Consider the following 215,371-nt stretch of genomic DNA (forward strand, 5'->3'; position numbering starts at 1 on the left):
GCTTCGCTCAAACAGCTGCGGCCCTGATCCCGCCTCCATCTGCGCTCCTCGGCGCATACAGAAGGGGTGGGAGCGGGTGGCCTTCGCTCTCGCTCGGCCCCAATGCCGACAGCCAATATCGACAGCCAACTCAATGCCAACCACTGCGGCGCGCAGCGCCGCAGTGGCCTGGTGGCCGAGCGAAGCAAAGGCCCGGATGAGCTGCACTCCCCTCTGTATGCGCCGAGGAGCGGAGGGTTTTGCGGATCAGGGCCGCAGCTGTTTGAGCGCAGCGAGTTCTGCGGAACCCGCGAAACACGAGCACCGCAGGTTGCCCCGTAGCGAAGCGCAGGGGTCGCAGACAGTGGGGTCGCCTTTTCTTTGCTTACTTTCTTTTGGCGAAGCAAAAGAAAGTGAGTCCGCCGCCGGGCGGAATCCCGGCCCCGGAATCTAAATCACGCCCCCAACCAATGCACACTAAAAAGCCTCTCAGGATCCGTCCAAACCGCCAACGGCCGGAACCCCGCCTTCACAGCCAGCGCCCGCAGTCCATCCACAGTGAACTTATGCGAGTACTCGGTATGAATAGTCTCCCCTTCCTCGAACCCAAACCGCTCACCGTGCAGTGAAACAGCCTGAGCCCGACGGCTCACCAAGTGCATCTCGATCCGCTGTCTCGGCGCGTTGTAGAACGCCGAATGCGCAAAGCCATCCAGATCAAAATCGGCATCGAGCTCGGCATTGGCGCGCCGCAGCAAATTCAGGTTGAACGCAGCCGTCACCCCTTGCGCATCGTTGTAAGCAGCATGCAACCGAGCCGGGTCCTTCACCAGGTCGACGCCGATCAGCAGCCCGCCCCCTCGCAGCATCCGCGCGGCAAGCTGCAGAAACGCCAGCGCCTCCTCAGGCTCGAAATTCCCGATCGTCGACCCCGGAAAAAACCCCACGCGCTTGCCCGCGCCGGGCATCGGCGCAGGCAGCACCAACGGCATGGTGTAGTCCGCCGCAATCGGCTGCACCACCAGTTCGGGGTAGTCGGCCTTCAGCCGCGCGGCGGCGGCCTGCAGGTGTTCGCCCGAAATGTCGATGGGTAAATAGCGCTTGGGCGCCTCGAGCGCATCCAGCAGCAGCCGCACCTTGGTAAGGGAGCCGGCACCGAACTCCACGATTTCGGCACCGGGGCCGATCTGCTCGGCAATCTCGCCGGCGCATTCGCCGAGGATGCGCAACTCGGTTCGCGTGGGGTAGTACTCGGGCAATTCGCAGATGCGGTCGAACAGCTGCGAACCGGCCGCGTCGTAAAAAAACTTGGGCGAAATGCTGCGCGGCTTGCGCGCAAGGCCCGCCAGCATCGCGCGGCCGAATTCGCAGAGCGGCGGCTCACTCGTTGCCGCTGCGGCGGTGGCCGGCGCCGCAGGCTGGCGCTGCTGCTGTGCGGCGGCGAACGAGAAGGAGGACGAGGATGTTGGATTGCGCATGATTCAGACGTCTTTCGCGAGCCTTAGCCCCGAGAACTGCCAGCGCGCCGCCGGCGGAAAAAAGTTGCGGTAGCTGGGCCGCGTGTGCCCGGCCGGGGTGGCCACGCTGCCACCGCGCAACACCAGTTGACCCACCATGAACTTGCCGTTGTATTCGGCGGCAATGCCGGGCATGGGCCTGAAGCCGGGATACGGGTCGTACGACGAACGCGTCCACTGCCAGACGTGGCCGGTCATCTGCGAGATGCCGGGCGCGTCGAAGGCGGCCTCCCATTCGAACTCGGTGGGCAGCCGCGCGCCGGCCCATTCAGCATACGCGGCGGCTTCATAAAAACTCAGCTGCGAGACGGGCGCATCGGCTTCCATGGACCGAACGCCGTGCAGGCCGAACACTTGCCAGCCGCTTTGGTGCTGCTGCGGGCCGAGCCGCGGATCGTCGGGCGCGAGCCAGTAGGCCGGATGCTGCCAGCCCTGCGCCTGCACCGCGGCCCAGCCGTCGGACAGCCAGAGCTCGGGCCGCTTGTAGCCGCCGTCGGCAATGAACTGGGCGTAGTCGCCGCAATTCACCAGCCGGTCGGCGATGGCATAGGGCTGCAGCAGCGCGGCGTGGCGCGGCGTTTCGTTGTCGAAGGCAAAACCCAGCTGCGACGCTTCATGGCCGACCTGGACCACCCCGCCCGCCTGCGGCAGCCAGCGCATGGGCGGCGGCACCGCGGCCAGCCGCAATGCGGGGCCCGCCGCCGGCTTGTAGGCCGGCAGCAGCGGGTTGCATGACAGGGCATGAAGAATGTCGGTGAGCAGAAGTTCCTGATGCTGCTGCTCGTGGTTGAGGCCCAGCGTGACGATGGGCTCGATGGCGGCCCAGTCCTGTTCGCCGATGTCGCGGTCGAGCAAGGCGAGCACCGCCTCGTCGACATGGCTGCGATAGGCATGCACCTCGTCCACCGAGGGGCGCGTGAGCAGCCCCCGCTGCGGCCGCGGGTGGCGCGGGCCGAGCGCCTCGTAGTACGAGTTGAAAAGGTAGTGAAAGCGCACGTCGAAGGGCCGGTAGCCCGCGGCGTGAGGCTGGAGCAGCACGGTCTCGAAGAACCACGTGGTGTGCGCAAGATGCCACTTGGTGGGGCTTGCATCAGGCATCGACTGGATGCACTGGTCTTCGGCGGACAGCGGCGCGGCGAGCGCCAGGCTGGCAGCTCGCACTTCGCGGAACTTGTCGCGCAATGCGCTCGCCGCCTGGGTGATCGGCCGGGAAAGCGTCATGGAGTCTCCAGTCGGGTCAGCCGCTCGTTGTAGCCGATTCGTATTGCCGCAGCACGTAGGACAAGTTCTCGCCCTGGCTCTCTTGCGGCGGGGGCGTCAAATCGGTGGGGGCAGCCACTTTGGCACAAGACGCGCCGGCGTGCAGGGCGGCTGCGTATCATCCGTTCGATGCAAACGAACAACGCCTCCGCCCGCCCCCACGTCGTCATCGTCGGTTGCGGATTCGGCGGGCTCGAAGCGGCCCGCAGGCTCGACAGCGCCGACGTGGACGTGACGGTGATCGAAAAAACCAATCACCACCTGTTCCAGCCCCTGCTTTACCAGGTGGCGACCGCCGGGCTGGCCGCGCCGTCGATCGCGGCGCCGGTGCGCGCCCTGTTCCGCAAGCAGCCACGCATCACCACGCTGCTGGGCGAAGTGAGCGCCATCGACGCGGCGGGCCGCGCGGTTCAGCTGACCAACGGCAGCCGGGTGAGCTACGACCACCTGATCGTCGCGGCCGGCGCCACCCACAGCTATTTCGGCCACGACGAATGGGCGCCCCTCGCGCCGGGCCTCAAGACGCTGGCCGATGCGTTCGAGATCCGCCGGCGCGTGCTGATGTCTTTCGAGGCGGCCGAGACCGCCACCGACCCGCAGCGCCGCCGCGCCCTGCTCACCTTCGTGGTGATCGGTGCCGGGCCGACCGGCGTCGAAATGGCCGGCACCCTGGCCGAAATTGCCAAGCACACCCTTTCCGGGGAGTTCCGCCACATCGATCCGGGCAGCGCGCAGGTGCTGCTGGTCGAAGGCGGCCCGCGCGTGCTGCAGGCCATGCCCGAAAGCCTGAGCCAGAAGGCGCTGGAGCAGCTCGAGAAACTCGGCGTGGAAGTGCGGCTCAATGCGCGCGTGACCGCCATCGACGCCAACGGACTCGAGGTGCAGTCAGGCGGCGGCGCAGACGGCGCGCCGGCCACCAGCTACCGCATCGAGAGCAGTTGCGTGGTGTGGGCAGCGGGCGTTGCCGCCTCGCCGCTGGGCCGCATGCTGGGCGAAGCGACCGGCGCCGAATGCGACCGCGCGGGCCGCATCAAGGTCGAGCCCGACCTGAGCCTGGCCGGGCATCCCGAGATCAGCGTGGTCGGCGACCTTGCGGCCGCCATGAGCTACGCGCCCGGCAAGCCGCCCAAGCCCGTGCCGGGCGTGTCGCCCGGCGCCAAGCAGATGGGCCGCGCCGCCGCCTCGAACATTCTTCGCCGCATCGCCGGCACGCCCACGGTGCCCTTTCGCTACCGCGACTACGGCAACCTGGCGACCATCGGCCGCAACTCGGCCGTGGTCGACCTGGGCACACCCTTCGGTCCGCTGCGCTTCAGCGGACGGCTCGCATGGCTGTTCTGGCTGTTTGCGCACGCGTATTTCCTCATCGGCTTTCGCAACCGCATCGTGGTGATGATGGACTGGGCCAGCGCGTACTGGAGCTTCCAGCGCAATGCGCGCGTGGTGGCGGACGTGCAGGGCAAGAGCGAGTCGTAGCCCAGCCGCAAAAGCCGCAAGGGTTTGCCTGACATGTCATTGCCCCTGTGGATTGCCCTGCATGCGCTCGACGCGGTGTTCTGGCTGTGGGTCTTGCGCTGGGGCGGCGCGGCATGGCTCGAAGGCACCTTTGCCTCGGGCTTTCTGGTCAGCATCTTCGCGCCGCGCTGGAACGCCGAGGGCCTGCGCATGTTTGCGCTTCTGATGCTGGTGGTGTGCGCCATCAGCTTTCTCGCGGGTGTTTTCGTGCCCTCGCTGCGCTGCTTTTACGGCGGGGCCTGCTAGGCGCTTTTCCAGCGGCCGCGCTCGAACGGCTCAGAACAGAGAGTCGTTCGACGATGCGTTCTCGCGCTGGCGACGCCGCCACTCCCACGGCGCGGTCGGCTTGGCACCGGCCCACAGGCCCAGGCGCTGCTCACGCGCGCTTTCCTGCAGCTTGAACAAGCCGCCGCCGCGCCGCGTGGCGATGCCGTTGAAGTCGTACACCCAGGCCCAGCCCTCGGCCACCATCCGCGTTCCGGCGTCCTGCCCGTCGCAGTTCACGTCGGCCACCGTGCGGCCATAGCGGTCGGTGTCGCGCTCGGTGATCACGGCCTGCTCGAAGTAGCACAGGCGGCTCAACGCCTGCCGACTGCGCTGTCCGTAGGGCTGGGCCCGTTCCGGTGCGTCGATGGCAGCAATGCGTACCTTCACTTCCTCGTAGGAGCCGAAGCGCCCGCAGCGGGCGGTGAGCGTGTCGCCATCGCTGATGCCCACGACAAGGCAGGTTCGCGGCGGAGCCGCGTGCGACAACTGGGGCGAAAGCAGCGGAAGGAGCGCGAGGCAGACGGCGGCGAGAGAACGCAAACGCATGGAGCAGAGAGAGAGAGAGAGAGAGAGAGAGAGAGAGAGAGAGAGAGAGAAGGAACGTGGCGGAGAAAGCCACGGATTCTCGTTGCGAACTGCCCCGGCCCTCGCCCACGAACCCGCTGTTACGCGGCGGCCTCGTTCTCGTCTTCCTGCAGCAGCCGCCACATCACCTTGCCGCTGCCGCTCTTGGGCAGTGCGTCGACGAACTGCACCTTGCGCGGGATCTTGTAGACGGCCATGTTCTCGCGGCACCAGTCGATGATTTCCTGCTCGGTGGTGTTCTTGTGCGTGGCGCGCAGCACCACCACGGCCTTGACCGATTCGCCGCGGTAGTTGTCCCTGGTGGAGATGACGCAGGCCTCCTGAATGGCGGGGTGGCGGAACATCAGCAGCTCGACTTCGGCGGGCCACACCTTGAAGCCGCTCGCGTTGATCATCCGCTTGAGCCGGTCGGTGATGAAGAAATAACCGTCCTCGTCCATGCGGCCCATGTCGCCTGAGCGGAAGAAGCGCTTGCCCTCGAACTCGACAAAAGCGGCCTTCGTCGCGTCCGGCCGTTTCCAGTAGCCCTGGAACACCTCGGGGCCGTGGATGATGATCTCGCCCGATTCGCCGACGGGCATTTCGGCCAGCGTGTCGGGGTCGACCACGCGCGCGTCGGTGCTCATGAAGGGAATGCCCAGGCACTGCTGCTTGGGGTGGTCCGACGGATTGGTGTGCGACGGCGCCGCGGTCTCGGTAAGGCCGTAGCCCTCCTGGTACTTGAGGCCGTATTGCTCGAAGAGGCGCTGCGCCACGGCCTGCGGCATGGCGGCGCCCCCTCCGCCGATGTGCGTGATGCTCGACAGGTCGTAGCTCGCGAAGTTGGGGCTGGCCATGAGATCGATCACCATGGTGGGGATATTGGTCCAGCTCGTGACCTTCCAGCGCGAGATGAGCCGCCCGGCCACCTCGCGGTCCCAGCGAGGCATGATGACCAGCGTGCCCGCCGCGAGGATGGAGGTGTGCATCATGCTCACCACGCCGGTAATGTGGAACATCGGCACCACGGCCAGCACCACCGCTTCCGACGTGGCCTGGCCCCAGAGCTGGCCGGCCACCGCGTTGTGCATGAGGCTCGAATGGTGGTGCACGCACCCCTTGGGAAGGCCGGTGGTGCCGCTGGTGTAGGGCAGCAGTGCCATGTCGTTGGCGCCTACCACATGCTCGGGCGCCGCGTGGCCCGCCGCCAGCGCATCGGTCCAGGCCATGGCCTTGCCTTGCGCCAGTTCGGGCAGCGGATGGCGGGTGGTGAGCCATTCTTTCCATGCCGGCGCGGGCGCATCGTCGCCGGTTGCATCGGCGTCGAAGGCATCGGTGAACTGGGTCACCATGAGGTGGTCGAGCTGCTGCTCGGGCGGCAGCGCGTTGCTGGCCTTGGCCAGCTCGCCGGCCAGGTCGCCGGTGGTGATGGCCACCTTCGCATCGGGGTCGACGATGTAGTGCTTGAGCTCTTCGGCCCGGTTCATCGGGTTGACCGGCACCACCACGGCGTTGGCGCGCAGGATCGCGAAATGCGCGATCACCAGCTGCGGGCAGTTCTGCATATTGAGCACCACCCGGTCGCCGCGCTTCACGCCCAGGGCATGCAGCGTGCCTGCCAGGCGTTCGACCTGCTCGGCGAATTCGCGGTAGTTCATCACCCGGCCGAAGAACACGAGCGCGGCCTTGTCGGGGTAGCGCGCCGCCGAGGTCGCGAGGTTGTGCCACAACGAGGTGGCGGGAACGGTGATCGAATGCGGGAGGCGCTTGGGCCAGAACTTGTGGTGCGGGCGTTGTTGCATGGTCAAGGCAGGCGAACGAATGGAGGAAGGAAAAAGGCAGCCCGCAGCCTAAGCCGCCCCGGCCGCGCCTCCCATCGGGGAAGCCCCCCGGAGCGTCACCTTGGTGACGCCCATTCTTCTCACTTTGGACATAGCGCGCACGCGCCGTGCGACTACAGACACGGCAGGCTTTTCAGGCGATACCTGTCGGTCCCTCCATCCACCCACCGCAAAGAAGGAACTCTCATGGCAGCAGACAAGCACGCAAGCGTTCACTGGGAAGGCGCCGGCAAGACCGGCAAGGGCCAGATCAGCACCGAGACCGGCGCCCTCAAGGACTACCCCTACGGCTTCGCGAGCCGCTTCGAGGACGACAAGCGCGGCACCAACCCCGAGGAGATCGTCGGCGCGGCCCATGCGGCCTGCTTCACGATGGCCTTTGCCTTCGCGCTCGAGAAAGAAGGTTTCACCGCCACCAAGGTAGACACCAGGGCCGCGGTGCGGCTGGCGAAGGACGGCGAGGGCTTCAAGATCGACCGCATCGCGCTCGAGCTCGACGCCACCGTGCCGAACCTGGAAGAAGCCAAGTTCCAGCAGATCGCAGCCGCCGCCAAGGCGGGCTGCCCGCTGTCGAAGGCATTGGCCAGCGTGCCGGAGATCACGCTGAAGGCGACGCTGGCAGGCTAGCACTGCTGCTTATGATCGTCTCCACTAAAAAGAGGAGACGATCCATGGCTCACCCCGTCCGCGCCGCCATCCTGGCGGCTTTTTCCATCGCGTCGTTCGGCGCGGCCGCCCCCGCCCTGGCCGCCTATCCAGACAAGCCGATCAAGGTGGTCATCGGCTTTCCGGCCGGCGGCCCTCTGGACCAGCATGCGCGCCTCTTGACCGACAAGCTGCAGGCCGTGCTCGGCCAGCCGCTGATCGTCGACTACAAGCCCGGGGCCGGCGGCTCTGTGGGCGCCGACGCTGTCGCCAAGAGCCCGGCCGACGGCTACACGCTGATGCTGGCCAACACCGGCGTGGCGGTGATCAACGGCGCGCTCTACAGCAAGCTGCCCTACAACACGCAGCGAGACTTCGTGCCCATTGCGCGCACCGCAATGCAGCCGCTGGCCCTGCTGGTCACGCCCAAGCTGCCGGTGCAGAACCTCAAGCAGTTCGTCGACTATGCCAAAACGCGGCCCGGCCAGGTCAACTACGGTTCGGCCGGCAATGGCGGCATCAGCCACCTGGTGCCGGAGATGTTCAAGACGGCGACAGGCATCTTCATGGTGCACATTCCGTACCGCGGCAGCGCCCCGGCGTTTACCGACCTGATGGGCGGGCAGGTGCAGTTCATGGCCGAGTCGATTCCGCAGGCCGCCAACTATCACAAGCAGGGCAAGGTCCGCGCCCTGGCCGTGACCAGCCGCGAGCGCAACCCCGCCCTGCCGGATGTACCGACGGTCATCGAATCGGGAATCAAGGGCTTCGAGGTGGTGGGCTTCTACGGCTTCTTCGCCCCGAAGGACACACCCAAGGACGTGGTCGCCAGGTTGAGCGATGCATTCAAGCAGGTACTGACCAGCCCCGAGGTTCGCGACCGCATGGTGAGCCAAGGGGCGGACCCGGCCTACCTGGGCAGCGAGGACTTCGCGCGCTTTCTTGCGACCGAGACGCCGCGCTGGGACAAGGCGGTGAAGGCTTCGGGCGCGCGGATGGATTGATTTGCTGGCTCGGCTCAGGGCGATCGCTGGCGGTTCGGTTCAGGGCGGGTGCACAGGCCACCGGGTACTCCCCTCCGCGAATGTCCCCCGGGCTTCGCCCTCCTCCTTTATTTCGCTGCGGGGAGTACCCGATGCCCTGTGCACTGGGGCACGCTCTGGGTGTACCGCTGATCAACGACTGCTCTGAATCACGCTCCCGCTGGCGGGGTGCCTTGCGCAGCGAAATAAAGGAGGAGGCCGCAGGCCGGGGGACATTCGCGGAGAAAGGTACCCCGTCGGCGGGTGCGCCGCCCTGAACGGCGGCGCCCAAAACAAGCGCCCCGAAACGAGCACCCTGAACCAAGCGCCACGCACCACCGGCATGCAGCGCAAACCATATCGGTGCACATATCTTGCATACCAGTTGGCACAAAAGCTGCTGGTATGCAGACCAATGTCTACATCCGCATCCGAAATCAGTGCACGCATCGTCGAAGCGGTGATGGCGCAGAAGCTCGCCCCCGGTTCGCGCCTGGGCGAGCAGCAGCTGGCCATGCTCTTCGATTGCAGCCGCACCATCGTGCGCGAAGCCCTCACCCGGCTGGCGGCGCGCGGCATCGTGACGGTGAGCGCCCGGCGTGGCTGGTTCGTCATCGAGCCTTCGCAGGAAGAAGCGCGCGAAGCCTTCGAGGCGCGCCGCGTCATCGAGCTTGGCCTGATTCGCAGTACGGGCAGCACCGGCAAGATCGACAAGACCGCGCTGCGCCAGTTGAAGGCGCACCTTCAGCGTGAAAAGGCGGCGCTGAAGGAAAGCGACGTCGGGAACCGAAGCTTTCTCTTGGGCGACTTTCATGTGTGCTTGGCCGAATGCCTGGGCAACACGCTGCTGGCAGACACGCTGCGCGACTTCACCGCGCGCACCACGTTGATCGCCATGCTCTATCAGAGCACGCACGACGCAGTGCAGTCTTGCGAAGACCACGTGCAGATCGTTGCCGCACTCGAACGAGGCGACCACGCCGGCGCCGAAGCCCTGATGGCTGTGCACATCGGCACCGTGCAGTCCGCATTGCGCGTGCAGGCGCCTACGGATCCGCTCGCGCAACTTCGCGACGCGCTGGCGCCACTGCAACAGAACACCGCGGCCAGGCCCAAGCGGCGCAAGGCGGCCGCGTCTTCTCCCAACGACACCGATTCTTCGACTTACCTAGGAGCCCTGCTATGACTTTCTCTTCGTCCAAACGCCACCTCACGCTCGCGCTTGCTTCCGTTGCCATGCTGGCCGCAGCCGGCACCGCCCAAGCCCAGAACGCGCTCGACAACGTGCTGAAGGCCAAGACCATCAAGATCGCCGTGCCGACCGACTACCCGCCGTACGGCTCGGTCGACAAGAACATGAAGCCGCAGGGCCTCGACGTTGAAATGGCCGAACTCATCGCCGCCAAGCTGGGCGTGAAGGTCGAGCTGGTGCCCGTGACCAGCGCCAACCGCATTCCCTACCTGCAGACCCGCAAGGCCGACCTGGTGATCTCCACGCTGGGCAAGAACGCCGAGCGCGAGAAGGTCATCGAGTTCTCTGCTGCCTACGCCCCCTTCTTCCAAGCCGTGTATGCAGCCAAGAGCATGAAGCTCACCAGCTTCGCCGACATGGCCGGCAAGACCGTGGCGGTGACACGCGGCGCGATGGAAGACCAGGAGCTGAACAAGGTGGCGCCGCCCAATGTCGACTACCGCCGCTTCGAGGACAACAACGCGACGATCGCCGCCTTCGTGGCCGGCCAGACGCAAACCCTTGCAACCAGCGCCGCGGTGGCGGGCGACATGCTCGCCAAGAACCCGAAGGTGAGCGCCGAATTCAAGCTGCTGCTGAAAGACAGCCCCTGCTTCATCGGCATTGCTAAGGGCGAGACCGCATTGAAGGCCAAGGTCAACGAGATCATTGCCGCGGCCAAGAAGGACGGCACGCTGGACACGATGTCGAAGAAGTGGCTCGGCAAGGCCGCCGGCGACCTGCCCGTCTGACCGACCGCTGAACCCCGACGAGTAAAGAAGAAGGCGCGGCCATGGAATTCGACTTCGCTGCAGTTCTTGTCGACTGGCGGCTGCTTGCCAGAGGGGTGGCCTGGACGGTGGGCCTCACGGCCATTGCCACCCTCATCGGCATGGCCGTGGGCGTGGCCTGCGCCTGGGCGCGCGCCAGCGGGCCCGCGTGGCTTCGCTGGCTTGTCGGCAGCTATGCGGAGCTGATCCGCAACACGCCCTTCATCGTGCAGCTGTTCTTCATCTTCTTCGGGCTGCCGGCTGCGGGCGTCAAGCTCACGCCGGAGACGGCGTCGATCATTGCGATGGTGCTGAACCTCGGCGCCTACGCCACCGAAATCATTCGCGCCGGCATCGAGGCGACGCCCAAGGGGCAGATCGAAGCGGCCGTGAGCCTGGCGCTCAACAAGGTGCAGGTGTTCACCCGCGTCATCTTGCCGCCGGCACTCAAGAAGGTATGGCCCGCCATGGTGAGCCAGATCATCATCGTGATGCTGGGCTCCGCGGTGTGCGGACAGATTTCCACCGAAGAGCTGAGCTACGCTGCCAACCTCATCCAGAGCCGCAACTTCCGCGCGTTCGAGGCGTTCATTGTCGCCACGCTGGTGTACCTGGCGCTCGCCGTTGGGCTGCGCAGGCTGCTCAATTGGGCCGGGCCCAGATTCTTCTTCGGCCGCTGAAAGAAGAGGGAAAACACATGGTCGACTTTTCTCTCTGGGACATCCTGCGCAACCTGCTCATGGCACTGCGCTGGACCGTGGTGTTGTCGCTCATCGCATTCATCGGCGGCGGGCTGGTCGGCGGCCTGTTGCTGTTCCTGCGTTTGCGCGGCGGCAGCGTCATGAACCGGGCCGTCGGCTTGTACGTGCAGCTTTTCCAGGGCACGCCGCTGCTGATGCAGCTGTTTCTCGCCTACTTCGGCATCGCGTTGTTCGGTGTCGATGTGTCGGCATGGACCGCGGCGAGCGTGGCGCTCACGCTTTACACCAGCGCCTTTCTCACCGAAATATGGCGCGGCTGCGTGGCCTCCATTCCCAAGGGCCAGTGGGAAGCCTCGGGCAGCCTGGCGCTGAGCTTTGCCGAGCAGATGCGCCACGTCATCTTGCCGCAGGCTGTGAAGATCGCCATTGCGCCGACAGTCGGCTTTCTGGTGCAGGTGATCAAGGGCACGGCGCTCGCCTCGGTGATCGGCTTTGTCGAACTCACCAAGGCCGGCAGCATGATTTCGAACGCCACCTTCCAGCCCTTTGTGGTGTTCAGCTGCGTGGCGCTGCTTTACTTTGTGCTGTGCTTCCCGGTAAGCCTGTACGCCAAGAACCTCGAGAGGAAATCCCATGGCCGCCGTGCTTGACCCCCAGACTTCCGCCGCGCCGATCGTGCGCGTGACCGCGCTGCGCAAATCGTACGGTGCCAACGAGGTGCTCAAGGGCATCGACCTTGAAGTGAAGCGCGGCGAGGTGATCGCCATCATCGGCAAGAGCGGCTCGGGCAAGAGCACGCTGCTGCGCTGCATCAACGGGCTCGAAGTGTTCCAGGAAGGTTCGCTCACCGTCGATGGCAAGCCTCTGCTGCACGAGAGTGCCATGGCCATGCGCGAGCTGCGCCAGCGCGTGGGCATGATCTTCCAGAGCTTCAACCTGTTTCCGCACCTCACCGTCGGCAAGAACGTGATGCTCGCGCCCACGCTGGTGAAGAAGCGCAGCGGCCTGGAAGCAGCCTCGCAAGCGCGCAAGCTGCTCGACCGCGTGGGCCTGGCCGAAAAGTTCGATGCCATGCCCGACCAGCTTTCCGGCGGCCAACAGCAGCGCGTGGCCATTGCACGCGCGTTGGCGATGGAGCCGGCAGTGTTGCTGTGCGACGAGATCACCTCCGCGCTCGACCCCGAACTGGTCGGCGACGTGCTGCGCGTAGTGGAGTCGCTGGCCGACGAGGGCATGACGCTCCTGATGGTCACGCACGAGATGAGCTTTGCACGCAAGGTGAGCGACCGCTTGATCTTCATGCACCAGGGCCGCGTGCATGAGATGGGGCCGCCGGCGGAGCTGTTCGGCAATCCGCAGACGGCGGAGCTTAAGCAGTTTCTCTCGTCGCTGCACGACTAAGGCGACTAAGGCGACTGAGACGGAAAGCTGTCGCTACTTGCGAGCCCGCGCCTGCGTACGCTTGCCCACGGCCATTCCGGGCGGCGGATCGAAGTTGTCGTCGGGCCCGATGCCGGTCTCCAGGCCGAGCCGGGCTGCCAGGTGCGCGGCATCGTATGGTGCATGCACCTTCACGTCGTTGTCGAAGTAGCAGTACACATCGCGCCCCTTCTTGCGTGACAGCAGGCGCGAGGGTTCGGCCAGCCTTGCGTCCTTGACCTGCCGCCCGTTGCGCCAGGCATCGATGCGCTCGGCCCAGCGATCGAGCGCCTCGTCGCTGTAGCCACTCGCGTAGAGCTCCTTGTCGCCATGCAGCCGCATGTAGACGAAATCGGCGCAAAGGTCTTCGAGCAGGGGCCAGCGCCCCGCGGTGTCGGCAACCACCAGCGCAACGCCGTGGCGGCGCAGCATTGCAATGAAGGCCGGGTTCTCGAAGCTCGCATGCCGCACCTCCATCGCATGACGGATCTGCAGCTTCGCGGGCACCTTCAGGAACGCGCGGTCCTCGTCCAGCTTTTCGTTGTGCTGCCGCGCCAGCGCAAGGGCGGATCGGCCGTCCCGCGGCAAGAGCGCCAGAAACTCCTCGAGCCGATCGGCGTTGTAGACGAAGGACGGCGGCAACTGCCACAGAACCGGTCCCAGCTTGGCGCGCAGCGCGAACACGCCCGAGGCAAAGAAGTTGGCCAGCGCGGTACGCGGCTCCTTGAGGCGAAGGTTGTGCGTGATGTAGCGCGGCCCCTTCACTGCAAAAACAAAATCGTCGGGCGTCGCGTCGTGCCACGCCTGGTACGACACGGGGCGCTGCAGCGAATAGAACGAGCCGTTGATCTCGATGGTGGGCAGCATGCGCGAGGCAAAGTCGAGCTCGAGGCGCTGCGCCAGGCCTTTCGGGTAGAAACGGCCCCGCCATGGCGCATAGCGCCAGCCAGAAATTCCTATTCGCGTGGTGCCCTGCATCGTTCGTCTTCTGTTCCGCCAAAGCGCAAAGGTTGCGCGCCGGGCATTCCCCAGGCGTAGGAAAATTGCCTTTTCGTGTAGCAGCGCGCGGAACGGAACCATGCAGGATGTGGCAAGCTCCCAGAAGTATGCAAATTCGCACCTTGCCCCCCCACTCCCGCCGCTGGATGCTGCACGCGCTCCTGGGCGCCGCGGCCCTGCAGTCGCCGCTCGCGGCACTGGCCGGCTTCAACTTCTTTACCAGCGAATACACCGCAACCCGCGATGAGCTGCAAACGCAGATCGCCAAGCGCTTTCCGGTGGCCGAGCGCTATGCCGAGATTTTCATGGTCGGCCTGCGCGACCCGCAGCTGGGCCTTGACGCACGCGGCAACCGCGCGGCCATCACAGCCACGCTGACCATTGCGAGCCCCCTGCTGGCCACATCGCCCGTGCATGGCGTGGTCTCGGTCAGCAGCGCGCTGCGTTACGACGCCGCCACGCGCGCGCTGCGGCTCGATCAGCCCAAGGCCGAGCGGCTCGAGCTGCAGGGCGTGGAGGGGCGCGATGCCGAGCGGCTGCAGAAGATGGGCGCGGTGGTGGCGCAAGAGCTGTTGCAGGGCCAGGTGCTGCGCAGCTTTACCGCGGACGAGCTCACGGTCGGACGCAAGACCTACGAGATCGGCGACATCACCGTGCAGCACGACGGCATCAAGGTGCAGCTGAAATGAAATACCCACTGCTTGCCGCCGCATTGCTCGTTGCGGGCTGCGCGGCGATTCTCCCCACGGCCAAGCAGCACTTCGACCTGCAGGCCCACCGGGGCGGGCGCGGCCTTGCGCCCGAGAACACCCTGGCGGCGTTCTCCAAGGCCATCGACCTGGGCGTGACCACGCTCGAACTCGACATCGGGCTCACGGCCGACGGCGTGGTCGTCATCTCGCACGACACCGCGCTCAATGCCGACCACACGCGCGACGCGAACGGCGCATGGCTTGCATCGAAGACGGGCCCGGCTGTTCGTTCGCTGACGCTGACGCAGCTTCAGGGCTACGACGTGGGCCGGCTGAACCCCGCGAGCAACTACGGCAAGCAGTTCGCGCTGCAACAGCCGCGCGACGGCGAGCGCATTCCCACACTGGCGGCCTTGTTCGACCATGTGCGCGCACGCGGCGCGAGTGCGGCCACGGTCCGCTTCAACATCGAAACCAAGATCGACCCGACCAAGCCCGACGACACTGCCGCACCCGAGCCGATGGTGCGCGCCCTGCTGGCAGAAATCGACAAGGCGCAGATGGGCGGCCGGGTGACGATCCAGAGCTTCGACTGGCGCACGCTGGCGCTGGTCGGCCAGCTTGCGCCTCAATTGCCGCGGGCTTACCTGAGTTCCCCGCGCACGCTCAAGGACAGCCGCTGGACAGCGGGCTTCAACGCGGCCGACTTCGCTTCGACACCGCAACTGGTCAAGGCCGCCGCCGGTACCTCCGGCGCGCCCGTGGCCTGGTCCCCAGCCTATGCCGACCTGACTCCCGCGGCCATCAAGGAAGCGCAAAAGCTCGGCTTCAAGGTGCTGCCCTGGACCGTGAACCAGCGCGCCGACATGCTGCGGCTCATGGACTGGGGCGTGGACGGCATCATTACCGATTACCCCGATGTGCTGCGCGACCTGATGCGCGAGCGCGGCCTTTCGCTGCCGCCGCCCGGAAAGGCCGGCACATGAGCGCCGCAGTGCAACTCGACGCCATCGGCACGCGCATCGACGCACTGCGCAACGGCCTCGGCGAATCGATCACCGCACTGTCGAACGAAGCGCGCGCAAGCGGCGAACTGCTGGCAGCCCTGCCGCCGCGCTATGGCGAGGTGCTGCTGAACCTGCTCGACCGGCTGGAATCGAGCGCGCTGTTCAGTGAAGAGAGCTGTTCCTTCAGCCAGAAGGACCTGCTCGACAACCTGCAGGTATGGGTCGACAAGGCCCGTGCGCAACTGACGTCTTGAGGAGAACCCACATGCAAAGACGAACTCTTCTTCTGCGTGCCGCGCCGGTGCTGGCGCTCGCATCGACGACGGCATGGCCTCTGGCCGCCTTGGCCGCCGCACCGATGGTCGAGATCTGGAAAGACCCGAACTGCGGTTGCTGCCAGGACTGGGTGAAGCACCTCAACGCGAACGGCTTCGCCACCCGCGTGCACGACAACGGCAACGATGCCGCACGCACGCGGCTCGGCATTCCGGCCAAGCTGGGCTCGTGCCACACCGGCCTCGTCGGCGGCTATGCGCTCGAAGGCCACGTCCCGGCGCGTGAGGTGCACAGGCTGTTGAAGGAAAAACCCAAGGCCGTCGGCCTTGCCGTACCGGGCATGCCGGTCGGCTCGCCCGGCATGGACGGCGCCGCCTACGGGGACCGGCGCGATCCGTACGACGTGCTGCTGGTGCTCGCCGATGGTGGCAGCCGCGTCTACCAGAGCTACCGCTGAGGCGGAACTGCGCCGCCGGAACCCGACGGTCAGCTGAAGCGGCCAGGGTCGAATGGAGCGAGCGGCGTCTCGGGCGTAGTGCCCGCAAGCAATTGCGCCGCGAGCTTTCCGGTGCGCGCGGACCCGCACAGGCCGACGTGCCCATGCCCGAAAGCCAGCACCACATCCGCACTGGCCTTTGAGGCGCCGATGCATGGCAGGCCATCGGGCAGGCTGGGCCTGTGGCCGAGCCAGTGCTTCACCGAGACCGATTCCGCTGCCCGGTCGCCGAGCGCGGGGAACATCGATTGCAGGTGCCGGTGCAGGATCTCGGCGCGGCGCCAGTCGGGCGCGGCTTCGAGCCCGCCGATCTCGACCTGCCCCGCCGCGCGCAGCCCGCCATCCATCCAGTGCGCGATGAGTTTGCCGTCGGCCACCATGGTCGGCGTGCGCGGCCCGACTGCGGCGCCTTCGACGACGACGTGATAGCCGCGCTCCGATTCCAGAGGCACCGGCGAACCGGCTGCAGCGGCCAGCGGACCTGAGCGCGCGCCGGCGCAAATGGCAGCGGCATCGCAGGCGATTTCGCCCGCTTCGGTTTGCACCGCGCGCAGCCGCCCGCCCTCAATGCGAAAACCCGTCGCGCGCGTTGCGACGCGCTGCGCACCGGCCTCGAGCGCATGCTGCGCGAGCGCGGCCACGTAGGCGCCGGGATTGCGGCAATGCCCGGCCTCGGGCACGAAGATGCCGAGCGTGTAGCGGGCGTCCAGGTCGGGCTCGCGCTCTCTCAGCGTGGGCTCCAGCCATTCTTCCCATTGCACGCCGGTGCGCCTGCGCACGCGCCAGCCGAGCGCATCGCCCTCGAACTCTTCACGCGAACGGTAGGCATGCAGCAGCCCGCGCTGTTCGATGAGCTGCGGCACGCCGGCCTCGGCAGCAACCCGGGCATGCAACGCCGGTGCATCGGCGAGCAGTGTGCGCAGCGCATCAGCGGTGCGCTGCACGCGTGCCTCGGTCCAACCCGAAGCCAGGTAGCGCAGCAGCCACGGCAACGCGCGCGGCAGGTAGCGCCAACGCAGCGCCAGTGGGCCGAGCGGATCGGCCAGCCAGCCCGGCACCTTGCGCCATGCACCCGGCAGCGCGGGCGGCACCACCGAATGCGAGGACAACCAGCCCGCATTGCCATAGCTCGTGGCATGCGGGCCGCCGGGTTCGCCGGGCTCCACCACCGTCACGCGCAGGCCCGCGCGCAGTGCCTCGATGGCGGTCGCGCTGCCCACGGCGCCCGCACCAATCACGACCGCGTGGCGCACAGCACCGTCTGCGGAGAAACTTCTTGCAACTGTCATGGCGCCTATCGTAGAGGGCGCGGTCCCATAATCGGCCGCCATGCCTGCTTCGTCATCCGCACCCGCTTCTCTTTCTTCGTCTTCAGGCGCCATCACCGATGTTGTCGGCATCGAAGTGGGCCACTTCTCCGACACGCGCCGGCCCACCGGCTGCACCGTGATTCTTGCCCGCGAGGGCGCCGTGGCCGGCGTGGACGTGCGCGGCGCCGCACCGGGCACTCGCGAGACCGACCTGCTTGCGCCCGGCAACCTGGTGCAGCAGGTGCACGGCATCATGCTGGCGGGCGGCAGCGCCTGGGGCCTTGCCGCCGCCGAAGGCGCGATGCGCTGGCTCGAGGAGCGCAACATCGGCATGGACGTGCGCTTCGGCACCCTGCCCATCGTGCCGGCCGCCGTGCTGTTCGACCTGCCCATGGGCGATGCGCGCATACGCCCTGATGCGGCGGCCGGCTATGCAGCTTGCGAGGCGGCCACCCGAGATGCGCCGGAAGAAGGCAACGTGGGCGCCGGCAGCGGCGCGCTCGTGGGCAAGCTCTTCGGCGTGCACCGCGCCATGAAGGGCGGCATCGGCACGGCCTCTGTCACCGTGGGCGGCGTGACGGTCGGCGCGCTCATCGCGGTCAATGCGCTGGGCGACGTGATCGACCCCGACACCGCACAGCCGGTGGCCGGCGCACGCACCGAAGACGGCCTTGCCCTGCTCGACACACGCCGCGCGCTCTTGCGCGGCGACCTCCCCAAGCCGCTGCTCGCGGGCACCAACACCACGGTCGGCGTGATCGCGACCGATGCGGTGCTGACCAAGGTGCAGGCCAACCGCCTTGCCAGCGTGGCGCACGACGGCCTCGCGCGCGCCATCAACCCGGTGCACACCATGAGCGACGGCGACACACTTTTTGCGCTGGCCACCGGCCGTGTTCCGCTCGAAGGCCCCGGCGCCGAATCCAGGCCCGGCATGACCGTGCTCGGCACCATGGCGGCCGAAGCGGTGGCGCGCGCCACCTTGCGCGCGGTGCTGGCGGCACGCGCCGTCACCGCTGGCGAATTGCATGTTCCCTGCGCGGGCGACCTCGCAGCTACGAAAGGTTGAACTCCTCATGGCCATGCCCAAGACGCTGAAGCTGATCCTGCTGTCGATACGCGACCTGATCGCCTCTGCCGGTCCTGTCGTGTTCCTTGTGATCGGCGTGCTGATTGCCGCCTACTGGTGGCTGCAGCCGCAGCCGCCCAAGCACGTGACGCTGGCCACCGGCCCCACCGGCAGCGCGTACGCGCAGTTCGGCAAGCGCTATGCCGAGGTGCTCAAGAGCAGCGGCATCGAGGTGGAGCTCAAGGCCACCACGGGATCGACCGAGAACCTGCAGCTGCTGCGAACCGGTGGCGCCGACGTGGGCTTTGTGCGCGGCGGCAGCGCCGACCCGGTGGCCGACGAGGAAGCCGGGCTCACATCCCTCGGCAGCCTGTTCTTCGAACCGATATGGCTCTTCTATCGCACCGACACCGCGCAGAAGATCGATCGCAAGACCGCCACGCTGACCTCGCTCACGCAACTGCGCGGCCTGCGCGTGAACATCGACATGCCAGGCAGCGGCCTGCCGGAGATCATGGACAGGCTCTTCAAGGCCAACCACCTCGAAGCCGATGCGCTGCAGCTCTCGAACCTCGAGCAGGCGGCCGCGGCCGAGGCGCTGCAGGCCGGCCTGCTCGACGTCATCGTGCTGGCTTCGGCGCCGCAGTCGCCGCAGGTTCAGCGCCTGCTGCGCGCACCCGACATCAAGCTGATGGACTTCGGCCAAGCCGACGCCTACTCGCGGCGCTTTCCCTTTCTTTCGGCCGTGACGCTGCCGCGCGGCGTGGTCGACCTGTCGAAAGACCTGCCGCCCTCGGATGTCACGCTGCTCGCGGCCACCACGTCGATGCTTTCGCGCGACGAAACGCACTCGGCGCTGCGGCAGCTTTTTGCGCAGGCCGCCCAGGGCTTGCACAGCGATGCGGGCTGGTTCAACCGCGCGCGCGACTTTCCGAACACCCGCACCAGCGAACTGCCGGTGAGCCCCGAGGGCGACCGCGCCATCAACGGCACGCCGCCGTTCTGGCAGCGCTACCTTCCGTTCTGGGCCAGCAACCTGATCGAGCGCATGTGGCTGGTGCTCGGCGGCCTCTTGGTGCTGATGCTGCCGCTGAGCCGCGTGGTGCCGCCGCTCTATCAGTTCCGCGTGCGGCGGCGCGTGTTCCGCTGGTATGCGCGGCTGCGCGACATCGAAGCCAAGATCGATGCGCAGCAAGGCGGGCGCGAGGAATTGCTGAGCGAGCTCGAAGAGCTCGACCGCGTGGTGAACAAGGTCGCCGTGCCGCTTTCCTACGCCGACGAACTCTATGCGCTGCGCAACAACATCCACACGGTGCAGCGGCGCGTGCAGTTGCGCTGGCCGCAGCCGGGCGACTTCGCGCCCCGGACACCTCCGCCAAAGGAATCCATAGAAAGCGCTTGACTTGGAGCGCGCTCCAGGGTGCGACCCGCGTCGCGGGCACAGCTTGATCTCTCGAGAAAGCGCCCGCCGCGCCGTCAGCGCTGAAGGCGCAGCAGCTTGCCGTTATCGGTCAGCACATAGAGCCAGCCGTCCGGGCCCTGGCGAACATCGCGAACGCGCTCGCCGCGGTCTGCGAGCAGGCGCTCGCGGCCGATGACAGTGTCGCCGCTCAGCGTGAGCCGCCAGAGCGCGGTACCGGCCAATGCCCCGACGAACAGGTTGCCCTGCCACTCCGGGATGTTCGTCGCGGTGTAGAAGGCCATTCCGCTCGGCGCGATCGACGACTTCTGCGTGCCTGGGGTCCAGACCGAACCGTCGATCTTTTCCCACCAGGTCGCAGGCTGCTCCATGCCCGCCTTGCTGGTGCCCTCGCCCACCTGGGTGAGGGTTCCGTACTCCTGGCCATAGCTGATCACCGGCCAACCATAGTTGCGGCCGGCCTGTGTGAGGTTGATCTCGTCGCCGCCCTGCGGCCCGTGCTCGCTGGTCCAGAGCTGATCCGTGCCCGGCCGCATCGCGGCGCCCTGCGGGTTGCGGTGGCCGTAACTCCACAGCTCCGGCTGCGCGCCAGCGACGCCGAAGTTCGGATTGCCGGGCGCCGGGGCGCCCTCCGTCGTAAGGCGTGCCACCTTGCCGTTGCCGCGCGACAGGTCTTGCGCGAATCCGCGCTGCGTGTCGATCTGGCGGTCGCCCATGGTCACGAACAGATAGCCCAGGCGGTCGAATGCCAGGCGTGAGCCGTAGTGCCCACTGCTGCCGCTCACCTTGGGAGCCTGCCGGTAGATCACCGTGACGTTGCTCAGCGTGCGATTGGCGGTATCGAGTTGGGCGCGTGCCACGGCCGTGCCGTTGAGCGCGGCGTTCGCACTGTCGCGCTCGGCGAAGCTCAGATAGATGCGGCCGTTGCTGGCAAATGCCGGATCGAGCGCCACATCGAGCAGGCCGCCTTGGCCGTCGGTATCGACCACCGGTGCACAACACACTGTGTCGGCCCCACCATTGACGGGCGTGCCATCGGCGTTGCGTAGCCGCAGTTGACCCCCGCGCTGAGTGACGAGCATTCGGCCATCCGGCAGGAAAGCCACGCTCCAGGGGTTCGACAAGTCGGTGGCCAGTTCCGTCACGCGGAGCGGGCCGGAAGGCGGTGCAGGCGCGGCGCCGGAAACGGGTTGGGGCGCCGGTGCCGGGGATGGGGTCGTGACCGCGGCCGGCGGACCCAACGCGGCAAGCGAAAAGTTGCCGCCCCCGCCGCCCCCTCCGCCGCAACCGGCCAGCCATATCGGTGCGGTGAACCAGAGGATGCGTGTCGACATCGTCATGACCGGCCTCTTTCGACAGAATGGACCGCACCATGGTGACACCGCGACCGACCGGGCGCAAAGAAAAACCGCCCGAAGGCGGTTTCATTTGGTAAGTACCGCGGCAGCGTTACTTGAGCGCCTTGTAGCGCATGCGCTTGGGCTTGGCGCCTTCTTCGCCAAGACGCTTCTTCTTGTCGGCTTCGTACTCCTGGTAGTTGCCGTTGAAGAAGGTCCATTGGCTGTCGCCTTCTGCCGCGAGGATGTGCGTGGCGATGCGGTCGAGGAACCAGCGATCGTGGCTGATGACCATCACGGTGCCGGCGAACTCGAGCAGTGCATCTTCCAGGGCACGCAGGGTTTCCACGTCCAGGTCGTTCGACGGTTCGTCAAGCAGCAGCACGTTGCCGCCCGCGATCAGAGTCTTGGCCAGGTGCAGGCGGCCGCGTTCACCGCCCGACAGCGTGCCGACCTTCTTCTGCTGGTCGGCGCCGTTGAAGTTGAAGCGGCCCGCATACGCGCGGCTCGCCATCTGGAACTTGCCGACATTGATGATGTCCAGGCCGTTCGAGATGTCTTCCCACACGGTCTTTTCGGACGCCAGCTCGTCGCGGTGCTGGTCGACGAAGGCCATCTTCACGGTCTGGCCGATGATGACCTCGCCCGAATCCGGCTTCTCCTTGCCCGCGAGCAGCTTGAAGAGCGTCGACTTGCCGGCGCCGTTCGGGCCGATGATGCCGACGATGGCGCCCGGCGGCACGGTGAAGCTCAGGTTGTCGATCAGCATGCGGTCGCCGAAGGACTTGCTGACGTTGTGGAACTCGAACACCTGCTGGCCCAGCCGCTCCGCCACAGGAATGAAGATTTCCTGCGTCTCGTTGCGCTTCTGGTATTCCATGTCGCTCAGCTCTTCGAAGCGGGCCAGGCGGGATTTGCTCTTGGCCTGGCGTGCCTTCGGGTTCTGGCGCGACCACTCGAGTTCCTTCTTCAGCGCCTTGGCGTGGGCTTCTTCGCTCTTCTGCTCCTGCGCCAGGCGTTCGCCCTTCTGCTCGAGCCAGGTGCTGTAGTTGCCCTTCCAGGGAATACCACGGCCGCGGTCCATTTCCAGGATCCACTCGGCTGCGTTGTCGAGGAAGTAGCGATCGTGGGTAATGGCCACCACGGTGCCCGTGAAGCGCTGCAAAAACACTTCGAGCCACTCCACCGATTCGGCGTCCAAGTGGTTGGTCGGCTCGTCGAGCAGCAGCATGTCGGGCTTGGACAGCAAGAGGCGGCACAGCGCCACGCGCCGCTTTTCGCCGCCTGACAGCAAGCCGATCTTTGCGTCCCACGGCGGAAGGCGTAATGCGTCAGCGGCGATTTCCAGTTGATGCTCGGAATCGGTGCCGGCAGTGGCGATGATGGCTTCGAGCTGGGCCTGCTCGGCCGCCAGCGCGTCGAAGTCGGCGTCTTCGGCACCATAGGCGATGTACACCTCTTCGAGGCGCGCCTTGGCGGCAAACACCGCGCCCATGGACTCCTCGACCGATTCGCGCACGGTGTGCTCGGGGTTGAGCTTGGGTTCCTGCTCCAGATAGCCGATCGTCATGCCCGGCATGGGCAGCGCCTCGCCCTCGAACTCCTTGTCCACGCCCGCCATGATCTTGAGCAGCGTGGACTTGCCCGAGCCGTTCAGGCCGAGCACGCCGATCTTGGCGCCGGGGAAGAAGGAGAGCGAAATGTCTTTCAAGAGCTGCCGCTTGGGCGGCACGGTCTTGCTGACACGGTTCATCGAATAGACGTATTGGGCCATCTGTGGATAGTTACCTTGGGTAGCGGAAATTGGGGGAAAAGTGCGGGCGCCAGAAGAAGCTTTCGGACGCGGCAAACCATAGATTATCGACTCATGCGACAATAAGCACCGTTGCCGGGTCCAGTTGCCCGCAACACCGGCTCTCTGCCGGGGACGAAGAAAGACCTTTCCAACCCTTTTGCGAGGGCGGACTTTCCGGCTCCCACCCCTGACCTTCATCTGCCTTGACTGGCTCGGCGTTACCAAAAGACGCCTAGCGGGCCGATGCCACTGCGCCGTGTATGGCGCTTATTGTTTCCAATGAATTTTGATGAACTGAAGCTGGCCCCCGCCATCTTGAAGGCTGTGCACGAGCACGGTTACGACACCCCCACCCCCATCCAGGCGCAAGCCATTCCCGCGGTTCTCGAAGGCCACGACCTTCTGGGCGGCGCCCAGACCGGCACCGGCAAGACGGCCGCCTTCACGCTGCCGATGCTGCACAAGCTCAGCATGGGCGCCAGCGCCACCAACAAGTTCGGCGGCATCGGCATTCGTGCCCTGGTGCTCACCCCCACGCGCGAACTCGCGGCCCAGGTCGAAGAGTCGGTCCGCACCTACGGCAAGTACCTGGAGCTCGACTCCACCGTGATCTTCGGCGGCGTGGGCATGAACCCGCAGATCAGCAAGCTCAAGAAGGGTGTCGACATTCTCGTGGCCACCCCCGGCCGCCTGCTCGACCTGCAGCAGCAAGGCATGCTCGACCTGAGCCAGGTGCAGATGCTGATCCTCGACGAAGCCGACCGCATGCTCGACATGGGCTTCATCCACGACGTGAAGAAAATTCTCGCGCTGGTGCCCCGGGAAAAGCAGAGCCTGCTGTTCTCGGCCACCTTCAGCGACGAAATCCGCGACTTGGCCGCCACGCTGCTCAAGAACCCGCAAAGCATCCAGGTCACGCCGCGCAACACCACCGTGCAGCGCATCACCCAGGTGATCCACCCTGTGGGCCGCGGCAAGAAGAAGGCGCTGCTCGCGCACATCATCAACGAGAACAAGTGGAGCCAGGTGCTCGTGTTCACGCGCACCAAGTTCGGCGCCAACAGCGTGGCCGAGTTCCTGACCAAGAACGGCATCGAGGCGATGGCGCTGCACGGCAACAAGAGCCAGAGCGCACGCACGCAGGCGCTGGCCGGCTTCAAGAGCGGCGACATCCGCGCGCTGGTGGCCACCGACATTGCGGCCCGCGGAATCGACATCGACGAGCTGCCGCACGTCGTCAACTACGAAATCCCGAACGTCAGCGAAGACTACGTGCACCGCATCGGCCGCACCGGCCGCGCCGGTTCGAGCGGCGAGGCCGTGAGCTTTGTCTGCCTGGACGAAGAAGGCTTCATGCAGGAAATCGAACGCTTCACCAAGCAGACGATTCCGGTGCAGTTCATCGAAGGCTTCGGCCCTGAAGACGGCGAACGCGCCGAGCCCATCGCCATGGGCCGCCAGACGATCTGGGGCGGCGCAGGCCGTCCGCCAAGCCGCGATGTGATGCAGGCAGCCGCCAAGGCCGCCCGCACCGAAATGCTGCAACGCATCCGCGAGAACAAGGCCGGCCAGGGTGGCGGCGAACGCGCCGGTGGTGGTGGCGGCAACGGCGGCGGTCAACGCCGCGGCGGCGGCCAAGGTGGCGGCGGTCAAGACCGCAACGCCAATGGCGGCGGCCAAGGCCAAGGCCCGCGCGGCCAGGGCGCTCGCCCGGCACAAGGCCGCGGACCGCAAGGCCCGGCGCGCGCACCGCACCACGCGCCCCAGCATCATCAACAGAATCACCTGCCGCATGACGAGCGCCAACCGCGCCATCACGGCAACAGCCACAGCCCGACGCAAGCCAACCAGGTTGCGCACCTGCGCGCCGAAGCGGTCGCGGGTGGCGACGGCCAGCCGGATCCGTTGCGCACGAGCGTCGACCACATGGGTGGCGGCCGCGGTCGCGGCGGCCGTTCAGGCGGCGGTGGCGGTGGTGGCGGCTACGGCGGCAACCGTTCGGGCGGCGGTGGCCGCTCGGGTGGTGGCGGCTACGGCGGCGGCGGTGGCGGCAACCGCTCCGGCGGTGGCGGCGGCGGCCGCTCGTTCGGCCGTTAAGCGGAACCGCGGGTAGAACACCTGCCTCGCAATTGAACAAGGGCACCTCGGTGCCCTTTGTTTTTTCCGGGTCGCTCAGAGCTTTCCGCTGTCGGCCGGGTTGTGCACGATCTGGATCAGCACGTCCGGCGTGTAATTCCTGGTGCGCGAAATCTCGGCGATTTCTCCGCCCGCCGTGCCGGCGAAGACGAGCACGCCCTGCCCCTTGTAGGCCAGGTAGTGACGCCAGCGGTCGGTGCCGTTGTAGGTGGGAATCCAGGCTTTGCCCGTGTTCCTGACGGTCTCGGCGTTGGGCTTGCCCGCGATCCTGATGACTTCGGCGTAGCTCATGCTGGGCCGCAGTTGGGCGAAGGCCGTGCCGGGCACCGGCTGGCCGACGACAGTGCGCTCCTCGTCTTCTTCCGCCGCAACCAGCGCGCGCCGGCTCGGCTCGTACAAAGGGGCGGACCGGCAGGCGGCAAGTGCGATGCACGCCAGCAAGATGGCGCAGGTCGATCGAATCTTCATGTCTATTTCCTCCCCGTTCGGAATTTGATGCAGCGCTGGATTGTCGTTTTACAAGTGTCGACACAAACGTTGCAAGAACGCAAATTCTGCACATTTCTCGCGCCTTTTGTCAGCTGCGCAACAAAGCACCATTGATCGTGTTTTCTCCCGTTAATACCAAAGGCGTCGCGCCGCGCGGCATGCGGGCCCGACACAATCCGAAGCCATGCAGTACATACCGCCCAACTACGCCACCCTCTTCGTTGCGACCTGCAACCTGCTGAATCTCGCGAACCCGCACCGCGTGTACTACGAGAACCAGGACGCCTACGACGAGCGCGAATACGACCGCAAGATCGGCTGGATCGGCGAGCGCTTTCACGCGCTGAATGCCGATGTACTGGCGGTGCAGGAGGTCTGGGACGAGAGCGCGCTGAAGGCTGCCATCGGGCGCAGCGGCCTGCGTTATGACTTCGTTTCGGTACCGGGCGCCGAGAACACGCCGCCGCACAACGGTGCACAAGGCACGCCGCGGGTCGGCATTGCCACGCGGCTGCAGGTGGACCATGCGCAGTCCTTCGTCGACTTTCCGGCCGGCTTCGGCGTCGATGTGCCCGGCTTGGGCCCGCACACGCGCTTCGAGCGCCCGCCCTTCCTGGTCACGCTGCGCATGAAGCATGGGCAGCAGGTTCACGTGCTCACGGCGCACCTCAAATCCAAGCGTCCGAAGTTTTTGCAGGACGCACAAGGCAACCACCTCGAGGACCGGGAAGACCGCAAGGTGGGCGCCATGGCTTCGCTGCGCTCGCTCGTCATGCGCGGCGTTGAAGCGGCTGCCCTGCGCTGCATCGTGATCGACCTGCTGCAGGGCACGGACACGCCGCTGGTGGTGATGGGCGACTTCAACGACGAGCCGCACAGCGTGACCACGCAACTGGTGGCCGCCACTTCCGATGTGGCTTACGACAAGGCCGCCCGCGACGTGGCGCTATTCAACGCCTACGAGATGCAGGGCGAATCGGCGCTCAAGAAAGACGTGGCCTATTCGCACATCCACCAGGGCTTTCCGGCGGTGCTCGACCAGATCTTCGTGAGCGAGGAGTTCGTTGCGGCCAGCCGGCGCAGCCTGGGCGACGTGCGCCGGGTCGATTATTTCAACGACCACCTGCACGAAGGGCGCGACCGTTCACGCTCGGACCACGGTTTTGTGCGGGCGCTGCTGAGGCTGCGCACCGATTGAGCGTCGGCCGCAACGAAGCTCAGAGCTTCGAAACCCGCACCATCGCGTCGGCCCGCTTGTGCAGGTCTGGCAGCAGTTCCAGGCCGAGCCCGGGCTTGTCGTTCAGGCTGATCATTCCGTTCTCGACCTTTGGCAGCTCGGTAACGAGCTCCTTGTACCAGCCGGTGAAGAAGGCGCGCACGCTCTCCTGGATGAGCGCGTTCGGCGCATGCAGGCTCAGGTGCGTCGACGCGGCCCAGACCACGGGGCCGGTGCAATCGTGCGGCGCCACCGGCAGTTGCCAGGCATCGGCCATGGCTGCGATCTTGCGCGCTTCGGTAAGGCCGCCGCACCAGCTCAGGTCGAGCATGGCCACGCCGGCCACGCCGGTCTGCAGGTAGTCCTTGAAGCCCCACTTGTAGCTGAGCGTCTCGCTCGCGCAGATGAGCGCATCGCAATCCTTCGCGTACTGCTTGAGCAGGTCGAGGCTGTCCATGCGGATCGCGTCTTCGTGCCAGAAGGTGTCGAACTCCTTCAGCGCACGGGCGATCTTTTGAGCCATCGGCAGGCGCCACAGGCTGTGGAACTCGACCATGATGTCCATCTTGCTGCCGACGGCGTTGCGGATCTTTCGGAATGGCTCCAGTGCGGTGTCGAGATCGGCATTGCTGATGTACTGGCCGTGGCTCTTTTCCGCGGCCGGGTCGAAGGGCCAGATCTTCATGGCCGTGATGCCTTCGGACAGCAGCGATTCGGCCAGTTCGTCGGCATGATTCAGGAAGCCCTGCAGGTCTTCGTAGGGCCCGTTGTTGTTGGCCAGGCCCCAGTTGGAGCTGGTCTGGTTGGTGGCGCTGCGGATGTACTGGTAGCCGGCACAGGTGTTGTAGATACGGATCGCATCGCGGCTCTTGCCGCCCAGGGCGGTGTGCACCGGCATGTTGGCGGCCTTGCCGAACAAGTCCCACAGCGCAATGTCGACGGCCGAGTTGCCGCGCGTTTCCACGCCCGACCCGCGCCAGCCCAGGTAACCGGTGATGTCGCGGTTGCGCGCCTCGATCTGCAGCGGATCGGTACCGAGCAGCTTGAGCGCCGCCCATTCATGCAGATAGGCTTCGACCGCCTCGGCGCCCATGAAGGTTTCGCCAAGGCCGACCAGGCCCTCGTCGGTGTGCAGGCGCACCCACACGATGTTGGGAAACTCGCCCAGGCGGATGGTTTCGACTTCGGTGATCTTCAATTTTTGAAACTCCACAAGAAAAAGGGCCGCGGCAGCTTGCGCTGCGCGGCCCCGATACCACGTCAGGAATCGATCAGCCGCCGCGCGCCTTCTTCAGCGCGTCGGTCACCACGCCCACGGCTTCGGCGCCGATGTTGGGCACGTTCTTGTCGTACACGGGCTTCACCTTGTCCAGCATGCGCTTCTGCTCGGCCGGCGACACGTCGTTCACCGTCATGGTCTTGCGCAGGTTGGCAAGCGCCTTCTCGTTGAGCGCGCGATTGGCTTCGCGCTGGACCTTCTGGCCTTCCTTGGCGGCTTCGCGCAGCACGGCCTGCTCTTGCGGGTTGAGCTGGTCCCACAGCTTCTTGCTGTAGAGAATGAGGAAAGGCGTGTAGGCATGGCGCGTCACGCTCAGGTACTTCTGCACTTCGCTGAACTTCGAGGTCTCGATGGTCACGAACGGGTTTTCCTGGCCGTCGATGGTGCGGGTTTCAAGTGCAGTGAACACTTCGCCAAAGGCCATGGGCACGGCGTTGGCGCCCAGCGTCTTGAACGAGTCCAGGAAGATGTTGTTCTGCATCACGCGCAGCTTCACGCCTTCGAAGTCCTCGGGCTTGGCTACCGGCTTCTTGCTGTTGGTCAGGTTGCGGAAGCCGTTCTCCCAGTAGGCCAGGTTCACCAGGCCCGCGGCTTCGAGCTTCTTGTTGAAGTATTCACCGGCTGGGCCGTCGAGCACCGCATCGGCCTCTTTCTCGTTCGCAAACAGGAACGGCAGGTCGAACGCGCCGAGTTCCTTCACAATGCCGACCAGCGGCGAGCTGGAGGTGCACACCATCTCTTGCGTGCCGGCGCGGAGCGCCTGCGTGGCCGGCAGGTCGCCGCCCGCGGCGCCGCCCCAGAAGGCGACGATCTTCATCTTGCCGCCGGTCTTGGCGGCCAGCACCTCTTGCATCTTCTTGACGCCCACGCCCACCGGGTGGTCTTCGTTCACGCCATTGGTGAACTTGATGGTGCGCTCGGCAAATTGCGCAATGGCACCGGTCGATGCCAGCAGGCCGCCGGCCACGAGGGCGGCGGTCATCAGGGTTCTGCGGAACAACATGGTTTGTCTCCTTCGATTGAGGTTGAATGAACTGACGAAAAAAGCAACTAGCGACCCATCCACCACTGGAGCGGAACGGTCACGATCTGAGGGAAGAACACCAGCGTGAACAACACGACCAGGTGAGCGATGAAGAACGGCATCACGCCCTTGAAGGCGTCGTCCATCGAGATGCGCGCCACGCCGCTCACCACGTTGAGCACCGTGCCCACCGGCGGCGTAATGAGGCCGATGGCGTTGTTCATGATGAACAGCACGCCGAAGTACACCGGATCGATCCCGGCCTTGAGCACCACCGGCATCAGCACCGGCGTAAGAATCAGCACGGTGGGCGTGAAGTCGAGCGCGGTGCCCACGATGACGATGAGCACCATCATCACGAACATCAGCAAGACCTTGTTGTCCAGGAACGGCTCGAGCAGCGACACCACTTCGCCCGGGATGTTGGCCACCGTGATGAGCCACGCGCTCACCATCGCGGCCGCCACGAGGAACATCACCACGGCGGTCGTCTTGCCGGCGGCCAGCGTGAGCCGGTACAGGTCCTTGAACTTGAGCTCGCCGTAGACGAAAAGGCCGACGATCAGCGAATAGACCGCCGCCACCACCGCCGCTTCGGTCGGAGTGAAGATGCCGAACTTCATGCCGCCGATGATGATGAGGGGCAGCGCCAGCGCCAGGCTGCCCTGCGCCGTGACCTTGAGCCGTTCGCCCCAGCCCACGCGCGGCGCGGACTTCACGTCCTCCTTCTTGGCGACGATCCACCAGGCGATGCCCACGGCGACGCCCATCAGGATGCCCGGCACGATGCCGGCCAGGAACAGCTTGGTGATCGACACGTTGCCGGCCACACCGAACACGATGAGGCCGATCGACGGCGGAATGACCGGCGCGATGATGCCGCCCGCGGCAATCAGGCCGGCCGAGCGATCGAGCCGGTAGCCGGCTGCCTTCATCATGGGAATCAGCAGTGCGGCCAGCGCGGCCGTGTCGGCCACGGCAGAGCCCGACAGCGACGCCATGATGATGGCCGCCAGCACCGCCACGTAGCCCATGCCGCCCCGGTAGTGACCGACCCACGCCATCGCCAGGTTGACGATGCGACGGCTCAGCCCCCCGGCGTTCATGAATTCGCCCGCCAGAAGGAAGAACGGTACGGCGAGCAGCGGGAAGTTGTCGGCGCCGTCGACGAAGCGCTGCGCAATGATCTGGCTGTCGAACGCCGGCAGGCCACCGGTGTAGGCCAGCCAGCCCATCAGCGACACGCCGCACACCAGCAGCGAATACGAAATTGGAATACCCAGCGCCATGGCACCGAGCAGCGACACGATGAAGATGGTGACTGTCATTGCGCCACCTTGCCGTGTGCGGACACTTCGAGCACTTGCTCTTCGGATTCCATGACTTGAATCAACTCCTGCTCAGGGACCCTTCCGCGGAACAGCCGCCACAGCTTTTCGATATTGAAGATGCCCATGACCACGGCAACCACGTAGCCGATGCCGTAGATCCAGATCATCGAGATGCCGACAACGGGGGATATGTTGGTGACCTGCAGCTCGTGCATTTCATAAGTGCCCATGAGGAACAGCACGTTGCAGAACAGCATGAGCGACTGGCTCATGAAGAAGCAGAACTTCTTGCCGCCCAGCGGCAGCCGCTTGATGAGCGTGTCGACGCCCAGGTGCGCGCCTTCGCGCATTGCCACCATGGCACCGATGTAGGTGAGCCAGATGAAGCAGTAGCGCGACATCTCGTCGGACACGGAGATGCCCGAGTTGAAGCCGTAGCGAAGCACCACGTTACCGAACACCATGACGACCATGGCCACCATGCACACCACTACCAGGAATTCCAGCACACGGAAAAATCCGTCGATCACCCTATTCATGAGTCCATCTCCTTTTTGCTTCTGCTGTTGTTATGAATCTTTTGCTCGCTAGAGCGGAAACGCCTTGAGCCTGGTGGCCGGACGGCTGATGCGCGGGAGCTTCTTGCGCGAGGCGAGCACCTGCTCGATGTCGTGGCGCGCACCGTCGATCAGCACCAGCACGGCTTTTTCGGCGCGTGCGGAGTCTCGCGCAATCACGGCGTCGAGCACCGCGCGATGCAGCGGCAGCGAACTGGCGGGCCCGTTCTTGCGGCTGGTCGATATTTCGAAGCTCGTGCGCAGCAGCGCGCCCAGCGCGCGGCTCATCTGCACCAGCATGCGGTTGTGGCTGGAGCGGATGAGCCCTTGATGAAAACGCAGGTCGGGCGTGATGTAGTCGCCGCCGAACTCGATGGCGCGCTTCATGCCCGCGTAGGCTTCCTCCATGTCGGCGATGTCTTCGGCCGTGGCGCGCAGAGCGGCCAGCCCTACGGCAGCGGGCTCGACCACGCGGCGCAGGTCTTGCAGGTCGCGCAAAAACTCGGCCGACAGGCCCGCCTCGGTCTGCCAGACGATCACGTCGGCATCGAACCAGTTCCACTGGTCCGCCGGCTGCACACGCGTGCCGACCTTGGGCCCGCTGGTGACAAGCCCCTTGGCAATCAGCGACTTGATCGATTCGCGAATCACGGTGCGGCTGACGCCGAGTTCCTCGCACAGAAGAGGTTCCGGCGGAATGGACGCGCCAGGCGCATAGCGGCCAGCGACGATGTCGCTTCCGATGCGGTCGACGGTATTGCCGTGAACGTTCTTGATCATGCGTGCCTGTTGTTTGTCTTTGTTGGGTTTTCTTGCTCTTGCTTCTTGGCGTTAATGACCGGCCGCGCACACCGCCAGCCACTCGAAAACCCTGAACGCCGTGACAGCGTCTCACGCTTATCATATGATGATTGAAAACGCATTTCGGCAGGAAAAACCCTGACCTGCCGGCACACTTCCAGTTACCGGAGACAAGCGATGACCACCCCGCCGAAGAAGAAAAATCCCGAAGACCTGCGCAGCCAGCAATGGTTCGGCCGCAATGACCGCGACGGCTTCATCTATCGAAGCTGGATGAAGGGCAAGGGTGTGCCGCACGACCAGTTCGACGGGCGTCCGGTCATCGGCATTTGCAACACCTTCAGCGAACTCACGCCCTGCAATTCGCACTTCCGCACGCTTGCCGAGCAAGTGAAGATCGGCGTGTACGAGGCAGGCGGTTTTCCCGTCGAGTTTCCGGTCATGTCGCTCGGCGAAACGCTGCTGCGCCCCACGGCCATGCTGTACCGCAACCTTGCGAGCATGGACGTGGAAGAAAGCATTCGCGGCAACCCGCTCGACGGCGTGGTGCTGCTCATGGGCTGCGACAAGACCACGCCCGCGCTCATGATGGGCGCGGCCAGCGTCGACCTGCCGACCATCGGTGTCTCGGGCGGCCCCATGCTCTCGGGCAAATGGCGCGGCCAGGAACTGGGCTCGGGCACCGGCGTGTGGCAAATGAGCGAGCAGGTGCGCGCCGGCACGCTCAAGCTCAAAGACTTCTTCGAAGCCGAAAGCTGCATGCACCGCAGCCACGGCCACTGCATGACCATGGGCACCGCAAGCACCATGGCCTGCATGGTCGAATCGCTCGGCATCGGCCTGCCGGGCAATGCGGCTTATCCGGCGGTCGACGGCCGCCGCAACGTGCTGGCGCGCATGGCCGGCCGCCGCATCGTCGACATGGTGCATGAAGACCTCAACATGTCGAAGATCCTCACGCGCCAGGCCATCGAGAACGCCATCAAGGTCAATGCGGCCATCGGCGGCTCGACCAACCTGGTGATTCACCTGCTGGCCATTGCCGGCCGCATCGGCGTCGATCTTTCGCTCGACGACTTCGACCGGTTGGCTTCCGAGTTGCCCTGCCTGGTCGACCTGCAACCTTCCGGCCGCTTTCTCATGGAAGACTTCTGCTACGCGGGCGGCCTGCCGGTGGTCATCAAGGAAATTGCGGAGCACCTGCACAAGGACGCCATCACCGCCAACGGCCAGACGCTGTGGGACAACGTGAAGGACGCCGAAAACTACAACCCGCAGGTGATCCGTCCGCTGGCAGAGCCCTTCAAGGACAAGGCCGGCATCTGCGTGCTGCGCGGCAACCTCGCGCCCAACGGCGCCATCATCAAGCCGAGCGCCGCCACGCCCGAACTGCTGGTGCACAAGGGCCGCGCGGTGGTGTTCGAGAACGCCGACGACCTGCACAAGCGCATCGACGACGAGAACCTCGACATCGACGAGCACTGCGTCATGGTGCTGAAGAACTGCGGTCCGCGCGGCTACCCGGGCATGGCGGAGTCGGGCAACATGCCGCTGCCGCCGAAGGTGCTGCGCAAGGGCATTACCGACATGGTCCGCATCAGCGATGCGCGCATGAGCGGCACGGCCTACGGCACGGTGGTTCTGCACACGTCGCCCGAAGCCGCCGCGGGCGGCCCGCTCGCGCTGGTGCAGGACGGTGACATCGTCGAGCTCGACGTGCCCAACCGCAAGCTGCACCTGCACGTGAGCGACGAAGAACTGGCCAAGCGGCTCGAAAAATGGGTCGCGCCCAAGGCGCCGCTCGATTCGGGCTACTGGAAGCTCTATGTCGACACGGTGCTGCAGGCCGACCAGGGGGCCGACCTGGCCTTCCTGCGTGGCCGCCGCGGAAGCTTTGTGCCGCGCGACAATCACTAGGATGACAAGACTGGTAGCCATCGACTGGGGCACGAGCTCCCTGCGCGGCGCATTGATCGATGCGGGCGGCAAGGTGCTCGAAGAGCGCAGCGATACCCGCGGCATTCTCAAGGTGCCCGCGGGCGGCTTTCCTGCGGTGTTCGATGAGCTGTTCGGCGACTGGATGCAGCCAGAAGGCACACGCTGCCTGATCTCCGGCATGGCCGGCAGCAAGCAGGGCTGGGTCGAGGCGCCGTATTGCGCCTGCCCCGCAGGCCGCGTCGAAGTGGGCCGCAAGATCATCGACATCGATGCGCGGCCGGGTTCGCGCATTGCCATCGTGCCGGGCCTCAGCGACGAGCACGACGGCGTTCCCGATGTCATGCGCGGCGAAGAAGTGCAGATCTTCGGCGCCATGGCATTGATGGATGTCGACGAAGGCGTCTTCGTTCTGCCGGGAACCCACAACAAGTGGGCCACGGTCAAGAAGGGCCGCGTCACGGGCTTTCGCACCTTCATGACCGGCGAGTTCTATGCGCTGCTGAGCCAGCATTCGATTCTTGCGCGCACGCTTGCCCTCGATGCACCGCTCGACGAAGCCGCTTTCGTGCAAGGCGTTACCCGCGCCGACAACGGCCAGGGCTTGCTGCACAACGCTTTCGGCGCACGCACGCTGGCGCTGTTCGAACGCATGCCCACGCAGGAACTCGCGAGTTATCTCTCGGGCCTTCTGATCGGCGAAGAGCTGCGCACACAGTCGCTGCATGCTTTCGGCGAAGTGGTGCTGATCGGCTCCCCTGCACTCACCCAACGCTACACACTTGCGCTGAGCGCCACCGGCACCGCCACCCGCACGCTCGGCGCCGAAGCCACCTGGGCCGGACTGCATGCGCTGTCCGGCTTTCTCGACGCAGGCAGAACGCCCTCATGACCACTCCCCAAGAAAAATTCGACGCCGCGATGCGCGAGCTGCCGCTGGTCGCCATCTTGCGCGGGCTCACGCCGCCCGAGGCCGCCGATGTGGGCGACGCGATCGTCGAATCGGGCTTCCGGCTGCTCGAAGTGCCGCTCAATTCGCCCAAGCCCTACGCCAGCATCACGCTGATGCGCACGCGCTTTCCGCAAGCGCTCGTGGGCGCCGGCACGGTGCTCGATGCGCAGCAGGTGCGCTATGTGCATTCGGCCGGCGGCGAGCTCATCGTGTCGCCCAACTTCAACGCCGAAGTCATCGCCGAAGCGGTGCGGCTCGGCATGGTCTGCCTGCCCGGCGTGATGACGCCGACCGAAGCCTTCGGCGCACTGGCGGCGGGCGCGACCGGGCTCAAGCTGTTTCCGGCCGAGCTGGCATCGCCCGCTGTGGTGAAGGCGCTGCTTGCGGTGTTGCCCGCCGGCACGCCGCTGATGCCCGTAGGCGGCATCACGCCGGCCAACATGGCCGAGTGGCGGGCGGCCGGTGCGTCCGGCTTCGGCATCGGCTCCGCGCTCTACAAGCCGGGCAAGCAAGCCTCGGCGGTGCGCGCCGATGCCCAGAGGTTCGTCGCGGCCTATGCGGGCGCAATCCACGCCTGAAGCACACTTTTTTCGTTCAACCACATCCACGAGGCCCCGTCGATGTCCGCAGATTCAGACTACGCCAGCCCCGCCGTGCGCAAGTTGCGCGAAGACCTTGCGCTCGCATTGCGCGCAGCCGCACACCACGGCCTGTCCGAAGGGGTCTGCAACCATTTCAGCGTGATGCCCCCGGGCGCGCAAGACCGCTACCTGATCAACCCTCGCGGCCTGCACTGGAGCGAGATCGGGCCCGACGACATCGTTCTGATCGACGTGCACGGCGAGGTGCTTGCCGGCCGCCACCGGGTGGAACCGACCGCCCTCTTCATCCACGGCGCGGTGCACCGCATTACCGGCCACGCCGTCGTGCTGCACTGCCACATGCCCTACGCGACCGCGCTCACGCTCACGGTCGATCGCGCGCTCGATCCCACGCTGAGCCAGAACGCCATGCGCTACATGAACCGCATCGCGGTCGACGCGGTGTACAACGGGCTCGCGCTCGACGATGCCGAGGGCGAGCGCATCGCACGCGCCATGGTGGGAAAAGACGTGGCCTTTCTCGCGAACCACGGCGTGGTCGTGGCGGGCGCCACCATTGCGCACGCCTACGACGATCTCTACTACCTCGAACGCGCAAGCCTGCACCAGGTGATTGCGCAATCGACCGGTCGCCCGCTGGTTCCTGTCGACCCCGAGATGGCCGCCCACGCAGCCGCGCAAATCCAGGGCGAACGCGAGCAGTCCGACCTGTTCTTCGAGGCGCTCCGGCGCATGCTGCCTCCGCCACACGGCTGACGTCCGTTCGGCCGGTTCCGGCCGCGGCACAGGGCGCCTAGGATGGCGGAACGGCTGCGCAGCGGCTTACAGCTCTTTATCGGATTTCGCGCGAGCCTTACACAGCGTTCACATGGAAGCCCGACGATAGGGCTTCCAACCACTCCATTGGAGTTGCCATGAAAAAGCTCATCTTCGCAATCAGCGCCGCTGCCCTGCTTTCGCTGACCGCCCTCAGCGCTCCGGCCCAAGCCCAGACCGGCGGCCGCTTCATTCAGGCCCAGGTGTATGTCGTGCCCGCGCCGCCACCGCCGCGCCATCACTACTACGCTCCGCCGCCCCCGCGGCCCTATTACGGTCCGGGCTACCACCATGGACACGACCGCTACGAGCACCGCCGGCATCGCCATTGGGAAGAGCGCCGCTACGGCCGCAGGGACTACGATGGTGACGGCGTTCCCAACCGCTACGACCGCCGGCCCAACAATCCCTACCGCTACTGATTTCGCGCGCCAGGCCTTGCCCGAGCCGAAGCCGGCTCAGGCTTGCGCCGCCACGCGCCGCAGCAGGTTTGCAGGTGAACGTGGCCAGCCGACACGGCCGAACCATGCGCCGCCTGCAATTGCCGACGCGATGACGATGCCGTACACCACCAGCGCCACGCCTTGCGCAGCGAACACGCCGGTCAGCCCGCCGCCCCAGCGCAATGCGAGCCATCCGCCGATGCCGGCCACGGCGAGCCGCGCGATGTTGCCGAGCACGGGCCACAGCAGGCGACCTGCTCCCTGCGAAGCAAAGTACAGCACCAGGCCCACACCGAAGAAGCCGTAGAGCGGCCCCACCACGCGCAAGTAGTGCGCGCCGGTTTCGAGCATGGCGGGGTCATTGCCGAACAGCAGCAGCCAGGGGCGCGGAAACAGTGCCGCGGCCAGGCCGATGGTTTCGGTCAGCGCAAAAGCCAGCGCGGCACCAGCCCATGTGGCGCGCAGCGCGCGTTCGCGCTGGCCGGCGCCCATGCAGGTGCCCACCATCGCGACCAGAGGCGCGCCAAGTCCGAACACCAGCGGCACCAGCAAATATTCAAGCCGCGATGCGGTTCCGTAGCCTGCCAGTGCGCCTGAACCGAAATGGCCGGTCAGTGCAGTGGCAATGCCGATCGACAGATTGGTTGCCACCGTGGACACCGCACCCACCAACCCGATGCCCAGGATGTTGCGGAACAGCGGCCAGCGCAGCTTCAGCGCGGCAAGCGTCGGGCGCAGCAGGCTGCGCGGCGAGCGCAGGTAGACGATGAGCGCCACCGAGCCCAGCAGGTAGTACAGCAGCAGCGCCATTGCGCCGCCCGCAATGCCCATGCCCGGCAGCGGACCCCAGCCGAAGATCAGCAACGGCGATGCGGGAATGAGAAACGCAACGCCAGCCACCGTCACGTTCGCCGGCACCGCCATGTTGCCGGTGCCGCGGATGATGGCCGACAGCGAGTTGAAGAGCCACACCAGCACCGCGCCCGCAAACACCCAGTTCGAGTACGTCAGCGCTGCCTCCAGCGCGGCACCGGTGCCGCCCATGATCCCGTAGAGCCAGCGCCCGCCGGCCAGCAGCGCGAGCGAGAAGAGCAAGCCGAAGCCGATGGCGATGACCACCGCGTGCCACACCAGCGCGTCGGCATCATCGCGGCGGCGCGCTCCCAGAGCGCGTGCAATGGACGAGGCAATGCCGCCGCCCATCGCGCCGCTCGACGTCATCTGCATCAGCATGACGATGGGAAACACCAGCGCCATGCCTGCGAGTGCATCGGTGCCCAGCTTGCCGACGAAGTAGGTTTCGATGAGCCCGACGGAAGCCTGCGCCACCATCACGAGCACATTGGGCGCGGCCAGCCGCAGCAGCGTCGGCACGATGGGCGCTTCGAGCAGCCGCCGCGTGCGCGGATCGAGTTCCTGGTTCATTCATCGACCCCTGTGCCTTGCACGCGGTGCGCGCTCATGCGGCCGCCAGCTTCGAACGCACGGGCCGCGCTTCGCGGATCGGCAAGTGCACCAGCGCGGCTCCGGCGGCGAGCGCGATGTCGATGTACCAAACGATGTCGTAGTTGCCCGTGGCCTGGAAGACGTAGCCGCCCAGGAACGCGCCCAGGAAGCCGCCGACCTGGTGCGCCAGCATCACGATGCCGAACAGCATTGCCATGTTGGCCGGCCCGAACATCTTGGCGACCAGGCCCGCGGTCGGCGGCACGGTCGACAGGAAGGTCACGCCCATCACGGCGGCAAACACCAGCATCACCGCGGTCGTCTTCGGCGCCAGCAGGAACACCAGCACGGCGATACCGCGCGTGGCATAGACCAGCGACAGCAGCGACTTCATGCGCCAGCGCCCCACGGCCCAGCCCATGGCCAGGCTGCCGACAATGTTGAAGAGCCCGATCATCGCGAGCGCCCAGCCGCCGACTTCCGCCGGCAGCCCGCAGGCCGCGACGACGCCGGGCAGGTGCGTGGCGAGGAAGGCGACGTGAAAGCCGCAAACCAGGAAACCCAGGCTCAGGTAGCGGTAGCTGGGCGTCGCGAGCGCCTGGCCGATGGCCTGGCGCGCACTCAGCGGTTTGGTGCCCGACGCGGCCGCCGACGCCGCGGCCATCGCGTTCGAATTGCCCTTGAGCACCCATGCGGCCGGCAGCGCCAGCAGCACCAGCACGCCGAGCCACTGCATGGCGCCGGCCCAGCCCACGGCGGCCGTCAGGCCGACTGCGATCGGTGCCATCGCGAACTGTCCGAAGGAGCCGCCAGCGTTCACCATGCCGGTAGCCAGGCCGCGCTTGTTCGCCGGCACCAGGCGCGTGGTCGCGGCCATCAGCACCGAAGGGCCTGCCATGCCGGCGCCGCCGGCCGCAAGCACGCCAATGGCGAAGATCAGGCCGGCAGTGCTCGTCATGAGCGGCGTGATGAGCGTGCCGACGGCCACCAGCAGCACGCCGATGAACACCACCCGCCCGGTTCCGATGCGGTCGGCCACCGCGCCCGCGAAGGGCTGCGTGAGTCCCCACCAGAGCTGCCCGAAGGCGAAGGCAAGGCTGATGCTGCCGATGCCGAGTGCGGTCGAGGTATTGAGCGCCGAGAGGAACAGCCCCATCGTCTGGCGCACACCCATCGTGAGCGCGAAAGCGCCCGCGGCCGCCAGCAGCACGAGCCAGAGCGCATGGCGCCGTACAGAGGTTTCATTCATCGCGGGCTCCTGTTTCGTCTTCCGGCTGTCCATCGCCCAGCCCTGCGCGCTGCAGCAACTCCAGGCTCTCGTCGAGAAGGGCATGCAGCGCCAGAACGCGCTCCGTGCCGAGGATGTCGTTGAGCGCCAGCTGCGCGCTGTGCCACAGGCGCTGCGCCTCGGCCCGCTTCTCGCGGCCTGCGTCGGTGATCGACAGCATGCGGCTGCGCGCATCGGGGCCCTCGGTTTGCACCAGGAATCCCGCTGCCAGCATCGGCTTGAGGTTGCGCGTGAGCGTTGACGCGTCGACGTTCATTTCGCGCGCGAGGTCGACCGGACGCAGCGGCCCGAAATGCAGCACGTGCGAGAGCAGTGAATACTGCGTGGTCTTGAGCCCGCTGGGCGCAACGTGCGCGTCATAGAGGCGAGACGCCAGCCTGGAGAGCCGCCGCAAGCGGAAATTGGTACATCCCTGGGGCTTCAGCTGAGGGGGCTTCAGAGCGGTGTTCATTTTTTGATTGTAGCTACAATAATTGCATCTACAACCATCAAGGAGATTTCATGTCCGAGCCCCATTCCATCGACGCCTGGATCGCCCAAGAGGCGGAGATCGTCCAACGCCTCGATGCGGGACCCGGCCCCGGCCTGGCACGACCCGAGCAGATCGCCGGCAAGACCGGGCTGCAGATGATGGAAGCAATGCTGCGCGCCGAAATCCCCTACGCCGCCATCGCCAAGACGCTCGACTTCACGCTTCTTTCGGTGAGCCCCGGCGTGGCCGTGTTCCAGGGCACTCCGCTACCGCAGCATCTGAATCCGCTCGGCACCATCCATGGTGGCTGGGTTGCCACGCTGCTCGATTCGGCGCTGGGCTGCTCGGTCCACACCATGATGCCGGTCGGCCGCGCCTACACGACCGCCGAGCTGAGCGTGAACTACGTGAAAGGACTCACGCCCAAGGTGCAGCGGGTTCGCGCCGAGGGCAAGGTCATTCATTGCGGCCGGCAACTGGCCACCGCCGAGGCTCGGCTTTTCGGACCGGACGGGACGCTGTACGCGCACGCCACCACCACCTGCCTGGTGTTCGAAATGCCTTCTCCCCGGTAAGCCGGGCCGCCGCCATGCCACTCACGCCCCTCGACCCTGGCCTTGCTCCGGCCTTCAAGACTCTGCTTTCGGAGAGATACAGCTGCCGGGCCTACCTTGCAGAACCCGTCGCGCGCGGAACCATCGACACGATCCTGCAGATGGCGCAGCGCACCGCCTCGTGGTGCAACTCGCAGCCATGGCAAGTCATCGTCACCAGTGCGGCCGCCACCGAACGCCTGCGCCAGGTTTTCGATTCCGACGAAGCCGCGGCCGATGCCGCGTTCGACATCGCGCCTCCGGCGGAATACCGCGGCGTGTACCAGGAGCGCCGCCGCGAATGCGGTTTTCAGCTGTACGAAAGCGTCGGCATCGCGCGCGGCGATCGCGAGGCTTCGGCGCGGCAGGCCAAGGAGAACTTCAGGTTCTTCGGGGCGCCGCACCTGGCCCTCGTCACTACCGAGGCACGGCTCGGCACCTACGGCGCGCTGGACTGCGGCGCCTATGTCGGCAACTTCATGCTGGCGGCACGCAGCCTGGGCGTGGCCAGCATCGCGCAGGCGGCCGTGGCGTCGCGCTCGAGGTTCCTGCACCGCTGGTTCGAGATTCCGGACGACCGCCAGATCGTCTGCGGCATCTCGTTCGGCTACGAGGATCCGTCGCATCCGGCCAACCGCTTCCGCACCACGCGCGCAACGCCGCAGCAGGCTTGTCAATGGGTGGATTAACCGGCGCGGCCCGGTGCTTCTTGTAAGTGCAAGGACGTAAAACCGCCTCAATGGCAGTGATAATGATTCGCATCGTTGCCATGCGGCCACGATGCTTCTCTCGAAACCTGTCCCTGCACCTGGAGGATCCTTCATGACCGACCGCCTCGGCGTTCAAGGCCGCGCCGCCCGCGCATTGCTCGGCGTCTCCGCCGCCTGGCTGGCCGCTGCCGCCCTGCCTGCCTTCGCCGCCAACGACGAACTCACGCTCTACACAACGCGTGAACCCGCGTTGATCCAGCCGCTGATCACGGCCTTCAGCACGCAGACCAACATCAAGGTCAACACCGTGTTCGTGAAGGACGGCCTGCTGGAGCGCGTCAAGGCCGAAGGCGCACGCTCGCCGGCCGACGTGCTGATGACGGTGGACATCGGCAACCTGATGGACCTGGTGGACGGCGGCGTGACGCAGCCGGTGAAATCGGCCGCGCTCGAATCGGCCATTCCGGCCAACCTGCGCGGCGCCGATGGGCAGTGGTTCGCGCTCTCGCTGCGCGCGCGCGTGCTCTACGCCGACAAGAACCAGCCGCTCACCAGCTTCCGCTATGAAGACCTGGCCAACCCGAAGTGGAAGGGCAAGGTCTGCATCCGCGCGGGCCAGCACCCCTACAACACGGCGCTGATCGCATCGATGATTGCGCACGACGGCGAAGCCAAGACCGAACAGTGGCTGCGCGGCGTCAAGGCCAACCTGGCCCGCAAGGCCACCGGCGGCGACCGAGACGTAGCGCGCGACATCCTCGGCGGCATCTGCGACATCGGCCTGGCCAACTCGTACTACGTCGGCCAGATGAAGAGCGCCAAGGAAGGCACCGACGCACGCAAGTGGGGCGACGCCATCAAGGTGATCCGCCCGACCTTCGCGGGTGGCAAGAGCGGCGGCACGCACGTCAACATCAGCGGCGCGGCCGTGGCCAAGAACTCGCCGCAGCGCGCCAACGCGGTCAAGCTGCTCGAGTTCCTGGTGTCGGAGCCGGCGCAATCGCTGTACGCCCAGGCCAACTACGAATACCCGGTGCGCAAGGGCGTGGCGCTCGACCCGATCATCGGCGAGACCATCGGCGAGCTGAAGGTCGACCCGCTGCCGCTCACCGACATTGCCAAGTACCGCAAGCAAGCCAGCGCTCTGGTGGACAAGGTCGGCTTCGACTTGTAATGTTGCTCGCCCCCAGGCTTCGCGCACTTCGTGTCGCTTCTCCCTCCCCCTACCGGGGGCAACACCAGTGGCCCGGCAAAGCCGGTTCCACGGTGTTTCCCCGAGGAGCGGGGGCAATGGAAGGCCTGTGATTCGCATGAGTTTCAGTGGCCTGCACGCTGCAGGCCCGCTCTGGCGCAGCGCCTCGTTTGCAATTGCCGTCGGCGTGCTTGCGCCGGTGCTCACGCTCGCCTGGCTCGCGTTCGGCTCCGGCGTGGCGCACTGGGGGCCGCTGTTCGCGCACGTGCTGCCGCAGGCGGCGCTCAATACGGCCGTGCTGCTGGCAGGTGTCGGGGTGCTGGTGCTGGTGATAGGCACCGGGTGCGCCTGGCTGGTCACGGCCTGCGACTTTCCGGGGCGCCGCGTGCTGCACTGGGCACTGCTGCTGCCGCTGGCCATGCCGACCTACATCGTCGCCTTCGCCTACCTGGACCTGCTGCACCCCATCGGCCCCGTGCAGGGTGCAATCCGCTGGGCATTGGGCTTCGACAGCCCGCGCCAGTTCCGCCTGCCCGACCTGCGCTCGATGCCCGGTGCAATCTTCGTGCTGGGCTTTGTGCTCTACCCGTACGTCTACATGACGGCGCGCGCGATGTTCATGACGCAGCCGGCCCACTTGATGGAAGCCGCCCGCACGCTGGGAGAAAGCCGGCGCGGTGCGTTCTTTCGCGTGGCGCTGCCGCTGGCACGTCCGGCGCTTGCCGTGGGGCTGAGCCTTGCGCTGCTCGAAACGCTCAACGACATCGGCGCCTCCGAATTCCTGGGCGTGAACACGCTCACCGTGGCGGTCTACACCACGTGGATCACGCGCTCCGACCTGGCCGGCGCGGCGCAGATTGCCTGCGCCATGCTGTTCGTGGTGGTGGCCCTGGTCTGGCTCGAACGCAACGGCCGCCGGCATCAACGCTTTGGCTCGACGCAGCGCATGCGCCCGATGCAGCCGCGCCGCCTGCACGGCTGGACGGCATGGCTGGCCACCGCCACCGCCGCCTTGCCGGTGATGATCGGATTCGCAGCGCCTGCTCTCTACCTCGTCTGGGAAAGCAGCAAGCGCCTGCGCCAGGGCGGCGGCATTTCGCAAGGCCTGCTCTCCAGCCTCGGCAACACGCTGGCACTGGCCGCGGGCGTGACCGTCGTCGCCGTGGCCGCCGGGCTGGTGGTGGCATGGGCGGCCCGCAGCCAGGGGTCGCGGCCCAACCGCGCGCGCTGGCAGGCACGCGTGGCCGCGCTGGGCTACGCCGTGCCGGGTACGGTGCTCGCCATTGGCCTGCTCACGCCCGCGCTGGCATTCGACGCCGCATTGGCAAACACGTTCGGCCTCGCGGGCCTGCCGCTGATGGGCGCGGGTGTGGTGCTGGTGGTGGCCTGCGCCATCCGTTTTCTCGCCATGCCGGTGGGTGGCATCGAAGCCGGGCTCGCCCGTATTCCGCCGGCCATCGAACAGGCCTCGCGGCTGCTGGGTGAAACCACCGGCGGCACGCTGCGCCGTGTGCACCTGCCGCTGCTGCAGCCCGCCATTGCCACTGGCGCGCTGCTGGTCTTTGTCGACGCCATGAAAGAGCTGCCCGCCACGCTGCTGCTGCGTCCCGCCAATTTCGACACGCTGGCCACATGGCTCTATGCCGAGGCCGCCCGCGGCACGTACGAGGAAGGCGCCATTGCCGCGCTGGCCATCGTCGCGGCCGGGCTGCTGCCTGTGGTGCTGCTGGCACGCAATCAACTGGGCACGCCATCGGCCTTGCCCGGTCCGGACAAAACATGAGTTCCCCTCTTTCCCTCGAGTCGATCCAGCTCGCCTACGAAACACCGCGCGGCCTGCACACCGTGGTGAACGACTTCTCGCTGTCGTTGCCCGCAGGCGAAATAGCCTGCCTGTTCGGCCCTTCGGGCTGCGGCAAGACCACCGTGCTGCGGGCCATCGCCGGCTTCGAGCCCGTGCGCGCCGGCACGATCCGGCTCGGCGACGTGCTGCTGTCTTCGACCCAGGTGCACCTGCCGCCCGAGCAGCGGCGCGTCGGCATGATGTTCCAGGAGTACGCGCTGTTTCCTCACCTCTCGGCAAGCCAGAACGTGGCTTTCGGCTTGCGCCGCGCGGGCCGCGTGCAGCAGCAGTCGCGCACGGCCGAAATGCTCTCGCTCGTCGGCCTCGCGGACGCCGGTGAACGCTTTCCGCACGAGCTCTCGGGCGGCCAGCAGCAACGCATTGCGCTGGCCCGCGCGCTGGCGCCTTCGCCCGCGCTGCTGTTGCTCGACGAGCCTTTTTCGAACCTCGATGGCGGCACGCGCGAACGCCTGACGGCGGAGGTGCGCGGCATTCTCAAGCGCGCCGGGCAGACCGCCATCCTGGTCACCCACAACGATGCCGAAGCCCATGCCATGGCCGACCGCATCGGCGTGATGCACGCAGGCCGCATCACGCACTGGCTGGACACCGCCAAATAGCACAAGGCGCCCATTCGGCGAATGGGCTTTTCGGGAAAAGGTTGTTCGGGATCGCAAGAATGCGGCGCTCCCACCTTCCTATTTTTCCGGAGCACGCCAATGGCCCAACCCCTTACCCTCGTCAGCCACCTGCTGTGCCCCTATGTGCAGCGCGCAGCCATTGCCCTGGCCGAGAAGAACGTGCCTTTCGAACGCGTGGTGATCGACCTCGCGGACAAGCCGGACTGGTTCATTGCGATCTCTCCGCTCGGCAAGGTTCCGCTGCTGCGCCTTCAGCGGCCAAGCGGCGGCGAAGCGGTGCTGTTCGAAAGCAACGTGATCTGCGAATACCTCGAAGAAACCCAGCCGGGCCCGCGCCTGCATCCTGAAGACCCGCTCACCCGCGCCGAGCACCGCGCGTGGATGGAATTCGGCTCGGCCATATTGGGCGACCTGTGGGGCTACGAGACCACGCGCGATGCGGAAGTGTTCGAGCAGAAGCGCCTGGCGCTCGCCGCCAAGTTCGAGCGCGTCGAAGCAGCGCTGGGCACCGGCCCGTACTTCGCGGGCGAAAACTTCAGCCTGGTCGATGCGGTCTTCGCGCCCGTCTTTCGCTACTTCGAGGTGTTCGACGAGATCAGCGACTCGCACATCTTCGATGCGCTGCCCAAGGTGAATGCATGGCGCAAGGCACTGGCCGCGCGGCCCAGCGTGCGCAGCGCCGTGGTGCCGGAGTATCCGCAGCACCTGCGCGAATTCCTGAAGAAGCACGAGGCGCACTTGCTCACGCTCGCGTAAAACCGACAATCGAATTCTTCCCACAACAACGAACAGGCACCCACGAGATGCGACTTCTCCACACCATGCTGCGCGTCGGCAATCTCCAGCGTTCCATCGACTTCTATACGAAGGTGCTGGGCATGAACCTGCTGCGCACCTCCGAGAACCCCGAGTACAAATACAGCCTCGCCTTCGTCGGCTATGGCAACGGCAACCCCGACCAGGCAGAGATCGAGCTCACCTACAACTGGGGCACCGAAAGCTACGAACTCGGCACGGCCTACGGCCACATCGCGCTCGGCGTGCCCGATGCCTATGCAGCCTGCGAAAAGATCAAGGCGGCCGGCGGCAACGTCACGCGCGAGGCCGGCCCGGTAAAGGGCGGCAGCACCGTGATCGCTTTCGTGACCGATCCGGACGGCTACAAGGTCGAGCTGATCCAGGAAAAGTCGAAGGCCTCCGGCGACAAGGCAGAAGCCGCCGCAGACGCTTTGCGCGCACCTTGATCAGCCGCCGCAATGAGTGCCGGCCACCGGGCCGGCACCGCCAGGTTGCAAGCAACCGTAAGAAACGCGAGGCCTGGAATGCACGGGCGAATTAACGAGACAAAATAGCCGCCTTCGCAGGGGCGACCGGCATATTCTTTGCTGCTGTTCCTTGGCAAGAAGCGTTAATGCTTAACGCTTCAGACGCCCGAATTTGCAACAAGAACTTTCATGCTTGAACGCGGATAGCAGTTCAAAAGTATTGAAATGGCTCGTTGATTTTTTCCCCGTCTTCCAAATGAGCGCTTTCTTCTAAAGCGGAACGAATTTGACCAGTTTAAGCATCCGCGGCAAGGCGATCGACCCGGCAATATCGCTCATCGTATTTCTATTTGCCGCGCTCGTCGTTGGAGCCATTCCGTTCGCGTATCACGACACGGCAGCCCAGATCTTTCCGGACGAGGACACGCTGCTGAGCTTCTTCGGCGCCGATTCATGCCAGCTGACCTCCACCACCATCGAGGAAAGAAACTCCTACGCCTGCAGCGCGTTCCTTCTTGAATCGGTGGGGTTGAGCGCCGGCACCGCGCCATTGGCGGGCGCCCTGCTGAGCGTGTCGCTCACCTTGATTCCCATCTTTCAGTTCGCCCGCATTCCCTTGGGCGTATTTCTCGCGTCGCTGGCCTGGGGCGTCATCCGGGCGATTTTTCTTTCTGTTCTCTCCAAGGACATGCTGTCCGCCGCCGTGGTCCTCGTTTCGGTCATGGCCGCGCGGCAACCATGGTTCGGGCTCACGTGGCTGTTGTCCGCCACGATTTACGGCTGGGTCGTCAGAAAGTACTGGCTGCTGGTCAGCGGCGTCTGGTTCGGGCTGAGGCTCATCAGAAAGCAGCTCACTGTATTCAGGCTGCTGGTCGTCATTGTTCTGGTTTACATCGCACTGGCGCTGACATTCCAGATTGCGCTGGGCGTCACGCTGGACTTTGCCCGGCTCGCCGTCAATGAAAACCGGGAGGTTGGCGCCGAAGGATCGCGAACGGTGATCGAGGCGGTCATTGCTTCCGACAATGCACTGCTGCAGGCGCTCAATGCGACGATCACATTTTTCAGGCTCGCATTTCCGCTCGAGCTTCTGCGCTTTGGATCGGTCAGCCAGCTGGCATTTATTTCGATCATGCCTTTCACCTTCATCTGGATGGTGAAGGTCATCGTCAAGAGTGCGAAGTCCGACGATAAAAGGATCATCCAGGCCGGCAAGATTGCCTTGGCGCCTTTGTCTTTTCTCATTATCGAAGGCGTGTTCGAGCCTGATTTCGGCTCCTTTGCCCGTCACTTCGCCATTGTGAGCCCGCTTGTTTTTTCCGCCATGGCAATGCTGCAGAAAGCCGAACTGCGTGAAGAAAAGCGGCTGCGGCGCAGCAGCAATGCCGCCCCTTCCGGCGCACCGGCTCTCGTTGGCGCCATTCAGCAGGATCGCATCTCGTGAAGTCTCAATCCATTGCGGTCGACCAGCCCCAGTACGTCGAATCCATCCAGGCGGGAAGAGGCATTGCCGCTCTCTTGGTGGTGGTTCACCACATCGCGCAAAAATCGCATGCGCTCTCAGGCGGCGCCATCCCCTTGTTCGATTTCGGGATCGTCGGGGTCGACATCTTCTTCATGATCAGCGGCTTCATCATCTACTTCGTCACCGCGAACAAGACAATGACGCATGTGGAGTTCATGGAAAAGCGGATCGTGCGGGTGTTTCCGCTGTATTGGGGGCTCTCGTTGCTGGCATTGCTGGTTCTGATCTTCAAGCCGAACCTGATCAACAGCAACGCGCAGCAAGCAACGGATATTGCCGCCTCGTTTTTCTTGTGGCCCACCACCGCGCCATACCTGGTGAACAACGGCTGGACGCTGACCTACGAGATCATCTTCTATGCGCTCTGGGCGCTTGTCGCGCTGCCCACGGCCAACCGGAAAACCGCAACCATTGCGTGTCTGGTACTGGCTGCAGGCTCATTCATGGGGCTGCTTTTCAACGTAGACCCCAAGGTCATCAATTTTTCGCTGTTCGTGGAATTTGCCTTTGGCGTGGCCGTGGGCGTCGCGTTCAAGAAGGGGGTGTTCCGCCAACACATTCCTGCCGCCATCGGCCTGACCGTTGCCGGTGCTTTTCTCGCCCACCTGGCCATATCCCAGGGCCTTGGCAGTGGCCAGTTGCGGGGATTTGCGCTGGCAATTCCTTCGGCCATGATGTTCATCGGAATCATCCTGCTTGGCTCATTCTGGAAAAGAATGCGCACGGTGCTGGCCATTGGTGACAGCTCCTATTCGCTGTACCTCTTTCATCCGTTCATCCTGGTCGGCATTCCCATCACGGTGAAGCTGCTCGGCATTTCCTCGCCGGTGCAGATACTCGCCATTTCCGCTGCGGTCGGCGTTGCGGCCATTGCGGCTTCGCACATGGTCTACAAGCTGGTGGAATTTCCGCTGACGCAAATGATGCGTGGAATGATCAAGTCCGCGAAATCTCTTGGCGCAGCAAGAGCAAGGTAATTGCGGTCCGCTGAGCCTCGGCGCGATCAGCAGCCCAGCAGATCGGCCAATTGATTGATGTCTCGCGCATGCAGGTTGTTCTCTGCGTTCGGCGAAACATCCTTGGGCTGCGCGCGGCCGAATTCGTGGGGACGCTCGATGTAGGCGGTCTTCAGGCCGCACACGCGCGCCGCGGCAAGATCGTCATGGTGCGCCGCCGCCAGCATGACCTGGCCCGGCGTTGCGTCGAACACTCCTGCCACGCCAAGGTAAGTGCGCGGATCGGGCTTGTAGGCCTTGAACACTTCGGCCGAGAGCACGCAATCCCATGGCAGGCCGGCGCGTTTGGCCATTTCGGTGAGCAGGCCGATGTTGCCGTTGGACAACGTGCAGATGGTGAACTTCTTCTTCAGGCGTGTGAGCCCCTCGACCGCGTCGGGCCATGCGGGCAGCCGATGCCAGGCGCGGCTCAGGTTGCGCTTGGCGGCGGTGTCGAGTTGCTCGGTCAGGCCGAAGTCATGCAGCACCTGCTCGAGCATGCTCAGGTGCAGTTCGTCGAGCAGCGTGAAGCCGCCTTCGCCCGCGGCAATGCGCTCCATCACCGATTTCATTGCGGGCTGGTAGCCGGCGCGCCACGCCAGCGCGAAGGTGGCGCCGTCCACGCCCGGCAACGCGAGTTCGGCCTCGACCGCAATGCCGCTGTGCCAATCGACCACCGTGCCGAAAACGTCGAACGCGATCACCTTCAGGTCGCTCGCGTCGAAATCCGCGCGCATGGTCAGCGCTGCAGTTGGCTCGCGGCGCGTGCCAGCTGCTCGATCAGCGCCCAGTTGCCTTCGCGGATCGCGTCGGTCGGCACGATCCACGAGCCGCCCACGCAAGCCACGTTCGAGAGCGCGAGAAACTCGGCCGCGTTGCCCGCATGGATGCCGCCGGTGGGGCAGAAGGTGACGTCGCCGAACGGCCCTTGCCAGGCCTTGAGCATCGGCAGCCCGCCCGCTTGCAGCGCGGGAAAGAACTTGAGTTCGGTGTAGCCGTCTTCCTGCGCCGTCATGATCTCGCTGCCGGTGGCCACGCCGGGCAGCAGCGGCAAGCCGAGATCGTGGCAGGCCTTGCCCACCGCGCGCGTGTAGCCCGGACTCACGCCGAACTTGGCCCCGGCCAGCGCCGAGGCTTGCGCATCGGCCGCGCTTCGGATGGTGCCGGCGCCGGCCACGGCTTCGGGCACGTCCTTGGCAATGGCTTCGATGCACTCGAGCGCCTGCGGCGTGCGCAGCGTGACTTCGAGCATGCGGATGCCGCCGGCCACCAGCGCGCGCGCCAGTGGAATGGCATGTTTCACGTCGTTCAGCACGATGACCGGGATGACCGGCGCATCGCGCATGACGTCGAGTGCGGTGAGTTTGTCTGTCATTTCATTGCTCCATTGTTCACAGCCACGAGCATGCGCCCTCTTCCGCGGTCAGTGCATTGCGCCGCATGCCGGCGAACAGTTCGCGGCCGAGGCCGTGGCCGTCGGCGATGCGCTTGGCTTCGGGCAGCTTGGCAAGCTCGCGTTCGGCCCATTCGTCGTCGGGCACCAGCACGGCAAGCGTACCCGCTACCGCATCCAGGCGTATGACGTCGCCGTCGCGCACCTTGGCGAGCGGGCCGCCCGCGGCGGCTTCGGGCGAGACGTGAATCGCGGCGGGAATCTTGCCCGATGCGCCGCTCATGCGGCCGTCGGTGACCAGCGCCACGCGAAAGCCCTTGCCCTGCAGCACCGACAGCGGCGGCGTGAGCTTGTGCAGCTCGGGCATGCCGTTGGCCTGCGGGCCCTGCCAGCGCACCACGCACACCACGTCGCGCTCGAGTTCGCCGGCGGTAAAGGCCTGCTGCAGCGCGGCCTGCGAATCGAAAACGCGCGCCGGCGCTTCGATCACGTGGCGGTCGTCGGGCACCGAAGACACCTTGATCACGCTGCGCCCCAGGTTGCCGTTGAGCAGCTTCAGGCCACCGGTGGCGCTGAAGGGGTTCGCCACCGGCCGAGCCACCGCTTCATCTTTTGAAGGCGCGGCGGATTGCCACACCAGGCGCTTGTCGTCGGCCATGGTGGGCACGTTCGCAAATTCGCGAATGCCGCCGGCGCGCACGGTCAGCACGTCGGCATGCATCAGGCCTGCGTCGAGCAGCTCGCCGATCACGAAGCCCGGACCGCCCGCCGCCTGGAATGCGTTCACGTCGGCGCTACCGTTGGGGTACACGCGCGTCAGCAGCGGAATCACGTCGGAGAGGCGCGAAAAGTCGTCCCAGTCGATCACGATGCCGGCCGAGCGCGCCACGGCCACCCAGTGGATCAGGTGGTTGGTGGAGCCGCCGGTGGCAAGCAGCGCAACCATGGCATTGACGATGCAGCGCTCGTTCACAACCTCGCCGATGGGCGGGCAATTGAATGCCGTTTCGCTCGCGCGGCCGAGCACCGTGCGAACGGCCTCGCGGGTGAGCGTTTCGCGCATGGCGTCGCCGGGCTGGATGAAGGCCGTGCCGGGCACATGCAGGCCCATGGCTTCGAGCAGCATCTGGTTGCTGTTGGCCGTGCCGTAGAAGGTGCAGGTGCCCACGGTGTGATAGGCCGCCATCTCGGCGTCGAGCAGGCCCTGCCGGCCGACCAGCCCTTGCGCGGCCTGCTCGCGCACCTTGGATTTTTCGCCGTTCGACAGGCCCGAGGGCATGGGGCCAGCGGGCACGAACACGGTGGGCAGGTGGCCGAAGTGCAATGCGCCGATCAACAGGCCCGGCACGATCTTGTCGCACACGCCCAGAAGCAGCGCGCCGTCGAACATGTCGTGCGTGAGCGCCACCGCGGTGCCCATGGCGATCACGTCGCGGCTGAAGAGGCTCAGCTCCATGCCGGGCGTGCCCTGGGTCACGCCGTCGCACATGGCGGGCACGCCGCCGGCCACCTGCGCCGTGGCGCCGAGGCTGCGCGCCTCGTTCTTGATGATGTCGGGGTAGCTCTGGTACGGCGCGTGGGCCGAGAGCATGTCGTTGTAGGCGGTGACGATGCCGATGTTGGGCGCGCGCTCCGTCACCACCCTGAACTTGTCGTTGGCCGGAATACCGGCCACGGCGTGCGCCACATTGGCGCAGCCCATGCGGTCGGAGCCGCGGTCGCGGTTGCGGATTTCGGTCAGGCGCTGGAGGTACGCGGTGCGCGGCCCCCGGCTGCGTTCGCGAATGCGAGCGGTAACGTCAAGGACGGTGGGATGTGTGCTCATGGGGATGTATTCGGTCGCACTGCCGGCATCTGGCCAATGTCACTTTTGCGACCTTCGACTTGGAAGTGAATAGTACCAAGACAGCAAGACCAAGGCCGATCGAAAACGGCCTTCCGGCAATACGCATTTACATCCCGCATCGAGATCCACGGGCTGATTGGGCGGAGACCGCTCAATCGATGAGCTTGACTTCGACGCGGCGCGCCTCTGCGTTGTTGCCCGAACCCGCCGTGACAGCGGGCTTCTGCAGGTCGACCTTGCTCGCCGGAACGCCCAGGCCCACCAGCACGTCGCGGATCATCTCGGCGCGCTTCTTGGCAAGCTGCTCGTTGATGGCCGCGTCGCCGGTGGTGTCATGAAAACCCGAGACCACGGCCTTGCGGCCGCTTTCCACGCCCTTGATGACGGCGGCCAGCGCCTCGGCGGCACCGGGTGCGAGATCGGCGCTGCCGGTCGCGAAATAGAAGTTCACCACGCCGTTGGCCACGCGGATGCTGGCGCCGTCGGGGATCACGACTGTGACCGTTTCGGTGACCTCGGCCACCGTGGTGGTGGGCGCCGGCGCAGCGGGGGCCGCTGCAATCGCTACGGCAGGCCTTGCCTTTGCCGCCGCGTTCTTGCCCTTGTGCCAGAACGCGATGCCCAGTACGAAAGAGATCACCAGCGCGATCAGTATCACGAGAAACCCGAGGGCGAATTTTTGCTGGCTGTCGTCTTCATTCATGGGTCTGCGTTCTCCGTAGGGAAGAGGTCGGTAAATAATGGTGCGGTGAACCATGATCGCCAAATTGTAGGCGCCGGCCCGTCGGGCCCCGCACCCGACCCCGGGCCGCCGGGGCTGGACCCGATGCCCCGGCCGTTGCGCGACCCGCAGCCGATGCTCGAACAGGCCATTGCCGACTGGGGCGGCCGCGAGGACCTGTGGCTCTTCGGCTACGGCTCGCTCATCTGGCGCCCCGAGTTCGACTTTGCCGAGCGGCGCTTTGCCTGGGTGCATGGCTGGCACCGCGCGCTGAAGATGTGGAGCCGCATCAACCGCGGCAGCGTGCAGACGCCGGGCCTCGTCTTCGGGCTGCTGTCGGGCGGCAGTTGCCGCGGCATGGTGTTCCGCGTGCCGGCTGCACAGGGCCTCGAAACGCTGCGCAGGCTCTGGCTGCGCGAAATGCCCACCGGCGTGTACGACCCGAAGTGGCTCAAGTGCGTCACCCCCGAAGGCCCGGTGCGCGCGCTTGCCTTCACGCTCTCCAGGCGCAGCCCCAATTTCACTGGGGAGCTCAGCGACGAGCGTTATCGCCACATCTTCACCCATGCGGTCGGCCGCTACGGCAGCTCGCTCGACTACGCACGTCAGACCTTGCTGGAGTTGCGCCGCCACTCGATCCACGATGCGGCACTGGCCCGGCTGGTTGCGCTGGCGCACGAGAGGCAAGAGCAGCAGGAGCAACACGACCGTGAGGCGCAGCAAGCGCAATCCGGCGCCGCGGCTGATTGCGGCACGCCTCCTGCTCCGGTATATGTTCCGGGGTCTCCGGACAAAAAAACTTCTTCTTCCCGTTCCTTTTCTTCCCAACAATCTTCCGGACCGTCCAAGGAAAAACCATGAACCATCGTCTCTCGATCGCCACCGGCACCGCCCTTCTCGCCAGCACCCTGCTCTCGGCCTGCGGCGGCATGATGGGCGGCAAGCCGAGCGCGGCCGCCGAACTGATGCCCACCGCGGCGATCTCGCCCAACCCCACGCGCGGCACGGTGACCTTCACCGCGCTGGACCACGGCGTGCGTGTGGCCGGTGAAGTGCGCGGCCTGGCACCGGGCAGCGAGCACGGGTTCCACATTCATGAGAAAGGCGACTGCGGCGACAACGGCAACGCCTCGGGCGGCCACTTCAACCCCACCGGCGGCACGCACGGCAAGTTCGGCGCGCCGGGCAGCCACGCCGGCGAGCTCCCCAGCCTCGTGGCCGATGCCAGCGGCGTGGCGCGCTTTCGCGTCGACATCCACTCGATCTCGCTGACCGAAGGCGCCGCCAACAACGTGGTGGGCCGCGCGCTCGTCGTGCATCGCGACCGCGACGACTTCACGACCCAGCCAGCCGGCAACTCCGGCCCGCGCACGGCATGCGCGGTGATCGCGCGGCGCTGATCGCCAGTTAAGCCAACCCCGCCGAGCGCTCCCGCCAAAGGGCCTCGGCGTGCGCCAGGGCCTCCGGCGTGTCGATGTCGGTCACGATGCCCACGTCGTCCACCACAAGGTCTGCGACCGCGTCGATGGCCCGCATCGCCTTGAGGATGGGCGCGGCGCCAAAGTTTCCCTGCAGCGCCGCGAGCTGCGCGCGGCATCCGGCCGCAAAGCCCACCGGATGGCCGCGCTCGCCCTTGTATTGCGGCTGCGCGGCGCACGTGCGGCCGGTGAGGGCCCCCGCCACCGCGCGCAGGGTTTCAGGGCGCACCAGCGGCAGGTCGCCCGGCAGGATCAGCCAGCCGGCGGCGTCGGGCGTGGCCCGCACCGCGGCGGCAATCGAATCGCCCATGCCCGGGTGGCCGGCGTCTTCCAGGCGCCAGGGCAATCCGCTGGCGCGAACGGCATCGAGCGTTCGCTCGAGCACCGGCTTGCCCGCGAGCGGCGCCTGCAGCTTGGAGCCCACGCCACCGGCCGCGTTGAAACGCTCGCCGCGCCCCGAAGCCAGCACGATCACCCACGGAGAATTAGCCTTTGTCACCATGGGCCGAGTATGTGCGCGGAATGGCGGCGGGCAAGGCTTGCGCAACAATGTCGGCATGACCTCTCCTCCAACCAACGAAACGTTGGCCGCGCTGCGCAAGAGCTACGAGCGGGCCGAACTCGGCGAAACCCACAGCGCCGACGATCCGCGGAAGCAGTTCGAACGCTGGCTCGGCGAAGCCATCGACGCCCAGGTGCCCGAGCCCAATGCGATGACCTTGTGCACCGTGGGCAGCGACCTGCGGCCTTCGAGCCGCATCGTGCTCATCAAGGGCTATGACGCACGCGGAGTCGTCTGGTACACCAACTACGAAAGCCGCAAGGGCCGGGAGCTGTCGGGCAATCCGTATGCGGCGTTGCAGTTCCACTGGGTCGAGCTCGAACGCGTTGTGCGCATCGAAGGCCGGGTCGAAAAAACCAGCGCCGAGGAAAGCGATGCCTACTTTGCCAGCCGCCCGCTGGACTCGCGCATCGGCGCCTGGGCCAGCCCGCAAAGCGAAGTGATCAGCGGCCGCGACGTGCTGGTGAAGAACGCCGCCGTGGCCGCCGCCAAACACCTGCTCTCGCCGCCGCGCCCGCCGCACTGGGGCGGCTACCGGCTGGTGCCCGACCGCTGGGAATTCTGGCAAGGCCGCAAAAGCCGCCTGCACGACCGGCTGCGCTACCGGCTCGAAGGCGGCAACTGGGTGCGTGAACGGCTCGCACCCTGAGCTGGGTCAAGCCTCGCAGGCTGCGACTTTGAATTCGACGCGGCGGTCGAGCGCATCGCTTGCGTCGTCCGCACCGGTGCCCACGATGTTCTCGCGGAACCCCATGCCGGATTCACGCAGCTTCTTCGACAGAGGCGGCGCCTCGCCCACGAGCCGGGTCTTCACGCTCACGGCGCGCTGCAGCGACAGGCGCTCGTTGACCGCCTCCGGGCCGGTGCGGCTCGTGTGGCCCGTGACCACCACGCATGAATCGATCTGCGCCGCCTGGCGCGCGATCTGCCGCAGCCACATCGGATAGGCGGCGCTGATCTTCGGGTCGGCCAGGAAGTCGGTCGAGCCCGGCTTGAACAGGAATTTCACGCTCAGGTTGTTGGTTTCCAGCCCGAGCCGCGCCAGGGCGCCGAAGGTTTTTTCCGCATCGGCCGCGCGGCCGAGATGCGCCTGCGTGAGGTACAGGCCGCTGTAGATGCGCAGCTGCTGCCCGTCGGGCCGGCGCGATGCGGCTTCGTAGCGGCTCAGGGCTTCGCTCATGCGGCCGGCCTCGTAGGCCGCGGTGGCTTCCTGCAGCACGGTCGAAGTGGGCAGGCGCTCCAGGTACAACGCGTCGGCGGCCTGGCCGGGCTGCGTTTCGGCGGTGCGGATGTAGCCTTCCACGCCGCGGTCCTTGCCGTTCACGGGGCTGTCGCGAAAGAAGGCCGTCGGCCGCGTGTCCAGCGTCGGGTCGCTGATGCGCGCCACCGATTGCGCGATGACCACGCCGCTCTTGATTTCCGTCAGCGCCAGGTTGAGGCGGTAACGCCCATCGGACGAATCCTTGTCGCGCACCAGCGTGCCGTTCAGCACGTACTGGGCGCGCTCGATCTCGGCGCTGTTGAACGGCGTGACGGTGAACTGCTTGAACTGCGACTGCATGCGCTGCACCACGCGCTGCTCGGCCACGCGCGTCACTTCGGTCTGCTGGCCGCTCGATCCCTCGAGCAGCGGGTCGATCACGATGCGGCTCTGCTTGATGGTCGACTCCACCTTGGCCAGGAAGGCCGGCAGCTTCTGCGTTTGCACGATCAGGTCGTCCACCGCCTGGTTGACGGCCTGGTCGAAAGGCATGGCGTTGCCCGGCGCGGGCCGGTGCGCACACGCAACGGAAAGCGCCGCGGCGCACAGCGCGAGCACGCGCAGCACGGTCCCGATCGGGTGGATGGTTTTCATCATCAGCATTGGCTCCTCAAGATCTTCATGTCTTCGTCCGACAGCGGCTCACCCACCGCTGCCCGCATGTTGATTTCGCTGCAGCGCCTGGAGAGCGGCGGCTTTTTGGGAGCCGCGGGCTTCTCCACCTCCGGCACTGGCAGCGGCGCCGGCTGCGCGGCCACCGCAACGGCCTGCGGCCTGGGCCGCGTTGCCGCAGCTGGCTTGGGCCCCGCTGGCCTGGCTGCCGGTAGCTCGGCTGTCGGCGGCACCGTCTCCCTCGGTACCCCCGCCGAAAGGCACGGCGTCCTGCACGGCCTGGTATCTGCCGTGGCCGTTGCGGCAAAGGCGGCACAGCACAGCGCGACCACCATCGCGATCGGCGCCATGGCGGGAAACGGCGAAGACCGCACCTGGTAAATCATCAGCCGGCAAATGTAGAGCGGCAGGCGCCGCTCGCCATCTCGCCAAATGGCCACCCTGCCGAACGGCATAGGCGCCCGGGGCTACTAGAACTTCAGGGGAGCCACTGCACCAGCGTCATCACCAGCGTGAGCGTGGCAAGCGCGAGCACAGTCGACACCGCCACGCTGGCCGTTACCAGGTCTTCGGCCGTGCGGTAGCGCTGCGAAAAGAGAAAGACGTTGGCGCCGATGGGCAATGCCGCCGCCACCACCATCACGGTGAGCGGAATGCCGCGCACGCCCAGCAGCCAGCCGATGCCGGCCACGAGCAGCGGATGCAGCAGGTTCTTCACCAGGGCCTGCACCGTGGCACCGCGCCAGTGCCGGCCGATGGGCGTCAGCGCGAGCGTGATGCCCACCATCACAAGCGCCACCGGGCCGAAGGCCTGCCCGAGCAGCAAGATCGGCTTGTCGAGAAAGTCGGGCATCACGAGCCCGGTCTGCGCAAACAGCAGCCCCGCGATGATCGGCATCGGCACCGGGTGGATGATGGCGTTGCGGAGAGCCCGCAGCACCGTGCCAACCATGGAACGCTTCTCCTCCCCGCTCACCACCGCATGCTCGCGCGCGACGGCCAGCTCCAGCACCACGGTGGCGCTCGTCAACAGCACCAGCGAATGCAGCGAGATCAGCGTGAGCAGCACCACCATGCCCTGCTCTCCGTAGGCCAGGCCGACCAGCACGATGCCGATCATCACGGTGTTGCTATAAGTGTTGGCCAGCGCAATGACGGCTGCAGTGCGGTTGAAGCCGCGCAGCGCCAAGGTGCCCGCGAACAGCAGGCCCGAGGCAATGAAATATGCCGCCACCGGCTTCAAGCTCAGCTCTTCCACATGCACCGTGCTCATCGCGCGAAAAAGCAGCGCCGGCGCAAGCAACAGGAAGATCAGGTTGGAAAGGTCCTTGACGGCGTTGCCGCCGATCCAGCGGCGCCGGCCTGCCAGGTAGCCTGCGGCGATCAGGACGACGACCGGCAGCAGCGAAGAAATGACGAACGGGTTCACCCGTCGAGGATAGCCGAGGGTGCATTCATCCCCGCTTGCTCTTCCCCTGGGACGCGCCGAGGAAAGAGCAAGCGGTACGGGCCTCCGGTCAGAACGTCACGCGCAGGCCAACCTTCAGCGAACGCCCCGGCAGCGGCGCGTTCGGGTACACCGTCGTCGTCAGGATCGACGTCGGGCTGTAGGCCAGCTTGTTGGTGATGTTGTCGACGCGTGCATACCAGGTGAGGTTGGCGCGCTGCACCTTCATGCGATAGGTAACGGCGGCATTCCACAGCGTGTAGGAGTCGGTCTCGCGCGCGCCCACGCTCGGCACCCGACGCTGCGCCGCGTTGTAGTCGAAGCCCAGGCGCGCACCCCATGGGCCGTTGCCATAGGCCAGCGTAGCCCCCAGGCGCAATGGCGCAATGCGCGGCAGCGGCTCGCCGGTATCGAGGTTCTTGGCCCGCACGATGTCGCCGCGCCACTCCAGGTCGAGCGTCGAGCCGTCGGCCGAACGCGCAAAGCCGTCGGTGCCCAAGAGGCGCAGGTTGCCATTCGCCTCGATGCCGGTGAACCGCGCGCGCACGCCGCTGTAGAGGTACTCGGCCAGCGTGTCGGTCGCTTCCGGGTCGGTCACCACCTGGCCTTCTTCATCGAGCGTGCGGCCCGAAGCCGTCAGGCCGATGTAGTTGCGAAAGCGCGTGACGTACGCGTTGACGCGGGCCGTGTTGGCGCCCGACTTCCATTGCGCCCCCAGGTCGAACCCGGTCGACTTTTCCTTCTCGAGATTCGGGTTGCCGACTTCCCATGCGGCCGTTGCAACGTGCGGTCCGTTGGCAAGCAGCTCATAGTCCTTCGGGGCGCGCTCGGTGTAGGCGAGGTTCGAGGTGAGCTGCCACTGCGGCGTCAGGTTCACCAGCGCGCCCAGGGCCGCGCTGTGGGGGTTGAAGGTGCGCTCGCCAACGGCAAATCGCGTCACGCTCGGATCGTCCGGGTAGCCGAGCGAGGTAACGCGGACCTTCTCGGTGCGCGCGCCAAAGCTCAGCCGGCCCCACGACGTGCCGAGCTCTTCATACATGAACAGCGCGTTGGAGCGCGTGCGGCTGTGCGGCGCAAAGGCCTCGGCGCCGTCCGCGGCGAAGCGGTTGGTCTCGCTGCTGAAGCCGACCAGGCCTTCGAGGTTGCCGATCTTCTGGTGGCGCACTTCGATGCGCACATCGTTGCTCATGTTCGAGAAGGTGGTGCCGGCCTCGCCGCCTTCGAACTCGGTGTGGCGGTAGTCGGTGTGGCTGAGCTTGGCGTGAACGCTGCTGATGATGCCGCCCGGGCGCCATTCGCCTTCGATCGCATAGCGGTCGGACTTCATGCCGATGGTCACGTCGTCTTCGGCCACCGTGCCGTAGTTGCTGCGGTAGGTGCTGGCCGAGGCGCCGATCCAGCCCTGGTCGAAGAACAGCGTACCGCCCACGGCGCCGCCGTGCGCCTCGTTGGCCGAGTTGCAGATCTTGCGCGCCAGCGTGGGACGGCCGGGCTTGGTGCATTCCAGGTCGATGGGCGCCGAGACGTCCTTGGAGTCGCGGTTGAACGCATCGACGTGCAGCGCCAGGCGGCCGTTGCCGCCCTCGAAAACCACGCCGCCGTTCTTTTCCTTGTTGCCGGTCGAAAAGCCCAGGTCGGCACGGCCGCCGAAGCCGTCGATCGTCTCGGTCGGGATGCGGTTGTCGATCACGTTGACCACGCCGCCCACCGCGCTGCCGCCGTACTGCAGCGCAGAAGGCCCACGCAGCACCTCGACGCGGTCGGTCACCAGCGAATCCACCGGCACCGCATGGTCGTAGCTCAGCGCCGAGGCATCCGGCGCGCCGCCGCCGTTCTGCAGAATGCGGATGCGGTCGCCGTCCAGCCCGCGAATGATCGGCCGGCTTGCGTTGGGACCGAAGTAGCTGCTGCTCACGCCGGGCAGGTTGTTGAGCGTTTCGCCGAGCGTCGATTCGGAGCGCATCAGGAGCTTGTCGCCCGAAAGCGTGGTGGTGGGCGCAATCAGGTCGGCCGCGCCCAGCGGATTGCCGGTGACGGCAATTTCAGGCAGGGAGGCCGCGGGCGCTTCGGCGGGTTGCGCCTGGGCCATGGCCGCGAAGGAAGCCAGCAAAAGAACGGCAGCGCCGATGGCGTTGCGACGGAAATTGGGAATCATGAATGAGCACTCGTTGAATCAAGGGGCGATCTGCCGCCACCGCAGAAAAAGCGCGGTGCAGCAACCGGAACACGGAGGGATTCAGCGAGTGGAAGGCGGGCCGCGCGCGTCGAACAGCGCAACCCAGCGGGCGATGGCCTCGCCCTGCAGATAGGCAAAGGTGGCCGACGGCAGCAGCACCGGCAGCATGACCGTGGGCACGCCCAATGCGCCCGAGCCGTGCGACAGCTGGTCGTACAGCCGGCATTCGGCATCGGTGTGGTCACCGAACAGGCTGGCAATGCCGTGGGACACGTGAGGCAGGTGCGACGCCTTGGCCGCGTGGGCTGCGTGCCCGCGCGCCTCTTCGGCGTGGCTGGCCTGCGCGGCCGCGGTCGCCTGGCCAAGGCCCGGCACGTGCAGCGACCGGTGGATCAGCCCGAGCGTGCCCGCGAACCACAACGCAACCACCAGCGCGATGGCGATCGCACGGGTCGACAGAATCGACCGGTGCGGAGCCTGGCTGGCGATGGTGTGCACGGGAAGCGGGCTTTGGGCGAAAGATCAGGCCTTGACGCGCGAGGCGAAGGTCTTCTGGAACTTCTCGACCTTGGGCCCGACCACGAAAGCGCAGTAGCCCTGGTTCGGGTTGTTCAGGAAATAGTCCTGGTGGTAGGCCTCGGCGGTCGAATAGTTGGCGAGCGGCACCACCTCGGTCACCACCGGAGCGCTGTAGGTCTTGCCGGCCTCGATTTCGCGGATGACCCCTTGGGCCACTTCCTTCTGCGCGTCGCTCGTGACATAGATGCCGCTGCGGTACTGCGTGCCGACATCATTGCCCTGGCGGTTCAGCGTCGTGGGGTCGTGCACCACAAAGAAGATCTCGAGAATTTCGCGCAGGCTGATGACGGCGGGGTCGAATTCGACCTTCACGACCTCCACATGGCCTGTGCGGCCCGTACAAATCTGCTCGTAGCTCGGGTTGACGGTCTGGCCGTTGCAGTAGCCCGATTCGACGTCCACCACACCCTGCACGCGGTCGAAAACCGCCTCGGTGCACCAGAAGCAGCCTCCGCCCAGCACGATGGATTCGGTTTGCGACGGTGAAGAAGACATGGGCTGCTCCGGCAGGTAGGAAAAAAGCGAACCCGATATTGTCGCGGCTTGACGGGCCGGATGCTGGTCACTACATTACTAACCCGCGAGTCATTAATCTCATGCCCACCCCCCGTTCCTTTGTCGACAAGATCTGCCCGGTGCGCTCCAAACGCGAGCGCCGCAAGGAGGCGCGCCCCGGCGAACTGCTGGCAGCGGCCCTCGATCTCTTCGTCGAAAAAGGCTTTGCCGCCACCCGCGCCGAGGAAGTGGCGGCGCGCGCAGGGGTCTCCAAGGGCACGCTTTTTCTTTATTTTCCGAGCAAGGAAGAGCTCTTCAAGGCCGTGGTGGTCGAAAACCTCAGCGGCCGGTTTTCCGAGTGGAACGAGGAATTCGAAACCTTCGAGGGCACCTCGGCGGACATGCTGCGCTATTGCATGCGCGTCTGGTGGGAGCGGGTCGGCATGACCAAGGCTTCGGGCCTGACCAAGCTCATGATGAGCGAAGGCGCCAATTTTCCCGACCTGGCGGAGTTCTACCGGAAGGAAGTGATCCGGCCGGGCCATTCGCTGTTGCGCCGCATCCTGCAGCGGGGCATCGACCGGGGCGAATTCGCGCCGGTCGACATCGACCACGCCATCTACTCGGTGGTGGCGCCTATGGTCTTCCTGATGCTGTGGAAGCACTCGGCCATGGTCTGCGTCGACGAAGACACCTCGCTCGACCCTGAAAAGTACCTCGCCACCCAGGCCGAGACCGTGCTCTACGGCCTCACGCGCCGCCCGGAGAGCGCGGCATGAAGCGTGCATGGACGGCCGGGCTTCCGCGAGCGGGCGCGGCGCAACCTAAAATTGAAGGTTTGTCCTGAGCCCCACAAGGAAAAGCCCCCAATGAACCCGACCCCCACCCTCGAGCGCTTGCGCTTCAACATGATCGAGCAGCAGATCCGGCCCTGGGATGTGCTCGACCTGGAAATTCTCGACTTGCTGGCTGCCATCCGGCGCGAAGACTACGTGCCGCCCGCGCACCGCGGCCTGGCCTTCTTCGACATGGAAATTCCGCTCGGCGATGGCTCCGTTCCCGGCCAGGTGATGCTTTCGCCCAAGGTCGAGGCACGCATGCTGCAAGACCTGCACGTGCAAAAGCACGAGTCGGTGCTCGAGATCGGTACCGGCTCCGGCTTCATGGCCGCCCTGCTCGCCCATCGCGCGGCCCAGGTGCTGTCGCTCGAAATCGACCCCGTGCTGGCCGCCCGCGCCGCCGAAACACTGCGCCAGAACGGCGTTGCCAACGTGGAAGTGCGCAACGCCGACGGCGCCGTGCCGCTGCCGAGCGGCCCCAGCTTCGACGTGATCGTGCTCAGCGGCTCCGTCGCGCGCATTCCGCAGAACCTGCTCGGCTCCCTCAAGGTGGGTGGCCGCCTGGCCGCCATCGTGGGCGAAGAGCCGATGATGCGCGCGCACTTCGTGACCCGCACCAGCGAAAGCAAGTGGGACACCATCCAGCCCTGGGACACGGTGGCGCCGCGCCTGCTCAACTTCCCCGAGCCTTCGCGCTTCTCGTTCTGAACGGGCGCAATCGAATGATCGATCAAGTCCGCCCCGCCGATCTCGCAGCCTGGTTTGCGCAAAACCCCGATGCGGCGCCCGTGCTGCTCGACGTGCGCGAACCCTGGGAGCTGCAGACGGCAAGCGTCGCGCCCCAGGGCTTCACGCTGGTCGCCATCCCGATGAACGAAATTCCGGGCCGGCTTTCCGAACTCGACGAAGGCCAGCGCATTGCGTGCCTGTGCCATCACGGCGCACGCAGCCAGCGTGTGGCGGCCTTCCTGAGCCAGAACGGCTTTGCCGAACTGGCCAACGTGGCCGGCGGCATCGACGCCTGGTCCGCACAGCACGACCCTGCCGTGCCGCGCTACTGATTCTTTCTTCAAGGACGTTCAATGCCTTCCAGGCCCAGGCTTTTGCCTCTTTCCGCAGCGCTCGCAAGTCTCTTTGCCACCCTGCTCGCACTGCCGGCCCAAGGCCAGACACTGAACGAACTCTACGAATCCGCCCGCGGCTTCGACGCCACCTACCAGGGCGCGCGAGCCCAGTACGAAGCGAACGTGGCGCGTGCCGCCCAGGCCAAGGCGGGCATTCTTCCCGCGGTGGGGCTCACGGCCGGCGCCACGCGCAACAACCTCGACATCGACACCCTGACCGGCCCCGGCCGCGGAACCAGCACGCCGCGCGACTTCACCACGCAGAACGTCGGCATCAATGCCACGCAGCCGATCTACCGGCCTGCCAACTGGGCGACCTACGAGCAAGGCAAGCGCCAGGCCGAGATTGCCGAGGCGGTGCTCACCGCGGCCGAGCAGGACCTGATCGTTCGCGTGAGCCAGGCGTATTTCGACGTGCTCGCCAGCCAGGACAGCCTGACGCTGGTGCGCGCGCAAAAGGTGGCCGTGGCCGAGCAGCTCGCATCGGCCAAGCGCAATTTCGAGGTCGGCACCTCCACCATCACCGACACACGCGAAGCGCAGGCGCGCTACGACCTCGTCATTGCGCAGGAGATTGCCGCCGAGAACGACCTGCAGGTCAAGAAGATCGTCCTCGACCAGTTGGTCGGCCGGCCCGGCAGCGTGCCCGTTCCGCTGGCGCAGCCGGTGGTGCTGCCGACGGCCATGCCGGCCAATATCGAAGCCTGGGTGGCGCAGGCCGAAGAAGCGCACCCCTCCATCCGCCAGGCGCGGCTCGGCCTCGATGTGGCCGGCCTCGAAATCCGCAAGGCCGAAGCCGGCCACAAGCCCACGCTGGACGCCAACCTGGGCTACAACATCACGCGCAATCCGCACGGCACCAGCACCAGCACGGTGGGCACGCGCATCGATGCTGCGTCGGTGGGCGTGGTGTTCAACATGCCGCTTTTCGCGGGCTTTGCCACCGAGAACCGCATCAAGGAAACGCTGGCGCTCGAAGACCAGTCGCGCAGCGTGCTCGAAGGCACCCGCCGCAGCGTGGCGCAGGCCACGCGCGCGGCCTACCTCGGGCTGGTGTCCGGCGCAGGCCAGGTGAAGGCGCTCGAAGCCGCCGAGGCCTCGAGCCAGAGCGCGCTCGACGCCAACCGCCTCGGCTACCAGGTGGGCGTGCGCATCAACATCGACGTGCTCAATTCGCAAAGCCAGCTGTACCAGACCAAGCGCGACCTCGCGCAGGCGCGCTACAACGTGCTGCTGGGCAACCTCAGGCTGCGCCAGGCCAACGGCACGCTGACGGTGGACGACATGAATGCGATCAACGCAACGCTGGCGAAGAATGGAGGCCCGTCTTCGCAGCCTTCGCAGCCTGCGCAACCTTCGCTGGGCGAACGACCGCAGACGGCGCCTTCGACCGTGGTGCCGGTCACGCCCCCGAGCATTCCCGTGGTGCCGCCCGTGCCCGTGCCGCCGTTCAATCCGCCGGCACCGACGATGCCTTCGGCACCGCCGCCACCGGTCATCCTGAATCCCCCGGCTCGCTGAGGATCTGGCCTCCGCGGCTACTCGAGCGTAGGTTCAGCTCTCGCGTCTTCTTCCAGAGGCGCGGCGCCGGTCGGCACGGGGTCCGCGGCCTGCGCAATGGCCAGCACCGCCGCGGCGGTGCGTTCGGCCGCCCCGCGGTTCGACGATGAGAAGGCCAGCGCGGCCTGCGCCATCGCAGCGCGGCGCTCGGGGTTCTCGACCAGCTTGAGGGCCGCGGTCACGGCCTGCTCCATGTTTTCGACACGCAGCGAGGCACCGGCCGCAAGCGAAAGCTGCGCGGCTTCGGCAAAGTTGAAGGTCGAGGGACCCATGACCACCGGGCAGCCGCATGCGGCAGGCTCGATGAGGTTCTGGCCGCCCAGCGGTTCGAAGCTTCCGCCCAGCAGCGCGACATCCGCCAGGCCGTAGTAAAGCGCCATTTCCCCGAGCGAATCGCCGAGCCATATCTCGGCATCGGTCGGCTGGCCGGCCGCGCTGCGGCGCGCCACGGCAAAGCCTTGCGATTCGATGAGCGCGGCCACTTCATCGAAGCGCTGCGGATGGCGCGGCACGATCATCCATTGCACGTCGTGCACGCGCTTGGCAATCGAGCGAACCGCGCCCTGCTCCGGCGGCACCGGCGACGTGGCGCCGAAGCGCTTGAGCACCTCGAGCAGCATGCGCTCTTCGCCGTCGCGCGAGCTCGCAAGCACCACCATGGGCTTGGGCAGCCGCTCGCGCAACGCCACGGCCGCGGTGAGCTGGCGCGCGTCGGGCGAGGCATCGAACTTGAGGTTGCCGTAGATGCCGGCCACCTTGGCGCCAAGCGACACCAGCCGGTGCGCGTCGGCCTCCGTCTGTGCCCACACGGCGGCCAGCGCCGAATACGCGGGCCGCGCAAGCCAGCTCAGGCGCTCGGCAGCGGCCAGCGACTTTTCGTTGAGGCGCGCGTTGGCCAACACCAGCGGAATGCGGCGCTCGGCGCAGGCGGCGGCCATCTCGGGCCAGACCTCGGTTTCCATCAGCACGCCGATGCGCGGCTGAAAACGATCGAGAAAACGCGCCACCGCGCCCGGCGTGTCCCACGGCTGCCAGACCTGCGTGTCGCCGGGCTCGAGCAGCTTGGCGCCCTCTTCACGGCCCGTAGCGGTGCCGTGCGTGAGCAGGATGGGGATGCCCGGATACTGCCGCCGCAATTCCGCGATCAGGATGGCTGCCGCGCGTGTTTCGCCAAGCGAAACCGCATGCACCCAGCACTGCCCCTCGCCGGTGGTTGCGTCGTCGTAGTAGCCGAAGCGTTCCTCCACGGCCACGCCATAGCCGGGCTCGGCCACCGCGCGGCGCCGCAGCTTGCGGCGAACCAGCGGTTGCACAACGGTGGTGAAGACGCCGTACAGGCGCAGCAGCAGCGAACGCACGGGGTTCAGTGCGACGCTTCGGCCAGCGTCGCGTCGGCCTTGACGGTTCTGAGGAGCGCGAGCATCTCGGCTTCGATGCGCTTGAGCGCCGCATCGGTCTGGCCTTCGAAACGCAGCACCAGCACCGGCGTGGTGTTGGAAGCGCGAATCAAGCCGAAGCCGTCGGGCCAGTCGACGCGCAGTCCATCGATGGTCGAGACCACGGCCGGTGCCGCGAAGCTGGCGCCTGCAACCAGCTTTTCGACCACGGCGTGCGGCTCGCCTTCGGCGCACTTCACGTTGAGTTCGGGCGTGGAGAAGCTCGTGGGCAGCGCGTTGAGCGTGTCGCTCGCGTTCGGCGTCTTGCTCAATATCTCGAGCAGGCGGCAGCCCGCATAGGTGCCGTCGTCAAAGCCGAACCAGCGCTCCTTGAAGAAGATGTGGCCGCTCATTTCGCCGCCGAGCGGCGAATCGATCTCCTTCATCTTGGCCTTGATGAGCGAATGGCCGGTCTTGAAGATCATCGGCTTGCCGCCCGCGGCCTCGATGGCCGGCGCCAGGCGCTGCGAGCACTTCACGTCGTACACGATGGTGCCGCCCGGCACGCGCGAAAGCACGTCCTGCGCAAAGAGCTGCATCTGGCGGTCGGGGAAGATGTTCTGGCCGTCTTTGGTTACGATGCCCAGCCGGTCGCCGTCGCCGTCGAAGGCCAGGCCCAATTCGGCCTCGCCCGTGGCCAGCGCGGCCATCAGGTCCTTCAGGTTCTCGGGGCGGCTCGGGTCTGGGTGGTGGTTGGGAAAGTCGCCGTCGACCTCGCTGAACAGCTCGGTCACTTCGCAGCCGATGGCGCGGAAGATGGCGGGTGCCGAAGCGCCCGCAATGCCGTTGCCCGAGTCGACCACGATCTTGAGCGGCCGCGCCAGCTTGATGTCACCGACGATGCGCTTCACGTAGGCCTCGGTCACGTCGACATTGCGCACGCTGCCGCCGGGTGCGAGCCTGGCGGTGCCTTCTTCCATCACCTTGCGCAGGCCCTGGATCTCGTCGCCGTAGATGGCTCGGCCGGCCAGCACCATCTTGAAGCCGTTGTAGTCCTTCGGGTTGTGGCTGCCGGTCACTTGAATGCCGCTGCTCGACAGCGTGTGCGCCGCAAAGTACAGCATGGGCGTGGTCACGGCGCCCACGTTGATGACCTCGATGCCGGTGGCAACAAGGCCCTTGATCAGTGCTTCGGCGAGTGCAGGGCCCGACAGGCGGCCGTCGCGGCCCACGGCCACGGTTTTTTCACCGGCGGCACGGGCGGCGCTGCCGAAAGCCCGGCCGAGCGCTTCGGCGACCTCGGCATCGAGCGTGACGGGCACCACGCCGCGAATGTCGTAGGCCTTGAAAATCGACGCACTGAGTTGCATGAGAAGGCATTCCCTGTAGTTCTAAAGACCGAGCCATTGTAGGCAAGCAGTCTGGTGCCCACATGTCCGAAAACGGCCAGTTGAAACGAGTCGAAACCGTATCATTTGTCCATGCCTTCCACACCTGCCTCCACCGAAGTGCTCGAGAGCGATGCCTGCTACCTGGCGATGAAGACACACGACGCGCGCTTCGACGGCTCGTTCTTCACCGCGGTGACCTCCACCGGCATCTACTGCCGGCCGGTCTGCCGCGTGAAGCTGCCTCGCCGCGAGAACTGCCGGTTTTTCCGCCATGCGGCACAGGCCGAGGCGGAAGGCTTTCGCCCTTGCTTGCGCTGCCGGCCCGAACTGGCGCCGCGCGCGGCAAGCTGGTCCACCGAAGATGCCTCGCGCATCCTCGCGCTGCAGGCCGCCCGCCTCATCGACGAACCCGATGCATGGGCCGAAGACGGCCCGGGTGCTGCGCAGATTGCCGCGCGGCTCGGCGTGAGCGACCGCCACCTGCGGCGCATCTTCGAGGCGCAGTTCGGCGTCTCGCCCCTGCAATACCTGCAAACACGCCGCCTGCTCGCCGCCAAGCAATTGATTGCCGACACGCGCTTGCCGATGACGCAGGTGGCATTGGCCAGCGGCTTTGCGAGCGTGCGCCGCTTCAATGCCGCTTTTCTGGAGCACTACGGCCTCAACCCGAGTGCGCTGCGGCGCGCGGGCGGTGCGGAGGGCGGCGAAGGCAAGGCCATTGAAGTGCGCCTGGGTTTCCGTCCACCTTACGACGTGAACGCGATGCTCGGCTTCTTTGCGCGCCGTGCGCTGCGCGGCGTCGAGGTGGCGTTCACGGCCGACGGCAAGGTACCCGCCAAAGGCAGCACGCCCGCCTATGTGCGGCTGGCCCGCACGCTGCGCGTGCAGCAAGGCGCGCAAACGCACGCCGGATGGTTGCAACTGCGCTTCGACATGGAGCGCGAGCAGATGCTGCTCTCGGTCAGCGATTCGCTCGCCGCGGTGCTGCCGATCGTGATCAGCCGCGCGCGCGCCATGCTCGACCTCGACGCCGAGCCGATGGCCATCAACGCCGCGCTGCACGAGGCCTTTCCGCATGGCGACGGGCTGCGCGTGCCGGGCACGGTCGACGGCTTCGAACTCGCGGTGCGCGCGGTACTGGGTCAGCAGATCACCGTGGCTGCGGCGCGCACGCTGGGCTCGCGGCTGGTCGCGGCATTCGGCGAACCCATCGCCACGCCCATCGAAGGCCTGGACCGGTTGTTTCCGACACCGGCGGCAGTGGCAGCCGCGAGCGGCGACGCACTCGGTCAACTCGGCATCGTGCGCCAGCGGCAGGCTGCGCTGCAGGGCATCGCCCGCGAAGTGGCGGCCGGCAAGCTGGCGCTGCATGCGGGTGCCGATGTGCCATCGACCATCGCGGCGCTACAGGAGTTGCCTGGCATCGGTGCCTGGACCGCGCAGTACATCGCCATGCGTGCGCTGCGCTGGCCCGATGCGTTTCCGGCGGGCGACGTCGCGCTGCAAAAAGCATTGGGTGTGACGACCGCGCGCGCAGCGAGCGAGGCATCGCAGGCATGGCGCCCGTGGCGCAGCTACGCGGTGCTGCGCGCATGGCATGCGCCTTCACCCTCGCCGGCCACGGCCGCGGACTCACCCGCGGCGGAACCCTCTTCCAGCAACATCGCAACGGCAGGCGCCTCCGCCTGAAACGTCATGAAGTTCAAGACCAAAGTCATCTACACATCGCACATCGACACGCCGCTCGGCGGCATCACCATGGCGGCCACGGACGAAGGCCTGGCGGGTGTCTGGTTCGACCAGCAGCGCCACTGGCCCGACACCACGGGCTGGCAGACCAAGGACGATCATCCCGCGCTCGTCGAAGCCGGCGCGCAATTGCGCGACTACTTTGCCGGCAAGCGCGACACCTTCGACGTGAAGCTCGACCTCTCGCACGGCACCGCGTTCCAGCAGAGCGTGTGGCAGGCACTGCTTGCCATACCCGCAGGCAAGACCATGACCTACGGCGCACTGAGCGCAAACGTGGGCAACCCGACCGCGGTGCGTGCGGTGGGTGCGGCCGTGGGACGCAACCCGATCAGCGTGATCGTGCCCTGCCATCGCGTGCTCGGTGCGAACGGCTCGCTGACCGGTTACGCTGGCGGGCTTCACCGCAAGACCGCCTTGCTGGAACTCGAATCGAAATAGCGCCGGCTCCGGCCGCGCGCACCATCAAGAGAACGCATGAGCATGACAACGAAAGACAACACCACAGCTCCCGACTCGCCGAAGCCCAAGGCCTGGCTCATCGATCTGGTGCTGCTGGGCGCGCTCTGGGGCGCGTCTTTTCTTTTCATGCGCATCGGCGCGGCCGAGTTCGGTGCCTTGCCGGCGGCCGCGGTGCGCGTCGGCGTGGCCACGCTCTTCTTGTTGCCGCTGCTGTTCATGCGCGGCCACGGCGAGGTGCTGGCGCAGCACTGGAAGGCGTCCATGGCCATCGGCGTGCTGAACTCCGGCATTCCGTTCGCGCTGTTCTGCTTTGCGCTGCTCACCATCAACAGCGGCCTGGCCGCGGTGATCAACGCCACGGTGCCGATGTTCGGCGCGCTGGTGGCGTGGGCCTGGTTTCGCGACCGGCCCGATGGCTCACGCATCGTCGGGCTGATCATCGGCTTTGCGGGCGTTGCCATGCTCGCAAGCCGCAGCGCAGGCTTGCACGCCGATGCAGGCGGCAATGCCGCGCTGTGGGCCGTGCTGGCCTGTCTTGGCGCCTGCGCAAGCTATGGCGTGGCGGCCAGCGCCACGCGGCGCTACCTGGGCGGTGTGCCCGCGCTGGCCACGGCCACCGGCAGCCAGATTGGCGCCACGCTGTTCCTTGCGTTGCCCGCGCTGTGGTTCTGGCCCACGCAAATGCCCAGCCTGCGCGCATGGCTCGCGTTGCTGGCGCTGGGCATCGCCTGCACCGGCCTGGCGTACATCCTTTTCTTCCGGCTCATCGCCAATGCGGGACCGGCGCGCGCGCTGACCGTGACTTTCCTGGTGCCGGTGTTCGCGGTGTTCTACGGCGCGGTGTTCCTCGGCGAAAACATCACGCAGTGGATGCTGATCTGCGCGGCCGTCATCGTGTGCGGCGTGGCGCTTTCCACGGGCCTCGTGAAGCTGTGGCCGGGCGCGGGCTCGGCCGCCGCTACATCGCCGCCGCGACCACGTTGACCGACAACGCAAGCACCAGCATGTTGAATGCAAACGCGAGCACGCTGTGCACCAGCGTGATGCGCCGCATCTCGCGCGAAGTGGCCTGCACGTCCGACACCTGCGAAGTCATGCCGACCACGTAGGCGTAATACAAAAAGTCGAAATAGTCCGGCTCGTCCTTGCCCGGAAAATCCAGCCCGCCGTCGGGCGAGCCGTCCCGCTGGTCGATGTAGTAGCGGTGCGCGTAATGAAACGCGTAGATCGTATGCATCATGAGCCAGGAGCCCACGAGCGCCACCAGCCCCAGCGCGATGTGCGCGGCCCGCGCGGGACCGCTCATCAGCTTGACCTGCTGCAGCAGCATTGCAATGGCAACCACGCTCGCACCAATCGCGACCAGCACCGACACCAGGATCACCAGGTTGGGCTGGTCCAGCGACTGCGCGCGCTCGCGGGTTCGCTGTGCATCGAAAGTATCGGCCAGCCACCACGCGAGAACCAGGAAGACCGCAGCGCCGGTGCACCAGCCTGCAAGGCCGCGCACCATCGGCTCGAGCGGAGCGACCGCCGCAATGGCAATGCCTGCCACCGCGCCATACAAGAGACGCTGCGGACCGGTGGTCGTGGAAAGATGTTCGTGCATGTTCAAAGCTTAGCTTGAATACTTTTTCAGGCGCGCTAACGCCTGCATCGACAACGTCCTACAAGCACAGCGGCAATCAGCGCATGGGTTTTTGGCATGCGCCCTATTAACTTGTCGGTCATCAAAAAGGGAGCCCCGCCCGGAAGCACCGCGCGCATAGAAATTGCGTGTCGAGCCCGAGGCATTTTTTTTGCCTTCTGAAGGACCTTTCATGCTGCTGCCTCGCTCCCGCCCGCTCGCCAACACCGCAAGATTGACGACGCTGGGCACTTTGGCCGGTGCCGGATTGATCTTTGCCCACGCAAGCGCCTGGGCGGAACCTTCACCCGCACTCGACCGGTTCAGTTTTTCGGTGGGAGCCTTCAGCGCCGATCCCAAATTCAATGCATCGGTCAGCTCGCCCTACGGCGCGCTGCGAACGCGCGACCTCGAGCCCGGCCGCGTGACCATGCCGCGCGTGACGGCGGACCTGCTGATCGGCGACAGCCACGGCCTTTCGTTCGACTACTACCGCTACAAGCGCGACTACTTCGGCCAGGCCGGCGGCAGCGAATCGCTTGGCGGTTTCGGCACGTTCAATGCCCTGGGCAACGCCAACCTCAACGTGAAGCTCGACTTTGCCAAGCTCTCGTACAAGTGGTGGCTGGGCACGGGCAACACGGTGTTCGGGCTGGGCGCGGGCGCGGCCTACTACCGCATCAATGTGGGCGCGAACGCCAATGTGGCGGTCAACGGGCGCATCAGCCAGTTGAATGAAGACGCGAGCGACGATGCCATTGCCCCCTTGCTCGAAGTCGGCGTGCGGCATGCCATCAACCCGGACCTGCGCCTGTTTGCCGACCTCTCGGGCGTGCGCAAGGGCGGCGGGCGCTTTCACGGCAACATCTACAACGCCAGCGCGGGCGTGGAGTGGTTCCCTGTGAAGAATGTGGGCCTGGTGCTGGCCTACGGCGTCACCAACATCGACCTGGCGCGCGAAAGCAGCACCGCCGAGACGCGGGTCAAGGTCAAGCTGCACGGGCCGTCTGCCTTCCTCAAGGCGCGGTTCTGAGGCTTCCACTGCCGCAGCGGCCCGGCGCCATGCATGCCATGCGCGGGGCGCCGCGCGCATAGGTGCTTGCGATCATCGGCGGCCGCGCCCCCGGCCCCTATGATCTTTTGATGTACACCCCCGCCACACTCCGCCCCGACAACATCGACGTGTGCGCCGCCAGTGCGCGCCGCACCCGCAGGCCGCGCTCGCTTCTGCTTGCCGCGCCGGCGGCGGCGTTGCTGCTGGCAGCGGCCGCACCGGCCCACGCGCTGGTCATCGGCGTGACGGAAGGCGTGAGCTACCAGGTGACGGAAAGCCAGATCGCACCGCGCTTCGAGCCCATTGCCGAGGCCTTGAGCAAGGCATTGAAGCAGCCGGTGACCATCAAGGTGTTGATTTCGTACAACGGTGCGCGCGAGGCCCTGAAGGAACAGCAGGTCGACATGGCCTTCATCCACCCGGCCCATGTGGCGCTGGAGGCCATCAAGAGCGGCCGCTACCAGGCGCTGGCCTGGACCGGCGGCTTTACCGCATACAAGGTATCGCTGCTGTGCAAGGAGCCGCAGCCCATCTCCGACTGGAAGAGCATTGTCGGCAAGGGCCTGGTGATGCCCGACCCGGATTCGATCACCTCGGTGATCACGCGCGCCATGCTGCGCGAGCAAGGCGTGCAGGCCGCCTCGCTCAAGCTCACCAACACGCGCTACCAGGACGCCGTGCCCTTCTACGTGAAGAACGGTTTTGCCGCTTATGGCGCCACGGCCTCGTCGGGCGTGATCAAGGCCTGGAAGGACAGCGGCGGCAACGTGTGCGCCGAGTCGCGCGCGGTGCCCATCAAGCAGTGGGTGGCCTCGCGCAAGCTCGATGCCGCCACCACCGCCGCGGCGCGAGAAGCCCTGCTGGGGCTCGCACAAAGCGACGCCGGCAAGCGCGCGCTTGCAACCTCGACCTACACTGGCTTCGTCGCGCCGTCGGCCGAAGTCGAGGCCGCCCTGCTCACCTGGCTGGGCATCTGAAAAACCGGCCGGCGCGGCGCCATGGCTCCGCTCCTTTTCCGCTCTTTCAAAATTGCCCATGCACGATCTTTCCAGCTTTCCCATCACCAAGAAATGGCCCGCGCTCCAGCCTGACAGGCTGCAGCTCTATTCGCTGCCCACGCCCAACGGCGTGAAGGTTTCGATCATGCTGGAAGAAACCGGGCTGCCTTACGAGGCGCACCTGGTGAGCTTCGAGACCAACGACCAGATGTCGCCGGAATTCCTGTCGCTCAATCCGAACAACAAGATTCCCGCCATCCTCGATCCCGACGGCCCCGGCGGCAAGCCGCTCGCGCTCTTCGAGTCGGGCGCCATTCTTCTCTACCTGGCCGACAAGACCGGCCAGTTCATTGCGCAAGATGCCGCGGGCCGCTACGAAACCATCCAGTGGCTCATGTTCCAGATGGGCGGCATCGGCCCCATGTTCGGCCAGCTCGGCTTCTTCAACAAGTTTGCCGGCAAGGACTACGAAGACAAGCGCCCGCGCGACCGCTACGTGGCCGAATCGAAGCGACTGCTCGGCGTGCTCGACAAGCGCCTTGCAACCAGCCAGTGGGTGGCGGGCGACAGCTACTCCATCGCCGACATCGCCATCTTCCCGTGGGTGCGCAACCTGGTCGGCTTCTATGAAGCGGGCGACCTGGTGGGCTTTGGCGAGTTCAAGAACGTGGCGCGTGCGCTCGAAGCCTTCGTTGCGCGGCCGGCCGTTGCGCGCGGCCTGGCCATTCCGAAGCGCGGCTGATTGCCAGGGGCGGCGCAGCCGCCGCTCAATCCGAAAACAGAACTATTCATTTTCGGAGCGAGTGTCTCTTTCAGGCACGCACATGAGGTTCCCGAACCTTTATCGCACCTCGTTGGGCAGCGGTTAAGGTTACACTTCAATAAGAATAATTCTTATTCAACCATCCGCGTCACCCTTCGCTCTTCGCCGGTGACCGGCCCGGGAACCACCACCACTGCGAATGCTTGCGAGAAGGCGATCGGATGCGCGACCTCGTCCAGGAACTGGTAGCTCACTATGCGGACTTGCGTCGGCAGCTGACGCGCGACCTGCGGGACCCTCACTACGCGGCGGACATCGCGCAATCCAGCTTCGAGCGGGTGTATGCGCACGCACTCAAGCTGAACAAGGACATCCGCATCGGCGCGGCACCCGATGCGCTGCAGGGCTCGGGCATCGAGTCGCCAAGGGCGCTGCTGTTCCGCGTGGCGCGCAACCTGTGCGTGGACGACGCACGTCATCGCAAGGTGGCGCAGGAGTGGGCCAGCACGCATTTCAGCGCCGGCTCGCGCCAGACGGTGCCGTCTTGCGAATACATCGCCTCCCAGCAGCAGGTGCTGGCGCGCGTGGTCGAAACGCTGGAAACGCTGCCGCCGCGGCGGCGCGAAGTGTTCCTGCTGTTCCGCGCCTACGGACACACGCGCGCAGAAATCGCGCAGCAGCTCGGCATCACTGAAATGGCGGTGGCCAAGCATCTGCTGCGCGCCGCCATCGACTGCTCGCGCGTGTTTGCGGCGTTGCGCTCGGAGCTGGTCGAACAGACCACCGTCTCGAACCGAACGGGCTTCGACGCGAAGCTGGCCGAAGACTTCGCCTGAGCGACGCAACGTGGCAAGCGCGCCGGAAGAAAAGCTCATCGAGCGTGCACTCGCGCTCATCGTCGAAAGCGAAAGCGCCCCGCAAGATGCGGCTGTTGCCGCGCGCCTGGCCTTGAGCCGTTGGCGCAGCCGGTCGGCCGAACACGCAGCCGCAGCGCAAGAAGCGCGGCGTCGCTGGGACGCCCTCGGCGGCATGGCGACGGAACTGCGCAACCTGCAAAAGTAGCGGCGCCGCGCCTCACTGCAGGCGCCCCTCTTCGCGCAACGCCTCTTCCATCGAAGGCTTGATCAGTGCGGCGCCGGTCAGTGCCCACAGCGTCAGCACGTCGTCCAGCGCGCAGATGTTGCCGGGGTTCACGCCAAGCCAGCGTATGAGCTCTTCGGCCCGCTCCGGCGAGGGCGAATCATGCAACGTGCAGAAGAGCGTCCAGGCGACGTCGAAGGCCGGGTCGTCGTCGGTCGGCCGGGTCGTCTTGTCTTTCATTCCCCTCCTTCACGCTGCGAGGCTTTCCCGCGATTCGCGCACCTTGTCCTCGACGATCTTTCCCGCCTGCATGGTGATGACGCGGTCGGCCAGGTGAAAGTAGCGGTCGTCGTGCGAGATCACCACCAGCAGGTGTCCCTTGGCGCGCAGCTCGGGCAGCAGCTCGGTATAGAAAAGATGGCGGAAGGTCGGGTCCTGGTCGGCGGCCCATTCGTCGAACACCAGCACCGGGCGGCCTTCGAGGTAGGCATGCACCAGCGCCAGCCGCTTGCGCTGCCCGGTCGAAAGATCGGTGGTGCTGAATGCGCCGTTCTTCAGGCTCACCTTGTGGGCAATTTCCAGCCGCTCCAGATAGGGCAGCGCCGTTTCGGGCAACACCTCCATGCCGGCGCCGCCTTCGCTTTCTTCACCGGCCACGAGGTCTTCGAACAGATAGAAGTCGGAGAACACCGTGGTGAAGAGCTGGCGGTAGTCGTCGCGGCCTTCGGGCTTGACCACCGAGCCGTCGATCAGCACGTCGCCTGCCTGCGGCGCATACAGGCCCAGCAGCAGCTTGATCAGCGTGGTCTTGCCGGAGCCGTTGTCGCCCACCACAAACACCATTTCGCCGCGGCGCAGCTTCAGGTCGATCGGCCCGAGCGTGAAGGCCTCGCCGCCTTCGGGCGCATCGAAGGCATAGCGCACGCCGCGCATGCCGATCTCGTTCTTCAGGATGACGCCGTTGGACGCGCGCTCCAGGTGCAGGTGCGGCTCCGGCGTGGCAAAGCGGGCCGACAGGTCGCCGATTCGCTGGAAGGCCACCTTGGCACGGCCCACGCCGGGCAACAGGAGCGCGATCTGGTCCAGCGGCCCCTTCAGGAACAGCAGCACCAGCACGAAGCCGCTGAGCACCGCGGGCTCGGTCGGCTGGAACGCAGCCCAGCCCAGGATCAGCGCGATCAGCAAAAAGAACAGCGCCGAGCCGAAGGCGGTCGCAATCACATAGGTGTTGATGGCGCGCCCGTTGACGACGCGGATGGTGTCGACGATGCGCTCGATCTGGCCGGAGAACATGCGCGTGCGGCGCGTGCGGTGCATGCGCAGTTCCTTCGCGCCTTCGCTGATGGCGCGGTAGGCCTTGTGCAGTTGGTCTTCCTGCTCGCGCGCTTTCCAGAAGCCGGCTTCGCCGCGGATCTGCGCCATGAGCTGCACCGTGATGCCGATCACCAGCGCCACCAGCATCAGCCCGAACAGCGGCAGCGAAAGAAATGCGAGGTAGCTCAGGCAGCCGAGTGCCACGGCGATCGCGATCAGCATTCCCGACAGCGCGAACGCCACGTCGCTGATCATGTCCACGTCCTGCGACAGCACCGGCATCAGGCGGTGCGTGCGGTAGCGCTCCAGCGCATCGATGGGCGCCGCGAGAATCTTCTGCGCCAGGCTCTTGCGCACCTGGGCCACCAGGCGCTGGCCGACGAAGTTGGTCGACACGTCGGACACCATGCGCCCGAAGAGCGCCACGCCGCACAGGCCGATGAAGGTCAGCAGCAGGCCGCCGGCCAGCCCGCCCGGTTGGTTGAGCACCCGGTTGATGGTGCCGAGCAGCGCGACCGTGGCGGCACCGGCGCTGATGCCCGTGACCGCGGACAGCACTATCCACGGAAGAAAGGGTTTCAGCAGGCGCCCGATTTCGGCGCCGTTGCCTGCGGTGGTAGTTGTCATGCAAAGGCTCTTTCCGCCCGGGGGCGACAGCTGGGTAACGACCATGCCGCCTGGCACGGCCCCGGTGGCTTCGTGCCACCTACTGCCTAGACGGTTGAGCCGCGGCAATGTTCAGCGCGGTGCGCGTGAACAGTTGCCCTGCAAATCCGTCTTGATGGCATGACCTTGCCGACGGCCGATCCGTGATCCCGCTGCTGGAGCCCCTGTTCCCCGGCGAGCTGGCCGTGCATGGCGAAAAGCTGCAATGCGCCGACACCGTGCCGCCCGGCGCGGTGCGCGTGGCGGATCTTGCGCAATCGCCCGCGCTGCTTGCCGACGTGCTGCAGAGAAATGCGCGCTACCGGGGCGTTGCCGGCACAGACCTGCGCGCCGTTGCGTCCGCATGGAGCCTCGAATACATCGCGATGCTGCTGCCGCCCGTGATGGCCGCGGCCAGCATGCTGCAGCACGTGTTTCCGGTTGCGGCGGAACACACCTGGGTGCGGCTCGACGCGCATGGCGGCCCCGCGAGCTTTCACATCCGGCACATGGGCCGGCCGCACCGCGGGGCCGGCACCGCGGAGCGCTACGCGCCGCTGCTCTGGCAGCACCTTGCGCCGCTGTTCGAGGCGCTCGCCGGCCTGACGCGGCTCGCGCCCAAGATTCTCTGGAGCAACACCGTTCGGCTCATGGAGCCCGTATTCGACGTGGCGCTGGCCGCCACCGGCGGCGCACCGTCGATCTCGCGCGACCGGCAGCTGCTGCTGCACAGCGCCACGTGGCCGAACGAGCTTCGCCCCAACCCGCTTCACGGCCGCGAACGCAGCCACCCCATCAAGCTGCACCGGGAGTGCTGCCTCAACTATCTGTTGCCGCACGAGCACCACTGCAACGCCTGCCCGCTTGCGCAGGAGCATCGCGGTCTCGGGTGAACAGATTGCGGGCCATTCCGTCTTCCATCTATCCATCCATTCCACACATATGTCCAAGGCCAAGCTCGTCTACATCCTGTCTTTGAGAAATGCCGCCGCCGACAAGGCCGGCCAGCATATTGCGTACAAGGGAGAACAGCGCTACATGGCCTCCCCGCTCGAGTACCTGGCCAAGGCGCTCGACGAGACGCCGCTGGGCGACGCCTACTCGCTCGAAGGCATCGTCATAGACGACGATCCGCGCTCGCCGAAAGACCAGGCCGCGCTGCAGGACTACGGCTTTTCATGCCAGCCAGACAAGAAATGGATCTTTCCGGCGGGCCTGAAGACGCAAGGCAAACAGCTCACGGACATCTTTCATCCGGTGCCTTCCGAATACAGGCGGCTGCCGCTCGATTCAGCCGAACGCCCCGCGGGCAAGAGGCGCTTCGAGCGCACCCTGCTCGACAAGCTGCTGACGCTGCAGGCCGACATCGTCGTGCTCGACGGCCTGCTCGTGATCCTCGACGAGCTGGTGCGGCCCGGCGCACCGTTCCACCGCAAGATCGTCAACATCCATCCGGGCATCACCCGCATCGAATCGCCTTACGAGCGCCGCGGCGCCTACGCAACCCTCGATGCGCTGCACGGCGCGCAGGGCCGCAAGATCGTGAACTGGCAAACGATGGAAAGCGTGCCCGTGCCTCCGCTCTACAAGACAGGCGCCTCGCTTCACTACGTGGACAACGGCATCGACTCCGGCGAGGTGATCCACGACGCGCTGCGCACCACCATCGACCCGAACGACACCATCCTCGAGCTGCGCTGGAACAACTTCAACCACAGCCTCTTTCCCGCGCTGCACGAGGGCCTGGCCCTGCTCGCAGCGCAACGGCAACCGCTCACCGAAAGAACCGCATGACGCCAACTCCCCATGTCTCCTATGCGGGCGGCATGCCGCACGCCATCACGCGCGACGGCGACACGCTCAGCGTGCGCAACACGCAGGACGAAACACGCTCGCTCTGGAAAACCAGCCAGGCGGCCTCAGGCGCCGTGCTCCAGTGGGTGGACGGCAGCAATGCGTCCACGGCCCACCTGCTGGCCGCACTGGAAGGCGCGTTCGAACACCACCCGGCCCACAAGACGCTGCGCGTGGTGCCCAGCCAGCCGGCGGCGTCGCTCGTGCAGGCCGGCGTGCTGCTGCAAGCCGAAGGCGGCCAGGCCCTCGCCTGCCGCGACATGCTTTGGCAGCAGCCTTCGCTGTGGCTGCCCGCAGTGCACGCCCCCATGGCCCTGCAATACGCACTGACCAACGGCAAGCGCCACCCCGTGCGCCCGCCCAAGCCGCGCGGCGTGCTCTACCAGCGCTTCATTCCCTGGCTCGGCAAGACCTTTTCGTTTCGCAGCTTCGACTTCGAGGCCGACCTGCCGATGTTCAACCGCTGGATGAACGACCCCGACGTGGCCGTGATCTGGGAGGAAGAAGGCGACCTGGACAAGCACCGCCAGTACCTCTCGGCCATCGACCGCGATCCGCACATGTATTCGATGATCGCCTGCCTCGACGGCGAGCCCTTCGGCTACTTCGAGATGTACTGGGCCAAGGAAAGCCGCATTGCGCCGTTCTACGACGTGGACGACTACGACCGCGGCTGGCACGTTCTGATCGGCGAGCCGGCGTTTCGCGGCAAGGCCTTTGCCACCGCCTGGCTCACCTCGATTTCGCACTACATCTTCTTGTGCGACCCACGCACCCAGCGCGCCGTGGGCGAGCCGCGCATCGACCACCTGCAGCAGATCCGCAACCTCGACAAGTCCGGCTACGCGAAGGTGAAGGAATTCGACCTGCCGCACAAGCGCGCCCTGCTGGTCGTGATGCTGCGCGAACGCTACTTCACCGACGCCCTCTGGCTGCCCCGCAGCGACGGCGCCGCCACGCCTGCCCAACATTCTGCGTAAAGGAAAACCGCCATGGTGATTCACGACCTCATCGGTATCGGCTTCGGCCCTTCGAACATCGCACTGGCCATTGCGCTGGACGAGAAACGGCGCGACGGCCGCCGCGTCGATGCGATGTTCATCGAGAAGCAGGCCGGCTTCGCCTGGCACAAGGACATGATGCTCGACCAGGCGCACATGCAGATCTCGTTCATGAAGGACCTGGCGACGCTGCGCAACCCCACCAGCCGCTTCACCTTCATCAACTACCTGCATGAGAAAAAGCGCCTGCAGGACTTCATCAACCTGAAGACCTTCTTTCCCAGCCGCCACGAGTTCAACGACTACCTGGGCTGGGCCGCATCCCAGTTCGAAGATGCCTGCGTCTACGGAGAAGAAGTCTTCGAGGTACTGCCCGAAAACGAAGGCCATGGCGGCGAGGTGTCGCTGCTGCGCGTGCGCTCGCGCGACGGCACCGGCCACGTGACCGAGCGCCTTGCACGCAACCTGGTCGTGAGCATTGGCGGCATGCCCAACATTCCGGACGGATTCCGTGCACTGAGGAACGACCCGCGCGTGTTCCATTCGAGCAGCTACCTGCGCGACATGGCCCGCCTGCCCGATGCGGCAAGGATTGCCATCATCGGCGCGGGCCAGAGCGCGGCGGAGATCTTCATGGACCTGCAAGGCCGCCCGCACGCGCCGCAGGTCGACCTCATCATGCGGGCCCGCTCGATCCGCCCGTCGGACGACAGCCCCTTCGTGAACGAGGTGTTCAACGTCGAGTTCACCGACTACATCTACAGCCAGCCCGAGGACGAGCGCGCCGCGTTGATCGACGAATTCGGCCACACCAACTACGCGGTGGCCGACCTCGACCTGATCCAGCAGATCTTCAAGATGTTCTACGAGCAGAAGGTTCGCGGCGAAGAGCGCATGCGCTTCCTGCGCCGGCACGAGATCCGCGGCGTGCATGCGGCGGCCGATGGCGTTCACCTGACCCTGCACAACCAGAACACCGGCCATGAAAACACGCTGCGCTACGACGCTGTGGTGCTGGCCACCGGCTATGGCCGCGAGCAGCACAAGGCGCTGCTGACGCCGCTTGCCCCCTACCTCGGCGATTTTTCGGTCGACCGCCACTACCGCGTGGGCAGCACGCCGGACTTTCACCCCGCCATCTTCCTGCAGGGCGCCTGCGAGTCGTCGCACGGGCTGAGCGACACCCTGCTGTCGGTTACCTCGGTGCGCACGGGCGAGATCGGCAACGCCCTGCTCAAGGCGATTCCGGCCGGCGCGCCGGTGGCCGCCACTGCCGTTAACGCCGCAAACAGCCCCCGTCACGAGCGGCAGGCGGTGCAGGCCTAGGCGCGGCTACCCGGCGCCGGGCAGGCAAAAAGAAAAAGGAGACAGGCCGCTGTCTCCTTTTTTTTAAGCCAAACGTCTCATGTATGGAAGCGCCAAGGTGCCGAAACCGGCCAGCCTTGGGCGTCGCAACGTGACACGTCGTATTCAAGCACCTGGAGTATCAACTTTATGCGTCCCCTGCCCCGTCAACGTCTATTGAATGCCGCGCTCGCCACGGCCTTCGGAACGGCCTTTTCCCTTTGCAGCGTGAGCGCCCTGGCGCAGGCGACTGGACAGCAGCAGCGGGCCGGCGATTCGACGCTGCCCGCCATCACGGTGAACGCCGACACGGAAGAATCCGCCACGGGCCGGGTCAACGGCTATCTTGCCAAGCGCAGCACGGCCGGCAGCAAGACGGACACGCCGATCGTCGAGACGCCGCAGTCGATCTCGGTCATCACGGCCGACCGCATGGACGCCATCGGCGCCACCACCGTCAAGGACGCGCTCGGCTACACCCCCGGCGTGAGCATTGCGCCCTTCGGCGCCGATTCGCGCTACGACTGGATCTCGATCCGCGGCTTTGACGGCTATGCGCCGGGCTTCTACCTGGACGGCCTGCCGCTGCGCAACAACGGCACGTGGGGCGTCTGGAAAACCGAGAACTACGGCAGCGAACGCATCGAAGTTCTGCGCGGCCCCACCTCGGTGCTCTATGGCATGGCAAGCCCGGGCGGCGTGGTCAACATTGCGAGCAAGCTGCCCACGGCAGAGCCCGTGCGCGAGATCCAGCTGCAGTACGGCAACGACGCCCGCCGCCAGGTGGCCGGCGATTTCTCGGGCGCGCTCGACGCCGAAGGCAAGGTGCTCTACCGCATTACCGGTGTGGTGCGCGACGCCCAGCTGCCCGGCGGCAGCTCGCGCGACGACCGCACCTACATTGCGCCCTCGATCACCTGGAAGCCATCGAGCGACACCACTTTCACGCTGCTGGCCCAGTACCAGAAGAACCGCGCCGGCGCCTACAGCCGCATTCGCCCCGCGGCCGGCTCGCTCACGCCGACGCGCATCGGCACCTACATTCCCAGCGACCTGAACGTCGGTGATCCCAACTTCGATCACTTCAACCAGGACCAGAAGATGATCGGCTACCAGCTCGAGCATCGCTTCAACGACACCTTCACCGTGCGCCAGAAGCTGCGCCACGGCAAGCTCGAGGTCGACTACCGCGCCCTGCAGTCGCCGGGCTTCGTTCCCATGGACCCGGCCAATGCGCTGAGCGCGGAGAACTACCGCTACCTGAACCGCGGCGTCTTCGGCAGCCAGGAAAGCACCTCGTCGGTCACCATGGACAACCAGCTGCAGGCCGACCTGCGCTCGGGCGACTGGCACCACAAGGTGCTGGTGGGCCTGGACTACCAGCGCACCCGCATCGACCAGTACACCTACAGCAGCCCCTTTGGTACGCCGCTGCTCGACATCTACGCGCCTGTGTACGGCGGCACCATCGACATTCCGCAGCCCTACGTCAACGGTGTGAGCCGGCTCGCGCAGACCGGCATCTACCTGCAGGACCAGATCAAGTGGGGCGACCGCTGGTCGCTCACCATCGGCGGGCGCTACGACACGGCGCAAAGCACCAACTACAGCCGCCTGGATGGCTCCACGCAGCGCATTTCGGAACACAAGTTCACCAAGCGCGCGGGCTTGGTCTACCTGGCGCCCAACGGCCTGGCGCCGTACCTGAGCTACTCGGAGTCGTTCGCGCCCATCGGCGCGCTCGACCCGGCCACCCGGACCCCCTTCAAGCCTGAAAGCGGCCGCCAGTACGAGGCCGGCATCCGCTACCAGCCGCCGGGCGGCAAGTCGCTGTACAGCGCGGCCATCTTCGACCTGCGCCGCAAGAACTACATCACGTATGACGCGACCTTCATGCCGAAGCAGACCGGCGAGATCTCGGTGCGGGGCCTCGAGCTCGAAGCCACCACCGAACTCATGCCGCGCCTGAACCTCACGGCCTCCTACGCCTATACGCCGCGCGCCATCGTCACGGCCAGCAGCCGCGCCGAAGAAATCGGCAAGCAGGCGATGTCCGTTCCGCGCAACCGCCTCTCGGTGTGGGCGGACTACCGCTTCAGCAACGGCCTGAAGGTGGGCGCGGGCGTGCGCTTCAACGGCTCGACCCGCGGCGACGCGGAAGTCGTCGCGCCGGCCAAGGTGCCTTCGTACACGCTGCTGGACGCCATGATCGGCTACGACATCGACCGCTGGACGCTGGCGCTGAACCTGCGCAACCTGACCAACAAGACCTACGTTGCGAACTGCGCCTACGGCTACTGCTACCTGGGCACGCAGCGCACGGCGGTGGCAACGGCCACCTATCGCTGGTAAGCCCTTCGGCCCCAAAGAGCCAAGGCCGGATGCCCTCGCGGGCATCCGGCCTTTTTTTGTGCGGCAGCTCTGCGGAGCCTAGCCGCTAGGCCGCGTCGAGCGCCAGCAGGCGGTTCTTCACCGTCGCGCCGAACTGTGCATCGCGAATGATGTCCAGGTGCCCGGTTCGCGGCACCACCTCGGTCGAGAGCACGCGGGCGCGCTCCGGCCAGCGGCGCAGCACACCCGGCGCCTGCAGCGAGCGCTCGGCATGGAACACCTCCACGGGCAAGTCGGTTTTGGCCTGCGCGCAGCGGGCGTAGTGCGCGGACTGCACGCGGCTGTCGAGCGTGGCCCACAGAAGGTACTCATAAGCCTCGTCGCCCGCACCGTCGAGTGGCGACACCCAGGTTGGGGCCAGCAGTTGCTCGGCCACCCAGGCCTGCTCTGCATCGGTCATGCGGGCGAACAGCTCTTTCCATTGCGCCGCCATGTCCGACTTTGCGAGCCACGCGGCCAGCACCTCGGCGGCCTGCGCGCGCTGCGCCGGCGTCAAGCTGCCTTGGGGAACCATCGGCTCCGACTCGAACACATCGACCGCGCCGAAGAACACGATCTCGATGCGGCCGTGCAGTTGCCGCGCCACTTCGAAAGCCAGGTCGCCGCCCAGCGACCAGCCCAGCAAGGCGCACCGGCCGCCGGTGGCCGTCTTGACGATGAAATCCGCATACTCGGCCGCAAGCTCGCGAATGGCAAAACCGCGCCACCGCTTGCGCGTGTAGACGTGGCTCACAAAGGCATACACCGGCCGGTCGCCCTGCACCGCGCGCGCCAGCGGCTGGAACTCGCGCGAGTTGACGATGAGGCCGGGCAGGCAGAAAAGCGGCACGCCCGCACCGCCGGCATGCAGGCACACGGCGTCATTCGCGCTCTCGGCCCGCTGGTCCACGCGCGCGGCCAACTCACGAAGGCTTGCGGCCTGCATCACATCGGCCAGGCCCAGGTGGCTGCCGCCGGGCAGCTGCTTGCGAATGCGCGCGATGAGCTTGAGGCTCAGGAGCGAATCGCCGCCCAGCTCGAAGAAGTTGTCACCGCGCCCCACCTGCGCCACGCCCAGCACCTCGCGCCAGATGGCAGCCAGCGCCTCTTCGGCATCGCCTTGCGGCGCTTCATACGCAAGCTCACTGGCGAACACAGGCTCCGGCAGCGCCTTGCGCTCCACCTTGCCATTGGCACTCAGCGGCAAGGCATCGAGCACGACGATCAGCCGCGGCACCATGTAGTCGGGCAGCACCCGGCCCAGGCGCTCCTTGAGCACCGCGGTGTCGATGGCCTGCCCCGCTTGCATGGCATGCACCGAGACATAGCCCACCAGCCGCGCCCCGCCCGGCCCCTCCCTGGCCACCACCACCGCCTCGCGCACCTCGGGCTGCGCGAGCAGCTGCGCCTCGATTTCCCCCAGCTCGATGCGCAGCCCCCGGATCTTCACCTGGTGGTCGATGCGCCCCAGGTACTCGATCTGCCCCTCGGCGTTCCAGCGCACCAGGTCGCCGGTGCGGTAGAGCCGCCCCCCGCCTTCGCTATCGAATGGATCGGCCACGAAGCGCTCCGCACTCAGGCCGGGCCGCTTCAGGTAGCCCCGCGCCAGGCTCACGCCGCCCAGGTACAGCTCGCCGGCGACGCCCCGAGGCACCAGGTTGAGCTCGGCATCGAGCACATAAGCCTGGGTGTCGGTGATCGGCTGGCCGATGGGCACGAGGCTCTGGCCACTGTCATCGGGATACAGCCTGCAGGTCCAGCGCGTCACGTGGATCGTGGTTTCGGTGGGGCCGTACAGGTTCTGCAGCGTGGCGCCACTGAGGCGTTGCAGGGTCTCCTTCTGGGTCTCGGCGGGCATGGCCTCGCCGCCGCAGATGATGTGCTTCAGGCGGGTGCTGGCCTCGATGCCTTCGTGCGCCAGGAAGGCCTGCAGCATGGAGGGCACGAAGTTCAGGGTGGTGACCTGGTGGCGCTGGATGAGCGCGACCAGCCGGGCCGGGTCTCGCTGGTCGCCGGGTTGGGCCACCACGAGGCGGGCGCCGGCGGTCAGGGGCCAGAACAGCTCCCACACCGACACGTCGAAGCCGAAGGGAGCCTTGTGCAGCACGGTGTCTTCGCGGGTGAGGCCGTAGGTGCGCTGCATCCAGGCCATGCAGCTGTGCAGGGCGTGGTGGCGGATGGCGGCGCCCTTGGGCCTGCCGGTGGAGCCGGAGGTGTAGATGACGTAGGCGAGGTGCTCGCCGTGCAGGGCGACCTGCGGATCCGCCTCTGGCTCGCCGCTGAAGTCGAGGCTGTCGATCTCCAGGGTGATGAGGCTGCTGCGGTCGTCGAGACAGTCGCGCGTGGCGCGGTGCGCCAGCAGCAGCTCGATGCCGCTGTCCTGCACCATGTAGGCCAGGCGCTCGGCGGGGTAGTCGGGGTCCAGGGGCAGGTAGGCGCCGCCGGCCTTGAGCACGCCCAGGATGGCGACGACCATCTCGACGGAGCGTTCCATGGCGATGCCCACGAGCACCTCGGGGCCGACGCCCAGGGCGATGAGGCGGTGCGCGAGGCGGTTGGCACGGCGGTTCAGTTCAGCGAAGCTCAACGCCTCGTCAGCGAACAGGAGCGCGATGGCCTCGGGCTGCTGGCGGGCGTGCCGCTCGATCATGCGGTGCACGGGCTCGGGAGCCGGCTCGCGATGGGGGTTCACGCTCCAGGCGATGAGCTGGGCCTGCTCGGGGGCGCCGAGCAGGGCGATGTCGCCCACCGCACACCCTTCGTCATCAGCCAGCGCACCGAGCATCGCAACATAGTGCGCGATCATGCGTTCGATGGTGCCGGGCTCGAACAGCTCCGATGCATAGATGAAGCTCGCATGCAAGCGCCCATCGGCGTCTTCGCTGGTGTTCAGCACCAGTTCGAACTGCGCCACCGGCGCGGCCAGCGCATAGTCTTCGAGCGCCAGGCCGGGCAACTGCTTCAGCGTGCGGGAGTCGGTGCGGTCGTGGCTGAACATCACCTGGAACAGCGGGTTCACGCTCAGGCTGCGCTCGGGCTGCAGCGCATCCACCAGCTGTTCGAAAGGCAAGTCTTGGTGCGCCTGCGCGCCGATGGCGGCTTCCTTCGCCTGCGCGAGCACCTTTGCCAGGCTCATGCGGCCTTCGACCGTGCTGCGCATGACCTGCGTGTTGACGAAGAGCCCGATGATGCCTTCGGTCTCCGCGCGATGGCGGTTGGCCACCGACACGCCCACGCGAATGTCCTGCTGCCCGCTGTAGCGGTGCAACAGCGCCTGAAAAGCCGCCAGCAACACCATGAAGAGCGTCGCCCCGCCGGTGCGCGCGCGCTTGTGCAACGCCTGCACCAGCTCCGGCGGAAGATCGACGCCGTGCCTGGCCGCGGTGTAGTGGCCGTTCGGCCGGCGGCTGTGGTCCGCCTGCAGCTGCAGCACCGGGTTGCCGGTGCCCAGGCGCTCGGTCCAGTAGGCAAGCTGCCTGTCTTTCTCACCGGCTTCCAGCCAGTTGCGCTGCCATGCCGCGTAGTCGATATAGCGGATCGGCAGCGGCGGCAGGTCCACCCGGTCGCCGAGCACCCGCGCACGGTACCGCGCGACGAACTCGCCCACCAGCAGATGCAGCGAGCCGCCGTCGGAAACGATGTGGTGCATTACCAGCACGAGCACGTGCTCTTGCGGTGCAACCCGGATCACGCCCACCCGCATCAGCGGACCCGTTGTCAGGTCGAACGGCGTCGCGCTCAGGCGGCGGGCTTCTTCTCGCGCACGCGCCTCCGCATCGCCGGGCCAGTGGGCCACGTCGATCACCGCGATGTCGAGATCCACACGCTCCTGCACAACCTGTTCGCACAACCCCTGCGCATCCGGCCTGAACACCGTGCGAAGCGACGCGTGGCGCTCCAGCAGTGCCGCAAAGCTGTTCTTCAGCGCATCGACGTCGAGCGCCCCGTGCAGCTTCAGCGCGCCGGAGATGTGGTACGCCGTGCTCTTCGGGTCCAGCTGCCAAAGGAACCACTGGCGCAGTTGCGCATAGGAAAGTTCGGCCTTCGTTCCGGCCGGCAGGGGCACGATGGGCAGCCTGGCAAAGTCCACGCCCTGCTTTTGCAGCAGGCTGAGAAACGCCTTCTGTTTTTCACGGGGCAGGCGCGCAAAGCGGTCCGCAATGCTGTTCTTGTCGATCTCCATCAATCCTCCAGAAGGTCGAGCATCGCGGCCATCTGCGCGAGGTCTTCCGAGCCCGCGGCCGCGGCTGTGCCGACCTCTTCCTGCACGGCGCCCGCCATTGCGGCCAACGTCGGGTTTTCGAAATAGCGCTTGAGCGGCAACTGCACCGCAAGCTGCTTCTGCACCTTGGCCTGCACGGCCAAGAGGGTCAGCGAGTGGCCTCCCAACTCGAAGAAGTTGTCGCTCCGGCCCACGCGTTCCACCTCGAGCACTTCGACCCAGATGGCGGCGAGTGCGCTCTCCACCTCTCCCACCGGCGCTGCATAGGCGCCGCCGGCGGCAATCTCCGGATCGGGCAGCGCCTTGCGGTCGACCTTTCCGTTCGCGTTCAGCGGCACGGCATCGAGCACCATCAGCGCCGCGGGCACCATGTAGTCCGGCAGCTTCTGCAGCAGCCGCTCGCGCAGCATTGCAGCATCCACCGCCTGGCCCGCGCGCGCGGACACATAGGCCACGAGCCGCGTGCCGCCCGCGCCCTCTTTTGCCAGCACCACCGCCTCTCGCACTTCGGGCTGCGCCAGCAACTGCGCCTCGATCTCGCCAAGCTCGATGCGGAAGCCGCGGATCTTCACCTGGTGATCGATGCGCCCGAGGTAGTCGAGTTGGCCGTCGCTGCGCCAGCGCACCAGGTCGCCGGTGCGGTAAAGCCGCCCGCCCGCGGGGCCGAAAGGCGCCGCCACGAAGCGCTCCGCACTGAGCCCCGCGCGGTTGAGGTAGCCGCGCGCCAGGCCCGCGCCCGAAACATGGAGCTCGCCCGCCACGCCAACGGGCAGCGGGTTGAGGTCGCCGTCGAGCACCCACATGCCAAGGTCTGGAATGCAGGCGCCCACCGGGCTGCTCTGTTCGTCGAGGTCGGCGCGCACGATCGGGCGGTAGGTCACGTGTACGGTGGTCTCGGTAATGCCGTACATGTTGATGAGCTGCGGCTGCCGGTCGCCGAAGCGATCGATCCACGGCCGCAGGCTCTCCGGCTCGAGCGCCTCGCCACCGAAAATCACGCATCGCAGCGGCAGCCGTTCGCCCGCGGCAAGCGCCGCGCTGTGAATCAATTGCCGGAAAGCAGACGGCGTCTGGTTCAGCACGGTGACTTGCTGTTCGCGCAGCAACGCCACGAAATCGTCGGGCGAGCGGCTGACCCAGAACGGCACCACCACCAGCTTGCCGCCGGTGCACAGCGCACCGAAGATTTCCCACACCGAGAAGTCGAAGGCGTACGAGTGGAAGTTCGTCCACACGTCTTGCGCGCCGAAACCGAACCAGGGCTGCGTCGAGTCCAGCAGCCTCGTCACGTTGCGGTGTGTCAGCTGCGTTCCCTTGGGCCGGCCGGTGGAGCCCGAGGTGTAGATCACGTAGGCGAGATGGTCGGCATGCACCGGCACGTCAGGCGCGTGCGCCGCCTCCGAGTCCAGGGCGGCATCGTCGAGCGTCAGCACGCGCACATCGCCCGGCAGCGCAAGCCTGGGCTGCTGCACATGGCTTTGCGTGAGCAGCAGGCGAATGCCGCTGTCCTCGATCATGTAGGCCAGGCGATCGGCGGGGTACTCGGGGTCGAGCGGCACGTACGCGCCGCCGGCCTTCAGGATGCCGAGCAGCCCCACGACCATTTCAATCGAGCGTTCGACCGCGATGCCCACCTTCACCTCGGGCGCCACGCCAAGACCGATGAGCCGATGCGCGACCTTGTTGGCGCGTGCGTCGAGTTCCGCGTAGCTCAGGCTTTCATCGCCGAAGACCACCGCCGTCGCGTCCGGATGCAAGGCCGCCTGCCGCTCGAACCAGCGGTGCACCGGTTGCGCGATGTCCGCGGCAAGCAAGGGCTCCGCGGGTCGGGCCGGCGGCAGCGCCGCCTTGTCTTCGTCCTGCAGGCCGATGTCGCCCACATGCGCACCGGGCGTTGCCGCGAGCATTTCGATCAGTTGCTCCATGCGGCGCGCCAGGGTCTGCACGAGCGCATCGCCAAACTGGTTGCGCGCGTGGCTGTAGCTCAGCATCAGCGTCTCGCCCTGGTTGACCGAGAGCGTCATCGGGTAGTTCGTCTCCTCCCGGTTCCAGACCTCGCCGAAGCGCAGCCTGTCGGGCGCGCCCTGCTTCAGCGCCTGGTCGAGCGGATAGTTTTCGAACACCACGATGCTGTCGAACAGGTCTTGCCCGCCCTGCCCCGCCCAGCGCTGTATTTCATAGAGCGGCGTGTGTTCGTGCTCCTGCGCGCCGAGGTTGCGCGCCTGCAGTTCGCGCAGCCAATCGCCCACGCGCTGCGCCGGCTCAAGCGTGGCAATGACCGGCAGCGTGTTGATGAACAGGCCCAGCATCTGCTGCGCCCCCGGCAGCTCCACCGGCCTGCCCGCCACGGTGGCGCCAAAGCTCACCGTGCGCTGCCCCGTGTGGCGCGCCAGCAGCAACGCCCATGCGGCCTGCACCAGCGTGTTGAGGGTCACGCGCTCGCGCTTGGCCGCTTCTGCCAGCGCGCGGGTGCGCTGCGCGTCGATCTCGCAGCGATGCACGCCGTGGCCCGTGCGCGCGTCGCGCGGTTTGGGCAGGGTGTTGGCCAGCCACGTGGGCCCATCAATGCGCGCCAGCTGCTCGCGCCAATAGCCCTCGTCGCCCATTCCGTCGCGCTTCTGCAGCCACGCGATGTAGTCCGCATAGCGGCCGCCCGGCGCTGCGAGGGCTTCGCCGGCGTAGTGCCGCAGCATTTCGCCCATCAGCTGCGAGGTACTCCAGCCGTCCAACAGCAGGTGATGCATGGTCCAGACGAAATGGTGCTTGCCGCCCTGCGTGTGCACCAGCACGAAGCGCATCAGCGGTGGCTGCGCCAGGTCGAAGCCCTGCGCGAGTTGCGCTTGCGCCAGTTCGTCGAGCGCACCGGCGGCGTCGACGCGGTCTCGCCAGTCATGCTCCGCCATCGGAAGCTCGAGATGCCGCGCGACCCATTGCAAGGCCGGTTCGCCCACAAGGAAGCCGGTTCGCAGCACGTCGTGCCGCTGCAGCACCGCACGCCATGCGGCCTTGAAGCGCGCGACGTCGAGCCCGTCGATGTCGACGCGCAGCTGGTTGACGTAGGCGCTGCCGCCGGGTGCGTACAAGGTATGGAACAGCATGCCCGCCTGCATGGGCGAAAGCGGGTACAGGTCCGCCAGGTTGGAAAGCGGCACCGGCAGGGCATCGAGCTGCTGCGCGCCGATGCGGGCGAGCGGAAAGTCCGACGGCGTGACGCCATGTGCGCCGCTGGTGCAATGCGCTACCAGCGCTTCGAGCTCCTGCTGGAACCGCCCCACCCAGCCCTCGACGGCGCCGCGGTCGTGGCGGGCCTGGCTGTAGCTCACGCGCAGCGCCAGCACGCCTTCGTGCACCTGCCCGTTGACGGCGAACTCGTGCGTCAGCGGTGCGCCGCCGTCCATCGGGGCGCCGCTCGCCTCGTCGGCCAGCAGCCAATGCGAGCGCTCATCGGAGCCGGCGTCGAACTGGCCCAGGTAGTTGAAGACCACCTGCGCCCGGGGCAGCCGCCGTAGCGCCTGCTGTTGCGCGGGGTCGCCAAGGTACTTGAGCACGCCATGGCCAATGCCCTTGTCGGGAATGGCGCGCAGGCTTTCCTTCACGCGCTTGATGGCAGCGCCGGGTTCACCCAGCGGATCGAGCGCAACCGGAAACAGCGTGGTGAACCAGCCGACGGTGCGAGACAGGTCGATGTGGCCGAACAGGTCTTCGCGGCCATGGCCTTCAAGATCGACCAGCACCTTGTCATGGCCGGCCCATGCGCACAGCGCACGGCCGAGCGCCGTCAGCAGCAGGTCATTGGCCTGCGTGCGATAGGCCGCGGGTGCGTCCTTCAGCAGCGCCTGCGTCGTCGCCGCGTCCAGCCGCACTTCGAGGGTCTGCTGGTCGGCTGCGGTGTTCGATCCGTCGGGATGAGCGCACGGCAGGTTGGCGTGGGCATCCGCCAGCGCCGCCCAATGGCCGATTCCGTCGGCGTGGCTTGCGGCATAGCCCTGCAATGCAGTCGTCCAGTCTTTGTAGCTGCTGCTCTTGGCGGGCAGCGCAACGGCTCGGCCCGCCAGGCTCTGGCGATACGCATCCTGCAGGTCTTCCAGCAGGATGCGCCACGACACGCCGTCGACCACCATGTGGTGAATGGCGAGCAGCAGGCGCAATTCGCCGTCCGGCAACTCGACGGCGAGCGCGCGCAGCAGCGGGCCCCGCGCCAGGTCGAGGCTGCGCTGCGCTTCGTCGCAGAGCGCTTCGATCTGCGCCGCATCGCGTGCCTTGCGCACCCACAGCAGTTCGGCGAGTTCGTTTTCGGGCATTGCCGTGTAGTGCTGGTGCCATGCGCCTTCGGCATCCTGGCTGTAGCGCAGGCCCAGGCTGTCGTGGTGCCGCACCACGGCCAGCAAGGCCTGCCGGAAGGCGGCCAGCTGCAAGGGCTCGCGGCACTTCAGCAGCACCGCCTGGTTCCAGTGGTTGCGCACCGGCATCTGCATCTCGAAGAACGCGTGCTGGAATGGCAGCAGGGGCGCCTCGCCTGCCGCATCACCGGCAGCCGCGCGCTTTGCATCGCCTACGGGTTCGGCCGCGCCTGCAAGCTGCGCCACGGTCTGGCGTTCGAAGATCTGCTTGGGGCTCACCTTCCAGCCCGCAAGGCGCAGCCGCGCGACGATCTGCAGGCTCAGGATGGAGTCGCCGCCCAGCTCGAAGAAGTTGTCGTTGCGGCCCACCCGTTCAAGACCGAGCACGCCGCGCCATACTTTGGCAATCGCCTCTTCAGCCTCGCCGAGCGGCGGCTCATAGGCCTTGTCGTCCTGCAGGAGTTCGGGTTCAGGCAGGGCTTGGCGATCGACCTTGCCGGCGGGGCCGATCGGCAGCGCATCGACCACCACGATGGCCGAAGGCACCATGTAGTCCGGCAAGGCACGCGCGAGCTGCTCCTTCAATGCCGCTGCGCCTATGGACTGCCCGGCGTTCAGCGACACATAGGCCGCCAGCCGCGCGCCGGCCGGCCCGCTGCGCGCAACGACCACGGCCTCGCGCACTTCGGGCCGGGCCAGCAGTTGCGCCTCGATCTCGCCAAGCTCGATGCGGAAACCTCGCACCTTCACCTGGTGGTCGATGCGGCCCAGGTACTCGAGCTGGCCGTCATCGCGCCAGCGCACCCAGTCGCCGGTGCGGTACAGGCGGCCACCGTTCGCGTCGAAGGGGTCGGCCACGAAGCGCTCCGCGGTGAGCGCGGCGCGGTGCAGGTAGCCGCGCGCCAGCCCCTCGCCGCCGAGGTACAGCTCGCCGGCAACATTGCGCGGCACCAGGTTGAGGTCTGCATCGAGCACGCGCGCGCTGCGGTCGCCCACGGGCCGGCCGATGGGCGCATAGCCCTCTTCGAAACTCGCTGCGCCATCGACCTTCCACAGCATCGGCGTGACGACCGCTTCGGTAGGGCCATAGCCGTTGATCAGCAGTTCGGGCTTCAGGTGCCGGCGCACGGCATCGAAGCCTTCGCGCGACATGGCCTCGCCGCCGAAGGAATACAGCTGCACCGGCGGGCAACGGCCGGTGTCGCGCGCCCAGTCGGCCAGCTGGCGCAGGTAGGCGGGCGGAAAGCCCGCGTTGGTAACGCCGTGGCGCTGCATCGCGTCCAGCGTCTGCTCGGCGGTCCAAAGCGAAGCGTCGCGCAACAGCAGCGAGGCGCCGCAGCACAGGGCCGTAAAGAGGCGCTCATGCGCGCCGTCGAAGGAGAACGACAGAAAGTGCAGTTCGCGGGAGTGCGGCCCCATTTCGTACAGCACAGCCGTTTCAACGCAATGGGCGGCAAAGGGGCCATGCGAAACCATCACGCCCTTGGGCATGCCGGTCGAACCCGAGGTGTAGATGATGTAGGCGAGATTGCCTGCATGCACCGCAACGGCGGGCGAATGCGCGGGCTCGGCTTCGAGGTCGAGCGTGTCGAGCTGCAGAACGCGCACATGCTCGCCGGACGGAATCCGCGCCTTCACATGGCTTTGCGTCACGAGCAGGTCGATGCCGCTGTCGGCAACCATGTAGGCCAGCCGGTCCGCGGGGTACTCCGGATCCAGCGGCACGTAGGCACCGCCGGCTTTCAGGATGCCGAGCAGGCCGATCACCATGTCGAACGAACGCTCCACGGCAATGCCGACGCGCGTGTCGGGCTTCACGCCCAACGCAATGAGCCGGTGGGCCAGGCGATTGGCGCGGCGGTCGAGCTCACGGTAGCTCAGTGCTTCGTCGCCGAACAGCAGCGCCGCGGCATCGGGGCGCTCATGGGCCCACCGCTCCATGAGCCGGTGCACCGGCTCGCTGCCCTGGCCTGCGGGTGCGTTGACGCCCCACTGCGCAAGCCGCTCTTTCTCGGCTGGCGCGAGCAGGTCGATGTCGCCCACCGTCTGTGCGGGGTTGGCGGCCAGCGCGCCGAGCACGGCCAGGTAGTGCCCCGCCATGTGCGCCACGGTCTGTGCATCGAACAGCTCTTGCGCGTAATGGAAGCTGGCCTGCGCCCGGCCTTGCGCGTCTTCGATGACGCTCAGCGTGAGTTCGAACTGCGCAGCCTGGCCGCCCAGTTCATGGTCTTGCAGGCTAAGCCCCGGCAGGTTTTCGAGTGCGCGAAGGTCGCGCCGCTGGTGGTTGAACATCACCTGGAACAGCGGCGCGGTGCCAAGGCTGCGCTCGGGCTGCAGGGCCTCCACCAACTGCTCGAAAGGCAGGTCCTGGTGCGACTGGGCACCGAGCGCTGCATTGCGCGTGGCTTCCAATGCTTGCAGCAGGCTCGTGCGGCTGGTCAGCACATTGCGCAGCACCTGCGTGTTGACGAAGAAGCCGATGACCTTTTCAGCCTCCACACGGTGGCGGTTGGCAATGGGCACGCCAATGCGAATGTCTTGCTGCGTGGTGTAGCGGTGCAGCAGCACCTGCAGTCCGGTGAGCAGCACCATGAAGAGCGTCGCGCCCTGGGCCTGCGCGCGCTTGTGCAGCGCGTCGGCCAGTGGCTGCGGCAACGCCACCTCGTGGCGCGTCGCGCGGTACCGGCCGTCCGGGCGCCGCGGGTGATCCGTCGGCAGCTGCAGCACCGGGTGCTCGGTGCCGAGATGCGCCTTCCAGTAGTCGAGTTGCCGCTCTTTCTCGCCGGCCTCCAGCCAGTGGCGCTGCCATACGGCGTAGTCGGCGTACTGGATTGGCAACGCCGGCAACGGCGCCGGCTGCCCGTTGGCTCGCGCACGGTAGTGGGCCGCAAACTCGTCCACAAGAATCTTGAGCGACCATCCGTCGGACACGATGTGATGCATCACGACGACGAGCAGATGTTCCTCGTCACGAAGCCGGATCAACGCCACGCGAAGCAGCTGGTCGGCGGTCAGGTCGAAGGGAGTTTCGGCGATGCGCCGCGCTTCTTCATCCGCCCTTGCATCGCGCTCGCCGGCCGGAAGCGCCGCCAGGTCGATGAGCGGAATGTCCAGCCCCGCACGCTGCTGCACCACCTGCTCGACCAGGCCTTCGGCATTCGCGCGGAACACCGTGCGCAGCGATTCATGCCGCTCGACCAGGGCATCGAAGCTCGCCTGCAGCGCGTCCCGGTCGAGTGCGCCCTGGAGCCGCAGCGCGCCCGAGATATGGTAGGCCGAGCTGCCCGGCTCCAGTTGCCAGAGAAACCATTGGCGCATTTGCGCATACGAGGGCGCGCAGGCAATGCGCGCTGCATCGTCGCGCTGGAGAATCGGAAACTGCCCGATGGTCAGCCCCTCGGCGCGGATCTTCTGGTACACCGCCCGGCGCTGCGCCGGGTTGAGGCGCGAAAAGCGCTTGCCGATCTGGTCGTGCGTGGCCGCGATGTCCATCAAGCGATCTCCAGGCTGTCCATGAAGGCGTCGATGTCCGAAAGAGACTGGGCCACGGGTTTCCTTTCGCCGGCATCGGCAATGAGCGCAGCCATGTCCATGAGAACCGGCTGCCTGAAAATATCGGAGACCGTGAGGTCCGCATGCATGGCGCCCTGCACCCGGGCGACCACCTGCACGGACATGAGCGAATGCCCGCCGAGTTCGAAAAAGTTGTCGTGGCGGCCCACGCGCTGCAGGCCGAGCAACTCGGCCCATATGGCTGCGAGCGCTTCTTCCCTGGCACCCTGCGGCGGCTCGTAAGCCTGTGCGCTCGCGCGTTCGGGTTCGGGCAGCGCCTTGCGGTCGACCTTGCCGTTGGCGTTCAGCGGCAGGGTCTCCAGCACCATGAACAGCGCCGGCACCATGTAGTCGGGCAATGCGCGGCCGAGTTGTTCGCGCAGGCGCGCCGCATCGATGGCGTGCCCCGCCTGCGCCGACACATAGGCCACGAGCCGCGCGCCGCCCGTGCCCTGGCTTGCCACGACGACGGCCTCGCGCACCTCGGGTTGGGCAAGCAGTTGCGCTTCGATCTCGCCCAGTTCGATGCGGAATCCGCGGATCTTCACCTGGTGATCGATGCGGCCCAGGTAGTCGAGCTGGCCCTCGCTGTTCCAGCGGACCAGGTCGCCGGTGCGGTAGAGCCTTGCACCGCCTTCGCTGTCGAAAGGGTCGGCCACGAAGCGCTCGGAAGTGAGCGCGGCACGGCGCACGTAGCCGCGCCCGAGCCCGGCGCCGCCCAGGTAAAGCTCGCCCGCGGCGCCCGGTGGCACCAGGTTCATTTCGGCATCGAGCACATAGGTTTGGGTGTCGTCGATCGGCCGGCCGATGGGCACCTGGGTGCGCCCGTCGTCGCGGCAGCGCCAGTGCGTCACGTCGATGGCGGCCTCGGTGGGGCCATACAGGTTGTAGAGCGCGGCTTGCGGCAATCGCCTGAAGACCTCGTTCTGCGCTTCTGCGGCCAATGCCTCGCCGCTGCAGACGATGCGCCGCAGGCTGGTGCAAGCCTCCACGCCCTGGTGCGCAAGAAAGGCCTGCAGCATCGAGGGCACGAAGTGCAGCGTGGTCACGTCATGCGCGCGAATCAGCTGCATGAGCCGCGCCGGTTCGCGATGGTCGCCGGGGTTGGCGACGGCCAGCCTGGCGCCGAACATCAGCGGCCAGAAGAATTCCCACACCGACACGTCGAAGCTGAACGGCGTTTTCTGCAGCACGGTGTCCGCTTCGCCGAGCGCATAGGCCTGCTGCATCCACACCAGCCGGTTGTAGAGCGAACCATGGCGGTTGGCCGCACCCTTGGGCTTGCCGGTCGAACCCGAGGTGTAGATCACATACGCCAGGTTCTCGCTGTCGAGCGCCACCGCCGGGTCGTCTTGCGGGTAGCCGCCAAGGTCCAGCGCGTCGAGCGCAAGCATGGGTACGCCGGCCTGCAATTGCAGCCGCTCTTTCAGGCGCTCTTGCGTCAGTACCAGCGCAAGGCCGCTGTCCTCGGCCATGTAGGCAATGCGATCGACGGGGTACTCCGGGTCGAGCGGCACATAGGCGCCGCCCGCCTTCAGGATTGCGAGCAGGCCGACCACCAGCTCGATGCTGCGCTCCAGCGCCACTCCGACCTTCACCTCAGGGCGCACGCCCGCTTGCAACAGCCGGTGTGCCAGTTGGTTGGCCCGGCGGTTCAGTTCGCCGTAGCTCAGCACTTCATCGTTGAAAACCAGGGCGACGGCATCGGGAATTTCAGCCGCCTGCTGTTCGATGATGCGGTGCACCGTTTGCGATTCGCCGCGGCGATGCGTGTTGACGCCCCACTGCGCGAGTTGGGTGCGATCTGCGTCGGAGAGCAGCTCCAGCTCGCCGAGCTTCGCTGCCGGCAACTTCACCAGCGCTTCGAGCACGCGCTGGTAATGGCCCGCCATGCGCGCGATGGTGCTCGGCTCGAACAGTTCGGCCGCGTAGCGAAAGTTGGCCCGGATGCCGCCGTCTTCGCGTTCGATGGTTTCCAGCGTCAACTCGAAGGGGGCGGCGCGCTGCTCCAGGTCGATGCGCCGCACGCTCAGGTCGGGCCAACCCCGCAGCGGCTGGTCCCCTTGCCCCAGGTGGTTGAACATGACCTGGAACAGCGATGCGGCGCCGTGCCCATGCTCCGCGCGCAGGGCCTGCACCAGGCGTTCGAACGGCAGGTCCTGGTGGGCTTGCGCTTCGATCGAGGCGTCGCGAACCTGCGCCAGGAGGTCCGCCAGGCTGGTGTGCGCGGCAAGGCGCGCATCGAGCACCAGTGTGTTGATGAAGATGCCGATGACGCCCCCAGTCTCCGGCCGGCCCCGGCCCGAGGCGGGCACGCCGACGCGAATTTCGTTCTGGCCCGTGTAGCGGAACAGCAGCGCATGAAAGGCCGCGAGCAGCGCCATGAACAAGGTGCCACCCTGCGCACGCGAAAGCTGCCTGAGCCCCTCTGCAAGGCCGGCCGGTATGTCGAGCGAATACTGCGCAGCGCTGTAGCGGGCTTCGGCGGAACGCGGCCGGTCGGTGGTCAGCGCCAGCACCGGCTGGCTCGCACCGAGGCGCTTGCGCCAGTAGGCGAGCTGCCGTTCGCCCTCGCCTTCTTCGAGCCACTTGCGCTGCCACAGCGTGAAGTCGACATAGCCGATGTCAGGCTGGGGCCGCGTGTCCGGCAGGCCCAGCATTCGCAAGGCGTATGCCTGCGCAAGGTCGTCCAGCATGAGCTGGACGGACCATGCATCGGAAATGATGTGATGCATCATGAGCAGCAGCTGGTGCTCGCCCTCCGCCATCTTCAGCAAGGCGCAACGCAGCAAGGGGCCGGCCGTCAGGTCGAAAGGCGTGCGGCAGACCCGGGCCACCGCTTCGTCGTAGCGGAATTCGCGCTTGGCCGCATCGAGCACACTGAGATCGGCGAAAGGAATGTCGATGCGAACGTGTTCCAGAATGCGCTGCTCCGGCAGGCCTTCAGGGCCGGAAGCGAACACGGTTCGCAGTGCTTCGTGACGTTCGGCGAGCGACTGCATTGCAGCCTGCAGCGCCCCGACATCGAGCGGGCCTGAAAAACCAAGCCCGCCGCCGACGTGGTAAGCCGTGTTGCCGGGGTTCAGCTGCCACAGGAACCATTGGCCCTGCTGCGCGAAGGAAACGGGGGCGGGGCCGGCGTTGTGGCCGCGCACGATGCTCTCGCGCGCGGGTGCCGCATTGCCGCCCTGCTTCACCCGGCTTTGCAGCAGTCTCAGCTGCTCGGGCGACAGGCGCGCGCGACGTTCGGAAAGGTGAGATGTCTCGCTCATGATGAAAAACTTGCGGTGATGCGGTCTGTTGCCGGTTGTGGGTCTGCGGTGGCCTCGGCCTCGCGCTCGATCTCTTCGATCAGCCGCAGTTCGATCAATGCGGCCAGCTCGGCCACGGTCGGCGCCTTGAAGAAATCGGCAGGCTGCAGCTCGACGCCATAAGCCTTGCGCACGCGGGACAGCAGTCGAATGGCCAGCAGCGAATCGCCGCCGAGTTCGAACAGGTTGTCGTGCGCGCCCACGGGCGAGATGCCAAGTGCCTCGGTCCACAGCGCAGCCAGGCCTTCTTCCAGTTCGCCTTCAGGGGCGGCATACGCGGTGGGCAGCGCGGGGCGTGAATGGCTGGCACGGGCTTCGCCCGCCGATACCACCGATGGGGCGCCCGCTGCATCCTGGGCCTCCACGGCATCCAGCAGATTGCCCAACGGACGAAGGCGCGGTGCGAGAGCCGAAACGGACACCACCGTCTGCGGCAGGTCGGGGCCGTTGACGATGCGCTCGAAGGCGAGCACGCCGGTGCGCTCGTCCAGGCCGACGCCCTCCGGCAGGTCCATGTCGGCCGCCGAGCCCACATCGCGCCACGCATCCCAGTTGACCGAAAACACCGGCAGCGCCGATGTGCGGCGGTGCGCCGCAGCCAGTGCATCGAGATAAGCATTGGCAGCCGCATAGTCGCTGCGGCCCAGCCCGCCGGCGAGCGTGGCAATGGAAGAACAGAAGAGCACGAAGTCCAGCGGCTCTTCGCGCAGGGCGGCAAGCAGCTCGCGCGTGCCCGCCACCTTGGGGGCGAACGCCGCTTCCACCTGGGCGCGGGTGCGCTGGGCGATCATGCCCAGCCCCGGGTCCATTACCGCGTGAACCACTCCGTTGACGGCGCCGAAGCGCGCATGCGCCGCCGCGAGGGCATCGCGCAGTTGCGCGGCGTCTGTCACGTCCGCCGTGACCGTCAGCACCTGCGCGCCGGTGGTTTCGAGTTCGATCAGCTGCCGCAGCTTGCGCCGCAGTGCAGCGGGCTCACTGGACGATGAGGCAATGCGCTCCCAGTCGCCGCGCGCGGGCAGCGGCGTGCGGCCGAGCAGCACGAGGCGTGCCTTCCATGCGCGGCTCAGGTGCCGTGCGAGCGCAAGGCCTACACCGCCCATGCCGCCGGTGATGAGGTACACACCGCCTTCGCGCAGGCGCGGCGTGGCGGCCTGCTTGGGCAACGGCTCGTAGCTCTTGAGCCAACGGTGCGGCCCGCGGTAGGCCACCACGAAATCGTCTTGCGTAGACACCGCCTCGTCGGCGACGCGGCGCGCCAGATCGCTTTCGGCCGCGCTTTCCGGCGCGGGCAGCACCACGTCGATCACGCGGCAGGAGACCGACGGATATTCCTGGCCCACGACCTTGGCGATGCCCAGCAGGGTTGCTTTCGCGGGCACCAGCGCCTCGGTGCCGGAGACGTCCTCCAGGCCATCGGTGACGATGGTCAGCGCGGTTGGAGTACGGCCCGGCAAGCCCAGGACGTCGAGCGCCTGCACGAGTGCGAGCAGGCTGAAGTAGCCGGTTTCGAAAGCGTCCGCATGCGGCGGCGCGGGCCGGCCGCCGTCGAGGCTCCACAGATGATGGATGTGCCGCACCTGGCCTGCCTCGGCTTCCACCTCGCGCAGCAGCGCTTCGTGGTCGGCGCGCTCGGTTTGCCGCAGGGTGTATTGCCGCGGCGCGGTGCGCGCGAAGCGCGGGCCACGCAACGCGAGCACCACCTGTTCGCCGCGCTCGCGCAGCGTGCGTGCGAGCCGGTCGGTGAAGCTGTCGGCATCGCCCAGGATCAGCGTGCTGCCTGTTCGCTCCGCAGGTTTTTCGGAATGCGCTGGCGGCGTGCTTCGCTGCCAGCGGGGTGCGTAAAGAATATCGGCATCTGCGCTTGGCGAAGAAGGTGGTGCGGTCTTGCCCGGCTCCACCCAGTAGCGCTGGCGCTGAAAGGCATAGGTCGGCAGAGGCAGGCGGCGGCGTTGGCCTCCCTCCTGATTCGCAGCCCAGTCGATGTCGACTCCGGCCGTCCACAGGCCCGCAACCGCATTTGCCAATTGCTGGCTGTTGCGCGCGGTCTGCTGCGCATGGGCCTGGCTGGCCCAGATGCCCGCGGCCGAGCTGGCGCCCGGATGCTGGCGGGCGAGCCCGGCCAGCGTTTCGCCGGGGCCGACTTCGAGCACCGCACGTCCGGGCTTGCTGAAGATATGGCCCAGGCCTTCGGAAAAGCGAACCGTGTTGCGCAGATGCCTGCCCCAGTACGCGGGGCTGGTGGCCTCTTGTGCGGTGATCGGCAGGCCGGTGAGGTTGGAGATGAACGGAATGCGCGGTGCATGGCGCGGCACCGATGCAATCAGCTGTTCCAGTGCGGCGACGGCCGGATCGACGAGCCGCGAATGGAACGCCACGGCAACATGCAGGCGGCGCGCCGAATGCTGGCGCGCGCGCAGTTCTTCTTCAGCGCGCGCAATGGCTTCGGGCGTGCCCGCCAGCACGCAGAGCTGTTCTCCGTTCACCGCCGCAAGGTCGCACCCCATCTCGAGGAAAGGCGCGAGCGCGGATTCGGCCAGCGGCAGCGAGAGCATGGCACCGGCCGGCAGCGCCTGCACAAGGCGCGCACGCTGCGCGACGATGCGCAGCGCATCTTCCAGCGAGAACACGCCGGCCACGCAGGCCGCGACGTATTCGCCAAGGCTGTGCCCCATCATCAGCGCCGGCTTCACGCCGCAGTGCAGCCACCATTGGGCCAGTGCATATTCGACGGCAAAAAGCGCTGGCTGCGCGACCTCGATGTGGAACAGGCGCTCGTTCGCCGATGCTTCTTCATCCGCTGCCGGGAAGAGCAGCGGCTGCAGGTCGATGCCGCTCTGCGTGCGCAGCAAGTCGATGCAGCGATCGAGTGCCACGCGGAACACGGCGCTTTCGCGGTGGAGCGCAGCGCCCATGAAGGCATGCTGGCTGCCGCTGCCCGGAAAGAGAAACACCACCTCGGGCGTGGAGGCCGGTGCCTTGCGGAAGGTGGTGCTTGGCGAAGACAGCATTTGCACGGCCATCTGCGTATCGCTTGCGACCACGGCGCTGCGCCATGCGAAGGTGCGGCGCCCGGTTTGCAGGGTGTGCGCCACGTCGTGCAGGGCCAGTGCGGGCTGTGCCTGCAGGTGCGCCGCAAGTTGGGTTCGGCCTTGCGCCAACGCCGTTTCATTTTTTGCCGACAGGGGCAGGACCTGCCAGGCCGGCACCCTTGCCGCATGCGCTGCGACGGCCGGCGCTTCTTCGAGCACCACGTGCACATTGGTACCGCCGATGCCGAAGGAGCTCACGCCCGCACGGCGAGGCACGCGGCCCTCGGCCCAGGCGCGCGCTTGGGTGTTCACGTAGAACGGGCTCGCCGCGAAATCGATCTGCGGATTGGGCTGTTCGAAATTGAAGCTTGGCGGCAGCACGCGGTGCTTGAGCGCCATCGTCGCCTTGATGAGCCCTGCCACGCCGGCGGCTGCGTCGAGATGGCCGATGTTGGTCTTTACCGAGCCTATGGCGCAGAAGCCGCGCCGCTCGGTATCGGCGCGAAACGCCTGGGTCAGTGCGGCCATCTCGATCGGGTCGCCCAGCGTGGTGCCAGTGCCGTGCGCTTCCACATAGCCGATGGTGTCTGCCGCCACGCCGGCGATGAGCTGGGCCGCGCGAATGACTTCGGCCTGCCCGTCCACGCTGGGCGCTGTAAAGCCCACCTTGCCCGCGCCGTCGTTGTTGGCGGCCGAGCCCTTGATCACCGCATGGATGGTGTCGCGGTCGCGCAGCGCGTCGTCCAGCCGCTTGAGCACGACCACGCCCGCGCCGCTGCCGATGAGCGTGCCCGCGGCTTTTGCGTCGAAGGCGCGGCAGTGGCCGTCGGGCGAGAGGATGGCGCCGGGCTGATAGCGGTAGCCGCCTTCTTGCAGCAGGTTGAGCCACACGCCGCCGGCCAAGGCCATGTCGCAATCGTGGCCCAACAGGGCCTGGCATGCGGTGTGTACTGCGACAAGCGATGTCGAGCAGGCGGTCTGCACGGTAACCGCGGGGCCCCGCAGGTCGAGCTTGTAGGCCACGCGCGTGCAGAGCGAGCCTCCAGAGTTGCCGTTCATCAGCCCCAGCAGGTCTGCAATGCCGCTCTCCGCGCCAAGGCCGAACGACGGAAGCAGGTTGCGGATGAGGTACAGGTTGGTGCCCTCGCCCGCATACACGCCGACCTTGCCGGGCCAGCGCGCGGTGTCGCAGCCTGCGTGCTCGAGCGACGCCCAGGCGCATTCCAGAAAGATGCGCTGCTGCGGATCGAGAGTCTCGGCTTCGCGCGGCGTGTAGCCGAAGAAGCCGGCGTCGAACTGGTCCACGCCGTCGAACTTGACGCCGGCCTTCACGTACTCGGGGTCGTCCAGCAGGGTCTGCGGCACGCCGCGCGCTCGCAGCTCATCGTCCGTGAAGCGGGACACCGACTCCACACCGCCCTGCACGTTGCGCCAGAAAGCATCCACATCGTCGGCGCCCGGAAAGCGACCTGCCATGCCGACGATGGCGATCTCGATGCCTGTAGCTTCGGAGAGTTCTTGAAAGGCAGACATCAGTTGACTCTCTCTGTGGCCTTGCGGCGTTGAAGCATGGCGGCGCGTTGGCGCAGCGCCCTGTCGTCGCCAGCTGCGGCAGCCGCCGCGGACGACGCGGCACCAGCCGGTGCCTGCTCGATCCAACGGGCGAGCGATTCGATGGTGGGGTACTTGAAAAGGTTGACAACCGGAATTGCAATCTGCAGCCGGTCTTCCAGCAGGCGATGCGCGCGAATCAACAGCAGCGAATGGCCGCCGAGATCGAAGAAGTTGTCGTGCTGCCCGACCTGCCCGATCTTCAGCACCTCGGACCACACGCCAGCCAAGGTCTGCGCCACCTGGCCTTGCGGTGCTTCATAGGCCAGCTCGCTGGCGAACACAGGCTCCGGCAGCGCCTTGCGATCGACCTTGCCGTTGGCGTTGAGCGGCAGGCTATCGAGCACCGCGAAGGCACGCGGGACCATGTAGTCGGGCAGCACCTGTGCAAGGCGCTCCTTGAGCGCGGCGGTGTCGATGATGTGATCCGCATGCGCCGCGAGGTAAGCCACGAGGCGCAAGCCGGCCGGGCCTTCCTTCGCCACGACCACGGCTTCGCGCACGGCAGGCTGCGCGAGAAGCTGTGCCTCGATCTCGCCGAGTTCGATGCGCAAGCCGCGGATCTTCACCTGATGGTCGATGCGGCCGAGGTACTCCAGCTGCCCTTCGGCGTTCCATCGCACGAGATCGCCGGTGCGGTAGAGCCTTCCGCCGCCTTCGCTGTCGAAGGGATCGGCCACGAAGCGCTCCGCACTCAAGCCGGCCCGCTTCAGGTAGCCCCGGGCCAGGCTGATGCCGCCCAGGTACAGCTCGCCTGCAACGCCCTGCGGCACGAGGTTCAGGCTGGCATCCAGCACATGGGTGCTGGTGTGGCTGATCGGCCGGCCGATGGGTACCTGGCTCTGGCCATCATTGCGGCAGGCCCAGTGCGTGACATGGATGGTGGTCTCGGTCGGGCCGTAGAGGTTTTGCAAGCCCGCCCCGTGCAAGCGTTCAAGCGTTTCCTTCTGCGTTTCGGCCGGCATCGCCTCGCCGCCGCAGATGATGTGGCGCAGGCGCGTGCTGGCTTCGATGCCCTGGTGCGCGAGAAAGGCCTGCAGCATCGACGGCACGAAGTTGAGCGTAGTGACCTGGTGGCGCTGGATCAGTTCGACCAGCCGGGACGGGTCGCGGTGGTCGCCGGGGTTGGCCACCACCAGCCGCGCGCCGGAGGTCATCGGCCAGAACAGCTCCCACACCGACACGTCGAAGCCGAACGGCGCCTTGTGCAGCACGGTGTCATCGCGCGTCAGCCGGTAGATGTTCTGCATCCACACCATGCAGCTGTGCAGCGCGCCGTGGCGTATGGCCGCACCCTTGGGCTTGCCGGTAGAGCCCGAGGTGTAGATGACGTAGGCAAGGTTCTCGATGTGCAGGGCAACGTGCGGATCGCTGTCGGGCTCGCCGCCGAGGTTGGCAGCGTCGACTTCCAGCACTGTCAATGCGCGACGGTCGGGCACACGATCGGCAAGGCTGCACTGCGTGAGCAGCAGCCCGATGCCGCTGTCCTGCACCATGTAGGCCAGGCGTTCCGCCGGGTATTCCGGATCGAGCGGCACATAGGCGCCGCCGGCCTTGAGCACGCCGAGGATCGCCACCACCATCTCGACGGAACGCTCCATCGCAATGCCCACCAACACTTCGGGCTTGACGCCGAGCGTGATCAACCGATGCGCGAGGCGGTTGGCCCGGCGGTTCAGCTCGGCGAAGTTCAGCGACTCGTCGGCGAAGAGCAGTGCGGTGGCATCGGGCTGCGTTCTCGCCTGCCGCTCGATCATGCGGTGCACGGGCTCGGGTTGCGGCTCGCGGTGCGTGTTCACACCCCATTGCGCCAACCGCACCTGCTCGGGTGCACCGAGCAACTCGATGTCGCCTACCGGCTGATCGGGGTTGTCGGCCATTGCCTGCAGGGTGGCGACATAGTGGCCGGCCATGCGCTCGATGGTGTCCGGCTCGAACAACTCAGCCGCATAGATCACCGACAACGACAGCTGGCCTTCAGGCCTTTCGCGTGCTTCGAGCGTGAGATCGAACTGGGCCGCGAGATCGGGCAATGCATGGTCCTCTGCCGCGATGCCGGGCAGTTTCGAGAATGCGCGGAAATCTTCGAACAGGTGATTGAACATTACCTGGAACAAGGGCGTCTGGCTCAGGCTGCGTTCGGGTTGCAGCGCCTGCACCAGCTGCTCGAAAGGCAGGTCCTGGTTGGCCTGCGCGCCCAGCACGGCCTCGCGGGCCTGCGCCAGCACGCGCGATGCGCTCAGGGGCCCGTGAATGGAATTGCGCAGCACCAGGGTGTTGACGAACAGCCCGACCACGCCTTCGGCTTCCATGCGGTTGCGGTTGGCAATCGGCGCGCCGATGCGGATGTCCTGCTGCCCCGTGTAGCGGTGCAGCAGCGACTGGAAGCCCGCGAGCAGCACCATGAAAAGCGTGGCGCCCTGCGCATCGGCCAGGCCGCGCAGCTTGGCCAGCAGGCTGCCCGGCAACTCGAAGGCATGTCGCGCGGCGCTGTAGCCGGCCTGCGGCCTGCGCGGATGGTCGGTGCGCAGGTCCAGCACTTCATGCGCGTCGCCGAGCTGCGCGCGCCACCAGGCCAGCTGCCGTTCGCCCTCGCCGGCCGCAAGCCAGTCGCGCTGCCAGAGTGCGTAGTCCGCATACTGAATACGCGGCGCGGGCAGGCGCCTGGGCTCTGTACCCAGATGCGCGGCATAGCCCGCGGCCAGCTCATCGATGAGCAACTGCATCGAGGCGCCATCGGAAATGATGTGGTGCATCACCACTGCGAGCACATGGGTCTCGTCGGCAGCGCGGATCAGCGCAGCGCGCAGCAGCGGGCCCTGCATCAAGTCGAAGGGCTCGGCCTTGAGGCGCCGTGTTTGTTCCGCCAGTTGCCTGTCGCGCTCACCGGCATCGAGGCTGCGCAAGTCGAGGAGCGTCATCGGCAACTCACCGGCAGGTTTTATCCATTGCTCCGGGTTGCCGTCGGCCGCGGCGCTGAACACCGTGCGCAGCGATTCGTGGCGTGCGACGAGGTCGTCCGCCGCAGCGCGCAAGGCATCGGCGTTGAGCGCTCCCGTGAGGCGAAGCGCGCCGCTCACGTGGTACGCCGCACTTTGCGGGTCCATCCGCCAAAGGAACCACTGGCGCTCTTGTGCGTGCGAAAGCGGCATCGGCAACAGCCGGCGCTCTGCCGAAAGCACCGGCAGCGGCGCGTGCTTCGGGCGCAGGCCCTGCGCCTGCAGTTGGCGAATGGCCGCTGCGCACGCCTGCAGGCGCGGCTGCTCGAACAGCATTCGCGCCGGAAAGTCGATCTGCCAATGCGCCGAGATGCGCGATGCTGCCTGCGTGGCGGTGAGCGAGCTCCCGCCCCGGTTGAAAAAGTGCGCATCGCGCCCGAGCGGGCGATCGTCGCCATGCTTCCAGACCTCCCGCCAGATGGCGGCGAGCACCATTTCGACCTCGTCGAGCGGCGCTTCGATGGCTGCTTCGTCGGGGCCGCCTCGCACGAAGGCTCCGAACTGGTAAACGGCGTAGGCATCGGCCGTGCCGTCCTTCCAGCCCGCGCGGCACGCGCTGCGCTGCAGCTTGCCGCTGGTGGTCTTGGGCAGGCCGCCCGGGTTGAGCAACAGCACCACCGACAGAGGTTCGCCGAACACTTCGCTGACCGCGGCGCCCAGCGCATCGACCAGCGCCTGCGGCGGCACCAGCTTCTGCATGCTGCGGGACACTTCGGCCGCAACGCCGATACCTTCGCCGTCCGCGCCCTGCACCGCAAAGACGGCGACGCGGCTCTTGCGCACCGCGTCGACCTCGGCTTCTATGAGCCGCTCGATGTCTTGCGGATAGATGTTGTGGCCGCGGACGATGATCAGGTCCTTGATCCGCCCGGTGACGTAGAGCTGGCCCTCGTGCATGAAGCCGAGGTCGCCTGTGCGCAGCCAGCGATCGCCGTCACGCTCCACGAAGGTTTCGCGCGTTTCGCGCTCCTTGCCCCAGTAGCCGAGGCAGATGCTCGGGCCGCTGGTCCAGATTTCGCCGATCTTTCCAGGTGCCGCGGGCAAGAGCGTTTCTACATCGACGATCTCGACGCGATGGCCTGGCGCCGCCACGCCGCAGCCGACCAGCACCGTGCCTTCGCCGGCCGGCATGCCGGCTCCTTGTGCCAGGGCATCGGAAGAGAAGGTGCGTGCCACCATGCCGCCGCCGCGCACGCTGCCGGTCACGTACAAGGTGCCTTCGGCGAGGCCGTAGCAAGGGTAAGCCGCGTTCGGGTCGAATCCCGCGGGCGCGAAGCGTTCGATGAACTCCGCCTCGGTGTCCGCGCGCACCGGCTCCGCGCCCGTGTAGGCCACGCGCCAGCTCGACAGGTCCAGCTCCGCAAGCCGCGCATCGTTCACGCGCTCCAGGCACAGGCGAAACGAAAAGTCGGGACCGCCGCTGTGGGTGGCGCGGTGGCGCGAGATGAGCTCGAGCCATCGCACCGGGCGCTCGAGAAAGTAGCCGGGCGAGGTGAGCACCAGCGGAATGCCGTTGAAGAGCGGCAGGAGCAACCCGCCGATCAACCCCATGTCGTGATAGAGCGGCGCCCAGCAGACGAACTTGTCTTCCGGCCTCACGTCCATGCCGTGCGTCATGGCGATTTCGTTGGCAACCAGGTTGCCGTGCGTCACCATCACGCCCTTGGGCGCAGAGGTCGAGCCCGAGGTGTATTGCAGAAATGCAATGTCGCTGTCGGCAGGATCGAAGGGTGTCCACGCATCGGCGAGCGCCTCGTCCACCGCATCGACGGCGATGATTTGCGCATCGGCAAACTCGCTGGCTGCATTCATCGCGTGCGAAATGGCGGCCGAGGTCAGCACGCAGCGGGCCTGCGAATCCGTGGCAATACCGGTGAGCCGCGCAAGATGCTGGGGCCGCATCGACTCGGGCGGGAACACGGGCACCGCGATCACGCCGCTGTAGAAGCAGGCCAGCATGCACACCGCGTAGTGGTCTCCGTTGTCGAGCATGATGAGTGCGCGCTCGCCCTTGGCCAACTGCTGCTGGAGCCGCGCCGCAAGTGCGCGCACGCGGCGCTCGAACACGCCATAGCTGATCGGCTCTTCATGCAATTCGCCGTTCACCGTGCCGGCCACGGTCAGCCAGATGTCGTCCGGCCGCGTGCTCGCAAGCGTGCGCAAATGCGTCACGAAATTCTTCGGCAGCGTGTTTGCCTTTTGCGGTATTTCAGTCATGTCGATTCCTTTGCGCGCCACGCGAGGGCGGCTGCATAGCCGGGCGGCGCCTGGAGCGCCACGGCTTGAAAATTTGTCCATCCGGGAACAGCAGATTCGAGGGCGATCCGCCCCTCCGCATCAAAGTGAATGCCGATGGATTTCAGGTGCTCGGCCACGCCAACGCCAATGGCCTTCAGCACCGCCTCCTTGGCGACCCAACGGCTGTAGAGCGCGCGCGGCCGATCGGCGGCATTGCGCACTTCATTGAATTCGCGATCGCTGAAAGCCAGCGATGCAATAGCCTCCATGTCGACTTCGGCCCTGCACTCTTCGATGTCGACACCCACCTCGCTCACCGTCCGCGCATCGCCCAGAACGATGAGCGCGTGAGCACCCGAATGCGAGATATTGAACGGCGGCGCAGCACCGGGTGCGAGCTCGATAAACGGTTTGCCGTGCGCGCTCGATGCAAGCGGCACTTCGGCGGGCTCGCAGCCCACGTGCTTCGCAAGCAGGCTTCGGAGCGCAGCGCGGCCTTCCGCGAAGCGCACCCGGTCGGCGGTTCTTGCGAACCTGTCGGCCTTGGCGCGCTCGGCGGGGGTCAGCAGTTGCCGCGCCGCCTCAGGCTCGGCGGCCAGGTCGAAGTCGAGGCGATACACCTTGATGCCCTCGGCCAGCGGATCAGGCCAGGGCATGAGTCGCATGGCGATCTCCCGCGACGACCTGGCCGAGGCGCTGCGAGAGCGCAGCCAGAAAGGCCGCCTCATGTTGCCGGATGAAGAAGTGGCCGCCGTCGAACCAGTCGAGCGTGAAGACGCCGCCCGCCTCGGCCGACCAGGCGTGAATGCGCTCGGCTTCGATGTCGTCGTGATGACCCGCAAACACATGCAGCGGCACCGGCAGCGGCGCTTCGTCCGCATGGCGAAAGCCTTCGCACACGCGGTAGTCGGCACCGAGCACGTCGAGGGTGATGCGCATCAACTCCGCGCTGGCAAACACTTCTTCGGGCGTTCCGCCCTGCTTGCGCAGGTCGGCAATCAGCGATGCGTCGTCGGTCTTTCCGGCAAAGCGCGCAGGGTCACGCCGGCTGGGCGCCGAGCTGCCCGAGGCAAGCAGCGCCAGGGGCAATTCGCGCCCCATCGTGCGCAGCCGGCATGCGATGCCGTAGGCCAGCAGCGCACCCATGCTGTGGCCGAAGATCGCGAAGTTGCCGCGCATGGCGTCGGCTTGCTCCGCGCAGACCTGCGCAACAAGACCGTCGAAATCGCGGAGCGCGCTTTCGGCCGAACGGCTCCCACGGCCGGGCAACTCCACCGGCACGACGCGGATCCAGCCCGGCAGCAGGCGGCGCCAGCGCAGGTACATCGTGGCGCTGGCACCCGCGCACGGCAGGCACAACAGCGAGACGCTCGTCTCCACGCGCGTCAACCGGCCGCAGGTTCGGTGGTCGGGTTTTGTTCTTGCCGCGCCATCCATTCGCGCAGCGACCGGGGCCGCATGTCGGTCCAGCCTTCTTCGACATAGGCAAGCGCGGTCTTCTTGTCGCCCTTGATGCCCTCGACCGCAGTCCACCCCTTTGGCACGGCCTTCCAGTGGGGCCAGATGGAATACTGGTCTTCGTGGTTGACCAGAACAATGAAGGTCTCGTCTTCGCGATCGAAGCAGCTCGTCGACATGGATGCGTCCTTATGCGGTTGAACAGGTTCTGGCGATCAGGAGGCCCGGCGGGCCTTCTGTTCGCTCCTCTGTTCAACAAGACGTTTCAGGACGCGATCTGTTCACTCCGAAGAAGCAGGGGGAGAAGCAGGCGGAGACTCAGGCGGTACAAGGCCCGCGAGCAGCCACAGGCGGGCCGCCTTGTCGTAGGCCTTGCGATGCAGGGGGTCTGCAAGAAGCCAGGCAGTCATCTCGCTGCGCGCAGCGGCATCGAAGCTCTCGCGGTCGTACTCGCGCTGCACCCATTGCCATGCGGCGTTCCAGATGGGATCGTCCTGTTCTTGTGTCATGTGCGTGAAGATGTGTGGCATTGCGCGGCAGCACAATGCATCGGCGCTAAGGCTTTTACCTTACACCAATCTCGCACGCCTTCAGGGCGTCGAATGCCAGGGCTCAATCGTCGTCGAGCAGCCGGCCGCATTCCTTGATCGCTTGTGCCGCCTCGGCGATCAACCCGTTCACCAGCCCGAGCGCGCAACCCAGGCGCAATGCGATTTCGCGCTGTGTGAGGCCCTCGAGGCGATAGAGCTCGAACACCAGGCGCGTTCGCGCGGGCAGTGCGGCCAGCACCTTGTCGATCGCGTGAATGGCCTGGCGCTCGCGCATCAGGCGGTCGGGCGAAGGCGGGCCCGCCACATCCAGCGCCTCGACATCGACGTCGAAGGTGCGGTAGTTGGCTTCGACGGTATGGCGCCGGCAGCAGTCGAGCGCCACGTTGCGCACCACCTGGCAGCAATAGCCGATCGGCCTGTCGGCCTTGCGCACGCAGGGGCCGTCGGTGATCTTCAGGTAGGCGTCCTGCAGCACGTCGTCGGCGAGTTCCGCGGTGCGCACGATCCGCCGTGCCACGCGCAAAAGCTGCGGACGGTTCGCGATAAAGACTTCGGCGAGCGTGGGCTCGGAAAGAGGCAACGCCATGTCGATGGGCTCTCTCATCATGCGAGGCGCAGCGCAAACGGCGCGAAAGAACGTTGACGAGGTTGAAGACACATGAACATGAGGGAGGTACTCCTGAAGTGCTCAATACAAATGAGAATTATTACTACTTGTGGATACAAAAATGCCCCATTTCCCGATCCCTTCATGCTCCATACCCAGTAGACGTTCGAGCGCACCAAAGCGAGACAGCCGCGCGCCGGATTTAGCGCAACCAAACGTTCGGCGATGGTGGGCCGCTTGCATGACAGCCAGATGATCGCGTGCGGCCGCCAACTAGAATTCCGCCCCTTTCCCCGATCCCTGCCTCATGAACATCGTCGTCAACGAAGAACTCAAAGCCTATATAGATCCATTGACTCCGGAGGAGCACGAGGCGCTGGAGCGCAGCATCCTCACCGAGGGCTGCCGCGATGCGCTGGTGCTGTGGGGCGACGTGCTGGTGGACGGCCACAACCGCTACGGCATTTGCCAGAAGCACGGCCTGCCTTTTCAAACTGTGCAGAACACGCGCTTCAAGACGATCGAGGACGTGCACCTCTGGATGATCGACCAGCACCTGGGCCGGCGCAGCATCTCCGACTTTCTTCGCGGCGTGCTGGCACTGCGAAAGAAAGACATCGTCGACGAGCGCCGCGCGCGCGCAATGGCCGACACGGCACCGTCCGACGACGGCGCGCCGTTCGATGCCGACCCACCCGCCGCCGGAACGTCTGCTGACGACGCCCCTGCCCTGCCACCTCCCGCACCGCTGAGCAGCCGCGAAGCCATTGCACGCGCAGCGCGGCTCAGCAGCAACCAGGTGGTGATGATCGAGAAGATCCAGAAACAGGCCGCGCCCGAATTGGTCGCAGCCGTGAAGTCGGGCGTGATTTCCATCAACACCGCGGCGGCGGTGGCCAGCCTGCCCGCCGAAGAACAGGTTTCCGCGGCAAACGCGGGCAAGGACGAACTCAAGCAGGCCGCCAAGCGGGTTCGCGAAGCCAAACGCAAGCCGCGCGAGGAAGCGGCCGAGGCGGCTGAGTCGGCTGAATCGAACACGGCCGACCAGCCGGCAAAGGCCGACGCGCTCCTGCTGCTGGAGCAGCGCGTGGCAGAACTCACGGCCGAGAACGACGCCTTGCGCAAGCAGGTCGCCGAACTGCAGGCGCAACTGGCGAGCTGATCAGAACGTGCCGGCTGCCTGCAGCCGGATCTCTCAGCGCCGCTGAGCCGGCAGTTTTCCGAGCGATTCCTCAAAGAACTGGAGCAGCGCCTGGACGCGCGCGGTGCGGCCCTGCCGCGTGGGCACCAGCGCCGTCACGGGCGCACTATCGAGCGCCCAATCGGGCAGCACCCGCACCAGGGTTCCGCGGGCAATCGACTCCGCGGCATCCCACTCGGAGCGCAGCACCAGCCCAAGGCCCTGCTCGGCCCACTCGCGCGCCACGGTGCCGTCGTTCGAGGTGTAGCTGGGCACGACGCGCACGGTCTCGCGCGGCTTCTGCCGCCGCGCGGCATCGAGCACCTTTGCCTTTCCCGTCGCCTTCGCAGCGGGCCGCTGGAAATGCCACAGCGTCACGTCTTCCTCGTTCTCGCGGATGCTGATGCAACAATGCTTCAGCAGGTCGCGCGGCTCGCTGGGCGTGCCGTGCGTGCGCAAGTAACCCGGGCTCGCGCACAGCCAGCGCTCATTGAAGGCGAGCGTGCGCGCAACCCACGACGAATCGCGCACCGTGCCGATGTGAATCACCACATCCGAATCGTGCCTGTCGGGCCACGGCGTTTCCCTCAGGTCGAGCTGAAGGCCCAGCGAGGGATGCAGCCGCGCAAAGCGCGCGAGCATCGGCGCGATGCGCTGCCTTCCATAGCCGAAGGGCGCCGCAATGCGCAGCGTGCCGGTCAAGCGGCGGTCGTTGCGCTGGAACGATTGCGGCAACGCCTCGAGCCCGGCCAGCAACGCCGCCGCCTCGCGCGCAAAGCGCTCGCCCTCCGGCGTCAGGCTCAGGCGCCTTGCGGTGCGAACCGCCAGAGCCACATCCAGGGTGGCTTCCAGCTTGCGCAGCCGCATCGACAGCGCGGGCGGCGTGACGTTCAACGCGCGCGCCGCGGCACTCAGCGAGGGCGCCTGCGCGAGCGCCGCGGCAAGTTGCAGGTCTTCGATGCGGAGCATTCAGCTGGGCTTAACGATTGTTGTAGTTTCATTAAACCACGCACGCCCCTCGGATGACTACAGTCAGGCCCATGAACACACCTTCGCACCTGGCCACGCGCGACACGCCGGCCGCCCTCATCGACCTGCCGCGCATGCAGCACAACATCGACCGGATGCAGGCGCACATGAACGCGTTGTCCACGCGGTTTCGCCCGCATGTGAAGACCACCAAATGCACGCCGGTCGTGCGCGCCCAGCTGGCCGCGGGTGCGCAGGGCATCACCGTTTCCACGCTCAAGGAGGCGGAACAGTTTTTTGCCGACGGCATCACGGACATCCTCTATGCGGTCGGCATGGCGCAGCACCGGCTGCCGCAGGCACTCGCGCTGCGCCGCAAGGGCTGCGACCTGAAGATCATTACCGACAGCGCGGCTTCGGCGACGGCAATTGCCGAGTTCGGCCGCGCGCATGGCGAGGTGTTCGAGGTGTGGATCGAGATCGACACCGACGGCCACCGCTCCGGTATCAAGCCCGACGAAGCAGCGCTGCTCGAAGCGGGAAGCGCCTTGCACGCAGGCGGCATGAGGCTGGGCGGCGTGCTCACGCATGCGGGCTCCAGCTACGAGCTCGACACGCCCGAGGCACTGGCGGCCATGGCCGAGCAGGAACGCGCGGGCTGCGTGCGCGCGGCCGAGCGCCTGCGCGCCGCGGGCCTGCCCTGCCCGGTGGTCAGCGTCGGCTCCACGCCCACCGCGTTGCATGCGCAACAACTCGACGGCGTGACCGAAGTGCGTGCCGGCGTGTATGTGTTCTTCGACCTGGTGATGAAGAACATCGGCGTCTGCACCACTTCGGACATTGCGCTGAGCGTGCTCACGACGGTGATCGGCCACCAGCCGGACAAGGGCTGGGCAATCGTCGATGCGGGCTGGATGGCGATGAGCCGCGACCGCGGCACGCAGAAGCAGAAGCGCGACTACGGCTACGGCCAGGTCTGCGGGGTCGACGGTGAGCCGATCGACGGCTATGTGCTGAGCGGCGCCAACCAGGAGCACGGCATCCTCTCGCGCGAAGGCACGCCCGACACGGACATTGCGGCGCGCTTTCCCATCGGCACGCAGCTGCGCATACTGCCCAACCACGCCTGCGCCACCGGCGCGCAGTTTCCGCAGTACCACGCGCTGGCGCAAGATGGAACACTCGCAACCTGGAGCCGGTTCCACGGCTGGTGAGAAAGAAGCGCATGACAAGCACCGCTCAACACATCGCGCCCGAAGGCCTGGCCGCACCGGGCGGGCACTACAGCCACGCCACCGTGGCCAACGGCTTTGTCTTCGTTTCCGGCCAACTGCCGATTGCGCCCGGCGGTGCCAAGCTGACCGAGGCCTCGTTCGAAGAACAGACGCGCCAGGTGCTCGACAACGTGAAGGCCGCATTGGTTGCGGCCGGTAGCAGCATCGATCGCCTGGTGCAGGTTCGCGTCTACCTTGACGCCATCGAGAACTGGCCGGCCTTCAACACCCTCTACGCGGAGTGGGCCGGCAATGCGCGGCCGGCCCGTGCCATCGTGCCGACGGGGCCGCTGCACTTCGGGTTCAAGGTCGAGATGGAGGCGGTCGCGCTGGCGTAGTGCAGGCAGGCAAGCACCGGACGCGCCGCTATTCTCGCCAATGGCATACTGGCGCGCGGCCACGCTGGCCGCGGCGATGGAAGAGCCACGGTCCACCCGAAGTACCGCCAAGGGAAGCGCCATGAAACACTCGCGAGATGCCGTGCCTGCGCCATACGGTCAGCGGCACGGCTTATGGAAAGCGGCTCTTCTCTTCGTCGGCTGCATGATCGCCACCGCTCTTCCTTCGGCGGCGCAAGAATGCGGAACGGCGCGCAAGGCAAATCTTCCGCGCCTGGATCGCAGCCATGTGCGCGACGAGTTCCGCATCGTCTACACACTGCACGGCGAGCATGCGCTGCCCGACGCCCGCGACGCCAACCGCAACGGCGTGCCCGACAAGGTCGAGGACGTGGCCACGCAGCTCGTGGCGGGGCGGCGCATTTTTTCCGAGGTGATGGGGCTCACGCATCCGATGCGCCAGGCCCGCAATGCGCACACCGCGTCGATCGACGTCTTCCTGTTCAAGATGGAAAAAGGCAACGGCCGCTCCTACGACGAAGCGACGAACTACCGCCTGGGAACCGACGGCCCCAAAGGGCACTGCGCACTGCGCATCGACCTGCTGAACAGCCATTCGAACCAGAACGTCACGCCGGTTCACGAGCTCTTCCACCAGTACCAGTACGGCTACACGATGTTCAAGGCGCGCTGGTTCCTGGAGGGCACCGCGCGCTGGGCCGAGTACGCGTTGCGCCCGGGCATGGGGCCCGAGCGGCCGCTGCCCGGCACCTTGCAGGCCCTCCAGGCGCAGGTGTTTGCCGAAACCTACGAGGCCAGCGCCATGTGGAACCGCGTTGCCGCGCTGCTGGATCCCGATGGCCGCCTCAAGCTCCCGGCCGACCTGGCACGGAGCACTTATGTCGACGGCAGCCCGGTCATCCATGACGACCTGCTGCGCGGCGCTGCCTTCATGAAGGCGCTGTTCGAGGCGCTCGGTCCGCTGGACCGGCAGGTCTCGGCGCGCAACGGCTGGCCTGCCTTCGGCTGGAAGGAAGAAGACCAGCGCTCCCCCGCGCATGACGCCGAGATCTTCCGGGAGGTGCTGCAGGTGGTGCGTGCGCAGGCCAGGCGCTTGGGCACCGCCGCCACCGCGGAGATGGACGCCTTCCTGGCGCTGCAGTCGGCATTGCATTGACCGGCATGGGCGCCATTCGCAGTTGCCTGCCGGTCTATCGCGCGTTGATGGCCCACACGCCGGGCCATGTGGTCCTGGTGGTGGGAGCGGTGCTGGCATCGCAGCTGGGTTTGCTGCTCACGCTGTGGCTGCCGTGGAAGCTCGTGGTCATGCTGGCCGGGCCATATGTGCCCACGCTTGTGCCGCACGCCATCACGGTGCTGCCGCAGAAAACCCAGGTGCTGCTCATCGGCGGAGCCATCGTGGCGGCCTATGTGCTGCACCTGGCGGCCGAGAAGCTGATCGACCGGCTCTGCGAGCGGGGTGCACGGCGGCAGTGGCGGGCCAGCGAAAAGACAGGGCTGTTCAACAACCAGTCGAAGACCGCGAGGCAGGCCTACCAACGCTTGCTGCGCAGCATTGCCGCCGTGGTTTTTGCGGCCGTGGCCATGGTGGCGCTGGCGGTTCTCCATCCTCCGCTGCTGCTGGTCTGCCTGCTGTGGTGCGGGCTGGTGCCGCTGGCATTGCACGCCTCGACCGCATGGCGGCCACAGCTGGCGCACGCATTGCGCAGCTCGCTGAACCGGTTCATGGGCGGGTTCGTGCAAGGAGGATTCTTCTGCGCGCTGGCCTACATCGTCTGGCAATACTGGCGCGACGCCCTCCCGCCCCTGCAGCAGGTGCTGGTGGCATTGATTCTCTTGCGGCAGGCACTGCAGCAGATTGCCCAGGCGGTGCTTCATCTGGCTGCGCTCGACAGGCAGCGCAGCCAGGTCCGCGCCCTGTTTTTGCCCGATGTGCAGTGGCAGGCACCGGCGGCGGTTCGCAGCCCGTTCGACGAGTTGCTGGAGCCGGTGCGCCGCGAAGAATGGATGCTCGACCTGCTCGGCAGGCAGCTCGGTGTTTCGCTCGACCTGCACCTCGACGGCAGGCGGCTGGATGTGCAAACCCGCACCATGGCCGCCGGCAACATCAAGGCGCTGTTCGTGAAAGTGCTCGATGCCGAAGGTGCCGTGCAACAGGGCTTTCTCTTCAAGCTCTTCGATCATGCGCGCGATGCGGCGGCCCAGCAGGAAGCCGATCTTCTGGGCGGTGGCACTGCGGGGTTGCCGGCTTTCGAATGGCTGGGCAGCATGCGCGTGGGCGGCTATGCCTGCCACGCGATGCGCTGGAACCCGCGGGCACGCCGGATCGACGGGGCGGAACTCGCGCGAGGCGTCTTGGCGCTGCGCACCCAGTTGATGGCCTTCGAGCCGCCGCTGGAGCTGGTGGAGCGGTACCGCCGTTCACGCGTCGCCCTGCCCGAGCGGCTCTTGCAGGTGCGCTTCGATGCGCTCGCACAAGCTGCCGCCGACACATCGCAGGCAAACGATATCGAGACACTGCGGCTCGCCTGGCCCGGGCTCCTGCAAGCTGTGCATGCCATGCCGCTGCAACTGGTGCTGCCCGATCTTTCCGGCAATGCCATCTACCGCGAAGAGGACGGCGGTTTCAAGATCCATCACTGGGCCGACTGGCGGCTGGAGCCGCTGGGTGCCGGTTGGCCACTTTCGCAGCGGATGGGCACGGACCTGGCGCATGCGTTGGCGCAGGCATCGGCTACGCGGGTCCTGCCAGCAGGCGCGACCGCGAAGCATGCCGAACTCGCCGCCCGGCTGCACGAGTTCGAGCGCCGCCACGCACGCCAGAATTACCAGGGCGCGGCCAACATGGTGGCCGGCCTCCTGCGCTGACTTGGTGGGCGTCGCGTCGAGCCCTCCTCGCGTCCCGCGCCCCGCCAGAGCGCGAACCCGTATGCCCCCAGCGCCTACACCGGCACGCACCCGCCCGGAACGATTCGCGACAAGGCCATCAAGCAGACGCCCGCAGTCTGCTTCGGCCCCACGGGCTCCAGCATCCACGGCATCGACGAGTGGGTTTCCATCGACAGCCTGATGCAGGTGACCGTCGTGCTCGCCGTTTTCATGGCACGCTGGTGCGGTGTCAATCGCACCGGCTGATCCTTTCTCCAGCGGTCGGGCATGCCGCGCGGCAAGCCGGACGGGTGCTAAATTGAGCCCGGACTCACGTCCTCGCAGCAACGAGGCCGCCGTTTCTTTTTGATACTGACGGATGAATTCACTCAACCTCGCGCTCTTCGACACACTCGCCGCCGGCTTCTCTCCCTCCCCCACGTTGCTGTGGTTCGCATCGGCGATTGCGCTGGGCTCGTCGTGGGTATGCGCGGCCATTCTTGCCTGGGTGGCATGGCGCCGCCCCGCGCAGTGCATCTGCGTGCTGGCGGTACTGGCCGCCGGAGGCGCGGCTTCGCTGATCTCGCACGAGATCGCGGCGTCCATCGGTATGCCGCGCCCCTTCATGGTGGGGCTGAGCCCCGCCCATGTGCCGCACGGCGCGCGGGCGGGCCTGCCCAGCACCCACGCCTCGGTGATGTTCACCATGGCTTTCATGCTGCTGCTGCAGCGCGGGCTGCGTGACGTGGGGCTGCTGGTTCTTGCCGTGGCCACGGTCACGGCTTGGTCGCGCATTTATGCGGGCATCCATTTTCCGTTCGACATTGCGGCAGGTGCGCTGCTGGGCGCGTGCATCGCCGGTGCGCTGGTTGCACTTCATGCCGTGGGGCGCAAGTTTGCCCGCACACCCACTGCCGCGCTGGCGTGGCCGCTGCGCGCATTGGCAGCCGGCACCGCGGGGCCTTCGCTGGTGCTGGTGTTCGGCTTTGCCGCGGCATGGATCGGGTTGAACACGCCCGGGTCGATCGGGCCGGCGGTCCTGGAGGAAAGCGGACCGGTCGAGAAGAGCACGGTTCTGCTGTACCTTGCCGCGGCGGCATGCCTGGCGGCGGTGCGCGTGGCGTCGCTGTCGCGGCTGGACAAGACGGCCCTCTGCATCGTGCTTGTTGCCTTTGCCGCGCGCGAAGCGGATGGGCACCTGGGGCACCACGGCAGCCTGGTCTTCGCGCCCATTGCCGTGGCCGGCGCATGGCTTGCAAGGCGCGCCTGGTCTGCGCGCGACGCGTTGCGCGCATGGTGGCAATGGCGGCCGGAAGCCACCACCCTGCTGACCTTTGCCGCAGTGATCGGGACCGCGATCGTTCTCGACCAGTTACCCGCGGTGCTTGCGGACCAGGACGCGTTGAGCGGCAGGTCCACGGGCCTGTACCGCTACCTGGTGCTCAGCTTCGAGGAGGTTCTGGAACTGGCGCTGCCGGTTCTCGCGCTGCTGGGCATCGTGCAGGCAAGGTGGGGCGGGAACCGGGGCGCCGGGCGTTCGGCACGCGCGGCACTTTCCGCTCGGGCCGGTTCATAGAATGCCGCATGGAAACCCGGCAGATGCGTTGTATCGTGGCGATCGCGGAGGCCGGCAGCCTTACCCGCGCCGCCGAAAATCTCGGCCTTGCGCAACCCGCGTTGACGCAGATGCTGAACCGGCTCGAAAGCGAAGTCGGCACCAAACTCTTCACGCGCACACGGCGCGGCGCCGCCCTCACCGAGGCAGGGCTGGCCATCGTCGACGACCTGCGGGCCAGCCTTGCCTACGGTGATGCGGCGGCCGAACGCGTTCGAGCCATGGGCGCCGGACGCGCGGGCCGGCTGACCATCGGCTTTGTGACCCACGCGGTGTATGAAGTGCTGCCCCGCGCGCTGCGGCGGCTGCGCGAGGCCTATCCGCAGCTCGACATTTCTCTGCGCGAGATGAGCAACGCCGAGCAGGTCGAGGCGCTCGAGGGCGGCCGCATCGACATCGCGCTGCTGCATCCGCCCGTGGCCGTGAATGCGCGCGTACACGAGAAGCGTCTCGGCGAAGAACTGCTGGTGGCGGCCGTGCCCGCCTCGCATCGGATCGGGGCCGACGGCTGCGTTTCCCTGGCGGACATCGCCGCGCACGGGCTGGTGTGGTTTCCAAGCCTGCAGATGTCGGCCTTGCGCACCCAGGTGCTGGCGGCTTTTCGCGCGGCCGGGCACGAGGTGCGCATCGTGCAGGACGCCAACCGCACGCTGACCGTGCTGTCTTGCGTGGCGGCGGGGCTGGGCTGGTCGCTGCTGCCGAGTTCGGTTCGCGCGCTTCGGCATGAGGGCGTGCGCTATGCCGAAGTGCGCGACGGTGCGGGGCTGCCGCCTTTCGAGCTTGCCGCGATGTGGCTCGCGCGGTCGCGCCCGGCTTTTGCGGACGCCTTCGCCGAGATGCTTGCCGCCTAGTCCAGTTCGATCTTGTTGGTCTTGGCGACCTGGGTCCACTTGGCGATTTCGGCGCGCCGGAACGCATCGAGCTCGGCCGGATTGGAACCGATCACTTCGGCCCCCATGCCTTCAAGGCGGGCGCGGACTTCAGGGTCGCGCACCACGGCGGCCAGTTCCTTCGACAGCCTGTCGACCACGGCCGCGGGCGTTCCGGCCGGAACGAACACGCCGTTCCACTCATAAACCTCGTAGCCCGCAAGCCCCGATTCGGCCACTGTCGGAATTTGCGGCATGACCGGCGAGCGCGCCTTGCCCGTGACCGCCAGCGCGCGCAGCTTGCCGCCCTGGATGTACTGCAGGCTCGACGCAAGGCTTGCGAAGAACACCGGCACCTGGCCGGCCATGACATCGGTGAGCGCGGGACCGCCGCCCTTGTAGGCCACGTGCGTCATGCGCACGCCGGCCATGGCGCTGAAAAGCTCTGCCGAGAGATGCTGCGCCGAGCCGTTGCCAGAAGACGCGTAGTTGATGTGCTCGGGCTTGGCCTTTGCCTGTGCAATGAGATCCTTCACGCCCGTGATCGTCGCGGAGGGGTTGACCACGAGCACGTTTGGCACGCGGACCAGCAGCGAGACCGGCGCCAGATCGCGCAGCGTGTCGAACGGCATCTTGCTTCGCAGCGCGGGGTTCTGCGAATGGTTGGAAGCGTCGAGCATGATCGTGTAGCCGTCGGCCGGGCTCTTGGCCACAAGGTCGCCGCCAATGGCGCCGCCCGCGCCGGCGCGGTTGTCGATCACCACCGGCTGCCCGAGCCGGGCCGAGAGCTTGGGCGCGATGACGCGCGCCACCACGTCGACCGTGCCGCCCGGCGGGTAGGTCACGATCATCTTCACCGGCTTTGCCGGCCACGCCTGCGCCGCGGCGCTCATCGCAGTGGCGAGAAGTGCCGTGCCGACGCAGGCAGCCGGAATCCATGCGCGCAATGCGCTGTGTGCTTTCATGATGTCTCCTTGGAAAAACGGAACAGCGCCGCCGGGGTCTCGGCCAGGATGCAGCGCCGCGCTTGGGGGTCAGGAATCCACTCGTCCAGCACCGCCAGCGTGTGCGGGTAGCTCGTGTGTTCCCGGTGTTCGGTATGGGGCCAATCGCTGCCCCACAGCAGGCGCTGCGGACCCGCGGCTTCGAGCAGCGAGCGCGCGGCCCGTCGGGCATCGGCGCCGGCAGGGTCTGGCCAGTTGCGGTAGGCGGCCGACAGCTTCACCCAGGTGCGGCCTTTTGCCGCCGCGCGCAGGAGCCAGTCGAAACCGGCATCCGCAGCCGTGCTGCCACTGGGCCGCCCAAAATGATCGACAACGAGCCTGCAGCCGGCATCGAGCACCGGCTGGCCTGCCGCCGCCAAGTCGTGCGAAGGCCGGTGTACTTCGACATGCCAGTCGAGGCTGCGCACATGCTGCAGCAGGGCTTGCCATAGGGGCTGCGAGAAATCGGGCAAGGGCAGGCCCATGAGGTTGAGCCGGATGCCGCAGATGCCTGCGTCCGCAAGTGCGCGCAGTTCGGCAAGGGGCGTTTCGGGTGCGACCACGGCAACGCCGCGCAAGCGATCCGGGCAGGCGCGCAAGGCGCCAAGCATGAAGCTGTTGTCGGTGCCCAGGAAGCTCGGCTGGACCAGCAGCGCATGCGAGATGCCGTGGGCATCCAGCAGGCCCAGGTATTCAGCGGGCGTGGCGTCGTAGTCGGGCGCGTGCCGGCGCTGCGGGGCGAGCGGCAGGCTGCTCAGGAAGACATGCGCATGGCTGTCGACGGCACGCACGCCGCCGCCCGCTGCGGTGCGGCGTTGCAATGCTTCTTGCGGATACTTTGGCGTGAACAGGTGCGTCTCCTGAGGGGAGACGGAAGTATCGGCATGCAAGCGCGGGCACGGAATGCCTGCGCCTGTTGTTTAGTGATAACGGCAGCTTATGGAAACGCTCTCGCGCATCCATGCGTCGAGCGCGATGCGTTCAGGGCTTCGGGTGTACGAACGGCCGAGCCTTCTGCAGGAAGACCTTGTGCAGCGCATCGAGTTCTTCCAGGTCGCGCTGCAGCGCCGACTTGTCATACGGCTTGCCGGCGGCGATGTCGGTCATCCACCGGTCGTATTTGTCTCGCTGGCTGCGCCACTCTTCGTACGCAACGCGCAGCTCGTCCCATTGAACAGTCATGGCGGCAAGAGCAAGCCCGGTCAGGCGTGCGCGTGGGCGTCGGCAAAGAGCCGGACCATTTCGCGGTCGAACGCCGGCAGGTCCTTCGGGCCGCGGCTGGTCACCAGGTTGCCGTCGACCACTACGTCGTTGTCCACCCACTTGGCGCCGGCGTTCTTCAGGTCGGTGCGCAGCGACGGCCACGAAGTCATGGTGCGGGCCTCGACCCCCTTGGCCTCGATGAGCGTCCACGGGCCGTGGCAGATGGCGGCAATCGGCTTGTGGGCCTTGACGAAGTCCTGCACGAAAACCACGGCCTGCTCATTGATGCGCAGCGCGTCGGGGCTCATCACGCCGCCGGGCAGCAGCAGCGCGTCGAACTCGTGCGCGGCCGCCTGCGCAAGCGGGATGTCGACGGTGAAGGTATCGGCCGGGTCGCCGTGCCTGGAGCCGCGCACGCGATCGTTCTTGGGCGACACGATCTTCGTTTCCGCGCCCGCGGCTTCGAGGGCCTTGCGGGGGTTGGTCATTTCGGACTGTTCGAAGCCGTCCGTCACGAGGATGGCGACCTTCATACCTTCGAGTTGGTGCTTGTTCATGTGAATTCCTTTCGTCGGTGAGCAAACGCCCAAGCTACAGGTGCGCGCGCACCGGCCGGTCGGCACGCGTCGGCTCCCCGTGTCGGACAATTCGCGCTATGAGGCCAACCGGTCGAGAAGGCTGTACCAGGCCACCCCTCCCGCCACATAGAACCGCTGCAGGCCATGCAGCGGTATCGGCTGTATCCCCGTCACCGGATACGGAAACTCCGCCTTCGCATCCACTAGCCGAGACGCCAGGTGCTTTCCCATGCTCGTCGCCAGCGCGATGCCTCGCCCGTTGTAGCCCAGCGCAATGGTCAGGCCCGGCGCGGGCGTGTGCACATGCGGCATGAAGTCGCGCGTGACGGCGATGCGGCCGGCCCAGCGGTACTCGTAGCGCAGCGGGCCCAGCGTGGGGAACAGCAGCGCGAGCGAGCGTTCGAGGTGCGAGAAGTCCGAGGGACCGGAAGGATCGGCGAAGTGGCCGCGTCCGCCCATCAGCAAGCGGCCTTGCGCATCCTTGCGGAAATAGAGCAGCAAGCGCTGCGAGGTCGAGGCCGTTTCGCCGCGCGGCAAGATCGCATCGGCGGCGGCGCCCTTGAGCGGCGTCGTGGCCACGATGAAGCTGTTGGCCGCCAGCACGGTGCGCGACAGCCCCGGCCACAGCGGCCCTGTGTAGCCGTTGGTGGCGAGCACCACTTGATCGGCCGTGACGGTGGCACCGGTGGACGTGGTCGCGTGCCAGTGCGCACCGCGGCGCTCAAGTGCCGTGACCTTCGTGCCGCCGTGCACCGCTGCGCCCGCGCCTTGTGCGGCCCGCACCAGGCCGCGCGTATAGGCCAGCGGCTGGATGCCGCCTGCGCGCGGGTCGAGCCAACCGCCCGCGAAGGCTTCGGTGCCCAGGCGCGCGCTCACCGCTGCGTGGTTCAGTACTTCCGTCTTCACGCCGCGCCTAGCCCACTGCTCCGCACGCGCCTGCAGGCCCGCCACCTGCTGGGGCGAGTAGGCCACCTGTAGCCAGCCGTTGCGTACTGGCTGGCAGTCGATGCCGTGGCGCGCGATCAGGTCGAACACCACGTCGGCCGAACGGGAAACGGCATCGATCAACGGCTCAGCACGCTCGGGGCCGTAGAGCCGGACCAGGTCTTCGGGGTCATGCTTCAGGGTGGGATTGACCTGCCCTCCGTTGCGCCCCGAGGCGCCCCAGCCGGGTTCATGCGCTTCGAGCAGGCAAACCTGCACGCCTGCCTCGGCCAGGTGCAGCGCGGTCGACAGGCCGGTGAACCCGCCGCCGACGATCAGTACATCGGCCCTGCGCGATTCGGAAAGCGGCGGCGCCGGAGGCGCGGGCGGCGCAGTGGCCGCCCACAGCGAGGGCGGTAACGGCAAAGGCTGCAGCGAGGGCTGCGGTGAGCTCATGAACGCACCTCGGCAGGCACGGCCGACGGATGCAGCACCCGGCGCAGAAAGTCTTGCGTGCGCGGCTGCCTCGGCGCGCCCAGCACTTGCGCCGCCGGGCCTTCCTCCACGATGCTGCCGCTGTGCAGGAAGCAGACGCGGTCGGCCACCTCGCGCGCAAAACCCATCTCGTGCGTGACCACGATCATGGTCATGCCTTCGTCGGCCAGGGCCCGCATCACGCCGAGCACGTCGCCGACCAGTTCGGGGTCGAGCGCCGACGTGGGCTCGTCGAACAGCATGGCTTCGGGCCTCATCGCGAGTGCGCGGGCAATGGCCACGCGCTGCTGCTGGCCGCCCGAGAGCTGGGCCGGATAGGCCTGCGCCTTCTCGGCAAGCCCGACCTTGGCCAGCAGCGCGAGCGCTTCCTCGCGCGCCTTCGCGGGCTTGTGGCCCAGCACGTAGACCGGGCCCTCCATCACGTTCTCCAGCACGGTGCGGTGCGGAAACAGGTTGAAGCGCTGGAACACCATGCCCATGCGACTGCGCAGCCGGTGGATGCTCTTGCCGTTGCGGTCGACGCGTTCGCCGAATGCGCGCACCTCTCCGCCTTCATACGATTCGAGCCCGTTGATGCAGCGAAGCACCGTGGACTTGCCGGAGCCCGAGGGCCCGATCAGGCACACCACCTCGCCGGCATCGACATGCAGGCTCACGCCCTGCAGCACGCGGTGCGCGCCGAAGCACTTCTCCAGTCCATCGACGCGGATCATGGGTGCTTCCTTCCAGCGCCGAAGCGCTTTTCGAGCCGCCGCAGCCCGTAGACCAGCGGCAGGCTCATCAACAGATACAGCAGCGCGACCAGCGTGTAGACGGTCATGTTCTGGAACGTCGACGAAGCAATGAGCTGGCCGGCGCGCGTCATCTCGGCCACGGTGATGGTCGAGACCAGCGAGGAGTCTTTCAGCATCATCACGAGCGTGTTGCCGTAGGGCGGCAGAGCGATGCGAAAGGCCTGCGGCAGGATCACGCGCCGCATGATCAGCGCCGAGCGCATGCCCATGGCCTGGGCCGCCTCGCGCTGGCCCGCATCCACGGCTTCGATACCGCCGCGGAAGTTCTCGGCCTGGTAGGCCGAGTAGGCAATGCCAAGGCCGATGACGCCGGCCTGGAAGGCCGTGAGCTGCACCCCGAACTCCGGCAGCACGAAGTAGATGTAGAAGAGCTGCACGATGATGGGCAAGCCCCGGATCACGTTGACGATGACCGTGCCCGCCCACGAGAGTGCACGTATGGGCGAGAGCTTCATCAGCGCGAGCCCGAGGCCGAGCACGCTGCTGAGCAGGAAAGAGAGCACGGTGACCTGCACGGTGACGACGGCACCCTGCAGCAGGATCGGCAGAAAGTCCTGCGCGTTCTGGAGGAAAGAAGCAGCCATGGGTGCAATGCGTCAGATGCCCCATTTCTGGACGATCTTGGCGAGCGTCCCGTCGGCCTTGACCGCCGCAATGGCCTTGTTGAGGCGGGCCAGCGTCTCGGTATCGCCCTTGCGCACCACCAGGCACACGTCGCCGACGTTCACGGGCTTGTAGCTCTCGACCAGCTTCACGCCCGGAAAGTTGTTCTGCCGCAGCTGGTAGGCAATGATGGGTTGGTCACCAAGGCCGGCCTTGATGCGGCCCAGCGAAAGGTCGCGGGTCATGTCGGCCACCGAGTCGTAGCTGCGCACCTCCTTGAAGATCCCCTTTTTGGTGAGCATGTCCAAGAACACGGTGCCGACCTGCGCGCCGACCACTTCGCCCTTGAGTTCGTCGAGCGATGCATAGGCGCGCGTGTCGTCGCTCTTGACGATCAGGCCCTCGCCGTAGGAATAGACCGGGTCGCTGAAGTCGACTACCTCCTGGCGCGCCGCGGTCTTGAGCATGGCGGCCGAGACGATGTCGATCTTGCGGGCGGTGAGCGAAGGAATGAGGGCCGAGAACACCGTCTGCTGCACGTTCACGCCAAAACCGCCGGCCTTGCCGACGGCGGTGACCGTGTCGACCATCATTCCCTGGATGGTGTTGGTTTTCACGTCCAGGAAGGTGAACGGCACGCCGGTCGCCGTAGCGCCCACGTTGTAGGTAGCCGGCGCGGCCCCCTGCGCACCGGCCAGCGAGGCGGCGCCTGCGACACACAGGCCAAGGGCAAGGCGATGAAGGTGGCGAACGATGCGATTCATGGAAGCACTCCTCGAAGAAGAAGGTGGAATGGGCAGAAAGGAATAAAGCCTCAGCGGGCAACGCAACATGCGTGCCAATAATCGATTCTTTTGAATCTCATATCAATCAATACAAACCACTATTCGCCTTCTGAGTATCGATATACGATATTTTTAATCCAGGTGGCTATACTCTGCATCCATGGACGCCACACCCGACATTGCCCGCGAAGAAAGCCCCAGTCTGCTGTTCAACCAGTCGCTGGAGAAGGGCTTGGCCGTGCTGCAGGCCTTCAGCGCCCGGCGCCGCACCATGACGCTGGCCGACGTGGCCGAAGCCACCGACATCACCAAGAGTTCGGCGCAGCGGATGATCTTCACGCTCGAGAAACTCGGCTACGTTCGCAAGCACCCGAGAACCCGGCGCTACCAGCTCACACCGCGCGTGATGGAGATCGGGTTCAACTACCTGGCAGCGAATCCGCTCATCGAGGTGGCGAATCCGTTTCTGTCCGAGCTGACCAAGGTCACCACGGAAACCTCTTGCCTGACCGAGCCCGACGGCGTCGACATGGTCTACGTCGCGCGCTTTGTCAGCGCGCAGTTCGTGCCGGTTCACATGCCGATCGGCAGCCGCATTCCGATGTACTGCACAGCTTCGGGGCGTGCCTACTTGAGCGCGCTGCCTGAAGACGAGGCGCGCACGCTCATCGAAGCCTGCGACCGCGTGCCCCACACGGCCCACACACGCACCGGTGTCGATGAAATCCTTGAAGAGTTGCGCCAGGCGAAGCTGCAGGGCTTTGCCACCAATGCCGAGGAGCTGTTTCTCGGCGACATGACGATTGCGGCGCCCGTGATGGGCAGCCAAGGCCGGCCGGTCGCATCGGTGCACCTGGTTGCGCCGACCAGCCGATGGACTCTGGAAGACGCCGTGCGCAAGCTGGCACCAACGCTGCTTTTGTGCGCGCGCTCTCTCACCAATTCCGCGCGCAGCATCGACTGAGCCAAACAAACAAAAAGCCCCTGTAGCAAGAACTGCTACAGGGGCTTGTGTTTGGCGGAGTGGACGGGACTCGAACCCGCGACCCCCGGCGTGACAGGCCGGTATTCTAACCAACTGAACTACCACTCCTGGTAGACAACGTTCACTCCTTGCGGAGCCGAGTGTCGACAACTCGTGCCTGCTTCACTTGCATGAAACTGGCGACCCTACGGGGATTCGAACCCCGGTAGCCACCGTGAAAGGGTGGTGTCCTAGGCCTCTAGACGATAGGGTCAAAACCTTAGGAACCGTGCTGCGATCAGCACTTATCTTCTTCTCGACACTTTGATGGTGGAGGTAAACGGGATCGAACCGATGACCTCTTGCATGCCATGCAAGCGCTCTCCCAGCTGAGCTATACCCCCGTGTGGGTGTCGAGCCTCGAATTATAGACCGAAAAATCAGGCCCTTTTCAGACGCTCCACAACTTTTTCACGAGAAAAAATTGCGAGCACCGAATCGAGGGATGGCGTCTGCGGTGTTCCCATCACGAGGACGCGAACCGGCATGGCCAACACAGGCATTTTCACAGAATGTGCGGCCAGAACTTCCTTGATGGCCGCGGCGATCGAAACTTTTTCCCACGGCACGCTCGCGAACTTCTCGGCGAGCGTGGCGATGACGGGCTTCACCGCATCGGTGACGTGCTGCGTGCGATCGGCTTCGCTCGGCGTCACGTCCGCGTAGAACGCGGCGGCCCAGTCGGCCAGTGCCACCGTGGTTTCGCAACGGTCCTTGAAGAGCGCGCAGATGGCGGCAAGGCGATCGTCGGCCTCGATGCCGCGCTTCTTCAGTTGCGCAGCCACCAGCGGTGCAAGCTCTGCGTCGGGCTTGGCCTTGATGTACTGCGCATTGACCCACGCGAGCTTGGCGGCGTCCCATTGCGCGGGGCTCTTCGACAGGTGCGAGCCGTCGAACCAGCTCACCATCTGCTCGCGCGTGAAGAGCTCGTCGTCGCCGTGGCTCCAGCCAAGGCGCGCCAGATAGTTGAGCATGGCCTCGGGCAGGTAGCCGTTCTCTTCATACGCGGTAACGCTCACGGCGCCGCGGCGCTTGGAGAGCTTTTGCCCGTCGTCACCCAGGATGACCGGCACATGGCCGAACTGCGGCAGCGGCGCGCCAAGCGCGCGAAAGATATTGATCTGCCAAGGCGTGTTGTTGATGTGCTCGTCGCCGCGGAACACGTGCGTGATGGCCATGTCCCAGTCGTCGACCACCACCGCAAAGTTGTAGGTAGGCACACCATCGGGCCGCAAGATGATGAGGTCGTCGATCTCGCGGTTGTTGATGGTGATCTCGCCCTTGACGAGGTCGTTCCAGGTCACGTCGCCTTCGGGCGGATTGCAAAAGCGCACCACGGGCGGCACGCCTTCCGGCACGGGCGGCAGCACCTTGCCCGGCTCGGGGCGCCAGCGGCGGTCGTACAGCGTCTTTTCGCCGCGCGCGCGTTGCGCTTCACGCATTTCATCGAGCTCGGCCGGCGTGCAGTAGCAGTGGTAGGCCGTGCCGGCCGCAAGCATCTGAGCAATGACTTCGCGGTAGCGCTCCAGGCGCTGCATCTGGTAGATCGGGCCTTCGTCATAGTCGAGGCCAAGCCAGTGCATCGAAGCCAGGATCTGGTCGGTCGAATCCTGCGTGGAGCGGGCCACGTCGGTGTCTTCGATGCGCAGCACAAACTCGCCGCCGTGGTGGCGCGCATAGGCCCACGAATAAAGCGCGGTACGCGCGGTGCCCAGGTGGAGAAACCCGGTGGGAGACGGAGCGATGCGGGTGCGAACTTTGCCGGTCATGGGATCGATCAGGATTTCAGGGAGCCAAGACCGCGAAGCAAGTCGGCCTTGATGTCGTCGATGTACTCGAGGCCGACCGCCACGCGGATGAGCCCCTGGCTGATGCCGGCGGCCTGGCGCTGCACTTCGGTCAGGCGCCCGTGCGACGTGGTGCCGGGGTGCGTGATGATGGTCTTGGTGTCGCCCAGGTTGGTGGCAATGCTCACCACGCGCGTGCTGTTGATCACGTGGAAGGCATTGGCGCGCGCCGTTTCGGGGTCGTTGCCGACCACGTCGAACGACACCACCGCCCCGCCCTGCCCCGACTGCTGGCGCATGGCCAGTTCATGCTGGGGATGCGAGGCCAGGCCAGGGTAGTAGACGCGAGCAACGCCGGGCTGCGTTTCGAGCCACTGCGCCACCGCCAGCGCATTGGCGCACTGCGCCTGCATGCGAATGCCGAGCGTTTCCAGCCCCTTGAGCACCACCCACGCATTGAACGGCGACAGCGCCATGCCGGCGGTGCGCACCACCGGGCCGAACACATCGACGATGAGCTTCGACGGACCGCAGATTGCGCCGGCCATCACGCGGCCCTGGCCGTCGAGGTACTTGGTGCCCGAATGAATGATGAGATCGGCGCCCAGTTCGGTCGGGCGCTGCAGCGCGGGCGTGCAAAAGCAGTTGTCGACCGCGAGCAGCGCGCCGGCGCCGTGCGCCAGGTCGGCCAGCGCACGGATGTCGCACACCTCGGTCAGCGGATTGGTCGGCGTTTCGGCGAACAGCAGCTTGGTGTTGGGCTTCAGGGCCGCGCGCCATTCGGCCACGTCGGTCTGCGAGACGAAGGTGGTCTCGACACCGAACTTGGCGAACTCCTTGCCGAACAGATTCAGCGTGGAGCCGAACACCGAACGCGAGCAGATCACATGGTCGCCGGCCTTCAGCAGGCCCATGCACATCATGAGGATGGCGCCCATACCGGTGGAAGCACCGATGGCGGCTTCCGTGCCTTCCATGGCCGCAAGGCGCTGCTCGAAGCTGGTGACCGTCGGGTTGGAAGTGCGCGAGTAGGTAAAGCCCGCTTCGGTACCGGCAAAGCGGCGCGCCGACGTTTCGGCGTCCGGCTGCACGAAGCCGCTGGTCAGGAACAGCGCTTCGGAGTGCTCGCCGTGCTGGCTGGGCGCCAGCCCGGTGCGCAGCGCGAGCGTGTCGCGGTGCAGTCCGGGCGGCAGGGTTCGTTCATCGGTCAATTCAGCTCTCACTCGCTGTGATTGGGAAGCGCAAGGCGCGACGAATCTTCTTCGGTTTCTTCGATGCGCGGACGGTTGCCGTTCATGCGCGAGATGGCTTCGGTGTCGATGTCGCCGGTCACGTACACGCCGTCGAAGCAGGAGGCGTCGAAGCCATTCAGCTTCGGGTTGAGCGAGCCGATGGCGCGCTTCATGGCATCGACGTCCTGATAGATCAGCGCGTCGCAGCCGATCAGCTCGCGGATCTCGTCGACCGTGCGGTCGTGCGCTACCAACTCGTCCTTGGTGGGCATGTCGATGCCGTAGACGTTGGGGTAGCGCACCGGCGGCGCGGCGCTGGCGAGGTAGACCTTGCGCGCACCGGCATCGCGGGCCATCTGCACGATTTCGCGGCTGGTGGTGCCGCGCACGATCGAGTCGTCGACCAGCAATACATTGCGGCCCTTGAACTCGCTGGCAATCACGTTGAGCTTCTGGCGCACCGACTTCTTGCGCACGCCCTGCCCCGGCATGATGAAGGTGCGGCCCACGTAGCGGTTCTTCACGAAACCTTCGCGGTACGGCACGCCCAGCAGGTGCGCGAGTTGCGTGGCGCTCGGGCGGCTCGATTCCGGAATCGGAATGATCACGTCGATCTGGTTCGGCGGCACGGTGGACACCACGCGCTTGGCCAGCGTTTCGCCGAGATTGAGGCGAGCCTGGTACACCGAAATGCCGTCGAGCACCGAGTCCGGACGCGCCAGGTAGACGAATTCGAAGATGCAGGGGTTCAGCGTGGGCGCTTCGGCGCACTGCATCGAGTGCACTTTGCCTTGCAGGTCGATGAACACCGCTTCGCCGGGCTCGATGTTGCGTTCGAACACGTGGCCCGAACCTTCGAGCGCCACGGATTCGCTGGCCACCATCACGGTGCCGTCGGCGCTGCGGCCCATGCAGAGCGGGCGAATGCCGTACGGATCGCGGAAAGCGAGCAGCCCATGGCCGGCAATCAGCGACACCACGGCATACGAGCCGCGCAGGCGCTTGTGCATGTTCTTGACCGAGGCAAACACTTCGGCCGGATTCAGCGGCACGCCGCGCGATGCGCGCTCGAGCTCGTGCGCCAGCACGTTGAGCAGCACTTCGGAGTCGCTCTCGGTGTTGGTGTGGCGGTGGTCGGTGGAGAACAGTTCCGCGCGCAGCGCATGCGCGTTGGTGAGGTTGCCGTTGTGCACCAGCACGATGCCGAAGGGCGCGTTCACGTAGAAGGGCTGCGCCTCTTCCTCGCTGTAGGCGTTGCCGGCGGTCGGGTAGCGCACCTGGCCCAGGCCCACGCTGCCGGGCAGCGCGCGCATGTTGCGGGTGCGGAACACGTCGCGCACCATGCCCTTGGCCTTGTGCATGAAGAACTTGCGTTCGAGCAGGGTCACGATGCCGGCCGCATCCTGGCCGCGATGCTGCAGCAGCAGCAAGGCGTCATAGAGCAGCTGATTGACGGGTGCGTTGCTGACAACGCCGACGATTCCACACATGAACGATTCCTCTCAGGGCAGGTAGCTTGCCAACTTTTCAGGCAGCGCGGGTTTCAGGCCCTGCAATGCCGCATCGAGAACAATGGCGCTGTGCGATTCGTGCCACCAGGCACTGTCGCTCAACGCCAGCAAATGAACAATGACCGCCAGCACGAGCAGGGCAACCGCACCCCGCGCCGCTCCGAAGGCCCCACCCAAAATCCGGTCCACCGGCCGGAGGCCGACAGCCGCAATCAGCTTTCGCGTCAGCGCGGCCACCAGGCCCACGCCGAACGCCACCGCCACGAACACCAGCACAAAGGCCAGCGGATAACGCCAGGTGGCCTGCGGGTCGCCGAACGGCAGCCATGCCGCCACGTCCGACGCCAGCCACTGGGCGGCAATGAAGGCCGCCACCCAACCCGCCAGCGAAATCACTTCGAACACCAGGCCCCGCCACAGGCCGAACAGCATCGACACCACGATGAGCGTGACGGCAATCCAGTCGAGCAAGGCCACGGCAGCGAGCGATGGCTACTACAACGTGAGGATGGCGGCCGACAAAGACAAGCCCTTGACCTTATCCGCGGCCTTGTCCGCCTCGGCGCGCGAGCTGAACGGGCCGACACGCACACGCGTGCGCTCGCCGTCGGCCGTCTTGGCCACGTGCACATAGGTCTTGAGGCCCGCCTTCTCGAGTTTCTGCCGCACCTCGCGTGCCTTGTCGGCATCTGCAAAGGCACCGACCTGCACCACGAAGCGGCCGCTGTCTTCGGACGCGGCGGGCTTGGTGCTGGTGTTGGAAGGCTTGCCTTCGAGCAAGGCGCGCGCGCGATTGCCGTCGTCGACCGCAGCGGGCTTGGGCGCCGCGGGCTTGGGCTCGGGTTTGGCTTCCGGCTTGGCTTCGGGCTTGGCTTCGGGCTTTGGCTTCGGCTCGGGCTTGGGTTCCGGCTTGGGCTCGGGTTTAGCTTCAGGCTTTGGTTCGGGCTTGCGCTCCGGCTTGGGTTCGGCCGCGGGCTTGGCAGGGGCCGTGGCAGCTGGCGGCGTGCTTGGCGCCGGCTTGCTCGGGTCGATTTCGGTGCCGTCGGCGGTCTCGGTGATCATGCCGCCCGAAGACGAAGGCGATGGTGCGGCCGCAACGCGCGAACTGCCGTCGGCTGCGCCGGTGGGTGCGGCAGGCGCGGGCGTGGCGGGCACCGGCAGCGGCTTGACCTTGTTGCGGTCTGGAATCTCGATGGGAATGTCGACCGACACCGGCCGCGGCTGGGTGTCGAACAACAGCGGAAAGCCGATGACGCCAAGCAGCACCAGAACGGCCGCGCCCACCAGCCGGTGCCGCGCGCGGCGGCGCATGGTTTCGACACTTTCCGCGGGGACGGCAGCCGGTGCGCTGCGTCCTTCGTTGCCTTGCTGGCCGCGCGTGCGGAACTTGAAAAACGCCATGAAGTTCGATCCCTGAAGGAGTGCAGCGAGGTGGTGCCAGATGGTGCGGACGGTTCGGCGATCAGCCGCCGGGCAGCAGGTGTTTGGCTTGCAGCCGCGGAGTGCCGTGCTCCAGCACGCCACCCACGGTGAAGAACGATCCGAAGACCACGATTCTATCAGCGGGGTCTGCGCGCTCGATGGCTGCGCGCAGTGCTTCCATCGGCCCCGCATGCACGCTGCCGGAGACGTCGGTGCGCGTGTTCTGCGCCTGCCAGCTCGCGAGCAGATCGCTCGCCTTGGCGGCGCGCGGCGTCGGCAGATCGGTGAAATACCAGCGGTCGATCATCGGCCCGATGCGCGCGAGGATGGGAGCCAGGTCCTTGTCGGCCATGACACCGAACACCCCGTGCGTGGTGGGGTAGAAACCCATGGCGTCGAGGTTCTCGGCCAGCGCCGCAACGGCATGCGCGTTGTGCGCCACGTCGAGCACCAGCGCGGGCTCGCCCGGAACAATCTGGAAGCGGCCGGGCAGCTCGACCATGGCAAGCCCCGTGCGCACCGCCTGCGCGGTAATAGGCAACTGCTGCCTCAACGCCTCGAGCGCCGCGAGCACGCCCGCGGCATTGAGCAGCTGGTTGGCGCCGCGCAGCGCCGGGTATGCCAGCCCGCTGTAGCGCCTGCCGCGGCCCGACCAGCCCCACTGCTGCTTGTCGCCGGACACGTTGAAGTCGTGCCCGAAGCGCCACAGGTCGGCGCCGATGGCAGTTGCGTGGTCGATCACGCTTTGCGGCGGCATGGGGTCGCTCACGATGGCGGGCTTGCCGGGGCGCAGGATGCCGGCCTTCTCGAAGCCGATGCTTTCGCGGTCCGGCCCCAGGTAGTCCATGTGGTCGAGATCGATGCTGGTGATGACCGCGCAATCGGTGTCGATGATGTTGACCGCGTCGAGCCGGCCGCCAAGCCCCACTTCGAGAATCGCCACGTCGGGCTTTTCCTCGATCATGCAGCGCAGGATGCCGAGCGTGGTGAATTCGAAGTACGTCAGGGCCATGTCGCCCCGGGCTGCCTCCACGACCTCGAAGTTTGCTATCAGTTTGGAAGCATCGACGGCTTCGCCCGCCAGTCGCAGCCGTTCCTCGAAGCGCACCAGGTGCGGCGACGTGAAAACCGCCGTGCGGTAGCCCGCATGCGTGAGGATCGATTCGAGCATGGCGCAGGTCGAGCCCTTGCCATTGGTGCCGGCCACGGTGATGACCGGGCAGTCGAAGCGCAGGCCCATCCGGGCGGCCATTTCCTTGGCGCGCTCGAGGCCGAGCTCGATGTTCTTCGGATGAAGTTGCTCGGCGCGTGCGAGCCAGTCGTTAAGGGTTTCCATGGAGCCCGGCATTGTCGCCGACCCGGAACGCGCGGGCCGCGCCCGGTTTTATCGGCATCATTGGCGTCCATGACAACCCTCTACGGAATTCCCAACTGCGACACCGTCAAGCGCGCCCGCGACTGGCTCGACGAACACGGCATTGCCTACACCTTTCACGACTTCAAGAAGCAAGGCGTGCCCGAGGCCGAACTCGACCAATGGCTGAAAAAGCCGGGCTGGGAGGCACTGGTCAACCACCGCGGCACCACCTGGCGCAAGCTCGATGAAGCCGAACGAAACGCGGTAGTCGATGCCGCTTCGGCCCGGGCGGTGCTGCTGGCCAACCCGAGCCTGATCAAGCGGCCGGTGGTCAACTGGGGCGCCAAAATCGGCGTTACGACAGGATTCGACGCGCAAGCCTGGGCTGCCGCTGTGAACGCCGTGTAAACGCCGGAACCCTGCCTTGCCGGCCAGCCTCCAACCCCGATCTGCAGGAGAGAACACCATGAACAGACACGTCTTTCGCACCCTCGCAGGCCTTTCGGCGGCCGGTTTGCTGGCGGCGGGCGCCGCCACCGTGCAGGCCCAGGAAGCATGGGCGCGGGTGATTTCGGCCACCCCCGTGTATGAGACGACCGGCAGCAGCCCCAGCTACAACGTCACCTACGAATACAACGGCCGGCAGTACACCACGCGCATGAACAGCCGGCCGGGCGCCACCATCCCGATCCAGGCCAACGCCTACGGCGTGACCACGGCACCGGTTGCGCCGCAGCCTCAGCTGCAGCCCTATCCGGTCGAGGCCGACCGCGGCCAGCAGCAATACCAGCAGAGCCCGCAATACGCGCAACCCTCGCAGCAGGGCGGATCGCCGTGGGACAACGTGGTGCCCGAGCCGGGCGTGGTGGTTTCCAATGCGCCACCGCCGGCACCGGTCTACGTGCGGCCGGCTCCGGTCTACGCGGCGCCCGTGTACGTGCAACCGACCTACGTCTATCCGCAGCCTTACGTCTACCCGCCGGTCGGCCTCTCGCTGAATTTCGGCTACTCCAGGGGATGGGGCGGCTACCGCGGCGGATGGGGCCACCGCCACTGGCGCTGAGCCGTGCCTAGGCAGGCCCGCGCAGAGGCTGCGGGCGCGGGTTCGGCCAAGCCCTAAAATCGGGGACTTTTCCAACCCCGAGGGGTGCGCCGCCGCGGTGGTGCGTCCTCGACAAGCCGACCGCGCACGCGCCGGCGCCATCCAATGACGACGACTACCGACACTCTCAACAGCGCCGCAGTGGCGACCAAGGCCAATGTGTACTTCGACGGCAAGTGCGTGAGCCACAGCCTCACCCTGGCCGACGGCACGAAAAAATCGGTCGGCGTGATCCTTCCGTCCACCCTGACCTTCAAGACCGGCGCGCCTGAAATCATGGAAGGCACGGCCGGCAGTTGCGAATACCAGCTCGAAGGCACCACCGAATGGGTCACGGCAGGCCCCGGCCAGAAGTTCAACGTGCCGGGCAATTCGAGCTTCCAGATCCGGGTAACCGGCGAGCCCTACAGCTACATCTGCCATTTCGGCTGAACCGCCAACCGGACACCCACATGTCGACCATTCTCCAAAACGTTCCCGCCGGCCAGAAGGTCGGCATTGCCTTTTCGGGCGGCCTGGACACGAGCGCCGCGCTGCACTGGATGAAGCTGAAGGGCGCGATTCCCTACGCCTACACCGCCAACCTCGGCCAGCCCGACGAGCCCGACTACGACGAGATTCCCCGCAAGGCGATGCTCTACGGCGCGCAGAACGCCCGCCTGATCGACTGCCGCGCGCAGCTTGCGAATGAAGGCATTGCCGCGCTGCAGGCCGGCGCCTTCCACGTCACCACCGCGGGCGTCACCTACTTCAACACCACGCCGCTCGGCCGCGCGGTGACCGGCACCATGCTGGTGTCGGCCATGAAGGAAGACGACGTTCACATCTGGGGCGACGGCAGCACCTACAAGGGCAACGACATCGAGCGCTTCTACCGCTACGGCCTGCTCACCAACCCCAACCTGAAGATCTACAAGCCCTGGCTCGACCAGCTGTTCATCGACGAACTCGGCGGCCGCGCCGAAATGTCGGCGTTCATGACCAAGGCTGGCTTCGGCTACAAGATGTCGGCCGAAAAAGCCTACAGCACCGACTCCAACATGCTCGGCGCCACGCACGAGGCCAAGGACCTGGAAAACCTCGACAGCGGCATGCAGATCGTGCAGCCGATCATGGGCGTGGCGTTCTGGAAGGACGAAGTCGAGGTCAAGCGCGAAACCGTTACCGTGCGCTTCGAAGAAGGCCGGCCCGTGGCCCTGAACGGCGTGGAGCACGCTAACCTGGTCGACCTCATCCTGGAAGCCAACCGCATCGGCGGCCGCCACGGCCTGGGCATGAGCGACCAGATCGAGAACCGCATCATCGAGGCCAAGAGCCGCGGCATCTACGAAGCCCCCGGCCTCGCGCTGCTGTTCATCGCCTACGAGCGCCTGGTCACCGGCATCCACAACGAAGACACCATCGAGCAATACCGCGACCACGGCCGCAAGCTCGGCCGCCTGCTCTACCAGGGCCGCTGGTTCGACCCGCAGGCCATCATGCTGCGCGAAACGGCACAGCGCTGGGTGGCACGCGCCATCACCGGTGAAGTGACGATCGAGCTGCGCCGCGGCAACGACTACTCGATTCTCAACACCGTGTCGCCCAACCTTACGTACCAGCCCGAGCGCCTGAGCATGGAAAAGGTGGCCGGCGCGTTCACGCCGCTCGACCGCATCGGCCAGCTCACGATGCGCAACCTCGACATCGTCGACACGCGCGAAAAGCTCGCGATCTACACCCGCACCGGGCTGCTGTCGCCGGGCCAGGGCACCTCGGTGCCGCGGCTCACCAACGACGACGAAACCAAGTAAGCCAACGCGCTTTCTTCCAATGACAAACGGGCCCTCATGGGCCCGTTTTCATTTGTGCGAAGTGCTGCGCGCCTGCCGCTCGATCAGTCGCCGCCACCGCCTCCGCCGCAACCACCACCGCAGCCGCCGGGAGAATCCCCTCCTCCGCTGCCGCCGTCGCCGCTGCCGCTCGATTCGCTGCCGCCGAAGCCGCCGGCATCGCCCGCGCCACCGCCATCCGACGACGAGTCGCCAAAACTGGTGCCGCAATAGGCATCGGAGCCGCTTTGCCGGTCGATCGCCTTGCAGTCGGGCACGTAGTCGAAGCCGCCCGGAATACCGAACTTCACATCCAGCGCAAACAGCAGCGGCAGGCGCGAGGGCTTGCGCGGAGCGATGCTTTCTTCCTTGCAGGCCCAATACCAGGTGCGGCGCAGGCCGTCGTTGCGCTTCGGGTCCTTGCCCAGCACCTCGGCCGGGCTGTGGTGCAGCATGCCGCCGAAGGCCGCCTTGCACCAGTTCTGGTAGCCCTGCGTGTGCAGAATGAACTCGTGCCAGGCAGTATCGACCACCTTCGAAGGCATGGCCACGAACTTGCGACCGCTCCGCAAATGGGCCATGAAGAACTGGCGCAGGCCGCGCAGCACCAGCTCGGCGTCGCGCACGCTGAGGCCCGGGTGCGCGGCGCGCAGCTTGCCGATGAGAAACGGCGGCATGCGGGCTTCGCGGATGAACTGCCGGCGCAGGCTGGTTTCCATGAACCCCAGCGTGGCCGCCAGCGCCCACGCGCCAAGAACCAGCGGCACCAGCACCAGCCAGCCGCCATTGCGAAAGGCAAAGAACACCGCGACAAGCGCCCCCACCACCGCGGCCCGCCGCGCCCACATCAGCGCGGCAATGCGCCGCCGGTAGTTCAGGTGCAGAAAATCCAGGTCCATCAGACGACCACCGGCTCCGGCTCCAGCCGGATACCGAAGCGCTCGTACACGCTGGTCTGGATGGCCTTGGCCAGTGTCATCACCTCGCCGCCGGTCACCGGGTTTTCAAGGCCGCCGCGGTTCACCAGCACCAGCGCCTGCTTTTCGTAGACGCCGGCGTTGCCGACGGACTTGCCCTTCCAGCCGCAGGCGTCGATGAGCCAGCCCGCCGCCAGCTTGATGCTGCCGTCCGCCATGGGGTAATGCACGATCTTCGGGTCGCGCGCGATGATGTCGGCGCACTGCTCGGGCGTGACCGTCGGGTTCTTGAAGAAACTGCCGGCATTGCCGAGCACCCGCCAGTCGGGCAGCTTGGCCCGGCGAATGGCGCAGATCCAGTCGAACACGTCGGTGGCGCTGGGCGTGAAATTGCCCGTTTCTTCCATCTTGCGCTCGAGGTCGAGGTAGCCCACCACCGCCTTCCAGGGCTTGGGCAACCGAAAGCGCACCCGGGTGATCAGCGCCCGGCCCGAAAGGCCGAAGTCATTGGGCCCGCTGCGCACATGCTTGAACACCGAATCGCGGTAGCCGAAGGCGCACTGCGCGGCGTCCAGCGTAAAGGTGCGCCCGGTGTCCAGGTCGATGGCGTCGAGCGACTCGAAGCGGTCTTGCAGCTCGACCCCGTAGGCGCCGATGTTCTGCACCGGCGCGCCGCCCACCGTGCCCGGAATGAGCGCCAGGTTTTCGAGCCCCGGGTAGCCGTTTGCCAGCATCCACTGGATTGCGTCGTGCCAGACCTCACCCGCGCCGGCCTCCACGATCCAGGCGCGCGGGGTCTCCTCGACCAGCCGCAGGCCCTTGATCTCGACCTTGAGCACCAGCGGCTTCACGTCCCCCGTGATCACGATGTTGCTGCCCCCGCCCAGCACAAAGCGGGGGGCGTCGCGCCAGCGCGGATCGGTCCGCAGCTCGGCCACGTCCGCCTCGTTGGCGATGCGCGCCAGGTTGTGCGCACGCGCGACGATGCCGAAGCTGTTGTACGGCTGCAGCGGGACGTTGTTCTCCACGATCATGGGAGAATTGTCGCATCCAGCACCCGCGATTCCAGGAGGAGCCCAATGCCGTCTTTCGATACCGTCTGCGAACCCAATCTGCCCGAAGTGAAGAACGCGGTCGAAAACACCGCCAAGGAAATCGCAACGCGCTTCGATTTCAAGGGCACGGCAGCCGCCGTCGAGCTCAAGGACAAGGAAATCACGATGATCGGCGACGCCGAGTTCCAGCTCGTGCAGGTCGAAGACATTCTTCGCGCCAAGCTCACCAAGCGCAGCGTCGATGTGCGTTTTCTCGACAAGGGCGACGTGCAGAAAATCGGCGGCGACAAGGTCAAGCAGGTCATCAAGGTCAAGAGCGGCATCGAAACCGAGCAGGCCAAGAAGATCACCCGCATCATCAAGGACAGCAAGCTCAAGGTGCAGGCCGCCATCCAGGGCGACGCAGTGCGCATCACCGGCGCCAAGCGCGACGACCTGCAGGCCGCCATGGCGTTGATCAAGAAGGACGTGCCCGACATGCCCCTCTCGTTCAACAACTTCCGCGACTGAGCCCCGCATGAAATCCCTCGTCGTCGCAGTGCAGCTTCTGGCTGCCGCTGCAGGCGCGCATGCGGCGAGCTCGGTCATGCTGACCGGCACCATCGGCAGCCGGGCCATCCTCATCGTGAACGGCGCTCCGCCCAAAACGGTCGCGGTCGGCGAAACCTTCCAGGGCGTCAAGCTCGTGTCGCTGCAGGCCGAACAGGCCGTGGTCGAGCTCGAAGGCAAGCGCGTCAACCTGCGCATGGACACGCCGGTAAGCATTGGCGGCGGCACGGGCACGGGCGGCGGCAGCCGCATCGTGCTGCCGGCGGACAGCCGCGGCCATTTCATGACGCAGGGCGCCATCAACGGCCGCACGGTCACGTTCATGCTCGACACCGGCGCCACGTCCATTGCGCTTTCGGCCGCCGATGCGCAGCGCATCGGGCTCGACTACAGCAAGGGGCAGCGCATCCAGATGAACACCGCCAACGGCGTTTCCAGCGGCTACAGGCTGCGGCTGCAGTCGGTGCGCGTCGGCGATGTGGAGGTGTACGACGTCGAAGCCATCGTGTCGCCGCAGCCCATGCCATTTGTGCTGCTGGGCAACAGCTTCATCAACCGCTTCTCGATGCGCCGGGACGCGGACCAGATGGTCCTCGAGAAACGCTATTGAGCGTCAGGCCTGCGCGGCCGTGACCACGATCTCGATCTTGTAGGCCGCATTGGCCATCTTGGCCTGCACCGTCGCGCGCGGCGGCGTGTTGCCGGCGGGAATCCACGCGTCCCACACCTCGTTCATGGCCGTGATGTCGGTGATGTCCGCCAGGAAGATCTGCGTCATGAGAATGCGCGACTTGTCGCTGCCGGCCTCGGCCAGCAGTCGGTCGACCATGGCCAGCACCTGCGTGGTCTGGCCGCGGATGTCCTGCGAGGTGTCGTCGGGCACCTGGCCCGCAAGGTAGATGGTGCCGTTGTGCACCGCCGTTTCAGACAAACGGGGGCCGACGTGAAAGCGGGTGATGGTTGCCATGGTGTTCTTTCTCAAGCTTTTTTCTTGGAGCCGAGCTTCGACTCCGTGCCGGCCGCGAGCCGGCGGATGTTTTCGCGGTGCCGCCAGACGAGCAGCAGACTCATGATGATGATCGCAATCAGCACCGTGCGGTCGAGCGGCCACGCAATGTTTCCGCCGATCAGGTAATAAGCAGGCGCAAAGAAGGCCGCCACCAGCGAAGACAGCGACGAATAGCGGAAGAACACCGCAATGATCAGCCAGGTGACGCCGGTGGCCAGCCCCAGCCACGGCGCAATGCCCACCAGCACCCCGGCCGCCGTGGCCACGCCCTTGCCGCCCTGGAAGCCGAAGAACACGGGGTACAGATGGCCCAGGAAGGCCGCCAGGCCCGCCAGCGCAGCCACGCCCTCGCCCAAGCCCCACTGCGCGCCGAAATGGCGGATCACGAACACCGGCAGCCAGCCCTTGAGCGCATCGAGCAGCAAGGTGGCCAGCGCCGCGCCCTTGTTGCCCGAGCGCAGCACGTTGGTGGCACCGGGGTTGCCGCTGCCGTAGCTGCGCGGATCGGCCATGCCGAGCGATTTGCTCACGATGACCGCGAACGAAAGCGAGCCGATCAGGTACGAAGCCACGATGGCGAGGAGGGAAGGCAAATGAAAGCTCAAGGCGGCTCCACGAAGGATGGATGTTCTTATTCGGGCCGGCTATTCTGCCAGCGCGCACTGCACCGGCTTGGCGCCCAGCAGCGCCACGCACACCTGCGGGTCGATGCCCACCAGGTAGCCGCGCCGCCCGCCGTTGATCGCAATCTTCGGCAGTTCCAGGATGCTCGACTCGATGTACACCGGCATCTGGCGCCGCGTGCCGAAGGGCGAGGTGCCGCCCACCATGTAGCCGCTGTGGCGCTGTGCGACCTCGGGCTTGCACGGCTCCACCGACTTGGCGCCGATCTGCCGCGCCAGGTTCTTGGTCGACACCGTGCGGTTGCCGTGCATCAGCACGATGAGTGGCTTGGCGTCCTGGTCCTGCATCACCAGCGTCTTCACGACGGTGAAGGGGTCGAAGCCCAGCACCTCGGCGCTGTGCTGCGCGCCGCCGTGTTCGAGGTATTCGTAGGGGTGCTCCGTGAAGGCGACCTTGTTCTCGCGCAGCAGCTGCGTGGCGGGCGTTTCGGAAACGTGCGCCTTCTTGCTCACCGGCGCACCCCTGGCGCTGCGCTCACGTTGCCGGGTCCCGGATCTCCCAGCGGATCTGGTCGATCTCGGCCAGGACTTCCGGCGAAAGCGTGGTGCCCCACACGTCCAGGTCTTCGTCGAGCTGCGCCACCGTGGTCACGCCGATGATGGTGCTTGCCACCTGCCACTTGGTGTAGCAGAAGGCCAGCGCCAGCTGCACCGGCGTCAGGCCGTTGTCGCGCGCCAGTTGGTTGTAGCGGCGCGCCGCCTTCAATGCATCGGGCCGGCCCCAGCGCTGCTTGCGCACCGATTCGTAGCTCGAAATACGCGCGCCCTTCGGAGCCTCCGGTCCTTCGATGCCGCTCTGGTCGTACTTGCCCGTCAACAGGCCGAAGGCCAGCGGCGAATACGCCAGCAGCGAAACGCCGAGCCGGTGCATCGTCTCGTCGAGACCGTTCTCGAGCCCGCGGCTCACCAGGTTGTAGACGTTCTGCACCGAGGCCACGCGCGGCAGGCCGTGCTGCTCGGCCAGCCGCACGAACTCGTGCACGCCGTAGGGGGTTTCGTTCGAAAGGCCGATTTCGCGCACCTTGCCGGCCTTGACCAGCCCGCCCAGCGCCTCGAGTTGCTCGTGGATCGGTGTTTGCGAGGTTTCCTTGGCCGGGTCGTAGTAAAGGGCGCCGAAGGCCGGCACGTGGCGCTCGGGCCAGTGAATCTGGTACAGGTCGATGACGTCGGTCTTCAGCCGCTTCAGGCTGGCATTGCACGACGCCACGATATCGGCCGCCGTCATGCCCGCGCCTTCGCGCACCCAGGGCGTGGCGCGCACAGGGCCGGCCACCTTGGTGGCGAGCGTGATCTTCTGGCGTGCGCCGGGATTGGCCTCAAACCAGTTGCCGATGATGGTTTCGGTGGCGCCGTAGGTCTCCCTGCGCGTGGGCACCGCGTACATCTCGGCCGTGTCGATGAAATCGACGCCGCGCTCGAGCGAGCGGCTCAAGATGGCATGCGAGGTGGGCTCGTCCACCTGTTCGCCGAATGTCATGGTGCCAAGGCAGATCGGGGTGACCTGCAGGCTGCTCTGGCCGAGTTGGATTTTTTTCATGCGCGGAATGCTACCGCCCTCCTCTACGGTGCGCTGGCCGCGGGCTCAAAACCCGAGCGCGCGCTGTCTTGTGGCGGACTGCGCCGCAGCCCGCGGCTCCGTATCATCGGCGCCCATGTACCAAGCCCTTCGTCCTTCGCGCACCGAATTCGTGCCCGTGCGCAACCTCCGCTACCACGTGCGCGTGTGGGGCGAGCCCTCCGCGGAGCGGCCGCCGCTGGTGTTGCTGCACGGGTGGATGGACGTGGGGGCGTCGTGGCAGTTCGTGGTCGATGCGCTGGCCGAAGAGCGCTTCATCATTGCGCCCGACTGGCGCGGCTTTGGCCTGACCGATGGCGGCGGCGTCGACAACTACTGGCTGCCCGACTACCTGGCCGACCTGGAATGGCTGCTCGACCACTACGCGGGTGAAGGTGATGCGGCGCGGCCAGTCGACCTGGTCGGCCACAGCATGGGCGGCAATGTCGCCATGCACTATGCGGGGGCAAGGCCCGGGCACATTCGGCGTCTGGTCAATTGCGAAGGCTTCGGCATGCCCGCACGCAAGCCCGAGGAAGCGCCCGCGCGCTACGGGCAATGGATCGACGAACTCAAGCGCCTGCACCGCGGCGAAATGGCGCTCGCCAGCTACTCCGCCGTGGATGGCGTGGCGCGCCGGCTCATGAAGACCAATCCGCGCCTCACACCCGACAAGGCCAACTGGCTGGCCGGCCATTGGTCGGCCGCGCAAACCCAGCCCGACGGCAGCGAGCGCTGGCAGATTCTTGGCGAAGCCGCGCACAAGATCATCAACGCGAACATCTTCCGGGTCGATGAAACGCTCGCGCTCTATGCGCGGATCTCGGCGCCCACGCTCATGGTCGAAGCCGCTGACGACAGCCTGCACGGCTGGTGGAAAAGCCGCTACACGCTCGAAGAGTTTCACGAGCGCCTGAAGTCCGTGCCCTCGGTGCGCATCGAGCAGGTGGCGGATGCCGGCCACATGCTGCACCACGACCAGCCGCAGCGCGTGGCCGGGCTGATCGAGCAGTTCCTGGCCGACTGACCGCCAGTTTTCAGTTGCCGGCGCGGCCTTGCACGGTGCGCTGCAACGCCGCGCGCGCCAGCAGCCGCGTCGAATCGAGCGTCGGCAGCGGCGAGTTCACGTCGTTCATGATCAGCGGAATCTCGGTGCAGCCGAGCACCACCGCGTCGCAGCCGTCTTCGTCTTTCATACGCTGTATGACGCGCCGGAACGCCGTAACCGCATCGGGCGTGAAAACACCGCAGACCAGCTCGTCCATGATGATGCGGTTGATCTCTTCGCGCTCATCGGCAGTAGGCCGAACGTATTCGAGCCCCTTGGCCGACAGCTTCTCGGGATAGACCTCGCTCTCGACCAACCAGCGCGTGCCGGTGATGGCCAGGCGCTTGAACCCGCGCTGCGCGGCCTCGTCGGCCACGCATTCGGCAATGTGCAGCCACGGCAACGGCGAGCGCGCCTCGATGAACGGCAGCGCCTGGTGAATGGTGTTATCCGGGCAGACTAGAAAACTCGCCCCGATCTTTGCGAGCTTGTTGGCCGAAGCCAACATCACCTCGCCCACGCCGCGCCAGTCGTTGCGGTAAATGTGCTGCATGTAGTCGGCAAGCGACGGCGTGTGCATCGAGACTTCAGGATGCGCATGCGGCCCAAGCAGTTGGGCCCCTTCCACGCAGATGGTCTGGTAACAGAGCGCCGCGCCTTCGGCGGAGCATCCGACGATTCCGATGTGCTGGGTCATTCGCACATGCTACAAGCCCGCGGGCCCGGCGCGCGCCAGACCCGGCTTTGCACTCAAGCTTCTTCGTCCGCGTCGTTGCCAGTCAGCATCAGCACCTCTTCGACGAACGCGTCGAAGTGCGGCAGCGCGGCGGGCAGCGGCCGGGGTGGAGCGGCCTGGCCGTCGTCGAAAAAGTGCTCGGCGCCGGCCGAAAGCGCCACCCATTCACCCGCCTCGAACAGCAGGCCCAGGTAGCCGTGTTCGGTGCGCACGTAGAACAGGCTCGCCCGCTCGAGCGGCCGCAGGCCCGCGGGCGCGCCTTCGCGGCCCCAGCTCACGCCCTGCCTGCCCAGGTGCTCGTTGATGCGGCCGTCGCACACATGCGTGTCGCACCAGCGTCCTTCGGCATCGAAAACAGCGAGCACGGGCATGGGCGTCCTTTTGCTTGATAGTTACTGCAGGAAGCTGGGCTTGGCGTAGCCCTGGAACTTGGTGTCGACCACGGCCTTGAACTCCTTGGAGCGGTAGGCGTCGGCAATGTCCTTGGCCCAGGGCGCGTTCTTGTCCGCGCTCTTCACGGCCACCACGTTCAGGTAGTAGTCGGGCGTCTTCTCGAGCACCACGGCCTCGGTGAGCTTCAGGCCCGACGAGATTGCGAAGTTGCCGTTGACGATGGCGTATTCGGTATCGCCCAGCGAGCGCGGCAGCTGCGCGGCTTCGAGCGGAATGAACTTCAGCTTCTTCGGGTTCTCGGCCACGTCTTTTTCAGACGCGCGCAGCGGATCGACGCCGGGCTTGATGGTGATGAGCTTGTTCTGCTCCAGCAGCACCAGCGCGCGGGCCAGGTTGCTCGGGTCGTTCGGCAGCGTGAAACGGTCGCCCTCTTTCACCTCAGCCAGGGTCTTGCGCTTGGTCGAATACACGCCCAGCGGCGCGATCGGGCCCTGCACCAGTTCGGCAAGGTCCAGCTTCTGGTCGGCCGAGAACTTCTTCAGGTAGACCTGGTGCTGGAAGAAATTGGCATCCAGCGAACCTTGGGCCAACGCGAGGTTGGGCTGCACGTAGTCGTTGAACTCGACCAGCTTCACCTTGTAGCCCTTCTTTTCGAGGATGGGGACGATGCCGGCCTTGAGCTGGTCGATGTTCGATCCGGCGGTGCCGCCGATGACGAGGTTCTTTTTGGCTTCTTGCGCCTGCGCCAGCGAAAGGCCGCCGAACGACAGGGCGACAAGAGACAGGGCGAGGACGGAACGGCGCAGCAGTGCGGTTTTCATGGAATGAGCAGGACGGAAAAGAGACAAAAGGAAAGAGAAAAACAAAAAATCAACGCTTGTCCAGCCTGCGCGCCGTGGTGTTGCCCACGAACTGCAGGATCTGTACCAGCACCACGAGCAGCGCCACGGTGAGCACCATCACGTCGGTCTGGAAGCGGTAGTAGCCGTAGCGAATGGCCAGGTCGCCGATGCCGCCGCCGCCCACCACGCCGGCAATGGCCGAGTACGAGAGAAAGCTCACCGCCAGTACCGTGAGCGCCAGCACCAGGCCGGAGCGCGCCTCCACCACCAGCACGCGCCAGACGATTTGCAGCTCCGAAGCGCCCATGGCGTGCGCCGCCTCGATCACGCCGCGCGGCACTTCGCGCAGGCACTGGTCGACCAGCCGCGCAAAGTACGGAATGGCCGCAAACGACAGCGGCACCGCGGCCGCCAGCGGCCCGATGGATGTGCCCGCGATCACCCGCGTGAACGGCACCAGCGCCACCAGCAGGATGATGAAAGGAAACGAGCGCACGGTGTTCACGATCCAGTTCAGGACGAGGAACGCCGGCTTGTTTTCGAGCGACTGGCCCGGCCCCAGCAAGAACAGCAGAATGCCCAGCGGCCCGCCGATCAGCACCGCCGCCGAAAGGCCGATGGCCAGCATCAGGAAGGTCTGGCCCGTGGCCACCCACAGCTCGGGGAGGATGGGCGCGATGTTTTCAAACATAGGCCACCTCCTGCGCGCTGCGCTGCACCGGCAAGGGGCGCGGCGTGATGGGTTCGCGCGCCTCGCGCTCGCGGCGACGCACCAGCTCGTCGATTTCGCGGCCCAGCGCCGTCCTGCGCTCTTCGGCCGGCGCATCGAGCACCGCAAACTGCTCCACCAGGCGGCCCTTCTCCAGAATGGCCACGTTGCGGCACAGCACCTCGACCACCGAGAGCTCGTGCGTCACGATGACGATGGTCACGCCGATCTTCTGGTTGATGTCGCGCAGCGTTTCGAGCAGCGCGCGCGTGGTTTCGGTGTCGAGCGCCGAGGTGGGCTCGTCGCACAGCAGCACCTGCGGCCGCGGCGCCAGCGCACGCGCAATGGCCACGCGCTGCTTCTGCCCGCCCGAGAGCTGCGCCGGGTAGGTGTCGATCTTCTCGGCCAGCCCCACCAGGGCCAGGCACTCGCGCACGCGGGCGTCGATTTCGGCCTTCGAATGGCGGCCGTGGATCTTCAGCGGGAACGCCACGTTGTCGAACACCGTGGCGTTCTGCAGCAGGTTGAACTGCTGAAAGATCATGCCGATGTTCTGGCGCATGTCGCGCAGCTCGCGGCGCGAGAGCGTCGTCAGGTCGCGCCCGCCGACGAAGACCTTGCCCGCATCGGGCCGCTCCAGCAGGTTGATGAGGCGCAGCAAGGTCGACTTGCCCGCGCCGCTCTTGCCGATCAAGCCGAACACGTCGCCCTGGTGAATGTCGAGCGAGAGCGACTGCACGGCGTCGAACACCTCGCCGCTGGGCAAGGCGAAAGACTTCTGCACCGATTGAAGTCGGATGACCGGCGCCGCGTTGCCGCGGGCCGTATCAGGCGAATGGTTGGTCATGGAGAGGAGGCACGGCCCGCGTCAAGGCGGGCCGCGGAGTTCGCAAAAAGGTGCCGAGTATGAAAACAAAATCGTCAAAAGGGAACGAACAAATCGGCGCTTGCTTATGCATGAAAACGCATAAGCATTGAAGAAGCTCGGCGAACAACGCCATATCGATATGCGCATTGGTTCGTTCCCAAACCGGCGGGGCAATGCCACATTCGCGGCCTTACTTTTTTTGATTTCGCGCAACAACATGCACAGCACCCTTCGCCGCCGCACCCTCGCCCTTGCAACCATTGCGGGCGCTCTTTTCTTCACCGGTAGCGCCGCCTTCGCGCAAGACAACAAGACCGCCATCAAGGTGGGCGTGTCCGTCGGCAACGGCGAGCAGATCTTCGAAGTGGTGAAGAAAGTGGCCGCCAAGGACGGCCTGAACATCCAGGTGGTGGTGTTCAACGACTACCAGCTGCCCAATGCGGCGCTGGCCTCGGGCGACCTGGACGCCAACGCTTTTCAGCACCAGCCCTTCCTGGACAACCAGAACAAGGCGCGCGGATTCGACATCGTGCCCGTGGGCCTCACCATCACGGCGCCGCTGGGCTTCTACTCGCGCAAGATCAAGTCGATCGACCAGCTGCCCGACGGCGCCTCGGTGGGCATCCAGAACGATCCGTCGAACGGCAACCGCGCCTTGCTGCTGCTGCAGACCGCCGGCCTCATTACGCTGAAGCCCGACGCGGTGAAGAACAACAACGCCACGCCGCTCGACGTGGTGAGCAACCCCAAGAAGCTGAAGCTGGTGGCGCTGGACGCCGCCCAACTGCCGCGCTCGCTCGACGACCTGGCCATTGCCGCCATCAACAACGACTACGCCGAAAAGGCCGGCCTGTCGCTCGCCAAGGACGCCGTGATCAAGGAAGCCCCGAAAAGCCCCTACGCCAACCTGATTGCCGTGCGCCGCGCCGACAAGGACAAGCCCTGGGCCAAGCGGCTGGTGGCGGCTTACCAGTCGGCGGAGGTGAAGAGCTTTATCGAGAGCCAGTTCAAGGGCTCGCTGGTCCCCGCCTTCTGACTTTGCCTTCCTCCCTCCCCTTCCGGGGGAGGGTTGGGGTGGGGGCAAGCGGCTTCCGAAGAAGCACAGCGCTCGATCGAAGCCCGCCCCCATCCCAGCCTTCCCCCAGCGGGGGAAGGAGCAATACAGGGGCTCTCCTCGGCAACGGTTCGGTCCATGAGAAAATGTCCGGTTTCCCCCGAACACAGTCAGGACACCCCATGGACGCAGAACAAATCAACCAAATTGGCGCAACCCTCGCGGACCTGAGCGCCCGGACGGCCGATTTACGGAGGTATCTTTGACTACGATGCCAAAGCCGAACGTCTGAGGACGGTCAACGCATCGCTCGAAGACCCGAACGTCTGGAACGATCCCAAGAAGGCCCAGGAACTTGGCCGCGAGAAAAAGTCGCTCGACGACGTGGTCGTGACGCTCGACCGCCTCACCAGCGGCCTGTCGGACAACGCCGAGCTCTTCGAGATGTCGAAGGAAGAAGGCGACATGGACGGCTTGCAGTCCATTGCCGATGACGCCGCCGCGCTCGAAGCCGACATCAAGCAGCTCGAATTCCGCCGGATGTTCAACAACCCGGCCGACCCGCTCAACGCCTTTGTCGACATCCAGGCCGGCGCCGGCGGCACCGAGGCTTGCGACTGGGCCAGCATGCTGCTGCGCCAGTACCTGAAGTACGCCGAGCGCAAGGGCTTCAAGACGCAGATCGAAGACGAGACGCCGGGCGACACCGCCGGCATCAAGGGCGCGACCATCAAGGTGGAAGGCGACTACGCCTTTGGCCTCTTGCGCACCGAAACCGGCGTGCACCGCCTGGTGCGCAAGTCGCCGTTCGACTCGTCGGGTGGGCGCCACACCAGCTTTGCCTCGATCTTTGTCTACCCGGAAATCGACGATTCCATCGAGATCGAGATCAACCCGTCCGACGTGCGCACCGACACCTTCCGCGCATCGGGCGCGGGCGGCCAGCACATCAACAAGACCGACTCGGCCGTGCGCCTGACGCACATCCCCACGGGCATTGTGGTGCAGTGCCAGGACGGCCGCAGCCAGCACAGCAACCGCGACGTGGCGTGGAAGCGCCTGCGCTCGCGCTTGTACGACCACGAAATGCGCAAGCGCCAGGAAGAGCAGCAAAAGCTCGAAGACAGCAAGACCGATGTGGGCTGGGGCCACCAGATCCGCAGCTACGTGCTGGACAACAGCCGCATCAAGGACCTGCGCACCAACGTTGAAGTCTCGGCCACGCAAAAGGTGCTCGACGGAGACCTGGACGTGTTCATCGAAGCCTCGCTGAAGCAAGGCGTGTAATCGATGAGCCTGACCCACGACAAGGTCGAAGCCTTCATCTTCGACATGGACGGCACCATGATCGACTCCATGCCGTGGCATGCGCGGTCGTGGGTCGAGTTTGTGGCGCGCCACGGCCTCGTGCTCGACGTGACCGACATTCTTGCGCGCACCACGGGCCGCACCGGCACCGAGTGCATGCGCGAGCTGTTCGAGCGAGAGCTTTCAGACGCCGAGTGCCAAACCCTGGTGCACGAAAAAGAAGAAATCTACCGCGCCATGTTCAGCGACAACTTCACCGAGGTTGCCGGCTTTACCGCCTTTGCCAAGGCCGCCGTGGCGCGCGGCCTGAAGGTGGCCGTGGGCACCGCGGGCGACCGGCACAACATCGAGTTTGCAATGTCGCGCCTGAAGATGGACCCGCTACCGCTGGCCATTGTGGGCGGCGACGAAGGCTTTGCCGGCAAGCCCACGCCCGAGATTTTTTTGGAAGCCGCGCGCCGCATTGGCGTGGCGCCCGAGCGCTGCATCGTGTTTGAAGATGCGCCCTTCGGCATAGAGGCTGCGCGCCGCGGCGGCATGCGTGCCGTGGCCGTGTGCAGCACCCATACCGCCGCCGAGCTTGCCGGCCCCCATGTGATTGCCGCCGTTCGCGATTACGACGAACTCGCCCATTCGAATTTTCTGGAGACACTCGATGCTGCTGCAGCGTGACGCCCAAGGGCAACCGATTGCCATTCGCCGCGAAGACTATGCCGCTCCGGCATTCTGGATCGACACCGTCGACCTGACCTTCGACCTCGACCCCGCCAAGACCCGCGTGCTCAATCGCATGCAACTGCGCCGCAACCCCGACGTGCCGGCCCAGCCGCTGCGCCTGGACGGCGACGAGCTGAACCTGGCCCGCGTGCTGGTCAACGGCCAGGGCGCATCGTTCCGCATGGAAGGCGAGCAGCTCGTGATCGACGGCTTGCCCGATGCCTTCGAACTCGAGATCTTCACCACCTGCTGCCCCATCAAGAACACCAAGCTGATGGGCCTGTTCGTGAGCGAAGACACCTTCTTCACGCAGTGCGAGGCCGAAGGCTTCCGCCGCATCACGTACTTTTTGGACCGCCCTGACGTGATGGCGATGTACACGGTAACGCTGCGCGCCGCCAAGGCCGCCTACCCCGTGCTGCTGTCCAACGGCAACCTGGTCGAGCAAGGCGACCTGCCCGAAGGCCGCCACTTTGCCAAGTGGGTCGACCCCTTCAAGAAGCCCAGCTACCTGTTTGCGCTGGTGGCCGGCAAGCTGGTGGCGCGCGAGCAGCGCATTACCGCCCGCAACGGCAAGGAGCATTTGCTGCAGGTGTACGTGCGCGCCGGAGACCTCGACAAGACCGAGCATGCGATGAACTCGCTGGTCAATTCGGTGCTGTGGGACGAAGCCCGCTTTGGCCTGCCGCTGGACCTGGACCGCTTCATGATCGTGGCCACCAGCGACTTCAACATGGGCGCCATGGAGAACAAGGGCCTGAACATCTTCAACACGAAGTACGTTCTGGCCAACCAGGCCACCGCCACCGACGCCGACTACAGCAACATCGAAAGCGTGGTCGGCCACGAGTACTTTCACAACTGGAGCGGCGACCGCGTAACCTGCCGCGACTGGTTCCAGCTTTCGCTGAAAGAAGGCCTCACCGTCTTCCGCGACCAGGAGTTCAGCCAGGACCTGTGCGCCGACGCCTCGGCCCGCGCCGTAAAGCGCATTGAAGACGTTCGCGTGCTGCGTACCGCCCAGTTTCCTGAAGACGCCGGCCCCATGGCCCACCCGGTGCGGCCCGACAGCTACATCGAGATCAGCAACTTCTACACCGTCACCATTTATGAAAAGGGTGCCGAGGTGGTGCGCATGATGCAGACGCTGGTCGGCCGAAAGGGCTTTGAAAAGGGCATGACCCTTTACTTCGAGCGCCACGACGGCCAGGCTGTGACCTGCGACGACTTTGCCCAGGCCATTGCCGACGCCAACCCTGATTCAGAACTGGCCCGCCTGCTGCCGCAGTTCAAGCGCTGGTACAGCCAGGCCGGCACGCCGCGTCTTGCCGCCCACGGCGTGTACGACGCGCAAGCGCGCAGCTACACGCTCAGCGTGGTGCAAAGCTGCCCGCCCACGCCGGGCCAGCCGAGCAAGGAGCCGTTCGTCATTCCGGTGAACATTGGCCTCCTCGACGCCAGCGGCCGCGAACTGCCGCTGCAGCTCGAAGGCGAAAGCGAAGTAACCCGCGGCGCGCCTGGCACCCCGTGCACGCGCACCGTGGTGCTCTCGCGCGCCGGCGAGCAAATTACCTTTGTGGGTCTCGACTCCGAGCCCGTGCCTTCGATCTTGCGCGGCTTCAGCGCGCCGGTGATTCTGGACTTTGAATACACCGACGCCCAGCTGCTCACCCTGCTGGCCAACGACCCCGACCCCTTCAACCGCTGGGAAGCCGGCCAGCGCCTGGGCTTGCGCGCCGCGCTGCAGGGCATTGCGGCGCTGGCGACCGACACCACCCCGGTGCTGAACGACGCGTATCTGGACGCCATGCGCAGCGTGCTGCGCAACCCCAAGCTCGACGCCGCCTTCAAGGAGCTGGTGCTCACCCTGCCTTCGGAAACCTACATTTCCGAGCAGCTCGACGTGGTCGATCCGCAGCGCGTGCACCTGGTGCGCGAAGCCATGCGCGCCCAGCTGGCCACCGCCCTTTTTCAAGACTGGCAACAGGTCTACGAAGAAAACCACGACACCGGCGCCTACACGCCCGACCCCACCTCTTCAGGCCGCCGCGCGCTCGCCGGCATGGCGCTGAACTTCTTGTGCCTGGCGGCGCGCTCTTCGGGCGACACCGTGTGGCCCGGCAAGACGCTGCAGCGCTTCAAAGACGCCGGCAACATGACCGACCGCTTCAACGCGCTCAATGCGCTGGTGGCCTCGGGCCACACGCTGGCCGCGCAGGCGCTGGCACGCTTCCACGCCATCTTCAAGGACGAGGCGCTGGTCATCGACAAGTGGTTCTCGCTGCAGGCCGGCGCGCCCGACCGCGGCGGCGACATCTTGCCGCTGGTGAAGCAGTTGATGAAGCACCCGGACTTCTCCATCAAGAACCCCAACCGCGCCCGCAGCGTGATCTTCAGCTATTGCAGCGCCAACCCCGGCGCATTCCACCGCCCTGACGCGGCCGGCTATGTGTTCTGGAGCGACCGCGTCATAGAGCTGGACGCCATCAACCCCCAGGTGGCCGCCCGCCTTGCCCGCGCGCTCGACCGCTGGAGCAAGCTGGCCGAGCCCTACCGCAGCGCCGCGCGCGAAGCCATTGCCCGCGTGGCCGCCAAGCCCGACCTGAGCAAGGACACGCATGAAGTGGTGACCCGCGCCCTGGCCGGTAACTAACAAGCAAGGAACACACAAGCACATGGCTTATCAACAACAGAAGATCTCCCTCACCCGCTACCTTGTTGAACAACAGCGCGCCGACGGCCTCATTCCCGGCCAGCTGCGCCTGCTGCTCGAAGTGGTCGCCCGCGCCTGCAAAAGCATCAGCCAGGCCGTCAACAAGGGCGCGCTGGGCGGAGTGCTCGGCACCGCCGAAAGCGAAAACGTGCAGGGCGAGATCCAGAAGAAGCTGGACATCATCGCCAACGAAGTGCTCATTGAAGCCAACGAATGGGGCGGCCACCTTGCGGCCATGGCCAGCGAAGAAATGGACAGCATCTACGTGGTGCCCAACCGCTACCCGCAGGGCGAATACCTGCTGATGTTCGACCCGCTCGACGGCAGCAGCAACATCGACGTGAACGTGAGCATTGGCACCATCTTCAGCGTGCTGAAAAAGCCCGACGACACCCCGGGCGTGCAGGAAGCCGACTTTTTGCAGCCCGGCACCCAGCAAGTGGCCGCCGGCTACTGCATCTACGGCCCGCAAACCACCCTGGTGCTCACCGTGGGCAACGGCGTGGCCATGTTCACGCTAGACCGCGAGCAAGGCAGCTTTGTGCTCACGCAGGAAGACATCCAGATTCCGGCCGATACCAAGGAATTTGCCATCAACATGAGCAACATGCGCCACTGGGACGAGCCCATGAAGCGCTACATAGACGAGTGCCTGGCCGGCAAGGAAGGCCCACGCGGCAAAGACTTCAACATGCGCTGGATTGCCAGCATGGTGGCCGACGTGCACCGCATCTTGATGCGCGGCGGCGTGTTCATGTACCCGTGGGACAAGCGCGAGCCCGAAAAGGCCGGCAAGCTGCGCCTGATGTACGAAGCCAACCCCATGAGCTGGCTCGTCGAGCAGGCCGGCGGCGCCGCCACCAACGGCAAGCAGCGCATCCTGGACTTGAAGCCCACCAAACTGCACGAGCGCGTGAGCGTGATGTTGGGTTCGCGTAACGAAGTCGAGCGTTTGACCAAGTACCACACCGAAAAGGCCTGACGGTGTTGCTATAATCCGAGGCTTCGCCGGTGTAGCTCAGTCGGTAGAGCAGCTCATTCGTAATGAGAAGGTCGGGTGTTCGATTCATCTCTCCGGCACCAAACGCAGTAAGGGAAGCCCGCTATCGAAAAGATAGCGGGCTTTTTGCTTTTTAGGCCGGTGTAGCCACCATGTAGCCACCAGTGCGCTGATAGCGGCCCAGCTTCAATGCCTCGAGACCGCCGGCCGTCTGGCTCTTCGCGCCACCACCTTATCGCCCGTCCGCCTCCATGCTGATTTGATTTGGCGTCAATGCCCGGTCAGCGCGCTTGCCCCGTAGACTTCCACGGGCAGACAGCAATCCGTTTTCCTATAAGAATGAATCAGCAATCCCTCTCTTCGTTCATCTGGTCCATCGCCGACCTCCTCCGCGGTGACTACAGGCAGTCCGACTACGGCAAGGTCATCCTGCCCTTCACGGTGCTCCGGCGCCTCGACTGTGTACTGGAGCCCACCAAGGCAGCCGTGCTAGCCGAGTTGGCGAAAAAGAAGCAAGCCGGCGTGAATCCCGAGCCCTTCCTGCTGCGCAAGTCGGGCCATACCTTCTACAACACGTCACCGATGGACATGAAGGTGTTGATCGGTGATGCGGACCACATTGCCCAGAACCTCTACAGTTACATCCAGGGATTCTCACCTGCTGTGCGCGACGTGTTCGAGCGTTTCGAGTTCCAGGCCCAGATCGACCGCTTGTCGAAGGCCAAGCTGCTATACCAAGTGGCTGAGAAATTCGCCAACATCGATCTGCACCCCGACCATGTCAGCAACGCGCAGATGGGTCATGTGTTCGAGGAACTGATCAGGAAGTTTGCGGAACTCAGCAACGAGACGGCCGGCGAGCACTTCACGCCACGCGAAGTCGTCCGCCTGATGGTGAACCTGATCTTCATCGAGGATGACGAGATCCTGACCAAACCCGGCGTCGTGCGCACCATCTATGACCCGACTGCCGGTACGGGAGGCATGCTGACGCTGGCCGGCGAGTACCTGGCTGAACACAACCCGAAAGCGCGGCTGACCGTTTCGGGCCAGGAACTCAACCCCGAGTCCTACGCGATCTGCAAGGCCGACATGCTGATCAAGGGCCAGGACGTTGCCAACATCGCCTTCGGCAACACCCTGAGTGACGACGGCCACGCGCACAAGCGTTTCGACTACATGCTGTCCAATCCGCCCTTTGGCGTCGAGTGGAAGAAGGTCGAGAAGGACGTCCGCAAGGAGCACGAGCAGCAGGGATTCAATGGCCGCTTCGGGCCGGGCCTGCCGCGCGTATCGGACGGTTCCATGCTATTCCTGCTGCACTTGCTCTCCAAGATGCGCCCAGCGGCCGAGGGCGGCAGCCGATTCGGCATTGTGCTCAACGGCTCGCCCTTGTTCACCGGTGGCGCCGGCAGCGGCGAGAGCGAAATCCGGCGTTACGTGCTGGAGAATGATCTGTGCGAGGCCATCATCGGCCTGCCGACCGACATGTTCTACAACACCGGCATCAGCACCTATGTGTGGATCGTCAGCAACCACAAGCCCGCCGCGCGCAAGGGCAAGGTGCAACTAATCGACGCCTCGGGCTTCTGGCAGAAGATGCGCAAGAGCCTCGGGTCCAAGCGCAAGGAAATGAGCGACGAGCAAATCGACCGGGTGACCCGCCTGTTCGGTGATTTCGTGGAAGCCGAGCAAGATGGCAAGCCGATCAGCCGCATCTTCAAGAACGAGGATTTCGGCTACCGCACCATCACTGTCGAACGCCCGCTGCGTGATGCCAACGGCAAACCGGTGCTCGGTGAGCGCGGCAAGCTCAAGGGCAAGCAGCAACCCGATTCAGCCCTGCGCGATACAGAGAACGTACCGCTGAGCGAAGACGTGGAAAGCTACTTCAAACGCGAGGTACTGCCTCACGCTCCCGACGCCTGGATCGACCACGACAAGACCAAGGTGGGCTACGAGATTCCGTTCAACCGGCACTTCTACGTATTCCAGCCGCCGCGACCGCTGACCGAAATTGACGCCGACCTGAAGCAGACCACAGACCGTATCCTAGACATGATCAAGGGGCTAACGACGTGAGCGTTGCGAAGTACGCTGACTACAAGGACAGCGGCGCCGCATGGCTTGGTGACATACCCACGCACTGGTCTGCCTTACCCCTTAGACATGTCGTAGCTCGCATTGAGTCGGGCACCAGCGTGAATGCCACCGACGTGCCGGCTGTGGAGGGGCAGATCGGGGTGCTCAAAACCAGTTGCGTCTATCGCGGCGATTTCGATCCTCAGGAGAATAAAGCTGTACTACCTGAGGAGTACGAGCGCACCAGTTGCCCAGTTACGGCTAATACACTAATCGTCAGTCGAATGAACACGCCCGACCTAGTGGGTGCAGCAGGAGTCGTGCGCCAGAATCATGGGAACCTTTACCTTCCAGATCGGCTTTGGCAGGTGCATTTTCACGACGCCAACCCAGCCTATGCTCACTATTGGAGTCGAACGCTATCGTATCGAGCGCAAGTGGAAGCAGCTTGCGCTGGCACTAGTTCGAGCATGCAGAATCTGGGGCAAGACGCATTCCGCTCCTTTGTGTTTCCGTGTCCGCCGGTACCCGAGCAGAACGCGATTGCGACGTTCCTCGACCGCGAAATCGCCAAAATCGATGCGCTGGTCGTCGAGCAGCAAAAGCTCATAGCGCTCCTCAAAGAAAAGCGCCAGGCCATCATCTCTCATGCCGTGACCAAGGGACTTGATCCGACGGTACCGATGAAGGAGTCGGGGGTGGAGTGGCTGGGCTTGGTGCCGGCGCATTGGGATTTCTTCCCCATGAAGCGTGACTTGATTTTCCTCACCAGCGGGTCGCGTGGATGGGCGGATCATTACTCCGAAGAAGGTGCACTGTTCATCCGCATTGGAAACTTGACGAGAGATGACATCACGCTCGATTTATCTGACATCCAACGTGTCGTTGTACCGCCTGGCTCTGAAGGCGAGCGTACCGGCGTCCGGCCGGGCGATGTGTTGTTTTCGATCACGGCCTACCTTGGCTCCGTCGCGGTGGTGCCTGCCAACTTAGGTCTAGCCTATGTGAGCCAACACGTGGCACTCGCTCGACTCAATAAGAAGAAGCTTTTACCGGAGTGGCTTGCTTACGTTGCCAAGTCAATTGTTGGAAAAACGTATCTGGAGATGCAGGGCTATGGAGGCACCAAGGTTCAGCTCAGTTTGGACGACGTAGCGAACCTGCCAGTGACCGTGCCACCAATTCGTGAGCAGGAGGCGATAGTCCAATTTGTTCGAACTGAGACTGCAAAACTGGAAGCGATGACGGAACAGGCTCAACAGGCAACTGCCCTGCTTCAAGAACGCCGTACCGCCGTGATCTCCGCTGCCGTCACGGGCAAGATCAAAGTGACCGCCGATTGACCCCATGACCGGCGCAGCTCTTCTGACCGTCGTCGAGGTTGCCAAGGAAGACCGCGTGCTTTGCGCTGCTTGCGGCCATACTGTCTATCGTCGCATCCATGTTGTTCAGGACGGCACTGGACTCAGGGTGCTCGGGTCGGATTGTTTCAAGCGCCTCTATGGCCATCTAGACCCAAGCGCATCGACTCCGCAGTATGGCAGTTCCGAAGGCCGCGAGCTGACCGTCGCCGAACGGCAGATGCTAGTGGACAACACTCATCGCTTCATTGAACAGTTGGAGATCGAGTGCCTTCAACTGGAGCAGGCAGAGCTTCATCGGCGCGCGATCGAACAACAAGAAGTCGCCCAGCGCGAAACAGCCGATCGTCAGCGCCTCGCCGCGCTCAGAGCCACCTACCGACGGCGCCTTCGTTTTCCCGACTGGCTGGAGCAACTAGCACCCGGCGAGCGCGCAGCGTTTGATCGCTTGCGACAACAGGCCGGTGATGCCATGCGCGCCAAGTTCAATATCGACCCCGAGCTTTCAGGTTGGGTCGGCATGCTCAACCATGAGGCCCGCACAGCGTTCGAGTCGCAGCACACAGCGTCGACGACCACAACAGGCGAGCCATCATCACAATCAAGTGACTTGTTCGCGAGTCCCGACACCAACGCAACAAAGTCCGAATAGTGGAGCCCGCATGAGCCTGCACAAAGAGATCGAGTTTGAGAACGACATCTGCAACCATCTGAGCTCGCACGGCTGGCTCTACGATGAAAACGCGCAGCTCTACGACACCCCTCGCGCCCTGTTTCCCTTCGACGTGATTGCATGGGTGCAGGCGACCCAGCCGAAGGCGTGGGAAGCTCTCGGAAAAAACCACGGCGCCGCCGCCGAGACCGTGCTACTCGATCGCCTGCGCAAACAACTCGACGAGCGCGGCACGCTGGAAGTGCTGCGCTTCGGCATAGAGATGATCGGCGTGCGCGAATCCCTGAAGCTGGCCCAGTTCAAGCCCGCGCTGGCGATGAACCCGGATCTGCAGGCCCGCTACGCCGCCAACCGCCTTCGCGTCGTGCGCCAGGTGCGCACCAACCACGACGACGTGATTGACCTTGTGCTGTTCCTGAACGGCATCCCCGTCGCGACCGCCGAGATCAAAACCAACTTCACGCAGAACGTCAACGAAGCCGTCGACCAGTACCGCTTCGATCGCCAGCCCAAGCCCAAGGGAAGGCCGTCAGCCGAGCCCCTGCTCGAATTTCCTCGCGGCGCGCTGGTGCACTTCGCCGTCAGCAACAGTACGGTCATGATGACCACCAAGCTGCAAGGCCCGACCACCAGCTTCCTGCCCTTCAACCTGGGCGACGATGGCGCCGCTGGCAACCCGCCCAATCCGAAGGGCCACCGCACGGCCTACTTGTGGGAACAGGTATGGCAATCCGATAGCTGGCTGGAGATCCTCGGCCGCTACCTTGTCACCCAGCGCGACAGCAAAAAGAAGATCACCGGCGTCATCTTCCCCCGCTACCACCAGCTCGATGCCACGCGCAAGTTGCTCGCGGCTGTGCTGGCAGAAGGTGCCGGGCAAAAATATTTGATTCAGCACTCGGCAGGCTCCGGCAAGACCAACTCGATCGCGTGGACCGCGCACTTCCTGGCGGACCTGCACGACGGCCAGCACAAGAAGATGTTCGACAGCGTGCTGGTCGTGAGCGACCGCAACGTGCTCGACGCCCAATTGCAGGAAGCCATTTTTGACTTCGAGCGCACGGCCGGCGTCGTCGCCACCATCAAGGGCGAGAGCCAGAGCAAGAGCGGCGAACTCGCCTCGGCGCTATCGGGAGGCAAGAAGATCGTGGTCTGCACGATCCAGACCTTTCCCTTCGCCCTCAAGGCGGTTCAGGATCTTGCTGCCACGCAGGGCAAACGCTTTGCCGTCATCGCCGACGAGGCCCACAGCTCCCAGACCGGCGAAGCAGCATCCAAGCTCAAGCAGGTGCTCAGCACTGAAGAACTCAAGGAACTGGCCGACGGTGGCGAGTTCAGCACTGAAGACCTCTTGGCCGCCCAGATGGCGGGCCGCGCCAATGTGGCCGGCGTCACCTACGTCGCCTTCACGGCGACGCCGAAGGCCAAGACGCTGGAGCTGTTCGGCCGCCGGCCCGATCTGGAACACGCCGCCGGGCCGGACAACCTGCCGGCGCCATTCCACGTCTACTCGATGCGCCAAGCGATCGAAGAGGGATTCATCCTGGACGTGCTGAAGAACTACACGCCCTACAAGCTGGCGTTCAGACTGGCGAACGAGGGCAAGGAATGGGACGAGAAAGAGGTCGAACGTAGCGAGGCGATGAAGCACCTGATGCGATGGGTGCGCCTGCATCCATACAACATCAGCCAAAAGGTCGCCATCGTCGTGGAGCACTTCCGCGAGAACGTGGCGCCACAATTGAACGGGCATGCCAAGGCCATGGTGGTAGTCGGCAGCCGTATCGAGGCCGTGCGGTGGCAACTGGCGATCGACAAGTACATCAAGGACAGCGGCTACACCCTCGGCACGCTGGTGGCGTTCTCGGGCGAGGTCAACGACTCGCAGTCGATTCCCGAGTCCGTGACGGAGAACAGTTCCAAGCTAAACCCAAACCTCAAGGGCCGCGACATGCGCGAGGCCTTCGCCACCGATGAGTACCAGATCCTGCTGGTCGCCAACAAGTTCCAGACCGGCTTCGATCAACCGCTACTGTGCGGCATGTACGTCGACAAGCGCCTGGGCGGCATTCAGGCGGTGCAAACGCTGTCTCGGCTGAATCGGGCCTACAGCGGCCCTTTCGGCGTCAAGGACACGACCTACGTGCTTGACTTCGTGAATGAGCCCGACGAGGTGCTGGCGGCCTTCAAGACCTACTACGCGACAGCCGAACTGGCCGATGTGACCGACGCGAATCTGGTCTTCGATTTACGGGCAAAGCTCGATGCGTCGGGCCACTACGATGACTTCGAGGTTGATCGGGTTGCGACGATAGAGCTGAACCCCAAGGCGACGCAGGCCGACCTCATCGCCGCAATCGAGCCGGTTGTGGACCGGCTGCTCAAGCAATTCAAGACGGCACGCCAGATGCTGCTCGACAGCGAGGCGTCGGGGGCCAGCCAGGATTCGAAGGCTGCACAGCATGCCAAGGACACACTGGACGCGCTGACATTGTTCAAGCGCGACCTCGGGGCCTTTCTGCGTGTGTACGCATTCCTGAGCCAAGTCTTCGACTACGGCAGCACGGCGATTGAGAAGCGCGCGATCTTCTTCAAGCGTCTGCTGCCGCTGCTCGACTTCGGCCGCGAGCGCGAGGGGATCGACATGTCGAAGGTGGTGCTGACTCACCACAAGCTTAAGGACGACGGAAAGCGCCACCTGGCCTTGCATGAGCCCGGCGCCGAATACAAGCTGCAGCCATTAACCGAGACCGGCGCTGGAGAGGTGCAGGACAAGGTGAAGGAACTGCTGTCCGAGATCGTCGCCAAAGTGAACGACCTGTTCGAGGGCGAACTGTCGGACGACGACAAGCTCGTCTACGTGAACAACGTCCTCAAGGGCAAGTTGCTGGAGTCGGATCTGCTGGTGCAGCAGGCCATGAACAATTCGAAGGGACAGTTCGCCAACTCGCCGGACCTCACCGCAGAGCTGATGAGCGCGATCATGGATGCATTCGCGGCGAACACGACCATGAGCACGCAGGCGTTGGACTCGGCGCGGGTGCGCAACGGTTTGAAAGACATCCTGCTCGGCCCAGCGCAGCTCTACGAGGCACTCAGATCGCGCGGCCAGGACATCGCCAGCAGGCCGGCACCGCTGTAGGTCCAGGCGTGAGCGTCGCCGCGACGAGATGCGCTGGCTCTACGCCTTGAACCCCTCGACGCGGAGCATGCTGACCAGATCCGCGCACTTCAGGCCGCGCGCTGCACACGCATTAGGGGTCTTCGGCGAAAGTGCATTTGCCTTTGTGGGTATTTCGTAGGTCGTTCGAATGCCTAGGCCACCTCAGCGACGTGTCATCACGCGCACGTGTGACGGGCGCGGCGGCTTAGCTCGACAAATAAGTCCATCCGCGCTGTCGCGCTTTCTCTGCGAGGGCCTGCGCTTTCGCCTTCACCTTGCCGGCAGTCGGCAGCACAGTGAAGTCAATGACCGCGTGCTCCGGGAAGGGCTCTGGGTCCGGCCGCCACGGCAGGCCAACCGCGTCGACCTCCCCTGCGGTCACTGACACCGTGCCAATCGCAGACAAACATTGTTCCAGCGTGTAGTGGAGATAGCTCGGCTCGGGCGCCATCTGTGCGCCGTCATACACCGACAGCAGGCCATCATCTTTAGGCGTCGGGCCGAAAGCCTGACTGGTAACTCGCCCATCTTGGACCCAAGACGGATGCACCTGTCGATGCAGCAGTTGTTCATCGGCCATGAGTTCTCTATGCCCGTTCATACCCGACGCACTGCGTCGGCGAGTTGGAGCCAGCCATCGGGCGATGTGAGGTCCGCTACAAGTTCCTCAAGCACTTCGCCGTCTGCCGTCCGCGACCTGAGCAGATCAGCGTTGTGCTTTTCGGTATCAACCTCGACCGAGACGGACGAGGCTTCCATGCTCCATTCGAGCTGCACGTGACCTGCCGGTGTCGGGTAGACGTAGGGCAGCGGCAAGTCATCGGGCCAGTGCTCAGTCCACGTCTTGGACAACCAGGTCAGGCCCTCCGGCTGCAGGCCGGACCCTTCGCCGTCAAGCCAGCCATCGCGCAATAGGCCCAGGGCTTCGAGGCGCGCTGGCACATCCAATGGATCCAGGGGTTCTATGCGTGTGACTTGCTCAATGCGCTTTCGGTTGTCCATATGGTCGCGCACCACCGCGCCTTCGACCATGACCAGCGATTCCCCATATGCCCCGAGGGCGCTATGCGCGGCGTCGCGGAGCTCTTCGCTGAAGTAACCGACAACCTTCTCCCCGCTGATCAGCTTCAGAGTGAAGGTGTTGTTCTCCAAGTTCAGTTCGGACATTGAGCCGCGAACTGACTCTTCGGTTCGGTAGACCGTGGCCGACTTGAGCACCAACGTCTTGCGGACACGATTGTCGTAGACCAAAGGGGGCTGCTCGGCGCCCTGCGGGAACTCGACACGCTCATCGTCACGCAGCGAACGGCCGAACTGGTCGAAGTATGCCAGCAGCGACTTTGGCAAGAGATTGTCGAAAGGCTGCCCTCTTCCGGCCGCGTCGATGGTCGACAGGATGCGATCGCGAGCCTTGTCGAACCACTCTGCCCATGCGTCAGGTACAAGCGTCCCCGCCACGTGTGAGCGCTCCAAGACAGCGACCGCGCTGCCGTCCTCAACCTGCGTGAGATGGAGTGAGAAGCTCTGGGCAAAGCCGCGGGGGGTGCGCTTGCGCTTAGGGTTCTCCTCAAGATACAGCCACCGTGCAGCTTCCACGATGAGACCCTCAAACGCTGCCCAGTCCTTTAGGACCTCAACAGGGATTGAGTGCTCTTCGAATCGGGTGCCTACAAGGCGTGGCTTGAGAAATTCTGTTTTCACCTGGATCTTCGGTGCCGCGCCGTCCGACGGGCCGAGCGAAGCGGTTTTGATCGTATCACCTACAAACACGGCTCCCGGCGCGGGGCAACCCGCACGACATCGCGCCTGTCGCGCGACCGAAAGCGGCGCCCGATCCAGCGGGCTTTTCGTTGGCGGCATCCGCGTACATTCCCTGCTCCCCTCAACTCAGGATGACGTGCGCCTGGCGCGCCAGCATATTGCGTGCTGCGCGGGTCGGTGCGATTGTTCAGGCGCAGCGGCGCCACAGACAGCGGTGTCGCAGGCTGGAAGGTGGACGGACCCGTGGCCGTTACACCGCGCGCGAGGGCTTTGTCGTTCGCGTGCGACGAGAGGCGGCTGTTGGGGTTCGGGTAGATCCCGAACGCCGCACCGGTTTGCTGCCGTCGAACTTGCGAAATCGGGCCGCAGCGGTCGATTGGCTTCAGTGTGCTCGAATCCCATCACAAACACCAACAGGATGAACCGATGCCGGACAAATCACGGAACGCCCCCGATCGCATGCGTCAGATCATTGCTGGCCAAGTCGCGAAGCACGGCCTCCGAACCGTCAAGGAATGGCTCGACGAAGGACGCTACGGGAATGCAACCGGAGAAGCTCGGGCAGCGTTAAGACGCGAATGGTGGCGCCAGCACGGGCCCACGCTCGCCAAGGGCCTACTCGCGGCCCTCGGCACCGCGGCGGCGGTCGGCCAATGCATGCGCACCGGCTAAGCCGCATCTGGCCGCTGCAAGGGGCGGACCGGATCTCCGGTTTGTTCAGGTCCGCGAAGCGCCGCAACGGCCGCTCAGGATGAAGTTTTCTGAAGCCCCCCGCAAGCCGATTCGGCGGTGCCGGATGTCAGGTTTTCTAAGGTTCTTCTACCTTGGCGCTACGATTGCCATCTTCCGGAGGCACACATGACGGTGACTGTGACGATCGAGTTCGTAGACGGTAGCTATGCGACGAATGAGCACCCTGCCCTGATCCTGGCCACGCACGACAAGCTGCTGCAACGGGGCTTGAAGGGAAGGGATCTCATCGATGCCTTGCTGACGGATGATTGGGCCGCGCCGCCACGCAAGGTCACACTCGGTTTTCTTAGCGAGGGCAAGCCGCAGGAGATCGCACTTTTCTACACTTGACGGAGTTCCGCCCTATGACCCTGAAAGATGTGTTGGCCGAACTGCGGCAGCTCGAGCAACAAGCCGAGGCGCTACTTGAACTCGGAAACAGCCGCGATCCCTATGCCCAGGAGCGCGCCATGGGCCACTACAAAGTGATGAAGGACCGCCTGGCCGACAGGCTCCGGGAGTTCCAGCGGCAGCGTCGCGGCGAGGGGCCAGAATGGTGGGCCAGCAGCTTCGAGAGTGCACTGCGTCAAGCGCACATTGCGATGCGCACGCCGACCAGCACCAGCTCGAGGAATCCGAAGTGGGCGAGCGCGGTACGCGATCTGTGCTTCGAGCTCAACTACCACGTGGACCAGCTGCAGGCCGGACTCAAGGGATAGCGGAGCCAACACCGAGGCCCGCTGCTGTCGACCGCGCAGCCACTGCCCTCTCCGGATCCCAACGATCCGGCCCCATCGATGCGTAAGGCCGCCCGATTGCTTTCTTCCACGGCATGCATGCTCACTTTTGTTGGCCGAGCGCGCGGGCAGATGCGCCGGCGCCGTATTTCTGATCGAACAGCGCGGCTTGGCTGGGGTTGGCCTTCAGGCGGGCGACGGCTTCGGGCGGGGCAGTGCGCACGGCGGTGGGTGCCCCGCCCGGCTGAATGAGCTGCCCGGTCTGATTGTCCACCACGGTCGACGCCTCGCGCATGGCCTGGCCCGTAGTCGGGTCGACGGTCTGGCCACCAGGGATGACCGTGTAGCGGTTGGCGGTGGGCTCTTTTCCGCCGAGCGCCAGCACCTTCTGCGTCGCCGTGCGGATGGCTTCGGGCGTGGTCGCCTTCTGGAGCTCGAGCTGTGCGGCCTCGAGACGAGCCCGGCCGCGGTTGTCGAACTCGACAGCCGTCTTCTTCAGGCCGAATTCGTCGCGGTTGATCGCATCGCGAACGCCCAAACGCGCGTTCGTAGCGGCGGCGCGCCGGTCGTCACCCGCCTCGCGGATGCCGAGCCGCGCGGTTTCGCCGGCATCACGCTGGGTAGCGCGCGCCGCCTCGCCGGCTTCGCGCACCGCGCCTTCGGCGAGGCGCTGGCGGTTCTCGATCGGCGCGAGCGCCGCCTTGACCGCGATCGGGTCGCCTTGATAGCCGCCGCGCGGCGACCAGCTGCTCTTCGCCGCGACCGTGCGCAGGTTCGCATCGTCGAAGAACTTCTCGCGCGCGGCGCCGCCCATGCCGGCCTCGGCCGGTCCGGTGCCGATCACGGAAAGGCCGGCACCGGGCGCGACCTGGGCCGGCGCCGCGGCCGTCGCGCCTAGTGCGCCACCAACGAAGTTCGCAGTGGGCATCGACATCGAACCGCCACCAGCCTCACGGCCGTTGACCGAGACATCGCCCGACACGTTGCTGCCGAAGTAGGCATTGCCGGCGCGCCGAACTGCACCGGAGGCTACGGCGCTGGGCTGCGCGCCCACGGGGCTGGCCGCCGCTGCACCCGCGGCAGAAGCATCCGTCGGCGCGACTGGTACGGCCAACGCTGCTGCATCGCCGACGGCGGGAGGCGCTATCGCGTTGTCTACGCGGGACACATCGGGCGCGCCTGGAGCTCGTGCGCCAGGCGCCCCGGCGAATTGCGTGCTGCGCGGGTCAGTGAGATTGTTCAGGCGCAGCGGCGCAACAGACAGCGGTGTCGCAGGCTGGAAGGTGGACGGGCCCGTGGCCGTCACACCGCGCGCGAGGGCTTTGTCGTTCGCGTGCGACGAGAGGCGACTGTTGGGGTTCGGGTAGATCCCGAACGCCGCGCCTGTTTGCTGCGGCGCCATGGCAGAGACTGGCGCCCCGGCGGGCGCGGGCTTCGCGGCAGCCGCTTCATTGGCCGCCAACTGCACGGCCTGGGGACTCGCAGGCAGCGAGGCGGTCAACATCGGCAGGGCTTCCGGAATGCCGACGCTGCCGATCTGCTTCACGCCGAGGCCTGGGGACGCGGCCGCAACAGCATGGAAGCCACTTGGAGCCATATCGGGTGCGGCGGCGACTTCCGAAGCAGCTCGATTCTGAATACCGAGCCCTGCGGGTGCGACGCCGACAGGTTCTTGCTTGAGCGAGTCGATCAAGCCCCCGTTCGCTTTGGCCACCATGCCGTTCTTGCGAACCGCCCCGCCGACAGGCGTATGGGTGGCATCGACGAGTGCCTGCAGCTTCTGCTTGCCAACCGCCGCGGCGGTGTCGGCGGGCAGCATGAATTCTCCATTGGATGCCCAGATCGGCACCGAGTCGCTGGTGCGCGTGCCTGGGCCACAAATCGCCCCGCCATGCTCGAGGGACTTGGCGTCCCGGTGCGAGACCGGAACCTGATTGGCGGCGCCATCCTTACGGACCGGAAAGCCGAGGCCAGGGACCTTTGGAGCTGGAATGTGCTTGCGTGTCGGTTGTTGAGTGATGGTCATGGGTGCCCTTCGGGTTGGGTGTTTGAAATGCCTACGGCATTTCAGCCCGAGCGCACGATCACATCAAACACGAAGGGGGAGCGTAGTGCCGCATCGTTGCGGAACCGCATCAGCTGGACTGCTTCCAGCGCGTGCCATGCGCGTAGAGCGAGGTCGTTGAATCAACGACGCTGGGCCGCCGCCAACGAGCCGTCAGTACGACGACAGGATCGGCGTGAGGCAGTCCTCGAAGCCGACGTGGACCCTGTTCATCCGGGTCGCCAAGAGTCGGTCGCCGGTGAGGATGGCCAGCATCATGGCGCTGATCGTGACCAGGCCGTTCGAACACTCGATCAACTGCCGGACGATCTGTACCGGGAAGCCGTCCTGGTGGCGCCGCAGCGCGTGAATGCCGCCATGCACGAATGAGTTCAGCGCGTGGCGCTGCATGTCGTCGAACCTTCCCAGCATCGCGGCAGGTGCTGCGGCGGCGGGTACCGCGACCGAGGCGTTCCGTAGCTGTTTGATCATGTCCCGTGCAAGTGGCAGCTTCCGTGCCGCCTCGTCGGCCTCGGCGGTGAGTGGCGCCGCCGCAAGGGCAACGTGCTCATCTCTGGCGGCGAACAGTAGCCACGCCGAGCGGGCGGTAGCTTCGTACTGCAGGCGCATGAGCGGTACCGCGGACGACACGAACCCTCCTGCAACCAGGTTGCGCAGCGCCCGCGCATGCTCCATTGCCAGCGACGCTGCGGTGACGCTCAGGCCCATGCGCGGCGCATCTTCACCGTAGACGGGGTAGCCGTCGAGATCCAGCAACTGGACGATGGCGTCATCGAGTTCTTCGGAACGTCGGAGGATTCGTTCGATAGGCATGGCTACAAAGATTGGAGTGTGCTTGCGCGCATTTTCGATGGCCGAGGCGATCATCTGGTGGAAGCTTGGAAGACCCGTCGCTCCACGGTGGGCTCGTGGTCGCACGCGGGCTGCTTGGATGTCTTGGGATTGCTGGCGACGGCGCTCACCATCGCCCCGTCTTTCCGAGGCCAGCGAAGTCCGTGCCGCGGCCCTGGATATGGGCCATCAACGCATCCAGACTCTTCGTGAGTGCGTAGGAGGCGCGTTCGAGCTGGTGCGAGAACAAGCCGCGGATTTCGATGTGATCGTCGCAATCAACACTCGTCGAGGTGATCAGCATGACGCCACCAATCTCCCCTCGCTGGGCGCGCGCCAACTCGGCGGCCAAGAGGTCGATGATCTTCTGTTGGTCCGGTGAAGCCGTCGCTGTCCGGCGCGCAAAAGGCACAACGTTAGTCGTTGAGATCGCGGATTTATCGATTCTTGTGATAATTGAAGAAGCCATGGTGTGCGTGTCCTTTCACGGGTTGCACGGTGTGGTTAGACGGACCTCGGTGTGTCCAGCACCTTGGGCCGTCGCTTTTGTGCCTCAGATAGATACCCTGGAATTCAGGACACCCCAGCCCTGAGACGAGGCGGTCATTCCTTCTTCGGTGGCTCCTTGGCCTTGTCGATGCGATCGCGCACCCAGTGCGGGCCGCCGAGGCGCTTGAGCTTGTCCCGCTGCGTCGTGGTCATGCGGATCTGGACGGGCACCGATTCCTGCCCCGGGTCTATCGCGGGTCGCCCACTGCCGGGACGAGAACCGCCTCGTTGGTTGTCATTTGCCATATTGATAATGTAGTGATTATTCAATTGCTACGCAAACAATTTCGACAGCTTGCGCGATCGCTGGCAAGGCGTCATCACAACGAACGCGGGCGATGGAACAGCGATGAGACGCATGCGCAGATGGCTCGTTGCGCCCAACGTCCTGAGCGCGTACCGGGCGCGGCGTTCGCCAGCAGACGCCAATAGGCACAGGGCTTCCAGCGGGTGCAGCATTGCGACTCAACCAGCAGGAGCTCACCATTCCGACCAGACACAAGACAGCCCCAAGGCCCGACCCACCCGGGCCGGAAAATATACAGAAAGGGGAATCCGACATCGACTTCAGTACCCTCAGTTCTACCCGCGGCAGCCTCGTCGCAACCTCTCGCTGCGCGGCGAGGATCTCTCGAATCGCTTCGTCTAGTCGTTGAAGCCGGGGATCACTGGGATCGGCGTGCGCCGGGACTTCCGGCCGGTGGGCTTTGCAATGGCCACTGGCTCCGGCCGCGTGCGGTTCTTCTTCGCGGTGTTCATCGCCTCTTCGTGCAGCGCCTCGAGCAGGGCGCTCAGCGGGAAGCGCCACGAGCGGCCGAACTTCACACCGGGCAGGCGGCCGGTGCGCGCCGCCTCTTCAACGGTCTTGGTCTCGCAGTCGAGGTAGCTGGCCACCTCTTCAGAGGACATCATTGGAATCATCGTGCATCACCTTTGCTCGTTTCCATGGGAGTGTCGTGGGGCTCGGCATAGATGTCGTCGAAGGTGACGACATGGCCGCGCGCGGCGGCGAAGGCGATCAGGCGGCGCGCTCGGGTCGGCGGCATGGACTGGCCACGCTCGTAGTGGCCGATGTTTCCCGGCGTGCAGCCTATGCCCTCGGCCAGGCCTTCCTGCGTGACGCCGAGGCGCGCGCGAATGCGGCGGATGGGGTTCATAGTTGCGAGCTGGGGCTACCCGAGCGTCCAGCGATTCCAGGTCCGATTGTCGATGCGAGACCAACGCGAGATTTCGCTCCTATACGGGCCAAGGCCTGACTGCAGATTGACGAAGCCACGTTGAGGCGATTCTCAACATAGTCTGAATTTCCCGGCGGGATCCTCACGATACTTTGAATGCGCCCCCGTCCATTCGCACGAGGCCTGGTGCCGGAGGTGAACAGCCGTTCAGGGCCTATTGCCATCACTAGCCGGGCCGTTGCGGTTGTCCGCTTCGCAGCGGGAGCTGCCGGTCGTGGACTCATCGCGACTGAGCGGTCACAGCCGCATGGTAGTCAACCACCGCGCATAGCTGAAGCTTCTTAGCAGTCGCCAGAACTCACCCCCCGATAGCGTCATTTGGCTGTTTCAGGCCACGAGCGCCAAGGCCTTCGCAGGCCGTCGCATTTGTTCGCCTGAATGCAGCGCCGCGAAGGCGCGACAATATGAAGGCGGCGCCTGATGCGCTGCAAGCTAGGATGCAAAAATTCTAAAGGATGCGCGGGATGGCACAGAGGTTCAACATTGCGGCCCTGAAAGCCATCGCTCATGCCCCGGCATCAGGAGAAGCACAGTGGCTTGTCGGCGCGGAGGACTCTGTCGAGTTCCTGAAGCAGAACGCCAAGAACGAGGAAATCGTGATCTATGCCGGTGGGCCGGCGGCGCTCATCCATGGCGTGCTCGCCCCCCTGCAGCAGGTTACGCCGGCTGATCAACAGGATCTCATGAACCACTTCGTGGGCACCGACGAAACCTGGGTGATCCAGAAGAGCTTCGGTGGTGGAGAAGGTCACCGTGTTTACCTTGAGGCGCCGCTGGCCTCTGGTAAATCGCTAACCGGGGGCGAGAAGCTCATCTATCAGCGCACCTTTCATGGGGTCCATAAGGGCGAGCGTCCGATTGAACTGAGTCAGAAGTTCGTTCACGCGCTGGACCTGCACTTTGTGGAAGAGCGAAATGCCTATTGCCGGTTGGACTCGCGCGGCGACATCAAGGACGTCATCCGTATCATCCGTGTGGACCTTGCTCCCGGCAGCGAAAAGCTCGTCGCGGTCACTATTCTGGCTGAAGATCTCTCCAAGTACATGGCGCTCGCGGACTTGGCTTTGGTCTTATTCTTTGACTTCACCCGCTACAGCCCTGGATTCGGCGGCTGGGGAGATCATGACCGCATCAATCGCAAGGCGCCGGACCTGTTCTATCACGGCGGTGGCATCCAAAACGCCAGCTACGTCCACGGGCGCATGATCGTTCGCTCCGCGATCACGGTGCAAGACTTGGTTGCCGAGTGGGAAGAGGAGTCGAGCCCGACGAGGGAAAAGGAGTACGCCACCTTCAAGATCTTCGATCGTAAGAACAACCGCGAGGTCGAAACGTCGTGTGCACCGGAGTCTCTCTCCAACTACTTCCAGGAGTCGGAGTTGCCATGGGAAATCTCCCCAGCGTTCTTCCGCCCCGATGTCTTGCACAGATTCAAGGCAGACCCGGAGAAGTACAGCCTTGACGATCGGTCTATCACGTGCCGGAACGCGTGGTATCTCAAGAGCTACGACATCAACGAGGCTGGACAGGTACATGCCTACATCGGTGACCTGGCACGCCTTCCGATCGAAGAGCAACGCTACTGGCAGTCCTTCAACGAGTGGCCAAACGGGACCATCTCGAAACGGGCGTATGAGAACGACATCCTTGGCGAGTTCAGTTCAGAGTACGACCCACTCAACCTGCTGAAGTACAAGATCGGGAAGCTGAACGCTGCGCCACCTGACTGGTGGCAAACGCGATCCGCGGCCCACATGGACGCTGCTCGCTACCCAGCTACGGACTCAGTCCTTGAATGGGCCAACGAGATCATGGCCTTTGATCAGATGCTGGTCGAGGGTTTCCAGCCCAGGCCCCTGCGTAAGCTGCTCGAGTCTAAGGGGCAGAAAGCAGACGCAGGTTGGGGTTCCCTGCGCGTAATCTCGGAGCTCGTCGTCGTCTCAGGAAACACCGTCGATGAGGCCAAAGCTCTTATGACTCCGCTCAGTCGGCTCCATGCCCTTCGAAGCATCCTGAAGGCCCACAGTTCCGTTACCGAGAAAGAGAAGGAAGAACGGCAGGCGCGTGCCACACACGGGACCTTGCGGGCGCATTTCAAGAATCTCGCGGCCCAATGCGACCGAAGCTTTGACGAGATCATGCGCACTCTCGGAGCCGGCGACTTGAAACCATAACCAGCCCGGGTCGCCAGGCGATAACTTCGAACCTACTCTTCGGGACCTAGCCAGCGCCGTCGGCTGATCCTTGCCGACGCCGTAGCGGTGCTTCCGCGGCGCTACATCCGATGGCCAGTTCCGATGTTCGCCACCACTCGCTATTGCCATCCGCATGACGAAGACCTGCTAAAGCGCAGCGGATCTCCGCTTCGCAGCGGCTGCCGACGTTCGTGCCTGCGAGTTGGATGTTGGCTCTGGCCCCTATGCGGCCATCCCAATGGCGACGATGCGCCAGTGATGGCGTTCAATGTTGTGCCGAGAGTCGGGTTGGCAAGCCTGCGCAGTTGGGGGTCGGGCTATCCACTGGTGCACTTCCGGGCAGTTACAGTCTGGCCCATTGAACATCGAGGAAGCCCCGTGAGCGAAGAGAAATCACTTCCCTATCAGGTCATCGAGAACATCCGCAAGAACAACTTTCTCCTGGACATCGAGACCGAATCGGCGTCCGTGCGCGCGGGTGCGCTCAACCTGCAGACGCAATTGAACAACGCGCTGAAGCTTCTCTCCTCAGACCTCTACTCCAAAAAGTCGCACTTTGTTTTGGAGGTTGTCCAGAATGCCGACGACAACGCGTACGGGGCCGGCGTCACGCCGGAACTCGGCTTTGATGTCCGCCCTCACCGCATAGTGGTGGTCAACAACGAGCTGGGCTTTTTGCAGGAGAACGTCACGGCGATTTGCAGCGTGGGCGCATCCTCCAAGTCCAAGGACAAGACTGGCTACATCGGCGAGAAGGGCATCGGCTTCAAGTCGGTGTTCACAGTCTCCGACGCACCAGAGATCCACTCCAACGGCTACCACTTCCGCTTTGACCGCACCAACGAGTCTAATCTCCTGGGCTTTGTGGTGCCGAACTGGTGCCCGCCTGCCGCTCACATGCGGTCGGACTGCACGACCATCGTCCTGCCCGCCAAGCCGGGCCATGTCTTTGACCAGACCACGTTGGCCGAGCTTGACGCACGGCTCCTGCTGTTCCTCAACAAGCTGCGGCAACTCACGCTGGAGCGCGAGGGCACCGCCGTCACCTTCGCGAGAAAGGAGGTCGGCCCCGTCTCGCAATTGACGTCCACGACCACCACCGGCGATGGCACAACCACCACGCAGGAGTTGCGGTACTTTCGCGTTTCGCAGACATTGTCGATCGGCAAGGAGGCGCGCGACGAGAAGCGGAAGGGAATCTCGCAATCCACGGTTGTGCTGGCTTTTCCGATCGACGAGGCAGGCGCAGCCAGCCCCGAGCCCCACTCCAATGTCTTTGCATTTCTTCCCATCCGCCCGATGGGCTTCCAGTTTCCCATCCAGGCTGATTTCATCCTCAGTTCCAGCCGCGAAGAACTCCTGACGGACCGGCCCTGGAACCGATTCCTGTGCGAAGGGATCGCCGACACCTTCGCAGCCGCTGTCGAGCAGTTCAAGGAGGTCGGACCGCTGGGCCTTTCCTATTTGCGCTTCGTGCCCGCTGAAGGCGAGGTGTCGGACCCCTTCTTCCAGCCACTTCGCGCCGCCATCGTCCAGCGGCTTCGGTCCACGGCCTGCTTGCCCTCAGCGTCCGGCGACTGGAAGAAGCCAGACGAACTTCGAATCGCGTCCGCGTCATTTCGCGCCCTCTTTCCTTCACCAGTGGCCGCCGCGCTGCTCGGCTTCGACTACATCGACCCGCGCATGCAAGGCGGCTCGCCGCTGCTTAGGGAGCTGGGCGTGAGCGACCTGACCACCGATGATGTCGTGTTCATTTTCAAGTCGCAGGGCGAGTGGCTGAGCGCACAGCCTCTCGAGTGGAAGGCTAGGTTCTATGCCTACCTAGCAGACATTCAGGAAAACCTGATCAAGGCGGGCCTGCTGAAGGTTCCAAGCCTGCCCCTTTCGGACGGCAGCCTCTCGGTGCCAACGAAAAGCCATGCATTCTTTCCGCTGGGCAGGGGGAAAAAATACGGCTTCGAGCATGAGCTGGTCATCATCGATCACTCGCTCTACGAGGCCGCACTCGCACACTCGCCGCAGGTGGTGTCCCTTTTCTCCGGGATGGGGGTTCGATCGGACCAGCCCTACGACCTTGTGCATTCGCACATCCTGCCCCGCCACGCGAGTGCTGCCTGGCAGTCCTCGAAGTTCACGGCACTCGTCGGTCACCTGCGCTACATCAAGGACAAGCTCGCAGACTACCTCGACGGCGCAGCAGCGGCCGGCAAGCCAAAAGCCGATGCGTACAAAGAGCTGCGCGAGGCGATCTGGATCGGTACCAAGGCGGTGGACGACGGGACTTGGCATTTCGATCGAGTCGATGAGCTGTACCTGGCCAAGGAGTATCGCCCGCCCTTCTGCATCGAGTCGCTGTTGACCGAGCCCATCGACGCCGACAGCTACATATCTCCGGAGTACATGAACTCCAAGGCCTCGGATCCGCAGGCCGAGGCGGATTCGTGGCGCGCGTTCTTTGCGCAGCTCGGGGTACGCCAGTCACCGGCGCTGCAGCAGATCGAACTCAACTGGTTCTGCAGCGACGAGCTGCTTGCACTGTTGCACTCCCCTCAGACCTCGGTTCGCCGGGCCACGCTGGAATGCCTCAGTTCGCACTGGGAGCACTACGCGGATCGCGTCACCTACCTGTCGCACCAGGGCCGCAACCGCTACGTGACCCTTGACTCGCAGTTCATCCGCACGCTGCGCGCCAGTGCCGCGCCGCTCAGGGTCCGAGCAGTTGTGGCGCTTTCGGGCACCTACTACCCGACGTCCGAGCTCAAAGCGCTTCTGGGCGATGGCCTGCCCTATGTCGACGCGACGCTCGGCCCAGCCATGCTCGAAGCATGCGGAATCACGCATCGGGTGGACGCCAGTGGGCTCATCAAACGCCTCAAGCAGCTCAAGCAAAGCGACAGTACCACCCTCAAACAGGCTCAGGCCATCTATCGCGCGCTGGACGAGCGCTTCTGGGATTCGGACGGCGGAACGATCCGCGATGCCCTCGAGGCCGATGCGCTCGTACTGGTCAAGGGGGAACACAAGGGGTGGTTCCGCCCTTCGGCGCTCACGTGGCGCGCAAGCCGGCCGTTCCTCGACGCCCTGTTCCCCCCCATCCAGTCGCAGTACCGAGATTTCAGCCGCTTCTTCCAGGACCGGCTCCACGTGCCGCGGGAACTTCCCACCACCAGTTGGGTGGATGCCCTTAAGTACCTCCATCGCATCGTAGACGTTCAAGCCCGACAGGCAGAAGCCCTGGCGATCTATCGAAAGGTCAACGGCGACCTCAAACCACGCTTTGGACGCGAAGTCGAGCTGCCAGACTGGATCAGCATCTTCCAGGATGACGAGGTCTTCATCAACCAGCGCGGCGAACTCGTGGCCAACGATGCGCTGCTCATGGTCAACGACGCGCCGAACTTCGGCGACCTGTTCTTGGATGACGAAGAGCTCTCCTACATGGCCATCCCGACGGTGGACATCCCTCGCTTGAGCAGGCTCTTCGATGCAGCCGACGTGGCACGCCTGAGCGAGTCGATCACTGTCCACCTCATTAACGATGCGTCGGGCGATTGCGACGCGCATCTCACGGCGCGCGTGCGCCGGGCGTACCCCTACATCGCCAGGATCCTGTACGCGACCCATCCTGATGTCTTTGACCGGGCCCTGAAAAACGGAGCAATGCGCTTGATCCGCTCCCTGAGCATCCATGCGCCGCCGGTGGTGCGGTTGCAGGTGACCCTTGGCGACCGCGTGCGCGAGACCACCGCCGAGGCGGTGATCGCGCACGGGCGCTTTGTCTATCGCGCGGGGGCCTCCAGCGTGAAGGACCGGCTGGCCGTCGAACTGGGCAAAGCCCTGGGTGCGCCGCCCGAATCGGCCGACGCCTTCGCCCGGGTACTTTTGGAAGACGAGCCGCAAAGCATCGAGGACTTCCTCAGCGTGCGCGGCATCGGCCCCTTGCCGGCAGACCTGCTCGTGGCCGTCAACGCCGGGGACGACGTGGGCAACGAGTCTGCTGTCGAGGACGGCGACCTGCTGGCCGACAGCGGTTCCGACAGCGAAACCGATACGCCCGTCAATGCCGACGGTCATGACGACCTCACACTGCAGGCGCATACGGATGCACCAGGGGAAGTCCCCCAGAGCAGCGCGACGCATGACCAGGCTGCACCGGCGTCCATCACAGCGCCTGGAGCCTCCAGCAGCCAGCCGCCCGCCACCGGTAGCAGGGAGCGCAGCTCCCTCCCAGCGCCCGCATCGGGACCGGACGGTGTGGCCCAATCAAGCGTCGCTGCGATGGGCGCAGCCCCCCCCGATACAACAGCTTCTGCACCGCAGCACGGCAACCGCTCCACTGGCCGGCCTGCGCTATTCGAAGACTCGGTCGCTGCGCGGGGCCCTGACACCAAGGAGGCCAGACAGGCTGGCGCCAGTGCCTCCGTCCAGCCGCCGCTAACAGCTGGGGCAACACCGCGCGCGGCTCCCTCCGAGACGAACGGCGCCCACCGCAATGGCCACACGGCCTACACGCCTGGCGGAACCACGGTGCCACGCACGCAGGGGAGCTACCCAGGGATGCCCGCAACCGGACCCGCGTCGGCCGCGCCGCGCACCAAAACCGGCCGCCTGTTGAGCTACGTGCAGGCGCCCGCGGCATCCGGAGCGCTCGACCAGACAGAGGATCCCGCCCTCGCCGCAGCGCGCGATGCGACAGGACGCGTTGCCGTGGCGCATTTCCTTAAGACGCAAGCCTCGCGCTGGGCCTCGCTGACCGAGATGCCCCACAACAATCCTGGCTTCGACATCCTCGCCAAGGCGCTGGACGGCCAGGACGAGTACATCGAGGTGAAGGGCCAGTCGGGGGCATGGACGCAGGAAGGTGTCGCCCTCACGCCGCGCGAACTGATCACGGCCCACGAAAAAAGGGATCGGTACTGGTTGTGTGTCGTCGAGCACGCGCACGACGACAGACGTCGACAGATGCACCTTGTGCAGGATCCGTTCGGACTGACCAACCAGTTCAGATTCGATGTGGGCTGGAAAGATGCCTGCGAACGTCTCACCGTGGCGCCCATGCGTCCCGAAAAAGACCTCTACATCGACCTGCCTGAAGATGGCCCGGGTCGCATCATCAGCGTGCGCGAACGTGGCAAGTTCTTCAACCTACATGTCATCCTGCGAGGCGGGCGTCAAGTCAACTGCCTGTTCCATCCCGCCAAGATGATCCTGTCGAAGGAACCGTTGTGGCAAGAGTGATCCCGCAGCTCACCCCGGAACAGTTGGCGGCATTCCCCTCCCGCGCCGAAGCGCGCTTCTACGAGGCATGCCGTGACCAGTTGCCCCGCGACGTCGTCGTCGTGTACAGCGCCAATTGGATCTACCGCGACGCACGCGGAAAGCTCACCGAAGGCGAGGCGGACTTCACGCTGCTCTCGCCTGGGGCCGGCGTGGTCATCGTGGAGGTCAAGGGCGGGGGCGTGCGCTTCGATCCCGCAACGGGCGTCTGGCGCTCGGTTGATCGCCACGGGCAGCCCCATCCGATCAAGGATCCCTTCCGGCAGGCTTCCGGCGAGCGCCACGCGCTGCTAGATCAGATTTCCGGCCACACGGACTGGCGCCAGTGGACAGGCGGGCGCTTCACCATTGGGCATGCCGTCTTCTTTCCTGACATTGGCGACGCCACGCCCCTGCTGGGGCCCGACCGCCAGCGCGAAATGGTGGGCGTCAATTCGGACCTTCGAGAGATGGCGCGCTGGTATGACGGCGTCATGCGCTTTTGGCGTCAGCCGTCCGACATCCCACTTGGCGCCAAGGGCGTGCGCCTCATCGAGGACATCCTGTGCCGACCCATCGAAGTACGCCCGGTGCTCAGGGCTGCCGTGGACGATGCAGAACGCCAGCGCATCCGCCTGACCACCAATCAGGCCAAGACACTGCGTGTGCTGGGCGGGCGCCGGCGGGCTGTGATCTCCGGCGGCGCCGGCACGGGCAAGACCATCATCGCTGTGGAAAAGGCGCGCCAGCTTGCGCAGAGCGGACTGAGCGTGCTGCTGCTTTGCTACAACCGCCCACTGGCCCACTGGCTGGCAGCAGGTCTGGTCAATCAACCCTCGATTACCGCGCTGAGCTACCACCAGTTGTGCGACCTGCGCGTTCGCCAGGCGCTCACCTTCGGACGCGATCTGATGCATGAGGCGGCCGAGGCCTATCCAGGCGCCGGTGACAAGCATCGCTTTGATGTGCAGATGCCCTTTGCACTCGCGCTCGCCGCTGACGTCGTGGCTGAGCGCTTCGATGCCATCGTGGTGGACGAGGCCCAGGACTTCAGCGACGAATACTGGTTCGGGGTGGAGCTGCAACTGCGCGACCAGGCGGCGGGCCACTTCTACATCTTCATCGATGAGAACCAGGCGCTCTACCCGCGCCGCGGTGCGCTGCCTGTGGAAGGCGAGCCCTTCCAGTTGACTGTCAACTGCCGCAACACATCAGCGATCCACGTGGCTGGCTACCGTTTCTACAAGGGAGCGCTCATCGACGAACCGGAGCTGCACGGGCCCGAGGTAATCTGGACCAGCGCGCGAACGCGCGACGCCCAGGCCGACGCGGTCGCCAGACGCGTGCATCAATGGGTGCAAATCGAAGGCATCGACACACAGGACGTGACGGTGCTGATCGCTGCACGCCCGAAGGCGCTGGGCTACGAGCTGCTGCTCGCCCGCAGCGAATCGGCCGGCGCAAAGTTGGCCGTTGAGGACCATGCCGCACGGCGCGCCGTGCTAGTGGACACCGTAGGCCGGTTCAAGGGGCTAGAGTCGCAGGCCGTGGTGCTCTGGGTGGGCGACGAGGTGGTGGATGAAGCCCTGTGGGAGACCGTCTATGTCGGGCTCACGCGCGCCAAGTCACTTCTGGCGGTGGTTGGCTCCGAGCGTGCCTTGGACCAGATCCGGCGAAACACCCCCTGACCCTGCCGCGCTACGCGCACTGCGCGGTGTCGGCGAGCCTCACAATTGCTGAGGCGCCGCTCCAGCGGCCTTGCGGCTTGACCGCTACCGCAACGCTCAGGCCGCGGACACCTCCTCGTCGTCATTTGGCACGTCGCGAACCACGGGCATGGCGCTCCGCCCGATCCTGGCCAGCAGCGAGGTCAGCGGGTCATCGCCGTTGGAGCCGGCGCCTTCGATGCCGAATGCCTCGCGCTCCATGCGAACCAGCTTCTCGAGCATTTCGACGAGCTTCTTGGACGAGTCGACGCGGCCGACGGTGCTGATGATCTTCTGGTAGAGCTCGTTGAGCAGGTCGCGGCGGTGCTTGCCGTTCTCGTCGGGTCCGGATTGGTCGAGCAGTTCGCCGAGTTGCTGGAACAGCGCGAGGTTGTCGGTCTGGGCTTCCAACTCGGTCAGGAGCGAGCGGAAAAGGCGGCCGGCGCGCTGAATGTCGGTGCGTTGGCTGATCCGAACCTCGAACACTCCGACCGCATTGGCGTCGATTACGACGTGTTCCGGTACGCGGGTTGCGCTGCGTACCTCACTGCGTACCGCTTCGTTGCGTACCAAAGCCTCGGCCTTGGCTTGGATCTTGGCGGCGAGGTCGCGCTGCCAGTCTTCCTTCTTGGCACGCTTGCGGATCGCGCCTTCACTCACGCCTTGTTGAGAAGCGATCTGGCGCAGCGACTTGATGCCGGCGCGGTAGTCCGCCTCGATGACCGGCCAGTCGGCGCCCGACTTCTTAGATTCGATCGTGGCGCGGTCCATCAGTGAACCCCTTCCGCATCCAGATGCACATCGGCGCGGTGTGCGGCGCCGGAGAGAAACTGGTTGACGGATTTCTCGGCGACGGCAAGGTGTACCGCCATCGTCGACCAGGACAGCGGGATCACGTTCGCGGCCTCGCAGGCGGCCTCGACTACACCGTCGAGCAATGGTTTCCCGGCCGAAGCCCAAAGCAAAGCCTTGCGGATCTCTGCAGTCGGTCGCATCAGGGCGAGTTGGGCTGCGCACAGCGACGCCACGCCGATCCCGGCGGCGACGTGCTCATGACCGCTGGCCCCGTCACGGGCAATGATCACCGTGATGCTGTGGTCGGCATGGCTGATGACGAGGTCGGCGCGACCATACAGGAGATGGAAGTCGCATTCCAAGGTGTCGATCGCCGGATTGAGCGGCGGGATCCGGTCTTCAAACATCTTTCCGGTCGAAGCCTCTGATCGGAACAGGAGAACGAGAGCGGCCTCGCCGCCGACTTCGACCGCGCGCTTGAGCATTTCAATGGTCATGGGGAATTCCTCGGGGGGGAGGTGAGAAGGCTGGACGCCAGTTGTTGCGATGTGTCGCTCATAGGGGCATGTTCTGTGAAGCGTTAGTGGTGTGCCATCCCGAAGGGGGTGTCGATAGTCACGTGGCGGCCGCCTTCAACAAGGTGGCGCACGCGGGCGGTGTACTGGTCGAAGCGCTCGCGCTTCTCGCTCAGATCGTGCTCGTTCCATTTGCCCAGGCCGAGCTCGACGCCCTTGGCCTCGATGCTCGGGCGATCGGCGTCCCACGGCTTCGTCGGCATGCCAGCACCGGAAGCAATCACCGCGGCCTCGCCGAGCTGGCGCTTCACGATGCCGAGCAGGTAGGCGAAGCCCTTGGGAGGGGTGGCCTTGGCGCAGATTTCGGCCGCGGCCTCGAACGTCTCGACGGGCACGCCCTTGGCGATGAGGGCGATAAGCTCCGGGCTCGAAGGGTTCACGTCGGCGACCTTCTTCGCCTTGATGGCGCGGCAGACCTCCCCTGCCTTCGTTGGGCTTTGCTGATCCCCCACCACCTCTCCGGCCGTAGTTCGGGAAGTGGTGGTGGTTTCTTCTTTACCGGTTCCGGTTCCGGTTCCGGTGTCGGATTCAGGGTGGAGTCCCGCCGTTGTCCCGCGGGACAACGGCGGGACTCCCAAGGGAGTCTTCGCACGTGACAGCGCCTTGCGGTCGGACTCCTTGCGGCGGCGAGTCATCATGTCGATCACAAACTGGGTGATCGTGTCGTGGTACAGCCGACCATCGTCGGCGCACCACCAGCCGCGCCGCAAGGTCCCGCGGTGCTTCTGGAAGGTCTTCAGCGGCATGCCGATGCGAGCAGCGATGAGTGCGTCGTCATCGTCGAGCGTGCCGCACGGCGTCTGTTTCCAGGCGGTCATCCACAGCATTAGGAGCCAAGGGCGGAGCTCAGGCGGCGCGAGCGCCCACGTGGCCGACTGCTCGATCTTTTCGTGGTCCAACTCAAAGCGCCAACCCTTCGCGCGCACGTCGGCGGGGTACGGGATTGGCTTGCTCAAGCGGCACCGCCTTGGTCTTGGATCTGGTGCTTGGCCCATTCGCCCGCGATCCACTCGACGCCCTTCGGAGTGAACTTGCATTCGTTGTAGACATGTTCGTTGCGCGCGGCCTTGTCGGTCTGCACTGCGAAGCGGCCGGCGTTCAGGTGCGGCGCGTACGCGGTCAGCTTGCCGGCGAGGCGGTACATGATGTCGCGGCCAACCATCCACGCGATGAATTGGCGCTCGTTCGCGCGCAGCAGCTTCGCCGTCTCGCGCACGCCCTTGTTCCCAGTGCAGTTCACATACTGCTCAACGAACTCGACGGCCGGCTTCTGATGCTCGATCAGGATGGCGCGATCGACCGCGAGCTTCTCGGCGTCGATCGCGCGCTGCTCGGAGTCGAGCGCCAAGCGCAGCATCTCCATGCGCGACAGCACGACCGGTCGGATCGCCGCCGCTTCCAGTTCCTGCCAGCGGTCGACCAGGCGGGCGGTGAACTCGGGCGAGAGCTGCGCGACCACCACATAGCTGTCGCGCTTGTTCACGCGATAGACGGTGGTCGGCTTGCCGCCTCCCGGCGTCGATTCCTCCATTGGAGTAAACGCCACGAGGCCGCGCTCAGCAAGGCGCTCGATGGTTCGCTTCACGTTGTCGTGGCGCGACTCAATGAGATCCGCGATCTCGCGGCTCGTCATCGTGACCAACGCCTGCATCGGCGCGACAATCGAGCCGTTTTCAGTGTTTTCATCTGCGACTCGCTCGGCTGCCACCGGGCGTTCGCTCTTCTGGGGGGCCGACATTTAAGCCACCCCGAGCGCACGCTTGATGTCCGCGACCGGCCAGGCGAGACGGCCATGCACACGGATCGGGCGAATCGGCCCGTTCTCCAAGCAAGCCCAGCCGCGCATCGTCTGCGGGCGGCGGTCCAGGTAATAGCCGGCCTGCTCGGTCGGCACCGTGGGGCGGGTCACGGTCTCCAGCGGCGGGTACTGCTGGGGCTCAGATGCAGCGCGGCGAGTGGTCGCGCTGTGAAGGTTTGCGGTCTGCATGGCGGCTCCAAACACCAGCGAATGCCGATGTATGGAACCCCATTCTTTGCATATCCGCGCAGCGGAGAAACCTCGAAGAAAATCCGAAGTTCTTCCGGAGAACCCTCGGAGATCAGCCCTGAATCTTGTGCTGGCTCGCTGGCAAATTGCTCATGCCGTTAATCGCCAGCGTCAGCGGATTGACAGCTTTGGCAGGGCTTTCCAGCTTGCCTTTCGCCCTCGCCCAATCCAAGGCAACAGCTTCATTCCAGTCCCTCGCACCAGCTCTCGCCTCCGCAAGCCCGTTTGTGCTGGCGCCCTGAATATCTCGCCGAATGGACGGCCATTCGTGTTCGTGCGCCTTTATCAGCGCGGCCTTGGTCATGCTGAATTTTGGCGCGCTGGCGGTCTGGCGTGTTTCACGTTCTGGCGCACCGTCGGCACCTTCAATGGCCGTAGTCGCAAGTCTGGATGACATGGCAACGAACGCCGCGGGCGCGCGGGTAGGTGTCTCGGCGTGGCCGCAAGTACGGGGGGAGAAGTCGAACTTCGATGGCATCTGAACGGCCTGCAGCCAACGGACGATCTCCGTGCGATCAACATGCTCCCAGCAAATCCGACGCAGATCGCGTGATTGCTGATCGCCCACTACTTGTAGGAACGTCCTTTGGGATCCGTCAAAGTTCGGCGTCCCTTGCAATAGCTGCTCCTTCGGCCATTCCGGGTTTTCTGGCCCATCGCGATGGATCAACCATCCGAGGTAGGCGCTCGAAAGACGCACCAAGATAGGAACCGCGGGCGCTGGCAGATCCTCGCGATCAGGATTTCGCCTATTCGACAGTGGCTGCCGCCCGACAATAAGGCATGCAACTTCATCCAGCCGAAAGTTGGTTGCCTCATTCCATGGGGAAAGTTCATCCATTGGCGCTCCTTCATCGCGCCCTTCATTGGGGGGTGCCCCAGCAGGCGGGTGAAGGTGACCCGCTCTTCGACCCGTCGGCCTAGCTGGGGCGAAACGGTCAGGCGGTCGCCGCCACCCTACGACGAGGGCGGCGCGCAATAGCCTTGGGCTTGGACAACTTCACCACCGGCGCCATCCCAGCGGCGGCGGCCATGTCCATCAGGGTGTCGAGCGAGAACAGGTTGATCTTCCCGCGCACCAGGTCGGAGATGCGCGGCTGGGTTACCCCGAACAGTTCGGCCGCCTGGATCTGCGTCATGCCCTGCTCGCGGATAACCTCGGCCAGGCTCATCATGAGATCCGCGCGCGTGCGCATGCTGGCCGCCTCTTGAGGCGTGTCCCCGATGGCATCCCACACGCTGGCGAATCGCTGCTTTTCGGTCATGGCGCAAGCTCCTTCATCAAGTTCTTCAGGCGCTTCCTGGTCAATTCAACATCGCGCTTCGCGGTCTGCTGGGTCTTCTTCTGGAAGCAATGGAGCACGTACACCGCATCCGCCAACCGGGCCACGTACATCACGCGAAACGTGCCCGCCTGGTCCCAGATCCGCAACTCCACCACGCCTGCGCCGATGCTGGGCACAGCCTTGGTATCGTCCGGCGCCAGCCCGTTCTGCACCATGTGCAACTGGTAGCCTGCCTCTCCCCTGACAGTCTCCGGGAAGCTGCGCAGATCGCTCAGAGCGGTACCCCGAAACTCGATTGGCTTCATGTCGAACTATACAAGAATTTGTATTTTATCGCCTGCGCGTGCTCAGGCGACAGCGCGAAGCTTTCCCAGTTTGGAGTCCGGCACGAACGGCACGCCGCCCTTGTCGAGCACGAAGATCTCCAGCCGCTCGAGGTAGGGGCGCAACTGGTCCATGGTGCGCGGCTTGTATCGCTCGGACATGCTTCCAGGCCGGTGGCCCATTACCTGGGCGATGGCACCGGCCGGGCATCCCGCCTGCTCCCCCATCAGGGCGAAAGTGCGGCGCAGCCCGTGGAGGGTCACATGGCCGATGCCGCCATGCTCCAGCACGCTCGCGTGCGCCGCCCGAGGGTCGGCGATGCGGCCCGACTTGGCACCAGGAGAAGCGAACACGAATCCATTGCCCTCGATCCGCGGCAGGTCACGCATGATGGAGGACAGGTAGGGCGTGAGCGGCAGGGTCCGAGTGTCCCCAACCTTGTCGGCGATAGTGAGCTTCTTCCATCGAAAATCCACATCACTCCACTTGAGCGCGGCCAGTTCCTCGCGACGCGCGCCAGTCAGGAGAAGGCCCTGAAGGTAAACGGCCGCGGTGCGATTGCGCAGTGTGCCGATACCCTCAAACCAGGCGGCAAGCTGGCCCTCTTCCAGCGCGTCGGTGCGCCGATTCCCCGAGGCCGACGGCAAATGATCCTGCACCCTCGGGTCACGAGCCGCCAGAGGATCGACAAAGCCCTCGAAGGCATCTTCGGTGCTGCACCAGCGCAGGAACCCGGAAACGATCTGCACGGCGCGCGCGGCCTGGGCCGCACCGCGCACTGCCTCCTTGCTGTGCCAACCCCGAAGCGCCCGGGGCGTGATGTCTTTCAGCCGCGTGTCCAGCAACGGCGCGATCGGGCCTGGCAGCGTTAGACCCTTGCCCCGCTTCTTGGCCTCGCCGCCGCGGGAAGCCATCTTTTGCATATCGGCCAGGTACCGGGGCTTCCAAGCAGCCTTCTTCTTCGGCTTGCCTCGAGTGACGTACTCGGTCCAGGCCTCGCCGAACGTCACCACCTCAGCCTTGGCAGTGGCCGCGCGGGCGGTGCGCTCGTGCTCTTCCTGACGTTCCAGTTCCCTCGGATCTTGTCCGGCATCGATCAGCACCCGCAAGCGGTTGGCCTCCACCCTGGCGCGCTCGATGGTCCAGGCCCGCACGTCGCCAATAGTGCGGCGGATGGTCTGGCGTCGCAGCTTCGCCTCGAACACGAATGACTTGGCGCCGGCAGTGACCCGCACCCGTAGCCCGGGGGCCTTTGCGTCACGCAGGAAGACCTGCTGCTTGTCCGTCGGACACACCAGCCGCTCAATGGCGCCGGCCGTCAGGTCTATGGCCTTGTCCAGTTCTACAGGTGCATCCCGCCTTGCTCGCGCCATCTTGGCTCCTATCCATGTAGCCACCATGTAGCCACTTTTGCCGGATTTGGGGGAATTCCGATCAACGCAGATTTTCGTCAAACCCCGGATTTCCCTCTGATGGAGGTGGAGTTTACCAATGAAGATCAACGCAGGCGAATGCTTTCACTCGCTCATTCGTAATGAGAAGGTCGGGTGTTCGATTCATCTCTCCGGCACCAAAAAAGTAAAAGCCCGCTATCCAAAAGGTAGCGGGCTTTTTTATTTTTCTCTTAGGTGTAGCCACCGGACATCGAAGGCCTGGCACAACGCCAGGCCCTCGTGCTTTACGGACCAGAACAAGGGACTGCACGTCGGGTGCGGTGCTGGCGATGCCTAGGGTAGCCCTGAGCAAACTTGGCAACAATCGGCCAAGCTGCGATGATCCCGCAATGCGACAAGCGCCACGTTTGCACTGCGCCACAGAAAAGCACCGCGGCTGGTCGAAACGCTTTAGCGCTGGCCGAAGTGTTTTTCGCGATGGCAGTTGGGGCAAAGAGCCCAGGCGTTGCCCACCGTGTCATCACCACCTTGCGCCAACGGCGTTATGTGATGCACCTCTAGGAATGGATCGCCAGTGGCCTTGCTGACAAACGGCGCCGGCTTCTTGCATCCTTCGCAGTGTCCCTCTGCTCGAAAGAGGACTTCGGCGACTACGTCGGGATTTCTCACAAACGCCGTTGAAACGGTCCGAATGATCTTGGGCTTCTTTGGCGCATTGGCCAAGCGTGCGAGACGCTCCTGCCTTGGCCGCGTCGAGGCTTGAGCCACACGGTCCTGCAACTCTCGCCGCACATAGACCGCATCGGCAATCAAATCGTCAGAGCCCGTGAGTGCAAGCTCAAACCACTTCGCACCGTCCGGCTCTTCATGCATCTGCTGATTCGAGAAAGCCCCGGCATAAACAAATGGATCGCCCTCCGCTTGCCGTACGAAAGCGAGTACTGGCAAGCCCGGCACGTTCAAGACCGCCGCGTTGGGCTTGAAGTGCTTCCCAAATTGCACGACGCCATTCCGAGTGATGCTCTTCAGGTAGTACTTCAGCCGTTGGCCTTCTTCCAGCCACGCGTTGTTGTACTTGCCGCCGCTCATGGTCGCCTTGATGACGACTGCCGTTGGTTGACCACCTGATTCAATGACCAGCATCCCCTCAGTGCGGGTGTCGTAGATCCCCGCAAAGATCAGGATGTCATGCGAACTGTACGTCTCGCCGATGACGAAATCCGATGCTCGAAACCGATCACCAACCCAATCGGCGAATCGCCTTTCAAAGGGGTCAACGATGTCTTCAAACGTTTGGAGCCCAAGCGCGCGCATCTCTTCAGAAAGGCCGTCCTGCGTACTCCCGTTAAATCGCTTCAGGTATACGAACAAATCCCCTACCCGTCTGAAGCGGCTCACCCATATGCCGGCGCTGCGGATCTTGAACTTGATCGAATCAGGCAGAGCGCTCGCGAGCGCGGGCTTCTGGACGGCTTCTAAAACGTACTCGCGCGCCGCGTGGATGGGACTCATTGTGCTCATTGCTTGGAATGGACACATTGTGGTGTAACTTGTTAACGATTTGCAGTGAGATTGGCAATCGTTAACTATCTCGACGCACCTTCCGCTTTGGGCGGAAGTTCTCCAGTCAGTTACTGCAAACTTCCAGAACCACCCACGCTCGGAACCCGCATGGCCCCCTCGCCCTCCACCACCCACCCCCACTACGACCGCCTCATCACCGCAGCCCGCGCCCTCCCACCCCTGCGCGTCGCAGTCGTCCACCCAGCCAACGCCGTCTCCCTCGAAGCAGCCCTCGCATCGGCCGCACTCGGCCTCATCGCCCCCACGCTCATCGGCCCGCGCGCAAAGATCGAAGCCGCAGCACGCGAGGCCAATGCAGACCTTTCCAACATCCCCATCGTCGACGCTCCCCACAGCCACGCCGCAGCCGATGCGGCCGTGGCCATGGCCTTGCGCGGCGAGGTCGATGCGTTGATGAAGGGCAGCCTGCACACCGATGAGTTGATGGGCGCGGTGGTGCGGCGCGAGGGTGGGCTGCGCACGTCGCGGCGCATCAGTCACTGCTTTGTGATGGACGTTCCGGGGCACCCGCAGCCGCTCATCATTTCTGACGCGGCCATCAACATTGCGCCCACGCTCGACGAAAAGGTCGACATCGTGCAGAACGCGATCGACCTTGCGCATGCGCTGCAGATGCCTGCGGTGCGGGTGGCGATTCTCTCGGCCACGGAAACGGTCAACACCAAGGTGCCCTCCACGCTCGACGCGGCCGTGCTGTGCAAGATGGCCGACCGCGGGCAGATTACCGGCGCAGAGGTCGACGGGCCGTTGGCCATGGACAACGCCATTGACCCAGAGGCGGCGCGCATCAAGGGCATCGTGTCGCCGGTGGCGGGCCGCGCCAATGTGCTGATCGTGCCCAGCCTGGACGCGGGCAACATGTTGGCAAAGAGCCTCACCTTTCTGGGCGGGGCGTATGCGGCGGGCATTGTGCTGGGCACGCGGGTGCCGGTCATCCTGACGAGCCGGGCCGACTCGGAGCCGGCGCGCCTGGCCTCTTGCGCGGTGGCGTCGATGCTGGCCAAGGCGGGGCGCGAGCGACTCATCAAGGCGGTGGGCTGACGCCTGTTTTTCAAGCCCTGCGGCAACCCGCATTTGTATGCCGGCGCACCGCAAATTCCCAATAGGTAGTTCTCCCTCGTTTCAGGCTGCCTCGCACCACACAAACTGCTGCCAAAGGCGCATCATCGCCTTGGGCGAACCCGCGTAGCAGACTGTGTGCGAGGCAGAGCATGACAAGGTTCAAGAAGGTCTTCTGGATCGGCACTGGGCTCGCCGTGCTGGGTGCGCTCGGTGGCTTTCTGGTGGTAGACGAACTGAAGACTTCGCGGCTGCAATCGGCCATGTGGCGCGACTTTTCTGCCGGCGCCACCTTCAGCGTCGATTCGGGCCCGAGCAACGCGATTCGCTTTCCGCAAACGGGGCCTTATGACGAGCGAATGGGCTATCACGATCTGCCCCGCTTCATCGAGCGGCTTGGGCCGCTCGGCTTCACCATCACCCGGCAGGCGCGCATGTCGCCGCGGCTCATCGAGCTGCAGGAGCACGGGCTGTTTACGCCCTACCGCGAAAAGAACCAGGCTGGCCTTACGGTGCGCGACTGCCGCAACACGGCGCTGCTGCACACGCGGGTGCCGCAGCGCGCGTACGAGCGCTTTGAAGAGGTGCCGCCGCTGCTGGTGAGCAGCCTGCTGTTCGTCGAAGACCGCCACCTGCTCGACGCGGAGCCGCCGCAGCGCAACCCGGCACTCGACCCCGAACGCTTTGCCAAAGCCGCGCTGGAGCACGGGCTGCGGGTGTTCAGCCCAAGCCAGTCGGCCACGGGCGGCAGCACGCTGGCCACGCAAATCGAAAAGTACCGCCATTCGCCGCACGGCCGCACGGGCTCGGTGCGCGAAAAGCTGCGGCAAATGGCGTCTGCATCTGTGCGGGCCTATCAAGACAGCGACGACACGCTGGCGCGGCGCCGGCAGATCGTGGTCGACTACCTCGACACGGTGCCGCTGGCCGCGCGCCCGGGCATGGGCGAGGTGCACGGCATGGGCGACGGGCTCTGGGCCTGGTACGGGCGCGACTTTCGGGAGGTAAACCGCCTGCTGGCCGACCAGGCGGAGGGCGCCGCCCCCACGCCCGATGCGCTGCGGCGCCAGGCGCAGGCCTTCAAGCAGGCGCTGTCGCTGATGATTGCGCAGCGCCGCCCGTCGCAGCACCTGCTGGGCGACGGCGCAAGCCTGGGTCGGCTCACCAACAGCTACCTGCGGCTGATGGCCGAGGCGGGCGTTATTTCGCCCACGCTGCGCGATGCGGCGTTGCCCCTGCCCTTGCACCTGCGGCCCGAGCTGCCCCCGACCGCGCGGCCAGACTTCGTTCAGCGCAAGGCCACGAGCGCGCTGCGCACCCACATTTCCACCCTGCTCGACGTGCCGCGCGCCTACGACCTGGAGCGGCTCGACCTGGAGGCCGAAACCAGCCTGGACGGCGAAGCGCAAACGCTGGCTGCGCGGGTGCTGGCCGGCCTGCGCATGCCGGCCGCAGTCAAGGCGGCGGGGTTGTACGGCCCGCACCTGCTGGATGCGGGTGCCGACCCGAGCCCGCTGGTCTACAGCTTCACGCTGTTCGAGCGCGGCCCGCAGGGCAGCCTGCTGCGGGTTCAGGCAGACAGCATCGACCAGCCTTTCGACGTGAACCAGGGCGCGCGGCTTGACCTGGGCTCCACCGCCAAGCTGCGCACGCTGGTGAGCTACCTCGAGCTGGTGGCCGAGCTGCACGCCAGCTGGGCCGGCTTGGGCACCGCGCAGCTCACGGCACTGGCGCCCAGCCCGCGCGACCCGCTGGGCGTGTGGGCGCGGCAGTACCTGTTGCGCGCCAAGGACAAGCGCCTGGCGCCCATGCTCGAAGCGGCCATGGAGCGAAAGTATTCGGCCAACCCGGGCGAAGCTTTCTTTACCGGCGGCGGCCTGCACCAGTTCGAAAATTTCGAGCGCTCGCGCAACAACGAGTTCATCACCGTGCGCGAAGGCTTCAAGCATTCGATCAACCTGGTGTTCATTCGCCTGATGCGCGACGTGGTGCGCCACCGCATGTTCGGCGGCGAGTCAGACGCGGAGCAACTGCTCAAAGACCCGGCCGACCCGCGGCGGCGCGAACTGCTCGTGCGCTTTGCGGACCGCGAAGGCTCGGCCTTTTTGATGCGCTTCTATCGCAAGTACCAGCGCCTGCCGGCCGCCGATGCCCAGGCCTTGCTGCTGCGCGGCGTAAGGCCTTCGGCGCCGCGCCTGGCCAGCGTGCTGTTCACCGTGGAGCCTGAGGCCGACGAGGCTCGGCTCGAAGAACTGCTCACGCAGAAGCTGGGCCGCGGATACGACGGCTCGCCGCGCGAATTGCGGGCGCTGCGCACCACCTACGCCAACCTGTCGCTGGCAGACCGCGGCTACGTGGCGCGCGTGCATCCGCTGGAGCTGTGGCTGGTGGGCTATTTGCAAAAGCACCCCGGCGCCACGCTGACCGATGTGTTGAACGCGAGCACCAGCGAACGGCAAGAGGTCTACGCCTGGCTCTTCAAGACGCGCCACAAGAGCGCGCAAGACACGCGCCTGCGCGAGCTGATCGAGATCGACGCGTTCGCGCAGATCCACCGCTCATGGCAACGCCTGGGCTATCCGTTCGAATCGCTCACGCCTTCATACGCAAGCGCGATTGGCGCATCGGGCGACCGGCCCGCTGCGCTGGCGGAGCTGATGGGCATCATCGCCGGCGACGGCATGCGCCAGCCGGTGCAGCGCGTGGGCTCATTGCACTTTGCGCGCGACACGCCTTATGAAACACGGCTGGAGCCGCGCAACGCCAGTGCCGAGCAGGTGCTGCCCGCCGAGGTGGCCGCCACCGTGCGCCAAGCGCTGGTCCAGGTGGTGCAAGACGGCACGGCCCGCCGCCTGAAGGGCGTGCTGGTGGATGCGAACGGCCGCGCGCTCGAAGTGGGCGGCAAGACCGGCACAGGCGACCATCGCTACGGCCACACCGGCGGCGGGCGCAAATCTGGGGGGCGCAAGATCAGCCGCTCGGCGACCTTCGCGTTCACCATTGGCGACCGCTACTTCGGCACCATCATGGCCTACGTGCACGAGCCCCATGCCGCGCGCTACAAGTTCACCAGCGCGCTGCCAACGCAGCTGCTCAAGTCGCTGGGGCCGCAATTGCTGCCGGTGCTGGAGCGCAGCGGCTGCGGTGGCGGCGGCGACTGACGCGCACCCCGCAGGTATAAAAAAAACCGATGCCTGCAACAAGTTATCGATAGCTAAGCTGGAACGTCGAAGCCTCTGAAAGCGCACATGGGCGCACACCCGTGCAGCGAACGAGGTCCTTTTTCTTCATCGATCGACCAGCAGTTGCCACACACGATGACATCTCTCCTCTCCGATGAACGGCCGGCCGACGGCTTGCCTGACCCAACCCTTCTTCCATCACCCGCAGGCCAATTGACACGGCGCGCCTTCATTGCAGAGGGCGGGGCGACCGGCATTGCCGGCGTGCTGGCTTCCGCGCCCATGGCTGCGTCAGCAGCAGCCGCTGCACCGGCAGGGGCCAATGCGGTGCAGCCGCCCTCTTCTTCCGTGCCGCTGGCGCTGCGCGTCAATGGCAAGAGCCATGCGCTGCAGGTCGACCCGCGCACAACGCTGCTCGACTTGCTGCGCGAGCAGATGGCGCTGCCGGGTACGAAGAAAGGCTGCGACCACGGCCAATGCGGCGCGTGCACGGTGCTCATCAACGGGCGGCGCATCAACTCTTGCCTGGCGCTGGCGCTGTCTTACGACGGAGCGGAGGTCACGACCATCGAAGGGCTGGCGCGCGGTGACGAGCTGCATCCGATGCAGGCCGCGCTCATCAAGCACGACGGCTTTCAGTGCGGCTATTGCACCTCGGGGCAAATCTGCTCGGCTGTCGGCATGCTGCGCGAAGCCGAGCAAGGTGCGCCAAGCCATGTCACGGCCGACGTGCGGCGCACCGGGCCCGTGGCGCCGCTCAGCGATGCGGAAATTCGCGAGCGCATGTCGGGCAACATCTGCCGCTGCGGCGCCTACCCCGGCATCGTGGCCGCGGTGCGCGAAGTGAGCTTGATGCCCCGAAGGAGCCGCGCATGAAGCCCTTTGCATTCACCCGCGCCACCGATGTGAACACGGCCGTGCAGGCGGCCAGCCAGCCGGGCGCGAGGTTCCTGGCCGGCGGCACCAACCTTGTCGACCTGATGAAGGAAGGCGTGGAAGCGCCGGACCAACTCGTGGACATCAACCGCCTGCCGCTCGCGGCCATAGAGGCGCAGCCCGCGGGCGGCCTGCGGCTGGGCGCATTGGCGCGCAACAGCGAGACGGCCAGCCACCCCCAGCTGCGCACGCGCTATCCGCTGGTGGCGCAAGCCATTCTTGCGGGCGCCTCGGGCCAGTTGCGCAATGCCGCCACCAACGGCGGCAACCTGCGCCAGCGCACGCGCTGCCCTTACTTCTACGACGTGACCCAGCCCTGCAACAAGCGCGAGCCGGGCACGGGCTGCAGTGCGCTGCAGGGCTTCAACCGCAACCACGCGGTGCTGGGCGCCAGCCCCAAGTGCATTGCCTGCTACCCCGGCGACATGGCGCAGGCGCTGCACGCGCTCGATGCGGTGGTGCAGCTGCAGGGGCCATCGGGTCGCAGGGCCATTCCGATTGCGCAGTTTCATCGCCTGCCGGGCGACACGCCCGAGCTCGACGCCAACCTTGCGCCGGGCGAGCTCATCACCGCCATCGACCTGCCGGCCGAGAGCGCCCGCTTCGCGCAGCGCTCGCATTACCTGAAGGTGCGCGACCGGGCCAGCTATGCCTTTGCGCTGGTGTCGGTGGCGGCCGCGCTCGACATGGAGGGCAACCGCATCCGCCAGGCCCGCATCTGCCTTGGCGGCGTGGCCCACATGCCGTGGCGCGCACGCGAGGCCGAGGCCCTGCTGCAAGGCGCCGAGCCCGGCATGCCGCTGTTCCGCCAGGCGGCGGAAGCCGCATTGGCCGGTGCCACCGGCTTCGAGCACAACCGCTTCAAGATCGAACTGGCCAAGCGCGCCGTGGTGCGCGCGCTGGAAACCACGAGCAGGAGCACCGCATGAACAGACAAGCCCTCCCCCTCGTCGGGCAGCCGGTCGACCGCGTGGACGGCCGCCTGAAGGTGACCGGCCAGGCACGCTATGCGGCCGAGTTTTCTTATCCGGGGCTGGTGCACGGCGTTTCGCTGGGCAGCACCGTTGCGGCCGGGCGCGTGCGCGACATCGACACCACAGCGGCAGAAAAAGCGCCCGGCGTGCTGCTGGTGCTCACACACAAGAACGTGCCCAAGATGCCGCCGCCCCCGCCCGAAACGCCGCAGAACCGCTTCACGCGCGCCACGCCGCTGCTGCAAGACACCGTCATTCATCACCACGGCCAACTCATCGGCTTTGTGGTGGCCGAGACCATCGAGCAGGCGCGCCATGCGGCCACGCTGGTGCAGGTGAGCTACGACGCGGCCGAGCCGCGCATCGGCTTCGATGCCAACCTGCGCAACGCCTACGCGCCGGCCGCCATCAACGCCGGCTACAAGACCGACACGCGACGCGGCGACGTCGACCAGGGCCTCAAGACCGCGGCGGGCACCGTCGACGCGGTGTACAACACGCCCATCGAGCACCACCACCCGATGGAGATGCACTCCACCGTGGCCGTGTGGGAGGGCGACAGCAAGGTGACGGTGCACCACTCGCTGCAGATGGTGAGCGATGCCGCTCCCGCAATTGCATCGACCTTCGAGATTCCACGCGAGAACGTGCGCGTGGTGTGCCCGTTCGTGGGCGGCGGCTTCGGCAGCAAGATTCTCACGCGCGACAACGCCATGCTCACCGTGCTGGCCGCGCGCATGGTCAAGCGGCCCGTCAAGCACATGCTCACGCGGCAGCAGATGTTCATGGTGATCGGCCTGCGCCAGCACAACCGCCAGCACATGCGGCTGGGCGCGGACGCGGGCGGCCGGCTCACGGGGCTGGGCCACGACACCGTCACCCACACCTCGATGCACGAAGAGTTCGTGGAGCAGACCGGCGTCATCTCGCGAATGATGTACAACGTGCCGAACTCGCAGGTCACCCACCGGGCCTTTCGCCTCAACGTGCAAACGCCCAAGTGGACGCGCGCACCAGGCGAGGCACCGGGCAGCTTTGCGCTCGAGTCGGCCATGGACGAGCTTGCCGAGCAACTGAAGATCGACCCCGTGGAGCTGCGTGTGCGCAACGACGTGATGACCGACCTCGACACGGGCAAGCCCTTCGGCAGCCGCTCGCTCATCGAATGCATGCGCATCGGCGCCGAAAAATTCGGCTGGAGCAACCGAAGCCCGACACCGCGCAGCCGCAGGCAGGGCCATTGGCTGGTGGGCTACGGCATGAGCGCCGCATCGCGCGGCGCACCGCATCGCGGCGCCTCGGCCAACCTGCTGCTCACGCGCAGCGGCCTCGACGTGCGCGCGGTGGTGGAAATGTGCGCGACCGATCTCGGCACCGGCAGCTACACCGTCATTGCGCAAACCGCCGCCGAAACGCTGGGGCTGCCGCTCGACAAGGTCGAGGTGCGTCTCGGCGATTCGGCGCTTCCGCCCACGCCGGGTTCGGGCGGCTCCTGGGGCGCCAACACTTTTTGCACCGCCGCGCTTGCGGTCTGCGAAGTGGCCAAGCAGCAGTTGCGCGAGAAGGTGAGCCTGCGCTTCGTGCGCGAGCCCAGCGTGGCGGAGCTGCTGCAGGCGGCCCAGCTGAACGAATGGCGCGCCAGCAACACGGCCGCGCCGGGCGCGGACATTGCCACCTGGTCGCACTACGCCTTCGGCGCCAACTTTGCCGAAGTGTGGGTCGACGAAGACCTGGGCCTCGTCCGCGTGCCGCGCTACCTGGCGGTGATTGCGGCCGGGCGCATTCTCAACCCCAAGACCGCGGCGTCGCAGATCATCGGCGGCGTGGTCTGGGGCATCGGCAACGCGCTGATGGAAGAGTCGGTGCTCGACGAGCGCCGCGGCCACTTCGTCACTCGCACCCTGGCCGACTACCACGTGCCCGTGAACGCGGACATCGGCGACGTGCAGGTGCTCTTCGCGCCTGAAACCGACACGCGGGTCAACCGCATGGGCGTCAAGGGCGTGGGCGAAATCGGCATTACCAGCGTGGCCGCCGCCATTGCCAACGCGGTGTACAACGCCACCGGGCGGCGCGTGCGCGACCTGCCCATCACGCCCGACAAACTGCTGACGCCCATCCAGGCATGACGAAGTAGCCAGGAAGAAGCAAACTCGGAGGCCTTGCAAAGAAAAAGGGGCCTCCGATGCAAATCCGCGAACTCGCCACCGGCCTGCAGTTTCCCGAAGGGCCCATCGCCATGGACGACGGCTCGGTGCTGCTGGTCGAAATTGCGCGCGGCACGCTCACGCGCGTGCGGCACGACGGGCTGGTGCAGGTGGTGGCCGATCTGGGCGGCGGGCCGAACGGCGCGGCCATGGGGCCGGACGGCGCGGTGTACGTGTGCAACAACGGCGGCTTTCGCTGGCACACCGAGGCCGACGGTTGCCACCGCCCCGTGGGCCAGGCCGAAGACTATTCGGGCGGCCGCATCGAGCGCGTGAACCTTGCCACCGGGCAGGCCGAGCGGCTGTACGACACGGTCGACGGCTTTGCACTGCGTGGGCCGAACGACATCGTGTTCGACGCGCAAGGCGGCTTCTACTTCACCGACCTGGGCAAGACGCGCGAGCGCGACATGGACCGGGGTGGCGTGTTCCATGGCCACAGCGACGGCAGTGCCGTGCATGCCGTCGTGCGGCCGGCCATGACACCCAACGGCATCGCGCTGTCGCCGGACGGGCGCACGCTTTATTACGCGGAGACCGAAGGCGCGCGGCTCTGGGCCTTCGACATCACGGCACCCGGCAGGCTGCGCAAGGACGGCTGGCCCTCGCCGCACGGCGGGCGCATGCTCTGCGCATCGCCCGGCGGGCATTACCAGCGCTTCGATTCGATGGCGGCCGACGCGCTGGGCAACCTTTGCGTGGCCACGCTGCTGCACGGCGGCATCACCATCGTCGCGCCCGACGGCAGCACCTGCGAGCACGTGCCGCTGCCTGACCGCTACACCACCAACATCTGCTTTGGCGGGCGCGACATGCGCACGGCCTACGTCACCCTGTCGGGCAGCGGACGGCTGATTGCCATCGACGACTGGCCGACGCCTGGGCTCAGGCTCAACTACCAGGCCTGAGGGTTCGCGCGGTGTGCCGCGCAATCACGGCCTCTTCGTCGGTCTTGAACACCCAGGCGCTGACGGGGCTCTCGGGCGTGGTCCGCCGCGTGGCGCCTTCAGCGTTGGCAGCCGCATCCACGTTCACGCCCAGCCAGTCGCATTCTTCGAGAATGCGCTCGCGCAGCGCGGCGGCGTTTTCGCCGATGCCGCCGGTGAACACGATGGCATCGACACCGCGCAGTGCCGCGGCAAGGCTGCCCATGTGCTGCAGCACCTGCTCCGCAAAGTGCGCGATGGCATCCGCGGCTGCCGGCACCGTTGAAGCCTCGAGCTCGCGCATGTCGCTGGACACGCCCGAAAGCCCCAGCAGGCCCGATTCGCGGAACAGCAGCTTCTCGACCTCATCAGCCGACATGCCGTGCGAGCGCATCAGGTACAGCACCACGGCCGCATCGAGCCGGCCGCAGCGCGTGCCCATGGTGAGGCCGTCGAGCGGAGAAAAGCTCATCGTCGTCGCGACCGATCGGCCCTGCGCCATGGCGCACATCGAAGCCCCGTTGCCCAAGTGCGCGACGATCACGCGCTGTTGCGCGAGCTGCGGCGCATGTTCGGCGAACTGCGCCACGATCGATTCATAAGACAGCCCGTGAAAGCCGTAGCGGCGCACACCCGCATCGTGCAGCGCGCGCGGCAGCGCGAAGCGGCGGTTCACGTCGGGCTGCGTGGCGTGAAAGGCGGTGTCGAAGCACAGCACCTGCGGCACGCCGCTGAAGGCCTGCATGGCGGCGCGCACGCCCGCAAGGTTGTGCGGCTGGTGCAGCGGTGCCAGCGGCTCCAGCGCGGCCAACTCGGCAAGCACCGACTCATCGGCGCGCACCGGCTCCATGAAGCTGTCGCCGCCGTGCACGATGCGATGGCCCACCGCGGCAATGCGGGTGGCGTCGTGCTGGCGGGCGTGCCACTCAAGCAGCGCGGCCAGCGCGCCCTGATGCGAAGCCTGGTCGCCTTCGAGCGCAGCGTCGTGCAGCATGCCGCCGCTTGCATCGTCCACTCGCAGCCTGGGCTTGAGGCCAGTGCCCAGTCCATCGGCCTGGCCCGACCAGCGTGCAACGGGGAGCGCGCCGCCGCCCGCGGCCGCGTCGAACAGCGCGACCTTGATCGATGACGAGCCGGCATTCAACGTGAGCAGCGAATCGGTCATGAAAAGAGTGTTGAGGCGAGCCCGTTTTCTCGGAGGATCGTACAAGAAAGCTGGACAACCTTGCTAACGGCACGGGGCTTGCGGCGGCAGACTTGTCTTCGGCTTTACGGCCCCGTTCGCTTGCCCCTCAACCCGAGACAAAGGAGTTCTGCATGACCAAGCCACGATATCTTTCCAGGCTGTGGGCGCCCGCCCTGGCCGCGGCGCTGCTCAGCATTGGCGTTCTTGTGCCTCTGCACGCGGCGGCCAATACCGCAGCGTCGCAACAAGTGGCGGAGAGCAACCGCCAGTTCATTGCCGATGCGTTCACGCAGTGGCAGCAAGGCGGCAAGACCTTCTTCCAGGACGTGCTGTCGCCCGACGTGGTGTGGACCATCAAGGGCACCAGCCCCGTGGCCGGCACCTACCGCGGCCGGCAAGACTTTCTCGACCGTGCGGTAAAGCCGTTTGCCGACCGGTTGTCGGCGCCCATACGCCCCGTGGTGAAAGACATCTGGGCCAACGGCAACGACGTGGTCGTGCATTGGGACGGCACCACCACCGCGGCCGACGGCGTGCCCTACAGCAACAGCTATGTGTGGATCTTCCGCATGAAGGACAGGCGCGCGAGCGAGGTCATCGCCTTTCTCGACCTGGCGCCTTACGACGACGTGCTCCGGCGAGTGCCCGTCCCAAAGTAGGCGACCCTACGGCCTTGCAGGAGCCGGATACGCCTGCTGGATGAGCACGCGCAGCGTATCCGCCACGCCATGCCGGCCGCCGCGGCGCCAAGCCAGGTGCAGCTCGACGTCGAAGCCGCTCGCATCGTGCAGCGGCTTGAACACCACCCCGGCATAGCGCAGCCTGTGCGCGGAGTGCGGCACCACCGCCACGCCCACGCCCGCGTTCACCAGCGACAGTATCGAGTGCGTGTGGCTCAGCGTTTGCACCACTTCGGGCGCGACACCTTCGGCGCGCAGCCTTCCGGCCACCAACTCATAAAGGTAGCGCGACTCCGACGGGCAGAACTCGATGAAGGCCTGCCCTTCGAGCGCACCGAGCGGTATCGATTCAAGCTGCGCCAACGGGTGCTCCGCGGGTATCGCGAGCACAAAGGGCTCGCGGAATATGGCGGCCGATTCGGTAAAGCTGCGCGGCGCAAATGGCCGCACGATGCCCAGCTCGATGCGGTCGGCGCCAATGGCCTCGATCTGGTCGGCGGTCTGCATTTCGCGCAGCATCACCTGCACGTCTGGCAACCGGGCGCGCACCGTGGCCAACAGCTGCGGGAGCATGGTGAAGCTGGCCGCGGGAATGAACCCCATGGTCACGCTGCCGGCATCGGCGCGCATGGCGCGGCGCGCGGCCAGCGTGGCGGCCTGGCTGCGGCGCAGGATGTCTTCGGCCTCTCGCAGAAACACCTCGCCGGCGGGCGTGAGCCGCACGCTGCCGCCCGCACGCTCGAGCAGCAGCACGCCCACTTCATGCTCCAGCAACTGGATCTGCCGCGTGAGCGGCGGCTGCGTCATGTTCAGCGATGCGGCGGCGCGGCCGAAATGCAGTTCGGTGGCAACGGCCACAAAGCAGCGGAGTTGGGTGAGCTGGAACACGATTCAAATCTTGAATGGCGGCATCCCATGTATGGATTGGACGCTGTTGCCGGTGGCTCCTAGAGTAGCCGTTCTCCGCGCTTCATCCATTTTCCAATCCTGTATTCGACATGAGTTCTTTCCAAGGCCGCGCGTTGCGCGAGGCACTCAACGGCATCTCCGGCATTCTGGTGACGCCCTTCGACGCCAGCGACGCCATCAGCGTTGCACCGCTCAAGCCGGTGGTCGACCGTGCCGTGCAGGCCGGCGTGCATGTGCTGGTTGCCAACGGCAACACCAGCGAGTTCTACGGCCTGCAGGCGCATGAGGCCGAGCGCATGGTGCATGCCACAGCCGAATGCATTGCGGGCCGCGTGCCCCTGTTGGCCGGCGTGGGCCGCAGCGTTCATGAAGCCTGCGCCCTGGCGCGCGCCTCGCGCGAGGCCGGCGCCGACGCGCTGATGGTGCACCAGCCGCCTGACCCTTTTGTTGCGCCGCGCGGCGTGGTGGCGTACCTGCGAAAGATCGCGGACGCGGCCGATGGCCTGCCGATGGTGCTGTACCTGCGCAACGAGAACATCGGCCTGGCCGCCATCGAGGAGCTGTGCCGCATTCCCGAGATCGTGGGCGTGAAGTGGGCTTCGCCCACGCCGCTGGTGCTGGCCGAGGCCATGCGCCGCACCGTCGACCGCAAGCTGGCCTGGGTGGGCGGCCTGGCCGAGGTGTGGGCGCCGCCCTTCTATGCCGTGGGCGCGCGCGGGTTTACCTCGGGCCTCATCAACGTGCTGCCGGAGCGCTCGGTGGCCATCTACAACGCGCTCGAAGCGGCCGACCATGCGTTGGCCATGCGCCTCATCGGCGAGATGCTGCCCTTCGAAGAGCTTCGCGCCCAGGAAAACAACGGCACCAACGTGACCGTGGTGAAGACCGCACTGCAGTTGATGGGCAACGACTGCGGCGCGACCCGTCCGCCTTCGGCATGGCCGTTGACGGAGCACCAGCACCGGCAGCTGCATGCGCTCATGTCGGGCTGGAACCTGCTGCGCTGATCTCTTCGGGCAGTGCGCGGATTCGAAGTTGCCGCTCTCTCTTTCTCCATAACTATTAAGGACAAACCAATGAACCATCGCCGATCGCTCCTGGCACTTGCCATGCTCCTTCCGCTCTGCGGCGCCGCCAGTGCTCAGAACTTTCCCGCGCGGCCCATCACCATCGTGGTGGGCTCCAGCGCCGGCAGTGCCACCGACGGGTTGGCACGCGCCATTGGGCTGGAGCTGACCAAGGAAACGGGCCAGCCCGTGATCGTCGACAACCGGGCGGGCGCCTTCGGCGGCATTGCGGCGCAGTTCGTCGCGCGTGCCCAGCCAGACGGCTACACGGTGTTCATGACCACCAACACCACGCAGTCGGCCAACCCCCACCTGCAGAAAAAGCTCTCGTACGACCCCATCAAGGACTTCGCGCCGGTGTCGCTGCTGACCAAGGGCTATCAGCTGCTGGTGGTCAACCCGCAGGTCAAAGCCAACAACGTGGCCGAACTGATTGCCGCCGCCAAGGCCGCGCCGGGCAAGCTCAACTATGGCTCGGGCAGTTCGTCCGCGCAGGTGGCCACCGAGTTGTTCCAGCAGATGACGGGCACCAAGTTCAACTACGTGCCCTACAAGGCCAACCCGCCGGCAGTGCTCGATCTGGTGGCGGGCCAAACCGACCTGATGATTGCCGACCTTGCCACCACCCTGCCCCACGTCAAGGCGGGCAAGCTGCGCGCACTGGGCGTGAGCAGCCCCAAGCGCCTGCCGCTGGTGCAGGGCGTTCCGGCCATTGCCGAATCGCTGCCCGGCTACGAGTTCGGCTACTGGAACGCGCTCTACGCGCCTGCCGGCACGCCGGCCCCGGTGGTGCAGCGGCTGAATGCGCTCATGCACCGCGCCATCGAAACGCCCGCGGTGCAAAAGCTCGTCGAACAGGCCGGCATGGAGGCTGCGCTCTCCACGCCCGATGAACTGGCGCGCTTCCAGCTGGCGGAGCTCAGCCGCTGGGGGCAGATCATCAAGACCGCGGGCATCGCTGCGGAATAGGCAGCACTACCTGTTCAGGCCGGTTGCTCGTGCAGCGGGCCTGTGTACTCACCCCGGGCCGGGTAGTCGTTCTTGATGACGAAATCCAGCGCCTGCACCATCTCCGCGAAGTTGGGGCGCACAAAGGGCATCGACTGCACCGAGAGGTAGTAAACGGTGTTGTCGGGCCTGACGAGAAACAAGCCTGGCTCCGAAAAAAGCGGCGGCTCCTTGATGCCGATGGACGTCTTGCCGCGAGACGCCGAAACGTACAGGCCCCACTCCCTGGCCTTCAAAAGCGAAAGCCCGAAGCCGATGCGCAAGTTGGCGGCGCCGATCTTCTCGGCCATGGCGCGTGCGCGTTCTTCGCCGTCCGAGCTGATGGCAATGGTGCTGACGCCGCGCTCGGCGAATGACGGGGTCAGCCGCTCCAGCTCCTTCAGATAGGTGGCGCAAATCGGGCAATGCAGGCCCCGGTAGAAGCACAGCAGCGTCATTCGCTCGGGTGCGTCGTCGGCCAGGCGAAAGGGGCCGCCGGCGAGGGTATCGACCACGAGTTCCGGGGCTTGTTGGCGGGGGGTCAGCATGTGGGTGTTCCTTTGAGGTGGTTGCAAACGAGCCTCAAAGATCGCATGCTTGCGATCATGAAGAGTCCAGATTCCATGATTCAAAGTCCAAAGCCAGCCAAGGCCGACCGTCTTGCGGCGTTCATCGAGGTGTTCAAGCTGCGGGTTGCCGTGCTCGCCGAGCCTCTCACGCGCGGGCCGGTGTTGCTGCTGGCGGGCGAGGACGAAATGGACGGTAAGGCCGGTGCCCGGGTCGTCTTTCGGCTGCATGGCTTCAGCGCGTTGCCGCCTGATGTGCGTGTTGCAGCCCATGTCGATTTCGACAACGACACCAACCCGCTGATGAGCGCCATGCCCGACGAGATATCGGTGCCGCTGAAGGAGTCGCTCGCGCTGGAGGCCACCGCGAAGGCGTTTCTTTCGGAGGCCATTGAAAGCCGCTGCGGCCGCAGCGCAGCCCTGAACCGCCTGGCCGAAGTGCTCATGCTGATGGTGCTGAGAAGCGCGATCGACACCGGTGCGCAGAAGCCCGGTCTGCTTGCCGGGCTTGCGCACCCCGCGCTGCATCGCGCGCTGGTGTCGATTCACGAGGCGCCGTCGCGGCAATGGACGGTGGACGACCTGGCGGACCGAACGGCCATGTCCAGGAGCGCATTCATGTCGGCGTTTCGCGCGACGGTGGGTATGACGCCGATGGCGTACCTGAGCTCCTGGCGGCTCACGCTGGCGCGCCGGCACCTGGCGGCCGGAGACGCCGTGAAGCTGACGGCGCGGCGGGCCGGCTTCGGGAGCGCCGCGGCTTTTTCGAGGGCGTTCTCCAGGGCGTATGGGCACGCGCCGGCCGAGTTGAAGCGCGCCGCCAGCGCTTGACAATACCGCCGCATTCTCCCAATACTCAACCCAACGGTTAACTATTGGATGAGAGGACACCCCGCATGAAATACCAGGGAAGCTGCCACTGCGGCCGCATCAAGTTCGAGGCCGAGGGCGAGATCACCTCGGCCCTGTCGTGCAATTGCTCCATGTGCCAGCGCAAGGGCACGCTGATGTGGTTTGTGCCGCGCGGCAACATGCAGCTGCTCACGCCCGAAGAAGACACCAGCGTCTACCTCTTCAACAAGCACGTGATCAAGCACCGCTTCTGCCCCGAGTGCGGCATTCATCCCTATGGCGAAGCCAAGGCCCCGTCGGGCGAGCCGATGGCGGCCATCAATCTCCGTTGCATCGAGGGCATCGACCTGCAGGCGGTTCCTGTCACGCAGTTCGACGGACGATCGGTATAGGCGCGGGCTGGCTCGGCGCGTGCGTCAGCGTGAAGAGCCCCACATCGACCCGTCCCGACAGAAAGCCCGCCTCGCAGTAGCAGAGGTAGTACTCCCACAGCCGCTTGAACGAGGCGTCGAAGCCCAGCGGCTCGATGGTCGGCCATGCCGCAAGAAAGCGGTGCCGCCATTCGGCGAGCGTGGCCGCGTAGCTGGGGCCGAACGATTCGGCGCATTCCAGCGCAAGGCCCGCACGCGCGGCCTCTGCCCCGAGCGCGCGCACCGTCGGCAGCATCCCGCCCGGAAAGATGAAGCGCTGAATGAAGTCGGGGCTGCGGCGGTATTGCTCGAAGTGCTCGCCCGCAATGGTGATGACCTGAACCACCGCCGTGCCGCCCGGCGCCAGGCTCTCGCGCAGTGTGTCGAAGTACACCGGCCAGTAGCGCTCGCCCACGGCTTCGAGCATCTCGATGGACACGATGCGGTCGTAGCGGCCCTGCACGTCGCGGTAGTCCTGCAGGCGCAGGTCGATCTGCGCCGACAGCCCCTCTTCCTGCACGCGCTGCTGCGCATGCGCGAGCTGTTCAGAAGACAGCGTGAGGCCCGTGACCTGCGCCCCGTTTCGCCGCGCCAGCGCGAGTGCGAGTGCGCCCCAGCCGCATCCGATTTCGAGCACCGAGTCGCCGGGCGACGGTGCAAGCAGCTCGGCAATGCGGTCGATCTTGGCCGCCTGCGCCTCTTCGAGCGATTCGCCGCCCGTGGCGTACAGCGCGCTCGAATAGATCAGGTCGGCATCGAGCCACTGGGCGTAGAACGCATTGCCCATGTCGTAGTGGAACGAGATGTTCTGCCGGCTGCCGCGGCGCGTGTTGGCGCGCATGCGGTGAACGGCGCGGCCGAACCATTTCGCGGGCAACGAGGCTTGGAAGACGCGGCCCCAGCCGGCCTCGTTGCGAATGCCGAATTCGAGCAGCGCCGTCAAGTCATGGGTCGACCAGTCGCCATCGCGGTAAGACTCGGCAAGGCCGATGTCGCCTCGCAGCAGCATGCGCGCGAGCGGCCGCCAGCGGTGCAGCCTGATGGCGGCATGCGGGCCGGCCGCCGCGCCGCGGCCTTCCACGCGCTCGCCATTGGGCAGTTCCACGGAAATGGCGCCGCAGTGCACGCTGCGCAGCAGGCGCGCCAGCAGCCGGCGCAGCGGCCGACGAATCCAGGACGTTGGAGCAAGCCCCACGGGCGAGCCGAGTGCCGCAGCCTCGAGGCCGCTGGACGTGGAAGAAGTTGAATTGCTCATGAGTCCTTGGTTCCAGCAATGGTGACCGGCTTCGCAGGTGCGGGTGGGCAAGAGCGGAAGCGCGCGCCCTTCACCCACAGCCGCAGCGCCTCCCAGTGAATGGCGGCGATGACCTTGAAGGTCAGCAGCGGATGGGAGAAAAAGGCCAGCGCAAGCGACGCATCGCCCAGCGGGCGCCGCCGCGCATCCAGGCTCGCGGAAAGCACTGCGCCTTCCGCATCGCGCGCGGTAATGCCGATGCGTAGCCCCTTGCGCTCCGCATCAGGTGGCTCGACGCGAAAGTCGTAGCGCATGTCGAGATCCAGAAACGGCGACACATGAAAGTGCTTGGCGCACTGCTGCGCAATGCGTTCGCCGTGGCGCTCCGCCTCGTCTACCGGAATCAGGTAGCTGTGGCGCTGGCCGAAGGTGTTGCTCACCTCGTAGAGCACGGCCTGCAGGCCACCGCCCTCCGGGTGGCCGCAAAAGTACACACTGAGCGGATTGAACGCATAGCCCAGGATGCGCGGCATGCTGAGCAGGTGGATGGCGCCGCCCGTGCGCAGGCCCGCGGCATCGAGCTGCCGTTCCACATACCCGCGCAGCGCCATGCCGTCGCCCGCGCCGTAGTCACTTTCATGCAGGCTGAACAGGTTGAAGCGGTTGAATGAAAAGAGCCGCAGCCTGCGCGAAAGCGCCGGCAGTTCGTCGACGTCCACCAGCAGCGAGAACACGCGGTAGCCCAGCCGGTGGCGCGCCGGGCGCAGCCGCTGGTGCGTTACGCGGCCAAGATAGAGGGCGGAGCCTTGCTTCAAGCAGCCTCCGCCGCAGCGGTGGGACGCAGCTTGATGCGGCCCGATTCGTTCGGCACAGTCCACGGGCGGCGCAAGCCGCCCAGCGCCTCGGCTACGGCCAGGCCGGCCTGCAACCCGTCTTCATGGAAGCCCGATCCGAAGTAGGCCCCGCAGAACCAGGTGCGGCGCTGCCCCTGCAGCGACCAGAGTTCGTCCTGCGCACGCATGGCGGCCGAGTTGAACACCGGGTGCTCGTACACCTCGCTGCCGATCAAATGCTCGCGCGCCGGCTCGTGCACGGGGTTGAGGGTAAGAAAGAGCGGCGTGCTTTCCGGAATGCCCTGCAGCCTGTTCATCCAGTAGGTCACGCACAAGGCGCCCCCTCGGCTGCGGTCGGCCATGTAGTTCCAGCTGGACCACACCGCGCGCCGGTGAGGCATGAGGCTCGGGTCGCTGTGCAGCACCGCGCGGTTGCGGCTGTAGCCGAAGGCGCCGAGCAGCCGTGTTTCGGCGCTGCTTGCGTCCGGCAGCAGGCGCAGCGCCTGGTCGGCGTGCGTGGCCAGCACCACATGGTCGAACCGCCTCGGCGCGCCTCCGCCTTCGGTCAGCACAAGAACGGAGTCGGCCTCGCGCCGCACCTGCACGGCGGCAGTGTCCAGCCGCAGCCGGTCGCCCATGCCGTGGGTGAGCCGCTGCACGTAGCGCACGCTGCCGCCCGCCACGGTGCGCCACAGCGGCCGGCCGCCAAGATTGAGCAAGTGGTGGTTCTCGCAAAAGCGAACGAAGGCCTCGGTCGGGTAGTCGCCGATGCGCGCGGCGGGGGTCGACCAGATGGCCGCCGCCATCGGGTACAGGTGGTCTTCCCTGAAGGCCTGGCCGTAGCCTCGGGCGTCGAGGTAGCAGTCCAGAGGCAGCAGGCCGTAGTGCGCCGCATCGCCCGGCGCCCGCCGGTAGAAGCGCACCAGGTCGTACAGCATCGACCAGAAGCGCGGGCTCGCCAGGTTGGCACGTTGCGCGAACAGTCCGCCCAGGCCGCTGCCCGAATATTCGAGCGCGCCGTTGTCCAGGCTCACCGCAAACGACATCTCCGCAGGCTGCGTTGCCACGCCCAGGTGCGCGAACAATGCCGTGAGGTTCGGGTAGGCCGATTCGTTGTAGACGATGAAGCCGGTGTCGACCGGGGTCACCCCCGCCCCGCTCGCGACCTGCACGGTATTGCTGTGGCCGCCGGGCCGGCTGTCGGCCTCGTACAGCGTGACCCGGTGCCGCTGAGACAGCAGCCAGGCGGCCGAAAGCCCCGAAATGCCGCTGCCGATGACCGCAATATCGAGCGCCGGCCCGCCAGGAGCCTGGATGTGCGGCGCGGGCGTATCGGAGGCTGCTGCAATCGTCATGGGGGCTCCGGAAAAGAAGATGTGCCAACTTGTACGCGGCCAGCGCCGGTTTGGATTTGCCCCTATTACAAAGAACCGCTGTGATCTAATGCCGCCGGCGGTGCGTAAGAGCAGCATGAACACCGTCCGACAAACCACGGCACCGGTCTCCTCGCGCGTTCGACCGCGAGCGCCTTGGCTGTCGATCGTGACACTGCATCAAGGCCGGGACGCGATGCCGACAAGCGAAGAACTCAACAACCTGGCCCAGGCAGTGGCCCGCAACGGCGACCGGCAAGCCTTTGCCGCGCTGTTCAAGCATTTCGCGCCGCGCGTAAAGTCTTACCTGATACGGCTCGGCACCTCCGAAGGGCTGGCCGAGGAACTGGCGCAGGAAGCCATGGTGAGCGTCTGGCGCAAGGCGCCGAGCTTCGACCCCGCCCTTGCCAATGTTTCGACCTGGATCTTCACCATTGCGCGCAACCTGCGGGTGGACCATTTCAGGCGCATTGGCAACCGCACGACCGATGCGGAGGAGCTCGACGGCGACGACATGCCCGACACGCTTCCCCAGCCGGACGAACTTTTGCTGACGCGGCAGCGCGAAGCCGGCGTGCGCGCGGCCATGGCGCAATTGCCCGACGAACAGGCGCAGGTGCTGCGCCTTTCCTTTTACGAGGAGCAGCCGCACTCGCAGATTGCAAAGGCGCTGGGCCTTCCGCTCGGCACCGTCAAGTCGCGCGTGCGCCTGGCCGTTCGCCATTTGCGGCGGCTGCTCGATGGACTCGAACCATGACGACGATTCAACATCACCCAGACGACGAGTTGCTGCTGGCCCATGCGGCGGGCAGCCTTGACCGCGGCCATTCGGTGGTCGTTGCCAGCCATGTCGAGAACTGCGCGCATTGCCGCGAACGCATGCGCGTGTTCGAGGCCGTGGGCGGCGCGCTGCTGGACGAACTGCCGCCCGCAACCATGGCACCCGATGCGCTCGCGCGCACGATGGCGGCCATCGACGCATCGCCCAAACCCCTTGCCGTGCCCGCGCAGGCGCCCCACCCCGTGCTTCCGCCCGGCATGACCTGGCCGCGCTCGCTTGCGGGGTGCCCCGCCACGCGCTGGCGCTGGCTGGGCCCGGGCATGCGCTGGAGCCGCGTGACCCTGCCCGACGATCCGGCGGCGAACGTCTTTCTGCTGCGCATTGGCGCGGGCAAGAACCTGCCGATGCACACGCACAGCGATTCCGAGCTCACGCAGGTGCTCTACGGCACCTTCCACGACGGGCGCGCGCTGTTCGGCCCGGGCGACTTCGACGAGGCGGACGGCAGTTTTCACCACCAGCCGGTGGTGCAGGCGGGCGGTGAATGCATCTGCCTTGCCTCGGTGCGCGGCCGGGTGCTGTTCAACGGGGTGGTGGCACGCACGCTGGGCGCGCTGGTGGGCATGTAGCGGGCCGCGTCAGCGGCTCACAGCCAAAGTCACCTTGGCCGCCACTGCAGCCGAAACCGCGGTGACGAAAGTGCCCCAGCACAGGTCGGCGATGGTCACGGTCCATGACCAGTCTTTCAGCGTGGCCTGGTTGGTCAGGTCGTAGGTGGCGTAGGCCATGAGCCCGAGCAGCGCACCCAGCCCCAGCGACGTGAGCCAGCGGCCGCTGCCGAGCGCGGGCGACACGGCAAACACCACCACGCCAGTCAGGTAAATCGCATAGAACGCCGCGGCCGGCCCCAGCGAAAAACGCTCCAGCATCAAATGGCCGAGCGCCGGCCGATAGAGCCGGTCGGCCATGACGGTCAGCCAGATGGCGTCGAGCACCAAAAAGACCACGGCGGACGCCGCATAGGCGATGGCGAATTGCCGGATGGACATGAATGTTTCTCTCTGTTGGTTGAATAAAAGACCGTCGCATCACTTCAGCCGATAGACCAGTTTGCGCCCACCGTCGACCATCGAGTCGAGCCCGACCCATTCGCCCTGCGCCGAATACCAGACGTCGATCGGCTGCGCCGGGCCGTCGATGCGCCAGCGCGTTGCTGCCACCTGCCGCCCGCGCACCTCGACCGTGCCGCCGCCGGCGCGGCTGACCTGCACGCTCTCGCTGCGGCCGGTCTGCGCATTGAGCAGGCGCGGCTGGCGCTGGATGGCGGGGTTCCAGTAGGCAAAGCTCATGACGCAGCCCTTGAGCGCCTGGCGGCCCGCGTCGGTGACCACGGCGAGCCCGTCGCCTTCGGCCTCGGTCCGCACGCGGCTGGCCTTGCCGTCGTCGTCTGTGGTGGCGGTCAATTCGCTCAGGCAATCTCCGCGCCATTTCTCGACGGCGCGATGGCGGTAGCGGTACACGGTGAGCCCCAGCAGCTTGACGGTAAAGCTCGCCTCGCTCACCACGCTGCGCGCCTCTTCGGTGCCACCGATGCTGAAGCGATGCTCGCCGATGGGCTTGTCGTCGAGGAACACGCTGAAGGTCGAGTCGCTTGCCGGCGCGGCGGCTGCCGACGAAACCGCAAGCGCGCAGGCAAGGCATGCCGCCGCGCGGTAGCAGGTTGTTTTCATCGTGGCTCCCCGCGCCGAGGACCGGGCACAAAGGCATTGGTGCGCGCAATGTAGTCGCGGTACGCAGGGCGCCGTTCGGCGATGTCTTTCTCGAGCAGGCTCACGCCGGACACCTTCAAGAGAAGCACCGTCATGAGCACCGGAGACACGGCGACCCACGCGCCGCCCCACCCGGCTCCAGCGATGGCCATGAGCCACAACCCCCACCAGACGCAGGCCTCCCCAAAGTAGTTGGGATGCCGCGTGTAGCGCCAGAGGCCGCGGTCCATCACCTTGCCCCTGTTCGCCGCGTCGGCCTTGAAGCGCGCCATCTGCGCGTCGCCGATGCTCTCGAACGCAACGCCGAACAGCGCCAGCCCCATGCCTGCTGCATCGAGCATGTTCAGCTCGCGCGCTGCCGACATGCCGGCGAGGAAAGGGGCAGAGACAATCCACGCCAGCACAGCCTGCAGGCCGAACACCAGGTACAGGCTCTTGAATCCGAAGTTCGGTTGGTTGCGTTCGCGGATCTGGCGGTAGCGCCGGTCCTCACCATGCCCACAGTTGCGCCAGCTGATGAAAGCGCTGAGCCGCAATGCCCACACGGTGGCGATCAGCAGCATGCACAGCCCCCGCGGCACCGCTTGCGGCGGCAGCAGAAAGAAGTACATGGCCGCCGCGGCCAGGATGCAAAGCGACCAGATGCGATCGATCAGGCTGGCGTCGCGCCGTGCCAGGCTGGCGAGCCAGGTTGCGAATGCCAGGACGGCGGTTGTCCCGAGTCCGGCCAGGGCCACCGTCATGAGGCTCGTGTTCTCACCCATGGCTCGTCTCAGGAACGCCGACGCCGTCGAAGCGAATCGAAAGCCGCACCAGCACCGGCATGAGCACCGCCCAGACCACCGCCAGCGTGAGCAGCGCGGGTTCCGGATGCACAAACTCGGCGCCGCCAAGCCGCACGCCCGACGCGAAAGACAGCGGACCGAGAACAGCACCGAGCACGCATGCCAGCCATGGCCGCGCGCGCAGCCAGCGCATCGTCACGTTCAGCGCAATGGCGAGCAGCCCCCAGAGCGCCACCAGCCAGTAAGGGGCCAGGTACGGCACGGGCTGCCCGGACGGATAGACCACATGGCCCTGCAGGACGACCGCCGTCTCGATGACGAACCCCACGGCGCAAGCCACCGCCACGAGCCGCGCTTCGCGTGCCGGCCGGGCGGAAACGAGAAGGTGCCACCCGACGGCCGCCGCAACGCACGCCGTGCCCGCGAGCGGCAACTGGTGCGCCGCGCCCAGCACGGCCGCAAACCATGCGAGCTGGAACACGGCCAGGTTCGACAGCTGGACGGCGCGCGTGGGCCCGTTCATGCGCGCCGCTCGAAAAGGTAATGGCTCACCCACCACCTCTGGCCGCTCTCATAGCCGAAAAGCTCGGCCACCGACATGAAGAAGAGCCGCCAGCGCATCCACCACAGTTCGGCGTCGGCGCCGTAGGTTCTTCTGAAGAGCGGAAACAGCATCATGCGGCGCCCGTCCATGTTGGTGAGCCACGCTTCGGCGGTGCGCTGGTAGTGGGTGCCGTCCCAGCGCCATTGGCGCAGCACCCGCAGGTCGTCCTGGCAGCGCAGCGCCAGGCTGTCGCCCGGCATCATGCCGCCCGAGAAAAAATGGCGGCTCATCCAGTCGCTCGCATCGCGTTCCTCGAAGGCGTAGGGCGCATCGCGGTGCGCAAACACATGCATGAAGAAGCGGCCCTCGGGCCGCAGCCACCGCGCCACGTTGGCAAAGGCGCGCGGCCAGTTGCGCAGGTGCTCGAACATCTCGACCGAGACGATGCGGTCGAACCGGTCGGCCGTGTAGAACTCGTTGAAGTCGCGTGTGACGACGCGAACGTTGTGCAGCCCGCGCCGCGTGGCCTCCACCTCGATGTATTCACGCTGCGACTGCGAGTTGGACAGCGCCGTGATGCGGCTCGCGGGGTAGCGCTCGGCCATCCACAACGTGAGCGAACCCCAGCCGCAGCCGAGCTCGAGCACGTCCTGCCCGTCGCGCAGGTCCGCGCGCTCGCAGGTGGCCTCCAGCGCGGCCGATTCGGCCTGCATCAAGGTCTTTGCGCCTTCGGGCCAGAAGCAGCTGCTGTACTTGCGGTGATGCCCCAGCACGGCACCGAAGAAACCGGCCGGCACTTCGTAGTGCTGTTCGTTGGCTTTCTCGGGCAAGGGCGCCAGCGTGGCGGCGCGCATCTCGCGCAGAAAAATTTCCGTGAGCTCGGCGGTTTCTTCCGCGGCGCCGCCTTCGAGCTCGGCCAGCCGGGCCCTCAGCAGGCGCCGGATGCCCAGCCGCACGAGAGTGTCGGGCACCAGGCCCCGCTCGACCGAGCGAATGGCGGCTTCAGTGGTTTGCGGCATGCGCGTGAATCCTTGTTCGCGGCGGCGGAAAGTGCCGCCTGCCGCTATACGCGGGAATCCTCGGGTTGGATCTGCAGCCGCGCGGGGAAACTGAAACAATGCAGCCACCATGGACGGCCTCGATCTCATCAAAACATTCCGCGAAGTGGCGTTCCGGCGCAGCTTCTCCCGTGCAGCCATTTCGCTGGGCATGTCGAAAGCCACGGTCAGCCGCTATGTGGCCGAGCTCGAGGAGCGCAGCGGCGTTCGGCTGCTCAACCGCTCCACCCGTTCGCTGAGCCTGACAGATGCGGGGCAGGTGCTGCTCGACCGCAGCGCCGAGCTGGTGGCCATGGCGGAGAACACGCTGAACGACCTGCAGGCCCATGGCTCGCACCCGCGCGGCCGCCTGCGCATGAGCGCGCCGCACGGGCTGATTGCGGGCTGGCTGTCCGACGTGATTGCCGAATTCATCAAGCTCTACCCCGAGGTGTATGTGAGCCTGGTGTTCACCAACAGCGAGATCGACCTGATCGAGGAGGGCATCGACATTCACCTGACTGGCGGGCGCATCGACGACATGAACCTGATCGTGCGGCGGCTGGTGCCGTTCGACATGGTGGTGTGCGCAAGCCCCGGCTATTGGGCGCAGCGCGGCATTCCCAAGGTGCCCGAGGACCTGGCCCGCCACGACGTGCTGAGCTATTCGGCAAAGCCCACCACCCACCTGCCTTTCGAAACCAAGGGCAAGCCGGTCGAGGTGCAGGTGCACAGCCGCATGGAGGCCAACGACGCGGTTGCGCTCATCGAGCTGGCGCTGCGCGGCGCGGGCGTGGCCTATGTGCCCGAGCCGCTGGCGCAGTCGCACCTGGAGCGCGGCGCGCTGGTGCCGGTGCTGCGCGAGCACATGCCGAAGGACCATTGGCTTTACGCGGCCTATTCGCAGCGCCGGCACAACAGCGCCGCCATGCGCGCGATGCTCGACTTTCTCGAGCAGTCGATGGGGCCGGCCGGCGAGCCGCCGGTGCTGCCGCCCATTCCGCCGCTGACGGCGGTGGTGCCGACCGCATGCAACCTTTCGGTGCCGCGCAAGGCTGCCGGCGCTCCCGCGCCTGTGGCCAAAAAGAACAAGTCGCCGGCCGAAGAAGAATTGCTGAACCCTTTCTTCGGACGCTGAGCGGGCTGCAGTCGTGTTGCAATCGCATGTTTTCAACGTGCAGGCAGCCGACGCATGACGACCTCTTCTTCCCCTTCGCCTTCTTCTTCCCTTCTGGTTCGCGCTCCGGTGCCGGAAGACTACGCCGGCTGGAAACCGCTATGGGACGGCTACAACGCCTTCTACGAGCGCGAGGGCCCCACGGCGCTGCCGGAAGAGATCACGCGGGTAACGTGGCAGCGCTTCTTCGACGCCTACGAGCCGGTGCATGCGCTGGTGGCCGAGCGCGATGGCCGGCTGGTGGGGCTGACGCACTACCTCTTTCACCGCAGCACCACGCGCATCGAGCCGAACTGCTACCTGCAGGACCTGTTCACGCTGCCTTCGGAACGCGGCCGCGGCGTGGGGCGCCAGCTGATCGAAGGCGTGTACGCGCATGTGAAGCGCGTGGGCGCGCACCGCGTGTACTGGCAGACGCACGTCACCAACACCGCGGGCCGCATGCTCTACGACAAGATGGCCTCGCACGACGGATTCATCGTGTACGGCACGCTCGTCTGATCGGCTGAAAGTCAGTACTTGATGGTGACGCCGGCTTTCACGCCGTTGTTGTTCTTGCCGTCGCTCAGCACGCCGCCCGTGAGCGACACATTGCCGCCGGTGCTCGCACCCAGCGAGTAGGTCGGCCGCGGCGTGGAGGTGTCGGTGCCTATGTAAGTGCCGCTGCCGTCGGGCCGCTCCACGCCAATGGTGGCGCCCTTGGTGTAGGCCGAGGTTTCGGTGGGGTTGACGTTCGGCGCCACGTAGATGGTGCCCTTCTCGTCGCTGTCGACCGGCACCCTCACGGGCTCCGCCGCTGCAGTAACGGCCGCGCACCACGCGGCCACGCTCACGCTTGCAAAGATCCATTTGCTCATGGCCCCATCCTGCGGGCTCGGCGGCGCCGCGCCTGTAGGACGAGAGGCAGGCCTGCCCGCATCGGCAGGCGATTTGTCATGGTTCGCACCAGCACGCGCGGGGCGTTTGTCTCCCCGGAAAAGGGGCGCACCGCTCATGTCCGCATGTGACGCAATTTTTACATTGGCTCCACGGCAAAAAAACGCTTGCAGTCCGGTCCGGACACCAGGCGACGCCTCCGTTGGCAGGTCACCGGGGGAACACGCCGCCAAAAGGTAGAGCCATGAACAGAATTTTTCGAACCCTCTGGAATCCTTCGCTCGGCGCATGGGTGGCGGCACCCGAAGTTTCGCGCGGCCACGCCCGGCCAGGCCGCGGCGGCGGCAATGTCGAAGGACGCAGCCGCGCAGGCCCGATGGCCGACCTCCGCCTGCACGCCATCGCCCTGTCTGTGCTGCTGCTGGGCGCAGCCCTGGCCCTGCCCGCGGGCGCGGCCGGCGGTACCGGTGGCCAGCCCGTGGGTGACACCACCCTGCACGCTGGCGACGGCGGCAGCGACGGCCAGGGCGGCACCGGCGGGCTCAACGACACCAGCGTCAACGCCCGCGGCGGCGACGGTGGCGCCTCCACCGAGAGCGGCCCCAGCGCTGGCAGTGCCGCCGACATCGGCAGCTTCGTCGGCGCCACTCCCGGCGCGGGCGGTGCCGCCGGTGCCTCCACCACCGAGCTCTCGCCCGGTGTGTGGCAGGGCGACGCCGGCATCGCCGGCCAATCGCAGGCCAGCGGCAACGGCTATGGCGGCGGTGGCGGAGGCGGCCAGATCGGCAACGCCATGAGCCCCGCCACCACTGCGGCCAGCTTCTCCGCCACCGGCGGTGCGGGCGGTGCCGGCGGTAACGGCTACTGGGCCGCGGGCGGTGGAGGCGCAGGCGGCCACGGCGCCACGCTGCTCGACCCCCTCGCCGATGTCGCTGCCAGCGGCGTCTTCACCGGCGGTGCCGGCGGCGCGGGCGGCGATGCCTTCTCCCAGGCCGGCGGCGGCGGCAGCGGCGGCAGCGGGCTGTGGCTGCGCAGCGCCAC

197 protein-coding genes and 4 tRNA genes are annotated in these 215,371 nt (G+C 65.9%); 100 read left to right on the forward strand and 101 right to left on the reverse strand.

What is annotated here, in order from left to right:
- Positions 1–434 precede the first annotated feature (434 nt).
- The gene (egtD, locus tag V9K97_RS12845; RefSeq protein ID WP_337318447.1) at positions 435–1,457 is read right to left on the reverse strand and encodes an L-histidine N(alpha)-methyltransferase; all 1,023 of its coding nucleotides are present in this window, start codon (positions 1,455–1,457) and stop codon (positions 435–437) included.
- 3 nt (positions 1,458–1,460) lie between these two features.
- Positions 1,461–2,717: an ergothioneine biosynthesis protein EgtB gene (gene egtB, locus V9K97_RS12850; protein WP_337318449.1), complete on the reverse strand. Its 1,257-nt coding sequence runs from the start codon at positions 2,715–2,717 to the stop codon at positions 1,461–1,463.
- Between the two features lie 168 nt (positions 2,718–2,885).
- Here egtB and V9K97_RS12855 point away from each other — a divergent pair, with 168 nt between their 5' ends.
- Together V9K97_RS12855 and V9K97_RS12860 are read left to right on the forward strand one after the other, a co-directional pair.
- Positions 2,886–4,232: an NAD(P)/FAD-dependent oxidoreductase gene (locus V9K97_RS12855; RefSeq protein WP_258501501.1), complete on the forward strand. Its 1,347-nt coding sequence runs from the start codon at positions 2,886–2,888 to the stop codon at positions 4,230–4,232.
- Between the two features lie 33 nt (positions 4,233–4,265).
- A complete protein-coding gene (locus V9K97_RS12860) occupies positions 4,266–4,517 on the forward strand; it encodes a hypothetical protein (protein ID WP_337318452.1) in 252 nt (83 codons plus the stop codon).
- Positions 4,518–4,547: 30 nt separating this feature from the next.
- Here the strand turns inward: V9K97_RS12860 and V9K97_RS12865 are convergent, their stop codons facing one another.
- On the reverse strand, positions 4,548–5,084 hold the full coding sequence (locus V9K97_RS12865) for a thermonuclease family protein (protein WP_337318454.1): 537 nt from the start codon (positions 5,082–5,084) through the stop codon (positions 4,548–4,550).
- 119 nt (positions 5,085–5,203) lie between these two features.
- The gene (locus V9K97_RS12870; protein ID WP_337318674.1) at positions 5,204–6,904 is read right to left on the reverse strand and encodes a long-chain fatty acid--CoA ligase; all 1,701 of its coding nucleotides are present in this window, start codon (positions 6,902–6,904) and stop codon (positions 5,204–5,206) included.
- Positions 6,905–7,129: 225 nt separating this feature from the next.
- Here V9K97_RS12870 and V9K97_RS12875 point away from each other — a divergent pair, with 225 nt between their 5' ends.
- The 7 genes from V9K97_RS12875 (at position 7,130) to V9K97_RS12905 (ending at position 12,713) form a co-directional block, all read left to right on the forward strand.
- A complete protein-coding gene (locus V9K97_RS12875) occupies positions 7,130–7,570 on the forward strand; it encodes an OsmC family protein (protein WP_126746180.1) in 441 nt (146 codons plus the stop codon).
- Positions 7,571–7,614: 44 nt separating this feature from the next.
- Entirely contained in the window at positions 7,615–8,592 is a 978-nt protein-coding gene (locus V9K97_RS12880) for a Bug family tripartite tricarboxylate transporter substrate binding protein (RefSeq protein WP_258501507.1), read from the forward strand.
- Positions 8,593–9,025: 433 nt separating this feature from the next.
- The gene (locus V9K97_RS12885; RefSeq protein WP_337318457.1) at positions 9,026–9,796 is read left to right on the forward strand and encodes a GntR family transcriptional regulator; all 771 of its coding nucleotides are present in this window, start codon (positions 9,026–9,028) and stop codon (positions 9,794–9,796) included.
- The gene (locus V9K97_RS12890) at positions 9,793–10,593 is read left to right on the forward strand and encodes a transporter substrate-binding domain-containing protein (protein ID WP_337318458.1); all 801 of its coding nucleotides are present in this window, start codon (positions 9,793–9,795) and stop codon (positions 10,591–10,593) included. Before V9K97_RS12885 ends, V9K97_RS12890 begins: the two co-directional genes overlap by 4 nt.
- Before the next feature lie 41 nt (positions 10,594–10,634).
- Positions 10,635–11,291, forward strand: a complete 657-nt coding sequence (locus V9K97_RS12895) for an amino acid ABC transporter permease (protein ID WP_337318461.1) — start codon at positions 10,635–10,637, stop codon at positions 11,289–11,291.
- A gap of 17 nt (positions 11,292–11,308) precedes the next feature.
- Positions 11,309–11,962, forward strand: a complete 654-nt coding sequence (locus V9K97_RS12900) for an amino acid ABC transporter permease (protein WP_337296744.1) — start codon at positions 11,309–11,311, stop codon at positions 11,960–11,962.
- Complete coding sequence (locus V9K97_RS12905; protein ID WP_337318463.1) at positions 11,946–12,713, forward strand: amino acid ABC transporter ATP-binding protein; 768 nt, start codon at positions 11,946–11,948, stop codon at positions 12,711–12,713. Before V9K97_RS12900 ends, V9K97_RS12905 begins: the two co-directional genes overlap by 17 nt.
- Positions 12,714–12,746: 33 nt before the next feature.
- Here the strand turns inward: V9K97_RS12905 and V9K97_RS12910 are convergent, their stop codons facing one another.
- Positions 12,747–13,709, reverse strand: a complete 963-nt coding sequence (locus tag V9K97_RS12910; protein WP_337318465.1) for a DUF72 domain-containing protein — start codon at positions 13,707–13,709, stop codon at positions 12,747–12,749.
- A 143-nt stretch (positions 13,710–13,852) separates the two neighbouring features.
- On the opposite strand from V9K97_RS12910, the gene V9K97_RS12915 reads away from it, so the two are divergent.
- The 4 genes from V9K97_RS12915 to V9K97_RS12930 are packed head-to-tail and all read left to right on the forward strand — an operon-like array spanning position 13,853 to position 16,162.
- The gene (locus V9K97_RS12915) at positions 13,853–14,419 is read left to right on the forward strand and encodes a DUF1439 domain-containing protein (RefSeq protein WP_337318467.1); all 567 of its coding nucleotides are present in this window, start codon (positions 13,853–13,855) and stop codon (positions 14,417–14,419) included.
- Positions 14,416–15,408, forward strand: a complete 993-nt coding sequence (locus V9K97_RS12920) for a glycerophosphodiester phosphodiesterase (RefSeq protein ID WP_337318468.1) — start codon at positions 14,416–14,418, stop codon at positions 15,406–15,408. The genes V9K97_RS12915 and V9K97_RS12920 overlap by 4 nt, the downstream gene beginning before the upstream one ends.
- Positions 15,405–15,683, forward strand: a complete 279-nt coding sequence (locus tag V9K97_RS12925; protein WP_337318470.1) for a hypothetical protein — start codon at positions 15,405–15,407, stop codon at positions 15,681–15,683. The genes V9K97_RS12920 and V9K97_RS12925 overlap by 4 nt, the downstream gene beginning before the upstream one ends.
- An 11-nt stretch (positions 15,684–15,694) precedes the next feature.
- Complete coding sequence (locus V9K97_RS12930) at positions 15,695–16,162, forward strand: DUF411 domain-containing protein (RefSeq protein ID WP_337318472.1); 468 nt, start codon at positions 15,695–15,697, stop codon at positions 16,160–16,162.
- Positions 16,163–16,191: 29 nt separating this feature from the next.
- Here V9K97_RS12930 and V9K97_RS12935 read toward each other — a convergent pair whose 3' ends face one another.
- On the reverse strand, positions 16,192–17,490 hold the full coding sequence (locus V9K97_RS12935) for an NAD(P)/FAD-dependent oxidoreductase (RefSeq protein ID WP_337318474.1): 1,299 nt from the start codon (positions 17,488–17,490) through the stop codon (positions 16,192–16,194).
- A 40-nt stretch (positions 17,491–17,530) separates the two neighbouring features.
- On the opposite strand from V9K97_RS12935, the gene V9K97_RS12940 reads away from it, so the two are divergent.
- Both V9K97_RS12940 and V9K97_RS12945 read left to right on the forward strand, forming a co-directional pair.
- Positions 17,531–18,580, forward strand: coding sequence for a P1 family peptidase (locus tag V9K97_RS12940; RefSeq protein ID WP_337318475.1), 1,050 nt, complete (start codon positions 17,531–17,533; stop codon positions 18,578–18,580).
- A 7-nt stretch (positions 18,581–18,587) separates the two neighbouring features.
- Positions 18,588–19,982 (forward strand): TAXI family TRAP transporter solute-binding subunit, encoded by a 1,395-nt coding sequence (locus V9K97_RS12945; protein ID WP_337318477.1) that lies wholly within the window; start codon positions 18,588–18,590, stop codon positions 19,980–19,982.
- A 74-nt stretch (positions 19,983–20,056) separates the two neighbouring features.
- Here the strand turns inward: V9K97_RS12945 and V9K97_RS12950 are convergent, their stop codons facing one another.
- Both V9K97_RS12950 and ettA read right to left on the reverse strand, forming a co-directional pair.
- Positions 20,057–21,340, reverse strand: coding sequence for a PQQ-dependent sugar dehydrogenase (locus V9K97_RS12950; RefSeq protein ID WP_337318479.1), 1,284 nt, complete (start codon positions 21,338–21,340; stop codon positions 20,057–20,059).
- Between the two features lie 109 nt (positions 21,341–21,449).
- Positions 21,450–23,111, reverse strand: a complete 1,662-nt coding sequence (gene ettA, locus V9K97_RS12955) for an energy-dependent translational throttle protein EttA (RefSeq protein ID WP_126746195.1) — start codon at positions 23,109–23,111, stop codon at positions 21,450–21,452.
- A 300-nt stretch (positions 23,112–23,411) separates the two neighbouring features.
- On the opposite strand from ettA, the gene V9K97_RS12960 reads away from it, so the two are divergent.
- Positions 23,412–25,229, forward strand: coding sequence for a DEAD/DEAH box helicase (locus tag V9K97_RS12960; protein ID WP_337318481.1), 1,818 nt, complete (start codon positions 23,412–23,414; stop codon positions 25,227–25,229).
- Positions 25,230–25,304: 75 nt separating this feature from the next.
- On the opposite strand, the gene V9K97_RS12965 is transcribed toward V9K97_RS12960, so the two are convergent.
- The gene (locus V9K97_RS12965) at positions 25,305–25,736 is read right to left on the reverse strand and encodes a hypothetical protein (protein ID WP_337296755.1); all 432 of its coding nucleotides are present in this window, start codon (positions 25,734–25,736) and stop codon (positions 25,305–25,307) included.
- A gap of 205 nt (positions 25,737–25,941) precedes the next feature.
- On the opposite strand from V9K97_RS12965, the gene V9K97_RS12970 reads away from it, so the two are divergent.
- Positions 25,942–26,955: an endonuclease/exonuclease/phosphatase family protein gene (locus V9K97_RS12970; RefSeq protein WP_258501532.1), complete on the forward strand. Its 1,014-nt coding sequence runs from the start codon at positions 25,942–25,944 to the stop codon at positions 26,953–26,955.
- A 19-nt stretch (positions 26,956–26,974) separates the two neighbouring features.
- On the opposite strand, the gene V9K97_RS12975 is transcribed toward V9K97_RS12970, so the two are convergent.
- The 5 genes from V9K97_RS12975 to V9K97_RS12995 form a co-directional block, all read right to left on the reverse strand.
- Positions 26,975–28,171, reverse strand: a complete 1,197-nt coding sequence (locus V9K97_RS12975) for a mandelate racemase/muconate lactonizing enzyme family protein (RefSeq protein WP_337296757.1) — start codon at positions 28,169–28,171, stop codon at positions 26,975–26,977.
- A gap of 73 nt (positions 28,172–28,244) precedes the next feature.
- Complete coding sequence (locus tag V9K97_RS12980) at positions 28,245–29,255, reverse strand: TRAP transporter substrate-binding protein (RefSeq protein ID WP_258501533.1); 1,011 nt, start codon at positions 29,253–29,255, stop codon at positions 28,245–28,247.
- Between the two features lie 47 nt (positions 29,256–29,302).
- Complete coding sequence (locus V9K97_RS12985) at positions 29,303–30,604, reverse strand: TRAP transporter large permease (RefSeq protein ID WP_258501534.1); 1,302 nt, start codon at positions 30,602–30,604, stop codon at positions 29,303–29,305.
- Positions 30,601–31,146 carry a TRAP transporter small permease gene (locus V9K97_RS12990; RefSeq protein ID WP_258501537.1) on the reverse strand — a complete coding sequence of 182 codons (546 nt, stop codon included), beginning with the start codon at positions 31,144–31,146 and terminating at the stop codon, positions 30,601–30,603. Before V9K97_RS12990 ends, V9K97_RS12985 begins: the two co-directional genes overlap by 4 nt.
- A gap of 48 nt (positions 31,147–31,194) precedes the next feature.
- Positions 31,195–31,944: a FadR/GntR family transcriptional regulator gene (locus tag V9K97_RS12995; protein WP_126746203.1), complete on the reverse strand. Its 750-nt coding sequence runs from the start codon at positions 31,942–31,944 to the stop codon at positions 31,195–31,197.
- Between the two features lie 198 nt (positions 31,945–32,142).
- On the opposite strand from V9K97_RS12995, the gene V9K97_RS13000 reads away from it, so the two are divergent.
- The 5 genes from V9K97_RS13000 (at position 32,143) to V9K97_RS13020 (ending at position 36,692) form a co-directional block, all read left to right on the forward strand.
- Entirely contained in the window at positions 32,143–33,882 is a 1,740-nt protein-coding gene (locus tag V9K97_RS13000) for an IlvD/Edd family dehydratase (protein ID WP_258501538.1), read from the forward strand.
- 1 nt (position 33,883) lies between these two features.
- On the forward strand, positions 33,884–34,792 hold the full coding sequence (locus V9K97_RS13005; protein ID WP_337318483.1) for a 2-dehydro-3-deoxygalactonokinase: 909 nt from the start codon (positions 33,884–33,886) through the stop codon (positions 34,790–34,792).
- Complete coding sequence (locus V9K97_RS13010) at positions 34,789–35,430, forward strand: 2-dehydro-3-deoxy-6-phosphogalactonate aldolase (RefSeq protein WP_337318484.1); 642 nt, start codon at positions 34,789–34,791, stop codon at positions 35,428–35,430. Before V9K97_RS13005 ends, V9K97_RS13010 begins: the two co-directional genes overlap by 4 nt.
- Before the next feature lie 42 nt (positions 35,431–35,472).
- Entirely contained in the window at positions 35,473–36,210 is a 738-nt protein-coding gene (locus V9K97_RS13015; protein ID WP_443303265.1) for an aldolase, read from the forward strand.
- A gap of 158 nt (positions 36,211–36,368) precedes the next feature.
- Positions 36,369–36,692 carry a hypothetical protein gene (locus tag V9K97_RS13020; RefSeq protein ID WP_126746208.1) on the forward strand — a complete coding sequence of 108 codons (324 nt, stop codon included), beginning with the start codon at positions 36,369–36,371 and terminating at the stop codon, positions 36,690–36,692.
- Between the two features lie 36 nt (positions 36,693–36,728).
- Here the strand turns inward: V9K97_RS13020 and V9K97_RS13025 are convergent, their stop codons facing one another.
- From V9K97_RS13025 to V9K97_RS13035, 3 genes are read right to left on the reverse strand one after another with little or no spacing between them, the layout of a single operon-like run.
- Positions 36,729–38,138: an MATE family efflux transporter gene (locus V9K97_RS13025; RefSeq protein ID WP_337318487.1), complete on the reverse strand. Its 1,410-nt coding sequence runs from the start codon at positions 38,136–38,138 to the stop codon at positions 36,729–36,731.
- Positions 38,139–38,172: 34 nt separating this feature from the next.
- A complete protein-coding gene (locus tag V9K97_RS13030; RefSeq protein ID WP_337318489.1) occupies positions 38,173–39,408 on the reverse strand; it encodes an MFS transporter in 1,236 nt (411 codons plus the stop codon).
- Positions 39,401–39,898: a MarR family winged helix-turn-helix transcriptional regulator gene (locus V9K97_RS13035; RefSeq protein WP_337318492.1), complete on the reverse strand. Its 498-nt coding sequence runs from the start codon at positions 39,896–39,898 to the stop codon at positions 39,401–39,403. Before V9K97_RS13035 ends, V9K97_RS13030 begins: the two co-directional genes overlap by 8 nt.
- 50 nt (positions 39,899–39,948) lie before the next feature.
- On the opposite strand from V9K97_RS13035, the gene V9K97_RS13040 reads away from it, so the two are divergent.
- The 9 genes from V9K97_RS13040 to V9K97_RS13080 all read left to right on the forward strand — a co-directional run bounded on the left by V9K97_RS13040 (position 39,949) and on the right by V9K97_RS13080 (position 48,665).
- On the forward strand, positions 39,949–40,494 hold the full coding sequence (locus tag V9K97_RS13040; protein WP_126746212.1) for a PaaI family thioesterase: 546 nt from the start codon (positions 39,949–39,951) through the stop codon (positions 40,492–40,494).
- 14 nt (positions 40,495–40,508) lie between these two features.
- Positions 40,509–41,201 carry a nitroreductase gene (locus V9K97_RS13045; protein WP_337318495.1) on the forward strand — a complete coding sequence of 231 codons (693 nt, stop codon included), beginning with the start codon at positions 40,509–40,511 and terminating at the stop codon, positions 41,199–41,201.
- A gap of 133 nt (positions 41,202–41,334) precedes the next feature.
- A complete protein-coding gene (locus tag V9K97_RS13050; protein ID WP_337318497.1) occupies positions 41,335–42,396 on the forward strand; it encodes a Fe(3+) ABC transporter substrate-binding protein in 1,062 nt (353 codons plus the stop codon).
- 136 nt (positions 42,397–42,532) lie between these two features.
- On the forward strand, positions 42,533–44,197 hold the full coding sequence (locus V9K97_RS13055; protein ID WP_337318499.1) for an ABC transporter permease: 1,665 nt from the start codon (positions 42,533–42,535) through the stop codon (positions 44,195–44,197).
- Complete coding sequence (locus tag V9K97_RS13060) at positions 44,194–44,877, forward strand: ABC transporter ATP-binding protein (RefSeq protein ID WP_337296768.1); 684 nt, start codon at positions 44,194–44,196, stop codon at positions 44,875–44,877. Before V9K97_RS13055 ends, V9K97_RS13060 begins: the two co-directional genes overlap by 4 nt.
- Positions 44,878–44,976: 99 nt before the next feature.
- A complete protein-coding gene (locus V9K97_RS13065; protein WP_337318501.1) occupies positions 44,977–45,654 on the forward strand; it encodes a glutathione S-transferase family protein in 678 nt (225 codons plus the stop codon).
- A 47-nt stretch (positions 45,655–45,701) separates the two neighbouring features.
- Positions 45,702–46,142, forward strand: a complete 441-nt coding sequence (gene gloA / locus V9K97_RS13070) for a lactoylglutathione lyase (protein ID WP_337318504.1) — start codon at positions 45,702–45,704, stop codon at positions 46,140–46,142.
- A gap of 307 nt (positions 46,143–46,449) precedes the next feature.
- On the forward strand, positions 46,450–47,607 hold the full coding sequence (locus V9K97_RS13075) for a hypothetical protein (protein WP_337318506.1): 1,158 nt from the start codon (positions 46,450–46,452) through the stop codon (positions 47,605–47,607).
- On the forward strand, positions 47,604–48,665 hold the full coding sequence (locus V9K97_RS13080) for an acyltransferase family protein (RefSeq protein WP_337318508.1): 1,062 nt from the start codon (positions 47,604–47,606) through the stop codon (positions 48,663–48,665). Before V9K97_RS13075 ends, V9K97_RS13080 begins: the two co-directional genes overlap by 4 nt.
- A 26-nt stretch (positions 48,666–48,691) precedes the next feature.
- Here the strand turns inward: V9K97_RS13080 and V9K97_RS13085 are convergent, their stop codons facing one another.
- From V9K97_RS13085 to V9K97_RS13100, 4 genes are all read right to left on the reverse strand, one after another.
- On the reverse strand, positions 48,692–49,420 hold the full coding sequence (locus tag V9K97_RS13085; RefSeq protein ID WP_337318510.1) for a haloacid dehalogenase type II: 729 nt from the start codon (positions 49,418–49,420) through the stop codon (positions 48,692–48,694).
- Positions 49,421–49,422: 2 nt separating this feature from the next.
- A complete protein-coding gene (gene eda, locus V9K97_RS13090; protein WP_258501562.1) occupies positions 49,423–50,058 on the reverse strand; it encodes a bifunctional 4-hydroxy-2-oxoglutarate aldolase/2-dehydro-3-deoxy-phosphogluconate aldolase in 636 nt (211 codons plus the stop codon).
- Positions 50,059–50,074: 16 nt separating this feature from the next.
- Complete coding sequence (gene edd, locus V9K97_RS13095) at positions 50,075–51,901, reverse strand: phosphogluconate dehydratase (RefSeq protein ID WP_337318512.1); 1,827 nt, start codon at positions 51,899–51,901, stop codon at positions 50,075–50,077.
- Between the two features lie 172 nt (positions 51,902–52,073).
- Positions 52,074–52,625, reverse strand: coding sequence for an OmpA family protein (locus V9K97_RS13100; RefSeq protein WP_337318514.1), 552 nt, complete (start codon positions 52,623–52,625; stop codon positions 52,074–52,076).
- Between the two features lie 45 nt (positions 52,626–52,670).
- Between V9K97_RS13100 and V9K97_RS13105 the strand changes: the two genes are divergently transcribed.
- Positions 52,671–53,504 carry a gamma-glutamylcyclotransferase gene (locus V9K97_RS13105; protein ID WP_443303273.1) on the forward strand — a complete coding sequence of 278 codons (834 nt, stop codon included), beginning with the start codon at positions 52,671–52,673 and terminating at the stop codon, positions 53,502–53,504.
- The gene (locus tag V9K97_RS13110) at positions 53,501–54,043 is read left to right on the forward strand and encodes a superoxide dismutase family protein (protein WP_337318517.1); all 543 of its coding nucleotides are present in this window, start codon (positions 53,501–53,503) and stop codon (positions 54,041–54,043) included. Before V9K97_RS13105 ends, V9K97_RS13110 begins: the two co-directional genes overlap by 4 nt.
- Positions 54,044–54,050: 7 nt before the next feature.
- Here V9K97_RS13110 and V9K97_RS13115 read toward each other — a convergent pair whose 3' ends face one another.
- Positions 54,051–54,623, reverse strand: a complete 573-nt coding sequence (locus V9K97_RS13115; RefSeq protein ID WP_258501566.1) for a nucleotidyltransferase family protein — start codon at positions 54,621–54,623, stop codon at positions 54,051–54,053.
- Positions 54,624–54,678: 55 nt separating this feature from the next.
- Between V9K97_RS13115 and pdxH the strand changes: the two genes are divergently transcribed.
- On the forward strand, positions 54,679–55,332 hold the full coding sequence (gene pdxH / locus V9K97_RS13120; protein ID WP_337318520.1) for a pyridoxamine 5'-phosphate oxidase: 654 nt from the start codon (positions 54,679–54,681) through the stop codon (positions 55,330–55,332).
- Between the two features lie 6 nt (positions 55,333–55,338).
- Here pdxH and V9K97_RS13125 read toward each other — a convergent pair whose 3' ends face one another.
- Positions 55,339–56,547, reverse strand: a complete 1,209-nt coding sequence (locus V9K97_RS13125) for an OmpA family protein (protein WP_443303276.1) — start codon at positions 56,545–56,547, stop codon at positions 55,339–55,341.
- Positions 56,548–56,565: 18 nt separating this feature from the next.
- On the opposite strand from V9K97_RS13125, the gene V9K97_RS13130 reads away from it, so the two are divergent.
- Entirely contained in the window at positions 56,566–56,937 is a 372-nt protein-coding gene (locus V9K97_RS13130) for a hypothetical protein (protein ID WP_337318523.1), read from the forward strand.
- Positions 56,938–57,034: 97 nt separating this feature from the next.
- Here V9K97_RS13130 and V9K97_RS13135 read toward each other — a convergent pair whose 3' ends face one another.
- The 4 genes from V9K97_RS13135 to msrA form a co-directional block, all read right to left on the reverse strand.
- Entirely contained in the window at positions 57,035–57,985 is a 951-nt protein-coding gene (locus V9K97_RS13135; RefSeq protein WP_337318526.1) for an AEC family transporter, read from the reverse strand.
- Between the two features lie 88 nt (positions 57,986–58,073).
- Positions 58,074–60,158 carry a TonB-dependent receptor gene (locus V9K97_RS13140; RefSeq protein WP_337318527.1) on the reverse strand — a complete coding sequence of 695 codons (2,085 nt, stop codon included), beginning with the start codon at positions 60,156–60,158 and terminating at the stop codon, positions 58,074–58,076.
- 81 nt (positions 60,159–60,239) lie between these two features.
- Positions 60,240–60,677: a hypothetical protein gene (locus V9K97_RS13145; RefSeq protein ID WP_337318528.1), complete on the reverse strand. Its 438-nt coding sequence runs from the start codon at positions 60,675–60,677 to the stop codon at positions 60,240–60,242.
- 24 nt (positions 60,678–60,701) lie between these two features.
- Positions 60,702–61,253, reverse strand: coding sequence for a peptide-methionine (S)-S-oxide reductase MsrA (msrA, locus tag V9K97_RS13150; protein WP_337318530.1), 552 nt, complete (start codon positions 61,251–61,253; stop codon positions 60,702–60,704).
- Between the two features lie 101 nt (positions 61,254–61,354).
- Here msrA and V9K97_RS13155 point away from each other — a divergent pair, with 101 nt between their 5' ends.
- From V9K97_RS13155 to V9K97_RS13170, 4 genes are all read left to right on the forward strand, one after another.
- Positions 61,355–62,032 (forward strand): TetR/AcrR family transcriptional regulator, encoded by a 678-nt coding sequence (locus V9K97_RS13155; protein WP_337311582.1) that lies wholly within the window; start codon positions 61,355–61,357, stop codon positions 62,030–62,032.
- A 90-nt stretch (positions 62,033–62,122) separates the two neighbouring features.
- Positions 62,123–62,800, forward strand: a complete 678-nt coding sequence (locus tag V9K97_RS13160) for a protein-L-isoaspartate O-methyltransferase family protein (protein ID WP_258501579.1) — start codon at positions 62,123–62,125, stop codon at positions 62,798–62,800.
- Between the two features lie 14 nt (positions 62,801–62,814).
- Positions 62,815–63,153: a rhodanese-like domain-containing protein gene (locus V9K97_RS13165; RefSeq protein ID WP_157614927.1), complete on the forward strand. Its 339-nt coding sequence runs from the start codon at positions 62,815–62,817 to the stop codon at positions 63,151–63,153.
- A gap of 21 nt (positions 63,154–63,174) precedes the next feature.
- The gene (locus V9K97_RS13170; RefSeq protein ID WP_337318532.1) at positions 63,175–64,737 is read left to right on the forward strand and encodes a TolC family outer membrane protein; all 1,563 of its coding nucleotides are present in this window, start codon (positions 63,175–63,177) and stop codon (positions 64,735–64,737) included.
- A gap of 17 nt (positions 64,738–64,754) precedes the next feature.
- Here the strand turns inward: V9K97_RS13170 and V9K97_RS13175 are convergent, their stop codons facing one another.
- Positions 64,755–66,134 carry a 3-deoxy-D-manno-octulosonic acid transferase gene (locus V9K97_RS13175; protein WP_258501582.1) on the reverse strand — a complete coding sequence of 460 codons (1,380 nt, stop codon included), beginning with the start codon at positions 66,132–66,134 and terminating at the stop codon, positions 64,755–64,757.
- 5 nt (positions 66,135–66,139) lie between these two features.
- A complete protein-coding gene (locus tag V9K97_RS13180) occupies positions 66,140–67,522 on the reverse strand; it encodes a phosphomannomutase/phosphoglucomutase (RefSeq protein ID WP_337318534.1) in 1,383 nt (460 codons plus the stop codon).
- A 111-nt stretch (positions 67,523–67,633) separates the two neighbouring features.
- Between V9K97_RS13180 and V9K97_RS13185 the strand changes: the two genes are divergently transcribed.
- From V9K97_RS13185 to V9K97_RS13195, 3 genes are read left to right on the forward strand one after another with little or no spacing between them, the layout of a single operon-like run.
- Positions 67,634–69,232 (forward strand): DNA-3-methyladenine glycosylase 2 family protein, encoded by a 1,599-nt coding sequence (locus V9K97_RS13185; RefSeq protein ID WP_337318536.1) that lies wholly within the window; start codon positions 67,634–67,636, stop codon positions 69,230–69,232.
- Between the two features lie 6 nt (positions 69,233–69,238).
- Positions 69,239–69,733: a methylated-DNA--[protein]-cysteine S-methyltransferase gene (locus V9K97_RS13190; RefSeq protein WP_337318538.1), complete on the forward strand. Its 495-nt coding sequence runs from the start codon at positions 69,239–69,241 to the stop codon at positions 69,731–69,733.
- A gap of 36 nt (positions 69,734–69,769) precedes the next feature.
- A complete protein-coding gene (locus tag V9K97_RS13195) occupies positions 69,770–70,738 on the forward strand; it encodes a DMT family transporter (RefSeq protein WP_337318540.1) in 969 nt (322 codons plus the stop codon).
- Here the strand turns inward: V9K97_RS13195 and V9K97_RS13200 are convergent.
- On the reverse strand, positions 70,713–71,363 hold the full coding sequence (locus tag V9K97_RS13200) for a DUF1345 domain-containing protein (protein ID WP_337318541.1): 651 nt from the start codon (positions 71,361–71,363) through the stop codon (positions 70,713–70,715). The genes V9K97_RS13195 and V9K97_RS13200 overlap by 26 nt on opposite strands.
- 211 nt (positions 71,364–71,574) lie before the next feature.
- Between V9K97_RS13200 and V9K97_RS13205 the strand changes: the two genes are divergently transcribed.
- From V9K97_RS13205 to V9K97_RS13225, 5 genes are all read left to right on the forward strand, one after another.
- Positions 71,575–72,414 carry a hypothetical protein gene (locus V9K97_RS13205; protein WP_337318542.1) on the forward strand — a complete coding sequence of 280 codons (840 nt, stop codon included), beginning with the start codon at positions 71,575–71,577 and terminating at the stop codon, positions 72,412–72,414.
- A 110-nt stretch (positions 72,415–72,524) separates the two neighbouring features.
- Positions 72,525–73,412 carry a phosphate/phosphite/phosphonate ABC transporter substrate-binding protein gene (locus V9K97_RS13210; RefSeq protein WP_337318543.1) on the forward strand — a complete coding sequence of 296 codons (888 nt, stop codon included), beginning with the start codon at positions 72,525–72,527 and terminating at the stop codon, positions 73,410–73,412.
- Between the two features lie 58 nt (positions 73,413–73,470).
- Positions 73,471–74,175, forward strand: a complete 705-nt coding sequence (locus V9K97_RS13215; RefSeq protein ID WP_258501592.1) for a glutathione S-transferase N-terminal domain-containing protein — start codon at positions 73,471–73,473, stop codon at positions 74,173–74,175.
- A 242-nt stretch (positions 74,176–74,417) separates the two neighbouring features.
- Positions 74,418–75,032 (forward strand): RNA polymerase sigma factor, encoded by a 615-nt coding sequence (locus V9K97_RS13220; RefSeq protein WP_337318544.1) that lies wholly within the window; start codon positions 74,418–74,420, stop codon positions 75,030–75,032.
- A gap of 10 nt (positions 75,033–75,042) precedes the next feature.
- Complete coding sequence (locus V9K97_RS13225) at positions 75,043–75,258, forward strand: iron dicitrate transport regulator FecR (protein ID WP_337318545.1); 216 nt, start codon at positions 75,043–75,045, stop codon at positions 75,256–75,258.
- 12 nt (positions 75,259–75,270) lie between these two features.
- Here the strand turns inward: V9K97_RS13225 and V9K97_RS13230 are convergent, their stop codons facing one another.
- Together V9K97_RS13230 and V9K97_RS13235 are read right to left on the reverse strand one after the other, a co-directional pair.
- The gene (locus tag V9K97_RS13230) at positions 75,271–75,516 is read right to left on the reverse strand and encodes a hypothetical protein (RefSeq protein WP_337318546.1); all 246 of its coding nucleotides are present in this window, start codon (positions 75,514–75,516) and stop codon (positions 75,271–75,273) included.
- 9 nt (positions 75,517–75,525) lie between these two features.
- A complete protein-coding gene (locus V9K97_RS13235; RefSeq protein WP_337318547.1) occupies positions 75,526–77,217 on the reverse strand; it encodes a cyclic peptide export ABC transporter in 1,692 nt (563 codons plus the stop codon).
- Positions 77,218–77,399: 182 nt separating this feature from the next.
- On the opposite strand from V9K97_RS13235, the gene fhuF reads away from it, so the two are divergent.
- The 5 genes from fhuF to V9K97_RS13260 all read left to right on the forward strand — a co-directional run bounded on the left by fhuF (position 77,400) and on the right by V9K97_RS13260 (position 83,786).
- Complete coding sequence (gene fhuF, locus V9K97_RS13240; RefSeq protein ID WP_337318548.1) at positions 77,400–78,128, forward strand: siderophore-iron reductase FhuF; 729 nt, start codon at positions 77,400–77,402, stop codon at positions 78,126–78,128.
- 49 nt (positions 78,129–78,177) lie between these two features.
- On the forward strand, positions 78,178–79,029 hold the full coding sequence (locus tag V9K97_RS13245) for a formyltransferase family protein (protein WP_337318549.1): 852 nt from the start codon (positions 78,178–78,180) through the stop codon (positions 79,027–79,029).
- Complete coding sequence (locus tag V9K97_RS13250) at positions 79,026–80,069, forward strand: GNAT family N-acetyltransferase (protein WP_337296790.1); 1,044 nt, start codon at positions 79,026–79,028, stop codon at positions 80,067–80,069. Before V9K97_RS13245 ends, V9K97_RS13250 begins: the two co-directional genes overlap by 4 nt.
- A gap of 12 nt (positions 80,070–80,081) precedes the next feature.
- Positions 80,082–81,416, forward strand: coding sequence for a lysine N(6)-hydroxylase/L-ornithine N(5)-oxygenase family protein (locus tag V9K97_RS13255; protein ID WP_337318550.1), 1,335 nt, complete (start codon positions 80,082–80,084; stop codon positions 81,414–81,416).
- 168 nt (positions 81,417–81,584) lie between these two features.
- Entirely contained in the window at positions 81,585–83,786 is a 2,202-nt protein-coding gene (locus V9K97_RS13260) for a TonB-dependent siderophore receptor (protein WP_337318551.1), read from the forward strand.
- 85 nt (positions 83,787–83,871) lie between these two features.
- On the opposite strand, the gene V9K97_RS13265 is transcribed toward V9K97_RS13260, so the two are convergent.
- The 10 genes from V9K97_RS13265 to V9K97_RS13310 all read right to left on the reverse strand — a co-directional run bounded on the left by V9K97_RS13265 (position 83,872) and on the right by V9K97_RS13310 (position 111,725).
- Positions 83,872–87,987, reverse strand: coding sequence for an amino acid adenylation domain-containing protein (locus tag V9K97_RS13265; protein WP_337318552.1), 4,116 nt, complete (start codon positions 87,985–87,987; stop codon positions 83,872–83,874).
- On the reverse strand, positions 87,987–95,858 hold the full coding sequence (locus V9K97_RS13270) for an amino acid adenylation domain-containing protein (protein WP_337318553.1): 7,872 nt from the start codon (positions 95,856–95,858) through the stop codon (positions 87,987–87,989). Before V9K97_RS13270 ends, V9K97_RS13265 begins: the two co-directional genes overlap by 1 nt.
- The gene (locus V9K97_RS13275; RefSeq protein ID WP_337318554.1) at positions 95,858–99,190 is read right to left on the reverse strand and encodes an amino acid adenylation domain-containing protein; all 3,333 of its coding nucleotides are present in this window, start codon (positions 99,188–99,190) and stop codon (positions 95,858–95,860) included. The genes V9K97_RS13270 and V9K97_RS13275 overlap by 1 nt, the downstream gene beginning before the upstream one ends.
- A complete protein-coding gene (locus V9K97_RS13280) occupies positions 99,187–103,794 on the reverse strand; it encodes a type I polyketide synthase (protein WP_337318555.1) in 4,608 nt (1,535 codons plus the stop codon). The genes V9K97_RS13275 and V9K97_RS13280 overlap by 4 nt, the downstream gene beginning before the upstream one ends.
- Positions 103,794–109,088, reverse strand: coding sequence for an amino acid adenylation domain-containing protein (locus tag V9K97_RS13285; RefSeq protein ID WP_337318556.1), 5,295 nt, complete (start codon positions 109,086–109,088; stop codon positions 103,794–103,796). The genes V9K97_RS13280 and V9K97_RS13285 overlap by 1 nt, the downstream gene beginning before the upstream one ends.
- Positions 109,085–109,774 carry a 4'-phosphopantetheinyl transferase family protein gene (locus tag V9K97_RS13290; RefSeq protein ID WP_337318557.1) on the reverse strand — a complete coding sequence of 230 codons (690 nt, stop codon included), beginning with the start codon at positions 109,772–109,774 and terminating at the stop codon, positions 109,085–109,087. Before V9K97_RS13290 ends, V9K97_RS13285 begins: the two co-directional genes overlap by 4 nt.
- On the reverse strand, positions 109,752–110,489 hold the full coding sequence (locus tag V9K97_RS13295; protein ID WP_337318558.1) for a thioesterase II family protein: 738 nt from the start codon (positions 110,487–110,489) through the stop codon (positions 109,752–109,754). The genes V9K97_RS13290 and V9K97_RS13295 overlap by 23 nt, the downstream gene beginning before the upstream one ends.
- Positions 110,490–110,494: 5 nt before the next feature.
- Positions 110,495–110,746, reverse strand: a complete 252-nt coding sequence (locus V9K97_RS13300) for an MbtH family protein (RefSeq protein WP_337318559.1) — start codon at positions 110,744–110,746, stop codon at positions 110,495–110,497.
- A 102-nt stretch (positions 110,747–110,848) separates the two neighbouring features.
- Positions 110,849–111,076 carry a DUF4880 domain-containing protein gene (locus V9K97_RS13305; protein WP_258501614.1) on the reverse strand — a complete coding sequence of 76 codons (228 nt, stop codon included), beginning with the start codon at positions 111,074–111,076 and terminating at the stop codon, positions 110,849–110,851.
- Between the two features lie 103 nt (positions 111,077–111,179).
- A complete protein-coding gene (locus V9K97_RS13310; RefSeq protein ID WP_432445558.1) occupies positions 111,180–111,725 on the reverse strand; it encodes a sigma-70 family RNA polymerase sigma factor in 546 nt (181 codons plus the stop codon).
- Between the two features lie 307 nt (positions 111,726–112,032).
- Here V9K97_RS13310 and V9K97_RS13315 point away from each other — a divergent pair, with 307 nt between their 5' ends.
- Positions 112,033–112,887, forward strand: a complete 855-nt coding sequence (locus V9K97_RS13315) for a plasmid replication/partition related protein (RefSeq protein ID WP_337318560.1) — start codon at positions 112,033–112,035, stop codon at positions 112,885–112,887.
- Between the two features lie 33 nt (positions 112,888–112,920).
- Here the strand turns inward: V9K97_RS13315 and V9K97_RS13320 are convergent, their stop codons facing one another.
- Positions 112,921–113,874, reverse strand: coding sequence for a LysR family transcriptional regulator (locus V9K97_RS13320; protein ID WP_337318561.1), 954 nt, complete (start codon positions 113,872–113,874; stop codon positions 112,921–112,923).
- A gap of 71 nt (positions 113,875–113,945) precedes the next feature.
- Between V9K97_RS13320 and V9K97_RS13325 the strand changes: the two genes are divergently transcribed.
- From V9K97_RS13325 to V9K97_RS13340, 4 genes are all read left to right on the forward strand, one after another.
- On the forward strand, positions 113,946–115,088 hold the full coding sequence (locus V9K97_RS13325; RefSeq protein ID WP_443303290.1) for a DSD1 family PLP-dependent enzyme: 1,143 nt from the start codon (positions 113,946–113,948) through the stop codon (positions 115,086–115,088).
- An 11-nt stretch (positions 115,089–115,099) separates the two neighbouring features.
- The gene (locus tag V9K97_RS13330; protein ID WP_337318563.1) at positions 115,100–115,486 is read left to right on the forward strand and encodes a RidA family protein; all 387 of its coding nucleotides are present in this window, start codon (positions 115,100–115,102) and stop codon (positions 115,484–115,486) included.
- 205 nt (positions 115,487–115,691) lie between these two features.
- The gene (locus V9K97_RS13335; RefSeq protein ID WP_337318564.1) at positions 115,692–116,663 is read left to right on the forward strand and encodes a hypothetical protein; all 972 of its coding nucleotides are present in this window, start codon (positions 115,692–115,694) and stop codon (positions 116,661–116,663) included.
- Positions 116,664–116,668: 5 nt separating this feature from the next.
- Positions 116,669–118,375 (forward strand): hypothetical protein, encoded by a 1,707-nt coding sequence (locus V9K97_RS13340; RefSeq protein WP_337318565.1) that lies wholly within the window; start codon positions 116,669–116,671, stop codon positions 118,373–118,375.
- Positions 118,376–118,449: 74 nt separating this feature from the next.
- Here the strand turns inward: V9K97_RS13340 and V9K97_RS13345 are convergent, their stop codons facing one another.
- Complete coding sequence (locus V9K97_RS13345) at positions 118,450–118,608, reverse strand: hypothetical protein (RefSeq protein ID WP_337318566.1); 159 nt, start codon at positions 118,606–118,608, stop codon at positions 118,450–118,452.
- Between the two features lie 146 nt (positions 118,609–118,754).
- On the opposite strand from V9K97_RS13345, the gene V9K97_RS13350 reads away from it, so the two are divergent.
- Positions 118,755–119,951, forward strand: coding sequence for a phosphatase PAP2 family protein (locus V9K97_RS13350; RefSeq protein ID WP_337318567.1), 1,197 nt, complete (start codon positions 118,755–118,757; stop codon positions 119,949–119,951).
- An 8-nt stretch (positions 119,952–119,959) separates the two neighbouring features.
- The gene (locus V9K97_RS13355; protein ID WP_258501629.1) at positions 119,960–120,841 is read left to right on the forward strand and encodes a LysR family transcriptional regulator; all 882 of its coding nucleotides are present in this window, start codon (positions 119,960–119,962) and stop codon (positions 120,839–120,841) included.
- On the opposite strand, the gene V9K97_RS13360 is transcribed toward V9K97_RS13355, so the two are convergent.
- From V9K97_RS13360 to V9K97_RS13395, 8 genes are all read right to left on the reverse strand, one after another.
- Positions 120,838–121,824 carry a tripartite tricarboxylate transporter substrate binding protein gene (locus V9K97_RS13360; protein ID WP_337318568.1) on the reverse strand — a complete coding sequence of 329 codons (987 nt, stop codon included), beginning with the start codon at positions 121,822–121,824 and terminating at the stop codon, positions 120,838–120,840. The genes V9K97_RS13355 and V9K97_RS13360 overlap by 4 nt on opposite strands.
- A complete protein-coding gene (locus V9K97_RS13365; protein ID WP_337318569.1) occupies positions 121,821–122,663 on the reverse strand; it encodes an amidohydrolase family protein in 843 nt (280 codons plus the stop codon). The genes V9K97_RS13360 and V9K97_RS13365 overlap by 4 nt, the downstream gene beginning before the upstream one ends.
- A 160-nt stretch (positions 122,664–122,823) precedes the next feature.
- On the reverse strand, positions 122,824–123,024 hold the full coding sequence (locus V9K97_RS13370) for a hypothetical protein (protein WP_157614971.1): 201 nt from the start codon (positions 123,022–123,024) through the stop codon (positions 122,824–122,826).
- 20 nt (positions 123,025–123,044) lie between these two features.
- On the reverse strand, positions 123,045–123,602 hold the full coding sequence (locus V9K97_RS13375) for a type 1 glutamine amidotransferase domain-containing protein (RefSeq protein ID WP_337318570.1): 558 nt from the start codon (positions 123,600–123,602) through the stop codon (positions 123,045–123,047).
- A 96-nt stretch (positions 123,603–123,698) separates the two neighbouring features.
- On the reverse strand, positions 123,699–125,003 hold the full coding sequence (locus V9K97_RS13380; RefSeq protein ID WP_337318571.1) for an NAD(P)/FAD-dependent oxidoreductase: 1,305 nt from the start codon (positions 125,001–125,003) through the stop codon (positions 123,699–123,701).
- Entirely contained in the window at positions 125,000–125,755 is a 756-nt protein-coding gene (locus V9K97_RS13385; RefSeq protein WP_337318572.1) for an amino acid ABC transporter ATP-binding protein, read from the reverse strand. Before V9K97_RS13385 ends, V9K97_RS13380 begins: the two co-directional genes overlap by 4 nt.
- Entirely contained in the window at positions 125,752–126,420 is a 669-nt protein-coding gene (ehuD, locus tag V9K97_RS13390; RefSeq protein WP_258501636.1) for an ectoine/hydroxyectoine ABC transporter permease subunit EhuD, read from the reverse strand. Before ehuD ends, V9K97_RS13385 begins: the two co-directional genes overlap by 4 nt.
- A 12-nt stretch (positions 126,421–126,432) precedes the next feature.
- Positions 126,433–127,203 (reverse strand): ABC transporter substrate-binding protein, encoded by a 771-nt coding sequence (locus tag V9K97_RS13395; RefSeq protein WP_337318573.1) that lies wholly within the window; start codon positions 127,201–127,203, stop codon positions 126,433–126,435.
- A 181-nt stretch (positions 127,204–127,384) separates the two neighbouring features.
- On the opposite strand from V9K97_RS13395, the gene V9K97_RS13400 reads away from it, so the two are divergent.
- On the forward strand, positions 127,385–128,188 hold the full coding sequence (locus V9K97_RS13400; RefSeq protein ID WP_337318574.1) for an IclR family transcriptional regulator: 804 nt from the start codon (positions 127,385–127,387) through the stop codon (positions 128,186–128,188).
- A 52-nt stretch (positions 128,189–128,240) separates the two neighbouring features.
- Here the strand turns inward: V9K97_RS13400 and V9K97_RS13405 are convergent.
- The 9 genes from V9K97_RS13405 to folC all read right to left on the reverse strand — a co-directional run bounded on the left by V9K97_RS13405 (position 128,241) and on the right by folC (position 135,548).
- Positions 128,241–128,317, reverse strand: a tRNA-Asp gene (locus V9K97_RS13405).
- Between the two features lie 69 nt (positions 128,318–128,386).
- Positions 128,387–128,462: transfer RNA gene (locus V9K97_RS13410), tRNA-Glu, on the reverse strand.
- 54 nt (positions 128,463–128,516) lie between these two features.
- Positions 128,517–128,592, reverse strand: a tRNA-Ala gene (locus tag V9K97_RS13415).
- Between the two features lie 36 nt (positions 128,593–128,628).
- Positions 128,629–130,017: a glutamate--tRNA ligase gene (gltX, locus tag V9K97_RS13420; RefSeq protein WP_337318575.1), complete on the reverse strand. Its 1,389-nt coding sequence runs from the start codon at positions 130,015–130,017 to the stop codon at positions 128,629–128,631.
- A gap of 8 nt (positions 130,018–130,025) precedes the next feature.
- The gene (locus tag V9K97_RS13425) at positions 130,026–131,246 is read right to left on the reverse strand and encodes an O-succinylhomoserine sulfhydrylase (RefSeq protein ID WP_337318576.1); all 1,221 of its coding nucleotides are present in this window, start codon (positions 131,244–131,246) and stop codon (positions 130,026–130,028) included.
- Between the two features lie 8 nt (positions 131,247–131,254).
- The gene (purF, locus tag V9K97_RS13430; RefSeq protein ID WP_337318577.1) at positions 131,255–132,757 is read right to left on the reverse strand and encodes an amidophosphoribosyltransferase; all 1,503 of its coding nucleotides are present in this window, start codon (positions 132,755–132,757) and stop codon (positions 131,255–131,257) included.
- Positions 132,758–132,769: 12 nt separating this feature from the next.
- Positions 132,770–133,255 carry a CvpA family protein gene (locus V9K97_RS13435; protein ID WP_281148075.1) on the reverse strand — a complete coding sequence of 162 codons (486 nt, stop codon included), beginning with the start codon at positions 133,253–133,255 and terminating at the stop codon, positions 132,770–132,772.
- 18 nt (positions 133,256–133,273) lie between these two features.
- The gene (locus V9K97_RS13440; RefSeq protein WP_337318578.1) at positions 133,274–134,179 is read right to left on the reverse strand and encodes an SPOR domain-containing protein; all 906 of its coding nucleotides are present in this window, start codon (positions 134,177–134,179) and stop codon (positions 133,274–133,276) included.
- Positions 134,180–134,240: 61 nt separating this feature from the next.
- Entirely contained in the window at positions 134,241–135,548 is a 1,308-nt protein-coding gene (gene folC, locus V9K97_RS13445; RefSeq protein ID WP_337318579.1) for a bifunctional tetrahydrofolate synthase/dihydrofolate synthase, read from the reverse strand.
- Between the two features lie 57 nt (positions 135,549–135,605).
- On the opposite strand from folC, the gene V9K97_RS13450 reads away from it, so the two are divergent.
- The 4 genes from V9K97_RS13450 (at position 135,606) to argG (ending at position 138,452) form a co-directional block, all read left to right on the forward strand.
- On the forward strand, positions 135,606–135,965 hold the full coding sequence (locus tag V9K97_RS13450; protein ID WP_337318580.1) for an ArsC family reductase: 360 nt from the start codon (positions 135,606–135,608) through the stop codon (positions 135,963–135,965).
- A gap of 58 nt (positions 135,966–136,023) precedes the next feature.
- Positions 136,024–136,620 carry a hypothetical protein gene (locus tag V9K97_RS13455; RefSeq protein WP_258501648.1) on the forward strand — a complete coding sequence of 199 codons (597 nt, stop codon included), beginning with the start codon at positions 136,024–136,026 and terminating at the stop codon, positions 136,618–136,620.
- A 144-nt stretch (positions 136,621–136,764) separates the two neighbouring features.
- Positions 136,765–137,091, forward strand: a complete 327-nt coding sequence (gene ppnP, locus V9K97_RS13460) for a pyrimidine/purine nucleoside phosphorylase (protein ID WP_337318582.1) — start codon at positions 136,765–136,767, stop codon at positions 137,089–137,091.
- A gap of 20 nt (positions 137,092–137,111) precedes the next feature.
- The gene (argG, locus tag V9K97_RS13465) at positions 137,112–138,452 is read left to right on the forward strand and encodes an argininosuccinate synthase (RefSeq protein WP_126746290.1); all 1,341 of its coding nucleotides are present in this window, start codon (positions 137,112–137,114) and stop codon (positions 138,450–138,452) included.
- Between the two features lie 83 nt (positions 138,453–138,535).
- Here argG and V9K97_RS13470 read toward each other — a convergent pair whose 3' ends face one another.
- Both V9K97_RS13470 and murB read right to left on the reverse strand, forming a co-directional pair.
- The gene (locus tag V9K97_RS13470) at positions 138,536–139,369 is read right to left on the reverse strand and encodes a glycine-rich domain-containing protein (RefSeq protein ID WP_337318584.1); all 834 of its coding nucleotides are present in this window, start codon (positions 139,367–139,369) and stop codon (positions 138,536–138,538) included.
- Positions 139,369–140,421 (reverse strand): UDP-N-acetylmuramate dehydrogenase, encoded by a 1,053-nt coding sequence (gene murB / locus V9K97_RS13475; RefSeq protein ID WP_337318585.1) that lies wholly within the window; start codon positions 140,419–140,421, stop codon positions 139,369–139,371. The genes V9K97_RS13470 and murB overlap by 1 nt, the downstream gene beginning before the upstream one ends.
- A gap of 45 nt (positions 140,422–140,466) precedes the next feature.
- Here murB and V9K97_RS13480 point away from each other — a divergent pair, with 45 nt between their 5' ends.
- Positions 140,467–140,952: a YajQ family cyclic di-GMP-binding protein gene (locus V9K97_RS13480; protein WP_028259207.1), complete on the forward strand. Its 486-nt coding sequence runs from the start codon at positions 140,467–140,469 to the stop codon at positions 140,950–140,952.
- 7 nt (positions 140,953–140,959) lie between these two features.
- A complete protein-coding gene (locus V9K97_RS13485; protein WP_337318586.1) occupies positions 140,960–141,601 on the forward strand; it encodes a retropepsin-like aspartic protease family protein in 642 nt (213 codons plus the stop codon).
- 3 nt (positions 141,602–141,604) lie between these two features.
- On the opposite strand, the gene V9K97_RS13490 is transcribed toward V9K97_RS13485, so the two are convergent.
- The 4 genes from V9K97_RS13490 to V9K97_RS13505 are packed head-to-tail and all read right to left on the reverse strand — an operon-like array spanning position 141,605 to position 144,220.
- Positions 141,605–141,958 (reverse strand): RidA family protein, encoded by a 354-nt coding sequence (locus V9K97_RS13490; RefSeq protein WP_042582160.1) that lies wholly within the window; start codon positions 141,956–141,958, stop codon positions 141,605–141,607.
- Positions 141,959–141,969: 11 nt separating this feature from the next.
- Positions 141,970–142,605: a glycerol-3-phosphate 1-O-acyltransferase PlsY gene (plsY, locus tag V9K97_RS13495; RefSeq protein ID WP_126746295.1), complete on the reverse strand. Its 636-nt coding sequence runs from the start codon at positions 142,603–142,605 to the stop codon at positions 141,970–141,972.
- Positions 142,606–142,644: 39 nt separating this feature from the next.
- The gene (locus tag V9K97_RS13500) at positions 142,645–143,136 is read right to left on the reverse strand and encodes an aminoacyl-tRNA deacylase (protein WP_337318588.1); all 492 of its coding nucleotides are present in this window, start codon (positions 143,134–143,136) and stop codon (positions 142,645–142,647) included.
- Between the two features lie 22 nt (positions 143,137–143,158).
- The gene (locus tag V9K97_RS13505) at positions 143,159–144,220 is read right to left on the reverse strand and encodes an aldo/keto reductase (RefSeq protein ID WP_337318589.1); all 1,062 of its coding nucleotides are present in this window, start codon (positions 144,218–144,220) and stop codon (positions 143,159–143,161) included.
- A 115-nt stretch (positions 144,221–144,335) separates the two neighbouring features.
- Here V9K97_RS13505 and V9K97_RS13510 point away from each other — a divergent pair, with 115 nt between their 5' ends.
- Positions 144,336–145,265 (forward strand): alpha/beta fold hydrolase, encoded by a 930-nt coding sequence (locus tag V9K97_RS13510; protein ID WP_337318590.1) that lies wholly within the window; start codon positions 144,336–144,338, stop codon positions 145,263–145,265.
- A 10-nt stretch (positions 145,266–145,275) separates the two neighbouring features.
- Here the strand turns inward: V9K97_RS13510 and V9K97_RS13515 are convergent, their stop codons facing one another.
- From V9K97_RS13515 to V9K97_RS13535, 5 genes are read right to left on the reverse strand one after another with little or no spacing between them, the layout of a single operon-like run.
- Entirely contained in the window at positions 145,276–145,983 is a 708-nt protein-coding gene (locus tag V9K97_RS13515) for an aspartate/glutamate racemase family protein (protein WP_337318591.1), read from the reverse strand.
- A 53-nt stretch (positions 145,984–146,036) separates the two neighbouring features.
- On the reverse strand, positions 146,037–146,393 hold the full coding sequence (locus V9K97_RS13520) for a hypothetical protein (RefSeq protein WP_337318592.1): 357 nt from the start codon (positions 146,391–146,393) through the stop codon (positions 146,037–146,039).
- A gap of 21 nt (positions 146,394–146,414) precedes the next feature.
- Positions 146,415–147,236, reverse strand: coding sequence for a MetQ/NlpA family ABC transporter substrate-binding protein (locus V9K97_RS13525; RefSeq protein WP_337318593.1), 822 nt, complete (start codon positions 147,234–147,236; stop codon positions 146,415–146,417).
- Positions 147,237–147,285: 49 nt separating this feature from the next.
- Positions 147,286–147,948, reverse strand: coding sequence for a methionine ABC transporter permease (locus V9K97_RS13530; RefSeq protein ID WP_047783086.1), 663 nt, complete (start codon positions 147,946–147,948; stop codon positions 147,286–147,288).
- Positions 147,941–148,813: a methionine ABC transporter ATP-binding protein gene (locus V9K97_RS13535; protein WP_258501669.1), complete on the reverse strand. Its 873-nt coding sequence runs from the start codon at positions 148,811–148,813 to the stop codon at positions 147,941–147,943. Before V9K97_RS13535 ends, V9K97_RS13530 begins: the two co-directional genes overlap by 8 nt.
- Before the next feature lie 238 nt (positions 148,814–149,051).
- Here V9K97_RS13535 and V9K97_RS13540 point away from each other — a divergent pair, with 238 nt between their 5' ends.
- From V9K97_RS13540 to V9K97_RS13585, 10 genes are all read left to right on the forward strand, one after another.
- Positions 149,052–149,870: a MetQ/NlpA family ABC transporter substrate-binding protein gene (locus V9K97_RS13540; protein ID WP_337318595.1), complete on the forward strand. Its 819-nt coding sequence runs from the start codon at positions 149,052–149,054 to the stop codon at positions 149,868–149,870.
- A 200-nt stretch (positions 149,871–150,070) separates the two neighbouring features.
- A protein-coding gene (gene prfB / locus V9K97_RS13545) for a peptide chain release factor 2 (protein ID WP_126746308.1) occupies positions 150,071–151,175 on the forward strand; the annotation gives its coding sequence in 2 pieces (ribosomal slippage) (positions 150,071–150,151 and positions 150,153–151,175; 1,104 coding nt in all).
- 3 nt (positions 151,176–151,178) lie between these two features.
- Positions 151,179–151,868 (forward strand): HAD family hydrolase, encoded by a 690-nt coding sequence (locus V9K97_RS13550; RefSeq protein ID WP_337318596.1) that lies wholly within the window; start codon positions 151,179–151,181, stop codon positions 151,866–151,868.
- Positions 151,852–154,566 carry an aminopeptidase N gene (gene pepN / locus V9K97_RS13555; RefSeq protein WP_337318597.1) on the forward strand — a complete coding sequence of 905 codons (2,715 nt, stop codon included), beginning with the start codon at positions 151,852–151,854 and terminating at the stop codon, positions 154,564–154,566. Before V9K97_RS13550 ends, pepN begins: the two co-directional genes overlap by 17 nt.
- A 22-nt stretch (positions 154,567–154,588) precedes the next feature.
- Positions 154,589–155,608, forward strand: a complete 1,020-nt coding sequence (locus tag V9K97_RS13560; RefSeq protein WP_281148095.1) for a class 1 fructose-bisphosphatase — start codon at positions 154,589–154,591, stop codon at positions 155,606–155,608.
- A gap of 25 nt (positions 155,609–155,633) precedes the next feature.
- A tRNA-Thr gene (locus V9K97_RS13565) sits at positions 155,634–155,709 on the forward strand.
- Positions 155,710–155,965: 256 nt separating this feature from the next.
- On the forward strand, positions 155,966–157,708 hold the full coding sequence (locus tag V9K97_RS13570) for a type I restriction-modification system subunit M (RefSeq protein ID WP_337318598.1): 1,743 nt from the start codon (positions 155,966–155,968) through the stop codon (positions 157,706–157,708).
- Positions 157,709–157,827: 119 nt separating this feature from the next.
- Complete coding sequence (locus tag V9K97_RS13575) at positions 157,828–159,051, forward strand: restriction endonuclease subunit S (protein WP_337318599.1); 1,224 nt, start codon at positions 157,828–157,830, stop codon at positions 159,049–159,051.
- Between the two features lie 4 nt (positions 159,052–159,055).
- Complete coding sequence (locus tag V9K97_RS13580; RefSeq protein ID WP_337318600.1) at positions 159,056–159,721, forward strand: hypothetical protein; 666 nt, start codon at positions 159,056–159,058, stop codon at positions 159,719–159,721.
- A gap of 10 nt (positions 159,722–159,731) precedes the next feature.
- Positions 159,732–162,884, forward strand: a complete 3,153-nt coding sequence (locus V9K97_RS13585) for a type I restriction endonuclease subunit R (RefSeq protein WP_337318601.1) — start codon at positions 159,732–159,734, stop codon at positions 162,882–162,884.
- Between the two features lie 226 nt (positions 162,885–163,110).
- Here V9K97_RS13585 and V9K97_RS13590 read toward each other — a convergent pair whose 3' ends face one another.
- The gene (locus tag V9K97_RS13590) at positions 163,111–163,485 is read right to left on the reverse strand and encodes a hypothetical protein (protein ID WP_337318602.1); all 375 of its coding nucleotides are present in this window, start codon (positions 163,483–163,485) and stop codon (positions 163,111–163,113) included.
- A gap of 17 nt (positions 163,486–163,502) precedes the next feature.
- Entirely contained in the window at positions 163,503–164,675 is a 1,173-nt protein-coding gene (locus tag V9K97_RS13595; protein ID WP_337318603.1) for a hypothetical protein, read from the reverse strand.
- A gap of 417 nt (positions 164,676–165,092) precedes the next feature.
- Between V9K97_RS13595 and V9K97_RS13600 the strand changes: the two genes are divergently transcribed.
- From V9K97_RS13600 to V9K97_RS13610, 3 genes are all read left to right on the forward strand, one after another.
- On the forward strand, positions 165,093–165,338 hold the full coding sequence (locus V9K97_RS13600; protein ID WP_337318604.1) for a hypothetical protein: 246 nt from the start codon (positions 165,093–165,095) through the stop codon (positions 165,336–165,338).
- Between the two features lie 186 nt (positions 165,339–165,524).
- Positions 165,525–165,749 (forward strand): hypothetical protein, encoded by a 225-nt coding sequence (locus V9K97_RS13605; protein WP_337318605.1) that lies wholly within the window; start codon positions 165,525–165,527, stop codon positions 165,747–165,749.
- Positions 165,750–165,763: 14 nt separating this feature from the next.
- Positions 165,764–166,117: a hypothetical protein gene (locus V9K97_RS13610; protein ID WP_337318606.1), complete on the forward strand. Its 354-nt coding sequence runs from the start codon at positions 165,764–165,766 to the stop codon at positions 166,115–166,117.
- 121 nt (positions 166,118–166,238) lie between these two features.
- Here V9K97_RS13610 and V9K97_RS13615 read toward each other — a convergent pair whose 3' ends face one another.
- The 5 genes from V9K97_RS13615 to V9K97_RS13635 form a co-directional block, all read right to left on the reverse strand.
- A complete protein-coding gene (locus V9K97_RS13615) occupies positions 166,239–168,161 on the reverse strand; it encodes a hypothetical protein (RefSeq protein WP_337318607.1) in 1,923 nt (640 codons plus the stop codon).
- A 192-nt stretch (positions 168,162–168,353) separates the two neighbouring features.
- Positions 168,354–169,067 carry a DUF6988 family protein gene (locus V9K97_RS13620; protein ID WP_337318608.1) on the reverse strand — a complete coding sequence of 238 codons (714 nt, stop codon included), beginning with the start codon at positions 169,065–169,067 and terminating at the stop codon, positions 168,354–168,356.
- 91 nt (positions 169,068–169,158) lie between these two features.
- Positions 169,159–169,500 (reverse strand): hypothetical protein, encoded by a 342-nt coding sequence (locus V9K97_RS13625; protein ID WP_337318609.1) that lies wholly within the window; start codon positions 169,498–169,500, stop codon positions 169,159–169,161.
- Between the two features lie 725 nt (positions 169,501–170,225).
- Positions 170,226–170,492: a helix-turn-helix domain-containing protein gene (locus V9K97_RS13630; protein WP_337318610.1), complete on the reverse strand. Its 267-nt coding sequence runs from the start codon at positions 170,490–170,492 to the stop codon at positions 170,226–170,228.
- A gap of 5 nt (positions 170,493–170,497) precedes the next feature.
- Complete coding sequence (locus V9K97_RS13635; RefSeq protein WP_337318611.1) at positions 170,498–170,737, reverse strand: helix-turn-helix domain-containing protein; 240 nt, start codon at positions 170,735–170,737, stop codon at positions 170,498–170,500.
- Positions 170,738–171,282: 545 nt separating this feature from the next.
- Between V9K97_RS13635 and V9K97_RS13640 the strand changes: the two genes are divergently transcribed.
- From V9K97_RS13640 to V9K97_RS13650, 3 genes are all read left to right on the forward strand, one after another.
- A complete protein-coding gene (locus V9K97_RS13640) occupies positions 171,283–172,992 on the forward strand; it encodes a hypothetical protein (RefSeq protein WP_337318612.1) in 1,710 nt (569 codons plus the stop codon).
- A 399-nt stretch (positions 172,993–173,391) separates the two neighbouring features.
- On the forward strand, positions 173,392–178,251 hold the full coding sequence (locus tag V9K97_RS13645) for a sacsin N-terminal ATP-binding-like domain-containing protein (RefSeq protein WP_337318613.1): 4,860 nt from the start codon (positions 173,392–173,394) through the stop codon (positions 178,249–178,251).
- The gene (locus V9K97_RS13650) at positions 178,239–179,957 is read left to right on the forward strand and encodes an NERD domain-containing protein (protein WP_337318614.1); all 1,719 of its coding nucleotides are present in this window, start codon (positions 178,239–178,241) and stop codon (positions 179,955–179,957) included. Before V9K97_RS13645 ends, V9K97_RS13650 begins: the two co-directional genes overlap by 13 nt.
- Before the next feature lie 96 nt (positions 179,958–180,053).
- Here V9K97_RS13650 and V9K97_RS13655 read toward each other — a convergent pair whose 3' ends face one another.
- From V9K97_RS13655 to V9K97_RS13695, 9 genes are all read right to left on the reverse strand, one after another.
- Positions 180,054–180,746: a hypothetical protein gene (locus V9K97_RS13655; protein WP_337318615.1), complete on the reverse strand. Its 693-nt coding sequence runs from the start codon at positions 180,744–180,746 to the stop codon at positions 180,054–180,056.
- Complete coding sequence (locus tag V9K97_RS13660) at positions 180,746–181,267, reverse strand: hypothetical protein (protein WP_337318616.1); 522 nt, start codon at positions 181,265–181,267, stop codon at positions 180,746–180,748. The genes V9K97_RS13655 and V9K97_RS13660 overlap by 1 nt, the downstream gene beginning before the upstream one ends.
- Positions 181,268–181,350: 83 nt before the next feature.
- The gene (locus V9K97_RS13665; RefSeq protein WP_337318617.1) at positions 181,351–182,301 is read right to left on the reverse strand and encodes a hypothetical protein; all 951 of its coding nucleotides are present in this window, start codon (positions 182,299–182,301) and stop codon (positions 181,351–181,353) included.
- Positions 182,298–183,083 carry a phage antirepressor KilAC domain-containing protein gene (locus V9K97_RS13670; protein ID WP_337318618.1) on the reverse strand — a complete coding sequence of 262 codons (786 nt, stop codon included), beginning with the start codon at positions 183,081–183,083 and terminating at the stop codon, positions 182,298–182,300. The genes V9K97_RS13665 and V9K97_RS13670 overlap by 4 nt, the downstream gene beginning before the upstream one ends.
- The gene (locus V9K97_RS13675; RefSeq protein ID WP_337318620.1) at positions 183,084–183,332 is read right to left on the reverse strand and encodes a hypothetical protein; all 249 of its coding nucleotides are present in this window, start codon (positions 183,330–183,332) and stop codon (positions 183,084–183,086) included.
- Between the two features lie 112 nt (positions 183,333–183,444).
- Positions 183,445–184,233, reverse strand: a complete 789-nt coding sequence (locus V9K97_RS13680; protein ID WP_337318621.1) for a hypothetical protein — start codon at positions 184,231–184,233, stop codon at positions 183,445–183,447.
- A 97-nt stretch (positions 184,234–184,330) separates the two neighbouring features.
- Positions 184,331–184,657, reverse strand: coding sequence for a helix-turn-helix domain-containing protein (locus V9K97_RS13685; RefSeq protein ID WP_337318623.1), 327 nt, complete (start codon positions 184,655–184,657; stop codon positions 184,331–184,333).
- Positions 184,654–184,983 carry a type II toxin-antitoxin system RelE/ParE family toxin gene (locus V9K97_RS13690; protein WP_337318624.1) on the reverse strand — a complete coding sequence of 110 codons (330 nt, stop codon included), beginning with the start codon at positions 184,981–184,983 and terminating at the stop codon, positions 184,654–184,656. Before V9K97_RS13690 ends, V9K97_RS13685 begins: the two co-directional genes overlap by 4 nt.
- A gap of 42 nt (positions 184,984–185,025) precedes the next feature.
- Positions 185,026–186,456 carry a tyrosine-type recombinase/integrase gene (locus V9K97_RS13695; RefSeq protein WP_337318625.1) on the reverse strand — a complete coding sequence of 477 codons (1,431 nt, stop codon included), beginning with the start codon at positions 186,454–186,456 and terminating at the stop codon, positions 185,026–185,028.
- Between the two features lie 37 nt (positions 186,457–186,493).
- On the opposite strand from V9K97_RS13695, the gene V9K97_RS13700 reads away from it, so the two are divergent.
- A complete protein-coding gene (locus V9K97_RS13700) occupies positions 186,494–186,733 on the forward strand; it encodes a hypothetical protein (protein WP_337318626.1) in 240 nt (79 codons plus the stop codon).
- Positions 186,734–186,846: 113 nt separating this feature from the next.
- On the opposite strand, the gene V9K97_RS13705 is transcribed toward V9K97_RS13700, so the two are convergent.
- A complete protein-coding gene (locus V9K97_RS13705) occupies positions 186,847–187,908 on the reverse strand; it encodes an HNH endonuclease (protein ID WP_337318627.1) in 1,062 nt (353 codons plus the stop codon).
- A gap of 159 nt (positions 187,909–188,067) precedes the next feature.
- Between V9K97_RS13705 and V9K97_RS13710 the strand changes: the two genes are divergently transcribed.
- From V9K97_RS13710 to V9K97_RS13735, 6 genes are all read left to right on the forward strand, one after another.
- Positions 188,068–189,021 (forward strand): bifunctional enoyl-CoA hydratase/phosphate acetyltransferase, encoded by a 954-nt coding sequence (locus tag V9K97_RS13710; protein ID WP_337318628.1) that lies wholly within the window; start codon positions 188,068–188,070, stop codon positions 189,019–189,021.
- A 170-nt stretch (positions 189,022–189,191) separates the two neighbouring features.
- Positions 189,192–192,200, forward strand: coding sequence for a transglycosylase domain-containing protein (locus V9K97_RS13715; RefSeq protein ID WP_337318630.1), 3,009 nt, complete (start codon positions 189,192–189,194; stop codon positions 192,198–192,200).
- 156 nt (positions 192,201–192,356) lie between these two features.
- Complete coding sequence (locus V9K97_RS13720; RefSeq protein ID WP_337318631.1) at positions 192,357–193,097, forward strand: 2Fe-2S iron-sulfur cluster-binding protein; 741 nt, start codon at positions 192,357–192,359, stop codon at positions 193,095–193,097.
- The gene (locus V9K97_RS13725; protein WP_337318632.1) at positions 193,094–194,086 is read left to right on the forward strand and encodes an FAD binding domain-containing protein; all 993 of its coding nucleotides are present in this window, start codon (positions 193,094–193,096) and stop codon (positions 194,084–194,086) included. The genes V9K97_RS13720 and V9K97_RS13725 overlap by 4 nt, the downstream gene beginning before the upstream one ends.
- Positions 194,083–196,260, forward strand: coding sequence for a xanthine dehydrogenase family protein molybdopterin-binding subunit (locus tag V9K97_RS13730; RefSeq protein WP_337318633.1), 2,178 nt, complete (start codon positions 194,083–194,085; stop codon positions 196,258–196,260). The genes V9K97_RS13725 and V9K97_RS13730 overlap by 4 nt, the downstream gene beginning before the upstream one ends.
- Before the next feature lie 56 nt (positions 196,261–196,316).
- Positions 196,317–197,246, forward strand: coding sequence for an SMP-30/gluconolactonase/LRE family protein (locus tag V9K97_RS13735; RefSeq protein ID WP_337318634.1), 930 nt, complete (start codon positions 196,317–196,319; stop codon positions 197,244–197,246).
- Here V9K97_RS13735 and V9K97_RS13740 read toward each other — a convergent pair.
- Positions 197,230–198,429, reverse strand: coding sequence for an acetate/propionate family kinase (locus V9K97_RS13740; RefSeq protein ID WP_337318636.1), 1,200 nt, complete (start codon positions 198,427–198,429; stop codon positions 197,230–197,232). The two genes, V9K97_RS13735 and V9K97_RS13740, sit on opposite strands and share 17 nt — an antisense overlap.
- A gap of 152 nt (positions 198,430–198,581) precedes the next feature.
- On the opposite strand from V9K97_RS13740, the gene V9K97_RS13745 reads away from it, so the two are divergent.
- On the forward strand, positions 198,582–199,109 hold the full coding sequence (locus V9K97_RS13745) for a nuclear transport factor 2 family protein (RefSeq protein WP_337318638.1): 528 nt from the start codon (positions 198,582–198,584) through the stop codon (positions 199,107–199,109).
- Between the two features lie 6 nt (positions 199,110–199,115).
- Here the strand turns inward: V9K97_RS13745 and V9K97_RS13750 are convergent, their stop codons facing one another.
- On the reverse strand, positions 199,116–200,018 hold the full coding sequence (locus tag V9K97_RS13750) for a LysR substrate-binding domain-containing protein (protein ID WP_337318640.1): 903 nt from the start codon (positions 200,016–200,018) through the stop codon (positions 199,116–199,118).
- Between the two features lie 110 nt (positions 200,019–200,128).
- Between V9K97_RS13750 and V9K97_RS13755 the strand changes: the two genes are divergently transcribed.
- Together V9K97_RS13755 and V9K97_RS13760 are read left to right on the forward strand one after the other, a co-directional pair.
- Positions 200,129–201,046, forward strand: a complete 918-nt coding sequence (locus tag V9K97_RS13755; protein ID WP_337318642.1) for a dihydrodipicolinate synthase family protein — start codon at positions 200,129–200,131, stop codon at positions 201,044–201,046.
- 69 nt (positions 201,047–201,115) lie between these two features.
- The gene (locus V9K97_RS13760; protein ID WP_337318644.1) at positions 201,116–202,075 is read left to right on the forward strand and encodes a Bug family tripartite tricarboxylate transporter substrate binding protein; all 960 of its coding nucleotides are present in this window, start codon (positions 201,116–201,118) and stop codon (positions 202,073–202,075) included.
- Positions 202,076–202,089: 14 nt separating this feature from the next.
- Here the strand turns inward: V9K97_RS13760 and V9K97_RS13765 are convergent, their stop codons facing one another.
- Positions 202,090–202,641, reverse strand: coding sequence for a peroxiredoxin-like family protein (locus tag V9K97_RS13765; protein WP_337318646.1), 552 nt, complete (start codon positions 202,639–202,641; stop codon positions 202,090–202,092).
- 75 nt (positions 202,642–202,716) lie between these two features.
- Here V9K97_RS13765 and V9K97_RS13770 point away from each other — a divergent pair, with 75 nt between their 5' ends.
- Together V9K97_RS13770 and V9K97_RS13775 are read left to right on the forward strand one after the other, a co-directional pair.
- Positions 202,717–203,490 carry a helix-turn-helix domain-containing protein gene (locus V9K97_RS13770; RefSeq protein WP_337318647.1) on the forward strand — a complete coding sequence of 258 codons (774 nt, stop codon included), beginning with the start codon at positions 202,717–202,719 and terminating at the stop codon, positions 203,488–203,490.
- A gap of 65 nt (positions 203,491–203,555) precedes the next feature.
- Positions 203,556–203,903 carry a GFA family protein gene (locus tag V9K97_RS13775; protein ID WP_258501693.1) on the forward strand — a complete coding sequence of 116 codons (348 nt, stop codon included), beginning with the start codon at positions 203,556–203,558 and terminating at the stop codon, positions 203,901–203,903.
- Here the strand turns inward: V9K97_RS13775 and V9K97_RS13780 are convergent.
- From V9K97_RS13780 to V9K97_RS13790, 3 genes are read right to left on the reverse strand one after another with little or no spacing between them, the layout of a single operon-like run.
- Positions 203,875–205,176: a cyclopropane-fatty-acyl-phospholipid synthase family protein gene (locus tag V9K97_RS13780; protein ID WP_337318649.1), complete on the reverse strand. Its 1,302-nt coding sequence runs from the start codon at positions 205,174–205,176 to the stop codon at positions 203,875–203,877. The two genes, V9K97_RS13775 and V9K97_RS13780, sit on opposite strands and share 29 nt — an antisense overlap.
- Positions 205,173–205,970, reverse strand: a complete 798-nt coding sequence (locus V9K97_RS13785; RefSeq protein WP_337318651.1) for a DUF1365 domain-containing protein — start codon at positions 205,968–205,970, stop codon at positions 205,173–205,175. Before V9K97_RS13785 ends, V9K97_RS13780 begins: the two co-directional genes overlap by 4 nt.
- A complete protein-coding gene (locus V9K97_RS13790) occupies positions 205,967–207,343 on the reverse strand; it encodes an NAD(P)/FAD-dependent oxidoreductase (protein WP_337318653.1) in 1,377 nt (458 codons plus the stop codon). The genes V9K97_RS13785 and V9K97_RS13790 overlap by 4 nt, the downstream gene beginning before the upstream one ends.
- Positions 207,344–207,557: 214 nt before the next feature.
- On the opposite strand from V9K97_RS13790, the gene V9K97_RS13795 reads away from it, so the two are divergent.
- Complete coding sequence (locus V9K97_RS13795) at positions 207,558–208,118, forward strand: sigma-70 family RNA polymerase sigma factor (protein WP_337318655.1); 561 nt, start codon at positions 207,558–207,560, stop codon at positions 208,116–208,118.
- Positions 208,115–208,771, forward strand: a complete 657-nt coding sequence (locus tag V9K97_RS13800) for a ChrR family anti-sigma-E factor (RefSeq protein ID WP_337318657.1) — start codon at positions 208,115–208,117, stop codon at positions 208,769–208,771. Before V9K97_RS13795 ends, V9K97_RS13800 begins: the two co-directional genes overlap by 4 nt.
- Before the next feature lie 9 nt (positions 208,772–208,780).
- On the opposite strand, the gene V9K97_RS13805 is transcribed toward V9K97_RS13800, so the two are convergent.
- From V9K97_RS13805 to V9K97_RS13825, 5 genes are read right to left on the reverse strand one after another with little or no spacing between them, the layout of a single operon-like run.
- Positions 208,781–209,191, reverse strand: coding sequence for a DUF2177 family protein (locus V9K97_RS13805; protein WP_337296864.1), 411 nt, complete (start codon positions 209,189–209,191; stop codon positions 208,781–208,783).
- Between the two features lie 39 nt (positions 209,192–209,230).
- Complete coding sequence (locus V9K97_RS13810; protein ID WP_337318659.1) at positions 209,231–209,872, reverse strand: DUF6134 family protein; 642 nt, start codon at positions 209,870–209,872, stop codon at positions 209,231–209,233.
- Positions 209,869–210,675, reverse strand: coding sequence for a DUF1295 domain-containing protein (locus tag V9K97_RS13815; protein WP_337318661.1), 807 nt, complete (start codon positions 210,673–210,675; stop codon positions 209,869–209,871). Before V9K97_RS13815 ends, V9K97_RS13810 begins: the two co-directional genes overlap by 4 nt.
- Positions 210,668–211,219, reverse strand: a complete 552-nt coding sequence (locus V9K97_RS13820; RefSeq protein WP_337318663.1) for a DUF2878 domain-containing protein — start codon at positions 211,217–211,219, stop codon at positions 210,668–210,670. The genes V9K97_RS13815 and V9K97_RS13820 overlap by 8 nt, the downstream gene beginning before the upstream one ends.
- Positions 211,216–212,259 carry an SAM-dependent methyltransferase gene (locus V9K97_RS13825; protein ID WP_337318665.1) on the reverse strand — a complete coding sequence of 348 codons (1,044 nt, stop codon included), beginning with the start codon at positions 212,257–212,259 and terminating at the stop codon, positions 211,216–211,218. The genes V9K97_RS13820 and V9K97_RS13825 overlap by 4 nt, the downstream gene beginning before the upstream one ends.
- Before the next feature lie 109 nt (positions 212,260–212,368).
- Here V9K97_RS13825 and V9K97_RS13830 point away from each other — a divergent pair, with 109 nt between their 5' ends.
- The gene (locus tag V9K97_RS13830) at positions 212,369–213,415 is read left to right on the forward strand and encodes a LysR family transcriptional regulator (RefSeq protein ID WP_337318667.1); all 1,047 of its coding nucleotides are present in this window, start codon (positions 212,369–212,371) and stop codon (positions 213,413–213,415) included.
- Positions 213,416–213,469: 54 nt separating this feature from the next.
- Complete coding sequence (locus tag V9K97_RS13835) at positions 213,470–213,955, forward strand: GNAT family N-acetyltransferase (RefSeq protein ID WP_337318669.1); 486 nt, start codon at positions 213,470–213,472, stop codon at positions 213,953–213,955.
- 11 nt (positions 213,956–213,966) lie between these two features.
- On the opposite strand, the gene V9K97_RS13840 is transcribed toward V9K97_RS13835, so the two are convergent.
- The gene (locus tag V9K97_RS13840; protein WP_337318671.1) at positions 213,967–214,311 is read right to left on the reverse strand and encodes a hypothetical protein; all 345 of its coding nucleotides are present in this window, start codon (positions 214,309–214,311) and stop codon (positions 213,967–213,969) included.
- Between the two features lie 263 nt (positions 214,312–214,574).
- Here V9K97_RS13840 and V9K97_RS13845 point away from each other — a divergent pair.
- Positions 214,575–215,371: ESPR domain-containing protein (locus V9K97_RS13845; RefSeq protein ID WP_337318673.1), on the forward strand; the 797-nt coding region annotated here is incomplete at its 3' end.

The sequence above is a fragment of the Variovorax sp. CCNWLW186 genome, assembly GCF_037203865.1.
Lineage (GTDB): Bacteria > Pseudomonadota > Gammaproteobacteria > Burkholderiales > Burkholderiaceae_C > Variovorax.

Excerpts from the sequence above, each read along its gene's own strand:
- egtD (WP_337318447.1), bottom strand. The coding sequence starts at position 1,457 with ATGCGCAATCCAACATCCTCGTCCTCCTTCTCGTTCGCCGCCGCACAG.
- egtB (WP_337318449.1), bottom strand. The coding sequence starts at position 2,717 with ATGACGCTTTCCCGGCCGATCACCCAGGCGGCGAGCGCATTGCGCGAC.
- V9K97_RS12855 (WP_258501501.1), top strand. The coding sequence starts at position 2,886 with ATGCAAACGAACAACGCCTCCGCCCGCCCCCACGTCGTCATCGTCGGT.
- V9K97_RS12860 (WP_337318452.1), top strand. The coding sequence starts at position 4,266 with ATGTCATTGCCCCTGTGGATTGCCCTGCATGCGCTCGACGCGGTGTTC.
- V9K97_RS12865 (WP_337318454.1), bottom strand. The coding sequence starts at position 5,084 with ATGCGTTTGCGTTCTCTCGCCGCCGTCTGCCTCGCGCTCCTTCCGCTG.
- V9K97_RS12870 (WP_337318674.1), bottom strand. The coding sequence starts at position 6,904 with ATGCAACAACGCCCGCACCACAAGTTCTGGCCCAAGCGCCTCCCGCAT.
- V9K97_RS12875 (WP_126746180.1), top strand. The coding sequence starts at position 7,130 with ATGGCAGCAGACAAGCACGCAAGCGTTCACTGGGAAGGCGCCGGCAAG.
- V9K97_RS12880 (WP_258501507.1), top strand. The coding sequence starts at position 7,615 with ATGGCTCACCCCGTCCGCGCCGCCATCCTGGCGGCTTTTTCCATCGCG.
- V9K97_RS12885 (WP_337318457.1), top strand. The coding sequence starts at position 9,026 with ATGTCTACATCCGCATCCGAAATCAGTGCACGCATCGTCGAAGCGGTG.
- V9K97_RS12890 (WP_337318458.1), top strand. The coding sequence starts at position 9,793 with ATGACTTTCTCTTCGTCCAAACGCCACCTCACGCTCGCGCTTGCTTCC.
- V9K97_RS12895 (WP_337318461.1), top strand. The coding sequence starts at position 10,635 with ATGGAATTCGACTTCGCTGCAGTTCTTGTCGACTGGCGGCTGCTTGCC.
- V9K97_RS12900 (WP_337296744.1), top strand. The coding sequence starts at position 11,309 with ATGGTCGACTTTTCTCTCTGGGACATCCTGCGCAACCTGCTCATGGCA.
- V9K97_RS12905 (WP_337318463.1), top strand. The coding sequence starts at position 11,946 with ATGGCCGCCGTGCTTGACCCCCAGACTTCCGCCGCGCCGATCGTGCGC.
- V9K97_RS12910 (WP_337318465.1), bottom strand. The coding sequence starts at position 13,709 with ATGCAGGGCACCACGCGAATAGGAATTTCTGGCTGGCGCTATGCGCCA.
- V9K97_RS12920 (WP_337318468.1), top strand. The coding sequence starts at position 14,416 with ATGAAATACCCACTGCTTGCCGCCGCATTGCTCGTTGCGGGCTGCGCG.
- V9K97_RS12925 (WP_337318470.1), top strand. The coding sequence starts at position 15,405 with ATGAGCGCCGCAGTGCAACTCGACGCCATCGGCACGCGCATCGACGCA.
- V9K97_RS12930 (WP_337318472.1), top strand. The coding sequence starts at position 15,695 with ATGCAAAGACGAACTCTTCTTCTGCGTGCCGCGCCGGTGCTGGCGCTC.
- V9K97_RS12935 (WP_337318474.1), bottom strand. The coding sequence starts at position 17,490 with ATGACAGTTGCAAGAAGTTTCTCCGCAGACGGTGCTGTGCGCCACGCG.
- V9K97_RS12940 (WP_337318475.1), top strand. The coding sequence starts at position 17,531 with ATGCCTGCTTCGTCATCCGCACCCGCTTCTCTTTCTTCGTCTTCAGGC.
- V9K97_RS12945 (WP_337318477.1), top strand. The coding sequence starts at position 18,588 with ATGGCCATGCCCAAGACGCTGAAGCTGATCCTGCTGTCGATACGCGAC.
- V9K97_RS12950 (WP_337318479.1), bottom strand. The coding sequence starts at position 21,340 with ATGACGATGTCGACACGCATCCTCTGGTTCACCGCACCGATATGGCTG.
- ettA (WP_126746195.1), bottom strand. The coding sequence starts at position 23,111 with ATGGCCCAATACGTCTATTCGATGAACCGTGTCAGCAAGACCGTGCCG.
- V9K97_RS12960 (WP_337318481.1), top strand. The coding sequence starts at position 23,412 with ATGAATTTTGATGAACTGAAGCTGGCCCCCGCCATCTTGAAGGCTGTG.
- V9K97_RS12965 (WP_337296755.1), bottom strand. The coding sequence starts at position 25,736 with ATGAAGATTCGATCGACCTGCGCCATCTTGCTGGCGTGCATCGCACTT.
- V9K97_RS12970 (WP_258501532.1), top strand. The coding sequence starts at position 25,942 with ATGCAGTACATACCGCCCAACTACGCCACCCTCTTCGTTGCGACCTGC.
- V9K97_RS12980 (WP_258501533.1), bottom strand. The coding sequence starts at position 29,255 with ATGTTGTTCCGCAGAACCCTGATGACCGCCGCCCTCGTGGCCGGCGGC.
- V9K97_RS12985 (WP_258501534.1), bottom strand. The coding sequence starts at position 30,604 with ATGACAGTCACCATCTTCATCGTGTCGCTGCTCGGTGCCATGGCGCTG.
- V9K97_RS12990 (WP_258501537.1), bottom strand. The coding sequence starts at position 31,146 with ATGAATAGGGTGATCGACGGATTTTTCCGTGTGCTGGAATTCCTGGTA.
- V9K97_RS12995 (WP_126746203.1), bottom strand. The coding sequence starts at position 31,944 with ATGATCAAGAACGTTCACGGCAATACCGTCGACCGCATCGGAAGCGAC.
- V9K97_RS13000 (WP_258501538.1), top strand. The coding sequence starts at position 32,143 with ATGACCACCCCGCCGAAGAAGAAAAATCCCGAAGACCTGCGCAGCCAG.
- V9K97_RS13005 (WP_337318483.1), top strand. The coding sequence starts at position 33,884 with ATGACAAGACTGGTAGCCATCGACTGGGGCACGAGCTCCCTGCGCGGC.
- V9K97_RS13010 (WP_337318484.1), top strand. The coding sequence starts at position 34,789 with ATGACCACTCCCCAAGAAAAATTCGACGCCGCGATGCGCGAGCTGCCG.
- V9K97_RS13015 (WP_443303265.1), top strand. The coding sequence starts at position 35,473 with ATGTCCGCAGATTCAGACTACGCCAGCCCCGCCGTGCGCAAGTTGCGC.
- V9K97_RS13020 (WP_126746208.1), top strand. The coding sequence starts at position 36,369 with ATGAAAAAGCTCATCTTCGCAATCAGCGCCGCTGCCCTGCTTTCGCTG.
- V9K97_RS13025 (WP_337318487.1), bottom strand. The coding sequence starts at position 38,138 with ATGAACCAGGAACTCGATCCGCGCACGCGGCGGCTGCTCGAAGCGCCC.
- V9K97_RS13030 (WP_337318489.1), bottom strand. The coding sequence starts at position 39,408 with ATGAATGAAACCTCTGTACGGCGCCATGCGCTCTGGCTCGTGCTGCTG.
- V9K97_RS13035 (WP_337318492.1), bottom strand. The coding sequence starts at position 39,898 with ATGAACACCGCTCTGAAGCCCCCTCAGCTGAAGCCCCAGGGATGTACC.
- V9K97_RS13040 (WP_126746212.1), top strand. The coding sequence starts at position 39,949 with ATGTCCGAGCCCCATTCCATCGACGCCTGGATCGCCCAAGAGGCGGAG.
- V9K97_RS13045 (WP_337318495.1), top strand. The coding sequence starts at position 40,509 with ATGCCACTCACGCCCCTCGACCCTGGCCTTGCTCCGGCCTTCAAGACT.
- V9K97_RS13050 (WP_337318497.1), top strand. The coding sequence starts at position 41,335 with ATGACCGACCGCCTCGGCGTTCAAGGCCGCGCCGCCCGCGCATTGCTC.
- V9K97_RS13055 (WP_337318499.1), top strand. The coding sequence starts at position 42,533 with ATGAGTTTCAGTGGCCTGCACGCTGCAGGCCCGCTCTGGCGCAGCGCC.
- V9K97_RS13060 (WP_337296768.1), top strand. The coding sequence starts at position 44,194 with ATGAGTTCCCCTCTTTCCCTCGAGTCGATCCAGCTCGCCTACGAAACA.
- V9K97_RS13065 (WP_337318501.1), top strand. The coding sequence starts at position 44,977 with ATGGCCCAACCCCTTACCCTCGTCAGCCACCTGCTGTGCCCCTATGTG.
- gloA (WP_337318504.1), top strand. The coding sequence starts at position 45,702 with ATGCGACTTCTCCACACCATGCTGCGCGTCGGCAATCTCCAGCGTTCC.
- V9K97_RS13085 (WP_337318510.1), bottom strand. The coding sequence starts at position 49,420 with ATGCGCGCGGATTTCGACGCGAGCGACCTGAAGGTGATCGCGTTCGAC.
- eda (WP_258501562.1), bottom strand. The coding sequence starts at position 50,058 with ATGACAGACAAACTCACCGCACTCGACGTCATGCGCGATGCGCCGGTC.
- edd (WP_337318512.1), bottom strand. The coding sequence starts at position 51,901 with ATGAGCACACATCCCACCGTCCTTGACGTTACCGCTCGCATTCGCGAA.
- V9K97_RS13100 (WP_337318514.1), bottom strand. The coding sequence starts at position 52,625 with ATGAATGAAGACGACAGCCAGCAAAAATTCGCCCTCGGGTTTCTCGTG.
- V9K97_RS13110 (WP_337318517.1), top strand. The coding sequence starts at position 53,501 with ATGAACCATCGTCTCTCGATCGCCACCGGCACCGCCCTTCTCGCCAGC.
- V9K97_RS13115 (WP_258501566.1), bottom strand. The coding sequence starts at position 54,623 with ATGGTGACAAAGGCTAATTCTCCGTGGGTGATCGTGCTGGCTTCGGGG.
- pdxH (WP_337318520.1), top strand. The coding sequence starts at position 54,679 with ATGACCTCTCCTCCAACCAACGAAACGTTGGCCGCGCTGCGCAAGAGC.
- V9K97_RS13125 (WP_443303276.1), bottom strand. The coding sequence starts at position 56,547 with ATGCTGATGATGAAAACCATCCACCCGATCGGGACCGTGCTGCGCGTG.
- V9K97_RS13130 (WP_337318523.1), top strand. The coding sequence starts at position 56,566 with ATGTCTTCGTCCGACAGCGGCTCACCCACCGCTGCCCGCATGTTGATT.
- V9K97_RS13140 (WP_337318527.1), bottom strand. The coding sequence starts at position 60,158 with ATGATTCCCAATTTCCGTCGCAACGCCATCGGCGCTGCCGTTCTTTTG.
- msrA (WP_337318530.1), bottom strand. The coding sequence starts at position 61,253 with ATGTCTTCTTCACCGTCGCAAACCGAATCCATCGTGCTGGGCGGAGGC.
- V9K97_RS13155 (WP_337311582.1), top strand. The coding sequence starts at position 61,355 with ATGCCCACCCCCCGTTCCTTTGTCGACAAGATCTGCCCGGTGCGCTCC.
- V9K97_RS13160 (WP_258501579.1), top strand. The coding sequence starts at position 62,123 with ATGAACCCGACCCCCACCCTCGAGCGCTTGCGCTTCAACATGATCGAG.
- V9K97_RS13165 (WP_157614927.1), top strand. The coding sequence starts at position 62,815 with ATGATCGATCAAGTCCGCCCCGCCGATCTCGCAGCCTGGTTTGCGCAA.
- V9K97_RS13170 (WP_337318532.1), top strand. The coding sequence starts at position 63,175 with ATGCCTTCCAGGCCCAGGCTTTTGCCTCTTTCCGCAGCGCTCGCAAGT.
- V9K97_RS13180 (WP_337318534.1), bottom strand. The coding sequence starts at position 67,522 with ATGCAACTCAGTGCGTCGATTTTCAAGGCCTACGACATTCGCGGCGTG.
- V9K97_RS13185 (WP_337318536.1), top strand. The coding sequence starts at position 67,634 with ATGCCTTCCACACCTGCCTCCACCGAAGTGCTCGAGAGCGATGCCTGC.
- V9K97_RS13190 (WP_337318538.1), top strand. The coding sequence starts at position 69,239 with ATGAAGTTCAAGACCAAAGTCATCTACACATCGCACATCGACACGCCG.
- V9K97_RS13195 (WP_337318540.1), top strand. The coding sequence starts at position 69,770 with ATGAGCATGACAACGAAAGACAACACCACAGCTCCCGACTCGCCGAAG.
- V9K97_RS13200 (WP_337318541.1), bottom strand. The coding sequence starts at position 71,363 with ATGCACGAACATCTTTCCACGACCACCGGTCCGCAGCGTCTCTTGTAT.
- V9K97_RS13205 (WP_337318542.1), top strand. The coding sequence starts at position 71,575 with ATGCTGCTGCCTCGCTCCCGCCCGCTCGCCAACACCGCAAGATTGACG.
- V9K97_RS13210 (WP_337318543.1), top strand. The coding sequence starts at position 72,525 with ATGTACACCCCCGCCACACTCCGCCCCGACAACATCGACGTGTGCGCC.
- V9K97_RS13215 (WP_258501592.1), top strand. The coding sequence starts at position 73,471 with ATGCACGATCTTTCCAGCTTTCCCATCACCAAGAAATGGCCCGCGCTC.
- V9K97_RS13220 (WP_337318544.1), top strand. The coding sequence starts at position 74,418 with ATGCGCGACCTCGTCCAGGAACTGGTAGCTCACTATGCGGACTTGCGT.
- V9K97_RS13230 (WP_337318546.1), bottom strand. The coding sequence starts at position 75,516 with ATGAAAGACAAGACGACCCGGCCGACCGACGACGACCCGGCCTTCGAC.
- V9K97_RS13235 (WP_337318547.1), bottom strand. The coding sequence starts at position 77,217 with ATGACAACTACCACCGCAGGCAACGGCGCCGAAATCGGGCGCCTGCTG.
- V9K97_RS13245 (WP_337318549.1), top strand. The coding sequence starts at position 78,178 with ATGTCCAAGGCCAAGCTCGTCTACATCCTGTCTTTGAGAAATGCCGCC.
- V9K97_RS13250 (WP_337296790.1), top strand. The coding sequence starts at position 79,026 with ATGACGCCAACTCCCCATGTCTCCTATGCGGGCGGCATGCCGCACGCC.
- V9K97_RS13255 (WP_337318550.1), top strand. The coding sequence starts at position 80,082 with ATGGTGATTCACGACCTCATCGGTATCGGCTTCGGCCCTTCGAACATC.
- V9K97_RS13260 (WP_337318551.1), top strand. The coding sequence starts at position 81,585 with ATGCGTCCCCTGCCCCGTCAACGTCTATTGAATGCCGCGCTCGCCACG.
- V9K97_RS13265 (WP_337318552.1), bottom strand. The coding sequence starts at position 87,987 with ATGGAGATCGACAAGAACAGCATTGCGGACCGCTTTGCGCGCCTGCCC.
- V9K97_RS13270 (WP_337318553.1), bottom strand. The coding sequence starts at position 95,858 with ATGGACATCGCGGCCACGCACGACCAGATCGGCAAGCGCTTTTCGCGC.
- V9K97_RS13275 (WP_337318554.1), bottom strand. The coding sequence starts at position 99,190 with ATGAGCGAGACATCTCACCTTTCCGAACGTCGCGCGCGCCTGTCGCCC.
- V9K97_RS13280 (WP_337318555.1), bottom strand. The coding sequence starts at position 103,794 with ATGTCTGCCTTTCAAGAACTCTCCGAAGCTACAGGCATCGAGATCGCC.
- V9K97_RS13285 (WP_337318556.1), bottom strand. The coding sequence starts at position 109,088 with ATGACTGAAATACCGCAAAAGGCAAACACGCTGCCGAAGAATTTCGTG.
- V9K97_RS13290 (WP_337318557.1), bottom strand. The coding sequence starts at position 109,774 with ATGCGACTCATGCCCTGGCCTGATCCGCTGGCCGAGGGCATCAAGGTG.
- V9K97_RS13300 (WP_337318559.1), bottom strand. The coding sequence starts at position 110,746 with ATGTCGACGAGCTGCTTCGATCGCGAAGACGAGACCTTCATTGTTCTG.
- V9K97_RS13305 (WP_258501614.1), bottom strand. The coding sequence starts at position 111,076 with ATGACACAAGAACAGGACGATCCCATCTGGAACGCCGCATGGCAATGG.
- V9K97_RS13310 (WP_432445558.1), bottom strand. The coding sequence starts at position 111,725 with ATGATGAGAGAGCCCATCGACATGGCGTTGCCTCTTTCCGAGCCCACG.
- V9K97_RS13315 (WP_337318560.1), top strand. The coding sequence starts at position 112,033 with ATGAACATCGTCGTCAACGAAGAACTCAAAGCCTATATAGATCCATTG.
- V9K97_RS13320 (WP_337318561.1), bottom strand. The coding sequence starts at position 113,874 with ATGCTCCGCATCGAAGACCTGCAACTTGCCGCGGCGCTCGCGCAGGCG.
- V9K97_RS13325 (WP_443303290.1), top strand. The coding sequence starts at position 113,946 with ATGAACACACCTTCGCACCTGGCCACGCGCGACACGCCGGCCGCCCTC.
- V9K97_RS13330 (WP_337318563.1), top strand. The coding sequence starts at position 115,100 with ATGACAAGCACCGCTCAACACATCGCGCCCGAAGGCCTGGCCGCACCG.
- V9K97_RS13335 (WP_337318564.1), top strand. The coding sequence starts at position 115,692 with ATGATCGCCACCGCTCTTCCTTCGGCGGCGCAAGAATGCGGAACGGCG.
- V9K97_RS13340 (WP_337318565.1), top strand. The coding sequence starts at position 116,669 with ATGGGCGCCATTCGCAGTTGCCTGCCGGTCTATCGCGCGTTGATGGCC.
- V9K97_RS13345 (WP_337318566.1), bottom strand. The coding sequence starts at position 118,608 with ATGAAAACGGCGAGCACGACGGTCACCTGCATCAGGCTGTCGATGGAA.
- V9K97_RS13350 (WP_337318567.1), top strand. The coding sequence starts at position 118,755 with ATGAATTCACTCAACCTCGCGCTCTTCGACACACTCGCCGCCGGCTTC.
- V9K97_RS13355 (WP_258501629.1), top strand. The coding sequence starts at position 119,960 with ATGGAAACCCGGCAGATGCGTTGTATCGTGGCGATCGCGGAGGCCGGC.
- V9K97_RS13360 (WP_337318568.1), bottom strand. The coding sequence starts at position 121,824 with ATGAAAGCACACAGCGCATTGCGCGCATGGATTCCGGCTGCCTGCGTC.
- V9K97_RS13370 (WP_157614971.1), bottom strand. The coding sequence starts at position 123,024 with ATGACTGTTCAATGGGACGAGCTGCGCGTTGCGTACGAAGAGTGGCGC.
- V9K97_RS13375 (WP_337318570.1), bottom strand. The coding sequence starts at position 123,602 with ATGAACAAGCACCAACTCGAAGGTATGAAGGTCGCCATCCTCGTGACG.
- V9K97_RS13380 (WP_337318571.1), bottom strand. The coding sequence starts at position 125,003 with ATGAGCTCACCGCAGCCCTCGCTGCAGCCTTTGCCGTTACCGCCCTCG.
- V9K97_RS13385 (WP_337318572.1), bottom strand. The coding sequence starts at position 125,755 with ATGATCCGCGTCGATGGACTGGAGAAGTGCTTCGGCGCGCACCGCGTG.
- ehuD (WP_258501636.1), bottom strand. The coding sequence starts at position 126,420 with ATGGCTGCTTCTTTCCTCCAGAACGCGCAGGACTTTCTGCCGATCCTG.
- V9K97_RS13395 (WP_337318573.1), bottom strand. The coding sequence starts at position 127,203 with ATGAATCGCATCGTTCGCCACCTTCATCGCCTTGCCCTTGGCCTGTGT.
- V9K97_RS13400 (WP_337318574.1), top strand. The coding sequence starts at position 127,385 with ATGGACGCCACACCCGACATTGCCCGCGAAGAAAGCCCCAGTCTGCTG.
- gltX (WP_337318575.1), bottom strand. The coding sequence starts at position 130,017 with ATGACCGGCAAAGTTCGCACCCGCATCGCTCCGTCTCCCACCGGGTTT.
- purF (WP_337318577.1), bottom strand. The coding sequence starts at position 132,757 with ATGTGTGGAATCGTCGGCGTTGTCAGCAACGCACCCGTCAATCAGCTG.
- V9K97_RS13440 (WP_337318578.1), bottom strand. The coding sequence starts at position 134,179 with ATGGCGTTTTTCAAGTTCCGCACGCGCGGCCAGCAAGGCAACGAAGGA.
- folC (WP_337318579.1), bottom strand. The coding sequence starts at position 135,548 with ATGCCGGGCTCCATGGAAACCCTTAACGACTGGCTCGCACGCGCCGAG.
- V9K97_RS13450 (WP_337318580.1), top strand. The coding sequence starts at position 135,606 with ATGACAACCCTCTACGGAATTCCCAACTGCGACACCGTCAAGCGCGCC.
- V9K97_RS13455 (WP_258501648.1), top strand. The coding sequence starts at position 136,024 with ATGAACAGACACGTCTTTCGCACCCTCGCAGGCCTTTCGGCGGCCGGT.
- ppnP (WP_337318582.1), top strand. The coding sequence starts at position 136,765 with ATGACGACGACTACCGACACTCTCAACAGCGCCGCAGTGGCGACCAAG.
- argG (WP_126746290.1), top strand. The coding sequence starts at position 137,112 with ATGTCGACCATTCTCCAAAACGTTCCCGCCGGCCAGAAGGTCGGCATT.
- V9K97_RS13470 (WP_337318584.1), bottom strand. The coding sequence starts at position 139,369 with ATGGACCTGGATTTTCTGCACCTGAACTACCGGCGGCGCATTGCCGCG.
- murB (WP_337318585.1), bottom strand. The coding sequence starts at position 140,421 with ATGATCGTGGAGAACAACGTCCCGCTGCAGCCGTACAACAGCTTCGGC.
- V9K97_RS13480 (WP_028259207.1), top strand. The coding sequence starts at position 140,467 with ATGCCGTCTTTCGATACCGTCTGCGAACCCAATCTGCCCGAAGTGAAG.
- V9K97_RS13485 (WP_337318586.1), top strand. The coding sequence starts at position 140,960 with ATGAAATCCCTCGTCGTCGCAGTGCAGCTTCTGGCTGCCGCTGCAGGC.
- V9K97_RS13490 (WP_042582160.1), bottom strand. The coding sequence starts at position 141,958 with ATGGCAACCATCACCCGCTTTCACGTCGGCCCCCGTTTGTCTGAAACG.
- V9K97_RS13505 (WP_337318589.1), bottom strand. The coding sequence starts at position 144,220 with ATGAAAAAAATCCAACTCGGCCAGAGCAGCCTGCAGGTCACCCCGATC.
- V9K97_RS13510 (WP_337318590.1), top strand. The coding sequence starts at position 144,336 with ATGTACCAAGCCCTTCGTCCTTCGCGCACCGAATTCGTGCCCGTGCGC.
- V9K97_RS13515 (WP_337318591.1), bottom strand. The coding sequence starts at position 145,983 with ATGACCCAGCACATCGGAATCGTCGGATGCTCCGCCGAAGGCGCGGCG.
- V9K97_RS13520 (WP_337318592.1), bottom strand. The coding sequence starts at position 146,393 with ATGCCCGTGCTCGCTGTTTTCGATGCCGAAGGACGCTGGTGCGACACG.
- V9K97_RS13525 (WP_337318593.1), bottom strand. The coding sequence starts at position 147,236 with ATGAAAACCGCACTGCTGCGCCGTTCCGTCCTCGCCCTGTCTCTTGTC.
- V9K97_RS13530 (WP_047783086.1), bottom strand. The coding sequence starts at position 147,948 with ATGTTTGAAAACATCGCGCCCATCCTCCCCGAGCTGTGGGTGGCCACG.
- V9K97_RS13535 (WP_258501669.1), bottom strand. The coding sequence starts at position 148,813 with ATGACCAACCATTCGCCTGATACGGCCCGCGGCAACGCGGCGCCGGTC.
- V9K97_RS13540 (WP_337318595.1), top strand. The coding sequence starts at position 149,052 with ATGCACAGCACCCTTCGCCGCCGCACCCTCGCCCTTGCAACCATTGCG.
- V9K97_RS13550 (WP_337318596.1), top strand. The coding sequence starts at position 151,179 with ATGAGCCTGACCCACGACAAGGTCGAAGCCTTCATCTTCGACATGGAC.
- pepN (WP_337318597.1), top strand. The coding sequence starts at position 151,852 with ATGCTGCTGCAGCGTGACGCCCAAGGGCAACCGATTGCCATTCGCCGC.
- V9K97_RS13560 (WP_281148095.1), top strand. The coding sequence starts at position 154,589 with ATGGCTTATCAACAACAGAAGATCTCCCTCACCCGCTACCTTGTTGAA.
- V9K97_RS13570 (WP_337318598.1), top strand. The coding sequence starts at position 155,966 with ATGAATCAGCAATCCCTCTCTTCGTTCATCTGGTCCATCGCCGACCTC.
- V9K97_RS13580 (WP_337318600.1), top strand. The coding sequence starts at position 159,056 with ATGACCGGCGCAGCTCTTCTGACCGTCGTCGAGGTTGCCAAGGAAGAC.
- V9K97_RS13585 (WP_337318601.1), top strand. The coding sequence starts at position 159,732 with ATGAGCCTGCACAAAGAGATCGAGTTTGAGAACGACATCTGCAACCAT.
- V9K97_RS13590 (WP_337318602.1), bottom strand. The coding sequence starts at position 163,485 with ATGGCCGATGAACAACTGCTGCATCGACAGGTGCATCCGTCTTGGGTC.
- V9K97_RS13600 (WP_337318604.1), top strand. The coding sequence starts at position 165,093 with ATGCCGGACAAATCACGGAACGCCCCCGATCGCATGCGTCAGATCATT.
- V9K97_RS13605 (WP_337318605.1), top strand. The coding sequence starts at position 165,525 with ATGACGGTGACTGTGACGATCGAGTTCGTAGACGGTAGCTATGCGACG.
- V9K97_RS13610 (WP_337318606.1), top strand. The coding sequence starts at position 165,764 with ATGACCCTGAAAGATGTGTTGGCCGAACTGCGGCAGCTCGAGCAACAA.
- V9K97_RS13615 (WP_337318607.1), bottom strand. The coding sequence starts at position 168,161 with ATGACCATCACTCAACAACCGACACGCAAGCACATTCCAGCTCCAAAG.
- V9K97_RS13620 (WP_337318608.1), bottom strand. The coding sequence starts at position 169,067 with ATGATCGCCTCGGCCATCGAAAATGCGCGCAAGCACACTCCAATCTTT.
- V9K97_RS13625 (WP_337318609.1), bottom strand. The coding sequence starts at position 169,500 with ATGGCTTCTTCAATTATCACAAGAATCGATAAATCCGCGATCTCAACG.
- V9K97_RS13630 (WP_337318610.1), bottom strand. The coding sequence starts at position 170,492 with ATGATGTCCTCTGAAGAGGTGGCCAGCTACCTCGACTGCGAGACCAAG.
- V9K97_RS13635 (WP_337318611.1), bottom strand. The coding sequence starts at position 170,737 with ATGAACCCCATCCGCCGCATTCGCGCGCGCCTCGGCGTCACGCAGGAA.
- V9K97_RS13640 (WP_337318612.1), top strand. The coding sequence starts at position 171,283 with ATGGCACAGAGGTTCAACATTGCGGCCCTGAAAGCCATCGCTCATGCC.
- V9K97_RS13655 (WP_337318615.1), bottom strand. The coding sequence starts at position 180,746 with ATGGACCGCGCCACGATCGAATCTAAGAAGTCGGGCGCCGACTGGCCG.
- V9K97_RS13660 (WP_337318616.1), bottom strand. The coding sequence starts at position 181,267 with ATGACCATTGAAATGCTCAAGCGCGCGGTCGAAGTCGGCGGCGAGGCC.
- V9K97_RS13670 (WP_337318618.1), bottom strand. The coding sequence starts at position 183,083 with ATGTCGGCCCCCCAGAAGAGCGAACGCCCGGTGGCAGCCGAGCGAGTC.
- V9K97_RS13675 (WP_337318620.1), bottom strand. The coding sequence starts at position 183,332 with ATGCAGACCGCAAACCTTCACAGCGCGACCACTCGCCGCGCTGCATCT.
- V9K97_RS13680 (WP_337318621.1), bottom strand. The coding sequence starts at position 184,233 with ATGGATGAACTTTCCCCATGGAATGAGGCAACCAACTTTCGGCTGGAT.
- V9K97_RS13685 (WP_337318623.1), bottom strand. The coding sequence starts at position 184,657 with ATGACCGAAAAGCAGCGATTCGCCAGCGTGTGGGATGCCATCGGGGAC.
- V9K97_RS13690 (WP_337318624.1), bottom strand. The coding sequence starts at position 184,983 with ATGAAGCCAATCGAGTTTCGGGGTACCGCTCTGAGCGATCTGCGCAGC.
- V9K97_RS13700 (WP_337318626.1), top strand. The coding sequence starts at position 186,494 with ATGAAGATCAACGCAGGCGAATGCTTTCACTCGCTCATTCGTAATGAG.
- V9K97_RS13705 (WP_337318627.1), bottom strand. The coding sequence starts at position 187,908 with ATGAGTCCCATCCACGCGGCGCGCGAGTACGTTTTAGAAGCCGTCCAG.
- V9K97_RS13710 (WP_337318628.1), top strand. The coding sequence starts at position 188,068 with ATGGCCCCCTCGCCCTCCACCACCCACCCCCACTACGACCGCCTCATC.
- V9K97_RS13715 (WP_337318630.1), top strand. The coding sequence starts at position 189,192 with ATGACAAGGTTCAAGAAGGTCTTCTGGATCGGCACTGGGCTCGCCGTG.
- V9K97_RS13720 (WP_337318631.1), top strand. The coding sequence starts at position 192,357 with ATGACATCTCTCCTCTCCGATGAACGGCCGGCCGACGGCTTGCCTGAC.
- V9K97_RS13725 (WP_337318632.1), top strand. The coding sequence starts at position 193,094 with ATGAAGCCCTTTGCATTCACCCGCGCCACCGATGTGAACACGGCCGTG.
- V9K97_RS13730 (WP_337318633.1), top strand. The coding sequence starts at position 194,083 with ATGAACAGACAAGCCCTCCCCCTCGTCGGGCAGCCGGTCGACCGCGTG.
- V9K97_RS13735 (WP_337318634.1), top strand. The coding sequence starts at position 196,317 with ATGCAAATCCGCGAACTCGCCACCGGCCTGCAGTTTCCCGAAGGGCCC.
- V9K97_RS13740 (WP_337318636.1), bottom strand. The coding sequence starts at position 198,429 with ATGACCGATTCGCTGCTCACGTTGAATGCCGGCTCGTCATCGATCAAG.
- V9K97_RS13745 (WP_337318638.1), top strand. The coding sequence starts at position 198,582 with ATGACCAAGCCACGATATCTTTCCAGGCTGTGGGCGCCCGCCCTGGCC.
- V9K97_RS13755 (WP_337318642.1), top strand. The coding sequence starts at position 200,129 with ATGAGTTCTTTCCAAGGCCGCGCGTTGCGCGAGGCACTCAACGGCATC.
- V9K97_RS13760 (WP_337318644.1), top strand. The coding sequence starts at position 201,116 with ATGAACCATCGCCGATCGCTCCTGGCACTTGCCATGCTCCTTCCGCTC.
- V9K97_RS13765 (WP_337318646.1), bottom strand. The coding sequence starts at position 202,641 with ATGCTGACCCCCCGCCAACAAGCCCCGGAACTCGTGGTCGATACCCTC.
- V9K97_RS13770 (WP_337318647.1), top strand. The coding sequence starts at position 202,717 with ATGATTCAAAGTCCAAAGCCAGCCAAGGCCGACCGTCTTGCGGCGTTC.
- V9K97_RS13775 (WP_258501693.1), top strand. The coding sequence starts at position 203,556 with ATGAAATACCAGGGAAGCTGCCACTGCGGCCGCATCAAGTTCGAGGCC.
- V9K97_RS13780 (WP_337318649.1), bottom strand. The coding sequence starts at position 205,176 with ATGAGCAATTCAACTTCTTCCACGTCCAGCGGCCTCGAGGCTGCGGCA.
- V9K97_RS13790 (WP_337318653.1), bottom strand. The coding sequence starts at position 207,343 with ATGACGATTGCAGCAGCCTCCGATACGCCCGCGCCGCACATCCAGGCT.
- V9K97_RS13795 (WP_337318655.1), top strand. The coding sequence starts at position 207,558 with ATGCCGACAAGCGAAGAACTCAACAACCTGGCCCAGGCAGTGGCCCGC.
- V9K97_RS13800 (WP_337318657.1), top strand. The coding sequence starts at position 208,115 with ATGACGACGATTCAACATCACCCAGACGACGAGTTGCTGCTGGCCCAT.
- V9K97_RS13805 (WP_337296864.1), bottom strand. The coding sequence starts at position 209,191 with ATGTCCATCCGGCAATTCGCCATCGCCTATGCGGCGTCCGCCGTGGTC.
- V9K97_RS13810 (WP_337318659.1), bottom strand. The coding sequence starts at position 209,872 with ATGAAAACAACCTGCTACCGCGCGGCGGCATGCCTTGCCTGCGCGCTT.
- V9K97_RS13815 (WP_337318661.1), bottom strand. The coding sequence starts at position 210,675 with ATGGGTGAGAACACGAGCCTCATGACGGTGGCCCTGGCCGGACTCGGG.
- V9K97_RS13820 (WP_337318663.1), bottom strand. The coding sequence starts at position 211,219 with ATGAACGGGCCCACGCGCGCCGTCCAGCTGTCGAACCTGGCCGTGTTC.
- V9K97_RS13825 (WP_337318665.1), bottom strand. The coding sequence starts at position 212,259 with ATGCCGCAAACCACTGAAGCCGCCATTCGCTCGGTCGAGCGGGGCCTG.
- V9K97_RS13830 (WP_337318667.1), top strand. The coding sequence starts at position 212,369 with ATGGACGGCCTCGATCTCATCAAAACATTCCGCGAAGTGGCGTTCCGG.
- V9K97_RS13835 (WP_337318669.1), top strand. The coding sequence starts at position 213,470 with ATGACGACCTCTTCTTCCCCTTCGCCTTCTTCTTCCCTTCTGGTTCGC.
- V9K97_RS13840 (WP_337318671.1), bottom strand. The coding sequence starts at position 214,311 with ATGAGCAAATGGATCTTTGCAAGCGTGAGCGTGGCCGCGTGGTGCGCG.